At 60.7% G+C, this 230,686-nt stretch carries 203 protein-coding genes and 1 pseudogene (1 of these 204 running past the window's edge); 112 read left to right on the forward strand and 92 right to left on the reverse strand.

The genetic code is table 11. The annotated features are described in order from the left end of the window. Positions 1–530: 530 nt before the first annotated feature. Together P3T25_RS02530 and dkgB are read right to left on the reverse strand one after the other, a co-directional pair. Positions 531–1,544 carry an aldo/keto reductase gene (locus P3T25_RS02530; RefSeq protein WP_266261971.1) on the reverse strand — a complete coding sequence of 338 codons (1,014 nt, stop codon included), beginning with the start codon at positions 1,542–1,544 and terminating at the stop codon, positions 531–533. Positions 1,545–1,634: 90 nt separating this feature from the next. Next, positions 1,635–1,751 (reverse strand): annotated as a pseudogene (gene dkgB / locus P3T25_RS02535) (2,5-didehydrogluconate reductase DkgB); the annotation flags it as partial. Positions 1,752–2,086: 335 nt separating this feature from the next. Here dkgB and P3T25_RS02540 point away from each other — a divergent pair. Both P3T25_RS02540 and P3T25_RS02545 read left to right on the forward strand, forming a co-directional pair. Beyond that, a complete protein-coding gene (locus P3T25_RS02540) occupies positions 2,087–3,013 on the forward strand; it encodes a LysR family transcriptional regulator (protein ID WP_266261972.1) in 927 nt (308 codons plus the stop codon). Positions 3,014–3,347: 334 nt separating this feature from the next. Beyond that, complete coding sequence (locus tag P3T25_RS02545; RefSeq protein WP_154561916.1) at positions 3,348–4,337, forward strand: LacI family DNA-binding transcriptional regulator; 990 nt, start codon at positions 3,348–3,350, stop codon at positions 4,335–4,337. A gap of 34 nt (positions 4,338–4,371) precedes the next feature. Here the strand turns inward: P3T25_RS02545 and P3T25_RS02550 are convergent, their stop codons facing one another. The 3 genes from P3T25_RS02550 to P3T25_RS02560 all read right to left on the reverse strand — a co-directional run bounded on the left by P3T25_RS02550 (position 4,372) and on the right by P3T25_RS02560 (position 8,002). Further along, entirely contained in the window at positions 4,372–6,540 is a 2,169-nt protein-coding gene (locus tag P3T25_RS02550; protein WP_429357532.1) for a malate synthase G, read from the reverse strand. 32 nt (positions 6,541–6,572) lie between these two features. Beyond that, positions 6,573–6,977, reverse strand: a complete 405-nt coding sequence (locus tag P3T25_RS02555; protein ID WP_266261974.1) for a heme-binding protein — start codon at positions 6,975–6,977, stop codon at positions 6,573–6,575. Positions 6,978–7,063: 86 nt separating this feature from the next. Next, positions 7,064–8,002 (reverse strand): SMP-30/gluconolactonase/LRE family protein, encoded by a 939-nt coding sequence (locus tag P3T25_RS02560; RefSeq protein WP_154561922.1) that lies wholly within the window; start codon positions 8,000–8,002, stop codon positions 7,064–7,066. A 235-nt stretch (positions 8,003–8,237) separates the two neighbouring features. On the opposite strand from P3T25_RS02560, the gene P3T25_RS02565 reads away from it, so the two are divergent. From P3T25_RS02565 to P3T25_RS02580, 4 genes are all read left to right on the forward strand, one after another. Continuing rightward, complete coding sequence (locus tag P3T25_RS02565; protein WP_429357378.1) at positions 8,238–9,785, forward strand: UxaA family hydrolase; 1,548 nt, start codon at positions 8,238–8,240, stop codon at positions 9,783–9,785. 102 nt (positions 9,786–9,887) lie between these two features. Further along, the gene (locus P3T25_RS02570) at positions 9,888–11,195 is read left to right on the forward strand and encodes an MFS transporter (RefSeq protein WP_429357379.1); all 1,308 of its coding nucleotides are present in this window, start codon (positions 9,888–9,890) and stop codon (positions 11,193–11,195) included. Positions 11,196–11,268: 73 nt separating this feature from the next. Continuing rightward, entirely contained in the window at positions 11,269–12,570 is a 1,302-nt protein-coding gene (locus P3T25_RS02575) for an MFS transporter (protein WP_429357380.1), read from the forward strand. A 108-nt stretch (positions 12,571–12,678) separates the two neighbouring features. Continuing rightward, positions 12,679–13,845, forward strand: coding sequence for a mandelate racemase/muconate lactonizing enzyme family protein (locus P3T25_RS02580; protein WP_429357381.1), 1,167 nt, complete (start codon positions 12,679–12,681; stop codon positions 13,843–13,845). 70 nt (positions 13,846–13,915) lie between these two features. On the opposite strand, the gene P3T25_RS02585 is transcribed toward P3T25_RS02580, so the two are convergent. Together P3T25_RS02585 and P3T25_RS02590 are read right to left on the reverse strand one after the other, a co-directional pair. Beyond that, positions 13,916–14,845, reverse strand: a complete 930-nt coding sequence (locus P3T25_RS02585; RefSeq protein ID WP_408516081.1) for a dihydrodipicolinate synthase family protein — start codon at positions 14,843–14,845, stop codon at positions 13,916–13,918. Positions 14,846–14,886: 41 nt separating this feature from the next. Next, positions 14,887–15,885 (reverse strand): 2-hydroxyacid dehydrogenase, encoded by a 999-nt coding sequence (locus P3T25_RS02590; RefSeq protein WP_266261982.1) that lies wholly within the window; start codon positions 15,883–15,885, stop codon positions 14,887–14,889. A 144-nt stretch (positions 15,886–16,029) separates the two neighbouring features. On the opposite strand from P3T25_RS02590, the gene P3T25_RS02595 reads away from it, so the two are divergent. From P3T25_RS02595 to P3T25_RS02605, 3 genes are read left to right on the forward strand one after another with little or no spacing between them, the layout of a single operon-like run. Continuing rightward, positions 16,030–17,769, forward strand: a complete 1,740-nt coding sequence (locus P3T25_RS02595; RefSeq protein ID WP_266261983.1) for an IlvD/Edd family dehydratase — start codon at positions 16,030–16,032, stop codon at positions 17,767–17,769. A gap of 52 nt (positions 17,770–17,821) precedes the next feature. After that, the gene (locus tag P3T25_RS02600; RefSeq protein WP_154561958.1) at positions 17,822–18,565 is read left to right on the forward strand and encodes a GntR family transcriptional regulator; all 744 of its coding nucleotides are present in this window, start codon (positions 17,822–17,824) and stop codon (positions 18,563–18,565) included. A gap of 32 nt (positions 18,566–18,597) precedes the next feature. Then, positions 18,598–19,404: an NAD-dependent epimerase/dehydratase family protein gene (locus P3T25_RS02605; protein ID WP_266261984.1), complete on the forward strand. Its 807-nt coding sequence runs from the start codon at positions 18,598–18,600 to the stop codon at positions 19,402–19,404. Positions 19,405–19,448: 44 nt separating this feature from the next. Here the strand turns inward: P3T25_RS02605 and P3T25_RS02610 are convergent, their stop codons facing one another. The 3 genes from P3T25_RS02610 to P3T25_RS02620 form a co-directional block, all read right to left on the reverse strand. Next, a complete protein-coding gene (locus P3T25_RS02610) occupies positions 19,449–20,150 on the reverse strand; it encodes a fumarylacetoacetate hydrolase family protein (protein ID WP_429357382.1) in 702 nt (233 codons plus the stop codon). Positions 20,151–20,239: 89 nt separating this feature from the next. Beyond that, positions 20,240–21,199, reverse strand: coding sequence for an AraC family transcriptional regulator (locus P3T25_RS02615; protein WP_266261987.1), 960 nt, complete (start codon positions 21,197–21,199; stop codon positions 20,240–20,242). Between the two features lie 66 nt (positions 21,200–21,265). After that, complete coding sequence (locus P3T25_RS02620; protein ID WP_266261988.1) at positions 21,266–22,165, reverse strand: LysR family transcriptional regulator; 900 nt, start codon at positions 22,163–22,165, stop codon at positions 21,266–21,268. A gap of 171 nt (positions 22,166–22,336) precedes the next feature. On the opposite strand from P3T25_RS02620, the gene P3T25_RS02625 reads away from it, so the two are divergent. Next, positions 22,337–23,308, forward strand: a complete 972-nt coding sequence (locus P3T25_RS02625; RefSeq protein ID WP_266261989.1) for an amidohydrolase family protein — start codon at positions 22,337–22,339, stop codon at positions 23,306–23,308. Between the two features lie 32 nt (positions 23,309–23,340). On the opposite strand, the gene P3T25_RS02630 is transcribed toward P3T25_RS02625, so the two are convergent. The 12 genes from P3T25_RS02630 to P3T25_RS02685 all read right to left on the reverse strand — a co-directional run bounded on the left by P3T25_RS02630 (position 23,341) and on the right by P3T25_RS02685 (position 38,261). Then, complete coding sequence (locus P3T25_RS02630) at positions 23,341–23,739, reverse strand: RidA family protein (RefSeq protein WP_266257580.1); 399 nt, start codon at positions 23,737–23,739, stop codon at positions 23,341–23,343. A 108-nt stretch (positions 23,740–23,847) separates the two neighbouring features. Then, positions 23,848–24,948 carry an alanine racemase gene (locus tag P3T25_RS02635; protein ID WP_429357383.1) on the reverse strand — a complete coding sequence of 367 codons (1,101 nt, stop codon included), beginning with the start codon at positions 24,946–24,948 and terminating at the stop codon, positions 23,848–23,850. A gap of 35 nt (positions 24,949–24,983) precedes the next feature. Continuing rightward, complete coding sequence (locus P3T25_RS02640; protein ID WP_429357384.1) at positions 24,984–25,925, reverse strand: glutamate cyclase domain-containing protein; 942 nt, start codon at positions 25,923–25,925, stop codon at positions 24,984–24,986. A gap of 47 nt (positions 25,926–25,972) precedes the next feature. Further along, positions 25,973–27,274, reverse strand: coding sequence for an MFS transporter (locus tag P3T25_RS02645; RefSeq protein WP_429357385.1), 1,302 nt, complete (start codon positions 27,272–27,274; stop codon positions 25,973–25,975). A gap of 353 nt (positions 27,275–27,627) precedes the next feature. Then, positions 27,628–29,100 carry an MDR family MFS transporter gene (locus P3T25_RS02650; RefSeq protein ID WP_266257586.1) on the reverse strand — a complete coding sequence of 491 codons (1,473 nt, stop codon included), beginning with the start codon at positions 29,098–29,100 and terminating at the stop codon, positions 27,628–27,630. Between the two features lie 551 nt (positions 29,101–29,651). Next, positions 29,652–30,935: an oxalate/formate MFS antiporter gene (gene oxlT / locus P3T25_RS02655; protein WP_429357386.1), complete on the reverse strand. Its 1,284-nt coding sequence runs from the start codon at positions 30,933–30,935 to the stop codon at positions 29,652–29,654. 135 nt (positions 30,936–31,070) lie between these two features. Next, complete coding sequence (locus P3T25_RS02660) at positions 31,071–32,690, reverse strand: gamma-glutamyltransferase family protein (protein ID WP_429357387.1); 1,620 nt, start codon at positions 32,688–32,690, stop codon at positions 31,071–31,073. A 94-nt stretch (positions 32,691–32,784) separates the two neighbouring features. Beyond that, positions 32,785–34,119, reverse strand: coding sequence for an amidase (locus P3T25_RS02665; protein WP_429357388.1), 1,335 nt, complete (start codon positions 34,117–34,119; stop codon positions 32,785–32,787). Continuing rightward, positions 34,116–35,138: an ABC transporter substrate-binding protein gene (locus tag P3T25_RS02670; RefSeq protein WP_429357389.1), complete on the reverse strand. Its 1,023-nt coding sequence runs from the start codon at positions 35,136–35,138 to the stop codon at positions 34,116–34,118. The genes P3T25_RS02665 and P3T25_RS02670 overlap by 4 nt, the downstream gene beginning before the upstream one ends. 27 nt (positions 35,139–35,165) lie before the next feature. Further along, positions 35,166–36,020: an ABC transporter permease gene (locus P3T25_RS02675; protein WP_429357390.1), complete on the reverse strand. Its 855-nt coding sequence runs from the start codon at positions 36,018–36,020 to the stop codon at positions 35,166–35,168. Next, positions 36,017–36,793 (reverse strand): ABC transporter ATP-binding protein, encoded by a 777-nt coding sequence (locus P3T25_RS02680; protein ID WP_266257594.1) that lies wholly within the window; start codon positions 36,791–36,793, stop codon positions 36,017–36,019. Before P3T25_RS02680 ends, P3T25_RS02675 begins: the two co-directional genes overlap by 4 nt. A gap of 460 nt (positions 36,794–37,253) precedes the next feature. Next, entirely contained in the window at positions 37,254–38,261 is a 1,008-nt protein-coding gene (locus P3T25_RS02685; RefSeq protein WP_266257596.1) for an asparaginase, read from the reverse strand. Between the two features lie 433 nt (positions 38,262–38,694). Between P3T25_RS02685 and P3T25_RS02690 the strand changes: the two genes are divergently transcribed. The 10 genes from P3T25_RS02690 (at position 38,695) to P3T25_RS02735 (ending at position 51,053) form a co-directional block, all read left to right on the forward strand. Then, positions 38,695–40,275 (forward strand): ABC transporter substrate-binding protein, encoded by a 1,581-nt coding sequence (locus tag P3T25_RS02690; RefSeq protein ID WP_429357391.1) that lies wholly within the window; start codon positions 38,695–38,697, stop codon positions 40,273–40,275. A 95-nt stretch (positions 40,276–40,370) separates the two neighbouring features. Further along, entirely contained in the window at positions 40,371–41,312 is a 942-nt protein-coding gene (locus P3T25_RS02695; RefSeq protein ID WP_429357392.1) for an ABC transporter permease, read from the forward strand. 18 nt (positions 41,313–41,330) lie between these two features. After that, entirely contained in the window at positions 41,331–42,293 is a 963-nt protein-coding gene (locus P3T25_RS02700; RefSeq protein ID WP_429357393.1) for an ABC transporter permease, read from the forward strand. A gap of 4 nt (positions 42,294–42,297) precedes the next feature. Continuing rightward, the gene (locus P3T25_RS02705; protein ID WP_266257602.1) at positions 42,298–43,956 is read left to right on the forward strand and encodes a dipeptide ABC transporter ATP-binding protein; all 1,659 of its coding nucleotides are present in this window, start codon (positions 42,298–42,300) and stop codon (positions 43,954–43,956) included. A gap of 25 nt (positions 43,957–43,981) precedes the next feature. Then, complete coding sequence (locus P3T25_RS02710; RefSeq protein WP_266257603.1) at positions 43,982–45,508, forward strand: amidase; 1,527 nt, start codon at positions 43,982–43,984, stop codon at positions 45,506–45,508. Between the two features lie 59 nt (positions 45,509–45,567). Further along, entirely contained in the window at positions 45,568–46,581 is a 1,014-nt protein-coding gene (locus tag P3T25_RS02715; protein ID WP_266257604.1) for an alpha/beta fold hydrolase, read from the forward strand. Positions 46,582–46,729: 148 nt separating this feature from the next. Then, on the forward strand, positions 46,730–48,016 hold the full coding sequence (oxlT, locus tag P3T25_RS02720; protein ID WP_429357394.1) for an oxalate/formate MFS antiporter: 1,287 nt from the start codon (positions 46,730–46,732) through the stop codon (positions 48,014–48,016). A 124-nt stretch (positions 48,017–48,140) separates the two neighbouring features. Next, positions 48,141–49,292 (forward strand): M20 aminoacylase family protein, encoded by a 1,152-nt coding sequence (locus P3T25_RS02725; protein WP_429357395.1) that lies wholly within the window; start codon positions 48,141–48,143, stop codon positions 49,290–49,292. A 9-nt stretch (positions 49,293–49,301) separates the two neighbouring features. Then, positions 49,302–50,363, forward strand: a complete 1,062-nt coding sequence (locus tag P3T25_RS02730) for a serine hydrolase domain-containing protein (RefSeq protein ID WP_429357396.1) — start codon at positions 49,302–49,304, stop codon at positions 50,361–50,363. A 204-nt stretch (positions 50,364–50,567) separates the two neighbouring features. Further along, complete coding sequence (locus P3T25_RS02735) at positions 50,568–51,053, forward strand: MarR family winged helix-turn-helix transcriptional regulator (protein ID WP_266257608.1); 486 nt, start codon at positions 50,568–50,570, stop codon at positions 51,051–51,053. Positions 51,054–51,161: 108 nt separating this feature from the next. On the opposite strand, the gene P3T25_RS02740 is transcribed toward P3T25_RS02735, so the two are convergent. Then, positions 51,162–51,662, reverse strand: a complete 501-nt coding sequence (locus P3T25_RS02740) for a winged helix-turn-helix transcriptional regulator (protein WP_408516078.1) — start codon at positions 51,660–51,662, stop codon at positions 51,162–51,164. A 297-nt stretch (positions 51,663–51,959) separates the two neighbouring features. Here P3T25_RS02740 and P3T25_RS02745 point away from each other — a divergent pair, with 297 nt between their 5' ends. Next, a complete protein-coding gene (locus P3T25_RS02745) occupies positions 51,960–52,763 on the forward strand; it encodes a class II aldolase/adducin family protein (protein WP_154562012.1) in 804 nt (267 codons plus the stop codon). Between the two features lie 26 nt (positions 52,764–52,789). Here the strand turns inward: P3T25_RS02745 and P3T25_RS02750 are convergent, their stop codons facing one another. The 4 genes from P3T25_RS02750 to P3T25_RS02765 all read right to left on the reverse strand — a co-directional run bounded on the left by P3T25_RS02750 (position 52,790) and on the right by P3T25_RS02765 (position 58,418). Further along, a complete protein-coding gene (locus tag P3T25_RS02750; protein ID WP_266257611.1) occupies positions 52,790–53,782 on the reverse strand; it encodes a LysR substrate-binding domain-containing protein in 993 nt (330 codons plus the stop codon). A 38-nt stretch (positions 53,783–53,820) separates the two neighbouring features. Next, positions 53,821–55,155, reverse strand: a complete 1,335-nt coding sequence (locus tag P3T25_RS02755) for an MFS transporter (protein WP_429357397.1) — start codon at positions 55,153–55,155, stop codon at positions 53,821–53,823. 158 nt (positions 55,156–55,313) lie between these two features. After that, the gene (locus P3T25_RS02760; RefSeq protein ID WP_429357398.1) at positions 55,314–56,891 is read right to left on the reverse strand and encodes an MFS transporter; all 1,578 of its coding nucleotides are present in this window, start codon (positions 56,889–56,891) and stop codon (positions 55,314–55,316) included. 114 nt (positions 56,892–57,005) lie between these two features. Then, positions 57,006–58,418 carry an MFS transporter gene (locus tag P3T25_RS02765; RefSeq protein ID WP_429357399.1) on the reverse strand — a complete coding sequence of 471 codons (1,413 nt, stop codon included), beginning with the start codon at positions 58,416–58,418 and terminating at the stop codon, positions 57,006–57,008. 230 nt (positions 58,419–58,648) lie between these two features. Between P3T25_RS02765 and P3T25_RS02770 the strand changes: the two genes are divergently transcribed. Beyond that, positions 58,649–59,401, forward strand: coding sequence for a TetR/AcrR family transcriptional regulator (locus tag P3T25_RS02770; protein WP_429357400.1), 753 nt, complete (start codon positions 58,649–58,651; stop codon positions 59,399–59,401). Positions 59,402–59,592: 191 nt separating this feature from the next. Here the strand turns inward: P3T25_RS02770 and P3T25_RS02775 are convergent, their stop codons facing one another. Both P3T25_RS02775 and P3T25_RS02780 read right to left on the reverse strand, forming a co-directional pair. Continuing rightward, positions 59,593–60,747 (reverse strand): porin, encoded by a 1,155-nt coding sequence (locus P3T25_RS02775; RefSeq protein WP_154562022.1) that lies wholly within the window; start codon positions 60,745–60,747, stop codon positions 59,593–59,595. 102 nt (positions 60,748–60,849) lie between these two features. Beyond that, positions 60,850–61,914 (reverse strand): LysR family transcriptional regulator, encoded by a 1,065-nt coding sequence (locus tag P3T25_RS02780; RefSeq protein ID WP_429357401.1) that lies wholly within the window; start codon positions 61,912–61,914, stop codon positions 60,850–60,852. Positions 61,915–62,185: 271 nt separating this feature from the next. On the opposite strand from P3T25_RS02780, the gene P3T25_RS02785 reads away from it, so the two are divergent. Continuing rightward, a complete protein-coding gene (locus P3T25_RS02785) occupies positions 62,186–63,211 on the forward strand; it encodes a YncE family protein (RefSeq protein WP_154567988.1) in 1,026 nt (341 codons plus the stop codon). A gap of 67 nt (positions 63,212–63,278) precedes the next feature. Here P3T25_RS02785 and P3T25_RS02790 read toward each other — a convergent pair whose 3' ends face one another. The 5 genes from P3T25_RS02790 to P3T25_RS02810 form a co-directional block, all read right to left on the reverse strand. Continuing rightward, a complete protein-coding gene (locus P3T25_RS02790; protein WP_171926020.1) occupies positions 63,279–63,596 on the reverse strand; it encodes an energy transducer TonB in 318 nt (105 codons plus the stop codon). Between the two features lie 417 nt (positions 63,597–64,013). Then, a complete protein-coding gene (locus P3T25_RS02795) occupies positions 64,014–64,424 on the reverse strand; it encodes an ExbD/TolR family protein (protein ID WP_168435882.1) in 411 nt (136 codons plus the stop codon). Positions 64,425–64,455: 31 nt separating this feature from the next. After that, positions 64,456–65,067: a MotA/TolQ/ExbB proton channel family protein gene (locus tag P3T25_RS02800; RefSeq protein WP_154564923.1), complete on the reverse strand. Its 612-nt coding sequence runs from the start codon at positions 65,065–65,067 to the stop codon at positions 64,456–64,458. A gap of 105 nt (positions 65,068–65,172) precedes the next feature. After that, positions 65,173–66,219, reverse strand: coding sequence for a YncE family protein (locus P3T25_RS02805; RefSeq protein WP_266257621.1), 1,047 nt, complete (start codon positions 66,217–66,219; stop codon positions 65,173–65,175). 53 nt (positions 66,220–66,272) lie between these two features. Beyond that, positions 66,273–69,038 carry a TonB-dependent receptor gene (locus tag P3T25_RS02810; protein ID WP_429357402.1) on the reverse strand — a complete coding sequence of 922 codons (2,766 nt, stop codon included), beginning with the start codon at positions 69,036–69,038 and terminating at the stop codon, positions 66,273–66,275. A gap of 749 nt (positions 69,039–69,787) precedes the next feature. On the opposite strand from P3T25_RS02810, the gene P3T25_RS02815 reads away from it, so the two are divergent. Then, entirely contained in the window at positions 69,788–71,428 is a 1,641-nt protein-coding gene (locus P3T25_RS02815) for a phospholipase C (RefSeq protein ID WP_429357533.1), read from the forward strand. Between the two features lie 31 nt (positions 71,429–71,459). Here P3T25_RS02815 and P3T25_RS02820 read toward each other — a convergent pair whose 3' ends face one another. The 7 genes from P3T25_RS02820 to P3T25_RS02850 all read right to left on the reverse strand — a co-directional run bounded on the left by P3T25_RS02820 (position 71,460) and on the right by P3T25_RS02850 (position 76,961). Beyond that, positions 71,460–72,461, reverse strand: a complete 1,002-nt coding sequence (locus P3T25_RS02820; RefSeq protein WP_154564929.1) for a GlxA family transcriptional regulator — start codon at positions 72,459–72,461, stop codon at positions 71,460–71,462. A 55-nt stretch (positions 72,462–72,516) separates the two neighbouring features. Continuing rightward, a complete protein-coding gene (locus P3T25_RS02825; protein WP_266257623.1) occupies positions 72,517–73,572 on the reverse strand; it encodes a HoxN/HupN/NixA family nickel/cobalt transporter in 1,056 nt (351 codons plus the stop codon). A gap of 76 nt (positions 73,573–73,648) precedes the next feature. Further along, positions 73,649–73,996: a nitrile hydratase accessory protein gene (locus P3T25_RS02830; protein ID WP_266257624.1), complete on the reverse strand. Its 348-nt coding sequence runs from the start codon at positions 73,994–73,996 to the stop codon at positions 73,649–73,651. 2 nt (positions 73,997–73,998) lie between these two features. Next, positions 73,999–74,640, reverse strand: coding sequence for a nitrile hydratase subunit alpha (gene nthA, locus P3T25_RS02835; protein WP_429357403.1), 642 nt, complete (start codon positions 74,638–74,640; stop codon positions 73,999–74,001). A 33-nt stretch (positions 74,641–74,673) separates the two neighbouring features. Further along, on the reverse strand, positions 74,674–75,417 hold the full coding sequence (gene nthB / locus P3T25_RS02840) for a nitrile hydratase subunit beta (RefSeq protein ID WP_429357404.1): 744 nt from the start codon (positions 75,415–75,417) through the stop codon (positions 74,674–74,676). 25 nt (positions 75,418–75,442) lie between these two features. Beyond that, positions 75,443–75,946 carry a DUF1097 domain-containing protein gene (locus tag P3T25_RS02845; RefSeq protein WP_429357405.1) on the reverse strand — a complete coding sequence of 168 codons (504 nt, stop codon included), beginning with the start codon at positions 75,944–75,946 and terminating at the stop codon, positions 75,443–75,445. Between the two features lie 25 nt (positions 75,947–75,971). Next, positions 75,972–76,961: a CobW family GTP-binding protein gene (locus P3T25_RS02850; protein WP_429357406.1), complete on the reverse strand. Its 990-nt coding sequence runs from the start codon at positions 76,959–76,961 to the stop codon at positions 75,972–75,974. Positions 76,962–78,331: 1,370 nt separating this feature from the next. On the opposite strand from P3T25_RS02850, the gene P3T25_RS02855 reads away from it, so the two are divergent. From P3T25_RS02855 to P3T25_RS02910, 12 genes are all read left to right on the forward strand, one after another. Then, a complete protein-coding gene (locus P3T25_RS02855) occupies positions 78,332–79,660 on the forward strand; it encodes an extracellular solute-binding protein (protein WP_429357407.1) in 1,329 nt (442 codons plus the stop codon). A 7-nt stretch (positions 79,661–79,667) separates the two neighbouring features. Continuing rightward, positions 79,668–80,585, forward strand: a complete 918-nt coding sequence (locus tag P3T25_RS02860) for a carbohydrate ABC transporter permease (RefSeq protein ID WP_429357408.1) — start codon at positions 79,668–79,670, stop codon at positions 80,583–80,585. Positions 80,586–80,588: 3 nt separating this feature from the next. Next, a complete protein-coding gene (locus P3T25_RS02865) occupies positions 80,589–81,476 on the forward strand; it encodes a carbohydrate ABC transporter permease (RefSeq protein WP_429357409.1) in 888 nt (295 codons plus the stop codon). An 11-nt stretch (positions 81,477–81,487) separates the two neighbouring features. After that, positions 81,488–82,591, forward strand: a complete 1,104-nt coding sequence (locus P3T25_RS02870; protein WP_266257633.1) for an ABC transporter ATP-binding protein — start codon at positions 81,488–81,490, stop codon at positions 82,589–82,591. Then, entirely contained in the window at positions 82,588–83,463 is an 876-nt protein-coding gene (locus tag P3T25_RS02875) for an FAD binding domain-containing protein (RefSeq protein ID WP_429357410.1), read from the forward strand. The genes P3T25_RS02870 and P3T25_RS02875 overlap by 4 nt, the downstream gene beginning before the upstream one ends. 3 nt (positions 83,464–83,466) lie before the next feature. Next, positions 83,467–83,955: a (2Fe-2S)-binding protein gene (locus P3T25_RS02880; protein WP_429357411.1), complete on the forward strand. Its 489-nt coding sequence runs from the start codon at positions 83,467–83,469 to the stop codon at positions 83,953–83,955. Next, a complete protein-coding gene (locus P3T25_RS02885; protein WP_429357412.1) occupies positions 83,948–86,302 on the forward strand; it encodes a xanthine dehydrogenase family protein molybdopterin-binding subunit in 2,355 nt (784 codons plus the stop codon). The genes P3T25_RS02880 and P3T25_RS02885 overlap by 8 nt, the downstream gene beginning before the upstream one ends. 15 nt (positions 86,303–86,317) lie before the next feature. Continuing rightward, positions 86,318–87,199, forward strand: coding sequence for an NAD(P)-dependent oxidoreductase (locus tag P3T25_RS02890; protein ID WP_429357413.1), 882 nt, complete (start codon positions 86,318–86,320; stop codon positions 87,197–87,199). A gap of 9 nt (positions 87,200–87,208) precedes the next feature. Beyond that, positions 87,209–87,874: a CoxG family protein gene (locus P3T25_RS02895; RefSeq protein ID WP_429357414.1), complete on the forward strand. Its 666-nt coding sequence runs from the start codon at positions 87,209–87,211 to the stop codon at positions 87,872–87,874. A gap of 83 nt (positions 87,875–87,957) precedes the next feature. Continuing rightward, on the forward strand, positions 87,958–89,097 hold the full coding sequence (locus P3T25_RS02900) for a porin (protein WP_429357415.1): 1,140 nt from the start codon (positions 87,958–87,960) through the stop codon (positions 89,095–89,097). Between the two features lie 91 nt (positions 89,098–89,188). After that, a complete protein-coding gene (locus P3T25_RS02905) occupies positions 89,189–89,500 on the forward strand; it encodes an NIPSNAP family protein (protein ID WP_429357416.1) in 312 nt (103 codons plus the stop codon). A gap of 81 nt (positions 89,501–89,581) precedes the next feature. Continuing rightward, positions 89,582–90,739, forward strand: a complete 1,158-nt coding sequence (locus tag P3T25_RS02910; RefSeq protein ID WP_429357417.1) for a M20 aminoacylase family protein — start codon at positions 89,582–89,584, stop codon at positions 90,737–90,739. A gap of 68 nt (positions 90,740–90,807) precedes the next feature. Here P3T25_RS02910 and P3T25_RS02915 read toward each other — a convergent pair whose 3' ends face one another. Further along, positions 90,808–91,608, reverse strand: coding sequence for a DeoR/GlpR family DNA-binding transcription regulator (locus P3T25_RS02915; RefSeq protein WP_429357418.1), 801 nt, complete (start codon positions 91,606–91,608; stop codon positions 90,808–90,810). A gap of 339 nt (positions 91,609–91,947) precedes the next feature. Here P3T25_RS02915 and P3T25_RS02920 point away from each other — a divergent pair, with 339 nt between their 5' ends. The 6 genes from P3T25_RS02920 (at position 91,948) to P3T25_RS02945 (ending at position 98,167) form a co-directional block, all read left to right on the forward strand. Then, complete coding sequence (locus tag P3T25_RS02920; protein ID WP_154564968.1) at positions 91,948–92,943, forward strand: 2-keto-3-deoxygluconate permease; 996 nt, start codon at positions 91,948–91,950, stop codon at positions 92,941–92,943. Continuing rightward, entirely contained in the window at positions 92,940–94,283 is a 1,344-nt protein-coding gene (locus P3T25_RS02925) for a four-carbon acid sugar kinase family protein (RefSeq protein WP_429357419.1), read from the forward strand. The genes P3T25_RS02920 and P3T25_RS02925 overlap by 4 nt, the downstream gene beginning before the upstream one ends. Further along, a complete protein-coding gene (gene pdxA, locus P3T25_RS02930) occupies positions 94,280–95,281 on the forward strand; it encodes a 4-hydroxythreonine-4-phosphate dehydrogenase PdxA (RefSeq protein ID WP_266257645.1) in 1,002 nt (333 codons plus the stop codon). Before P3T25_RS02925 ends, pdxA begins: the two co-directional genes overlap by 4 nt. Positions 95,282–95,360: 79 nt before the next feature. Beyond that, entirely contained in the window at positions 95,361–95,969 is a 609-nt protein-coding gene (locus tag P3T25_RS02935) for a TetR/AcrR family transcriptional regulator (protein WP_233468779.1), read from the forward strand. Between the two features lie 99 nt (positions 95,970–96,068). Further along, entirely contained in the window at positions 96,069–97,223 is a 1,155-nt protein-coding gene (gene yqhD / locus P3T25_RS02940) for an alcohol dehydrogenase (RefSeq protein WP_266257647.1), read from the forward strand. A gap of 41 nt (positions 97,224–97,264) precedes the next feature. Then, positions 97,265–98,167: an NAD(P)-dependent oxidoreductase gene (locus P3T25_RS02945; RefSeq protein WP_429357420.1), complete on the forward strand. Its 903-nt coding sequence runs from the start codon at positions 97,265–97,267 to the stop codon at positions 98,165–98,167. A 126-nt stretch (positions 98,168–98,293) separates the two neighbouring features. Here P3T25_RS02945 and P3T25_RS02950 read toward each other — a convergent pair whose 3' ends face one another. Genes P3T25_RS02950 through P3T25_RS02960 form a run of 3 tightly spaced genes read right to left on the reverse strand, consistent with a single transcriptional unit; the run spans position 98,294 to position 104,124 of the window. Next, a complete protein-coding gene (locus tag P3T25_RS02950) occupies positions 98,294–99,763 on the reverse strand; it encodes an efflux transporter outer membrane subunit (RefSeq protein WP_429357421.1) in 1,470 nt (489 codons plus the stop codon). Beyond that, the gene (locus P3T25_RS02955) at positions 99,756–100,943 is read right to left on the reverse strand and encodes an efflux RND transporter periplasmic adaptor subunit (RefSeq protein ID WP_429357422.1); all 1,188 of its coding nucleotides are present in this window, start codon (positions 100,941–100,943) and stop codon (positions 99,756–99,758) included. The genes P3T25_RS02950 and P3T25_RS02955 overlap by 8 nt, the downstream gene beginning before the upstream one ends. After that, positions 100,933–104,124, reverse strand: a complete 3,192-nt coding sequence (locus P3T25_RS02960) for an efflux RND transporter permease subunit (protein ID WP_429357423.1) — start codon at positions 104,122–104,124, stop codon at positions 100,933–100,935. The genes P3T25_RS02955 and P3T25_RS02960 overlap by 11 nt, the downstream gene beginning before the upstream one ends. A gap of 994 nt (positions 104,125–105,118) precedes the next feature. Between P3T25_RS02960 and phbB the strand changes: the two genes are divergently transcribed. After that, the gene (phbB, locus tag P3T25_RS02965; protein ID WP_171926029.1) at positions 105,119–105,862 is read left to right on the forward strand and encodes an acetoacetyl-CoA reductase; all 744 of its coding nucleotides are present in this window, start codon (positions 105,119–105,121) and stop codon (positions 105,860–105,862) included. 220 nt (positions 105,863–106,082) lie between these two features. On the opposite strand, the gene P3T25_RS02970 is transcribed toward phbB, so the two are convergent. After that, entirely contained in the window at positions 106,083–106,553 is a 471-nt protein-coding gene (locus P3T25_RS02970) for a PaaI family thioesterase (RefSeq protein ID WP_266257659.1), read from the reverse strand. Between the two features lie 98 nt (positions 106,554–106,651). Further along, the gene (locus P3T25_RS02975) at positions 106,652–107,593 is read right to left on the reverse strand and encodes a LysR substrate-binding domain-containing protein (RefSeq protein WP_429357534.1); all 942 of its coding nucleotides are present in this window, start codon (positions 107,591–107,593) and stop codon (positions 106,652–106,654) included. Positions 107,594–107,673: 80 nt separating this feature from the next. Here P3T25_RS02975 and P3T25_RS02980 point away from each other — a divergent pair, with 80 nt between their 5' ends. The 8 genes from P3T25_RS02980 (at position 107,674) to P3T25_RS03015 (ending at position 115,051) form a co-directional block, all read left to right on the forward strand. Then, positions 107,674–108,072, forward strand: a complete 399-nt coding sequence (locus P3T25_RS02980; protein WP_429357424.1) for a nuclear transport factor 2 family protein — start codon at positions 107,674–107,676, stop codon at positions 108,070–108,072. 250 nt (positions 108,073–108,322) lie between these two features. Beyond that, a complete protein-coding gene (locus P3T25_RS02985; RefSeq protein WP_429357425.1) occupies positions 108,323–109,438 on the forward strand; it encodes a branched-chain amino acid ABC transporter substrate-binding protein in 1,116 nt (371 codons plus the stop codon). 86 nt (positions 109,439–109,524) lie between these two features. Further along, positions 109,525–110,442, forward strand: a complete 918-nt coding sequence (locus P3T25_RS02990) for a branched-chain amino acid ABC transporter permease (RefSeq protein ID WP_429357426.1) — start codon at positions 109,525–109,527, stop codon at positions 110,440–110,442. Continuing rightward, a complete protein-coding gene (gene livM, locus P3T25_RS02995; RefSeq protein WP_429357427.1) occupies positions 110,442–111,728 on the forward strand; it encodes a high-affinity branched-chain amino acid ABC transporter permease LivM in 1,287 nt (428 codons plus the stop codon). Before P3T25_RS02990 ends, livM begins: the two co-directional genes overlap by 1 nt. Next, positions 111,725–112,576 carry an ABC transporter ATP-binding protein gene (locus P3T25_RS03000; protein WP_429357428.1) on the forward strand — a complete coding sequence of 284 codons (852 nt, stop codon included), beginning with the start codon at positions 111,725–111,727 and terminating at the stop codon, positions 112,574–112,576. The genes livM and P3T25_RS03000 overlap by 4 nt, the downstream gene beginning before the upstream one ends. Next, positions 112,569–113,294, forward strand: coding sequence for an ABC transporter ATP-binding protein (locus P3T25_RS03005; protein WP_429357429.1), 726 nt, complete (start codon positions 112,569–112,571; stop codon positions 113,292–113,294). The genes P3T25_RS03000 and P3T25_RS03005 overlap by 8 nt, the downstream gene beginning before the upstream one ends. Positions 113,295–113,687: 393 nt before the next feature. After that, positions 113,688–114,497 (forward strand): NAD(P)H-dependent oxidoreductase, encoded by an 810-nt coding sequence (locus P3T25_RS03010; protein WP_429357430.1) that lies wholly within the window; start codon positions 113,688–113,690, stop codon positions 114,495–114,497. An 80-nt stretch (positions 114,498–114,577) separates the two neighbouring features. Then, positions 114,578–115,051 carry a VOC family protein gene (locus P3T25_RS03015; protein WP_429357431.1) on the forward strand — a complete coding sequence of 158 codons (474 nt, stop codon included), beginning with the start codon at positions 114,578–114,580 and terminating at the stop codon, positions 115,049–115,051. Positions 115,052–115,141: 90 nt separating this feature from the next. On the opposite strand, the gene P3T25_RS03020 is transcribed toward P3T25_RS03015, so the two are convergent. From P3T25_RS03020 to P3T25_RS03050, 7 genes are all read right to left on the reverse strand, one after another. Further along, positions 115,142–116,620, reverse strand: a complete 1,479-nt coding sequence (locus P3T25_RS03020; protein ID WP_429357432.1) for an aldehyde dehydrogenase — start codon at positions 116,618–116,620, stop codon at positions 115,142–115,144. A gap of 26 nt (positions 116,621–116,646) precedes the next feature. Continuing rightward, positions 116,647–117,474 carry an HpcH/HpaI aldolase/citrate lyase family protein gene (locus tag P3T25_RS03025; protein ID WP_429357433.1) on the reverse strand — a complete coding sequence of 276 codons (828 nt, stop codon included), beginning with the start codon at positions 117,472–117,474 and terminating at the stop codon, positions 116,647–116,649. After that, on the reverse strand, positions 117,467–118,843 hold the full coding sequence (locus P3T25_RS03030; protein WP_429357434.1) for an MmgE/PrpD family protein: 1,377 nt from the start codon (positions 118,841–118,843) through the stop codon (positions 117,467–117,469). The genes P3T25_RS03025 and P3T25_RS03030 overlap by 8 nt, the downstream gene beginning before the upstream one ends. Before the next feature lie 25 nt (positions 118,844–118,868). Continuing rightward, complete coding sequence (locus P3T25_RS03035; protein ID WP_429357435.1) at positions 118,869–120,047, reverse strand: CaiB/BaiF CoA transferase family protein; 1,179 nt, start codon at positions 120,045–120,047, stop codon at positions 118,869–118,871. A 10-nt stretch (positions 120,048–120,057) separates the two neighbouring features. Then, positions 120,058–121,218, reverse strand: coding sequence for an acyl-CoA dehydrogenase family protein (locus tag P3T25_RS03040; RefSeq protein ID WP_168435631.1), 1,161 nt, complete (start codon positions 121,216–121,218; stop codon positions 120,058–120,060). Between the two features lie 20 nt (positions 121,219–121,238). After that, positions 121,239–122,114, reverse strand: coding sequence for an FAS1-like dehydratase domain-containing protein (locus P3T25_RS03045; RefSeq protein ID WP_429357436.1), 876 nt, complete (start codon positions 122,112–122,114; stop codon positions 121,239–121,241). A gap of 104 nt (positions 122,115–122,218) precedes the next feature. After that, entirely contained in the window at positions 122,219–123,139 is a 921-nt protein-coding gene (locus P3T25_RS03050; RefSeq protein WP_429357437.1) for a LysR substrate-binding domain-containing protein, read from the reverse strand. A 291-nt stretch (positions 123,140–123,430) separates the two neighbouring features. On the opposite strand from P3T25_RS03050, the gene pruA reads away from it, so the two are divergent. The 3 genes from pruA to P3T25_RS03065 all read left to right on the forward strand — a co-directional run bounded on the left by pruA (position 123,431) and on the right by P3T25_RS03065 (position 127,502). After that, a complete protein-coding gene (gene pruA, locus P3T25_RS03055; RefSeq protein WP_429357438.1) occupies positions 123,431–124,984 on the forward strand; it encodes an L-glutamate gamma-semialdehyde dehydrogenase in 1,554 nt (517 codons plus the stop codon). A 78-nt stretch (positions 124,985–125,062) separates the two neighbouring features. Then, the gene (locus P3T25_RS03060) at positions 125,063–126,277 is read left to right on the forward strand and encodes a pyridoxal phosphate-dependent aminotransferase (protein WP_429357439.1); all 1,215 of its coding nucleotides are present in this window, start codon (positions 125,063–125,065) and stop codon (positions 126,275–126,277) included. A 61-nt stretch (positions 126,278–126,338) separates the two neighbouring features. Further along, positions 126,339–127,502: an NAD(P)/FAD-dependent oxidoreductase gene (locus P3T25_RS03065; RefSeq protein ID WP_429357440.1), complete on the forward strand. Its 1,164-nt coding sequence runs from the start codon at positions 126,339–126,341 to the stop codon at positions 127,500–127,502. An 18-nt stretch (positions 127,503–127,520) separates the two neighbouring features. Here the strand turns inward: P3T25_RS03065 and P3T25_RS03070 are convergent, their stop codons facing one another. From P3T25_RS03070 to P3T25_RS03080, 3 genes are all read right to left on the reverse strand, one after another. Beyond that, positions 127,521–128,285, reverse strand: a complete 765-nt coding sequence (locus P3T25_RS03070; RefSeq protein WP_429357441.1) for a helix-turn-helix domain-containing protein — start codon at positions 128,283–128,285, stop codon at positions 127,521–127,523. A 130-nt stretch (positions 128,286–128,415) separates the two neighbouring features. After that, positions 128,416–129,021, reverse strand: coding sequence for a thiamine pyrophosphate-dependent enzyme (locus P3T25_RS03075; protein ID WP_429357442.1), 606 nt, complete (start codon positions 129,019–129,021; stop codon positions 128,416–128,418). Positions 129,022–129,029: 8 nt separating this feature from the next. Next, positions 129,030–129,545, reverse strand: a complete 516-nt coding sequence (locus P3T25_RS03080) for a thiamine pyrophosphate-binding protein (RefSeq protein WP_266257814.1) — start codon at positions 129,543–129,545, stop codon at positions 129,030–129,032. A gap of 302 nt (positions 129,546–129,847) precedes the next feature. On the opposite strand from P3T25_RS03080, the gene P3T25_RS03085 reads away from it, so the two are divergent. Genes P3T25_RS03085 through P3T25_RS03095 form a run of 3 tightly spaced genes read left to right on the forward strand, consistent with a single transcriptional unit; the run spans position 129,848 to position 131,901 of the window. Beyond that, positions 129,848–130,597 (forward strand): electron transfer flavoprotein subunit beta/FixA family protein, encoded by a 750-nt coding sequence (locus P3T25_RS03085; protein WP_429357443.1) that lies wholly within the window; start codon positions 129,848–129,850, stop codon positions 130,595–130,597. Positions 130,598–130,610: 13 nt separating this feature from the next. Further along, positions 130,611–131,555: an electron transfer flavoprotein subunit alpha/FixB family protein gene (locus P3T25_RS03090; RefSeq protein ID WP_429357444.1), complete on the forward strand. Its 945-nt coding sequence runs from the start codon at positions 130,611–130,613 to the stop codon at positions 131,553–131,555. 40 nt (positions 131,556–131,595) lie between these two features. Beyond that, entirely contained in the window at positions 131,596–131,901 is a 306-nt protein-coding gene (locus P3T25_RS03095; RefSeq protein WP_429357445.1) for a hypothetical protein, read from the forward strand. A 132-nt stretch (positions 131,902–132,033) separates the two neighbouring features. Here P3T25_RS03095 and P3T25_RS03100 read toward each other — a convergent pair whose 3' ends face one another. After that, positions 132,034–132,699, reverse strand: a complete 666-nt coding sequence (locus P3T25_RS03100; RefSeq protein WP_266257694.1) for a hypothetical protein — start codon at positions 132,697–132,699, stop codon at positions 132,034–132,036. Between the two features lie 112 nt (positions 132,700–132,811). Further along, positions 132,812–133,507, reverse strand: coding sequence for a fumarylacetoacetate hydrolase family protein (locus P3T25_RS03105; RefSeq protein ID WP_266257695.1), 696 nt, complete (start codon positions 133,505–133,507; stop codon positions 132,812–132,814). A gap of 310 nt (positions 133,508–133,817) precedes the next feature. Here P3T25_RS03105 and P3T25_RS03110 point away from each other — a divergent pair, with 310 nt between their 5' ends. From P3T25_RS03110 to gtdA, 16 genes are all read left to right on the forward strand, one after another. Then, the gene (locus P3T25_RS03110) at positions 133,818–134,720 is read left to right on the forward strand and encodes a LysR family transcriptional regulator (RefSeq protein ID WP_266257696.1); all 903 of its coding nucleotides are present in this window, start codon (positions 133,818–133,820) and stop codon (positions 134,718–134,720) included. Between the two features lie 229 nt (positions 134,721–134,949). Continuing rightward, positions 134,950–135,849 (forward strand): helix-turn-helix domain-containing protein, encoded by a 900-nt coding sequence (locus tag P3T25_RS03115; protein ID WP_429357535.1) that lies wholly within the window; start codon positions 134,950–134,952, stop codon positions 135,847–135,849. 165 nt (positions 135,850–136,014) lie between these two features. Continuing rightward, the gene (locus P3T25_RS03120) at positions 136,015–136,776 is read left to right on the forward strand and encodes an SDR family NAD(P)-dependent oxidoreductase (RefSeq protein WP_266257697.1); all 762 of its coding nucleotides are present in this window, start codon (positions 136,015–136,017) and stop codon (positions 136,774–136,776) included. A gap of 187 nt (positions 136,777–136,963) precedes the next feature. After that, on the forward strand, positions 136,964–137,836 hold the full coding sequence (locus tag P3T25_RS03125) for a pirin family protein (RefSeq protein WP_429357446.1): 873 nt from the start codon (positions 136,964–136,966) through the stop codon (positions 137,834–137,836). Between the two features lie 57 nt (positions 137,837–137,893). Further along, on the forward strand, positions 137,894–138,319 hold the full coding sequence (locus tag P3T25_RS03130; RefSeq protein ID WP_429357447.1) for a DoxX family protein: 426 nt from the start codon (positions 137,894–137,896) through the stop codon (positions 138,317–138,319). Positions 138,320–138,413: 94 nt separating this feature from the next. After that, on the forward strand, positions 138,414–139,013 hold the full coding sequence (gene wrbA / locus P3T25_RS03135; protein WP_429357448.1) for an NAD(P)H:quinone oxidoreductase: 600 nt from the start codon (positions 138,414–138,416) through the stop codon (positions 139,011–139,013). Positions 139,014–139,153: 140 nt separating this feature from the next. Then, a complete protein-coding gene (locus tag P3T25_RS03140; RefSeq protein WP_266257701.1) occupies positions 139,154–139,597 on the forward strand; it encodes an ester cyclase in 444 nt (147 codons plus the stop codon). Between the two features lie 105 nt (positions 139,598–139,702). Beyond that, positions 139,703–140,473 (forward strand): SDR family NAD(P)-dependent oxidoreductase, encoded by a 771-nt coding sequence (locus P3T25_RS03145; RefSeq protein ID WP_429357449.1) that lies wholly within the window; start codon positions 139,703–139,705, stop codon positions 140,471–140,473. 48 nt (positions 140,474–140,521) lie between these two features. Next, positions 140,522–141,448 (forward strand): NADP-dependent oxidoreductase, encoded by a 927-nt coding sequence (locus P3T25_RS03150; RefSeq protein ID WP_266257703.1) that lies wholly within the window; start codon positions 140,522–140,524, stop codon positions 141,446–141,448. 146 nt (positions 141,449–141,594) lie between these two features. Then, positions 141,595–142,503 (forward strand): LysR substrate-binding domain-containing protein, encoded by a 909-nt coding sequence (locus P3T25_RS03155; RefSeq protein ID WP_266257704.1) that lies wholly within the window; start codon positions 141,595–141,597, stop codon positions 142,501–142,503. A 589-nt stretch (positions 142,504–143,092) separates the two neighbouring features. Further along, entirely contained in the window at positions 143,093–144,175 is a 1,083-nt protein-coding gene (locus P3T25_RS03160; protein WP_429357450.1) for a porin, read from the forward strand. Between the two features lie 127 nt (positions 144,176–144,302). Then, entirely contained in the window at positions 144,303–144,632 is a 330-nt protein-coding gene (locus P3T25_RS03165; protein ID WP_266257706.1) for a BON domain-containing protein, read from the forward strand. Positions 144,633–144,860: 228 nt separating this feature from the next. Then, on the forward strand, positions 144,861–144,995 hold the full coding sequence (locus tag P3T25_RS03170) for a hypothetical protein (RefSeq protein WP_266257707.1): 135 nt from the start codon (positions 144,861–144,863) through the stop codon (positions 144,993–144,995). Then, on the forward strand, positions 144,992–145,642 hold the full coding sequence (gene maiA, locus P3T25_RS03175) for a maleylacetoacetate isomerase (RefSeq protein WP_408516065.1): 651 nt from the start codon (positions 144,992–144,994) through the stop codon (positions 145,640–145,642). Before P3T25_RS03170 ends, maiA begins: the two co-directional genes overlap by 4 nt. Further along, a complete protein-coding gene (locus P3T25_RS03180) occupies positions 145,639–146,940 on the forward strand; it encodes an MFS transporter (RefSeq protein WP_266257709.1) in 1,302 nt (433 codons plus the stop codon). The genes maiA and P3T25_RS03180 overlap by 4 nt, the downstream gene beginning before the upstream one ends. Then, positions 146,930–147,994, forward strand: coding sequence for a gentisate 1,2-dioxygenase (gtdA, locus tag P3T25_RS03185; protein WP_429357451.1), 1,065 nt, complete (start codon positions 146,930–146,932; stop codon positions 147,992–147,994). Before P3T25_RS03180 ends, gtdA begins: the two co-directional genes overlap by 11 nt. A gap of 6 nt (positions 147,995–148,000) precedes the next feature. Here the strand turns inward: gtdA and benD are convergent, their stop codons facing one another. The 5 genes from benD to catA all read right to left on the reverse strand — a co-directional run bounded on the left by benD (position 148,001) and on the right by catA (position 152,730). Beyond that, a complete protein-coding gene (benD, locus tag P3T25_RS03190; RefSeq protein WP_429357452.1) occupies positions 148,001–148,777 on the reverse strand; it encodes a benzoate diol dehydrogenase BenD in 777 nt (258 codons plus the stop codon). Continuing rightward, a complete protein-coding gene (gene benC, locus P3T25_RS03195) occupies positions 148,774–149,796 on the reverse strand; it encodes a benzoate 1,2-dioxygenase electron transfer component BenC (RefSeq protein WP_429357453.1) in 1,023 nt (340 codons plus the stop codon). Before benC ends, benD begins: the two co-directional genes overlap by 4 nt. Positions 149,797–149,837: 41 nt before the next feature. Then, positions 149,838–150,326: a benzoate 1,2-dioxygenase small subunit gene (gene benB / locus P3T25_RS03200; RefSeq protein WP_054035207.1), complete on the reverse strand. Its 489-nt coding sequence runs from the start codon at positions 150,324–150,326 to the stop codon at positions 149,838–149,840. Continuing rightward, positions 150,323–151,681, reverse strand: coding sequence for a Rieske 2Fe-2S domain-containing protein (locus tag P3T25_RS03205; protein ID WP_429357454.1), 1,359 nt, complete (start codon positions 151,679–151,681; stop codon positions 150,323–150,325). The genes benB and P3T25_RS03205 overlap by 4 nt, the downstream gene beginning before the upstream one ends. Positions 151,682–151,794: 113 nt before the next feature. Beyond that, positions 151,795–152,730 carry a catechol 1,2-dioxygenase gene (gene catA / locus P3T25_RS03210; protein ID WP_429357455.1) on the reverse strand — a complete coding sequence of 312 codons (936 nt, stop codon included), beginning with the start codon at positions 152,728–152,730 and terminating at the stop codon, positions 151,795–151,797. 174 nt (positions 152,731–152,904) lie between these two features. On the opposite strand from catA, the gene P3T25_RS03215 reads away from it, so the two are divergent. The 6 genes from P3T25_RS03215 to P3T25_RS03240 all read left to right on the forward strand — a co-directional run bounded on the left by P3T25_RS03215 (position 152,905) and on the right by P3T25_RS03240 (position 160,938). Then, a complete protein-coding gene (locus P3T25_RS03215; protein WP_154564998.1) occupies positions 152,905–153,828 on the forward strand; it encodes a LysR family transcriptional regulator in 924 nt (307 codons plus the stop codon). Between the two features lie 109 nt (positions 153,829–153,937). After that, positions 153,938–154,165, forward strand: a complete 228-nt coding sequence (locus tag P3T25_RS03220) for a hypothetical protein (protein ID WP_154565000.1) — start codon at positions 153,938–153,940, stop codon at positions 154,163–154,165. Between the two features lie 46 nt (positions 154,166–154,211). Further along, positions 154,212–155,243 carry a LuxR C-terminal-related transcriptional regulator gene (locus tag P3T25_RS03225; protein ID WP_429357456.1) on the forward strand — a complete coding sequence of 344 codons (1,032 nt, stop codon included), beginning with the start codon at positions 154,212–154,214 and terminating at the stop codon, positions 155,241–155,243. 346 nt (positions 155,244–155,589) lie between these two features. After that, positions 155,590–157,371, forward strand: coding sequence for an adenylate/guanylate cyclase domain-containing protein (locus tag P3T25_RS03230; protein WP_429357457.1), 1,782 nt, complete (start codon positions 155,590–155,592; stop codon positions 157,369–157,371). Positions 157,372–157,422: 51 nt separating this feature from the next. Continuing rightward, the gene (locus P3T25_RS03235) at positions 157,423–158,655 is read left to right on the forward strand and encodes a phosphatase PAP2 family protein (protein ID WP_429357458.1); all 1,233 of its coding nucleotides are present in this window, start codon (positions 157,423–157,425) and stop codon (positions 158,653–158,655) included. A 48-nt stretch (positions 158,656–158,703) separates the two neighbouring features. Further along, positions 158,704–160,938: a S8 family serine peptidase gene (locus P3T25_RS03240; RefSeq protein WP_429357459.1), complete on the forward strand. Its 2,235-nt coding sequence runs from the start codon at positions 158,704–158,706 to the stop codon at positions 160,936–160,938. A 105-nt stretch (positions 160,939–161,043) separates the two neighbouring features. Here P3T25_RS03240 and P3T25_RS03245 read toward each other — a convergent pair whose 3' ends face one another. Then, entirely contained in the window at positions 161,044–161,310 is a 267-nt protein-coding gene (locus tag P3T25_RS03245; protein WP_154559715.1) for a hypothetical protein, read from the reverse strand. A gap of 459 nt (positions 161,311–161,769) precedes the next feature. On the opposite strand from P3T25_RS03245, the gene P3T25_RS03250 reads away from it, so the two are divergent. Both P3T25_RS03250 and P3T25_RS03255 read left to right on the forward strand, forming a co-directional pair. Continuing rightward, positions 161,770–162,402, forward strand: a complete 633-nt coding sequence (locus P3T25_RS03250; protein ID WP_429357536.1) for a superoxide dismutase — start codon at positions 161,770–161,772, stop codon at positions 162,400–162,402. Positions 162,403–162,457: 55 nt separating this feature from the next. Next, positions 162,458–162,961, forward strand: a complete 504-nt coding sequence (locus P3T25_RS03255; protein WP_266257717.1) for a DUF3455 domain-containing protein — start codon at positions 162,458–162,460, stop codon at positions 162,959–162,961. 220 nt (positions 162,962–163,181) lie between these two features. Here the strand turns inward: P3T25_RS03255 and P3T25_RS03260 are convergent, their stop codons facing one another. The 5 genes from P3T25_RS03260 to P3T25_RS03280 all read right to left on the reverse strand — a co-directional run bounded on the left by P3T25_RS03260 (position 163,182) and on the right by P3T25_RS03280 (position 168,332). Beyond that, positions 163,182–164,144 carry an anti-sigma factor family protein gene (locus P3T25_RS03260; protein WP_429357460.1) on the reverse strand — a complete coding sequence of 321 codons (963 nt, stop codon included), beginning with the start codon at positions 164,142–164,144 and terminating at the stop codon, positions 163,182–163,184. A gap of 189 nt (positions 164,145–164,333) precedes the next feature. Then, entirely contained in the window at positions 164,334–165,221 is an 888-nt protein-coding gene (locus tag P3T25_RS03265; RefSeq protein WP_429357461.1) for an anti-sigma factor family protein, read from the reverse strand. Next, positions 165,218–165,763: an RNA polymerase sigma factor gene (locus P3T25_RS03270; protein ID WP_429357462.1), complete on the reverse strand. Its 546-nt coding sequence runs from the start codon at positions 165,761–165,763 to the stop codon at positions 165,218–165,220. The genes P3T25_RS03265 and P3T25_RS03270 overlap by 4 nt, the downstream gene beginning before the upstream one ends. A 194-nt stretch (positions 165,764–165,957) precedes the next feature. Further along, on the reverse strand, positions 165,958–167,031 hold the full coding sequence (locus tag P3T25_RS03275) for a catalase family peroxidase (RefSeq protein ID WP_429357463.1): 1,074 nt from the start codon (positions 167,029–167,031) through the stop codon (positions 165,958–165,960). Positions 167,032–167,231: 200 nt separating this feature from the next. Further along, complete coding sequence (locus tag P3T25_RS03280; protein ID WP_429357464.1) at positions 167,232–168,332, reverse strand: TIGR03118 family protein; 1,101 nt, start codon at positions 168,330–168,332, stop codon at positions 167,232–167,234. 93 nt (positions 168,333–168,425) lie between these two features. Here P3T25_RS03280 and P3T25_RS03285 point away from each other — a divergent pair, with 93 nt between their 5' ends. Together P3T25_RS03285 and P3T25_RS03290 are read left to right on the forward strand one after the other, a co-directional pair. Next, positions 168,426–169,100, forward strand: a complete 675-nt coding sequence (locus tag P3T25_RS03285) for a universal stress protein (protein ID WP_429357465.1) — start codon at positions 168,426–168,428, stop codon at positions 169,098–169,100. A gap of 3 nt (positions 169,101–169,103) precedes the next feature. Further along, positions 169,104–169,349 (forward strand): hypothetical protein, encoded by a 246-nt coding sequence (locus P3T25_RS03290; protein ID WP_429357466.1) that lies wholly within the window; start codon positions 169,104–169,106, stop codon positions 169,347–169,349. A 528-nt stretch (positions 169,350–169,877) separates the two neighbouring features. Here P3T25_RS03290 and P3T25_RS03295 read toward each other — a convergent pair. After that, on the reverse strand, positions 169,878–170,921 hold the full coding sequence (locus tag P3T25_RS03295) for a 2-dehydropantoate 2-reductase (RefSeq protein ID WP_429357467.1): 1,044 nt from the start codon (positions 170,919–170,921) through the stop codon (positions 169,878–169,880). Between the two features lie 138 nt (positions 170,922–171,059). Next, the gene (locus tag P3T25_RS03300; RefSeq protein WP_266257726.1) at positions 171,060–171,827 is read right to left on the reverse strand and encodes a class II aldolase/adducin family protein; all 768 of its coding nucleotides are present in this window, start codon (positions 171,825–171,827) and stop codon (positions 171,060–171,062) included. Positions 171,828–172,029: 202 nt separating this feature from the next. Between P3T25_RS03300 and P3T25_RS03305 the strand changes: the two genes are divergently transcribed. Beyond that, positions 172,030–172,734, forward strand: coding sequence for a Crp/Fnr family transcriptional regulator (locus P3T25_RS03305; RefSeq protein WP_429357468.1), 705 nt, complete (start codon positions 172,030–172,032; stop codon positions 172,732–172,734). Between the two features lie 66 nt (positions 172,735–172,800). Here P3T25_RS03305 and P3T25_RS03310 read toward each other — a convergent pair whose 3' ends face one another. The 3 genes from P3T25_RS03310 to P3T25_RS03320 all read right to left on the reverse strand — a co-directional run bounded on the left by P3T25_RS03310 (position 172,801) and on the right by P3T25_RS03320 (position 175,967). Then, positions 172,801–174,273, reverse strand: a complete 1,473-nt coding sequence (locus P3T25_RS03310; RefSeq protein ID WP_429357469.1) for an MFS transporter — start codon at positions 174,271–174,273, stop codon at positions 172,801–172,803. Between the two features lie 110 nt (positions 174,274–174,383). Further along, positions 174,384–174,989 (reverse strand): FMN-dependent NADH-azoreductase, encoded by a 606-nt coding sequence (locus P3T25_RS03315; protein WP_429357470.1) that lies wholly within the window; start codon positions 174,987–174,989, stop codon positions 174,384–174,386. A 219-nt stretch (positions 174,990–175,208) separates the two neighbouring features. After that, positions 175,209–175,967: a TetR/AcrR family transcriptional regulator gene (locus tag P3T25_RS03320; protein ID WP_429357471.1), complete on the reverse strand. Its 759-nt coding sequence runs from the start codon at positions 175,965–175,967 to the stop codon at positions 175,209–175,211. Positions 175,968–176,455: 488 nt separating this feature from the next. Here P3T25_RS03320 and P3T25_RS03325 point away from each other — a divergent pair, with 488 nt between their 5' ends. From P3T25_RS03325 to P3T25_RS03360, 8 genes are all read left to right on the forward strand, one after another. Continuing rightward, positions 176,456–177,244 carry an enoyl-CoA hydratase/isomerase family protein gene (locus P3T25_RS03325; protein ID WP_429357472.1) on the forward strand — a complete coding sequence of 263 codons (789 nt, stop codon included), beginning with the start codon at positions 176,456–176,458 and terminating at the stop codon, positions 177,242–177,244. Positions 177,245–177,591: 347 nt separating this feature from the next. Then, positions 177,592–178,692: a porin gene (locus P3T25_RS03330; RefSeq protein ID WP_154559747.1), complete on the forward strand. Its 1,101-nt coding sequence runs from the start codon at positions 177,592–177,594 to the stop codon at positions 178,690–178,692. An 85-nt stretch (positions 178,693–178,777) separates the two neighbouring features. Beyond that, the gene (locus P3T25_RS03335; RefSeq protein ID WP_429357473.1) at positions 178,778–180,181 is read left to right on the forward strand and encodes an MFS transporter; all 1,404 of its coding nucleotides are present in this window, start codon (positions 178,778–178,780) and stop codon (positions 180,179–180,181) included. A gap of 258 nt (positions 180,182–180,439) precedes the next feature. Beyond that, positions 180,440–182,179 carry a CocE/NonD family hydrolase gene (locus P3T25_RS03340; protein ID WP_429357474.1) on the forward strand — a complete coding sequence of 580 codons (1,740 nt, stop codon included), beginning with the start codon at positions 180,440–180,442 and terminating at the stop codon, positions 182,177–182,179. A 64-nt stretch (positions 182,180–182,243) separates the two neighbouring features. Beyond that, positions 182,244–183,032: an enoyl-CoA hydratase/isomerase family protein gene (locus P3T25_RS03345; protein ID WP_429357475.1), complete on the forward strand. Its 789-nt coding sequence runs from the start codon at positions 182,244–182,246 to the stop codon at positions 183,030–183,032. Between the two features lie 111 nt (positions 183,033–183,143). Further along, positions 183,144–184,880 carry an AMP-binding protein gene (locus tag P3T25_RS03350; protein ID WP_266257735.1) on the forward strand — a complete coding sequence of 579 codons (1,737 nt, stop codon included), beginning with the start codon at positions 183,144–183,146 and terminating at the stop codon, positions 184,878–184,880. A gap of 119 nt (positions 184,881–184,999) precedes the next feature. Further along, a complete protein-coding gene (locus P3T25_RS03355) occupies positions 185,000–186,754 on the forward strand; it encodes an FAD-dependent oxidoreductase (protein WP_154559751.1) in 1,755 nt (584 codons plus the stop codon). 194 nt (positions 186,755–186,948) lie between these two features. Beyond that, on the forward strand, positions 186,949–187,896 hold the full coding sequence (locus tag P3T25_RS03360; RefSeq protein ID WP_429357476.1) for a hydroxymethylglutaryl-CoA lyase: 948 nt from the start codon (positions 186,949–186,951) through the stop codon (positions 187,894–187,896). 73 nt (positions 187,897–187,969) lie between these two features. Here P3T25_RS03360 and P3T25_RS03365 read toward each other — a convergent pair whose 3' ends face one another. From P3T25_RS03365 to P3T25_RS03390, 6 genes are all read right to left on the reverse strand, one after another. Further along, a complete protein-coding gene (locus tag P3T25_RS03365; protein ID WP_429357477.1) occupies positions 187,970–188,653 on the reverse strand; it encodes a TetR/AcrR family transcriptional regulator in 684 nt (227 codons plus the stop codon). 70 nt (positions 188,654–188,723) lie between these two features. After that, positions 188,724–189,797, reverse strand: a complete 1,074-nt coding sequence (locus tag P3T25_RS03370) for a maleylacetate reductase (RefSeq protein ID WP_429357478.1) — start codon at positions 189,795–189,797, stop codon at positions 188,724–188,726. 27 nt (positions 189,798–189,824) lie between these two features. Then, positions 189,825–190,709, reverse strand: a complete 885-nt coding sequence (locus P3T25_RS03375) for an intradiol ring-cleavage dioxygenase (RefSeq protein WP_429357479.1) — start codon at positions 190,707–190,709, stop codon at positions 189,825–189,827. 33 nt (positions 190,710–190,742) lie between these two features. Then, positions 190,743–191,666 (reverse strand): amidohydrolase family protein, encoded by a 924-nt coding sequence (locus P3T25_RS03380; protein ID WP_429357480.1) that lies wholly within the window; start codon positions 191,664–191,666, stop codon positions 190,743–190,745. Between the two features lie 188 nt (positions 191,667–191,854). Then, on the reverse strand, positions 191,855–192,235 hold the full coding sequence (locus P3T25_RS03385) for a LysR family transcriptional regulator (protein WP_429357481.1): 381 nt from the start codon (positions 192,233–192,235) through the stop codon (positions 191,855–191,857). A 115-nt stretch (positions 192,236–192,350) separates the two neighbouring features. Beyond that, entirely contained in the window at positions 192,351–193,442 is a 1,092-nt protein-coding gene (locus tag P3T25_RS03390; protein WP_429357482.1) for an alkene reductase, read from the reverse strand. A 104-nt stretch (positions 193,443–193,546) separates the two neighbouring features. Between P3T25_RS03390 and P3T25_RS03395 the strand changes: the two genes are divergently transcribed. After that, positions 193,547–194,458: a LysR family transcriptional regulator gene (locus tag P3T25_RS03395; RefSeq protein ID WP_266257743.1), complete on the forward strand. Its 912-nt coding sequence runs from the start codon at positions 193,547–193,549 to the stop codon at positions 194,456–194,458. A 58-nt stretch (positions 194,459–194,516) separates the two neighbouring features. Here P3T25_RS03395 and P3T25_RS03400 read toward each other — a convergent pair whose 3' ends face one another. Next, on the reverse strand, positions 194,517–195,356 hold the full coding sequence (locus P3T25_RS03400) for an aldo/keto reductase (RefSeq protein WP_429357483.1): 840 nt from the start codon (positions 195,354–195,356) through the stop codon (positions 194,517–194,519). 249 nt (positions 195,357–195,605) lie between these two features. Then, positions 195,606–196,697, reverse strand: a complete 1,092-nt coding sequence (locus P3T25_RS03405; RefSeq protein ID WP_266257745.1) for a porin — start codon at positions 196,695–196,697, stop codon at positions 195,606–195,608. Between the two features lie 286 nt (positions 196,698–196,983). Between P3T25_RS03405 and P3T25_RS03410 the strand changes: the two genes are divergently transcribed. After that, the gene (locus tag P3T25_RS03410) at positions 196,984–197,760 is read left to right on the forward strand and encodes an IclR family transcriptional regulator (protein ID WP_266257746.1); all 777 of its coding nucleotides are present in this window, start codon (positions 196,984–196,986) and stop codon (positions 197,758–197,760) included. Between the two features lie 104 nt (positions 197,761–197,864). Here P3T25_RS03410 and P3T25_RS03415 read toward each other — a convergent pair whose 3' ends face one another. The 6 genes from P3T25_RS03415 to P3T25_RS03440 form a co-directional block, all read right to left on the reverse strand. Further along, a complete protein-coding gene (locus tag P3T25_RS03415; RefSeq protein ID WP_266257747.1) occupies positions 197,865–198,731 on the reverse strand; it encodes an alpha/beta fold hydrolase in 867 nt (288 codons plus the stop codon). 51 nt (positions 198,732–198,782) lie between these two features. Further along, positions 198,783–199,892, reverse strand: coding sequence for a flavin reductase (locus P3T25_RS03420; RefSeq protein WP_429357484.1), 1,110 nt, complete (start codon positions 199,890–199,892; stop codon positions 198,783–198,785). Then, on the reverse strand, positions 199,889–200,911 hold the full coding sequence (locus tag P3T25_RS03425; RefSeq protein ID WP_429357485.1) for an LLM class flavin-dependent oxidoreductase: 1,023 nt from the start codon (positions 200,909–200,911) through the stop codon (positions 199,889–199,891). The genes P3T25_RS03420 and P3T25_RS03425 overlap by 4 nt, the downstream gene beginning before the upstream one ends. Before the next feature lie 38 nt (positions 200,912–200,949). Further along, positions 200,950–201,315, reverse strand: coding sequence for a VOC family protein (locus P3T25_RS03430; RefSeq protein ID WP_429357486.1), 366 nt, complete (start codon positions 201,313–201,315; stop codon positions 200,950–200,952). Between the two features lie 68 nt (positions 201,316–201,383). Continuing rightward, entirely contained in the window at positions 201,384–203,045 is a 1,662-nt protein-coding gene (locus tag P3T25_RS03435) for an AMP-binding protein (protein WP_429357487.1), read from the reverse strand. Positions 203,046–203,079: 34 nt separating this feature from the next. Then, complete coding sequence (locus P3T25_RS03440; protein WP_154559764.1) at positions 203,080–203,868, reverse strand: enoyl-CoA hydratase/isomerase family protein; 789 nt, start codon at positions 203,866–203,868, stop codon at positions 203,080–203,082. 329 nt (positions 203,869–204,197) lie between these two features. Here P3T25_RS03440 and P3T25_RS03445 point away from each other — a divergent pair, with 329 nt between their 5' ends. The 4 genes from P3T25_RS03445 (at position 204,198) to wrbA (P3T25_RS03460) (ending at position 207,676) form a co-directional block, all read left to right on the forward strand. Further along, positions 204,198–205,205, forward strand: coding sequence for a zinc-binding alcohol dehydrogenase family protein (locus P3T25_RS03445; RefSeq protein ID WP_154559765.1), 1,008 nt, complete (start codon positions 204,198–204,200; stop codon positions 205,203–205,205). 270 nt (positions 205,206–205,475) lie between these two features. After that, positions 205,476–206,159 (forward strand): TetR/AcrR family transcriptional regulator, encoded by a 684-nt coding sequence (locus tag P3T25_RS03450; protein ID WP_154559766.1) that lies wholly within the window; start codon positions 205,476–205,478, stop codon positions 206,157–206,159. 193 nt (positions 206,160–206,352) lie between these two features. Beyond that, the gene (locus P3T25_RS03455; RefSeq protein ID WP_154559767.1) at positions 206,353–206,637 is read left to right on the forward strand and encodes a DUF4148 domain-containing protein; all 285 of its coding nucleotides are present in this window, start codon (positions 206,353–206,355) and stop codon (positions 206,635–206,637) included. 439 nt (positions 206,638–207,076) lie between these two features. Next, positions 207,077–207,676 carry an NAD(P)H:quinone oxidoreductase gene (gene wrbA, locus P3T25_RS03460; protein ID WP_154559768.1) on the forward strand — a complete coding sequence of 200 codons (600 nt, stop codon included), beginning with the start codon at positions 207,077–207,079 and terminating at the stop codon, positions 207,674–207,676. A gap of 38 nt (positions 207,677–207,714) precedes the next feature. On the opposite strand, the gene P3T25_RS03465 is transcribed toward wrbA (P3T25_RS03460), so the two are convergent. Further along, entirely contained in the window at positions 207,715–208,641 is a 927-nt protein-coding gene (locus P3T25_RS03465) for a LysR substrate-binding domain-containing protein (protein WP_429357488.1), read from the reverse strand. 189 nt (positions 208,642–208,830) lie between these two features. Here P3T25_RS03465 and P3T25_RS03470 point away from each other — a divergent pair, with 189 nt between their 5' ends. Continuing rightward, positions 208,831–209,529 carry a pirin family protein gene (locus P3T25_RS03470; RefSeq protein ID WP_266237184.1) on the forward strand — a complete coding sequence of 233 codons (699 nt, stop codon included), beginning with the start codon at positions 208,831–208,833 and terminating at the stop codon, positions 209,527–209,529. A gap of 48 nt (positions 209,530–209,577) precedes the next feature. Then, positions 209,578–210,000, forward strand: coding sequence for a DoxX family protein (locus P3T25_RS03475; protein ID WP_429357489.1), 423 nt, complete (start codon positions 209,578–209,580; stop codon positions 209,998–210,000). Between the two features lie 102 nt (positions 210,001–210,102). On the opposite strand, the gene P3T25_RS03480 is transcribed toward P3T25_RS03475, so the two are convergent. Further along, the gene (locus tag P3T25_RS03480) at positions 210,103–210,987 is read right to left on the reverse strand and encodes a LysR family transcriptional regulator (protein ID WP_429357537.1); all 885 of its coding nucleotides are present in this window, start codon (positions 210,985–210,987) and stop codon (positions 210,103–210,105) included. A 102-nt stretch (positions 210,988–211,089) separates the two neighbouring features. On the opposite strand from P3T25_RS03480, the gene P3T25_RS03485 reads away from it, so the two are divergent. The 10 genes from P3T25_RS03485 to P3T25_RS03530 all read left to right on the forward strand — a co-directional run bounded on the left by P3T25_RS03485 (position 211,090) and on the right by P3T25_RS03530 (position 222,982). Next, positions 211,090–211,956, forward strand: a complete 867-nt coding sequence (locus P3T25_RS03485) for a pirin family protein (protein ID WP_429357490.1) — start codon at positions 211,090–211,092, stop codon at positions 211,954–211,956. A 330-nt stretch (positions 211,957–212,286) separates the two neighbouring features. Further along, positions 212,287–214,008, forward strand: coding sequence for a ubiquinone-dependent pyruvate dehydrogenase (gene poxB, locus P3T25_RS03490; protein WP_429357491.1), 1,722 nt, complete (start codon positions 212,287–212,289; stop codon positions 214,006–214,008). Between the two features lie 134 nt (positions 214,009–214,142). Continuing rightward, complete coding sequence (locus P3T25_RS03495; protein WP_429357492.1) at positions 214,143–214,376, forward strand: YtcA family lipoprotein; 234 nt, start codon at positions 214,143–214,145, stop codon at positions 214,374–214,376. Between the two features lie 39 nt (positions 214,377–214,415). Next, positions 214,416–215,507 (forward strand): multidrug transporter subunit MdtN, encoded by a 1,092-nt coding sequence (gene mdtN, locus P3T25_RS03500; RefSeq protein WP_429357493.1) that lies wholly within the window; start codon positions 214,416–214,418, stop codon positions 215,505–215,507. After that, positions 215,504–217,696, forward strand: coding sequence for an FUSC family protein (locus P3T25_RS03505; RefSeq protein WP_429357494.1), 2,193 nt, complete (start codon positions 215,504–215,506; stop codon positions 217,694–217,696). The genes mdtN and P3T25_RS03505 overlap by 4 nt, the downstream gene beginning before the upstream one ends. A 6-nt stretch (positions 217,697–217,702) precedes the next feature. Then, positions 217,703–219,280, forward strand: coding sequence for an MdtP family multidrug efflux transporter outer membrane subunit (locus P3T25_RS03510; RefSeq protein WP_233464815.1), 1,578 nt, complete (start codon positions 217,703–217,705; stop codon positions 219,278–219,280). Positions 219,281–219,500: 220 nt separating this feature from the next. Next, a complete protein-coding gene (locus P3T25_RS03515) occupies positions 219,501–219,905 on the forward strand; it encodes a MucR family transcriptional regulator (RefSeq protein WP_257020829.1) in 405 nt (134 codons plus the stop codon). A 114-nt stretch (positions 219,906–220,019) separates the two neighbouring features. After that, complete coding sequence (locus P3T25_RS03520; protein WP_429357495.1) at positions 220,020–220,598, forward strand: helix-turn-helix domain-containing protein; 579 nt, start codon at positions 220,020–220,022, stop codon at positions 220,596–220,598. A gap of 2 nt (positions 220,599–220,600) precedes the next feature. Then, positions 220,601–220,999 (forward strand): DUF3331 domain-containing protein, encoded by a 399-nt coding sequence (locus tag P3T25_RS03525; protein WP_429357496.1) that lies wholly within the window; start codon positions 220,601–220,603, stop codon positions 220,997–220,999. A gap of 192 nt (positions 221,000–221,191) precedes the next feature. Next, positions 221,192–222,982 (forward strand): LuxR C-terminal-related transcriptional regulator, encoded by a 1,791-nt coding sequence (locus tag P3T25_RS03530; RefSeq protein WP_171926053.1) that lies wholly within the window; start codon positions 221,192–221,194, stop codon positions 222,980–222,982. Here the strand turns inward: P3T25_RS03530 and P3T25_RS03535 are convergent. Continuing rightward, positions 222,979–225,945, reverse strand: coding sequence for an ATP-binding protein (locus tag P3T25_RS03535; RefSeq protein WP_429357497.1), 2,967 nt, complete (start codon positions 225,943–225,945; stop codon positions 222,979–222,981). The genes P3T25_RS03530 and P3T25_RS03535 overlap by 4 nt on opposite strands. A 311-nt stretch (positions 225,946–226,256) precedes the next feature. On the opposite strand from P3T25_RS03535, the gene P3T25_RS03540 reads away from it, so the two are divergent. Both P3T25_RS03540 and P3T25_RS03545 read left to right on the forward strand, forming a co-directional pair. Then, positions 226,257–229,370: an ATP-binding protein gene (locus tag P3T25_RS03540; RefSeq protein WP_429357498.1), complete on the forward strand. Its 3,114-nt coding sequence runs from the start codon at positions 226,257–226,259 to the stop codon at positions 229,368–229,370. A gap of 302 nt (positions 229,371–229,672) precedes the next feature. After that, positions 229,673–230,686: the 5' portion of a thiamine pyrophosphate-dependent enzyme gene (locus P3T25_RS03545; protein ID WP_266236770.1), read on the forward strand. It continues 696 nt past the right edge of the window; the window shows 1,014 of its 1,710 coding nt (coding positions 1–1,014); its start codon is at positions 229,673–229,675; its stop codon lies off the right edge, out of view.

Here is a 230,686-nt window from a genome sequence, read left to right on the forward strand (position 1 = left end):
TGCGTACTTGCGCCCAGTAGACTCTATTTTGCAAAAAGCTCGACCGTGATTTCAGGTGTCTCGCCTATTGCAGCGCTTGAGTGAGATTCGTGGATTGCCTGCTTCTATCACCGTTGATAACGGTCCGGAGTTTGCCGGCAGGTTTGCATGCCGTTCCCGGCTGGTGTGGGAGTTCATGCGGGGTAGATCATGACCGGGTGCCATCCGGCAGCGCACGGAACGAAGAGCTTGTAATCACGAGAAGGAGCAGGGATGTTCAGCTTTCTGTCCACCCGATGAAGTACGAGCTGGGGCTGGCCACTGCGTTGCGCCCACGCGGTTGCAGCACGTGCTGCCATGCTTTTCAGACGAAGGCGTAGCCGGAGTTGAGATTGTGGCTTCTGCAGGCTCTGCCAGGATTTCATAAAATCGTGGTGCGGTGCCCCCGCTATGGCTGCCAGTCAGGGCGGCTGCTCGGACGAACGGCAGAGATGTCAGGCTGGCTGCGAACGGAACGGCCGCACCGTAGCGACCGTTCTTCATTCGTATGATCAGAGAACGGGGGTAACTTCATCAGGCGTCGGCGCATGCGCGGCAATCAATTGCGCGGACTTCAACTGCTCCCAAAATGCTGCGGGAATGGGGGCTGCTATCAGCGCGTGATTTTCGACGATTCGCGACGGAAGGCTTGCGCCAGGGATGATGCCGGCAACGGCCGGATGGGCAAGTGAGAACTGCAACGCTGCCGCGCGAATGTCCACACCGAATCGGGCGCATACCTCTTTAATGCGCGCTACACGATCGATCATCGCTTGTGGCGCCAACTGATATTCGAAGTGAGTGCCACCCGCCAGCAAGCCGGAATTGTACGGGCCGCCGACGACGATGCCGAGGTTGCGTGTCTCGCAGGCGGGTAATAGCTTGCGCAGCGCCGCTTCATGGTCCAGTAGCGTATATCTGCCCGCGATCAGGAAACCGTCCGGATCGGCGCGCTCCAATGCGAGTTCACACGGCTCCACTCGATTCACACCGAGCCCCCATCCTTTGATGACGCCTTCGTCACGGAGGCGTGTCAGCGCTTTTGCGGCGCCGGACATCGCTTCCTCGAATACCGCGCGCCAGTTGTCGCCATGAAAATCGACAGCGGGATCGTGAATCCACACGTAATCGAGCCGGTCGGTGCGCAGCCGCTTCAGGCTTGCTTCGATCGAACGCAAAGTACCTTCTTCCGTGTAGTCGTAGACGATCTTGTTAGGGAGTCCATACTCGAACAATCCGCCTTTCTCACCTAGATCGCGCTCTGCGGTTGATTCGTGTTCGTCGAGAATGAGGCGGCCAACCTTTGTGCCGAGCACATATTGGTCTCTTGGGTGGGCCGCGAGCGCTTCGCCGAGCCTCAGTTCAGCAAGACCCGCGCCGTAGAGCGGCGCGGCGTCGAAGTAACGGATACCGCTTTGCCACGCCGCGTCGACGGTGGCGAGCGCTTCGTCGTCGGGAATCGCGCGGTACATGTTACCAAGCGGCGCAGTGCCGAATCCGATACGGGATGGAATAGTGATTCGCATGGGTAGCCTTGAACGATCGTAAAAATCTCAATCCCAGGTCGGCGCGAGGCCGTCCGGATTGACTTCGCGGCCATTGCGCTCGAGCGCCGCGATCTGCGCGGTGTCGATCGCGCGGTAGCCGAGTTCAAGGCCGTTGCGGACCGAATCGATGACGACCTGACCTTGCAGGCGGAATGTCCCAACGCCAAATGCGGGAATCGTGCTCATGATGTACTCCAATTGTTGGATGCGAACTGCTCAATCGATGATGGGATTCTGCCGGTTTTCATCCATGCGAAAAACGGTTGTATCCGTCAAACATATTTGATTTCAAATCAAATATTGGAATGCGTTCCGGTAGCCTGTGCTATGCGTTTGCGTCTACCTGCATGCGGCGCTGACGGGCGACCTGCAGCACGACGAACGCGACGCTTGCCGCGGCGATCAGCAGCAACAGGAAACTGATCAGGGTGCCATCGAGCGAGCGGTCGGCGCAGTGTGCGCTCTTTACTTTTGCGGAAAAACTAGGTTATAAACGAAATTGTTTTGATTTGAAATCAACAATGAAAATCACACTGGACGAATTGCAAACCTTCGCGGCCGTGGTCGACACTGGGTCGATCACGGCCGCCGCGCAGCAGCTTGACCTGACTGTGTCGGCCGCGAGCCGTACACTCGGCCGGCTCGAGGAGAAGCTGAAGACGACGCTGCTGCGCCGGACCACGCGCCGGCTCGAATTGACCGAGGAGGGGCGGGCGTTCCTGCAGGACGCACGGGCGATCATCGAGTCGGTGGAAAGTGCCGAGGAACAGATGGTGGCGCGGCGCGAGAAACCGTCGGGGCGGTTGCGGGTCGACGCGGCGTCGCCGTTCATGCTGCATGTGATTGTCCCGCTCGTGCAGGGATACCGCGAGCGTTATCCTGAGGTGGAGCTGGAACTCAACAGCAACGAGGGCGTGATCGATCTGCTCGAGCGGCGCACCGACGTCGCGATCCGGATCGGACGGCTGAAGGATTCGACGCTGCATAGCCGGCTCGTCGGCAACAGCAGGCTGCGCATTCTCGCGAGTCCGAACTATCTCGAGGTGAACGGCCAGCCGCGCAAGATCGAAGATCTCGGCAAGCACGCACTGCTCGGCTTCAACCAGCCGGAATCGCTGAATGTCTGGCCGCTGCTCGGTGCCGATGGTGAACCGTACCATATCGAGCCCACGGTCTGGTCGTCGAGCGGCGAGACGCTGAGGCAACTCGCGCTCGAAGGCAACGGGATCGTCTGCCTGTCGGATTTCATGACCACGCAGGACCGTGAAGCGGGGCGGCTCATGCAGATCCTTACACGTCACACGCAGGACGTGCGGCAGCCGATTCATGCCGTCTATTACCGGAATACGGCGATCTCATCGCGGATCGCGTCGTTCGTCGATTATCTGATCGAGGCGCTCGGCAGCGGAACGCCGGCGCGGCGGGCGGCAGCGTGGGCGGATCACTGATGGAGGCCTGAGACGCGATTGTCGCCAGACTGAGCGGGGGTGAGACACGCGTTGAAGGAGAAGTCGCGCAGATTATGGCGACAGGGCAGACAGAAGATCTGCGCGAGGCGCTCTTTCACGGTGGCTGCGGGTGTCTCGTGTCGTTCGACGGAAACACGGAGAGGATCGACCAGGAGCAGGTGCGCACCCGGCGGCCGCCATTTCCCGATGCTCCGCGTTATAGTATGCGGCACAGGGAAGGCGCGATGGTGCGCCTCGACATCGGGCAGGGTGCAAGTTGACCACAGAAACAAAGAAAAGAGCGCCGCGTCGCAAATCGAATGCAATTTCCGTGATGGACGTGGCACGCGCAGCGGGCGTATCGACTGCGACCGTTTCGCGCGTGTTGAACGGCAACGCGACGGTAGCGGCCGAACTGCAGAACCGCGTGCGTGAGATCGCGCAGACCCTCGGCTACACGCCGCACGCGGCGGCACGCGCGCTGGCGTCGCAGCGCTCGAAGACGATCGGCGCGGTGATTCCGTCGCTGGAAAACCAGAACTTCGCGATTGGTGTGTTTGCGCTGCAAAAGCGCATCGGAGAAGCCGGCTATACGTTGCTGCTTGGCTGTTCGTACTACGACCAGGAGGACGAACTGAAGCAGGTGCGCGCGCTTATCGCGGACGGCATTGCCGGTCTGATGCTTGTGGGCCGTAACCACTCGCCCGCGCTTTATGAACTGATCGAAAAGGAGCAGATTCCGCTCGTCAACGGCTGGACCGTCGATCACGATCACCCCTATGTCGGGTTCGACAATGTCGCAGTGGGCCGGCGCCTCGCCGAGTATCTGCTCGAACTCGGGCACGTGCGCTTCGGCATGATTACCCAGATGACGCAGCACAGCGATCGCGCGGCTGATCGCATCATCGGCGTGCGCGCGGCGCTGCAGTCGCGCGGGCTGCAGTTGCGCCACGAGCATCTGATCGAGATGCCACATAGGATCATTGAAGGCCAGATGGCGATGAAGGCGCTGATGAACGGTCCCGAGCGTCCAACGGCCGTAATCTGCGGCACCGATCTGCTTGCAATCGGCGCGCTGGCCGAGGCGCGCGAGTCGGGTATCGACGTGCCGGGCGACCTGTCGATCGCGGGCATCAACGACATCGAGTTTTCCAGCTTCACGTCGCCGCCGCTGACGACCATGCGGCTTGCCGCCGATGAAATCGGCGCGCGCAGCGCCGAGTATCTGCTCGCCCGGATCGAAGGACGGCCCGTCAGTTCGCAGTACATCGTGCCGACCGACCTGATTGTGCGTGGTACGACGGCGCGTCCTCGCAGCACCTAGGTCGGCGGCCCACGGTTTCGACTGCGATTTGCGCCTACCACTTCGCGCCAAGTCGGAACTTGTGCAGCAATGGCTCCGTATACCCGCTGGGCTGCGACCGTCCTTCAAAAACCAGCGCCTTCGCCGCCTTGAACGCGAGCGATGTATCCAGGTGACCGCTCATGGGCTGGTACTGCGGGTCGTTGGCGTTCTGCGCATCCACCACCTTCGCCATGCGCTTGAACGTTTCGTTCACCAGCGCTTCTGACACCACCCCGTGATGCAGCCAGTTTGCAATGTGCTGGCTCGAAATGCGCAGCGTCGCGCGGTCTTCCATCAGACCGATATCGTGAATATCCGGCACCTTCGAACATCCGACGCCCTGATCGATCCAGCGAACCACGTAACCCAGAATCCCTTGCGCGTTGTTCTCGATTTCCTCGCGGATTTCCTCATCCGACCACTGCGCCTTTTCGACGACAGGAATCGTCAGCAGGCCATCGAGCAGTTCATCGCGTACGCTGTCGTAGCCGGTCCTTTCCAACTCTTGCTGCACGGCCTGAACGTCAACTTGATGGTAGTGCAGCGCGTGCAGCGTCGCGGCAGTCGGCGACGGCACCCAAGCCGTGTTCGCGCCCGCTTTCGGATGCGCGATTTTCTGTTCGAGCATTGCGTGCATCAGGTCGGGCATTGCCCACATGCCCTTGCCGATCTGCGCGCGTCCGCGCAATCCCGAGCTTAAGCCGGCCAGCACGTTATTACGCTCGTAAGCGGCGATCCACGCCGACGACTTCATGTCGCCCTTGCGCATCATCGGACCGGCTTCCATTGCGCTGTGCATCTCATCGCCGGTGCGATCCAGGAAGCCCGTATTGATGAACGCCACGCGCGCCGATGCCGCCGCAATGCACGCCTGCAGGTTGACGCTCGTGCGGCGCTCCTCGTCCATGATGCCCATCTTGATGGTATGGCGCGGCAGCCCCAGCAGATCTTCGACGCGGCCGAACAGCTCATTGGAGAACGCGACTTCGGCCGGGCCGTGCATCTTCGGCTTGACGATGTAAATCGATCCGGTCCGCGAATTGAGTTTGCTTTGCAGATCGTGCATCGCGCCCAGCGATGTCATCACGGCATCCAGAATGCCTTCGGGAATCTCATGACCGTCGCGATCGACGATCGCCGGATTCGTCATCAAATGCCCGACATTGCGGATGAACAGCAACGAGCGGCCATGCAGTTTCACGGTCGAGCCATCGGGCGCGGTGTATGTGCGATCGGCGTTCAGGCGGCGCGTGAAGGTCTTGCCGTTCTTCGTGACCTGCTCGGTCAGATCGCCTTTCGCAAGGCCGGTCCAGTTGCGGTAAAGCTGGATCTTGTCGGCGGCATCGACGGCGGCAACCGAGTCTTCACAATCGATAATCGTCGAGACAGCCGCTTCCATCAGCACGTCTTTCACGCGCGCCGCGTCGGTCTTGCCGATGGCGTCCGTTGCGTCGATCTGGATCTCGAAGTGCAGGCCGTGATGCTTGAGCAGGACGGCGGAAGGGGAGCCTGCGTCGCCCTGATAGCCAATGAACTGTGCGGGAACCTTCAATGCCGACGAGCCGTTCTTGAGCGTGACGGCGAGCTTGCCGCATTCCACGCGGTACGCGATGGCGTCGACGTGCGAGCCGTTGGCGAGCGGCGCCGCTTCATCGAGGAATGCGCGGGCGCGCGCGATCACGCGCTCACCGCGGACCGGGTTGAAGTAAGCGGTGCGCTCCGCGCCGTCGGTTTCGGGGATCGCGTCGGTGCCGTAAAGCGCGTCGTACAGGCTGCCCCAGCGCGCATTCGCGGCGTTGAGCGCGTAGCGCTGGTTCGAGAGCGGCACGACGAGTTGCGGGCCGGCTTGCCCGGCGATTTCGGTGTCGACGTTCTCGGTGGTCGCCTTAACGGCTGCGCTCACCGGCACGATATAGCCGATGCCCTCGAGAAATGCGCGGTATGCCTTCAGATCGCGCACCGGCCCCGGATTTGCGCGGTGCCACTGGTCCAGCTCCGTCTGCAGACGATCGCGTTCTGCGAGCAGCGCGCGGTTCTTCGGGGCGAGGTCGTGGACGAGGGCAGCGAAGCCTTTCCAGAAGGCTTCGCTGTCGATGCCAGTCCCGCTCAACGCCTCGTCGTCTACAAATTTGCTCAGAACAGCCGCAACACGCAGCCCGTTGCGCTCGATCATTTCACCCATCATGTGCTCCAACAGTTTCAAGTATCAATCAATCAGCCGTTGAGGCTGTTTGCTGCGGTTCGGGCCACTTGCGAATCCTGATCCGGCTTGACACCCGACACGCCGACTGCGCCCACAACGTGCCCGTCGACCATGACGGGGACGCCGCCTTCCAGGGTGCCGGCCAGCGGTGCGCTCAGGAACGCGGTTCGGCCGCCGTTGATCATGTCTTCGTACTGCTTCGATTCACGTCGGCCGAGCGCTGACGTACGGGCCTTTTCGGTCGCGATGTAAGCGCCTATCGGCGCACAGCCGTCGAGGCGGAGCAGAGTCAGCAGATGGCCTCCGTCATCCACGACCGCGATGGTGACTGCCCACTGGTTTTTCTCTGCTTCCGCGCGCGCGGCTTCGAGGATTCGCGTAGCTTCTACAACGGTCAATACGGGTTTGCTTTGCATGTCAGGGTTATCAAGTCTGTGTTTCGAAGTGAAGTGTCGCCACCGGCGCATGCCGGTGGCCGGGATACGTTTCGCGGCGGACCGGGTTATCCACCCAGCGCGCCCTGCGTGTTGACGTGCACTGCATAAATGGACTGCGACGACGCCATGAACAACCGGTTACGTGCGCGTCCGCCAAAACACAAATTCGCGCAGCGCTCGGGCAGGGCGATCCGGCCAATCATCTTTCCTTGTGGCGAAATGACCATGACGCCATCGAGTTCGTCATTGCCCATGCCCCAGCCGCACCACAAATTACCGTCGATGTCCGCGCGCATTCCGTCGATCGTGCCGACTCCCGCGTCGTAGAACATCCGGCCTTTACCGATGCCGCGACCGTCCGCGTCCATTTCATAAACGTGAATCATCCGGTTGGGAACACCGCGCGATTCGATGATGTAGAGCAGCTTCTCATCGGGTGAAAAGCACAGGCCGTTCGGCCCTTTCAAGTCGCGCGTGACTACGGACGCAATGCCTGTCACGCCATCGATCCGATATACGGAGTGCGGGAGTTCCTGCTCCGCCTTGATTCCTTCGTAGTGCCCGGAAATGCCCATCGGCGGATCAGTGAACCAGATCGAGCCGTCCGATTTCACCACCAGATCGTTGGGGGAGTTGAGCGGCTTGCCTTCAAAGGAATCGAGAAGGACGGTGATGCTGCCGTCGTACTCGGTGCGTGTGACGCGGCGGCCGTGCTCGCACGTAACGAGTCGCCCCTGCCTGTCGCGGGTGTTGCCGTTCGCGTAGTTGGAAGGTTTCCGGAACACGCTGACCACGCCCGTTTCCTCCTCCCATTTCAGCATCTGGTTGTTCGGAATGTCGCTCCAGAGCAGGTAGCGTCCATCGCCGAACCATACCGGACCTTCGGTCCACCGGTAGCCGGTAGCCAGCCGTTCGACAGCCGAAAAGGCCACGCGGTATTTATCGAAGGAAGGGTCTAGCGAAATCACCCGGGGGTCGGGGTATCGCTCAGCTTGTTGCCACATCTCAGTCTCCTGTTCGGGTGCCCGGCATTTCCGCCTATGCGGAGGCGCGACCGGTAGTATAAAGGAAATTGAGTAAGCGCTTTCTCTTGAATTTGGAAATGAAGTGCCATAAGATGCTTGAAATTGTTGAGTTTCAAGCAGCGGCGTATCGGCCGTAGTGGTTATGTAAGAAAGCGATTACTCTCGCCCTCTTTTTTAACCGCCCGGCGCAAAATTTTTAGAAGGGCAATGCCTGATGACTGAGGTGACGAGCAAGAGCGCAACCGGGCCAGTGATCCGGTTGCATCCCGCTGACAATGTGGTGATTGCGCGCATCGACGTCGCGATCGGTACGCCGGTTCCAGCCGAAGATTTTGTTTGCCGCAGCCAGGTGGTCGCAGGCTATAAGATCGCGGCGACGCCCATCAAAAAAGGCGAGCCGGTTCGCAAATACAACGTGGTGATCGGTTTCGCCGCGACGGATATTGCGCCAGGCACGATGGTCCATAGCCATAACGTCGAGTTCCGCGAGTTCGACCGCGACTACGCATTTGGCGCGGATTATCGGCCCGTCGAGATGGTGCCCGAAGCCGAGCGCGCCACGTTCCAGGGCATCGTGCGCGATAACGGCGAGGTTGCCACGCGCAACTACATCGGCGTGTTGTCGACAGTCAATTGTTCGGCCACGGTCGCACACAGGATCGCCGAATGGTTCACGCCCGAACGGCTGGCCGACTACCCCAATGTAGATGGCGTGGTTGCGTTCACGCATTCGATCGGTTGCGGTATGGAGATGAGCGGCGAGCCGATGGCGCTGCTGCGCCGAACGATGGCGGGTTACGCGCGCCATCCCAATCTCGCCGCAGCGCTGATTGTCGGGCTGGGATGCGAGCGCAATCAACTGGCCGGACTGATGGATCAGGAAGGTCTGGAGGCTGGTTCGCGGCTGCACACGTTCATCATGCAGGAGAGCGGCGGCACCCGCCGGACCATCGAGGCCGGCGTGGCTGCGGTAAAGGCGCTGTTACCCGATGCCAATCGCGCGAAGCGCACGACGGTTTCCGCAAGCCACCTGAAGATCGGTCTGCAATGCGGTGGCTCGGACGGCTTTTCGTCGATCACCGCAAATCCTTCGCTTGGCGCGGCGATGGACTTGCTGGTCCGTCATGGCGGCACGGCCATCCTCTCCGAAACACCCGAGATCTACGGTGTGGAACATACGCTCACGCGGCGTGCGGTCAGCCGCGAAGTCGGCGAGAAGCTCGTTGAGCGGATCCGCTGGTGGAAAGACGAGTATTCGGTCGGTCGAGACGTTCAGATCAATGGCCAGGTCAGCCCTGGCAATCAGGTGGGCGGACTGGCGAACATCTTCGAAAAGTCGATTGGATCATCGATGAAAGGCGGCACCGGCCCGCTGATGGAAGTGTATCGATACGCCGAGCGGGTGAAGCAACCTGGACTCGTTTTCATGGACACGCCCGGCTTCGACCCCGTCTCCGCGACGGGTCAGATTGCAGGCGGCGCAAATCTTATTGCCTTCACCACAGGGCGCGGTTCGATGTTCGGCGCCAAGCCCGTGCCATCGCTGAAGCTCGCCACCAACACGCCGATGTACACCCGTCTGACTGAAGACATGGATCTGAACTGCGGCGGAATCCTGGATGGCATTGCGTCGGTCCAGAGCACGGGCCAGAGAATCTTCGACGCGATTCTTGCAGCCGCGTCGGGCGAGCGCACAAAAAGCGAATTGCTCGGGCTGGGTGATCACGAATTCGTGCCATGGCAGATCGGCATCATGAGTTGAGTCCGCAGTGGCGCAGCGCATCGCGAGGGCGAACGGCCATTTACACCCATAAGTAAAACCGCCGCCCTGTAGCTAGTCGAACAAAATTAGCGGAGACAGCCCTTGAGTACCCAAACCCCGGCAATACAAATACCTGACAGCGCGGCAAGCAACTCGATCTACACGCGAGTGACCTGGCGCTTCATGCCCTTGCTGTTCGTCTGCTACGTGGTGGCCTATCTGGATCGGGTCAACGTGGGCTTCGCCAAGCTCCAGATGCTCAGCGATCTGAACTTCAGTGAGGCGATGTACGGCTTCGGCGCCGGTATCTTTTTCATCGGGTATTTCTTCTTCGAGGTCCCGAGCAACTTGCTGCTGCACCGGCTCGGCGCGCGCCGCTGGATCGCCCGGATCATGCTTACGTGGGCCGTGCTCTCGGCCGCGACCGCGTGGGTCACCACGCCCACGATGTTCTACGTATTGCGTTTCTTTCTGGGTGTGGCCGAAGCGGGCTTTTTCCCGGGACTGGTGCTGTATCTCACCTACTGGTTTCCATCGCACCGGCGCGGCAAGATGATCGCTTTTCTGATGGCGGGCAATCCGGTGGCAGGCATTGTCGGCGGCCCGATATCGGGGTTCATCATGCAGCGCCTGGCGGGGAACGCGGGGCTTGCCGGCTGGCAGTGGCTGTTCATTCTGGAGGCCGTCCCCGCGCTGATCCTGGCAGCCGTCATTTTCTGGTTCCTCGACGACCGGGTGAAGGACGCAAAGTGGCTGCCGGTTGAGGATCGCGACTTCATTGCATCGGAAATCGATGCGGAAGCACGCACCAAAAGCCACGGTTCCGTGCGCGAGGTCTTCACGTCGCTCAAAGTCTGGACCTTGTGCGCGATTCTGTTCGGTATCGTGATGGGCTCTTATGCCGTTGGCTTCTGGCAGCCGACCATCATAAAGAGTTCGGGAATCACGGACGCCTTCACCATCGGGCTGCTCACTGTCGTGCCTTATCTTGCCGCCCTGATTCTGATGATTGTGGTCGGCCGCCACGCGGACCGCACGCGTGAACGCCGCTGGCACGTCGTGTTGCCGCAATGCATGGCGGCTGTGGGTTTCGTGATGTGCGCCTACGCGGGCAGCAATACGTATATTGCGTTGCTTGGCCTGACGCTTGCTGCTTCGGGCGTGATTACGGCTTTACCTATGTTCTGGGCGTTGCCCACGTCTTTTCTCGGCGGCACCGGTGCGGCCGCCGGCATCGCATTGATCAATTCGACGGGCAATCTCGCAGGCTTCGTAAGCCCCACGCTTGTGGGGTGGCTAAAGACGGTCACGCACTCACTCGATTCGAGCCTGTTCCTGATTGCGGGGTCGCTGATTGTCTCCGCATGCCTCATCTTGACGCAGCTTCCCGCCAGACTTGTCAACAGGTAGCACCTTTACGGCACTCGAAAGAAGTGCCAGATAGCAACGGTCGGTATCGTTAATTACACGGAATAGAGACAACATGAAGACTGGGAAGTATCGCTACGTCGTCGCCTTGCTGCTGTTTATTGCGGGCGCGATCAATTACATGGACCGCGCGGCGCTCGGCGTGGTCGCGCCTGTTCTCAACAAGGAGCTGAACCTTTCGCCGTCGCAACTCGGCGTCGTGTTCAGCAGTTTTTTCTTCGGCTATTCCATCTTCGCATTCGTCGGCGGACAACTCGCCGACAAGTATGGACCGCGTCGGGTCTTCTCCTGGGCGATGGGGGCGTGGTCCATTCTCTGCGGGTTAACTGCGGCCGCGACTGGATTCGGCACGCTGCTGATCTCACGGGCGCTGTTCGGCTTCGGCGAAGGTCCGATGAATTCGACGACCAACCGGACCATCACCAATTGGTTTCCCCGGCATGAAACCGCGACCATGGTCGGCTTTACGTTTTCGGGCCAGACGGTAGGCAGCGCGATTGCTGGACCGGTGGTCGGGTTGGTCGCCATTGCCTACGGCTGGCGCACGTCGTTTGTGATTATCGCGGCGTTCGGGCTGGTGTGGATCGTCGCCTGGCGTATCTTCGCGACCGACAAGCCGGCGCAAAGCACGCGGGTCGGTGAGGCCGAACGCGAGATGGTCGAAGCGAGCCGCAGCGCGGCACACCCGGCAGAAGGCGGCGACGAAAGCACACCGCTGCGCAGCTACCTGTTTCGTCCGAGCACGCTCGCGCTTGGCGTCGGCCTGTTCGCGGTGAACTACACGCTGTTCGTGTTCATCTCGTGGATGCCGAGCTATTTCACCAACGCGCTGCATCTCGACATGAAGCACATGAGCTTTCTGAGCGCGGTGCCGTGGGCATGTGGCGGAATCGGATACTTCGGCGGCGGGCTGGTCGCCGACGCATTTTTCAAGCGCATGAGCAACAAGCTGATGGCGCGCAAGGTCTCGGCGATCGTGCCGCTCGCGCTGTCGGGTCTCGCCCTGGTGGGCGTCAGCATGGTCGATTCCGTGATGCCCGCAGTCCTGCTTGTCGCGTTCGCCGTGCTGTTCCTGACGGCTTCGTCGCAAGCGTGCTGGGCCACCATGCACGAACTTGTGCCAGGCAGGCATCTCGGGGGCGTAAGCGGCTTTGTTCACCTGATGAGCAATATTTCGGGCATCGTCGGTCCGACCATGATGGGTTTTGCGGTCCAGTACTTTGGCGGTTACAGCAGCGGCTTCATGCTCGGCGCGGCGGTCGATCTGGTCGGCGTGCTGGCGATGCTGCTGGTCATCGGCCGGCGCGCGGCAGGCGAGGCAGCCGAAACAGCCGAGACGCATACGACCGCCACATAAGCTCCGTCCTGCCACGCAAGCCGTCAGGGCGGCGCAGGCGGGACGGTGCGCGCGGCCGCACGATCGGTCCCGTGAGCATCGTTATCTTTTTCGAGTCGATCTACTGTTATGAAACACGTCATCGTTGAACCTGAGCAAACCGATTATCAGACACGTTCGCGGATCGTTTCGGTGGAGGCGCGCACCATCCGCGTGCCGCTTGACCGCCACACTGCATTCTCGACCCGGCTCGTCACTGGCCGCGACTACACGGTCGTGCGCGTCACAACAGCCGATGACCATTACGGCATCGGCTTTTGCTACAGCGGCAACCGCGCCGGCATGCTGGTCACGTATGCCGTGCGCGAATTGTTTGCGCCGCTGTTGCGCGGGCGCTCCGCGCTCGATGTCGAAGGCTCCTGGTGCGCCATGTACGACGAGTCACTGCTGCAAGGGCGTGCCGGCTCGGTCATGCGGGCGCTGTCCATCATCGACATCGCCTTGTGGGACCGGAATGCGCGCGCTGCGGGCCTGCCGTTGAGCCGCTATCTCGGCGGCACATGCAGCGCCACCGTGCCGGCCTATGCCAGCGGCGGTTACTACCTCGAAGGCAAGACGCCCGAGCGTCTCGGCGAGGAGATGGCGGGATACGTGGCACAGGGGTTTCGCGCCGTGAAGATGAAAGTGGGGCGGCTCGATCCGCGAAGCGAGGAAGCGCGGATCAGGGCAGCACGAGAAGCGATCGGCGACGACGTGCTGCTGATGCTCGATGCCAACAACGCCTGGACCGACGTTCCGACCGCGCTCGAATACATGCGCCGGTACGAACCGTTCAACCCGTACTGGATAGAAGAGCCGTTCAGTCCGGACGACATCGAGAGCCATGCGCAACTGAGCCGGCGCACGCCGGTGACCGTTGCGACCGGTGAGATAGAAGCAGGGCGCTGGCGGCATCAGGAGCTGCTCGACAAGCGCGCGGCCATGATCCTTCAGTCGGACGCGGCGGTATGCGGCGGGATCAGCGAATGGCGACGGATTGCGGCGTCGGCCGCAGCCGTGGGTGTGACGATGTGTCCGCACTGGTTCCACGATCTGCACGTGCATCTGGTGGCGTCGACGAGCAATGCGCGCTACGTCGAATTTTTTCCTGACGATCAGGTGTTGAATTTCCGTCGGCTAGTGGATACACAACTGTCGTTCGCAGACGGCAAGCTGACCGTGCCGACTCGTCCAGGCCTCGGATTCGACTTCGATGAAGCCGCGCTGAACGAATACGCGCTGGACGACTGGGCGTGAAGCCGAAGCAGTGAATAGCCAGACAAGACCGCCGGATGCGCATGCAACCGGCGGGTGTTTCTTCACGGCATCAGGCGGTGACTTCGATTCCCGGCATCGAGAAGTCGATTTCGCGGAGTGCGGTGGCGAGCGCATCGCACTGCACTTGCGTCAGATCGACGAGAGGCGGACGTACGACGCCCCAGTCGGCATCGTTCGAATAGACGCCTATCGCTGCCTTGAGCGCAGGGATCATCGGGAGCTTGGCGAACACCGCACGCGTGGCATCCAGTGCTGCCTGACGGGCATCGGCGTCGGCCGATTGCCAGTGACGATACAACTGCACGATAGCCGCCGGATTGACGTTTCCGGTTGCCGTGATGCAGCCGACGCCGCCCGCGCGCATGGTGGCCAGCAGGAAGGTCTCGCTGCCGGCGAACACATCGAAGCCATGCGGCTGGAAGCGCTCGAGCATCGCCTGCGTGTTGCTCCAGTCGCCCGAACTGTCCTTCACGCCGGCGATCACGCCCGGGAAAGCGGCTAACAGCCGCTCGATGAGCGCGAGGCTGAGCGGCACCTGGGACACGGGCGGGATGTGATACAGATAAATGCGCAGTGCGTCGGAACCCACGCGCTCGATGATCTGCGCATAGCTGCGGAACAAGCCTTCGTCGGTGACGCCCTTGTAGAAGAAGGGCGGCAGCGTCAGCACATTGTTCACGCCCAGCGAAAGCGCATGGCGTGTCAGTTCGACTGTGTCGGTGAGTGCCGAGCAGCCGGTGCCCGGCATCAGGCGATCGACCGGAATGTCTGCGCCAACCAACGTTTCGAGCAGCCTCATTTTCTCGCTGACTGCGAGCGAATTCGCTTCCGAGTTGGTGCCGAAAACGGCGAGTCCGACGTCCTGTTCGATAAGCCATCGGCAATGACGGACATAGCGGTCGTGATCGGGAAGAAGGTCTCTTGTGAACGGCGTGACCACGGGCGAGTAAACGCCGCGGGGCCGGTTGACTGAGGTCATCGGATGTTCCTTTCGGTTGAAGTGAGAGCTTTTCGCGCCATTCAGCCGGCGATCTGTTGCGCAGACGAGCGGGCGTGGAGCGCTTCGGGATTGACACAGGTCGAGGAAAGCTGGCCGTCGAGTGCGTCGATGAGATTGCGCACCGCGCGCATGGCCATGTTCTCGCGCGTCTGTTGCGTAGCGGAACCGATATGCGGCACCGCTACCACGTTCGGTAACTCGAGCAGCAGCGAGTCCGGCGACACCGGTTCGCGTTCGAACACATCGAGACCGGCGCCGAGAATGCGGCCTTCACGGAGATGCGCGATGAGGGCGGCCTCGTCGACGACCTGTCCGCGAGCACAGTTGATGAGAATGGCCGACGGCTTCATGGTCCCGAGCTCGGCGCTGCCGATCAGGCGCTCGGTGGCGGGCGATAGCGGAACGAGCACGCAGACGAAATCCGCAGTCGCGAGCAGTTCGGGAAGCGGCCGCCATTGCGCGCCGTAGCGCTCCTCGGCTTCGGGGTTGCGGGAGCGATTGGAATAAATCACGTCCATGCCGAAGCCGAGGGCGGCGCGCTTGGCGACCGCGCTGCCAATGCGCCCAAGCCCGACGATTCCGAGGGTTTTGTGATGCACGTCGACACCGAATTGCGCCTCGCCGACAGTACGCGTCCACCGGCCGCGCCGCGTCCAGTCGGCGAGTTCGGAAATGCGCCGGGCGGTCGCGAGGATCAGGCTGAACACAAGGTCAGCGGTGGTTTCGGTGACTTCTTCAGGCGTGTTCGTCAGAACGATGCCGCGGCGCGAGAGTTCGGGGACATCGAACGCATCGAAGCCGGCCGAAATGGTGGACGCGACCTCAAGCAAGGGCGCCGCATCAAGGATCTCCGGCGTTATCTTGAGATTGTTGCCGACCATGCCATGAGCTGTGCCCAGGGCGCGCCTGAATGGCGCGAGATCGCCGGAGGAAACGTCGACCAGCTCGACGGAACAGTGCTCACGAAGAAGCCCCAGCACGGCAGGAGGCAACGAACGATAGGCCACGACATGCTTCATGAAGACCTCGGCGGAATGCTGTTAGAGAGAGTTGATAAGCGGCATCGACCGCAACAAAAAAGAATCGCTTGCGGACAGACTATAAGTATCGGTAAGATTCCCGTCAAGATTATTGATAATCTCATCGAAGATTTAGGAGCGAAAATGGGCGAGAAGAAAAGCGGCTTGCGGCAGGGCCTGACGAACTACGGCGATGAAGGTTTCTCGCTTTTTCTGCGCAAGGCGTTCATCAAGGGAGCGGGCTATACCGACGACGCGTTGTCGCGTCCGATCGTGGCTATCGCGAACACGGGCAGTGCCTACAACCCATGCCACGGCAACGCGCCGCAGTTGATCGAGGCGGTCAAGCGCGGCGTGATGCTGGCTGGCGGGCTGCCTGTCGAATTCCCGACGATTTCGATCGCCGAGAGTTTTTCGCATCCGACCAGCATGTACCTGCGCAACCTGATGTCGATGGACACGGAGGAGATGATCCGGGCCCAGCCGATGGATGCGGTGGTGCTGATCGGCGGCTGCGACAAAACCGTCCCGGCCCAGTTGATGGGTGCGGCGGCGGCGGGCGTGCCCGCTATTCAACTGGTGACGGGCGCCATGCTCACGGGCTCGCATCGCGGCGAACGGGTGGGGGCATGTACGGACTGCCGTCGTTTCTGGGCGAGTTTTCGCGGCGACCAGATCGACGAAGCCGAGATCGAAGCGGTCAACAATCAGCTCGTCGCGACGGTCGGGACCTGTTCGGTGATGGGAACGGCCAGCACGATGGCCTGTATTGCGGAAGCCTTGGGCATCATGCTGCCGGGTGGTGCGTCTGCGCCTGCCGTGACTGCCGATCGCATCCGCATTGCGGAGCGCACTGGCGCGCAGGCCGTGGCGATGATCGGGCGGGACCTGAGTCCGGCGACAATCCTGACGCCCAAGGCGATCGAAAATGCGTTGCGGGTGCTGCTCGCAATCGGCGGCTCGACCAACGGCATCATTCACCTCACGGCAATTGCGGGCCGGCTCGGGATTCGCATCGACCTTGAGCAGCTCGACCGGATGGCGCGCGAGACGCCGGTCCTCGTCGATCTGAAACCGTCCGGACAGCACTACATGGAAGACCTGCATCGCGCCGGCGGCTTGACCACGGTCATGCGCGAGATGAAAGGCCTGCTGCATCTCGACGCGCTCACTGTGACGGGCCGTACGCTCGGTGAGGAGCTGGATCTCGCCCCCGCGAGCTTCCCGCAAGACGTAGTCCGCCCGTTTGACCGCCCGATCTTTCCGCAAGGCGGTATTGCGGTGTTGCGTGGCAATCTCGCGCCGGGCGGCGCGATCATCAAGCAGTCAGCGGCAAGCGCCAGCCTGATGGAGCACGAAGGGCGGGCAGTCGTCTTCGAGGACGCGGAGGATCTGGCTCGCCGTATCGACGATCCGGAACTGGACGTGGAAGCGCACGACGTACTCGTGCTCAAGCGGATCGGTCCGGTCGGTGCACCCGGAATGCCGGAAGCGGGCTACATTCCGATCCCGCGCAAGCTCGGCCGCCTGGGTGTCAAAGACATGGTGCGCATTTCGGATGGACGCATGAGCGGCACGGCGTCCGGTACAGTGGTCCTGCACGTCACACCCGAAGCGGCGATCGGCGGTCCGCTTGCGATCGTACAAACGGGCGACCGGATTCGCCTGAGCGTGGCGGAACGGTCTATCGAACTTGCCCTCAGCGACGAGGAAATTGCAGCTCGTCTCGCCGCGTTGCCGGCGCGCCAGGCCGATCCCGAGGAGCGTGGTTATCGCAAACTGTTCCTGACGACGATCACTCAGGCCGACGAGGGCTGCGACTTCGACTTTTTGCAAGCTACCCGGATTAACGCGACCGTTCCCGGCAGCGGAAACAAGGGATAAAGGTCATATTTTCGTATAGGCTCGCGGGTTAGATCATTTTGCGGACCCTTTTATGAGCAACGCTGCCAAGCCCAAACGCTCCGATGCACCCACTGCGAAGACGGTCGAACGCGACCGCAATGTCGACGAGACGCTGCGCAGCGTCTCAGACGAGCTCGAGGAGCAGATCGTCCTTGGCGTTCTGCATCCACGGGAACGGCTTGTGGAAGACGATCTGTGCGAGCGCTTCAACCTGAAGCGCCACGTCGCACGCCAGGTGCTGGCGGAGGTGGAGCGGCGCGGCCTGGTGGAGCGCCGCAAGAATGTGGGCGCGGTGGTCAAGTCGTTTACGCCGCGCGAGGTTACCGAACTGTATGCGCTACGCGAACTGCTAGAAGCAGACGCGGCGAGGCGCATCGTTTTTCCGGTCACTAGCGAAGCGCTCGATGCGTTAACGGCAATACAGGCGGAGCACGACGAAGCAGCCGTCGCCGGAGATCTGCGGCGTGTGTTCCGCGCGAACATGGCCTTTCACCATGCGTTCTTTGCGTTGTCGGAAAGCCAGGTTCTAACCGAGGCGATTCACGAGTATGAGCGCCGTACGCATGCCATCCGTTCGGTATCGATCGTGTTTCCTCAGTATCTGGAGAAGGCTCGCGCCGAGCATCACCAGATGATCGAGGCGCTCCGAACCGGCGACCGGGAATCGTTGATCAAGTTATGCCGGGAGCACCTGGTGCCATCGCGCGATGCATATCTTGAAGCGCATCACCGCCGCTCGGCCGGCTACGCCGTACAGAAAGGCGAAACCGATTAACCGTATTTACCTGAATCACAGAGAGGGTATCAATGACTCGAGTACTGATTACCGGCGCGGCCGGTCACATTGGACGTGTGCTTCGCGCCGGTTTCCAGGGCCACTATGCACTGCGCCTCGCCGACATTGCGCCGCAGGCGGAGGCGCAGGCAGGCGAGGAAATCGTGACCGCGGACATCACGCGGCTCGAGGATCTTCTGTCGGCCATGAAGGGTGTCGATGTTGTCGTGCATCTTGCCGGCATTCCTGACGAGGATCGCTGGGAGCGCATCCGCGATATGAACATCGAGGGTTGCTACAACGTGTTCGAAGCGGCGCGGCAAGCGGGCGTCAAGCGCGTGGTGTTCGCGAGCTCGAACCATGCAGTGGGTTTTCATCGTCGCGACCGGATGATCGATAACAGCGTCGAGCCGCGCCCTGATAGCCGCTACGGCATCTCGAAGGTGTTCGGCGAGGCGCTTGGCCGGATGTACGCCGACAAGCATGGCATGTCGGTTGCGTGCATCCGGATTGGCTCGTTCCGCCCGGACGACCGGCCAACCGCACCGCGGCACCTCTTCACATGGATCAGCCATCGCGACATGGTGCAGGTGGCGCGCCGCTGTATCGACTATCCGGACTTTCACTTCGCGGTCGTGTATGGCGTATCCAATAACGCGCGCAATCGCTGGGACAATGCCAACGTGCGTTATCTCGGGTTCGTGCCGCAAGACGATGCCGAACTGCACGCGGCTGAGATCGAGGCCATGGGAAAGGTGGAAGATGCGCGTGAAGCGCTGTTTCATGGCGGCTTCGGCTGCCTTGTCGAATTCGACGGGGATCCGCTCCGGATCGATTGAGCATGGCGGGCCCCGTCGGACGATTGCGTCGCGTTAAAGCAGGCTCATCCGACTAGCGGGCCCACCTCGAAACTGAAGTTCGCAACGCCATCCACTCCGCCTGCGACCTTGTCGCCTGGGCGGAGTGCGCCTACGCCGGCGGGTGTTCCGCTGAAAATCAGGTCTCCCGGCTGCACAGTGACGGCCTGAGAGACGTAACTGATGATGTCCGCGACAGGCCAGATCATCTCGCTGAGATCGCCTTGCTGGCGGACTTCGCCATTCACGGACAACCATATCCGTCCGCTGGACGGATGCCCTAACTCGGACGCCGGCTTGATCTCGCTCACCGGCGCAGACGCATCAAAGCCTTTCGCCCAGTCCCACGGGCGGCTCAGTTTCTTCGCCGTCGCCTGGAGATCCCGGCGTGTCAGATCGACTCCGACACCATAACCCCAGACAAAATCGAGTGCGTTTTCGGGGGCGATGGCCTTTCCTTCCTTGCCGAGCGCAATGACGAGTTCAATCTCATGGTGCAAGTCGGAGGTAAGGGGAGGGTACGGAAGCACGCCGGTCGCTGGCACGACGGCATCGGCAGGCTTGGAAAAAAAGAACGGAGGATCCCGGTCCGGGTTGGCACCCATTTCGCGCGCATGCTCTGCGTAGTTACGCCCGACACAGAACACGCGGCGCACGGGAAAGCGGCTCGTCGAGCCGCTGACAGCAACGGAGGTGATCGTGGGTGGTGTCACTGAATATTCGGTCATGGTAAGCCTCGCGAGTAGTATTGGCCTACCGACGATATCGCCCTGCGAACGCGCCGTGCAGGACAAATCCGCTGAACACCAGGACGATCTTACGATGCTCCTTTGCGCGCGGTCGCGCCACCGTCTCGTTGAACCGCACGCCGGTGCATGTCGCGAAAGTCGCTCGGCGATTGACCGACTGACTGACGAAACCGCCTCGAAAAATAGGCTTCGTCGCGATAGCCGACCAGAAACGCAATGTCCTTGATGCGCCGGTTGTCGTTTGCCAACAGATCCTTTGCGCGTGCGATGCGTCGCTCGGTCACCCACTCGACAAATGTCCTGCCTGTCTCCTTCTTGATCAGATGCGTAAGGTAGTTCGGCGATAGAAACGCAGCGGCGGCGGCAGAGGTCAGAGACAGTGCGTCGCTCGCGAGATGTGCGTTGACATGATGGTCCACGCGGACCAGAGCGTCTCGTCGGCCGAGTCTTTGGGCATTGCGCGAGGAGAGCCGAAGCAGCTGATCCGCATGTCGCTGGCATACGATCCCGATAAGCTGAAGAAGGTATCCGCGCAGAAGAGCGGTTGAACCGAAGCGCCGCATCTCATTGACCTCCAGCATGCGTGACAGAACCGGCTCGATTTCGGCGAGATCGGCGTCCTCCAGAATGAAGTCGATGTACTCCTGAAGCCTGAATGGGGCGAGTTCGGGAGCCTGCGTGATCGACACATCCTCGAGGTCAAGGGGATCCGCGATTCCGTCCGTATTGGCGCGCAGAAACGATTGCGTAAAGTTGATGACAATGAAGCGCGAATGCGCGGGGTGCGGTATCAGATGCAAGCGATGCGGCAGGATAAAGGCGACCGCACCCGCAGGAAAGGGCCTGCGCACTCCGCCAATATGCTGTTCGGTGTCCCCGCCGAGGTTGATCTGAATTTGAAAATATTCGTGCTTGTGCGGCTCTTCAATCGCGGGGCGCGACGCTTGGTCGCGTATGTAGAAATCCAGACGATCGCTTCGCTCGGGCATCGCATAGGTGCGTGATACCACCACCGGTGATGCGTTCATGACTGTGTACTCCGATTGATTCATGCTTGCCGGTGCGTTGAACCCTTAACGGCGCCCTCGCGCCGACTACCCCGGAATCAGCACGCGACTGCGTGTGAGCACCTCTTTTGCCAGCTCCACGATGGTATCCGCGCCGCTAAGACACTCTTCCTGATAGGCGACAAAAAACCCCTGCTGAGTGATCGGCCGTTCAGTGTTCAGCACGTGAATCAGCCCGGCATCGATCTCCGCGAGCATGATTGCGGGCGACAGCACGGCCGCCGCATGTCCGGCCGCGACCAGCCGCGACATCATCGTCAGGGAATTGCATGAGCTGATGTTGTCCGGATTGCAACCGGCGCTGCGGAACCAGTTCATTACAAGCGAATGGTTCGATGACGGTTGCGAGACGGTGATGATCGGTACCGACGCAAGATCATGAGGCGCGACATTGCAGTTGGGCACGAGTTGCGGCGACGCAACCCAGTGCAGATCGGTGTAGCCGATGGCGGTCTCGACCACGTGAGGCGCATCGGTGGAATCGTTCAGTATCGCTATGTCCAGTTCGTGCGCGCCAAGCTTGCGTCCGAGTGTGACACCCACATCGATCGTGAGTTCGATCTTCATGTGCGGATATCGCGTCTTGAGTTGCGTCAGTAGATCTGCAAGCCCCGCGTGGGCGATGGACTCAATCGCGCCGAGACGTAGAAGCCCGTACATGGGGTCGGTACGCTTCGCTATCTGTTCGAGCTTTTCGGCGAGCTTTAGCACCTGTTCCGCATTGGCGAGCGCATCGCGGCCTGCGAGCGTGAGTTCGGAGCGGGTCCGACTGCGCGTGAAGAGCTGCACGCCGAGATGTTCTTCGAACTCCTGGATGCGTGCCGAAATGGTCGGCTGCGTGAGGTGCTGATGACGCGCCGCCGCATGAAATCCACCTAACCGCGCCACCCAATAAAAGGTCTCAATTTGCTGAAGAGAAATGCGCATGATCGAAGGTTTCTATCAGATGGTCTCGCTAACTTTGATTATCTCCCGGAAAAATTGCATGCGTATAGTGGTCCACTCTTTTCGTTGCGCCGTAACGTAGTGCGTCGTTGGTCATTTTGCAGCAGGGCAGTCCGTAGCTCCGATCGACCCGCCGGCTAAAGGAGATGCCGTTTGAAGCAAAAGAAGCAAGGCCACCGTGATAGACCCCAAGACGGCATAGACCCTGGCCGCAGCAACTGGGCGACCGACCTCGCGACTACGCCGGCCTCATCCGGCGAATCTTCTTTCCTCGAGGAGCGGGCGCGCGTCGCCGGTACCGGGCAGCCGTGCTTTCCGGTTCCGCCGAAGGCGACCGACAGTCATCACCATATCTACGATGCGCGGTATCCAGTCGATCCGTCTGCGCAATTGCAGCCGCCTGACGCAACGGTCGCCGACTATCGCGCGCTGCAGCGGAGGCTGGGCGTCGAGCGACATGTCGTCGTTCAACCGTCTACGTATGGAACCGACAATCGTTGCCTGCTCGATGCCCTGTCGCAGTTCGGAAAGACCGCACGCGGCATCGCGACCGTGCCCGTCACCGTGACGAATGGTGAGCTGGCCGGTCTTCATGATACGGGCGTACGCGGGCTGCGCTTTAACCTCGAATACCTGGTTGGCGTCACGGTATCGATGATGGAGCCGCTCTCGAAGCGGATCGAACCGCTCGGCTGGCACATTCAGGTCAATGCCACCGCTGCACAGCTACTCGCGCATCGACAGTTGCTTGCTAATCTGTCGTCGCCGCTCGTGATCGATCATATGGGGCAGATTCCGCAACCGGGCGGCGCGGAGCATGCCGCGTTCCGGATGGTCGAGGCGCTGCTGGCCAACGGCCGTACCTGGGTCAAATTGAGCGGACCCTATCTCGTGTCGCGAAGCGGAGCGCCGGTCTACGCCGACGCCGGAAGGGTCGCGCTCAGGTTTGCCCAGCTTGCCGCGGACAGGATGCTGTGGGGATCGGACTGGCCTCATCCGACGCAAGCGGCCGATAACAAGCCGGACGCCGCCCGCTTGCTGGACGATCTGACGCTGTGGATACCTGACGAATCGACGCGGCATCGAATCCTCGTCGAAAATCCTGCAAGGCTCTACGGCTTCTAGCGTGCGTGCGTGCGTACGGTGCGCCGTCTGCTTCAGCGCGTGCCGATGTAGGCAACCACGTCGATCTCCACGAGCACACCCTGCAGACCGGCTTCCACCGTCGTTCGCGCCGGTTTGTGCTGGGCAAACCAGCTTGCATAGAGTGCGTTGAAGCGGCTAAAAAGCGTTAAGTCGGTTAGATAGACTGTGACCTTGACGACGTCATCCAGTCCGGCGCCGGCGGCGGCCAGTACCCGCTCGACATTGGCGAGCGTCGCACGGGTCTGCTCTTCGATCGAGTCGCCGATCACCTTCCGGTCGGCGTCGCGCGGCGTCTGGCCAGACAGGAAGACGAAGTCGCCCGCGACCATCGCTGAAGAATAGTGCCCGCCTGGTTTGAGGTCGGGTGGATTGACACCACGCAATGCGCGGCGCGTGCCACTGTCGTTCATGTTTTTCCCATCGCCTTGATGTGGCGTTTTTCCGACTTGCCGCATGACGTGCGCGGCAAATCGCGTTGTATCACTTCAGTCGACGCCTCCCGCTGCGGGCCTCGCGGCCTAGCGACGGCTCCCGAGTTGCTCACGCACTTCCCACGACCCTTCGGTGTTAAGCACCATCGCGCTAGGGTAGAGATAGGCAGTCGTGCAAGCGTGGCGCGGCAGCAGCATCACCCGGTCGCCGACAGCCAGATCGGTGTCTTCGACCACAACGTGCTCTTCGCTCATCATGATGATCTTGCCGTCCCAGCGAAAGCGCTCGGCCAGCGGCTTGTCCGGCGAGATGGCCTTCGAGCCCGCATCGAGCGTGGCGGTTGTGCTGTTGCGTGAAATCACCGTTGCCAGTACATATGCACTTGGCGTCCAGCCGAGCGCGGGCAACTCCAGGTCGTGTTGAGCGCTCGAATAGGTCCAACTGCCCGGGGATACGAAATCGGCGAGCGTGCGCGGCCACAGATCGAACGTATAGCTGCCCCCGGCGATGAGTCTCGTCGACAGTCCGTCTGCATCGGCTGCGCGCGTCAGCGCCGCCACTTTCTCCACGATGGCGGCCACCCGCGTGCGGCGTGCGGCACTGTCGAGATCATGGATGTGGCCGTCGTAGACATGCCATCCTCCAAAGCAGCCGATTGTGGCCAGTTCGCGGGCCAATTGCAGCGTCGCCGCTGCTATCGGCGCGCCAGTTCTGCCCATGCCGGCATCCAGATCGATGAGCAGGGCGAGATTGGTCAACGGCGCCCCGTTCGTCGCGAGACGCCACGCGGCTACGCCAGCCGCCGAGTCGACGAGCGCGTCGACCCGTGAGTCCGGATGAGCGTGCGCCAGCGCGAGCAAGGTACGGATATGAGCGCGGTTCACGGTCGGATACGCCCAGACGACGTGTTTCGCGCCGGCCTCGAGCACCATCGCCACTTCCGCCACGGTAGCGGCCTTGAACGCAGTTACGCCTTCGCGAATCAACCGCTTGACGACCCATCCGGCGCGATGCGTCTTCACATGCGGCATGAGCCGCTCAACCCCTCCACACGCACGGGCAGTCGCATACAGGTTATCGACGATGCCGCGCTCGGATACGATGAAACACGGTGTCTGCAATTCATCTGGCAAGCTGGCTGCCCACGACGGCGCACGTTGGAGAGTGGTGCTCGAAAGGTCGGACATGGTTGGTACGTTAAGAAATAAAAAGGGCGTCGCGCTCACGCGTGCGACGGCACTGCGAGGTATCCGTCGACGTGCGCCCTGAGCTGACTGAGCACTTCTGCATGCTGTTCCCACGACAGCCGGTCGACGCTCATCTTCGGCGTCGCGGGGCGGTCGATGCGGCTATCGTCAACCGCCTGCCCGACGTCGACGGCCGCGGCGAGATACGCCCGGTCGCGCTCCGGCGTGAAATCGGTGAGCAGCCGCCTCGCCGCGTCTCGCGGCGCGACCATCGCCATTGCGGATACCAATCCCCAGCCGCCCCAGTTCGAGACGCTGGAAACAATCAGATAGTCCGCGGGAATGGCTGCGCTGATCAACGGGCCGTTGGGAATGTCGTCGTGGACGATTTCCTCGGGCAGCACGCCCATGCCGATTTCATTGCCGCCGTCGCCGATGCCGATCGTGACCCACGGACGCGGCCACTCGGGATCCTCGAACAGAAGGTGCAGCGGAGCGGTATCGTCGGACATGTCCGCGCCGTACTCACGATGCGGCTTGCCGTCGCTCGCGGGCGACACCCGCTCGATCGCGACCATATGCGTGATCGGACGTTCGGCCTCGCTTAGCCTGGCTCTCAGCGACTTGACCGATGCCGCGCTGACCGAGGTGATCTCGAACGCCACGTCTTTCGGCAATTCCGTGGTGACTGCCCAGACGGCCTTGCAGCATGGCGCGTCCGAGATCACTGTGACCGGTATGCCGAGGTTCGAAAGTGCGGCGGCCAGATGGGCCATGCCGCCCAGTCCGTCCGTCTCCGGCGAGGGCGGGACGGCATTGCGTATGAAGAAACCGGTCACGATACCGACGTGGGCGTTCGGCGTGCTCATGATCGAACGCGCGGCCGCTTCCAGCTGACCTTCGACGAACCGCTTCATGCGGCCAATGTCGCGCCGGACGGTTTGGCCAATGATGTCTTCGACTTTTGCTATTCCCATTTTCCAATCTCAGTAGCAACGTTGTTCACGCGAGGCGCGACGATCGTTCAGACCGGAATCTTCGTTTCATAGTCGATTCCGATCGAACAGAGCAGCAGGCCGACGCCCATTGCGGCGAAACACATCAGCGCGAGGAAATAGGAGCCGGTGAATTGAACGATTGCGCCGATCGCAATCGGGATCACCATGCCGCCGATATTCCCGCCGAAGTTAAGCAGTCCGCCAAGCGTGCCCACCTTGTTGCGCGAGGCGAGCATCGCGGGGATCGACCAGTACAGACCGCCCCAGCGCAGAAAAAAGAGCGTGATGGACAGCAGGATCACGACCATGGTGGGGCTCGTCGCATGTGCCACCGAAAACACCGCAATCGTGGCAACCACGCCGGCGATGCCGAAAATCGTGCGCATGACGCGGTTCGGCGCGGCGCCGCTGGCGAGCCACTTGTCGGCAACATAGGCACCGGAGAGTTCGCCGATAAACCCGCAGAAGAAGATCACAAAGCTGGCGCCGCCCATCTGCTGAATGTTGAAGCCCTGCACCTTCTGCAGATAGGTGGGCATCCAGGTCAACAGGCCGTAGTAAAGCGTCGTGCAACACATGAAGCCGACGAACATCAGCAACACTGAGCGATACCTGAAGAAATCGAGCGAGTTGCCTGACAGGTTTTTCGCTTCCTTTTCATCTTCCTTGCGCCGGGATAGTTCGATGTGTTCCGCTTCGGCTTCATTGACGCCGGGATGTTCGTGCGGTTGATTCTTGATGTAGTACCAGGCGCCGACGCCGCACAGGATCGTGCCGACGCCGGCGATCGCGAATGCGGTTCGCCATGAGTGCGCGACCACGATCAGCCAGGTGATCAGCACCGATCCAAGCGCTGCGCCGAGCGGCGAGCCGCCATCCATCAGCGATGCGCCACGGACCCGCTCATGCTGCGTGAGCCACATTGCATTGAGCGCACCTCCCGCTGAGGCCACGGGCGCTTCTGCGACGCCGAGTCCGAGCCTCGTAGCGAGCAAGGACATCGCATTGGTCGTCAATGCACCGAGGCCTTGGAAGGCACCCCAGAGCAAAGTGCACAGCGCGAGGACCAGGCGCGGCTTGAAGCGGTCGACCGCCATGCCGCCTGGAATCTGCATCAGCGTGTACGACCAGAAGAACGAACTCATAATGATGCCTTGCATGACCGGCGTAAGCGTGAACTCGCTTGCGATCATCGGCATTGCGACGGACAGGGATGCACGATCGATGTAGTTGACCGTGACCAGCAGCAACATGATGAGAAAAATCTTCCAGCGAACTGATGTCTTCGGCTGGGCGTACGCCACGACCGCTGCAGGTGCTCTGCTCATGCCTGTTCTCCTGATTCGCTGTTTGAATGTCAGATACACGCCCGGCGCGTTGCGCATCGGCGATGTATGGACCGGTTATCTGCCACGCCGCAGGCGCCCGTTCCGTGCTGCTTGAAATTGAGTATAGGCGCGTGGTTCCGAGTGCAGATAATCGAAAGTGGCCCGGGCAATCGATAGAAATCGCTGATCACGGGTGCACGCCTCGTGCAGGTTTCTTTTTCACGTGGCATTGCGCGTTACAGGTTCCGCGTTCGAGAGCTCGTCGAAATGATGGCCGGGAGCGGTCTGTTGTTCGCACAGACGACGATCATGCGCTGGGTCAAAGGGGATTGGGTGAGGAACAGGCCTGCGTATCAATTGGTTGCGGGTTCGCTCCTTCGCACGAGATTGATGGTGGGTACAAGCATCAGGGAGACGACCGCACCGATCGATATCATCAGGATGGAAGAGAACGTGAGATGGAGGGACTGGTGGAGCGCAAGTCTCACCGCAGCGTTGACGATAGCGTTGGCCGGTACCGAGCCAAGAAGCTGTCGCAACTGATCGGAGGTAACCGCTGCGGTGCCGGTCGAATGAGCAAGCCCATAATTCAGAACCGCACCAAACACGGCTGCGCCAAGCGTGCTGCCGAGGTTACGGGAGAAGAGGTTGGACGCCGTCGCGCTGCCGCGTTCCGACGGTTTGACGATTTCCTGGATCAGAATAAGTGAGCTCACGCTAACTACTCCCATTCCAAAGCCCATAATCAACGAGCCGATTCCTGCAAACAGCGGTGTGCTCTGTGGGGTCAGGGCCGCGAAGACCATGGCGCCAATCGGCAAGAACACGCTGCCGCCGATGAGGGTGCGCCGCAGTCCGAGCCGATGGAAGGAGCGTGCTGCAATGGTAGCGCCGGTTGGCCAACCGACCATTATCATAGTCAACGCGAGGCCTGCCACCACCGGGGACCTGCCCAAGACGCCCTGTACATACATGGGAAGGAAGCTGGTCAGCCCCATTAGCGCCATTCCCGAAAGGACAGTAGCTGCATTGCAGGCCGCGATTGGCCGGTGCCCCCACAAGGAAAACGAAATCATGGGGTCGGCAGCCCGTTGCTCCTGGAGAATGAAGAGTGCGCCGCATATCACGAACAGAGCGAACTCGAGGATGGTCCAAGTACTGACGAATGTCCCGGCATTCGTCAGCGCCACCATGAGAGCGCCGATGCATGCAGCGAAGAGCGTTGCACCGAGGATATCGATCGAAGGGCGTTCGCGCCTTTCCTCTTCATGTAGAAAGACGATGAAGCCGGCGGCGGAGGCGAGGCCAATTGGGATATTGATCCAGAAGATCCAGGCCCATGAAAGGTCGCGAATGAGAATGCCACCTGCCATCGGTCCGACGACCGCAGCGATGGCCCAGACACTGGCGAGATAACCCTGAATTTTCCCTCGTTCGCGTGCTGGATACAGGTCGCCCACGATAGTGAGCGCAACAGGCTGGATCGCTCCAGCGCCGACACCTTGAATCATTCGAAACGCGATCATTGCGGGCATGGACCGTGCAAAACCCGCGAGCACTGATCCCACCAGAAAGATCGCGATGCCAACGAGCATGGTGGGCTTACGACCGTACAGGTCAGCGAGCTTGCCGAATACGACCGTCATCGCGGTCTGCGTGAGCAGAAACGAGGAGAAGACCCAGCTATAAAGATGCAGCCCGCCCAATTGAGTCACGATCTGTGGCATCGCTGTAGACACAATGGTCGCTTCGATAGCGACCATTGCCATTGACGCCATGACCGATGCAATAACGAGCGGTCGTACTGTTTTCAGGTGTTGTGACATGCCGTTTTGTAGAAGGGGCGTCGTCCGCGGTCAGACTTGCTCCTGTAACTTGAGTGGATCTCGGGCCATTCCAGAAATCCGGCGTGACGCGGCCATGAAGATCAGGACGTCTCGAAAAGCGGATTGGGGCGAGTCAGCGGCTCGCGCCCACGGACGATATACTCTATCAAATCACAAGTCTTCATGTGAAGACTTATCTGATAATTATTGAGGGACGGAGAGTCATGAAGGTCAAACCCAACGATGTCAAAAAGCGATTTGACGGGACGGGAGGGCTCTGTCGGCGGTCAAGCGGCAATACGGTTTTTTTAGTTGAAAGACCGCGGATAGTCGATTGAAAGCAGGCTCAGTACGTTTATTGCGAGTACTACGACGCGCCGGTAGCTGCGGATCTTCTTATACTCTTCGAGTGAAGACTTGAGGATGGCGCCGACCTATGCGAACGGTATCGCTACACATGCACTTGAGATCGTCGCCGAGACTGCCCACGAGCCAGGTCGGGGCGTGCCGACCGTGCCGCGCAGGGCCGTCATTCGGCGCGAAGAGATACGCTATCTACGAGCCCCGACAAAACGCGCGCGCACCGGCTTCAACACGAACATTGCAAGGACGGCGGTACTCAGATCGAGCACAATCGCGCAGCCGAACACCGGTACCCAACTGCTGGTGTGCTGATGCAGCAGCGCGGCCAGCGGGCCGCCGAAGATCGAGCCAATCCCGAACGAGATGTAAAGCCAGCCATAGTTCGCGGTGGCATAGCGGGTACCGAACGTGTCGGTCAGGGTGGAAGGGAACAGCGAAAAAATTTCACCCCAGCCGAAGAACACCACGCCGGACAGCAGCACGAAGAGGACCGCGTTGTCGCGCGTCAGCAGCCAGAGCGCCATCGCCACACCTTCCAGCGCGAACGCGAAACACATCGTGTTTTCGCGCCCCAGACGATCCGATATCCAGCCGAACAGCGGACGGGTCAGACCGTTCGTGAAGCGGTCGATCGTCAGTGCCAGCGGCAACGCGGCGAGCCCGAAGACCAGTACCTTGCTGACGCCGAAGTCAGCGGCGAAGCTTGCCATCTGCGACGTGACCATGAGGCCCGAGGTGGACATCATCGTCATCATCACGAACATCAGCCAGAACAGCGGCGTCTTGAGCATCTCGGACGGGCGGAAGTCGCGCGTCGCGACCCCTGTCCGGTTTGCTGCCGAGCCGATACTGTCGGCCGCGGATGGCACTCGCAGGCCTTGCGAGGCGAGCAGGCCAACCACGGCGAAAATGACCCCATACAGCCACAGCGTGGATTCGACGCCGTGCGTTGCCAGCGACGCAGAGATCGGAAAGGTGGTGACAATGGCGCCCATGCCGTAGCCCGCGGCCGCTACGCCGGCGGCGAAGCCGCGTCGATCGGGGAACCAGCGAACCACGAATCCCACCACGCCGACGTAGACGATGCCGGTACCGAGACCGCCGATGCAGCCATACGTCAGGTACAGCATCGACACACTGTGCGCATACGAGGCTAACACCCAGCTCACGCCTGCCAGCAACGTACCGATCGAGATCAGCATGCGCGGCCCGAAACGGTCGATCAGCGCACCCTGGAACGGTGAGAAAAATGCCTGCAGCAGCACCAGCAGTGAGAAGGTCACTTGCAGTTCCGGCAGCGCGATGCCGAGCTTCGCCATGAGCGGCTTCGTCATCAGAGTCCATACATATTGCGGACTCGAAATCGTCATCATGCAAATGAGGCCGAGTCCGAGTTGGATCCAGCGGGTATGCGCGGCTGTTTGCGCGACGGGCGAGGCGGCGCCTTTCAATGATTGCGTGCGGGTGTTCAAAGTGCTTCTCCGTTTCGGATTGAAATATCAACAGATGGAGGACGTGCGCCGTCCTTGCCGTCGGCGCGAACGCTCGCGGGCGGTCGATTCAAAAGGGTGCGGGCAGCGCGGCCGCCCGCTGTTTAGCCGGCGCGCTTACCAGCCAGCCGCGGCCCCGTCGCTGCGCGGGTCATAGCCTGCCTCCAGACATCCGTTGCCGTGCCGGACGATTGCGCCGGCGTGGCCCATTGCTTCGTCGTATGGCAGCATCTGCTCGACGTCATGGCCGAGACGGCGCAGCGCATTGAACGTGTCGGCGGGAAACCGAGCTTCAAGCTTGAGTGATTCATTGGATCGCCCCCAAGTCCGGCCTAGCAGCCAGCGAGGCGCATCGATAGCGGCTTGCGGATTCCAGCCGAAGTGCGCGATCCGCGAAAACACGGCGCTTTGCGATTGCGGCTGGCCGTCGCCGCCCATGTTTCCGTACACCATCGTGCGTCCGTCATCGAAACGCGCGAGTGCCGGGTTCAGCGTGTGAAACGGCCGTCGCCCGGGCGTAAGCGGATTGCGCGCAGAGGGATCGAGCGAGAAGCTACAGCCGCGGTTTTGCCAGTTGATGCCCGAATCTGCAAGCACGAGGCCGCTGCCGAACTCGTGATAAATGCTCTGGATGAAGCTGACGGCCACGCCATCGGCGTCGATCACGCCGAGCCATACTGTGTCGGCCGGTCCGAGACCGCGGCCCCACGGGGCCGCCGCCGACATCGAAATCTGCTCGGCCATCGCGTCGAGGACCGGCGGCGCGAGCAGCGCCTGCGGATCGATGTCCATGTAATCCGGGTCGGTGATGTGCTTGTCGCGGACGGCGAACGCGAGCTTGGTCGCCTCCACGCATGCGTGGACGTACTCGGGCCCGAGCGGATCCATATCGTCGCGCAAGACACGGTCGAGCACACCGAGAATCTGCAGCGATACAAGACCTTGTGTGGGCGGTGGCATGTTGTAGATCGTGCCGAGCGAATGCGTGAGTGCCAGCGGCGTGCGCAGCCTTGCGCGATGCTGTTCGAGGTCGGCGAGCGACAATGGACTTTCGAGGGCACGCAGGTCGGCCGCGATGCTGCGTGCGAGATCGCCCCGGTAGAAGTCGTCGAGACCCGCGTGGGCGAGACGCTCGAGCGTCGCGGCGAGGCGTGGCTGCACAAAACGCTCGCCGACAGCCGGCACGCGCAGCGGGTTGTCGCCCGTCAGAAACGTCTCGGCGAATCCCGCGACCGATCCGAGTTCGTGCCGCTTGAGCGCGACGCATTCGGACTGGCTGCGCGTGACCGGAATACCGCCTCCCGCGTAGGCGATCGCATCTTCCAGCAGGCGCGCGACCGGGAGCTTGCCACCGAGGGTGTCAGTGGACCAACGATGCGCCAACGCCCAACCGGACACGGTGCCGGCCACCGTATTCGCTGCCAGCGGTCCACGAAACGGGATCGATTGCAGGCCGCGTGCGCGATAGGCGTCGATCGTCGCCGCCGATGCCGCCGCTCCACATGCCTCGATGCCGACGGGCTCTTCGCCCGGCCGCGAAATCAACCAGAAGCCGTCGCCGCCGATGCTGTTCATATGCGGATACACCGCTGCGATGGTCGCCGCGGCGGCAATCATCGCCTCGACGGCATTGCCGCCGTCACGCAGGATCGCGAGCGCGCTTTGCGACGCCAGTGCATGGGGTGTGACCGCCATCCCGCGGATGCCCCGCACAGGATTTAAAAATTCTGCTGACATGTTTCCTCAAACAATCAATCGATCTTCGCTACCCGCTCAGCCGCTACGGGTTCGCATGATCACGTGATACTTCCTATACACAACGAAGCCGGCATCAGCGTGAAGCAACTGCGATGTTCCAGCCGGTTCTCCCTTCCACCCACTCGGCAAGCGACAGCAACGCGGCATCGTGCTGACTCGCACCGACCAGTTGCACCCCAAGCGGCAGCCCCCCCGGACCGAAGCCAACCGGTAACGTCACCGCCGGCACGCCGAGGAAGGTCCAGGGCGTGCAGAACGCCGCATCGCCCGTATAGTCAAGCCCGCGGGGCGCCTCGCCCGACGCGGGCGCTACCAGCAGCGCGTCCAGTCCCGCTGCTTCGGTGAACCACTGGTCAAAGCGAACCGCCATCTGTACCTGCAAGGCCTTCGCTTTCGCATATTCAGTCGCGGGCAAAGCCCGGCCTTCCTCGACCAGAGCCGTGATCGGTGCGCTGACAAGAGCCGGCGAACGGTCTACTAGTTCGCCATGTATCAGCGCCGCTTCAACTGCGACCAAGATCGAAGCATGCCGTGCAGCGTCGAGCAGTTCGGCAGGCAAGTCGGCGCCGACGATTTCTGCGCCATCAGCCCGTAAGCGTATGGCGAGTTGATTCAGCACGTGTTGCTGCGCTTTGTCGATCGGTCCACCGATCTGCTCGCGCAACACGCCGATCCGTGGCGGCCGCTTTGTCGCATTGCCTGGATATCTTTCCTGGCGACTGTTATGCGAGGCATGTGGATCGTCCGCATCGCTCCCCGCCAGAATCGAAAGCGCATGAACGGCATCAGCGACATTGGTTGTGAAAACGCCAAGGTGATCGAGCGACCCTGACAACGGCAACACGCCGGTCCGCGCAATCGTGCCGTAACTCGGCTTTACCCCGACCACACCGCAATACGCGGCGGGACGGATGACGGATCCGAACGTCTGTGTGCCGAGCGCGAGCGGCACGATGCCTGCCGCAACGGCGGCAGCCGAGCCGCTCGACGAGCCGCCAGGCGTGTGATCGCTATTCCACGGGTTGGTCGTAGCGCCAGGCTGACGCCAGGCGAACTCGGTGGTGACCGTTTTACCGAGTACCGTGGCACCGGCTTCGCGCAAACGGGCGACCACCCATGCGTCCTTGTCGGGCCTGCGCCCTTCGTAGGCCGGCGATCCGTACGCGGTGGGCATATCGGCCGTATCGATCAGGTCTTTTATGCCGACAGGGACGCCCGCGAGCGGCGCGTGGGGAGCAGCGCGATTGACTATCGGCGCCGCCGGCAGATGGATGAAAGCTTGCAACTCAGGCTGCAGCCGTTGCGCCGCATCAAATGCCTGTTGCACAGTCTGATCGATGGTGCGCGTTCCCGAGCGAATCGCGTCACGGATTTCGCGGATGGTGGGGGAGGGGGAAGAATGGCTCATTTCGCGGCTAGTGCTTGATGAATGTAGTTCTGCACGATGAAGGTGCTGTAATTCGGCTGCTGCTTCAAGTTACCGAGTGAGATCTGCGTATCCATTGCAACCGTCAGCGCCTTCGGGGTGATGTCGACGTTCCTGGGATACACGCCTTCGTTCAGCATGCGTTTTACCGCAGCGTTCACGATCTCCGGATCAAGGCCTGGAAACTCGCGGCGGGCGATCGCCAGGGTTTCCGTGGGATTGGTCTGCATGAAGACGAGTGCCTGCTCCATACCTTTCACGAACCGCGCCGCCACATCGGGGTCCACGCTCCTTTTCGCCGAGATCGATGAGAATGCGTATTCGCCATATAACTTCGGAAAGCCGAGCACTACCTTCATGCCTCTGGCAACGGCCTGATCAAGGCCGGGTTCATACATCACCGCAACCTTGGACTGGCCTGCAACCAGTGGGCCGATCTCGGAGCCGAGCGGTACCTGGGTTAGTTTCACGTCGGCTGGCGACATGCCGTTCTCTTTTAGCAACTTGAAGAACAGCGACGTGCTGGTAGTCGGCATCTGACCCGATACGACCGCCTGGCCCTTCACGTCCTTGATGCCGGTGAATTTGCTGTCCGGCGAGGTGACGATCCACACCGCCGCACCGTTCACAACGTTGGCGATTACATCGACATCCGCGCCTTTTTCGGCGGCGACCGCGGTCCATTCGGGACCATGCAGCGAGAAGTCCGCACTTCCCGACAACACGGCCGACAATGCCGCGCTCGGACTGCCCGCGGTTTGCTTTGTCACATCTAGCCCTTCCTTGGTAAAGAAGCCGCCGTCGATAGCGACGTAGAGCGGCAGATACAGCATCGACTGAAAAGCCTGCGAAATAACAGCTTTTTTGTCGGCGGCCAAGGCGGGCGTTGCGATGCTAACGGCAGAAACAGCGACTGCTGTTGTCAGTGCAGCCAGCATTCTTTTTGCAATGATTGCCATCTTCAGGTCCAGAGAAAGGTTAGATTGACGGGCGAAAAGCAAACAATTCGACCTCGAGTGGCAACGGCGTCAAACCCGTAGCGTCGGTGCATTCGATACCTGCCGCCACGGCAGCAGCTTGCGTTCGACCAGGTCGATCAGGAAATACAACACGAAGCCAATCGCCATCAGCACGAAGAGGCCGGCCCACACGGTGTTCAGGTCGTAAAGACTCGAGGCGGTAAAGATCATGTGGCCAAGCCCTTTCTCTGACGAAATGAATTCGCCCACCACTGCGCCTACCAGACCAAAGCCGATGTTGATGCGGAATGTCGAGATCACATAAGGCAGCGTGAACGGAATAACGACTTTCAGGAACACATCGTTTTTGTTCGCGCCAAGCGTGACGAGGAGTGCCTGAAGATCAGGATCGGCCTCTTTCGCTGCCTCGTAAGCGGCTATCAGCGCGACGATCGCAGTCAGCGAAATCGCCAGCGCGACTTTCGAAACGAGCCCGGTGCCGAACCAGAGAATCACAATCGGGGCGAAAGCGATCTTCGGGACGCTGTTGATCGCGACGATAAACGGCTCGATCAGTCGCGCGACGAACGGCGAATACCACAGCGCGAGGCCGCAGACCGAGCCGACCGCCGTGCCGAACAGAAAGCCGAGCATGGCTTCGAACATGGTGTAGCCGATATCGACGAAAAGGTCGCCTGATTCGGCGGAGCGAGCCAGGGCGTCGTAGATTTTTGTCGGCGAGCCGACCAGGAAGTTCGATACCCAGCCAAGCCGCGCAGCGCCTTCCCATATCGCAAAGAATGCAATCACCGCGACGAGCTGCAGGGCTGTGCGCCCCCATCCGGTATTCAGCACGGGGCCTGAACGCGTCTGGCTGCGTGTTGCGGAGACTTTCGCGTTATTGATGGATGCGGAATGGTTCATGCTGCCTTTACCTCGGTCTGGATATCGAGTTCCGCGCACAGTGCGTGAAAGTAGCCGGAAAAGTTCGGATCGCTGCGCGCACCGATCGGCGTGCGCGCGCCGATCTCGATGTCATAGACCTTTTTGACTTGCGAAGGCCGGCCGCCTAGCACCACCACACGCTTGGACAACGCGACTGCTTCGTCGATGTCGTGTGTGACCAGTACGACCGTTTTGTGGAACGTCTCGACCGCTTCCATCAGCACGCCTTCCAGATACAACCGGGTCTGATAGTCGAGCGCTGAAAACGGCTCATCGAGCAGGATGATGTCGGGGTCGTTGATCAAGGTGCGGATCAGTGCGACGCGCTGGCGCATGCCACCGGACAGCATGCGGGGATAGGCGTTTTCGAAACCCGCAAGGCCGTAGGTGTTCAGGTATTCCATCGCTATTTCGCGCGCTTGCGCAACCGGCATGCGGGACAACTCGGGCCCGATCAGGACGTTCTGCAATACGGTGCGCCACGGCAACAGCAGGTCACGCTGCATCATGTAGCCGACTTTGCCGCGCAAGCCGGTGACCGCCTGCCCTCGATAGACGATCTCGCCGCTGTCGGGTTCCAGGAGGCCGGCGATTACGTTGAACACGGTCGTCTTCCCGCAGCCCGACGGGCCGATGATGCTGACGAAATCCCGTTCGTTGATGTCGAACGACAATCCACCCAGCACATCGACCGAGCCCTGCTTGCCGGAAAAGGATTTTCGAATGTTTCGCAACGCTAGTTGTACTGACATGCTGATCCTCGTGCTGAACTTGAATCACTTCGCGCTTCGCTTGCGTGCCCGCTCCGCGCAGAGTCGGTACACGGTTGGTTGACGGTTGTGAAGTGTCTGACTGGGGAGCACTTAATTGCTGTTTTCGTCGGTTGTCGGCGAAATATAGGTGCAAAACGCAACAATTGAAATATCCATATTGATTCGATTCGCACAAAGCGTGCCATCGTGCGAGAGCCCCATATACAAGTGCGAAGTGGGTATTTTCAAGTGGAGGTGAGCACACTGCCATGTGCGGAAAGTGTGCAAATGCGCGCAAGGAAGGTGCATCAGGCACAACTAGATCGGCGACGCACCGCCTCAGGGCGAAACGCGGACGGTCGACGGCGAAAGGCCATTGCAAGAAATTCGGGATTGTGAATCGGTGCGAGAGCCGCCTCCAGAATTGAGGCGCCGTACCACCGCGGTTACATCAGAACGTCTAGTCGGTATCGTCGACGCGCTTCCAGAATTCGAACGCGGTGGCGCATGCGTTGCGCGGCGCGCCCGTGGCGAGCAGCAGCCAGAGAAGCAGGCGCGCCTTGCGTGGCCCGAGCCACCCGGAAAACAACGCACCGCGGCGGGCCAGGTCGATTTCGGAACCAGAAAAGCCATAAGTACGCGCTGCCGTCGATCCCGATCCCGTGCGGCTGGAGACGACGATCGGCAGTCGCGGCACCAACGCCTCGATGCGCTGTGCTTCGTCATCCGAAACATGCCCTGCACCGTAGGCCGCGATCACTATCCCTTGATATCCCGCCTGGGCGACCGCATCGAGCATCTCACCCGTCTCGCCCAGACATGTTTCGACGAGTGCCACTCGGACCGACAGGTCGGGCTTTGCAAACCGCTGCGAATAGCGCCTGGACGGTGGACGGAAATACTGGGGCATACCCTCGAGCACCATGCCTGCCGGCCCCACGACCGGTGACTCGAAGGTCTCGACGGACATCGAGTTCGCTTTGCGCACCCAGCGCGCCTCATGGATCGTGTTGTTCATCACCACGGCTACACCGCGCTCGCGACTGGCGCCGTACGCTGCGCAGGCCACCGCGGCAAGAATGTTGGCGGGCCCATCCGCACCCGCGGCCAGCGGCGTGCGCATCGCACCTGTGACCACCAGCGGCTGCGGATGTGTCCACAGAAGATCGAGCAGGAAGGCGGTTTCCTCAAGCGTGTCGGTCCCCTGGGTCAGCACGATCCCGGCGGCGCCGGCAGCCACCATGCACTCTGCCCACACCAGACTGTCCAGCACATGCGCAAGGTTCAGCGAAGGGCTGGGTAACTGCAAAAGCGTCTCGGCGTGAATCTGCGCGATATCAGCCAGACCTGGGACCGCAGTCACCAATTGTTGAGCGGAAAGACGTGGCAACGCGCCAGCGTCGGCATTGTCGGCGGTCATGCATATCGTGCCGCCTAATGCCCCGACAACGATGCTCGGATTGTTCATCGAAGCGTTCCTTTCGAGTGTGTGGAAAGTATCAGCTTAGGCCGTACCTCAAATAACGTGCAAAGACTCGGCACCGACGAGGAGCGCCGCTGTCGCGCCCGGAATCGGTGCGACAGCAATCTTGCACTGCGTGATGCACCGTCCTCGCGCTCGCTTGCACAAGTCCTGCGCATTGCCGTGTGCTCGTGCCGGTGTGGCAAGTGCCCCACTTGCCGATACGTACTGGATTTACCGCATGGTGGCATGCTTCGTGCCTATAAATGCGTAAATTTCAATTGTTGCAAGTTGCAATTAATGTAGCACGTTGAATCGGAGATCAACCTGTCTCAGGCGCCATATCCGGGATTGGAGTACCTGAACGGACAAGGCCGCTAATCCGACGCAAGCGCGCCGCCGGAATCATTTTGTGTCATTTCTTCTTATGAGGTGAAGCATGTTGAAGCGATTGTTTGCGCGATGCGTGGCTGGGGCGCTGATTGCGAGCGCCGCGACGATGGTGTGCGCGCAGGATGCATCCAAGGTATTACGAATCGTGCCGCAAGCCGATCTGAAGATCCTCGATCCGATCTGGACTACTGCATTTATCACGCGCGACCACGGCTACATGATCTACGACACGCTGTTCGGTGTGGATGCCAAGGGCGTGGTGCAACCGGAGATGGTGGACACGTATACGAGCTCGCCGGACGGCAAGACCTGGACGTTCACGCTGCGCAAGGGGCTCGCGTTCAGCGACGGCAAGCCGGTCACCTCAGCTGACGTTATCGCGTCGATCACGCGCTGGGGCAAGCGCGACGTGTTCGGCGAGCGAATGTTCGCGGCACTGCAGTCGTTCGATGCGGTCGATGCCAAGTCCTTCCGCATGACCTTCAGGCAACCCTTTCCGATGGTCCTCGACGCGCTCGGCAAGCCGTCGGGCAGCGCCGCATTCATCATGCCGAAGCGGGTCGCCGATACGCCGGCGGACCAACAGATCTCTGACTACACCGGGTCCGGCCCCTACATCTTCAAACAGGACGAGTATCGCCCGGGTGCGAAAATTGTGTACATCAAGAACCCGAACTATGTGCCGCGGCCTGAACCGGCTTCCGGTACCGCAGGCGGCAAGCATGTTTATGTCGACCGGGTCGAATGGATCGTGCTCAAGGACGCACAGACGCAGGCCAATGCGATTGCGAACGGTGAAGTGGACATGATCGAATGGATGCCCGCCGAGCAGTACGCCGCGTTCAAGAGCAATCCCAAGCTGGAATTGGTGAAGCCGACTCCCGCCGGGCTCTTCGACCTGCACCTGAATCATCTCGTGCCACCGTTCAACAACCCGAAGATTGCCCAGGCGGCAATTATGGCGATCAACCAGGAAGCGTTGATGCGTGCCCAACTGGTGAACAAGGATCTGTACCGGACGTGTTCGTCGATTTACCCATGCGATTCGCCGTTGGCGTCGACAGAGACTGCCTATTTCACCGGCAAGCCCCAGTTCGCGGCGGCCCGCAATCTGCTGAAGGAAGCGGGCTACGATGGCAAGCCGGTGGTATTGATGTATCCGTCTGATTACGCAGTGCTCAACAAGTTTCCACCCGTCATGGCGCAACTGTTGAAGCAGGCCGGTTTCAATGTCGACCTGCAGGCCATGGACTGGTCTACGCTCGTGACGCGCCGAACCAGCAAGGCGCCGGCCGAAAAGGGGGGCTGGAACCTGTTCATTACCGGGTGGGCGCCCGGGGACACGATGAATCCATTGTTCTTCACTCCGCTGACGGGCAATGGCGAAAAGGGCTGGTTCGGCTGGGCGACTGACAACAAGATTGAGCAGCTCAAGAACGATTACCTCGTCAACAACGATCCTGTGCAGCGCAAGAAGATCGCCTCGGCGATCCAACTGGAAACCTACCAGAGCGGCATCCTGGCGCCCTTGGGCGACTTCGATTTCTACTCGGTGATCCGCAAGGGCGTCGTCAGCGGCGTTGTCCCAGCTCCGGTCAACGTGTTCTGGAACATTCGCAAGAGCTAACCCGTGTCGGCGGCTGGCTATTCGCCGGCCGGCCGCCGTCTCGCAGGGCAACGCGAGCCCGTCTATCCGCAAACCGGCTTTGGAGCGTAATCGACATGGCTTTCTTTCTTTTCCGGCGCGTATTGTCGACGGCGCCAGTGCTGGTCATTGTCGCCCTTATCGTGTTCATGATTCTGCGCCTGACGCCGGGCGATCCGGCTGCGGCGCTTGTTGGTGACAACGGCACTAGTGCCGACATCGCGCGGATCCACGCGAGCCTCGGGCTCGACCGGCCGCTGCCGGTGCAGTTCGTCAAATGGACCGGGCAATTGCTGCAGGGCAACCTTGGCGACTCGTACTACATGAAGCAGCCGGTTACCCGGTTGATTGCGCAACGCATCGCACCGACCGTGTCCTTGTCCGCCCTGACACTGATGATGACGCTCCTGCTCGCGGTGCCGCTCGGCGTGATCGCGGCTTCGCGGCACGGAGGCTGGCTGGACCGGATGCTGATGGGACTTTCGGTGATGGGATTCTCGGTGCCGTCGTTTGTGGTCGGCTATATCCTCATATGGGCGGTCGCCTTGCATGCGAAGCTGCTGCCGGTGCAGGGGTACGCTCCACTGAGCGCGGGCATCGGTCCGTGGCTCACGCACCTGATCCTGCCCGCCATTACGCTGTCGATCGTCTACCTTGCGCTGATTGCCCGCGTGACGCGCGCTGCGGTTGCCGAGGCGCTGACTGAAGACTACATCCGCACCGCCCGCGCCAAAGGTATCTCCGAAGCACGCGTGCTGATTCGCCATGCGCTGGCCAATGCCGCGGTACCGATCGTCACGGTAATCGGCATTGGCGTCGGCTTGCTGATCGGTGGCGTGGTGGTCACCGAAACCGTCTACGCGATCCCCGGGCTCGGGCAACTCACGGTCGACGCGGTACTGGCGCGCGACTTCCCGCTGGTACAGGGCATCACGCTGTTCTTTTCCTTTGTTTACGTGCTTATCAACCTGCTGGTCGATATGAGCTATCTGCTGCTCGACCCGCGTATCCGCTATTGAGTGAAAGGACGATTGGACATGAGCGACGATCACGATCCGACGACCCTTGCCGCACCGGTCGCCATTCTTGCCAACGTGGAGGTGGCGCCTGCTATACGCTCGCGCACACCACTGTGGCGCCGCGTGCTGCGGAACTGGTCGGTGCGCCTGGGATGCGGCGCACTGGCGCTTCTGGTCTTCGTAGCCGTCGCCGCACCGTGGCTTGGCACGATCGACCCGACCGCGATGGATCCCGCGAGCGCCAACCTCTTACCGGGCGCGACAGCCGAATTCAGTGATCTGTCAGGCGCGACGTTCCAGCACTTCTTCCCGATGGGCACCGACAGTCTCGGCCGGGATACCTGGAGCCGGGTCGCCTATGGTGCGCGCGTGTCCCTGTCGGTCGGCATCACGGTGGCACTGCTGGCGCTCACCTTCGGCGCACTGGTCGGCGTGGCGGCGGGGTATTTTCGCCGCCTCGACGACGTCATCATGCGCGCCATGGACAGCTTGATGGCGATTCCCAGCATCCTGTTCGCGATTACGCTGATGGCGCTCTGGCGGCCGACGCTGGTCACGGTGATCGTCGCGATCACGATTCCCGAAATTCCGCGCGTCGCACGGCTGGTGCGCTCGATCGTACTGAGCATTCGCGAGGAACCCTACATCGAGGCCGCCATTTCGTTGGCCACGCCGACCGTCAAGATTCTGTGGCGTCATATTCTGCCGAATGCAATCGCGCCGCTGATCGTGCAGGGAACATACGTGTGCGCGTCGGCGATCCTGGTGGAAGCGATCCTGTCGTTTCTCGGCGTCGGCCTGCCACCGGATATTCCGACGTGGGGCAACGTCATGGCCGACGGCCGCATGCAGTTCAACCAATATCCTCAGACCGTGTTGTTCCCAGGTGTTTTCCTGGCGCTGACGGTGCTGGCCGTCAACATCATGGGCGACGGATTGCGCGACACGCTCGATCCGAAATTCAACAAACGGGGGGGCTGACGCGATGCGCGACTTCGACTTCAAAACGGCAGCACCCTCCGCCGCCGGGCCGGCCACAACCGTCCTCGCCGTGAATAACCTGACCATTTCCCTTCCGGTCGGAGCCGACCGGCCCCATGCAATCCGGCATGTCTCGCTCGACGTGCGGCAGGGGGAGATTGTCTGCCTGCTGGGCGAGTCGGGCTCGGGCAAGTCGGTGATCGCGCAGGCCGTGATGGGCTTGCTGCCGGCGGCGCTCAAGGCGGTGGACGGCAGCATCGAACTGCTCGGCGAAGACGTGCTCACAGCAAGCCCGGACCGCATCCGCCAATTGCGCGGCGAAAAGATGGCGATGGTTTTCCAGGAGCCGATGACGGCCCTCAATCCGATCATGACGTGCGGCGCGCAGGTCGACGAGATGCTGGCACAGCATAGCCGTGCCGGCGTCGGCGAGAGGCGCCGGCGCATTCTCGAGATCTTCGCCCACGTCAGGCTGCCGGAACCGGAGCGTATCTACGCGTCTTACCCGCATCAGTTGTCGGGCGGACAGCGCCAGCGCATCGTGATTGCGATGGCGCTGATCCTGAAGCCGTCGCTGCTGATCTGCGACGAGCCCACCACCGCGCTCGACGTCACGACCCAGGCCGAGATTCTCAAGCTGATTCGTGAATTGCAGACTGAGAGCGGAACCGCCGTGCTGTTCATCACCCACGATTTCGGCGTCGTCGCCGAAATTGCTGACCGTGTCGTTGTGTTGCGGTTGGGTGACATGGTCGAGCAGGGCGCCAGGTTGCAGGTGTTGCAGCAACCGCGCGAGCCCTATACCCGTATGTTGCTGGCAGCCGTCCCCACGCTGGTGCCGCGTACGCGCGCCCCGGTGGAGAAAGCCTATCCGCTGCTAGACGCGCGTGGGATCGGGAAGACGTATGTGACGGGTTCCTGGCCCAGCCGCAAGCGCGAGGTGCGGGCGGCCCGTGATGTCTCGCTGACGGTGCATCCGGGCGAAACGGTCGGTATCGTGGGCGAGTCCGGTTCGGGAAAATCGACTGTCGCGCGCTGCATTGCGCGGCTGATCGAGCCGAGCGCCGGCGATATTTTCGCCGGCGGCCGATCGGTGGCCAAAGCGCGCGGCCGCGCGCTATATCCGTTCCGGCGCGGCGTACAGGTTGTGTTCCAGGATCCTTACCGGTCGCTGGATCCGCGCCAGACAGTGGGTGCCTCGATCGTCGAAGGGCCGTTGAATTTCGGTGTGCCGTACGCTCAGGCGTGGCAACGTGCCGAAGAACTGATGACGCTGGTACGGCTCAGGCCCGATGCGCTGAATCGCTACCCTAGCGAATTCTCCGGCGGCCAGCGGCAACGCATCTCGATTGCGCGGGCGCTGGCATGCGAGCCACAAGTGTTGATCGCCGACGAGGCGGTCTCCGCACTCGACGTCTCGGTGCAGGCGCAAATTCTCGAACTACTGGATGACATTCAGCAGCGTCTGCGGATCGGCATTCTGTTCATTACACACGATCTGCGGGTGGCCAGCCAGATCTGCGATCGGGTCATCGTGATGCGGCGCGGCGAGATTGTTGAGGAAGGGGCGATCCAGGACGTGTTCCTTGCGCCGCGCCACGAATATACGCGGGCCTTGCTCGCGGCAGCGCCAGGGCGTGGCTTCGCGTTCGGCGCCGCTTGACAACGAGTAAAGGAATAGGGCAAGTATGGACAACTCTCTGGTTTCGCTCTCCGCGGACGCGGCGCGGCGCCTGATAGGTAGCCGGCAGGTGTCGCCCGTCGAATTGCTGGAGGCATGCATCGCGCGGATCGAAGCGCTGAACCCCGCTGTCAATGCGATCGCTGCGACCTGCTTCGAGCGTGCGCGCACCGAGGCGAAGCGCGCGGAGGAGGCCGTGTTGCGCGGTGAGCCACTGGGCCTGCTGCATGGCCTGCCGCTTGGCGTGAAAGATCTCGATGAGACGGCCGGCCTACTCACCACCTATGGCTCGCCGCTGTTTCGCTCGAACGTGCCGCAGCGCGATAGCGTGATGGTGGCCCGCTTGCGCGCTGCGGGAGCGATCGTCGCGGCGAAGACCAATGTGCCGGAAATGGGCGCGGGCGCCAACACACGTAATGTCGTGTGGGGCGCGACCGGCAATCCCTTCAATCCAATGATGAACGCTGGCGGTTCCTCGGGCGGTTCGGCCGCCGCGCTCGCCACCGATATGCTGCCGCTTTGTACCGGCTCCGACATGGGCGGCTCGCTGCGCATCCCCGCGGCGCTGTGCGGCGTGGTTGGTTTCCGGCCTTCGCCTGGACTGGTGCCGAACGACAGCAAACCGCTTGGCTGGACGCCGATCTCGGTGATTGGCCCGATGGGGCGCGATATCGCCGACATACGCCTGCTGCTGACGGCGAGTGTCGGTCTCGACGCTAGCGACCCGTTGGGCGAGGATGCTGATCCTTCCGCCTTCGCACAGCGTGAACGGGTCGACCTCTGCACGCTGCGCGTCGCCTACACGGAGGACTTCGGCGTCTGCGAGGTCGACGAAGCGCTGCGCTCGACCTTCCGTGCCAAGATTGCCGGGCTGTCCCGCTACGTGAAGGTCTGCGAGCCGCTCGAGATCGATGTGGGTGAAATCGACCGCTGCTTCGACGTGATCCGCGCGCAGAACTTCGTCGCCGGTTTTCAGGATGCCTACCAGCGCGATCCCGCTTCGCTCGGGCCGAACACGCGAAGCAACTACGAAATGGGGCAATCAATGTCCCTCGCCGACGTGGTCTGGGCGCATGCCGAACAGACCCGCCTGTTTCGCCGTTTCCAGGGAAAGTTCCAGGATTACGACCTGATCGTCTCGCCAACTTCGCCAATTTCGCCCTTTCCATGGTCGCAAACTTATCTGGCCGAGATCAACGGGCGGCCGCTCGCGAACTATTACCGCTGGCTGGCGCTTACCTATGTGATCACGCTGACGACCAATCCGGCTTTGTCGCTGCCGTGCGGCCTCGACCAGGCCGGCATGCCGTTCGGCCTGCAACTGGTCGGGCCGTTTCGCGGTGATCGTCGCCTGCTCGACATCGCCCAGGCATTCGAGACGGCCTGGCGGCACGATGAAGCGCTGCGGCGCCCGCGGCCCGATCTGACGAAACTGTTGCAGCCGGTCGCCGCGCTCAAGTCTATCGTCACCGACCCGCCGTTGACGGGGATGACCGCCGAAGCGGACGCAAGCGTGGTGCGGCCTGCAGTATGACGGGCGCCGGCGTCGCTGGCACCCATGCCATCGACTATCTTCAATAAGGATACCTACCCATGGAAGACCATTTTGTATTTAATGCTGGAAACGTGGTGTTGCAATCGAGTATCACGCTCAGAGATGCCAGGCTCGCCTATCAAACCTACGGAAAGTTGAACGCAGAAAAATCGAATGTCATTCTGTATATGACGCCGTTTTCCGCGCACCACTATGACATCGAGTGGATGGTTGGTCCGGGCAAGGCGCTGGACACCGACAGGTACTTTGTTGTTATTCCGAATCTGTTCGGCAATGGACTGTCGTCCTCGCCCAGCAACGCAACTGAGCCCTTTAGCGGAAGCCGCTGGCCGAATCTTACGATCGCCGATAACGTCGCGATTCAACACCAACTCCTGACGCAAGAACTCGGCATCGAAGTTTTGCAACTGGCGTGCGGGTGGTCGATGGGCGGGCTGCAGGCGTATCAATGGGCAGCGATGTATCCGCAGATGGTCAGGCGGCTAGTCGTGCTCTGCGGCGCGGCAAAGACCTCGCCGCACAATCAGGTATTCATCGAGGGCGTGCGCGCGACCCTGACGACGGATCCCGGTTTTCAAAACGGAACGTTCGTCGAACGTCCCGAACGCGGTCTGCGGGCCATGGGCCGCAATTACGCCGCCATGGCGATGTCGCAGACGTTTTATCGTAACGAGGCGTGGCGGCAGGCCGGTTTTTCCTCGCTCGAGGATTATCTGGTGATGTCGTGGGAACAGAATTTCCTGAAGCGCGACGGCAACAACCTGTTGGCTCAACTATGGACATGGCAACACGCAAACATCGCGGCCAATTCCAAATATAACGGCGATTTTCACGCGGCGCTGAAAGCGATTACGGCGAAGGCGTTGATCATGCCAAGCGAAACCGACCTGTATTTCCAGGTGGAAGACAACCGTCTCGAGGTCGAGCAAATGCGAAACGCCAGGCTCCTTCCTATTTCGTCGATATGGGGGCATCGCGCCGGGCTGCCGACAGCCAATCTGGACGATGCCGCATTTATTTCCGCTGCGATTACCCGGCATCTTGAGGACTAACGTGCTGGACATGCCGCGGCTGCGTCTCGTGTCTCTGTTCCTTACCCTTCGATGTACTGAGCGCGTTGTCGAGGAGCGTGGTGTCGAGCCTCCATGCCAGCGCGCGGCCTGGGTCATTTCGTGTCACTTATTCGTACGGAGTTGAAGCATGAGCACCCAGGATTTCGGCGCCCGCACCCGCGCGCCGCTTGCACTCTCACTACACAGCCGCTGGTGGCAATTATTGTGCGGCCTCGTATGTGCGATGGTCGCGTCCAATCCCCAATACATCTGGACTTTGCTGACGCACCCGCTGACAGCGCAGCTCGGCGTGTCGCTGCCGGGTCTGCAGGTCACCTTCTCGATTCTCATTGTCTGCCAGACGTTTCTGTCGCCGCTCGAGGGCTATTTGATCGAGCGCTTTGGGCCGCGCTGGTTGCTCGCCGCAGGTGGCGCGATCACGGGGCTCAGCTGGGTACTGACGAGCCGCGCGGAGTCTCTGCTGTCCGTTTACCTCTGCTATGGCGTTCTCGGGGGAATCGGCGTAGGTATTGTCGTGGTCGGCACGATCGGGCTGATGGCACGCTGGTTCCCAGACCGTCGCGGTTTTGCGATAGGCGTAGTGATGGCGGGCTTCGGCATGGGCGCAATGCTCACGACGTTTCCGATCACCCATAGCATCGCCAGGTACGGCTATCAGCATACGCTGGCCGTCTATGGTGTGATCCTCGGCGTGATCGGCATACTTGCCGCGCTCGGCATGAGGCTGCCGCCGCCTGGCTACATGGCGGACTGGCGGCCGCAGAGAGCCGCCACCGTTGTACCCGACACGCGGCCCGGCAACATGCTGCGTACGCCGTTGTTCTGGCTGATGTTTGTGATGATGTCGATGATGGCGACCTCCGGCCTGATGGTGACTTCGCAAATGGCAGTCTTCACGCGAGATTTCGGCATGGCGGGTGTCACCGTGTTCGGCCTCGCGGCGTTGCCGCTTGCGTTGACCATTGATCGCATAGCGAACGGCGTGACGCGGCCGATGTTCGGATGGATCTCCGATCTGATCGGGCGTGAGCACACGATGCTGATCGCATTCGGAATGGAAGCGGTAGCGATGACCTTGTGGCTCACGTTGCGGCACGACCCATTGTTGTTCGTGCTGCTGTCGGGCGTCGTCTTTCTCGGCTGGGGCGAGATTTTTTCGCTTTTCCCTTCGACGCTCACGGACACCTTTGGCAGCAAACATGCGATCGTCAACTACGCGTGCCTGTCTTATGCGCAAGGTGTCGGTTCGATCCTGGGCGGACCGGTGGCCGCGCTACTCCACCAGCGTACGGGCGGTTGGGACGCGGTGTTCGGCACGGCTATCGCGTTGGATAGTTGTACCGCTGTGCTCGCGATCGCCGCACTCAAGCCGATGCGCCGCGCGTGGTTCGCCCGCGCATCCAGGCGCTCGTAATGCATCCGCCACGGCCACCTTGCCTGGAATCTCGCCCACGTGAATCTGCGCTGATGCTGTACGGCTTCGTCGATTCTCTGTTTTTTCGTCTCCTTAATTTTCTACTGAAAGGGATTAAATTCCGATGGATAGCGACCTGATCGACCTGATGATGAAGTGGCGGCACGCACTGCACGCCTGTCCGGAAACTGCGTTCGAGGAGGTCGCAACCGCAGATCTCGTCGCCGGCGTATTGCGACAGTATGGCTTCGAGGTACATGGCGGCATCGGACGAACCGGTTTGGTGGGCACCATGACCCGAAGCGCCGGACCCGCCATCGGCTTACGGGCCGACATGGACGCGCTGCCGATCGCTGAAGCCAATAGCTTCGCGCATCGGTCGCAACATGAAGGCAAGATGCATGCGTGTGGCCATGACGGCCACACTGCAATGCTGCTCGGCGCCGCTGTCGCGTTGAGCCGCGACCCCGGTTGGCGCGGCACGGTGCATGTGATTTTTCAGCCGGCAGAAGAAGGTCCGGCGGGCGGTGGCAGGATGATGGTCGAAGAGGGACTCTTCGAGCGCTTTGCGTGCGACGCCGTGTTTGGTTTGCACAACTGGCCGGGCATCCCACGCGGACATTTTGCGATCAACGGCGGTCCGATGATGGCATCGTTCGATACGTTCGAGATTGTCGTCGACGGCAAGGGTTCGCATGCAGCGATGCCGGAGGAGGGGAGCGACGTGCTGGTGTGCGCTAGCCAGATCGTCACCGCATTGCAGACGATCATAAGCCGACGAATTTCCCCGAAGGAGTCAGGCGTCGTTAGCGTCACGCAAATTCACGGTGGCGAGGCGTGGAACGTACTACCTGACCGTGCGGTCATTCGCGGCACTGTGCGCTGTTTTTCGAGTGACGTGCAGGAACGAATCCGCTCGTCGATCGGCGAAGTCTCCACGGGTATTGCGCGCGCCCTGGGCGCAAACGCGACGCTTGACTATCGCTACGCGTATCCGGCCACCATCAACACTGCCGCTCAAGCCGATCTTGCAGCTGCGGCTGCCGAAGCGACCGTCGGCGCCTCCAGCGTACGGCGAGGTTGTGTGCCTTCGATGGCCTCGGAAGATTTTGCGTTCATGCTGCACGCAAAGCCCGGCGCGTACATCTGGATGGGCGTTGATGAGGCGACGCCGGCAGCACCGCTCCACAATCCGCACTACGATTTCAACGATGCCGCGCTTGCGATCGGTGCGAGTTATTGGGTGAACCTCGTCAAGCTGTTTTGCGCCCGGTAAAGGACCCTCATGCAACCTGCCAATCTCCAGCATGCTGTGCAATTCGCGATCGATCATGAAACGCCTTGGGACCGCGAGGTCGATGGCGTATGGGGCGTACATCCGGACGACCCGCCACCCTGGAACCGGCTGCTCGGACCGGTGCATGGGCGTGGCCCGGTGTCCGGCGTCATCACGCGGGCCGGCCGGCCGCTCACTTCGTGGGGCGAACCTGATCGTGCCGACCTGACCTTTAGCATCGCCAAGACCTATCTCGCACTGCTCGCCGGCGTTGCGCACGATCGCGGCTTGATGCCCAATGTCGATGAGCCGGTGCACGTGCGCGTGCCTGGTATCGGCTTTGACGGCGAGCACAACGCGAGCGTGACCTGGGCGCATCTGCTGCAGCAGACGAGCGAATGGCAAGGTGTGTGTTTCGGCTTACCCGACGAGGCCGACCACTACCGATACGTGAAATTCGGGAAGGAGCCCGACGGCAAGAAAGGAGATCGACGGCCGTTACGGGCTCCCGGCACCTACTGGGAATACAACGACGTGCGCATTAACCAGTTTTCGCTGGCGCTGCTGTACCTGTTCCGCCGCCCGTTGCCAGAGGTGTTTCGCGAAGCGATCATGCGGCCACTCGGCGCGAGCGAGAACTGGCAATGGGTCGGTTACGACAATGCCTGGGTGGAGGTGGGCGGGCAGCGCGTGCAGTCGGTTCCGGGCGGCACGCATTGGGGTGGCGGCCTGTCGATCAGCGCCCAGGACCAGATCAAGGTGGCCCAATTGTTCCTGGGACAGGGCAGCGTCAACGGTGAGCGGATCGTCTCCAGCGAGTGGCTGGAGCGCATGCTGACACCGTGTGCGATCGCACCGTTCTATGGCTACCTGGTCTGGCTCAACCACCAGCGCAGTGTCTTTCCGAGCGTACCGGCCTCCAGCTATTTCGCAATCGGTGCGGGCGGTTCGTTCACCTGGATCGAACCGGAACGCGAACTTGCGGTGGTGGTGCGCTGGCTCAACCCGGCGCATGCCGACGAATTTTTCGGTTTGGTGCTCAAGGCGATTGACGAAGGCGCGAGGGGCTAATCAGCATCGATCCGCTTGCTGCACAGTCATCGTGCGCGCTGCCCCGTTGCGCGCATTGCGGCATGCTCGTGCCGTGTGGCGAGCGCCGGGCTTGTCTGCACGTACGGGGAGTTACCATACGGTGGTATGTTTCGTGCAAGGAACGCGTAAAATTCAAATGTTGTAGTGTGCAACTGAATCAGAGTACGTGAATGGGAGAACAACATGTCGAAGGCGCCGTATCCAAGATTGGAGCATTTGAATTTCCGCCTCGACGTACTAAGCGAGTTGGCCAAGGGCGTGGCGTCTGGCCTCTACGAAGCCGAATGCGATGTCACCCTGCGCGACCTGCGCGTGCTGCGTTTCGTCGATATGCAGCCGGGTATCTCCCTCGGTCCGCTGATCGAGCTGACATACCTTGAAAAGACGCTGGTTTCAAAGCTGGTTACCACGCTAGCCAATCGCGGCTTGCTGACGCGCTCTACCGGCACGGCGGACGCACGTGTCATCAACCTGAACTTGACCAGGAAGGGCAAGACAATCGTCCGCAAGTGCGATCGGATCGGCAAGATCTTCGACGAGCAGCTCATGTCCGTTTTGTCGGCGGAGGAAAAGCGAGTGCTTTTTCACTGCGTCGACAAGCTGACGGAACACGTTGAGGAGGGCGGTGAATGGACGCTCCCGCCGGCACGACGCAAGCGCACCGCCTGAATCATTATTGTCATATGTTGCGCACGAAGCTGCAGTCGTTCGGTTCGATACCGATGCTCTGCTCTTCCGACGCCGCGGCGATCTCGGCCATGATTTCAACGTTGCCGGCTAAAGCGTCACACCGTCGGGTGACCGCGAGGTGGGGGCCAGCTTTTCTCCGCGATCGAACTGCAACCGCGCCGCTTCCATTTCGGTCATGTGACTTTCGGCCCAATCCCAAATGCCGCAGATTTTGTCCAGAAGGCTGACTCCGAGCGGTGTCAGCCGATAGTCGACGCGCGGCGGTATCACCGGATGCACGTGGCGTGAAACCAGGCCGTCGCGCTCAAGTTGGCGCAACGTCTTCGTGAGCATCTTCTGACTGACGCCACCGATGTGTTCGCGTAGGCGCGAAAAACGCATCTCGCCGTCAGTCCCAAGTGCATCGATCACCAGGATCGTCCACTTATCGGCGATCTGCTCAATGATGTCGCGCGCAAGATCATCGGTTTTCTTTTGCGCGTTGTCGTCGGCGCAAAGCGCATCGTCGCAATTTGTTTCCATGGGGAAAGTATGGGGCCGCGAGGTGTTTTGTGGTTGCCTGATGTGGTTGCCTGATGTGGCTGACATGATCGTTGGCCTGCCTGGTTAATCAGCATGCCTCAGTTAATCGGACAGCATCCGACGCGGGTGCGGTTTGTCAAATAACGAGTATCGCATGACTATCGAATCACTTGCGATTGAATTTTTACGTACGCCTGTTTCAAGCTTCGGCTTCGGACGCGTCCTTGCATATCTGGATGCCACGGTCGAATTACCAGGCCGCGCGTTGTGAGCGCAAGAAGCGATCTTGTGACAAATCGTCGATGGACTGTCTCCTCTGTGCAGACGAAAATCAAGACTCCGACCAGCACGAAGGAGTATGTCATGGGCCATGCGGAAGTCCGCGAGTTGCAGATTCCGAAACCAATCGGCGGACGCTTGCCGGAGCCGCCGGTATTCGCCAGCTTCGACGATGAACGGCAACATCGCAAGCTCAAACTCGCGGCGGCATTTCGCATCTTTGCGCGATTCGGGCTGGCCGAAGGCATAGCCGGGCATATCACGGTCCGCGACCCGGAGTTTCACGACCGGTTTTGGGTCAATCCGTACGCGCAGCATTTTTCGTCAATCCATCCCGACGATCTCGTTTGCATCGACGAGGAGGCCAACGTTTATCATGGTACCGGACCCGTCAACGCCGCTGCTGCGGCGATTCACTGCGGTATCCACGGCGCGAATCCCGATGTCGTTGCAGCAGCCCATACACATACGCCTTCCGGCCGGGCATTTTCAGCGCGCGCACGGCTCCTTGCTCCGCTCAATCAGGAAGCCTGTCTCTTCTATGACGATCACGTGCTTTTTCGCGGCGACGTAGTCGTACTCGCCACCGAAGAGGGGCGCCGAATCGCGGAGACGATGGGCACAAAGCGCGCCGCCGTTCTGCTCAATCATGGCCTGCTGACCGTCGGTTCATCGGTCGACGCCGCGGCGTACCGCTTCATCGCAATGGAGCGTTGCTGCCAGGTGCAGTTGCTGGCCGAGGCGGCAGGTCCCATTGAGCCGTTATCGGACGAGGACGCGCGGGCAACGCGCGCGCAACTGGGGTCCGACTACGTCGCATGGCTCAACTTCCAGGGGCTCTACCAGCAACTCCTGCGCGACAGCCCTGATCTGCGCGAACTCGCGTGAACACGGACGTCCTCGTTCGGACGTTCTCAGTTTGGCGCAAGCGTTGCTTCGAAGGCTGCCGTGCGGTCGCGTTGGCAGCCTTCACGATAGTCGCGCACGGCCGCGCATAGCCATTGATCGAAGCGTTTAAGCGGCTCCCAGTCACGTTTCTGCTCGGGAAACGAGTAGTAGACAGTCTCCGGATTCGGGATCGAATGACGATGCACCTGGACGAGTGCACCGCTGCGCAACTCCCGTTCAATCAGGATACGCGGAAGCAAGGCCACGCCCAGTCCGGAAATCGCGGCGTTGATTGCCATGATGAACATGTCGTAGTGCTGGTTCGCCGCACTATGTTCGGTGACCTGCGTGGACGCGCTTTCGGACCATGCAAGCCACGCGCGCGGAAGATCGCGTGTGTGAATCCACGGCAGCGCGCCGATCCTTTCGCTACTCAAGCTTTCGCGCCCGCCGATCAACCCGGGCGCACAGACAGCCAGAATCCTGTCGTCGCTCACGAGCGGCTGTCCTGGCATCGCGGGCCAGAGGCTCTGTCCGAAATAGATCGCGGCATCGAAGCTTGAATTGTCGAAGAACGTCGGCTGGTCGCGTCCCATGATGTGAAGTTGCAGGTCCGGGTTGAGCTCGTAGAAGTCATGCAGACGCGGAATCAGCCATTGAGACGCGAACGTCACGCCGACGGCCAACTGGATCTTCACTTCGCTTTGCTGGCGCATCAGCTCGAGCGTATCGCGGCGAATCTGGTCGAGATGGACGCGAATTCGCCGCGCGTACTCTGCGCCCGCCGCGGACAATACCAGGCGCTGGCGTACCCGCTCGAACAGGGGGATGCCCAGATGAGCCTCGAGCTCGTTGACCTTTTTGCAGACAGCACCATGCGTTTGCGACAGTTCGACCGCAGCTTTCGAAAAACTTTCATGTCGCGCGGCGGCTTCAAAAGCTTGCAGCGCACTGAGACTAGGGACACCGCGGCGCATCGAGAATCCTTGCTGGCGAAAAGAAATGGGCAATGGATTCATCGATAATAGTCCTTGGCACGGCGAGGCGCTGGCCACGCTTATTCACTGGCAAGCTGTGGCTGGCCAATTTTTCGCCAGCGGGTTTCGAGCAGCGTGACCGTGATCGAGGCGAGCACCATCGTCGCGGCAATGCCGACAAATGCGAGGACAAACGTGCCGGTCGTATCCTTCACCCAACCGATAAAATAGGGCAGCAAGAATCCTGACGATACCCCGATGCTCGTGATCAGCGCGATGCCGGCTGCTGCGGCGCGATCGGTGAGGATGCGGCTAGGCAACTGCCAGAAGGTCGTGATGCTGCAGAAGCAGGCCGCGGAGCCGATCGATAGGGCGATGATCGACTGGTAGGGAGACTTCAGCAGCAGGGCCACCGAGAGCGCAGCCGCGCACACCAGCAGGGGGCCTGCCACATGCCGGGCACCGACTTGATGGCGGCTAACCACACGGCCCCAGATCAGCGTCGCGACAACGGCAACGCCGAATGGAATCGCCGTGATCAGCCCGATATCCATGAGGCTGTACTTCACCCCAAAAGTGCTTTCAAACGTTTTGATGACTTGCGGCAGAAAATAGAGCAAGCCGATGATGCCGGCGTTGGTGCCGAAGTAGACGACACCGAGCGCCCAGACTTTCGGATTTCCGAGCGCCTTCCAGGCGCTGGACGGCGAGGTGGCGGCCGCCGCCTGGGCCCGTTCGGCAGCCAGCGCCGCAGCGATTTCACTCTTTTCCGCAGCGGAAAGCCAGCGGGAGCGGGACGGGTCTTCCGTCAGCCAGAAATAGGCGATGCCGGCCAGGACGATTGCAGGCATCCCCTCCAGCAGAATCATTGCGCGCCAGCCGGTGATGCCGAACACGTTCGCATGCGTCATCAGCCAGGTGGACACCGGTGCCCCGAGCACGCCGGTCAGCGGGATTGCCGTCACGAACAGAGACATCATCCATACGCGATTGCGCGCCGGCATCCACAGCGTGAGGTAATACACCATGCCCGGAAACAGCCCGGCTTCGAACGCGCCAAGAAAGAAGCGGGCGATATAGAGCCAGCGGGAGTCGGGGACGAAGCTCGTCAGCGAGGAGAGCAGACCCCAACTCAGCAGAATGCGCGTCATCCACAGCCGCGCGCCAAACCGATGCATGCACAGATTGCTCGGCACTTCGAACAGAATATAGCCGAGAAAAAACAGGCTTGCGGCGAAACCGAACTGCGCCGTCGTCATGTGGAGTTCGGCGTTCATGGTCAGCGCCGCATAGCCAATGTTCGCGCGGTCAAGCTGGTTCGCGATGTACATCACAATCATCAGCGGCGCGAGCCGCCAGGCGATCCGTTTCATCAACCGATCGGAAATCGCAGGTGTGCGCGGCCCGAGATCCATGGCTTCCTCCAGATTTACGCGTTACGGAATGCTCATCGAGGATGATTAGGCGCCCTGACCGAGGGTACGACAATGCACGAAAAATATTGACTTTGTGAGGAAACGTCACAGATCGAGGCGGGCGCATGACAGATCACCCATTCGCTCCGGACGTGTACTCAGTCAACCGCCCCTTCGCCGCCCAAAAGCGTGCGGCCGGTATCGGTCGGGCTGGCAGTGGCTGGCGTGCGGCCGAGAAACCCAAGCACGACGAGCGCGGAGGCCAGTGTGATTGCCACGAGAATGTGGAGCAGGATGCGGAATGCGCCATCGTATGCCTGCGCGAGAATGGGCTGCCCCAGCGCGGGCAGAAGAGCGACGGCATGGGGCAGATCGCCGGTTGCCACGCGCTGGGCGGCTTGCGCGGCGGCATCGCGCGAAACGGGCGGGAACGCTGCGAGTGTATCGGATAGCCTTAGACGTGTGAGGACCGCCAATATCGCACCGGCGATTGCGAGCGTCATGCCCTCTCCCGCGACACGCGTCGTGCTGAAGATGCCGGTTGCCATGCCCGCGCGTTCCTTTGGAACGACGCTGACTGACAAGCCATCCATCAGACCCCACGGCAGGCCGGCGCCGACTCCGATGATGAACAGCGGAAGCGTCAGGGCACCGGATGGCGCGTCAGGCGCGATGCCACCGAACCAAAGCATACCGACCGCCGCTATGACGAGGCCGGCCGCTGAAATGACACCGGCCGACATCCATCGCGTGAGAAATGCAGCCGTGATAGGCACAAAGAGCATCGGCGCCGATAGCGAAAGCATCATCAAGCCGGCGTCGATCGCAGAATGTCCTTCAATGCCGATAAATCGCGTGGGCAAGACTAGAAGCAGCGTAACGTAACAAAATGCCGTCGCTAGCGGGAGCGCCTGCACACCTACGAAGCGCGGATAGCGAAACAGCGACAGGTCGAGCATTGGCCGGGAAGCACGCTTTTCGCTCCAGACGAACGCGATGAACATCGCCACGGCGCCTGAGAACAGTCCAATGATAAGAGGGCTGCTCCAGCCGCTTTCCGGCCCTTGCAACAGCCCGAATGTGAAGAGTGTCAGCGCGGCGGTGAAGCTGGCGGCGCCAGGCCAATCGAGACCCGTGGCATTGGGGTCGTACGATTCTCTTAGCTTCGGAACGCCGAGTGCAAATCCGGTCAAGCCGATTGCGGCATCCGCGAGGAAGAACGAACGCCAACCGAACGTCTCCGTGAGAAACCCGGCGAGTAGTGGGCCAAGCGCCAAGCCGATGCCGAAGGTGGTGCCGAGCATGCTGAACGCGCGGGCGCGCCCATGTCCGTCGAACTCCTGTGCGAGCGCTGCCGACGCGCCGGCCAGGACCAACGCGGCGGCAATGCCCTGTAGCGCGCGCTGAAAATCGACCCACAACAGAGTCGGCGCCGCGGCGATCCCAAGTGATGTCAACGCGAAGAGCACCACGCCTATGGCGAATACACGCTTTCGTCCGAACAGATCGGCAAGCGCTCCAGAGGCCATCAGACTGCTGCCGAAGCTCAGCATAAAGGCATTGAGAATCCAGTTGACCGCCACTGGGCTGCCTCCCAGGGCGGTGCCGATGGCCGGCGCGGACACGGCCGCACCGCCGAAATTCAGCGGCAGCACGAGCACGGCGATGCAAATGCCCACGAGGATCAGCATCTGTTGCGAGGCGCTACGGGGGACTGCTACGTCTGCTACTGGCATAACACTAACCGAGGCGGACGGGGTAACGCTTTTTTCCTGCACGGACGATCTCTCTGTTCAACTTCCACGGTTATGCCCATCAGGACGTGCGGATTCACCCGGTTTAATTCCGCGCTATCGCGGTGCGGTCCGCGTATGGCCGCTCACCTCCCGGCCTGCATCCGGTTCTATGCCGATAAAGTAGAGGACCGAGAACAGCACCAGCGCAGACACTAGCAGGAAGGCGATCCGGAAATCGGCCAGTGACAGCTGTGCGTGATTTCCATGAACCAGGACCGCAACATGCAGCGCGATAGCACCAAATGCGATGCCCAGACCGATGGTCATCTGCTGGACCATGCTAAAGAATGTGCTCGCTGAACTCATTCGCGGCGGCGGGACGTCCGCAAACGCGAGCGTGTTGATGCTTGTGAACTGCATCGACCGGCACAGGCCGCCGGCCAGCAGCACCAGCATGATCAGCGCGCGCGGCGTTTCCGGCGAGAGCAGGCCGCACAAAGCGATTGTGGCCGCGGTAAGCACCCCGTTGACGATCATTACCTTGCGAAAGCCAAAGCGTTTGAGGATTGGCGTGGTGACGGTCTTCATGCCCAGATTGCCGGCCGCGTACGCGAGCACCAGCAAACCCGCAGCGAATGCATTCAACCCGAAGCCCAACTGGAACAGCAGGGGTAACAGGAAGGGTGAGACGCTAACCGAAACGACATATAACGAACCGCCGTCGAGGGTCACGCGGAACGTCGGAATTCGCCAGGGCGAAAGATCGATCAGGGGATGTTCGGCGCGTCCGAAATGCCGTATGGCCAGGACTGCAGCGACAAAGCCGCAGATCAGCGCGGCGGTCGTGATGCGCCAATCGCTATCCAGTTGCCCGATCAGGACCATGCCGTACATCAGGCACGTTAGCGCGATACCGCTCAGCACGAACCCCGACACATCGAAGGGGCGGCGGGTGGGTTCGCGGTAGTTCGGAATGAATAGGGCGGTGAGCACCAGACCCAGCAAACCGATGGGTATGTTTAGCAGGAAGATCCAGCGCCAGTTGAAATAGGTCGAGATAAAACCGCCCAAGGCTGGACCTAACACCGGTGCGGCGAGGCCGGGCCACGTGATATAGGCAATCGAGCGCATCAGGTGACGCTTCTCGGTGCTGCGTAGCACGGCGAGGCGGCCTACCGGCACCATCATCGCGCCGCCGATTCCCTGCAGGATCCGCGAAAGGGTGAATTCGACGAGGCCGTTACTCAGCCCGCAAAGTATCGAGGCGCCGGTGAACACGATGATCGCGCCACCGAAAACCGACCGTTGCCCAAAGCGGTCTGCCACCCACCCGCTGATTGGAATGAAGACCGCGAGCGCCAGCAGATAGGCAGTCATGCCGATACTCAGGCTCACGGACGTGACGCCGAACGTGGCCGCCATGTGGGGCAGGGCGGTTGCGATCACCGTCGCATCCAGATTCTCCATGAAATAGGCACTGGCGACGATCAGCGCGATGATGACTGGCTGGCGGCTTGACAAAGACATGAGCGGAACACGGAATCCGGGTTGTGCGACAGGCCCTCGAACGCTTCAGATTGAGGCGTTTGCAGTCGGCGGCAATCAAAATGGGGTTCGCTTCGCGGTAGCCTGAGATAATGAATGGCTGGGTCCGGATGCCTGAAGAGACTCTTCCTCGTACCCGGACGATATACTCTACCAAACCATAAGTCGTCATGTGAAGACTTATTTTTAAAGACGATGGACACAGGAGCGTTATGAAGGCCAAACCCAGGGATATTGCAGAGCCGGCCAGCAAGACCGTAGCGGGTCGCGCGCCGATCAAGCGGCCGATGAAGAAAGCACCGCAGCGTCTGCCACGTGCCGAGCGTCAGGCGCGCGTGCTGGAGAAGGCCGCGGAATATTTCGCCGAGCACGGCCTGACCGCGCAAACTCGTGCGATTGCCGAGGCTTGTGGGGTGTCGCAACGTTTGCTGTACAGCCTGTTCCCTAGCAAGGCTGCGTTGATCGACGAAGTTTACAAGCGCGAAATTGTGGGAACCTTCAAGGCGATGTGGTTTGTGCAACTGAAAGACCGCAGTGTGCCCCTTGAAAGCAGGCTCAATACTTTTTATCGCGAGTACTATGACACCCTGCTGACGCGGCAGTGGCTTCGCCTGTTCCTCTACTCTTCGCTTGAAGATCTGCAAATGGCGCCGACGTACACGAATGCCGTCGTGACGCATGCGCTTGAGATCATTGTCACTGAGACGGCGCACGAATTGGGACGCGGCGTACCGGCCGATCCGGCTCATCTGACCGAGGTGGGTTGGTTGCTGCACGGCGCGGTATCCCACCTTGCGATTCGCCGCCGTATTTATTCGAACGACAACACCACGCCCAGCGACGCGGTGATTGCGATGCACGTGCGCGCCTTCCTCACGAGTGCGCCAGCGCTGCTTCCGGCGCTGGCTCCTGAGCCTGACGCGCTGGCGGCCTCGCCAAGCGATGGGCACATCACGCGGAAGTAGGCGATCGACCCGCTTTTCACCTTGGTCGAACTTGCGTCGCGCCAATCTTATGGCGACCGAACCGGCGGTAGCGATCAGGCGGCCCATTTCGGCCGTGCAGAGCAGAATCGGCGTCGAACTGATCCCGCGAAGCAATGCGTGGCGCAAGGCCATCGGGCAAACACTGCCCGATGACCGCAAAGCGCAAGCGCTTAGAACGCGTGCCGGATACCGACGCGCGCGAGGACCTGATTCGCGCTCGACGACGGTGCATCCGCGCCCGTTATAAACGCGGTATTCAACGGGGCCGACACCGTGCCGCCACCCGATGCGTGCTGGTACAAGCCCTGCACATAGACGTCGGTGCGCACTGACAGGTTGTAGTCCGCCATCAAGCCGAACTGCTGGTATTTCGGCTTTGAATTGCCTGCATTGCTGTTGAAATGGGCAATCGTGTAGTTGTACATCGCGCCGACATACGCGGCCTTCGTCAATTGATACTTGGCGTTGAGTTCGAAGTTGTCGAATTTCAGGCTGCTTGCGGTGTTCGCGAAGTTGCCGACGTAGACCGAGCCGGTCGCGTCGTTCAGGCTCGTATGGCTATACACGAAGCCGAGCATCGTCGGTCCGATCGTGTAGTTAATGCCCGCGCCCCAGACTTGTTGACGGCCCGCAAAAAAGTCGGTGTCGTCGGTTGCGAGCGAACCGCCTGTCGTGCCGCCCGGATTGTTGATCTGCATATAAGCCGCGGCCACCGTCACATTGCTGCCCACGTACTGCGCGCCGAGGCTGTAAGACCGATTGTTCGCGAAGCCACCTGCCTGGTTGCTGAAGCCGTACAGACCGCCGAACGTAAAGCCACCGTACGTATTGCTCGTGTACTTCACGCTGTTGTTCAAACGGAAGGAGTTGTCGGTGTTGTCGTTATCGTACGGATGCGACATCAGATAGCCCGCCCAGTTGCCGTTTGCCGTGAGCGGCGCGAGGAAGTCGACGACGGAGTCATATTGCCGGCCCATCGTCAGCGTGCCGAATTGCGCCGAGCTCAGGCCGACGTAGGCCTGACGCCCGAACATCCGGCCTCCCTGCCCGAGCTTGCCTGAGTTGACGTCGAATCCGTTTTCCAACTGGAAGATAGCCTTGTTTCCACCGCCCAGATCCTCCGAGCCCTTCAGGCCCCAGCGGCTGCCTTGCGCAAAACCGCTTTCCATCTGTATGTTCGAATGGCCGCCGGTATTGTTGGTGTAATTCAGGCCCTCGTCGATCAGACCGTAAAGCGTCACGCTGCTTTGCGCCATCGCGCTGATAGGGGCAAACGTACAGCCGAGCGCGGTATTGGCAACCGCGGCAATCAGGAGTTTTTTCATCAATGCGGATCCTTGTGGGTAAGAACGCCGCGTCGGTGCATCGCCCGCGCTTTTCGCGCGGCGTCCAGGTGCAGCCGACGTCAGGTGTTCGCACTTTAGGACCTACAAAATCTCGCCCCACAGCAATTCAGTATTGCTCGATTGGTGTTGTGCGGAGCCTACGCGTACGTCGCTTCGGGTCTTGCTTTCGAGCGGTTTCAGACGATAGCGCTCCACGACGAAATCGACGAAACTGCGCAAGGCAACCGCCATGTGCGGCTGCCCGAAATACAGCAGCCACACAGTGCGTTCGTCGCCGCATAGCGTCACGTCGCCGAGCAACGCACGCAAGCTGCCGTTGGCCAGTTCGTTCTGCACGAACGAACGTGATAAGCGCGCGATTCCGAGTCCCGCCTGCACCGCACGCTTGACGACCTGAGGACTTTGTATGTTCAGGATCGGCCGCACGACGACGCGTTGTGTGCCGTGGGCGTCGCGAAACTCCCAGTAGCGGCTCGGCGCATCCGACGCGACGAGCACGTCGTGCGAGGCCAGTTCACCCGGCGTACTTGGCGCCGGGCGACGAGCCAGATAGTCTGGGCTTGCAACAATCACGTCGCGTGTTTGCTCGAGCGGTCGGCACACCAGCGACGAATCACGCAGGTGACGCTCCGCACTGAAGCAGACATCGAACTCGCTGGCCGAGACGTCGCTCATATTGTCGAACACTGTCAGGTCGAAACTCATGCGGGGTTCCTGGGCACGGTAAGCGGCAAGCACGTCCGGTAGATCCGTAGTCGCGTACAGCGACGACGCCGCGATCCGCAGCGAACCGGTCGGCTGTTCCACCGCGGAGGCAATACATTCGTCCATGTCATCGAGCTGCCTGAGTAACTCGATGCAGCGCTCCCAATACAGTTGGCCTGTCACCGTCAACGATACGCGCCGCGTAGTCCGGTTGACTAGCCGAACGCCTAAGTGTTCCTCGAGCGTCGCGACACTGCGCGTGACAACCGAATTGGAAATACCCAATTGCTTGGCGGCTTCGGCGAAATTCAGGTACTCCGCGACTTTGGCGAAGATGCGTATCGACGCCAACTGGTTCATCGTGTTCCCTGGCGCATGCCGGATGACAAGCTTCGGACGCAATACGGCGGTGTGAGTGGGCGAGAAACCATGGGTGGGCACTCCATCTGCTAGACGTCGAACTCCTCGTGAGGCTGGAATCGCGTGGGTACGCGCGCGCCTAATCGCGGGAGGTTAGTTCTCAGCATAACGGCCACTTCGTTACCCAAAGCCGTCCTGCAGATTACAGGATTGTCATTTTCCTGGTTAAGACTTAGCTAAGGAACAAAAGGCGGACCAATATTTCAAGTTGGTAATCCATTCGTTATCGTGTGGTTGGGATCTATGCGGTAGCGTGTCATTTTGAATTCCGCTCCCTGCCTACCCGACAAAAATGATGCCGATCACCGCCCGTCTACTTGCCCTTGCATGCCTCAGCTTTGCGTCGATATCCTTTGCAGCAAGACCGTCGGCCAGCCCCCTGGCGGTTCTTTCGACCACGCCGCTACCAGACGTCACCGGCGGCGACTTCGACCACTTTGCAGTCGATCTGGCTCATTCCCGTCTGTACGTGTCAGCCGAGAAGTACGGGTCCATCGAGGTTTTCGGATTGCCGGACGGCCAACACCTTGCAAGTGTAAAGACGGTCGCGAGGGCTCCGCACAAGATAGTATTGGCGAACGACGGTAAGGAACTGCTTATAGCGGATGCGGGCGATGCGAACGTCAAGGTTGTCGACACGAAAACCTTCAAGGTCAAGAAAGTCGTTCCGCTCGAGCCGCAGCCGGATTCCGGCATCGCGGATCGACCGGGCGGCATTTTCTACGTCGGCAACGGAGGTGTGCAATCGCATAAGGGCAACGCCTACATCAGCTTGATTTCGCTTGCCCACGATTCCGTCGTCGGGAGAATCGATGTTCCTGCGGGACAACTGAAGGCGATGGTCATCGACCGTTCCACCCACCGCCTGTTCGTGAACATGCGCGAAAAAAACGAAATCGGTGTTATCGATCTGAATACCCGCAAATTGGCGAGTATCTGGCATGTTCCCGGTCCAAGCCTCAATTCGGCCATGGCATTCGATCCGAAAACGAGGCGGCTGTTCATCGGGTCACGTAACCCCGGCAAGCTGTTCGTCATGGACGCGAGTAACGGCTCGGTCATACAGTCTCTCGATATCGTAGACATTTCGGACGACATGACGTTCGACGCGCTGCATCATCGCCTCTACGTGACTGGCGCCGGCGGCCTCGATGTCGTTAAACAGGTCGATTCGAACCATTACGCCATTGAGCAGCATATCGACACTCTCGGTGGCAAGACCTCGATCTATATTCCGTCGCTACAGAGGTTGTACGTCGTTCACACGAAGGGCCCCCAGGCATCGGAGGCCGGACTCCAGGTGCTCAGCGTCCGCTGACACGGGCGACTTCGACCACGTTAGTGTCGCCGTCGAAGTTGATGTTCCAGGCGCAGGACGCGATTTTCTAGTCTGTCTGGGTGAAATCAAAGGACTGTTCGACGACAACCTGATCGTCGCCGTCGACCTTGCATTGGTACTGAGTCATCGCACGCCGTACCGACGCATCAAAAACCCCCGGGGGTGTCGACTTGACGATGTCGACACGGACGACCTTGCCGCCTTTGATCGTGGCGCGCGCCGTTACTGCGCCGACAATTCCCTCAGCGAGCGCCCGCGGCGGCATCTCCGGCTTGGCCTCTACGGGGCAAACGATTGCAATGTCGGCCGGCTCCGCGGGAGCCGCCGTCGTGTTGCCGGACGCCGCGGCTGTGGGGCCGGGCATGCTTGGCGCAGCCTGCGTATTGGAGGGCGCGTCCTGCGTTGCGACCGCGACCGGTGCGACGGTTGGCGAAGCAACGTGCCGTTGTGCTGGCGCGGCCGGTCGTGCAATGGGTCTGGGCGCCGGCGCCTCCGATTGCTGCCTCACGATCTTCTTGATGACTGGCGGCGGTGGGGGGGGCGGAGGGGGTGTAACGGCTTTTACGAACCGCATTTGCATAACGGGCGTCGCGGGTGCTGGCGTAGGCGTCGGCACCCGCATCGACATCACGGCCGCTACTAGCGCGCCCTCGATCGCAAGCGCAGCGACAATCGCGATCGACATTGCGTTGCGGGCTCGTGGCCGTGACGTCTCGGTCGGCCACAGCGCGCCACGGGGTTTTCCGGGGATACTCATGTTCATTCTGATTGACTCCGGAGGCTAGTCCACATCGGTCGCGAGCGCGACTGAACTGATCCCCGCAGAGCGCACCAGATCCATGGTTTTGATGATCGTTTCATATTCGACCCCCTTGTCGCCTGCGATCGTGACATTGACCTGCTTCGTGGCCTCCATGTCCTTGAGGCGTGCTGTCAGTTGCGGCGCAGAGATGTCATTACGGTCGAGGTGCAATTCACCGTCCTTTTCCACGCCCACGGTCACGGCGACCGTGTCGAGCCGCGCTGCCGTGGACGATTGCGGCAATTCCAGTTTGAGGCCAGTGCCCTGGATCATCTTGAGCATGACCAGCATGAAGAAGACCAGCAGGAACATCATGATGTCGATCATCGGAATGATCTCGATCCGCGGTTTTTCGTCATTGCCAAAGTAGTGAGCCCGATGGTTTCTCACGGTGTTCTCCGGTATGTGGGGTGGTCGCGGTTCACGCGGCGAGCCGCGAGACGAGCATGGACTTGATGAGATCCATTTGCAGAAGAACCATCCGTACCCGCTTGTTCAGGTAGTTCAGCGCCACGACGCCCACTAGAGCAATCGTCAGGCCGCAGGCAGTGGCGATCAGTGCGTGGGCAATGCCGCCGGACACAGCCATCGGGTCGCTGGTTCCCGACGCGCCCAGAATGTTGAACGAACCGATCATGCCGATGATGGTGCCCAGCAGGCCCAGCAACGGCCCAAGCGTCACAGCGGTATCCAGCACCCACAGATTGCGGTCGAGCTTTCTCATCTGGAACATGATGCTTTCTTCGACTTCGCGCTCGAAGTGTTCGGCCGGTTGGCCCTGCAATTCGATTGCGGACTTCATCAGTTCGCTTTGTACCGATCCCTGGTAATGGTGAATCAGTTTCTGGACGTCGTCGGCCCTTGCCCGGCCGACCTGCTTGAGGTCGTATTCCAGGCTGCTGCCTTTGCGCACGGAGGTGCTAAAGAAGATCAGCCGTTCGATGATGATGGCGAGCGCGGCCAGAAAGATCAGTGCCATCAAAGGCAACAAGCCGAATGACTGAGCCGATGAATCGATAATGCTGCGAAGCATGGTGCTACCCTCTACGTTGTGTCTTGAATGTGTCACCTTCCGACGTTACCGGCGGTATCGCCGTTGCGATGCCGCCGGTGGCGCGGTTGAGGCAGTGGCTATACGTTAGTTGCCGACGCTCTGCGGCTTGCGTTGTGCGACCAGTACGTTGAACGTGTCGGCTACGACGCTCGCATGCGGATGCGGATTGTCGGCCGTCGCAGCGGGGGGCGAACCGAATTTCGAAGACACCAGGAATACGCGGTGAGTGTCGTTGTCGAGCGCCATCGACTTCGCGCCCACTTGTGTCGGCACGTTCTGCAGCACGGTGTAGTGATCCGCGTCGTCTTCATGCACCACGGTCAGCGTTCCATCCGCGCCGTTCGAACTGAACGCGGTTTTGAGCACCGGGTCGAAGGCGGCGGCATCTGGATGGCCGCCGATCGGCAACTGGGCCACCTGATGCCCCGAGCGAGCATCGATCACCATCATCCGGTTGTTCGCGCAGACGGTGAATAGCCGTTCGGCCTTCGTATCGATTGCGAGTCCGGACGGCCCTTCGCAAGGCGCGATCGACCAATGAGCGAGCACCTTGTTCGCTTTGCCGTCCATTGCCACGATCTCGCCCTTGTCTTCGACGTTGACGAAGATTCGACCGTCGTTGTCGGCCACGAGCGATTCAGGCTTACCGCCGACAGGCATCGTCGCGACGACCTTGCGAGTGGCGGGGTCGATGGCGCTGACACTGTTGTCGTGGCCATTGCTGACATAGAGGCGCTTCAGGTTGAGCGCATACATGATGCCGTCAGGGTCCGGGCCACCCGCTTTGATCGTGTCGACGGTTCGCAACGTGTCGAGATCGACCACCGTAATGGTGTCGGCACGGCCGTTGGTGATGAAGCCGAGCTTCTGGTTCTGGACAAACGCGAAGCCATGCACGCCATCGGTGTTTTCGATCTCGCCGACCAGCCTGCCCGTGTCGGTATCAACGACCTGGACATGGCTGGCGCGGCTGATAAACAGGTGATGGCGAACCGGGTCATACCCAACGTAGTCCCAGCCGTCTGTGCCACCCAGCGTATAGTGCTTCGCGACTTCGAACTGCGCGTGCTCGGCGACCGGTGCTGCCTGCAGCGCGCCGCACAACAACGTCGACGAAAGACCGACTGCCATTGCAGATTGCACAAATGTTTTGAGTTTCATTATTTTCAACCGTGTTAAGAAAGTTATTCGTTGATCGTCACGCCGACCATCACGGTCGGGCCGTAGAACTCGCGCTGGATTGGACGGTCCGGCGAGCCCTCGTAGAACTTCAACGGCGTGTTCAGGATGTTGCGCACGTCGAGATAGATGCCCACATCCTTTCTGATCTGGTAGCTGCCGCCGAAGTCGAGCGAGAAGCGCGATGCGGTGTAGACGTCGGTTGCAGCAGAACTGCCCACTGCCCACAGGCTCTTGCCCACATAGGAGGCCGACAGGCGCATGTCCAACGGACCACGCTCGTAGAACACGCTGGCGTTATACGAATTGCGCGGACCAGATGGCAGCGTGTGGTCTTCACCCGGGCGAATGTCCAGGTGTGAATTGGTCCATGTCCAGTTCGCGTCCGCGCCCAGGCCGCTCAGGAACCCCGGCAACTGCGTGAAGTGCTGCTCATAGTTGGCGGTGATGCCTCGTACACGTGCCGACGAGACATTGGCAAAGCTTACGAGCTTGATGGGGCCCGAATACCCCTGGAGATAAGGCGAGCTGAAGACGGTGGATGTCTCGCCCACGACGTAGTCGGACATTGACTTGTCGAACGCGCCCAGCGAAATGATTCCGCCATGCGGCAAATACTTCTCGAACTGAATATCGAAGTTCTGTGAAGTGGTCGGCTTCAGGTTCGGGTTGCCGGTGGTCACAGTTCCCGTCCCCGGATCGGCCATGACCGACGCACTGCTCTGGGCAAAGCCCGGACGCGCGATCGTGCTCGAATAGATCGCTCGACCCACCAGCGTCGGCGTGAAATCGTAGCGCAACTGCAGGGACGGAAACAGGTTGAAGTAGTTGTTCGACGTCTGGTTTGGCGTGACGGAGCTGCCGTTGATCAGATTGCCGCTGAACGCATCCTGCGTCCATTCGCCGCGCAGACCCGCCAGCACCCCCAGACGGCCCCAGCCGAACTGATACTGGCCATACATGCTATAGATGTTCTCGTTGATGGCCGAGAACGCGGCGGCGTCCTTCAACGGGTTACCCGTTACGTTGCCGTTGGCCGCAGCGGCGCCATAAATGCCGCTCATGACGCCATCGCTGATGGACGGCCCAATGTTGTACATGCCGTTGTAGAAAACGTTCGGCGCGCCGAACACCGCCTGCGACAGCGGGATTCCCGCGGCCGGCGAGTACGTGTAGTTGCTCTGCGCGCTGGCGAAGGTCATTCGGCGCAGGCCAGCGCCGAACTTGAACTGTTCGTCATCGGCACTCGTGAAGTGAGTCGGCAGCGTGTAGTTGACGTTGGCCGACCACTCATCGGTCTTGACGTACTGCGACGAGTTGACGATCTGGCCCAGCGTGTAGCCGGCGGGATTAGCCGGGTTCGGACCTGACACGATCGATTGCGTCGCGAAGTCAGAGCCGGGGTAATACGTCACCGTGGCCGGGGCGCCGTTGTTGAACGTCGAATTCAGGTCGTACGGTTTGTCGTAGGTTCCACTGGTGAAGCCGGCGCGATAGTCGATCTTGCCGGGCCCGATCCTGTTTTCACCGCCCAGCGCAAAAAGTTGCGTTCGCAGCGTCTCCTTCTCGTCGCGCAACCCCTTCGCATAGGTCGCCGTATCCGTGAGCGTGCCGTCCGCATTCTGGACCGGATTGCCAGTGAAGTTGGTCTGGAGATCTTGCCGGTTCACGTTCTCCGTATAGCCAAAATTGTAATAGCGGAAATACCACTTGTTGTCGGCGTTAGGCTGAAAGTCCAGTTCGCCGCCGTAGCCAAGGCGCTTGCGATGATAGTTGTAGTAACGCGGGTCGGTTTGCGCGTAGGCTTTGTTCGGTACGCCGGGCGCATCGACATAGGCGTTTTCTTCGTCGTCGACGCCGCGGTGGTCCTGGTTGTAGGCAAAGGTACCGATGAAGGTGAACGGCGCGTCGGAATATGACGTGATGCCCGAACCGAGACCGGCAATACCGTGCGCGCCGAAGCGCGCACCCGCTGTCATCTCGACATCCGAAACTGTGCTCCCGCGCAGCGTTTCGACACCTGAACCGAGCTTGGCATCCAGGAACGGCTTGCCCGAAGGGGGCAACGTGCGAGGCGAAATGTCGATCGTGCCGCCGAGCGCATCGGCATCCTGTTCGGGCTTGTTGGTGTTGGTCACGAGGATCTGCCCGATCATGCCGGCCGGAATCGTATCGAGCGCGACAGCACGCCCCCCGTTCTGGGCCGAAGCCGGGTTGGTCGGCGGCAGGTGGATGCCGCCGAACGTGGTGCTGTTCAGGTTGGTGTCGAGGCCGCGGATATTGACATAGCGACCTTCGCCGGAGTCCGTCTCGAGCGACACGCCCGGAATACGCGCAGCGGCTTCAGCGGCGCTCACGTCGGGGGCCTTGCGGATGTCGTCGGCGGTCCGGATGGTCACCATGTTCGGAGCGCTCTGCTGAGTCGCACGTGCGACGACGTTCGCGGTGCGCTGCGACGCGACGGTCACGTGGTCGAGCGAGGCAACGGGTGCGTCCACGATAACGTCGTCGTTTGCGGTGTCGTCCGCGCGCGCCATCACAGTCCGTTCGACCGCGGATGAACGACTGGGCGTGACGACCAGTGTGTATCTGCCCACCGGAAGCCCGGTGAAACGAAAGGCGCCGTCAGCCGAGGTGGTGGTACTTGTCCCCGTCTCGCGAATCTGAACTCGAGCGCCGGCAAGCGGACGCTTGTTCGCGCTTGTCAACACGTGACCCTGCAAAGTCGCCATGTCCGCTGCATGTGCGACGGTCATAATTGTGCTACTCATCAATCCGACCAACAACCCTGCCATATGCCTGTGCGGCATGTTGATTCTCCATCAATCGTTGCAAACATCCCGACTGGTTGCCCACGTCTGTAGTGTCGGGACTGTGAAAAGTTCGGCACCTTCTCGAAAATTGCGCCGTGTAAACAACTAGATAGGATGACTAAAAATGATTCAAGCCGCCTAACTAGCGCAGGTATTCATCGACGTTGATCGGATCGACATCATGAATCGCATGTCCGACGCGCTCACCTTCGCCGAGGGAGACGTTTTACGGAACTACTGTGACGCTAGCGTGTCATCGTTGGTAATGAAGTAGGAAGTGTAGTCGTCATGTGACGACACTATTTTTAGCCGCTGCACGCTCTGTTTTTGAGCATGATAGGCCTGTAAAATGGCGAATCGGTGTCGTGTCGATGTTGCTTCAACATGATGTGAGCGTAATGATGTACGATAAATATCTTCACTTGACGATCATTGATTGAGCCGGCGGATGGTAGCCGGGGAGGCGGCAAAAGCTTAGACACCACCGTGTTCTCATCGCGCATATGCTTGCGAGAGGAGGGTGCGGATATGCATTTGTAGTGTGGGTCACATGTCATCTCAGTCACGCGGAGATGACGGCTCCGATGGAAGATGACGAACTCGTAATCGTCGCTTAACAGTTACGACACCGGTGCAGGCGAGAATGGGCGTGTTCCGTTCGCAAAGCGATGCATTGGGAAACACTTCAATAGGTAGACATAGACATGATGTTGGTTCGTCGGCAATTTCCCTTGGCAACTGCACTAGCGCTTTGCCTGTCTGTCTCGCTCGGAGCGTATGGTGATGAAGCCGACGTCACGTCGAGCGTCGCAACTGCCTCGGTACCACGGCCCCAGGATGGAGTGCAGACGGCTACCCCGATCAAACATCTTGTCGTGATATTTGGCGAGAACGTTTCGTTCGATCACTACTTTGGAACATACCCGAATGCGCTGAACCCGGCAGGTGAGCCGACCTTCAGCACATTGCCCAATACGCGACGGATCAACGGGCTACTGGACGGGCTACTCAGGTCCAATCCGAATTCGACGAACGCCGCCAACGGCTCCGGCGCTGCAGATCCATTCCGTCTCGATCGCTCGCAGGCGCTTACGGCGTCACAAGATCACGCCTACAAGCCGGAGCAATTGGCATTCGATAGTGGCGCGATGGACCTGTTTCCGAAATACACCGGCCGCACCTCGGCAACAGGCGGCTCGAGTGCCTTGTACACAAAGGGGCTCGTGATGGGGTATTACGACGGCAACACCGTTACCGCGCTGTGGAACTATGCGCAACACTTCGCGCTAAACGACAACTCGTTCGACACGACGTTTGGCCCATCCACGCCTGGTGCGCTGAACCTGATCTCCGGGCAGACGAATGGGGCGACGGTGGCACCCGCGAATACGACCAATCGGAACATCGTTAGCGACGGCGCCGGCGGCCTGACAGTCGTCGGTGACCTCGATCCGACGGGCGACGTCTGTTCCAAGGGCACGACAATCGGTATGCAGGGGAAGAATGTCGGCGACCTGCTGAACGCGAAGAATATCTCGTGGGGCTGGTTTGAAGGTGGCTTCGACCTCGGCGCGAGGAATGCGAACGGAACGACCGGCTGTGCGCGCAGCTCATATTCGCCGGTGGTGAAGGGCTATAAGGTCGACTACGTGCCGCATCATCAACCGTTCCAGTATTACGCGTCGACCGCTAATCCGAAGCACGAGCGTCCTGCGTCCGTTGCGGCAATCGGCACCAGCAGTGACGGTGGCGCAAACCATCAATATGACATCGACGACTTCTACGCGGCGGTGAGCGCGGGGAATTTTCCTGCCGTCAATTTTCTTAAGGCGCCGGCGTACCAGGATGCGCACGCGGGCAATTCGGACCCCCTCGATGAGCAGGCGTTCGTGACGAAGGTAATCAACTTTCTCCAGCAACAGGACGACTGGAAGAGCACGGCGGTCGTGCTCGCCTACGACGATTCGGACGGCTGGTATGACCACGTATCTCACGTCGTCAACGGATCGACAAGCACGCAGGACGCGCTCAACGGTCCGAATACTTGCGGCCGAGGCACACCGCTCGATGGGCTAACAGGTGTACCGGTGCAGGGCCGCTGCGGGTATGGTCCCCGTCTCCCGCTGCTTGTGGTCTCGCCGTACGCGAAGGCAAACTACGTCGATCATACGCTGACCGACCAAACTTCTGTTCTTCGCTTCATCGAAGACAACTGGCTGAACGGCGCGCGCGTTGGGCAAGGTTCATTCGATGTCATGGCCGGCACAATCAATAACATGTTCGACTTCGGCTCGGCTGAGAACTCCAAGTTGTTTCTTGATGCAGTGACCGGCCAGCCACTGCGCTAGTCGACTGTGTGTGAAATTGAAAGAATCCCGGTTATCGGCCGGATTCGCGGACCGCTTCGTTCACCGGATTGCCGGAGCGAAAGCGCTGCCGGTATTCGACGGGACTGATCTGAAGCCGGCGGCTAAACGTGCGCCGAAGTGTATCCGCGCTCTCAAAGCCGCAACGCTTCGCGATTTCGCCGATCGGGTGGCGGGTGCTTTCGAGGTAGCGGCGCGCGGCGTCGATGCGCGCGTCGTTCAGGAATGCGATGAGACTGACGCCGCATTCCTTGGTGAAGATACGGGACAGATTGCGCGGACTCATTTTGAGCCGACGCGCAAGCGACGTGGTCGTATGATTCAGATGAAGATTGTCGAGCAGGTACTGCTGAATCGACTGGATCTGGGAATCGCTGGCGGCCTGGGTTTCCAGCAACGGGCTGAACTGCGACTGGCCGCCTGCGCGGCGCACGTACACGATCAGATACTTCGCGACGTCGAGCGCCATTTTCCTGCCGAAGTCCTCTTCGATCATGACCAGCGCGAGATCGATGCCAGCGGTCACGCCTGCGGTCGTGTAGAGGCGGTCGTCTTTTACATAGATCTGGTCGGGTTCGATCTTCGCCTTCGGAAACATCGAGGAAAGACGCGTGGCGTCCATCCAGTGTGTCGTGACCGTCCGGTTATCGATCATGCCGGCGGCGCCGAAAGCAAAAACGCCGTTGCAGATAGCGGCGATCCGCCTGGTACTCTTGTGCTGCTTCGCGAGCCATTCGCTGAGCGTCGAGTCTTCGAGTACTTCGAATACGCCGAGGCCGCCGGGCACGATCACCGTGTCGAAATGCGGACACGGATCGAAGATGGTCCGGTCCGGCATGACCGTCAGCCCGCTGGAAGACAGCACGCTGCCTCGCGTCGTTCCGATCGTCAGCATTTCGTATTCGCACGCCCCCTGACTGAGGATGCGGACCTCCGCAAAGGCGTCTTTGGGGCCCGCGATATCGAGCAACTGGAATCCGGGGAACAGGACCATTCCGACGGTGATCTTGCGCATAGGTGTCAGTCAAAATGGAGCCGAGGCTGGCGCGACGCATGCCGCATGCGCTCGCTTAGCGGCTCGTTTCGAGTTCGTCGAAGCGCCGGGTTCGGTAAAGCACCATCGACACGAGCCAGCTCGCGGCGAAGATACCAATGATGACGTAGCCCAGCGTGCCGAAGTTGTCGTTCAACGTACCGATAGCATCCCACAGCTTGCCTTCGAGCTTCAAGTGGTCAGAAATCAGGCCCAAGGCCTCGATCGTGCCGACCAGCAGCGCGACCGCGACCGACACCAGCGTGATCGTCATGTTGTAGTAGATCTTACGAATCGGCTTAAGATACGCCCAACCGTAGGCGCCGAGCATCAGGTGACCGTCGAGCGTATCGACCAGCGACATCCCTGCGCTGAAAAGCGCCGGGAACACCATTACCGCCCATGGCGAAATGCCGTGCGAAGCCTGCGACGCGGACATGCCGAGCAGGCTCACCTCGGTCGCGGTATCGAAACCCAGTCCGAACAGAAAGCCAAGCGGGAACATGTGCCAGCTGCGCGCGACGAGCCGAAACATCGGACGAAAGATCCGCGCGAGGAAGCCGCGATCGGCCAGCAGCATGTCGAAGTCGTCGTCGACGCAGGCGCCGCCTGCGCGTACGTGGCGCCATGCCTGGAAGATCGATTTCAGAATCAGCAGGTTCAGGAACGCGATCACGAACAGGAAGACGGTCGATACCGACGTGCTGATCAGTCCGCCCAATTCCTTGTATTGGGCAAAGCGCGTGTTCAGCACGCTTGCGACTGCTGCGACCGCGAGCGAGGCGATGACGATGATGGTCGAGTGACCGAGCGAGAAAAATAACCCCACGGCGACAGGGCGTTTCTTTTCCTGCATGAGCTTACGGGTCACGTTGTCGATCGCGGCAATGTGATCGACATCGACCGCATGGCGCAAGCCCAGTCCATAGGCGATGAACGCGGTGCCGAGCAGGACCGGGTGGCCCCAGAACGAAGCGAACGCCCAGATCCACGCGGCGGCATTAGTCGCCAACAGCAGGCCGTAGATGCCGAAGAGCTTGCGCTGGACCTGCGGATCGGATCCGGTGAGTACATTGGACAGTTGCTTGAGCATGGTAGATATCCTGATGAAACTTCGTTATGCGATATCGCGGGCGTTCTGATCTGAACGCCGGAAGCAAGGGCGCGGCTCAGTTGCTGGACGGACGCAACGCGCGCAGATTCAGCGACGCCATATCTGTGGCCGACAGCACGCCAGCCTGCGCCACGGTCTTTTCGAGGGCGAGCAGAAAGCGCTCGTAGTAATCCCACGGCGGTTGCCCCGCGCAGTATCCGTCTTCCCATTCGGCGATCGACTCGATGAGATTCTGACGGAAGTCTTCCCACTCGAAGTGCCCCGCCTTCGACAGCGAAAGCGCGATCCCGAATACCTGCCGTTCCCATGGCTTGTCGAACAGCAGTTTGCCTTGCATGCGCGGTGGGGAGTCCGGATGTCCAAGCATGCTGGAGGCGGCATATTCCTCGAACCGGGTAAACATGATCAGACCGCCGGCCGCGGCGATGCAGAAGGCGAGGGCACCAGCGCCACACCCATCATCGCTTCGGGTGTGACGAGCGCGGCAAGTTCTGCTTCGCTCATGCCTTCGGTGCCGGCGGGTCGCTCCGGGATGACGAACCAGCGGATTTGCGCGCTGCTGTCCCATACCTTGACTTCCGTATCGTCCGAAACTGGCACGCCGAATTCCTTCAGCACGGCGCGCGGTTCGCGCACGCCGCGTGCGCGAAACACCGGGTCCTTGTACCAGTAGGGCGGCAGACCGAGCACCGGCCAGGGATAGCAGGAGCAGAGCGTGCAGATGATGAGGTTGTGAACGCCGTCGCCGTTGGCGATGGCGGCCATGTGTTCGCCTTCCGCGCCTTCCATGCCGGCCGGGAAGTCCATTTCCGCAATCGCCTTCGGTGTGTCTTCGACAAGGCGTTCCCTGAACGCCGGATCGATCCACGCGCGCGCCACAATTTTCGCGCCATTGAACGGGCCAGCCATCGTTTCGAAATGACTGAGCACGGTATCGACGGAGTCGCTACCCAGCACGCCTTTCTCGATCAGAAGCGCTTCGAGCGCCCGTACCTTGGCCGCGCTGGCGGCCTCGCGCTCGTCGTCGTATTTGAAAAGTTCGCTCATGTTAGTTCCGTACCAGATGATGGGTGTAGAGATTCAGTTCGATGCATCGAGATACGCTTCGTATAGATCGGCGTAGATCGTCGTGTTCGGCTCGCTCTTGTCCTTGCCCCAGATGTCCTCGGCCTCGAATGCAACGCGATAGACGGGCATTGGCTCGCCGATGCCGTCGGGCCCGGTTGAAACGAAGTAGGAGTAGGCACCTGGATAGACGAGGTCGATCACACCGCGCTTGTTGCGCAGGTAGCCCGGCAAACGCGTGTGATCGACGGCGGCCGGATCGGCAATGCATACCCCGGCACCGGGTTCGAAACGCGGTGTCTCCTTCAGTGCGTTCAGCCCCGAATCGCCTTTTGCGAGGTAGTCGTTGATCTGCGAGGCAATTGCCGGATTCGGCTGTGCAGGCAGCGGCGCATCTGGATGGGCGCGGTAATGCGCGGTCTTCTGCGCGAGTTCGTCGGCCGATACATAACCCTGATCGACGAAGAATTGCGTGATCCCCATCAGCCACTTTTCGTAGTACCGGTATTTGAAGTATTCGAACGGCTGCATGCCTTCGGCGCCGGTGCGCAGCGACGCCCAGGTCCACGTATTCCTGAACGTGCTAGGCAGCGTCGCCACCGGGTACTTTGGCCGCGCGTCCGACAGATGCGTGCTTTCCGCCATCATCACCGTATGAATGCCGAAAATGCGCTTCTCCCATGGTTCGACGAAAACCCGTGTCTCGACATTGACGGGTCCGAGGTTTTCGAGCCCGCCAAGGTTGTGCTGTAGTTTCATGGTGTGCGGTTCCTGAAGTGTGAGGTCAGTTGAGTTGAGGCTGAGGCTTGTGGCTCAGTGCTTCGCCGAACGCTTCGGAGACGATGCCGAAGACGGCGCCGGTGACGAGTGCGGCGGCGGCCACCAACGCGGGGTTCTGGATGCCGACCGTGGTGATTGCCTTACCGGTGGCGACCGTGGTGCCGACTGTCGAAGCGAAGCCCCACACGACGGCGGGCAGCACATTGAGTAGCTTCAGTTTCGACACCTGTACCATCGCCGCACTCCCGACACCGACGCAAATCGCTACGGCGAGCGGCGCCGGGCCGGTATTGGCGATCGCCAACAGCGAGAGCGACGCGATGGCCAGCCCGGCGAGGTTCGATGCAACGCTCTGCACGAAGCCGCGCGGGCCGCCGCCGACCACGAAGAACGACGCCCACGCGATAAACGTGACCCACACCGGGACCGGAAACACCGTTGCCGTGATGTAGGTGTCGACGACGGCGAGCACGCCGATACTGACGGTAAGCGCATCAGTCTTCTTCATTGCAGGCTCCTTGAGGTAAGTGCGGCTAGTGGATACAGCTGAGAAACGATTCGCGTAGTTGCGGAAAATCCAGATTGCGGCCGATGAACACGAGCTTGTTCTCGCGCGGCTCGTCCTTCAGCCATGCGCGTCCGGGTTCGGCTTCCAGCAACATATGCACGCTATGGAAATGGAACTGCCGCGCTTCGGCGTGGAAGTTGAGGACCCCTTTCATCCGCATCAGTTGCTGGCCTTGCTGCTGCACGAGTTCATTGATCCAACGGTTAAAGCGTGTCGCATCGAGGTCGCCCTTTTCGACCAGCGCACGCGATTGAATCGACGTGTCGTGTTCATGGTCGTGAGCGCCCTCGTCGAGCAGATCGGGCTCGATCGTGAGCAGCGTGGGGAGCGAGAAGCGACGCATACCCAGCAGAGCGTCCGCGCGGATTTGCGAACGGGTCGACGTGATGATGGCGGCGGTTGGATTCAATGAACGGATTGTTTGTTCGATAGCGATTAGCGCGTCTTTCGTGATCAGGTCGAGCTTGTTGATCAGAATGACGTCGGCGAAGGCAACCTGTTCGCGCGCAATGTCGTCATCGAGTTGTCGGCGCAGATGCAGTGCGTCGACCACGGTGACGACCGATTCGAGATTCACGGCTTCGCGCAGGTCGGGATCGACGAGGAACGTTTGCAGGACCGGTGCCGGATCGGCCAGTCCGGATGTCTCGACGATCAGGCGCTGCATGGGCGCCGCGCCGGTCTGCGGGCGCGCCAGCAGCGCTTTCACACTGCCGACGAGGTCCGCGCGCACCGTGCAGCACACGCAGCCGTTATTGATTTCGACCAGCGTCCGTTCTTCGGCGACGATTAGTTGCCCGTCGATACCGACTTCGCCGAATTCGTTGACGACCACGCCGATTGATCCCGGCGCGCGTTGCTGCAGCAACTGATTGACGAGGGTGGTTTTACCCGCGCCGAGAAACCCGGAGATGATGGTGACGGGAAGCTTGCGCGGTGTGGGTGTGCGATTCATGAGAGAGTCCGTTGCTGATCGAGGCTGGCTCAATAGAGCGAGTACCAGGCCTGTCGCCGTCATCCGTCTGTGCCGGAAATCAGCTTGTCCCGAATGAACTGAAAATGTGGCGGTTTTTGTCCGATAGGGAAAATGAGGACAAAATGGCACGAAGATGCAGCATGAATTCGATGCCAAGCGCTGGTGCAGACGTGGGATTCGATGCGCCGCGACGGTGCGGAATGCTCCGTGAATATGCAGTGCAGTGCGGTGGAGTGGGGGAGTAGGTGAGGAGAGGGCGGCGTTGCGAGGATGGCTCGCGGATTACGAGTGAAGTTATCCCTTTCAGCGATGCCGAATTAAATAGTAATGCAAATCGTGTATCGCAGCGGCACGACCATGAAGCCGATTTTCCAGCTGGCGCGTGGCGCCGATGAGCTGGTTGCGCGGGCGCCAGGCATTCGTCTAACGCGTGATACTACCCAAACTAATGCCATACCTCGTCGCGGGCGGAAACGCCATCGACGACTAAAGCCAGGGAAAGCGCGATTTCTTTCTGCGCGTTGCCGTGGTGCTCGACTCCGCACGAGTGAAGGCGTGCCCGGTGGCGAGTTTGGAGATGAGGGCGGCGAGGAAGTACATGAATGGAAGGTTCCGGTTCAAATATCTGGTCTATGTGAGAAGCGGCCTGTCGGTAAGTCACTTCATCGTGCAGTAAGGAGGGCATCTCAAAACGGCGGGCACCACGGTTTCCGTGAAGCCCAGTTCCACAGAGTCGAATTGTCCTTTGCGGAAGCGGAGCGCTGGTTGACGTGCATGCAGCCGTCCGCAGTCAAAGATGAGGCTCGCTTCGCGACAGCCTGAGACGGACTTGGCTATGCCGGGTGGCTGGCGGCGCTGCTTTTTACGCCGTGACGATATACTCTATCAAAAAAATAAGTCGTCAGGTGAAGATGTATTTGTCAAATGATAGGCACGGGAGAGTCGCGAAGGCCGAGCCGAAGGATGTTGCGGAATCCGGTTGCGGGGCCGGGGAAACTCGGGCCCCGGTCAAGCGGCCGGTGAAAAGGCGCCGCAGCGCTTGCCGCGTGTCGAGTGTCCGGCACGCGTGCTGGCCAAGGCTGCCGAATATTTCGCGGAGCACGGGCTGAACGCGCAAACCCGCGCGATTGAGTAGAGAAATTCATCTGATTAAATGGCTGGAAAGGTACGACGAAACGGCCGGCTGTGCTCAGCAGGTCTGCGCCATCGACAGGTAAAAAAATTTTCGGAAAACGTATGTCGTCAGTTGACGATTTATTTTCTCGAAGATATCTTCGCGTCTCAAGAGGTAGCCGAACCAGCGGCTACGCCACGTGAGAACAGCGCCGCGCAGGCGGTCGGAGCGAACCATGAGTAAGGTCAATAGATTCGGGAACGGTCGTCGTCGATTTCTACAGTTGTCGGCGGGCGCCGGGCTCGCTGCTTCCGGTTTGATGGGCGGGATGTCACGGGCCTTCGCTGCCGACAGCGTGAATCTCCATACCTGGTCGGCGGGCGTCGATACGGTGAAGCGCATGCTCGTGCCGTTTCAAAAGGAATCTGGACTAAACGTCAACTACAACAACCTCCCATTCGCACAGTATCGCGAGGCGATGGTGACGAAGTTCGTCGGCCAGGCGCCGATCGACGTGCTGTGGGTGTCCGACGGCTGGCTGCCCGAGTGGGCCGACGCGGGCTGGCTTGCGCCGCTCGACGGCTATCCGCAACTGCTCAAGTACAACGGCGAAGTGCAGGACTTCTGCACCCAATCGATGCGCTACAAGGGTCGTCAGTACGGTCTTACGTACTACACCGACTACATGGCGTTTCTGTACGACGCCGACAAGCTCGCAAAGGCAGGCATCGCGGCGCCTCCTGCAACGTGGGACGAACTGGTCGCGCAATCGCTGAAGATCAAGAATGCGGGTCTCTCGCAATACCCGCTGATGCTGTCGATGGCACGCGAAAGCTGGCTGATCGAGTTCATGTCTTCGCTGGTGTTTTCCAACGGCGGCCGCTTTGTCGACGACAGCGGCAAGGCAGTGATGGACGATCCGAAGCACGGCGCAGTCTCTTCGCTGCAATGGGTCGCCGATGCGGTCAACAAGCACCACATCGTTTCGCCCGCCTGCGTCGAACTGGGAGAATTGAACGGCTTCAAGGCCGTGGCGTCGGGCAATCACGCGTTCGCGCTGTTGCCTCGCTACCGGGTTCAGGCGCTTAACGATCCGCGCCAGTCGCGTGTCGCGGGCCATATCAAACAGGCGCTGATGCCGGCCGGCCCGATTGGTTCGCACGCCACGGTTGCGTGGATGCGGATGCACGCGATGAGCGCCGCCGCCGGCGCCAACAAGACGCGGGCCGCTGAGGCGACGCGCCTGATCGAAGCGTTCGGCGGACGATTCGACGGCCAGTACGCGTTCCAGAAAGCTATGTTCCTGGATACCGGCACGGCATTCGGCGTGAAGCCGCTCTTTAACGACCCGGAAGTCCGCACCGCGTATGAAAAATACGGCGATTTCTCGATGTTTCAGAAGCAGCAGGATCTGGCCCGCAAGAAGGATGTGATCACGCGCTGGTTCGGCGAATGGGACGAGACCAACGGTACGGCATGGCAAGCGGCGATCCTCGGTCAATCGAGTGTAGCCGACGCACTGAAACAGTCCGCGCAGAAGTGGACCGCGTTGAGCAAAGCCTGAGGTCGATATGAGCGTTCAAGCCCTGGGCCGCCGCTGGCTTGCCAGACATTCCGTGGCGCCCTCCGACCAACGTAGCGCAATGCTGCTGCTGACGCCGATGATGCTGGTGCTGCTCGCAGTAGCCGTGTTTCCGGTGCTTTACTCGTTCTGGACGAGCCTGTTCGACATTCATTTGACGCGTATGAACAGCGTGTCGTTCGTCGGGCTGGGCAACTACATCCAGACCTTCCGCGATCCAATGTTCTGGGCTGCGGTCGAGCGCACCGCATGGTTCACCGTCGTGTCGGTCCTCGCGATCATGGTTATCGCGACGCTGATGGCGCTATTGCTGAATCAGGAGTTTCGCGGCCGGCGCATCCTGTCGACCGCCTTGCTGATTCCATGGGCTATTCCGTATGTGGTCGACGGTCTGATGTGGAAGTGGATCTACGACTCAGGGTACGGCGCGCTCAACGGACTGCTGTTGCAGCTTGGCGTGATTGGCCAGTACATGGTGTGGCTGGGCGACACGCACAAGACGCTGGCGCTGATCTGCAACGCATTCGTATGGAAGGAAGTACCGCTCGCGACCATCCTGCTGCTGGTGACGATGAAGTCTATTCCGTCGGACCTGTACGCGGCCGCGCGGGTAGACGGCGCCAACCTGTGGAGTCGGTTCGTGCACGTGACGCTGCCGGCAATGCGTCCCGGCTTCATGCTCGTGATGATTTACGAAGCGATGATGGCCGTGCGCCACTTCGACCTCTTCTTCATTCTGACCGAGGGCGGTCCGGCCGACGCGTCTCACGTGCTCTCCTGGCACATCTACGTCGAGACGTTCCGCAACCTGTCATTCGGTACCGGTGCGGCGGTCGCGTATGTGCTCGCGCTTGCCACGTTTGCGATGTCGTACGCCATCATTCGCCTACTCGGCAAGAGGCTCTAAGCGATGTCATCTTCTCTCTTTGTCAAACGCCTGGCGCTGCTGGCCGGTTCAATCGTGATGTTGCTGTATGTGCTGGCGCCGGTTGCGTGGCTGCTGTCGTCTTCTCTGCAGCGCGAAGCGGATATCACGTCCATTCCGCCACACTGGATTCCCCATCCGCCGACGCTGTCCAGCTTCAAGGCGATCGTCGCGGCGAGCACCGGCACAGCGTCGGACGACGGCAACGCCGCGTTCATTCCGTCCACCGCGCAGTACCTGTTGCCGGCGCTGCGCAATAGCCTCGTGGTTGCCGCTGCGGTGGTGTTGCTGAACCTGCTCGTCAGCGTTCCCGCCGCTTATGCGATGGCGAAGATCCGTTATATCGGCCGCGATCTGTCGGTGTATTTCATGCTGGCTACCCGCGTGATTCCCGATATTGCACTCGTCGTGCCGTTCTTTCTGTTCGTGCGCAAGCTCGGCCTGCTCGACAGCGTCGGATCGCTGATCATCACTTATCTCGCGATTACGGTGCCGTTCAGTGTTTTCATGTTGCTCAGCTATTTCGAATCGCTACCGGACGAGCTCGACAAGGCGGCTCGGGTCGACGGCTGCTCGCGGATTCAGGCTTTGCTGAAGGTGTTCTTGCCGCTCGCGGTGCCGTCGCTCGTCGCCGTCATCATGTTCACGTTCCTGACCAGCTGGAACGAGTTCCTGTTCGCCTTGATGTTTACGCAGACCGCCGCGTCGCAGACCGTCCCGATCATCGTCGCGTCGTTCACATCGGATTTCACGACGAGCTTTTCGTTCATCAACGCAGCCGGCGTGGTCGCGATTGTGCCGCCAGTGATCATCGCCGTGGTGTTCGAGCGTTACATCGTGTCTGGTCTGACTGCCGGCGCGGTAAAGGGATAAAGGGAAAGGTCATGGCTCAAATCGAATTTCGGCAAGTGGGAAAGAAGTATGCAAACGGGCATGTCGCATTGGACAACCTGAATCTGCAGATCAAGGACAAGGAGTTTCTCGTTCTGCTCGGACCGTCCGGCTGCGGCAAATCGACGACGCTCAACATGATTGCCGGACTGGAAGAGGTCACTGAGGGCAGCTTGCGGTTCGACGACGTCGAAGTCAATGGCTTGCCGGCGCACCGGCGCGATGTGGCGATGGTGTTTCAAAGCTACGCACTGTATCCGCACAAGAACGTGTACGACAACATCGCATTCGGCCTGCGGATGCGCAAATATCCGCAACAGGAGATCGATGCGCGAGTGCGCGCGGCCGCGCAGTCGCTTGAAATCGAGCATCTGCTGGACCGGCGGCCCGGGCAACTGTCGGGTGGGCAGCGCCAGCGGGTCGCACTCGGCCGCGCAATGGTGCGCCAGCCCGCGGTCTTTCTGATGGACGAACCGCTGTCGAACCTCGATGCGGCGCTGCGCGTGTCGATGCGCGCGAGCATCAAGGCACTGCATCAGTCGATGCAGACGACCTTCGTGTACGTGACGCACGATCAGGCCGAAGCACTGACGCTCGCCGACCGCATCGTCGTGATGCGCCAGGGCATCGTGCAACAGATCGGCTCGCCCGACGACATCTACGAACGGCCAGCCAATAAATTCGTCGCCAATTTCCTCGGCAGCCCGCCGATCAACTTTATCGACGGCGTGCTGATGCAAGGCGACCACGGTTTGCATTTTCGCAGCGGCGATCTTGCGCTCGCCCTCGATGAAGAGACGCAACGCCTGCTCGCAGGATGCAGTGGCCGGGCAGTGTCGGCCGGCATTCGTGCCGAGGACATCGACGAGCATGGCGACTCGACCGATTGTTCGCTGACAGGCGACATCGCCTCGTTGCTGCCGGTTGGCTCCGATCAGTTTATCGGCCTGCAATGTCTGGGGCAGTCGATGTTTTTTCGTGTTGGCAAGGAGCGTTCCTGCAAGGTCGGTGAACGCGTGTCCCTGTCGATCAACCGCCGCCGTCTGCACCTTTTCGATCAGGCGAGCGGCGTGAACCTGAAGGCGCAGAACGCATGAAACCCGCGGTATTCTCGTATCACCGGCCTCACACGCTTGAAGATGCGCTGTCGCTGCTCGCGCTGCACGGCTTCGACGCCAAAGTCATCGCGGGAGGGCAAAGCCTCGCGCCGATGATGAACATGCGCTTTGCGCAGCCGGCGCATCTGATCGACCTCAACGCGTTGCCGCAACTCAGCGGCGTGGCGCTTACGGGTGATTCGCTATCCATTGGCGCGATGACGCGTCATCACGAGGTGGCCACCAACAGCACGGTGCGCGCCGCTTGCCCGCTGCTCGCGGAGGCGGCCGCGACCATTGGGCACTACGCGATCCGTCAGCGCGGCACGCTTGGGGGCAGCCTTGCGCATGCGGATCCTGCTGCGCAAATGCCGCTCATCGCAAGCACACTGGGTGCGCGCATCGAGATTGCCGGACCGGACGGCAGCCGCGAGGTTCCGGCCACAGCGTTCCTGATTGCGGTGATGACGACCGATCTCGCCGCTGAAGAAATCATTCGAGCCGTGCATTTCCCGGTTGCACGCGCGGGCGAGCGGCACGCATTTGAAGTCTTTAGCAGGCGGCACGGCGACTTCGCGATGGCGGCTTGCGCACTCACAGCCGTGCTCGACGGCAACAGATTCTCCAGCCTGCGCATTGGACTCGGCGGCGTGGCGGATTCACCGCTCGTGCTGAACGAACTTGCTGCGGACTTCGTCGGTGCACCAGTCGATGCACCGACGCTGGCTGCAATCGCCGACGCGGTGGCCGGCGCTATCGATCCGTACGATCAACCGGACATCAGCGCCGCTTACCGGCGCGATCTCGTCAAGGCGCTGACGGCGCGCGCGTTGCAACGCGCGACGCAGTCGGCCAGCACGACCTCGAAGTGAGTCATGGAAAAGAAAACGATTTATCTCAATGTGAACGGTACCCGTCACGAAGTGCATTGCGAGCCTCGCAAGCTCCTTTCCGATGCGCTTCGTGAAGACTGCCGTCTGACCGGCACGCACGTCGGCTGCGAGCACGGCGTATGCGGCGCATGCACCGTGCTGATCGACGGCCGTCCGGCGCGCTCGTGCCTCGCGTACGCTGTTCAGATGGACGAAGTGCAGATCACCACGATCGAAGCTGTCGCGCAGGACGGCCGCCTCTCTCCGCTGCAGCAGGCGATGCACGAATGTCATGGCCTGCAGTGCGGCTTTTGCACGCCCGGCATCGTGATGACCTTCGAGGCTTATCTGCGCGAGCACCCAAGCCCATCCGAGGCCGAGGTGCGCGAGGCGCTTTCCGGCAACCTTTGCCGCTGCACCGGGTACCAGAACATCGTGCGGGCGATCCTGCGCGCGGCCGCGCGGATGCGGGGGGAGAGCGTCGATGTCTGAGCAGACGTTTCGCTACCTCAACAAGGCTGTGCCGCGCACCGAAGATTATCGCTTGCTGACGGGCTATGGCCGCTATCTCGACGATATCGAAATCGCGGGCGCCCTGCATGTGAGCTTCGTGCGCTCGCCGCATGCGCATGCGCGGATCGTTTCAGTGGATACCGAGGCGGCTGCCGGCATGCCTGGTGTCGTGACCGTCGTCACCGGACGGGAGTTGGCGCAGTGGACCACGCCGATGCGTGTCGCTGCGCCGGTTGAAGGCTTGTTGCCGGTCGAGTTCGCGACGATGCCGACCGACATCGTGCGCTTTCAGGGCGATCTTGTGGCCTGCGTGGTCGCCACCGACCGGTACCTCGCGGAAGATGCGGCGGAGCAGGTCATGGTCGAGTTCGAGCCGTTGCCTGTGGTGACCGATATGTGGCAGGCGCTCGAAGCCGATGCTGCGCAAGTCGACCCCGGGGTGCCCGGCAACCTGGTGTCGCACCAGACGTACTCGAACGGCGACCCGCATAGCGTGAGCAAGCACGCTTACCGCGTGGTCGAGGCGACCTTTCAGCAGCAGCGGCAGACCCATGTGCCCATTGAAACGCGCGGTTGCGCAGCAGTCTGGGACGCCGGGCGCGACCACCTGACGTTCCACATCGGAACCCAGGTGCCGCATCCTTTGCGCACTCAGCTCGCGCAACGGCTCAGACTCAGCGAGTCGCAGGTGACGGTGATTTCGCCCGACGTCGGCGGTTCGTTCGGCCAGAAAATCGCCTTGTACCGCGAAGAGCTGACCGTCGCTGCACTCGCGCGTCATCTGAAGCGGCCGGTGCGCTGGCGTGAAGACCGTCTCGAGAATCTGACCGCAGCGGCCAATTCGCGCGAAGACTTCTGCCGCACGCGCGCCGCGGTGGATGAGCACGGCACGCTGCTCGCGCTCGATCTGGAGATCCGCGAAGACTTCGGCGCGTATTGCTTCTTTCCGGCGAACTATCTCGCGCGCGTCGTCGCGATGGTGTTGAGCGGACCGTACCGGCTGCAGCACTACGCATTCGACGTGAAGGTCGTGCTGAGTCACAAATGCGGCAATGCACCCATGCGCGCGCCGATGTCCATCACCAGTTGGGTCATGGAAGGCACGATGGAAGCGATTGCGCGCGAACTGAAGCTGGATCCGGTCGACGTGCGCCGCCGCAATCTGTTGACGCCGGAAGAACTGCCGTACCGCACGGCCACCGGCGAATCGCTGGCCGACATCACGCCGTCGCAGACCTTTGAGGCGGTGTTGACAGCCTTCGACTACGACGCGTTTCGCGCGCGCCAGCAGGCGGCGCGGGCGGCCGGCCGCTATCTTGGGCTTGGCCTGTGCAATGTGGTCGAGCCGACGACGTACGGTTCGCGCTTTTATAAATCGGCCGGCATTCCGGGTTCGGGACACGAGGCAAGCTGGATCCGTATCGAGCCGAGTGGTGTCGTGAACGCATCGGTGGGTCTCGGCCCCAGCGGACAGGGCTATGAAAGCGCGATGGCCAATGCGGTGGCCGAAGGCCTGGGTGTGCACCCGTCGAGCGTGCGTATTCATCTGGGCCACACCGATATTGCGCCATACGGGATGGGCAGCCGCGGCGCCCGCAGCGGCACGGCGGGCGGCGGCGCGCTTTATTTGTGCGCGCTCGATGCACGCCGCAAGGTGCTCGGAATTGCCGCCGGCCGTCTCGACCTGGCCGATAGCGACTCGCTGCGCCTTGTCGATGCGCGCGTCGAGCGCCGTAGCGGCGACACGTGGGTCGACGCGGGTCTGACGCTCGCCGACGTGGCGCGGAGTGCCTATATGGATCCTACTTCGCTGCCGCAGGGCCTCACGCCTGGACTCGAGTTTCACCTGACCTACGATCCGCCGCCGATGACCTACTCGAATTCGACGCACGGATGCGAGATCGAGCTGGACGTGGCCACCGGTGCGATCCATTTTGCGCGTTACGTGATCGCCGAAGACTGCGGCACGCTGCTCAATCCCACCGTTGTGACAGGGCAGCAACATGGCGCGGTGGCGATGGGATTGTCCGGTGCGCTGTTCGAGCATACGCGCTACGACGAAACGGGACAGAACGTGACGGGTTCGCTTGCCGACTACCTGATCGCCACGTCGACCGAATTACCCAATTTCGAAATCATCCCATTGCATACGCCTAGCCGCGCGACCGCGGCGGGTATCAAAGGGATGGCCGAAGGCGGCGTGATGGGCGCGCTCGGCGCCCTGACCAACGCCGTGAACGACGCGCTAGCGCCATTCGGCGTGGTCGCCGACCGTCATCCTTTGACTCCCATGCTGTTGCGCGACCTGTTGCGCGACAAACTCTGACCGGATCAAACAATTATGAATCAATCTGCAAGCAAACCCGCTGTCGGCTTTATCGGCCTCGGCATCATGGGCGCCTCGATGGCGGCGCGACTCGCCGCAGCCGGCTATCCGCTGCACGTCTATAACCGTACGCGTGCGAAGGCCGAGCCGCTCATCGAGGCAGGCGCATCCTGGCACGCCACCCCGAAGGCGCTCGCTGAAGCATCGGACGTGGTCATCACGATCGTCGGCATGCCTGACGACGTGCGCGCGCTGTACCTCGGCGACGACGGTCTGATCATGAACGCGCGGCGCGATGCCGTGCTGATCGACATGACGACCTCGAGCCCGCAACTGGCCGAAGAGCTAGCCGCACACGCTGCAACCAGCGGCGTGCACACGCTGGACGCACCGGTTTCTGGCGGCGATGTCGGCGCGCGCGAGGGACGGCTGTCCATCATGGTGGGCGGCGCGGCCGACGTGCTGGCCCGCGTCGAGCCGATGCTGCGCTGTCTCGGCACCAACATCGTGCTGCAAGGCGGACCTGGCGCGGGTCAGCACACCAAGCTGTGCAATCAGATCGTGATCGCATCGACGATGCTAGGCGTGTGCGAAGGCCTGGCCTATGCGCACAGCGCCGGACTGGATGCGCAGACCGTACTGAGCGCGATCGGCGGCGGCGCGGCTGGCGGCTTCCAGTTGAATAACATGGGGCCGCGCATCGCGAAGGGCGATTTCGCGCCCGGCTTCTTTATCGAGCATTTCATCAAGGACATGCGGATTGCGCATGAGGAAGCCGCTCACATGCGACGTGAATTGCCGGGTCTGGATCTGGTGCGCAGCCTTTATCAGAAGCTCGCCGAACAAGGCTTTACGCGCAACGGTACCCAGGCGCTTTTCAAACTCTACGAGCGCTGAGGAGCGGCGATGAAGCTAGCTGATCAATGCATTCTCCCCGCACGACCCGAGACCGTGTGGCGTGCGCTGAACGACCCTGCCGTGCTCGAGGCGTGTCTACCCGGGTGTAAATCGCTCGCCATGCTGGACGAGCGGCATTTCGAATCGACCGTGCAGATTCGCGTGGGTCCGGTGGCGGCGACCTTCAAGAGCAATGTGGAGCTGTCGGATCTCGATCCGCCCAGGGCTTACACGATTGTCGGCACGGGCAACGCGGGCGCAGTTGGTTTTGCGAAAGTCACCGCGCGCGTGCAACTCGAATTGGAGGCCGAGACGACCGTGCTCATGTACGACGCGGATGTCGAAATCGGTGGAAAGCTGATGAGCGTGGGGTCCCGCCTGATTCAGTCCGCAGCGGGCAAGAATCTCGATGCCTTCTTCGGCGCGCTGAAGGCGCACATCGAAAAGGAGGCGGCGCCCGCGTACTCCATGCAAGTCATCGAGCCCGCGACGCACGCACAGCCGGACGATGCGCCACTGACCGGAGGCGTGCAACGTCAGCCGCACGGCGAGACGAAGCCGTCCATCGTCAGGCCAAAACCCGACCCGACAACGGGTCTGCGGGTCTGGCTGGTCGGCGCAGGTTCGGGTCTGCTCGGTTTGTTGGTGGGATTTTTGATTGGGCACGCGGCCTGACGGTCCGCGTTGCGATGGCAACCTTGTTCGTTCTGTAGTTCAGCGTTTGACCAAATTCAATATTTCATTCGACAGGAATTCTCGTGAGTAAAAAAATAGTTGTCCTACTGGCATTGACCTGCCTTGCGGAGGCAGCTCAGGCGCAAAGCAGCGTGACCCTCTACGGCGTCGCCGACGATGGCATTACCTACACCAACAATCAGGGCGGACATGCCAATTACCAGACCTTCAGCGGTGGTATGGGCGGAAGCAAGTTCGGCCTGCTGGGCAGCGAGGATCTAGGCGGCGGCACGAGCGCAATCTTCCAGCTCGAGAGCGGCTATGACGTAAACAGCGGCAAGCTCGGCTATAACGGCCGGCTGTTCGGCCGTCAGTCATATGTGGGCCTATCCGGCAACTACGGCAGCGTGCGCCTTGGGCGGCAGTATGACTTCATGGTGACCAATCTGCAGCCGCTGACTTCTTCGCTGGCGTTCGGCGGCTCGCTGTCGTCGCATGCGGGCGACGTGGACGGGATCTGGGGCACGTATCCCGTCAGCAACACGCTGAAGTACGTGAGCCCGACGTATCACGGCATCACGGCGGGCGCACTCTATAGCTTTGGTGGCGTGGCGGGTTCGGTCGGCGACTCGCGGCAGTACGGCTTCGGCCTGAGCTATGCGAACGGTCCGCTGAAGCTGGCGGCCGCCTATCTCTATGTGAACAACCCGGCAGTGACGCGATTCGACGGCACCACGGGTGCGACAGCCGGCCAGGCGTTTACGAATCCTGTAACGAACCCGATTTATAGCGGCTACGCGACCGCGCACAGCATGCAGACGCTCGGAGTAGGCGGCAACTATCAGTTCGGCGCCACGAAGCTGGGCGCGCTTTACACCAACACGCGCTTCAGCAACGCAGTAGCGACCACCAGTACCTCGTACCAGGGTTCCGCGACACTCGACTCGTACGAAGCGTTCGTCAGTCATAGCCTTACACCTGCTGTCATGGCGGGTCTGACCTACGACTACACGTCGTCACCGCATGCGCACTACAACCAGGTGGCGGCGGGTTCCGAGTATTCATTTTCCAAACGTACTTTCACTTACCTGATCGTTGCGTGGCAACGCGCCAGCGGCGTCGATTCGACGGGACACGCTGCGGTAGCCGATCTGACTTATCTGTCACCCTCGTCGACGCAGAATCAGGTCGCGGTGCGCGTGGGTATCCGACACAGCTTCTAACTTGCAGTGGAGTGCAGCTCTGCCGGGCGGTGTGACAGTGTGCTCGGCGGTCGTTGTTTTGTGAGCGTTTGAATTGCAACAGGAGGCAATCATGTTGGTGGAAATGCGTACGTACCAGATTACGGCAGGAAAGGTGGGTGAGTTTCTGCAAATCTACGAACGCGAGGGGCTCGCGATCATCAGTCAGTACGCACAACTCAAGGGCTGCTGGACTAAAGACTCGGGCACGTTGAATTCGGTCGTGTTCTGCTGGCGCTATGACGACTACGCACATCGCGCCGCGCAGCGCGCGAAGCTCGCGGCGGATCCGCGTTGGCAAGCTTTCACGCCCCGCATCCTGCCATACCTGGTGCATCAGGAGTCGGTGTTCCTTGCGCCAGTGCCGTTTTGCCCGGCTGACTGAAGCAGCGGAAGTAGTGAAGTTCTCTGATCACCGGGCGTGCAATGGTACTCGCTGCGCCGCGGTCTGTTTGTGAGGTAATCAATGATTGAAGCTGATTTGGTCGACAAGATGGTGACGTGGCGTCGTGCACTGCATGCGCATCCCGAGACCGCGTTCGAAGAAGTCTCGACGGCACGGCTGGTGGCATCGGCGCTGCGCGACTACGGTTTTGAAGTGACCGAGGGCGTCGGCAAAACCGGTGTGGTCGGCACGCTGCGGAGGGGGAGCGGTCCTGCGCTCGGATTGCGTGCGGATATGGATGCGCTGCCGATGGTGGAGTACAACGAATTCGAGCACCGTTCGCAACAGCGCGGGAAAATGCACGCGTGCGGTCACGACGGCCACACCGCGATGTTGCTGGGCGCCGCCGCTTCGTTAAGCCGCGATACCGGTTGGCACGGTACGGTGCACCTGATCTTCCAGCCCGCCGAAGAGGTGGCGGGCGGCGGACGCGTCATGGTCGAAGATGGACTCTTCGAGCGTTTTCCGTGTGACGCGGTATTCGGTCTGCACAACTGGCCTGGCTTGCCGCTCGGCCATTTCGCGATCAACCGCGGCGCGATGATGGCCTCGTTCGATACCTTCGAGATTCTGGTGGACGGCAAAGGCTCGCACGCCGCAATGCCGGAAGAGGGGATCGATGCGCTGGTTTGCGCGAGCCATGTCGTAATCGCGCTGCAGACTATCGTGAGCCGGCGCATCTCGCCGAAAGAAGCATGCGTCGTTAGCGTCACGCAGATCCATGGCGGCGAGGCCTGGAATGTGTTGCCCGATCGCGCTGTGATTCGCGGCACCGTACGCTGCTTCGATGCCAATGTGCAGGAGCGCGTACGGAGCCTGCTGGATGAAATCGGCACGCTGACCGCGCAGGCGCATGGCGCGAAAGCGACGCTGTCTTACCACTACGGCTATCCGGCAACGATCAATGCGCCGGCCGAAGCCGACGTCGCGCTCGATGCGGCGCGCGCAACGGTCGGCGCGGCGAAGGTGACGTTGGGCTGCAGGCCGTCGATGGCCTCGGAAGACTTCGCGTTCATGGCGCAGGCGAGGCCGGGTGCGTATGTCTGGATGGGCGTCGACGGGCCCAAGCCTGGCGCTCCGCTTCACAACCCGCACTACGACTTCAACGACGACGCATTGGCTACCGGTGCGTCGTATTGGGTGAACGTCGTGAAGGCGTTTGGCGTTGCGCGTGTTTGAAGCCTCGCGGCTGTCCTGTGCGACTGCGTGGTCTGTAAGGACCGCGCGGCGCCGCCCCCCTTAAGACACTATGCCTTCCCGTGAGGCAGAGGCTGGCGCGCCTGCTGCGACGCGGTTTCGATCGTTACTTCGCCGCGCAGCAGGAACGTTGCCAATTCCGGCGCGCCCGGTTGAGCATCGGTCACCAGGGTCCAGTCTCGCTCGAGTGGTGTCCAGTGCTGCTGGCTCGCGCGATCCAGTTTGTGCGACGTCACCAGCACGAAGATGTTGGCCGCCTGCCTGATGATGCATTCCTTCAGATAGGCCTGCTCGGCGGTCGCCTCACAGAGCCCACGGCCGGCGACTACGCCGTCCGCGCCCAGAAAGGCTTTGTCGACGGACAGGCGGTTCAACGCGATCTGCGCGAGCGGCCCGAGTGTGCTCATGCTCGAGGGCCGTAGGTCGCCGCCGATCAGTGTGACCGGCACGTCACTCGATGCAAGCAGGCCGATTGCCAGCAGGTTGTTGGTGACCACGCGAATGTCGCGGCGGCCGGCCAGCAGCCGGGCCAGTGCGGCGGTGGTGGTGCCGCCGTCGAGAAAGATGGTGTCGCCGTCCTGAACGTGGCTCACCGCCGCCTGCGCGATCGCATCCTTTTGCTCGCGGAAGCTTTCGCGCCGCAGATCGAGCGACTCCTCGGGTTCGTGAATCCCGACCGAGGCGGCCGCGCCCCCGTACGTGCGCACGATGAGCCGTTCGTCGGCGAGCGCACGCAGGTCGCGACGCACGGTTGCTTCGGACATGCCGAAATGCTCGCACAGGGCGCCTACGTCGTTCATGCCGGACAGGACGGCCTTCAGCATCGCCTCGCGGCGGTTTGTAACTTTCATGGTGATAGAGGGTAAGGGGTCGTCCGAATGGTGCGCGCAATAGAAAGGAAAGGCGTCAACGGGCGTAAGTGTAATCAAACCAGTTGCCGGGGCAACGCCGCGGACGGGGCGCGCTGCAACCGCGGCGTCGTCACGGTATGCAAGTGTTTTAGCCTATTTTGATCGATTCGATCAAATTCGACGCGTGTCCCGCCTGGAACGGTTCGTTGTAGCAAATTTATTAACCCCACGACTTGCCGGTGATCGGATTGCGCACAGTCGGTTCGTCACGTACACTCTGAATGACCGAATCAGTCAATCAATATGATTGTATCGATCATTTTCAAACAGGAGACAATGATGGCCCAACTTCCTATCAAGCGCGCGATCGAACGCGTTCCGGGCGGGATGATGATCGTCCCGCTGCTGTTCGGCGCAATGATCGCCACCTTCTTGCCGGACATGCCGAAGTTCTTCGGCTCGTTCACGAACGCGCTGTTTACCGGCGCGTTGCCGATTCTCGCCGTGTTCTATGTGTGCATGGGCTCGTCGATCGATGTAAAGGCGACGCCCTATCTGCTGAAAAAGGGCGGGGCGCTGTTCGCGGCGAAGGTTGGGTCGGCGATTCTGGTGGGTGTCGTGTTGGGCCACTTTTTGGGCGAGCAGCCGGTTTCGTCCGGACTGTTCGCGGGAATGTCGACGCTGGCGGTGGTCGCCGCGATGAACGACACGAACGGTGGCCTGTACATGGCGTTGATGGGTCAATATGGCAAGTCTGAAGACGTCGGCGCTTACACGATCATGTCGCTCGAATCCGGCCCGTTCCTTACGATGGTCACGCTCGGCGTGGCCGGGCTGTCGGCGTTTCCGTGGCAGACGCTGGTCGGCAGCATCCTGCCGCTCGCGGCCGGCATGCTGCTCGGCAATCTGGACCGTGAGATGCGCAGCTTTCTCGGCCGCGCTGTGCCTGTGATGATTCCGTTTTTCGCCTTGGCGCTGGGCGCGAGCCTCGACCTGCACAAAGTATGGCAGGCCGGCTTGCTCGGCATGGGCCTCGGCGTCGCGGTGGTGATCGTGACGGGCATTCCCCTCTATCTGACCGATCGCCTGACCGGCGGCACGGGTGTCGCAGGCGTGGCGGCAGCCAACACGGCAGGCAACGGAGCGGCTGTGCCGGCGCTGATCGCGGCGGCCAACCCGGTCTATGCAGAGGCCGCGAAAAGCGCGACCTTGCTGGTCGCCTCATGCGTCGTCGTGACTGCGATCGTGTCGCCGATCCTCACTGCGGCCGTCGCAAAGCGGGCCGGCAAGCGTGCCGACGCCAGCCGCGCTGCTGCATTGGGGGCGACCCGGTGAGCAACACCAGCATTCTGATCATCGCCGACGACCTGTCCGGGGCCGCCGACTGCGCGATTGCGTTTGCGGGCGCGGGGCGCAGTACGGCAGTCACGCTGAATGCGTCGCGCGCGATGGGCGCGGTGGAGGTGATCGCGGTGGACACCGACTCGCGCCGCATGTCCCCGGCCGAAGCAGCTCACTGCACCCGCGCCGCGTGGCTGGTGCAGCGCGCGCCGGGGCGACGTCTGTACAAGAAAATCGATTCGACCTTGCGCGGCAACTGGGCCACGGAAGTGGCCGCGTTGCAGCCGCTCGCGGGCCTTGCCATTGTCGCCACGGCCTTTCCTGCAACCGGGCGCACGGTGCGTGAGGGCCGCGTATTCGTGCGCGGCGTGCCGCTCGAAAACACGGAAACGTGGAAGCTCGAACACGCCGCGCGTTCCGCAGACCTCAACGCCATGGTCGAGGCGGTCGGCTTGCGCACCGCACCGTTGGGTGTCGACGCGCTGCGTGGCGATCCCGCAGCGTTGCGCGATGCCATTTCCGTGGTGGCGAGCAGCGGTGCACAGGCGCTCATCGTCGATGCGGAAACGGATGCGGATTTGAGGGCCCTCGCGCAGGCGACGGCGTCGATGGGCAAAGCTCTGTTCTGGGTGGGCTCAGGCGGTTTGGCTCGCGAACTGGCGTCGCTGAGCGATCTGTTCGATGTTGCCACGGAAGCAGCACAAGACGCGCCGCCGAAGTCGGAGCAGCAGAGAGGCGCGATCCTGATTCTGGTGGGCAGCCTGTCGGCCGTCTCGGAACAGCAATGCGCGATGCTGCGCGAGCGTGCGGGCGTTGGCGAGCTGATCGTGCCGCCGGTCGTGCTGCGTGCGGGCGAGCTTCATCTGGAGTGGGCGGCCTGGCAAGCGCGCGTCGGCGCACATCTGAGCGAGCACACCGACTTGCTGGTGCGAATTGGTCGCGACGATCTGTTCGATCCCGCCGAGGGCGCCCAATTGTCGGCAGCGCTCGCTTCGCTCGTCGCACCGTTTTTCACGCATCTGAGCGGCTTGATCGCGACTGGCGGCGAAACCGCGCGCGCGATGCTCGGTACAGCCGGTATCGACAGCCTGCAATTGCTTTCGGAAATCGAGCCGGGCGTGGCGGTGGGACGCCCGCACGGCAACCCGCGCCTCACCGTCGTCACCAAAGCCGGCGCCTTTGGCAGCGAGCACGCGCTGTATGGCGCCTACCTTCATCTGCGGGGCACACCGGAGTTCGCCGATAGCGAGTCCGGATCGGCGCACCCGGGCGGCACAACGACATCTTCACCGGCTCGCGAAACGAACCAACGTCATTCAGGCAAAACATCATGAGCAACTATCTTCCAGTCATCGGCATCACGATGGGCGACGCAACGGGCGTGGGTCCGGAAATCGTCGTCAAGAGCTTGACGCACGAGTCCGTTTACCGGCAGTGCCGCCCGCTTGTCATCGGCGATGCGGCGCGCCTTGAGCAGGCCAGCCGGATTGTCGGCGGCAGCACGAAAGTGCGCCGCATCGCGAAGCCGGCGGATGCGCAATATGAACGCGGCACCATCGACTGCATCGACCTCGCGCTGATTCCCGCCGACTTGCCTTTCGGCGCGTTGTCGGCGCTCGCAGGCGACGCCGCGTATCAGTACGTCGCGCGCGCCGTCGAACTCGCGAAAGCCGACGAGATCGATGCGATCTGCACGGCGCCGCTGAACAAGGAAGCGTTGCACGCTGGCGGTCACAAGTACCCCGGCCACACCGAAATGCTCGCGCACCTCACGGGCATCGAGGAAGTGTCGATGATGCTGGTCGCACCGAAACTGCGCGTGATTCACGTGACGACCCACATCGGCATTATCGATGCGATCCGCAAGATCGAACCGGGCCTCGTGCAGCGCACGATCGAGCGAGGTCATGCGACGCTGGTGAAGGCGGGCATCGCCAATCCGCGCATCGCCGTGTGCGGCATCAACCCGCATGCCGGCGAAAACGGCCTGTTCGGTTATGGCGAGGAAGAGGAAAAGATCGTTCCAGCCGTGCAGGTCTTGCGTGAACGCGGCTGGGACATCGAGGGCCCGCTCCCTGCCGACACGCTGTTCTTCCGTGCGGGACGTGGCGACTTCGATCTGGTGGTGGCGATGTACCACGATCAGGGCCACGGTCCGGTCAAGGTGCTCGGCCTCGAAGCCGGCGTCAACGTGACGGTCGGCCTCGATGTGATCCGTACCTCGGTCGATCACGGCACGGCGTTCGATATCGCAGGCAAAGGCATCGCTGACGAACGCAGCCTGCTCGAAGCACTGCGTCAAGGTGCCGAACTCGCGACACGCCGCGCCTGACGCGGCTTGAAATCGATGTATGTGCACGGTGCCGCCCGCTCGCGCGGAGCGGCATTGTGCCGTTAGGGTTGAAGTTGTAATGCTTATGTACACACGACGCACTGAAGACTTTCGCGAAAGACTACTCGAAGCGGGTGTCGCGCTGTTCGCCGAATTGGGTTATCACGGCACCGGCGTAAAAGACATCGTCGAGCGTGCCGGCGTGCCGAAGGGCTCGTTCTACAACTACTTCGAGAGCAAAGAGGCATTCGGTGCAGCGATCCTGCACCACTACGCGCAGGAGCAGGCCGCTGAATGGAAGCAGTATTCGCTCGAAGCGGCGTCACCTGATCCGCTGCTCGCGCTTCGCGGCATCTACACGCGCATCGTTGGCGACTACGAAGACTGTGACGACCGCTACGGTTGTCTGGTCGGCAACTTTGCGGGCGAGATCGCGCAGTCGAGCGATCTGTGCCGGGTCGCTGCGCGCAGGACGGTCAACGAATGGCGTGTCGGCTGTGCCGATTATCTGCGGCACGGCCAGGAATACGGCTCCGTGCGGCGCGATCTTTCGGCTGATGCAATGGCCGACCTTTTCTGGAACGCGTGGGAAGGCAGCCTGTTGCGCATGAAGCTGGATGACTCGGTCGAGCCGCTGAAGGCTTGCGTGCATTCAATGTTCGATCTGTTTTTCAAATCCCCGCAGTAACGGTCGTAGCTGGCTTGAGCGGCGACGGGTTTCGATTCGGGCAGCCGTTTATACCGTTTTGAGACGACCGGTCATTTCAATGTAAGGAAGAGAGATTCAATGCAGAACTTTACGTTTCACAACCCCACTCGAATCATTTTCGGCGAAGGCCAGATTGCCACACTCGATGCGCAGATCCCCGCTAACGCGCGGGTGCTGATTACGTGCGGCGGCGGCAGCATCAAGAGCAACGGTGTACTGGCGCAAGTGCAGGCGGCGCTCGGTGACCGCGCGTGGCACGTGTTCGGTGGCATCGAACCGAACCCCACTTACGAAACGCTGATGGAAGCGGTTGCGCTCGCCCGCGAGAAGAACATCGATTTTCTTCTGGCGGTGGGCGGCGGCTCGGTGATCGACGGCACCAAGTTCATTGCTGCCGCTGTGAAGTTCCACGGCGAGCCGTGGGACATTCTGGCGAAGCAGGCCGAGATACGCGACGCGATGCCCTTCGGCAGCGTGCTGACGCTGCCCGCCACCGGTTCGGAGATGAACAACGGCGGCGTTATCAGCCACCGCGCGAAAGGCGACAAGCTGCCGTTCCGTAGCGAGGCGACCTATCCGGTCTTCTCGGTGCTAGACCCGACCACGACCTACTCGTTGCCGCCGCGGCAGATTGCCAACGGTGTCGTCGACGCGTTCGTTCATATCGTCGAGCAGTACCTGACCTATCCGGTGGACGCCAGGGTACAGGACCGCTTCGCCGAAGGCCTGCTGATCACGCTGACTGAAGTCGGCCCGCAGGCGCTTGCCGAGCCGCACAACTATGCGGTGCGAGCCAACCTGATGTGGACGGCAACGCTTGCGCTGAACGGCCTGATCGGCGCCGGCGTGCCGCAGGACTGGGCGACCCACATGCTCGGTCACGAGATCACGGCGCTGCACGGACTCGATCACGCACAGACACTCGCCATCGTGCTGCCGGCCATGCTGAGCGTGCGCCGCGAGTCGAAGCGCGCGAAGTTGCTCCAGTACGCCGAACGCGTCTGGAACATCACCGAGGGCAGCGAGGACGAGCGTATCAGTGCGGCGATCACGGCGACCCGCGTGTTCTTCGAGCGCATGACGGTGGGAACCCGCTTGCGCGATTACCAGATTGGCGGCCGGTCAATCGGCACGCTGATCGCGAAGCTCGAAGAGCACGGGATGACGGCATTGGGCGAACACGGCGACGTGACGCTCGAGGTGAGCCGTCAGGTCTATCAATTTGCAGTCTGAACAGGCCCGCATCCGCGCGGCTGATCATTTGGAATGTCACTATGAAAATTGGATTTGTAGGACTTGGCTCGATGGGCGCCGCGATTGCGAAGAACCTGATCGATGCCAGGCACGACGTGCAGGTTTTCAACCGTAGTCCGGCCCGCGCCGAACCATTGCGCGAAGCGGGGGCGAGCGTCGCGTCGAGTCCCGCGCAGGCGGCGCAGGGGGCCGACGTGGTGTTCACGATGGTGGCCGACGATGCCGCGCACGCAGCGGTCACGTTCGGCGAGGCGGGCATCGCCACCACGCTGAGGCCGGGTGCGCTGCACATCTCGATGAGCACGATCAGTGTCGCCACCGCGCAGGACCACGCAGCGAAGTACCGTGAAGCGGGTCTTGCCTTCGTGTCCGCACCGGTATTCGGCCGGCCAGATGCCGCGGCGGCGCGCAAGCTGTTCATCATGGCGGCAGGCGCGGACGAGCACCTCAAGGTTGCCGTGCCGCTTCTCGAAACGCTTGGGCAGTCGGTGGGCATTGTCGGCGAAGATCCTTCGCAGGCCAACCTGGTGAAGCTGATCGGCAATTTCATGCTGTCCGTGATCATCGAAACGCTGGGCGAAGCCTGTGCCGTAGCGGGCAAGGCCGGCATCGATCCGATGCGTCTGGTCGAGCTGTTGACGAGCGCAAACTTCAATGCGCCGCCATACAAGATCTACGGTTCGCTGATTGCATCGCAGCAATTCCAGCCGCCTGGCTTCTCGTTGCCGCTTGGCCAGAAGGACAACCGCCTGATGCTGGCAGCCGCTGAGGCACTTGGCGTTCCGCTGCCGCTGGCAAGTCTCGTCCACGACCGGTTCCTGACGTTGCGCTCGCAAGGGCTCGGCGCCGAGCATGACTGGTCGGCGGTGGCGCTCTGCGCGTTGTCCGATGCCGGCTTGAGCAAGGCGCTTCACGGCGGCTGAGCGCAATGGGGACGATGCCGCTCGCGGTGAGCGGCATTCGACGTTTCGAACAGCGCGCGACTGGTTACCGACTCGACTCGTTATTTGCGCCAGAACCCACGCTTCTCCCGTGCCGTGCAGCGGCGTTCAATTCGCGCGGCGCTCCATTGCTGTCGCGACGAGTGCGGGCGCTGCAGCCGCTTGAGCGAGTTCATCGCTCGACCATCCGCCGCCGAGCGCATGCAGGAGTTGCACATTCGCGCTTAGCTGGCGTGTCTGGATATCGAGCACGCTGCGTTGCGCCTCGAGTGCGACGGTCTGCGCCTGCACGACATCGAGGTAGCCCACTGTGCCTTGGCGATATTGGCGTAACGCGAGGTCGACCGAGTACTGGGCGGCGTTTGCTGCATCCCGTTGCTCGCCAAGCGCAGTGCCGAGATACGACAGCAGGGCAAGGTTGTCTTCAACCTGCTGGAATGCAGACAGCACCACGCCGCGGTAACGTTCTCCCGCTTCTTCGGTTGCCGCCTTGGCGGAATCGAGTTGCGCACGACGGTAGCCGCCGTCGAACACGTACTGCACCAGCTGCGGACCGACCGCCCAGAACAGATTGGGCGCGCTCACCAGGCCGGCGTAGGCTGCGCTTTGCACACCACCCTGCAAGCTGAGCATGATGTCCGGGAAGTAAGCCGCCCGCGCGACGCCAATTTTCGCGTTGGCCTCGGCCACCCGGCGTTCCGCTGCAGCGACGTCGGGACGTCGCTGCAACAGCGTCGAGGGCAGGCCGGTCGGAATCGCCGGCAACGCGATGGCGGCGGTCTGGGGCGGCAGGCTGAATTCGGACGCGGAGGCCCCAACCAGGACCGCGATCGCGTGTTCAATCAGAGCCCGTTGCGCCAGGTTCTGCGACAGCTGCGACTTCGCCGACGAAAGTTGCGTTTGCGCTCGGGAAACGTCGAGGCCAGACACGATCCCACTGTTATGCAACGTTTGCGTGAGTTGCAGGGCCTTCGCATACGCCACGACAGTCTCGTTCAACAGCTCGGTTTGCTGGTCGAGGCCGCGCAAGCGGAGGCAACTGTCCGCCAGTTCGACCTGCAGGCTCAGCCTTACTGAGGCCAGATCGGCCTTGGTCGCCTGCGCCTCGTCCTTGCCGGCCACCACGGAGTCGCGCACTCGGCCCCACAGGTCGAGGTCGTAGTTGATTTCGCCGCCAAGCGTGACGGAGTTGTAGTCGTTCGGGCCGCCCACGCGCAACGGCCGGCTGTCGGACTGGCGATCGCGCTGCGGCACGGCGCTCGCACTGATCGACGGGTACAGTCCCGACTCGACCTGCGCCACGAAAGCCTGCGCTTGCGCATAGTGTGCGTATGCCGCGCGCAAATCGGTGTTGCTTGCCAGCAGGCGCGTTTCGAGATCGTCGAGCTGTGCGTCGCCATACATCTTCCACCAGCCGTTGCGGTCTATCCGGTCGGCGGGCTGTGCCGTGGTCCACGGGCCAACCGTCTTGTATTGCGCAGCGATCGGCGTCGGCGGGACCTGATATTGCGGCGCGAGCGAGCAGGCGCAGAGCGCGACGACGCTCGCGAGAAGCGCCGGAAGTCCATACTTAATCATGTGCTGCTGCCTTCTTGTCGGTCGCCGTCGCAACTTGCACGTTGTCGCCGTCGGCGAGTCCGTCGGGCGGTGTATCGATCACCCGATCGGTTGCGGCGAGCCCTGAGCCGATCTCCACTGAGTCACCCAGGTCGCGGTTGATCTTCACCTGCTTGAACAGCACGTGACCGTTCGCGCCAAGCGTGGCGACCACGACGCCGCGGCTATCGAAGACGAGCGCGCTGGCCGGTACACGGAGTGAATCGGCGGAGGCGGGCAACGTGAATTTCAGGCTGGCGAACCCACCCGGCAGCAGCTTGCCGTTAGCGTTGTCAACCAGCAGTTGAACCAGCGTCGTTCCCGAACTCGAATTGACCGAGTCTGCCGCTGCAACCACGCGCGCGGTGAACTGCTGGTCGGGATACTCGGGAACGGTCAGGATGGCGGTCGTGCCGTCGTGTATCGCCGGTGCGTAATTCTGCGGCACCTGGACATACACGCGTAACTGCTTGACCTCGGAGACCGCGAACAACTCCTGTCCTACTCCGCCGCTGCCGGCGTTGACCAACGCGCCGACGTCGGTATCACGGGCGGTCACCACGCCGTCGAATGGCGCGACGATACGTGCGAAGGCCTTGGTGGCGACGAGGCGATCGACGTTGGCTTTCGCGGCCGCTACGATCGCCTCCTTGGCGGTGTAGTCAGCGGTGCGTTGGTCGACATCCTGCTGGGCGACGGAATCCGTGCCGCTTAGCGCTTCCCAGCGCTTGGCCGTGGTACCTGCAACTAAAGCGTTCGCCTGCGCACTCTGGAGATCCGCCCGCGCTTGCAATAGCTGCTGGTCGAGCTCGGGCGTTTCGATTTCGGCGAGTACCTGGCCCGCTTTGACCGGCGCACCGATATCGACACTCCATGATTTCAGATAGCCGCTGACCTGCGCGAAAATCGGCGCGCGCGTAAACGCTTCGAGACGGCCGGGCAGTTGCAGCGAGGGGCCGTTGGCGTCGCGCAAGGGCTGGATCAGGTTGACGGTCGGCACGGCCTGGGCGTCGGTCCAGGTTTTCAGCTTGCGGGCATCGGCGGCTCGCAGTGTGAGCCCGGCAGCGACGATGCCTAAGGCGACCAGCAGGCCGACCACGCCTGCTACGAGAAGCGGGCGGCGCGACGGTGTATTAGTGGGAAAAGTAGATTCAGACGACATGAGCAGGACCTCCCGAGACGGATGCCGGGGTAGCCGCGCGCCCGGGGCGCGCGTGCACGATACAAAAAATGACGGGGACGAGGAACAGCGAAGCGGTGGTGGCAAACAGCAGACCGCCGATCACGGCGCGGCCAAGCGGCGCGTTTTGCTCACCGCCTTCACCGAGGGCGAGCGCCATCGGCGCCATGCCGATGATCATGGAGAGCGCGGTCATGAGCACGGGGCGAAAACGCGTAAAGCCTGCTTCGAGGGCGGCCTTGAACGGGTCGCCGTGTACGGCAAAACGTTCGCGGCAGAAACTGACGACCAGAATCGAGTTGGCCGTCGCCACCCCCATGCACATGATCGCACCGGTCAATGCGGGTACCGAGAGCGTCGTGTGGGTTGCGAACAGCATCCAGACGATCCCTGCCAACGCGGCAGGCAACGCGCTTACGATCACGAAGGGGTCGGCCCACGACTGGAAATTGATCACGATCAGCAGATAGATCAGCACCACCGCACCAAGCAGGCCGAACAACATGCCGGCAAAGGCGCTGTTCATTGTCTGCACCTGGCCCAGCAGCGCGACGGCCGCGCCCTTGGGCAAGGTGCCGGCGTTGTCGTGCACGATGCGCTGGATATCGGATGCCACCGCGCCGAGGTCGCGGCCCTGGGTGGTCGCGAAGATCTCGACCATGGGCTGGATGTTGTACTGGCTGACAACCTCGTTGCTGCTGGTGCGTTCGACTGTCGCCAGGCCGCCGAGGATCTGGGCGGTGCTTCCGCCGCTGGCCGTGATCGGAAGATTTTGCAGTGCGGCGAGCGAATCGAGGCTGTATTGCGGCGTTTGCATCACGATCGGATAAGACACGCCGTTCGCGTTGTTCAGCCAGAACGTGGGCGCGACCTGGCTGGAACCCGCGAGGTTCACCACCATGCTGTTCGTCACGTCGCGCTCGGTGATGCCGAGCAATTGCGCTTGTGTGCGGTCGACATCGACGTTGAAAGTCGGGTTGCCTTGCGACTGCGCAATCCGCGCGTCGACCACCCCCGGAACATCGCGAACCTGGCGCAGCAGACGGTCCGCGTACGCGTAGTCGGCTTTCAGATTATTGCCGCGAATCTGCAGGTCGATCGGCGCCGGCGAGCCGAAGTTCAGGATCTGACTGATGATGTCCGCCGGCGGGAACGAAAACGTGACGCCCGGGAATTCCCGCGGCAATCTCTCGCGCATCAGGCGAACATACTCTTCGGTTGGACGATGGCCTTCGTTTAGCGCGATCTGGATGTCACCGTCCTGCGAGCCGACCGTACCGGTGTTGTTGTACGCGGTATTGATGCCGCTGACCGGCAGACCCATGTTGTCGACCACGGTGCCGAGATCCGCCGGCGGGACGATCTGGCGGATCGCGCCTTCGACATCCGCAAAAATCTGCGCGGTCTTTTCAACGCGAACGCCGACTGGTGCGCGCACATGCATCAGGATTTGTCCGGAATCGACCGAAGGGAAGAAGTTGCGGCCGAGGAACGGCACCAGCGCGAACGAGAGGGCGACGAAGCCGAGGAAGCCGCTGACGAACGGACGCCGGTGGGTCAGCGCGAGTTCGAGCAACCCACGGTAGGCGCTGCGCACCTTTTCAAAGCGCGCTTCGAAGCCGCGCTGGAAACGCCCAAGCGGACCGGGGCTTTTGGCTTCCTGGGCGTGCTCGCCCTTTACATGCTGTTTCAGCAGGTATTTCGCCATCGTCGGCACAAGGGTTCGCGACAGGATGAACGACGAGATCATGGCGAAGATCACTGCTTCAGCCATCGGCACGAACAGGAAGCGTGCAACCCCGCTCAGGAAGAACATCGGCACGAACACGATGCAGATACACAGCAGCGAGACGAATGCCGGCGTGACGATCTGCGCGGCGCCGTCGAGAATGGCCGTCTCCACTTCCTTGCCGTGCTCGAGGTGCCAGTTGATGTTCTCGATCGTCACCGTGGCATCGTCGACCAGAATCCCCACCGCCAATGCAAGACCGCCGAGCGTCATGATGTTCAACGTCTCGCCGAGCGCGGATAGCGTCGCGATGGAGCCGAGGATGGCGAGTGGGATTGAGGTTGCGATGATGATCGTCGAGCGCCAGCTACCCAGGAACAGCAGGATCATGAGGCTCGTCAGCACGGCCGCGATCACACCCTCGCGCGCCACGCCGGTGATGGCCGCCCGTACGAACAACGACTGGTCGCCGATGGGCTCGATCTGCAGGTTATCGGGCCACGACGCTTTCCCTGCAGCAAGCCGCTGCTTGATGCCGGAGATGATGCCGAGCGTCGAAACCGAACCGTTCTTGAGCACGGACATCAGTACCGAGCGCCGGCCGTCGACATGCACGATATTGGTCTGCGGCGGGCTGCCGTCGCGCACATTCGCAATGTCACGAATGTAGACGGTGGTGCCATTGGCTGCCTTGACCGGCAGATCGCCCAAGGCTTTGATTTCCGACGGTGCATTGTTCAGTTGCAGCGTGTACTCGTAGTCACCGATCTTTTCAGTGCCGACCGGCGTAATCAGGTTCTGGCCGGCAAGCGCATTGGCGACGTCCTGCGCGGATAAGCCGCGCGCCTGGAGCGCCGCCGGGTCGACGTCGATCTGCACCTGACGTGTCTTGCCGCCGAACGGGTAAGGAATTGCTGCGCCTGCGACCGTCGTGAGAACCGGGCGCACCGCATTCAGCCCCAGGTCACCGAGGTTCTGTTCAGAGAGTCCTTTGCCAGACAGCGCCAACTGGATGATCGGTACGGTCGACGCGTTGTAGTTCAGGATCAGAGGAGGCGTCGTACCGGCAGGCAATTGCCGCAATTGAGTTTGCGCGACTGAAGTTACCTGCGCGTTCGCCGTGCTGATATTCACCCCCGGCTGGAAGAAGATCTTGATGATCCCGAAGCCGGCGACCGATTCCGCCTCGATATGCTCGACGTCGTTCACCGTAGTCGTCAGCGTGCGTTCGAATGGCGAGGTGATGCGGCCGACCATCTGGTCCGGCGGCAAACCCGTGTACTGCCACACGACGCTGATCACGGGAATCCTGATATCAGGAAAGATGTCGGTTGGCGTTCTCATCGCGGACAAAGGACCGATGATGAGGATGAAGATCGCCAGGACTACGAAGGTGTAGGGTCGCCGAAGGGCGATACGGACTAGGCCGAGCATGAGAATTCCAGAGCTTGGGGTAAAACGTAAGAGTCTTTGGTGGAGGCTAGCGCGGCGTGCGATGACCCGTAGCCGTGTGCCTGTATGCGAAACGAGGAGCTCTGCCTTGGGACAGGTGCCGATGCGCCGCAACGCAACCCAAGCGCGAATGTACACAAAGCTCGGAAGTTCTGCTGAAGGACAAATGAAACGTCAGGCATGTATGGATGCCGGGTAAGCTCATTTCGCTTTGCCCGCACATATCGGGAATACCTTGTCGTTGCTGGACAGAGTGATGCCTGGCAAGAACCGGACAGAGGCGCACGAGCGTCACTTTCGATGAACGTCAAATCGTCAGCGTTTTTTATTACCAATTGTTCAGGAGGACTAGTGTGCCGAGTCGGACAACAACGGGCGATTGAGCGTTGCAAAAGTGACTTTTTCGCAAAACAGTTGTGTGCAAAACAGGTGGACTAGAAAATGGCATTCACGCTGCCGACGGCGTCTGGCAATCGTCATAGGAGACTGCCCCGAACACATGATCCATGCGTCAGGCTTCGACCTTGCGGGTATCGAACTGCCGTCTTCATTCGCAACGTCTTCTGCTCGTTTCTGTGCACTGTCGTCGGCGCAAGGCCGGTCGTAGCAATTAGTTTCTATGGGGAAAGTATGAAACCGGCAGGTGCCTACTTGTGATCGCCAAATTTCGCTGAAATAATCGTTTCGCATGCTTGCTTGACCGGCATGCATCGATTCTTCGGACCATAAAATGCTGAACCTGAGAGAGACCGTTGCGGCGCGCGGCCAGTGAGTGTCGCGCGCCCGTGTATCAAACTTCATTCGCGCAATACCAGAAGCCTACAAAAAAAAGCCACGCAGTTCGATCAATGCCGGAGCCATCATTCTCTGCAATCTGGGAGGAGGCGACGCATTGTTGCAATCCAATGGCGGGTTGTGCGGGACGGCCGTTGGGTATTCTTGATCCTCGCAGATACTACGATCACGGGTGGAAAGGATGACGAAGCGAATCGCTGTAGTAACGGGTGGCATGGGCGGACTTGGAGAAGTGATCAGCACGAAACTGCATGACGCCGGCTATGCCGTCGTAGTAACGCACTCGACGATCAATACTGGTTCAGCCGACTGGCTGGCCGGCATGGAATCTCAGGGTCGCAATTTTCGCGCATATTCCGTCGATGTGGCCGACTATGACTCATGCCAGCGCTGTGTAGCAAGAATTCAGGCTGAAGTCGGTTCCGTCGACATTTTGGTGAACAATGCCGGAATCACGCAGGACATGACACTCAGGAAGATGGACAAGGTCAACTGGGACGCGGTGATTCGCACCAATCTGGATTCGGTGTTCAATATGACCAAGCCGTTGTGCGAAGACATGGTCGCGCGCGGCTGGGGGCGAATCATCAACATCTCGTCCGTCAACGGTTCGAAAGGCTCTGTCGGCCAGACCAATTACGCCGCGGCGAAGGCTGGCATGCACGGCTTCACCAAATCACTGGCGCTGGAGGTCGCGCGCAAAGGCGTAACCGTCAACACGGTTTCGCCAGGCTATCTTGCCACGAAGATGGTCACTGCGATTTCGCAGGAGATTCTGGACACAAAGATCCTGCCGCAGATTCCAGCCGGTCGTCTGGGCAAGCCCGATGAAGTCGCGGCCCTTGTCAGGTATTTGTGCTCGGACGATGCAGGTTTTGTGACCGGGTCCAATATTGCTATCAACGGCGGCCAGCATATGCATTGATGCGGCGGCCTGTGACATCGTAGCGTCATCGCCACAATCAGTCGTTCGGTTGTGGCGATGAGCGAGCCTCCGGCCTCGGATTGATAATCGAGTGGGAATGAGGGTTAAATTTCCTCGATATAAAATTCGACAAAAAAGCCAGACTCTGCAAGGGTCTGCAGGCATCTGTAGGTCTTGTGGTTGGCGACGGAAAAAAGCTGTCCCACCGGTCCACCGGGTCCTACTTCTCCACCTTGTCGTGCATCACCATGATCGTTTGTTGCATCAGTGCACAAAGCGTTTCATGGCCGTCTTTGACTGCGAATACCTCTGCCTGAGTGACGATTAGCGTACGGCCGGGGCGGACAACCTGGCCACGGGCGATCAGGATTTCACCGTCGGCCGGAGCGACCAGATTCATCTTGTATTCGACAGTCAATACAGAAGCACTGGCCGGCACCAAGGTCATCGCAGCGTAGCCGCCTGCGGAGTCAGCAATCATACCCACCACGCCGCCATGTACGAAGCCGTGCTGCTGCTCGACACCACTCCAAACGGGTAGGTGAATTTCGGTGTGGCCATGTTCGATTACGGGCAGAGTCGCCTGGATCAATGTCATCGCATTCTGGCGCATGAAGCTGGCGCGAATGCGTTCGGCGAAGAGGGAGTCGGGTGCATGTGTCATAGAGGGGATTGTATTGGTAAATTCCATATCATCGCTCGACGCGACCGGCTCCAATGCCGATGACGCGAGCGACGGATCTGCGAACGCATGTGGCGATTGCTCTTTGTTTGGCGTACTCGCGTAAGTCACTCTTCTTGCGCCAGCCGCACGAGGATGTCGGCAAGGGCGCGAATCTTCGGCTGGGCCGCACGTTGAGATGGATATACCAGAAAGTACGACGCACCGTTTCGCACTACCTCGCGAAACGGCATCATCAGGGAACCCGCATTAAGTTTTTCTTGCGCCATGCGTGGATCGCCGATTGCAACCCCATGACCTTCTGCTGCGGCAGTGAGCGTCAATTCAAGTGTATCGAATACAGGTCCCTGTCGAGCATTGATGTACGTCGCCCCGACACCATCAAGCCAACCACGCCATTCCGCATAACCAGGTCCAGGATGTAGCAACGTTGCGTCAGCAAGATCAGCGACGGATCTGAGAGACGCAGCCAATGCGGGTGTGCACATTGGCGTGAGCGTCTCGGCAAACAGCGGTATCGCTTCTACGCCCACCCACTGTCCGGTGCCACGCACGACAATGGCGTCGACATCCGGCGCGGTGAAATCCGGCTTGTCGTCAGCGGATGTCGAGATGCGCAGTTCAGTGCCACCCAGCGCATGGTTGATTTCCGCCAGCCGCGGGAGCAACCAGCGAATCGCAAACGTGGACGGTAACCGCAGCGTGATCACCGACGCCGCGCCATGCTGAATGTCAGCATGCTGAACGAGCTGCGTCAGCACGTGGACGGCCACCGTAAGCAGCGTGTCCCCCTCTGCCGTCAATGCCAGCCCCGACGCGTGACGCACGAACAGCGCACATTGATAGTGCGCTTCCAGTTGCTGGATCTGCCGGCTGACCGCGCCCTGCGTGCGGCACAGATGATCTGCGGCCTTACTCACGCTGCCGAGAGACGCCGCGGCGACGAACGCCTGGAATCCGGCTAGCGACGGCAGCGGGCGGGTCAGATCCGCCAGCGGGTATGTTCCGGCTGCATACCCGGCTTGCGGATTTTTCGATTGTTCGGTCATCGGCGCGTCGCTATCGTGTTTCAACCAGGGGCGTGCTCGTTTGACCGGGCCGCATCGTTAACGAATTATCGGAGGTTACTGTGGTGTCGTCACCCGAATTACTCTACACGCAGCAGGTTCGCATCTACCTCGAGGAGTTGGAGCGTGGCGACGTCGCCGCGATCTGCGCCCTGTTTGCGCCGGACGCACAGATTTTCTCGCCGTTTCTCGGTTGGATGCAAGCTGCACCGTTCTTTGCCAAAGTCAGCGAAGCATCGGGCCAGAGCACGATAAGGCCTATCGACATCTGCGTGAGCACAACAGGCGCTCGGCGCGCTACGGGTTACTTCATCTACGATTGGGTGCTGAAAGACGGTTCCGCGGTGAGCTTCGAGTGCGTCGATGTGTTCGAGTTCGACGCCAATGGGCTGATCGAGCGCATGATAATTGTGTACGACACTTATCCTATCCGCAGCACTGTCGGCGATAAATACGCGTAGTTTGCCGACTAGTCGTTTACTCGGTCATGTCTCTGGTCGAACTGCTGAATTGTGCGTTTTGCCGCGTACACCACGCGGTATTCCGCATCATTAGGCTGCACCTAATCCCCGCTTTCGAACAATCAAATTCCAAGCTGTTTTTGGTGTCGGCAACCTGCGTTCTACCTCGTGAACAAACGCGAGGCGACACTCAGGAACGATAGCCGAGACCTGTTCGTTCCTGCATCGAAGCCTGCTCTTGGAGATGGTTATGAACGGCCGGAAAGGATTGGTTAAATTGGGTGCAGCGCTCAGCATGGGCGGAATGGCTCTGGCCTGCTCGGTCACAGCGGACGCAAGCGTTGTGGTGGGCGTGGCGGGTCCGATGACGGGGGAGTACGCGTCGGGGGGAGACCAGTTTCGCAAGGGCGCAGAACAGGCCGTGAAGGACATCAACGCGTCGGGAGGTTTGCTTGGACAGCAACTCGACCTGGTCGTCGGTGACGACGTTTGCGATCCCAAGCAGGCGGTCTCTGTTGCAAACAGCTTCGTCAACAAGAAGGTGGCGTTCGTCGACGGTCACTGGTGCTCGAGTTCCACGCTGCCGGCATCCGACGTTTACAACGACGCGCAGATCCCTCAGGTCACAGTGTCGACCAACCCCAAAATAACGGAACGCGGTATCAAGGGAATCTTCCGTATCACGGGCAGGGACGATCAGCAGGGACAGGTTGCGGCGGACTATATCGCCGCGAACTTCAAGGGCAAGAAAATCGCCGTTATTGATGACAAGACGGCGTATGGCGGCGGTCTGGCGGACGAAATTGCAAAAGATCTGGCGGCGAAGCAGACACCCGTGGCGCTGCGCCAGTCGATCACGGCCGGTGAAAAGGACTACTCCGGTCTGATCAGCAAACTGAAGGCGAACGGCATTCAGATTCTTGCTTACGGCGGCTACTACCAGGAAGTCGCACTGATTCTGCGGCAGGCGGCGCAGGCAGGGCTCAACCTGACGGTCCTCGGCGGCGACACGCTGACGAACAATGAACTGGTGACTGCCGCAGGGCCGGAAATCAACAAGGTCCTGTTTACCTTCCCGCCCGACCCGCGTAAGAGTGCCGCAGCTGCAAAGGTGGTGGCAGCCTTTCGCGCGCAGAAGATCGAGCCGGAAGGCTACATGCTGTACTCGTACGCCGCCATGCAGGTTTTCGCAGAGGCCGCGAAGAAAGCCAACTCCACGGACTATGCGGCGATCGTGAAGCAGCTTCACAACGCATCGTTCAGTACGGTAGTCGGCCAGGTGGACTTCGACGCGAAAGGCGATCTGAAGAGTCCCGGCTATGTGGTCTACCGGTGGAAGGGCAACAACTACGACTATGTGAAGTGACGCGTCCTGTCCAGTCTTTGTAGCGAGGAAAGAGGCGGTGCGTCGCTCTATTGCGCCGCCTCTGCAGCAGATTCACCGGAGAGGACATGAGCCAGGCACTGCAACAACTAATCAATGGGCTGACCTTGGGCGCCGTCTATGGCCTGATTGCGATCGGCTACACAATGGTCTACGGCATTATCGGCATGATCAACTTCGCTCACGGCGATATTTACATGGTGAGCGCGTTCATCGCCGTGACCTGCTTCACGCTGCTTGCTGGCAGCGGGGTCTCGTCTGTCGTGGCGAGCATTGCGATTACGCTGATCGTATCGATCGCACTGACGTCCGTATTCGGCTGGACCGTCGAGCGTGTCGGTTATCGGCCGCTTCGCGGGTCCAATCGTCTTGCGCCGCTGATTTCATCGATCGGGATTTCGATTTTCCTGCAGAACATGGTCCAGCTTACTCAAGGCGCTCGAGTCAAGTCTATCCAGCCACTCGTGACCGGAGGGGTGAACCTTTTCTTCGGCGAACAGTTTCACGGGCCATACGTTTCGTATGTGCAAATCCTCATTGTTTCGGTGACGATCCTGTTGATGTGCGCCTTCACTTTGTTTATTAATAAAACCCCTTTTGGCAGACAGCAGCGAGCCTGTGAGCAGGATCAGCGGATGATGCAGTTCCTCGGCTACAACGTCGATCGGATCATCGCCCTGACGTTCATGATCGGCGCCGCACTGGCGGCCGTCGCAGGTGTCATGGTCACGCTCTACTACGGCGTGATCGATTTCTCGATCGGATTCGAGGCGGGTATCAAGGCGTTTACCGCAGCCGTGCTCGGCGGCATCGGCTCGATTCCCGGGGCAATGCTTGGCGGTGTGATCATCGGTTTGATCGAAGCATTCTGGGCTGCCTACCTCTCGCCCGAATACAAGGATGTGGCCACGTTCGTCATCCTGATTGTGGTCTTGATGTTTCGTCCATCCGGGCTTCTCGGCCGACCCGAAGTGGAGAAGGTGTGATGAGTTCGACAGTCATGCAAGAAACGAATCTACATTTTCGCGTTAAGGATGCACTTGGCGCGGCGCTGGTCGCGGGCCTCGTCGGCTTGCCAATGCTAGGTTTGACGACGCGAGATGGCAGCAATGGTCTCGAGGTTCAGACGCGATGGGTGCTGCTGGCGGCTTTCATCGCAATCGCGTTTGCCGGGCGCATCGTCATGCAGCTTTTGCTGCAGCGTTTTAATCTTTTTTCAAAGCGCCGGTCGCGTGCCAGACCTGCTCCTCAAGTCGCGGGTAATGGCTCGCTTGTCTGGGCCGGTGCCGGATGCGTCGCGTTCGCCGTGCTGTTACCCGCGTTGTTCGCTGGAAACCGCTACGTCGTCGATACAGCGACGACCGTACTGATTTACGTCATGCTTGGCTGGGGGCTGAATGTCGTTGTCGGTCTGGCGGGGCTGCTGGACCTGGGTTATGTCGCGTTCTATGCCGTAGGCGCGTACACATACGGCCTGTTGTCGACGCATTTCGGCTTTGGCTTCTGGCAGTGTTTGCCAATCGCCGGCGGCCTCGCTGCGGCGTTCGGCATGTTGCTTGGTTACCCGACTCTCCGGCTGAGAGGCGATTATCTGGCTATCGTCACGCTCGGATTCGGGGAAATCATACGTTTGATACTCGTGAATTGGGGTGACGTGACAGGCGGACCCAACGGCGTCTCATCCATTCCGAAGCCGACCTTCTTCGGTCTCCCCATGCAGGCATCTGGCGATGGTCCGACCTTCGCGACCGTGTTTGGCCTTGATTACTCGCCTGGCCAGCGCGTCGTCTTTCTGTACTACCTGATCCTCGCACTCGCGCTGCTGACGAACCTTCTCGTCTCGCGACTCAGACGGCTACCCGTTGGGCGCGCGTGGGAAGCGGTGCGCGAAGACGAGATCGCTTGCAAAGCAATGGGGATCAACGTAACGAATGTGAAACTGTCTGCCTTTGCAACCGGCGCAATGCTGGCCGGATTCGCCGGCGTGTTCTTCGCCGCACGGCAGGGGTTCATTTCGCCAGAGAGCTTCACCTTTTCGGAGTCCGCCACGATTCTCGCGATCGTGGTGCTCGGCGGTATGGGAAGCCAGCTCGGCGTCGTCCTTGCGGCGGCCTTGCTGGTGATTTTGCCCGAGTTAGGGCGTGATTTCTCCGAGTACAGAATGCTGCTTTTCGGTGTTGCAATGGTCTTTATCATGGTCGTGCGCCCTGGCGGCCTGATTAGCCACCGCCGTGCGACTGTCAGCGCGCCCGGCATGGAGGCAAAGCAATGAATGCATCCACTTCGCTGCTCAGCGTTGAGAATCTGACGATGCAGTTTGGCGGACTTCGCGCGATCGAAGACCTGTCCATGACGGCGCGCGCAGGAGAGGTGACGTCGGTGATCGGGCCGAACGGAGCCGGCAAGACCACGTTTTTTAACTGCCTGACGGGCTTCTACAAGCCGACCAAAGGCGCCATCACGTTGGGGCATCCCCGTCATGGGAGGCTTCGGCTGGATGCGATGAAGAATGTGGACGTGGCGCGGATTGGCCAAGTCGTCCGGACGTTCCAGAACATACGGCTGTTCCCGCGTATGACCGTGCTCGAAAACCTGATGATCGCCCAGCACAATGTGTTGCAGGACGCGTCCAGGTTCTCGATTGCTGGCGCACTCAACGCAAGGTCATTTCGACGCGCGAACGACAAGGCGATAGACAACGCTTTGACGTGGCTCGAGCGCTTGAGCGTTCGGGATATCGCCAACAAACCTGCCGGCGACATGCCATATGGTGTGCAGCGTCGCATTGAGATCGCGCGCGCGATGTGCGCCGACCCCATTCTGCTGTGTCTGGATGAGCCGGCTGCCGGTCTCAATCCGCGCGAGTCGGCGGAACTCACTGCGTTGTTGACCTCGCTCGCGAGGGAGCAGGGCATCGGGATATTGTTGATCGAGCACGACATGAGCGTCGTCATGAAGGTTTCAGATCATATTGTCGTGCTCAATCACGGGAAGAAAATTGCAGAAGGCTTGCCTGCTGACATCAAGGTGAATCCTGATGTGATCAGCGCATACCTCGGCGAGGACGACGAGACGCCGTCACTCGGTGAAGCATCGCAGGAGAAATCAGCTCATGCTTAAGATTACCGAACTCAGTGCCCACTATGGCAGCGTCCAGGCACTACGCGGAGTCAGTTTGAGTGTGAAGACCGGTGAGATCGTCACGTTGATCGGCGCGAATGGCGCAGGCAAGTCGACGCTGATGAATACCATTTTCGGCTATCCACGGGCCAGCGGCGGCACGGTCGAATTCGACGGACAGACTATTTCGAAACTGCCATCGCATGCGATCGGCAAGCTAGACATTGCAGTTGTGCCTGAAGGGCGCCGTATCTTTCAGCGGATGACCGTGCTCGAGAATCTCCTGATGGGCGATACGTCGGGCAACCGCCGGACCGCGGATGATCTCGAGCGCATGTACGAGATGTTCCCCATCCTGAGGAGCAGAGCCTCGCAGCGTGCCGGCACGCTGTCAGGAGGGGAGCAGCAGATGCTCGCGATAGGGCGCGCATTGATGTCGCAGCCGAGATTGCTCCTGCTCGATGAACCGTCGCTTGGTCTCGCGCCGATCTTCATCAAGAAGATTTTTTCGGTTATCAAGGAGTTGAACGAGCAGCTTGGGATGACGATTCTGCTTGTCGAACAGAATGCGCATCACGCGTTGCGTGTGGCGCATCGAGGGTATGTTCTCCAGCACGGGCAGATTGCCCTCGAGGGGAGCGGTGCTGAGTTGCTGGCCAACCCTGCTGTGCGGGCAGCGTATCTGGAGGGCGACACCGCTCAACTGGATGCGGCCTGAGCGGTGATCTGGAGGGCGTGGGGTGCTCGCCTCCCTTTCGAGGTTCGAGACAGGCGAATTGCGGCAGTTCTCCGCAGAGTGATGGTGCCTTGTGGTGAATTGAGCGCCATTGCGGAAAGGGGTTCGCTGGCCGACGTAGGGGTGTATATCCTCAAGAAATGTGCAGAATTCCGCGCAAATTAGCCGAGCCTCTTCAAGACCGGAATTTCGCAAAGATCCAGAATGCTGTAAACCGAACCGATCGCTGCCACGGGGATTGCGTTCCAGAATGGGGTGCGATCCCTGAGCCTGCCTGCTGGGATTCCACGGGGCGATGGCGGCATAGACGGAACGAATTCAAGTGCAGGCCACCGGCCCGCACGCTCAATGAACTGGTTTTTGTGGAGTTTTCGCATGAAAGTGCTTATCGTTTTCGCTCACCCCGAACCCAAATCGTTCAATGGTGCGCTGAAAGATACGGCTGTCTCGACCCTGAAAGCGCAGGGGCACGAGGTTCAGGTAACCGACCTGTATCAACTGAAGTGGCGGCCCGATCTCGGCGTCGAAGACTTCGTGGGTGAGCGTCTCAATCCTGACTTCCTCGATCTTTCGGCGGAACAGGAACATATGTTCGGGACGTCCACGAAACCGACGCCTGACGTCTACGCCGAGCAGCAGAAGGTGCTCTGGTCCGATCTGATCATCTTCCAGTATCCGATGTGGTGGTTCGGGATGCCGGCGATTCTGAAGGGCTGGGTGGATCGCGTGATGACCCGCGGATTCGCCTATGCGACCGGGCGGAAATACGAGACCGGTATGTTCAAGGGCCGCAAGGCGATGGTCTCCACCACGACGGGAACGGCCGCGAGCCTTTACGAGCCAGACGGTGTCGACGGTGATATCAATCATATTCTCTGGCCAATTCACAACGGGATCTTCAATTACCTTGGCTTCGATGTGCTGCCACCGCACGTTTCGTGGATGCCTGGCCGTGTGAGCGCCGAGGAGCGGCAAGCGTACCTCGACGCCTACGCAGCGCGGTTGCGCACGCTCGAGAGCACGGAGCCCTTGTTCTTTCATCCCTTTGCGGACTTTGGTCCTGACCAACGTCTGAAGCCAGGTGTCGTGGCGCGTTCCGGCTTTCAATGGAACCCGGCCATCGGCCAGTCGCACGACGAGGCGGCAGAAACATACACGCCGAAGAAGATTGCGAAGGCGGGATGACCCGGTGTGACGTCGGGCCGTAGCTGCTGTCGAAAGCTTCTGCGGCCCAGCATCGAAACTGACCAGGAGTGAAACACACGATGGAAAAGCTACCCATGTTTCAGAAGCTGCACCACGTCTGTATCGTGGTTCGTGACATTGAAAAGGCCGTGGAGTATTACGAGTCGATCGGAGTCGGTCCGTGGACAGATTTTCCGCCGTTGGATGCATACGAACTGGACGGCTACGATCGCTCAGCCTTTCTGAAGATGCGCTATAAGTTCGCGAACATCGACAACGCCCAGCTGCAGCTTTGCCAGCCAGGAGACGGAGACACGCCGCAACGACGTTTCCTGGAGTCGCGCGGCGAAGGCGTCTTTCATCTCGGCTTCTCTGTTGAGAGCTGCGATAAAGCAGAGGAACAGGCTGCGAGCGCCGGACTGGACGTTCTGGCACGCGGGCGTCTTGACGATCGAAGCGGCTTCACGTACTTCAAGACCGTCAACGAAGGGGCTGGGGTCACGTTAGAGGTCAGGGCGCCGAGTACCAAGGCAACTCAAGGCATCAAGACCTGATACACGCTTTCCGTGTGATCCTTTCGTTATCCCCGTTGCCCTGATCGAATTCAGAAATGCCCCACGGTACACCGCGGGGCATTGTCACATTTATCTCATGACGAACGGGTTTGCAGTCTTGACCCCCGTATTGATCCAGACACTCTTCGTTTGCAGATACTCGCGGATCGCGTCTATACCGTTCTCGCGGCCAAGCCCGGAATCCTTGTAGCCGCCGAACGGCGACATGTAGCTGACCGCGCGATAGCTATTCACCCAGACCATGCCGGCCTGCAGCTTTTCGGCGACACGAATGGACCGGCCGATATCCTTCGTCCAGACCCCTGAGCCCAGACCGAAGCGCACGTCATTGGCGAGTGCAATCGCCTCGTCTTCGTCCTTGAACTTGATGATCGACAGGATGGGACCAAAGACTTCCTCCTGCGCGATTCGCATCCTGTTGTTCACGTCGCCGAAGATGGTCGGCTCGACGAACCAGCCACTACCGCATTCCGGTGCACTGCCAGGCTTTCCACCGAGCAGCAGCGTCGCCCCTTCCTGCTTGGCGGTTTCAATGTACGACAGAATCTTCTGGTATTGAGGACGCGTCGTGACCGGCCCGACCTGTGTATCCATACTCGACGGATCCCCCATTTTCGCGGTGCGTGCCAGCGTCAGGAGTTTGTCGACGAACGTGTCGTAGATGCTTTCTTGCAACAACAACCGCGAACCGGCGATACAGGTCTGTCCGGTCGCGGCGAAGATGCCGGAAACCGCGCCATTCACCGCGTCTTCCAGATCGGCATCCTCGAACACGATGTTGGGTGACTTGCCACCGAGTTCGAGACTAACGTGTTTGAATTGACGTGCTGCCGCCTCGTTGATCGCGCGCCCTGTGGAATCTGCGCCGGTGAACGTGATCTTCTTGACCAGGGGATGTTCCACTAAAGGCGAGCCGACGTCGGCACCAAACCCGGTCACGACGTTCACGACCCCCGGCGGAAAACCGGCTTCGGTGAAGAGCTTCGCAAACTCGATCGTGGACGCCGAAGTGAACTCGGACGGTTTGATCACAACCGTGCAACCTGCGGCCAACGCGGGCGCAATCTTCCATGTTGCCAGTAGCAGCGGCGAATTCCACGGCGTGATCGCGGCGACGACGCCCAACGGCTCATTGCGCGTGAAGTTGAAGTATCCCTTCTTGTCGAGCGGAATGACTGCACCCTGAATCTTGTCCGCCAGGCCGCCAAAATAGTAATACCACTGGGGCAGATACTGGCACTGGCCGAGCATCTCGGCCATGAGCTTGCCATTGTCCCGAACCTCGAGTTCGGCAAGCCGCCTGGCGTCCCGTGCGATCAGGTCGCCGACCCGATGAAGCAGCAGGCCTCGCCGGCTCGGAGACATCTGTGACCACGGTCCTGTACTGAATGCGCTGTGCGCCGCAAGCACCGCCCGATCGACGTCGGTCCCGTTGCCTTTTGCAATCTGCGCCCAGGTTTCTCCCGTGAACGGATTTTCCGTATCGAACCATTCGCCCGAAGTCGGCTGGCAAGATTCGCCATTGATGTACATCTCAAATCGTTGCATGACTCTCGTCTCCAATTGATATTGAATCAGGCGCCAACGGGCAGACGTCGCTGGGACTCTGCCAGGATTTCCTGCGCCTTTAGAATGACCGGCCGGTCGACCATGCGGCCGTCCACAGCAACGGCTGCGCCGTGGGATGCAGCAGCGCCAACGACTACCCGGTGCGCCCATTCGACATCTTTCTCGCTGGGGACGAACGCAGCATTAACCGCAGCGACTTGCCTCGGATGAATACAGAGCTTGGCGCCGAAGCCGAGCCGCTTTGCACGGATCGTGTCGCGCGTGATCTGCTCGGGATCGTCGAGCGTGGTGCAGACCCCGTCCACCGGCGGCAGCAGGTTGCCGATGCGAGAGGCGAAGACGATCTGTGAGCGGAAGTACAGAAGCTGCTCATCGTCGCCGTCAATGCCGAGGTCGAGCTGGAAATCCACATTACCGAATACGAGTCGGGTGGTCAGCCGGTGCTGGGCGATAGCGACGACATTCCGAAAACCTTGGGCGGTTTCGATCATCGGCAGGATGTCGGTCGGCTTGCCCGCGAACTCGCAGAGGAAGATATCGTCGATGCGTTCCGTCTTGGGCAGCATGACGGCTGCGACGGATGGCGCACGGCATAGAGCGATGTCGTCGCGAAACCATTCGCTGTTCACATCATTCACACGGACCGCCACCGGCGTACTGTTTGTCGACAGCCACTCGGCGAGGGCAGCCCGCGCGATCTTCTTCTCGGTGGGAGGCACTGCATCTTCCAGATCGATAACGACAACATCGACGCCCGACGCAGCCGCCTTGGCAAACCTGTCCGGCCGGTTGCCGGGAACGAAGAGATAAGACCGGGGTGCAAGGTCAGCCATGTTGAGTCTCCAGTTTCGATTCAGGGAGCAGTTTGGGTACGACGGTTGCATCGGTAATCGTCCATACCGACTTGATTGAGCGCTTGAGTTCGTCTTCGGTGGCCGCATTGCCATACAAACCCAGCGTGATCGTTTTGTGTTCGAGTTCAGCGCGCGTGAGCGTGTTGCCTGGATCACCCTTGGGGTCGTCCACGCGGCCCTCGAAAGTGCGGCCATCTTTCGTCTGAACGACGACCTTCCCGATCCAGCGTGACGGATAGGCCGTATCGACTTCAGGGTCGAGCACCATCGAGACCTTTTTGCAGAAGTGCGCGATCCTGCTTTCCTTGTAATAGCCGTCGAACTCGCGCACACCCGCGTGGCCGAATTCCGCGACCAGAGCGAGCACGGTGCCCATGGAGAACTTCGCCTGATGAACAGTCTTTGGGTCGGTTACCGGGCCGAGGACGTCAATTGCAGCCTGGTGAACATGAGTCACCACCGTCTCGATGTCATCCGGCACGAGCTTCTCACGCTGAAGAACGTGCAGCAGAGCATCGGCCGCCGGATGAGTGTGCCGGCACGAAGCGTGATACTTGAAGGACGTTTCGATCAGCGCCCAGCGCTCGCCGAGCGCTTCGGCGAGTTTGTCCGGATGCGTTTGCGTGGACATGCCGGCTCCCATGCCTTTCGCGCCCTCGAAGATATCCTTCGCGCCGGTGAAGCCGTCGGCCGCCAGATAGGCTGCGAGAAGACCGTTCGCCGCAGCCTTGGCCGTATGCAGTTGCTTGGAGTCCGCGGCGTCTTTCAAAAATTCCCAGAGTCCGGCCGCCTGGGTGCCGGCGGAGCCAAACGCATTCACCATGTGCTCGTCGCTCAATCGCAAAAGATTACCGACCGCGGCTGCGGCCGCGATCGTACCGACCGTACCGGTGGTATGAAAAATCCTGTAGTGCGACCGGCCGAGGAATTCACCGACACGGATGCCCACTTCATAGCCTGCGACAGACGCTGCGATGAACTCTTTGCCACTTCTACCAAGCGCTTGCGCAGCGGCCCACGCTGCGGGGAACACGACGGTTGCCGGGTGCAGAACCGAACTGTTGTGGAGGTCGTCCTGTTCGGCGAAGTGCGATGCGGCGGCGTTGATCATTGCCGCGAAGAGTGCGCTGGTGGTTCGGCGGGAGATCAGTACTTCGCAGGGACCAGACTGTGGTCCGAATTCGAATGCGTACTTCTGGATCGTCTCGACAGGACGCGCTTCGCGGCCAGCCAGTGCTGATCCGAACCAGTCAAGGAAGAGGTCTTCTGTGCGTGCCACCACGTCTTTGGGGATCTGTTCAAACTTGAGATTGGCCGCAAACGAAGCAAGAATCTGGGTGTTGCTCATAACAGGCTTACCTTAACTGGGGGAGTTAGATCACGGCCGCTTCACGAAGCTCGCGGATGGCATGAGTCGAAAAGCCCAGTTCATTCAAAAGGGCTTCGGTGTGTTGGCCTAACGCGGGCACGGCGTCCAGTCGAACATCGGATGCTGTACTGATGCCTGGCGGCAGCAGGGCAGGAATGGAACCGGCAGGCGAGTCGATGTTCACCCAGCGATTGCGTTCCTTAAGCTGCGGATGCGACCACACGTCGGGCATATCATTCATTCGCGCGTTGGCGATCTGCGCGCTATCCAGCCGACTGATGACTTCTTCCGAAGTCAATTTGCTGAATGCAGCGACAATGATTTCGCGCAGTTCCTCGCGTGCTGCCACCCGCTTCGAGTTGGAACTGAAACGAGGATCGATGGCGAGTTCGGGTTCCAGCAAAACCTGTGAGCAGAAGACACCCCATTCACGCTCGTTCTGCAATCCCAGCATGACTGTCTTTGCATCGCCGGCGGGGAAGGGGCCGTAGGGGTAGATGGTCGCGTGAGCGGCGCCGGCACGCGGTGGCGGGGATGCGCCATCGAACGCGTAGTAAAGGGGATACGACATCCACTCCACCATGCTCTCGAGCATCGAGACGTCGATTTCCCGTCCCAAGCCGGTCTTCGATCGTTGCAGAAGCGCGGAGAGGATGTTCGTGTAGGCGTACATCCCCGCAGCGATGTCAGCAATGGAACAGCCGGCTTTTGCCGGTGAGTCCGGACCGCCGGTAATCGACAGGAACCCGGACTCACTCTGGATCATCAGGTCGTATGCCTTCTTGTCCCGATAGGAACCATCGGATCCGTAACCGGAGATGTTGCAGACAATCAGACGGGGATACTTCTCATGCAACGCTTCATACGACAGACCCAATCGCGCTGCGGCGCCGGGTGCCAGGTTCTGCACAAGCACGTCGGTGTCCTCAAGCAGGCGCTCGAAAATACCCTGCGCTTGCGGGGCCTTGACGTCGAGCGTGAGGCTCTCCTTTGAGCGGTTGCACCATACAAAGTGCGAGGCCATGCCGTTCACGCGCTCATCGTAGGCACGCGCGAAGTCACCGACACCCGGGCGTTCGATCTTGATCACGCGTGCGCCAAGATCCGCGAGTTGGCGGGTGCAAAACGGTGCTGCAATCGCGTGTTCGAGGGTGATGACCTTCACGCCGTCCAGCGGTTTCATGTCCTTCCCCTTAGAAAGAACGTGGCAGCCCGAGCAGATGCTCGGCTACGTACGAGAGAATGAGATTGGTCGAGATCGGCGCGACCTGATAGAGCCGTGTCTCGCGGAATTTGCGTTCGACGTCGTATTCGTTCGCAAAGCCGAAGCCGCCGTGGAACTGCAGGCATGCGTTGGCCGCCTCCCAGGAGGCGTCAGCCGCAAGCAGCTTGGCCATATTGGCTTGCGCGCCGGCGGGCTGCCTGGCGTCGAAAAGCTCGCAGGCCTTATATCGCATCAAGCTCGCCGCTTCGACGTTGACGTGCGCACGGGCTATCGGAAACTGCACGCCCTGGTTCTGTCCGATCGGGCGGCCGAAGACGACGCGTTCCTTGACGTACTTACAGACCTTGTCGAGGAACCAGTAGCCGTCGCCGATACATTCAGCGGCGATCAGCGTTCGCTCGGCATTCAGGCCATCGAGGATGTATTTGAAGCCTTTGCCTTCTTCGCCGATCAGGTTCTCGGCGGGAATCTCGAGGTTGTCGAAAAATAGCTCGTTGGTCTCGTGATTCACCATGTTCGGAATGGGACGCACGGTCATGCCCTTGCCGACTGCCTGATGCAGGTCGACCAGAAATATCGACATGCCCTCGGATTTCTTTGCGACCTGATCGATCGGCGTGGTCCGCGCGAGCAGAATCATGAGATCGGAATGCTGGATCCGGGAGATCCACACCTTCTGACCGTTGACGACGTATCGGTCACCTTTGCGCACGGCGGTTGTCTTGAGCTTGGTGGTGTCGCTGCCGGTCGTCGGCTCGGTCACGCCCATCGACTGAAGCCGCAACTTTCCGCTGGCGATTTCCGGAAGATATTTGGCCTTTTGCTCTGCCGAGCCGTGCCTGAGCAGTGTCCCCATGTTGTACATCTGCCCGTGACACGCACCGGAATTGCCGCCGCTGCGGTTGATCTCTTCCATGATCACCGAAGCTTCGGTCAGTCCGAGCCCTGAGCCGCCAAATTCCTGTGGAATAAGGGCTGCGAGCCAACCGGCGTCGGTTAGGGCTTGTACAAAGGTTTCAGGGTAGGCGCGTTCCTCGTCGATCTTGCGGAAATACTCGGCGGGGAAGTTGGAACACAGATCGCGAACCGCTTCGCGAATGTCCTGATAGGGGTCAATGTTAGCCAGCACTTGTCTCTACTCCTCTGAGTTCATTTTTGAAAAATATACGCGGGTGCCGTTAGCGTCGCCTTGGCGTCGACGCACAACACGCCATTGGAATTGGCCGCCCAGAGCTTCGCTTCGGTCGATCCGGGGGCACGAGCCGCGTAGATAAAAAAGGGGGCGCAGTCAAAGAGCGGGTTGACCGCTTTGAATGAGAAAGAAGCAATCGATTCGCCAGGAAGGCTGCGCCGCAGGAGATCGATCAGCAACGTCGCAGTTAATGGCCCGTGAACGACCAGCGCCGGATAGCCTTCCTGTTCCTGGGCGTAGGTGCGGTCATAGTGAATGCGGTGGCCGTTGAAGGTATCGGCGGAGTAGCGAAAGAGCAGGACCGGATCCAGCACGATCTCCCGTTTCCAGGTGAAATCCGTCGGCGCGCTCGGGCCGGTTGCCGTGGCGTACGCAGTCGTTACGGACTCGCGGTACACAATGTCTTGCTCCTCGGAAACCAGCGGACCTTCGAGGTCTTCCAGTTCGTGACGCAGACGCACAAACACGAGCTTTCCTGTGCGCCCTTCCTTGGCGGCGACGTCAAGAATCTGCGACGTCCTGGTGACTTCGCTGCCGACCACGAGCGGACGTTCGAACCGGACCCGGCTGCCCGCCCACATGCGTCTGGGTAGTGGCACTGGCGGCAGGAATCCACCACGTTTCGGATGTCCGTCCGCGCCGACCTGCGATTGCGAAACGATGTGGGGAAACAACGCCCAGTGCCACAGCGGAGGCAACGGAGAACCGGCATGAGGGACGTCCTCATAATCCAGCGTCGCGGCGAGTTGTTGCGTGAGACGTGGCGAGACGAATTCGCGCTCGACCTGTGTACGGCCGATCCAGGTGCGCAGGTAGTTGAGTTCAGCAGTCATGGGGGCGTCGGGTAGCGTCGTTCACGCTAGATTGACGCACCGGCCTGCTGACTACAATTTGTGTGTGGAGAAGAGGGCTTTAAACGCAGACTAACTGCTGACGTTCAGGCCGGCTGGGGCTCGTGATCGCTTTTGCACTTCTGCGTGAGGAGGTCGACCAATTCCCGTGCGAAAGACGGCAGCAGGTCGAGGTTGCGCACGCAGATCAGCAGATTGCGCGTCGCCCAGTCGTTCTCGATTTCAACGAGCCGGATGTTCATGGTCTTCACGTAGCGCACCGCTGACGAGCAAGGCAACACGCCGATCCCGACGTTGGCCTCGATCATTCGGCACAGTGCTTCGAAGTTACCCACTTCAATGCGCACCTGAAGCTTTTTGTGCATGTCGCTTGCTACGCGGTTCAGAAAGGTATGAATCGCGCTAGCTTCGGGCATTCCGACGAAGTCAAACCCGCTTGCCTCTTCAAATGGAATGGAGGTCTTCCCGGCGAGGGGGTGCGAATGCGAGACCGCCAATATGAGCCGGTCCGAGCGGTACGGCAGGACTTGGAGAGATTCGGGCCTGACATTGCCGGCGACTATCCCGACGTCCGCCGTGCCTTCACTGACCGCGCGCACCACGTCATGGCTCAACCGTTCGCGAAGCTCGACGTTCACGTCGGGGTGCTCGGCGAGGAAGTCACGCAGGTCGTTAGGAAGAAATTCAGTGGTGGCAGTCGTGTTCGCAAAGATTCGCACATGACCTTTGATGCCGCGTGCGTACTCCTGCATGTCGCCGCGCAACTGTTCGAGCTGCGAGAGGACCAACCGGGCGTGGTGAAGGAATGCCTGGCCCGGCGGCGTGAGCGTAACGCCCTGGCTGGTCCGATACAGCAGCTTGGTCCCCATGCTTTCTTCCAGATTCTTGATCCGGGTGCTTGCAGCAGGTACGGACATATGAAATCGCTCGGCACCACGCGTCAGGCTATCCGTCTCTGCGATACATGTGATGAGACGAAGATCAACGAGATCGAAATGCATGGCCATGATACGTGCTCCGAATGAAGAGATGCCCCGTTGATCCAGTGTAGCAAATAGCAGAAAGCCGCAAATCGGTATTTACGATGTTTTCCATCAAATTCTCAAGAGTCTCTATAGCAGAGCGCTATTGGAGGGTGTTTGCATCCTCCATGTTTCTATGATTGTGCAAAACTCCGCAAAATTAAAGGTGACTAGATCAAGACCGGAACAATTTCGCGCTGGACAATCGGTTCAAGGTGGCGTGCCGCGTTAGTCAGAGCGGCAAAGCAGCCCAAACCATTCAATCTGGAGAAAGCGATGTTGATTGCGCCGTTCAAAAACGAGCCGTTCGATTTGTTCGACACCGAAAGTGCCAAAGCAGACATGCAGCAGGCTCTGAAAAAGGTGCGTGCCGAGTTTGGCAAGACCTATCCGCTGGTGATCAATGGCGAGCGCGTGCAGACCGAGGCGACACTCGTCTCGACGAATCCGTCGAATCCGGACGAGATTGTTGGCTATACCGCCAAGGCGACGACGCGGCACGCGGACGCGGCGCTGGACGCCGCCTGGGCGGCCTTCGAATCATGGAAGCGTTGGAGCCAGGAAGATCGGTCGCGCGTCATGTTGAAGGCCGCGGCAATCATGCGTCGGCGCAAGCGCGAACTCGAGGCATGGCTGGTTTATGAAATCGGCAAGAACTATGTCGAAGCGAGCGCCGAAGTCGCGGAAATGATCGACTTCACCGAGTACTACGCACGTCAGGCGATCAAGCACGTCGGCGGCCTCGGTTCGCTGATTGATTATTCCGGCGAAGAGAACGAAAGCTTCTACATCCCGCTGGGCGTGGGTGTGACGATTTCGCCGTGGAATTTCCCGATGGCGTTGATGACCGGCATGACGGTCGGCGCAATCGTGGTGGGTAATACGGTCGTTTGCAAGCCTGCGGAAGATACGGTGGTGTCACTGGCGAAGATCTTCGACATCTTCGCCGAAGCAGGTCTGCCGCCCGGCGTGGTGAATTATCTGCCGGGTACCGGACGCGAAATCGGGTCGTATCTGGTCGCCCATCCGAAGACGCGCTTCATCAACTTCACAGGCTCGCTCTCAACCGGCGCCCAGATCAACGAGTCCGCTGCAAAGCTTGCCGAGGGCCAGAAATGGTTCAAGCGGGTCTTTCTTGAACTCGGTGGCAAGGATGCCATTCTGGTCGATGAAACGGCCAATCTCGATGACGCTGCGACTGCCGTCATCCAGGCAGCCTTCGGCTATTCCGGCCAGAAGTGTTCGGCCTGCTCGCGTCTGATCGTGGTGGATTCGGTCTACGACGCATTGCTCGAGAAGGTCGTTGCGAAGACGAAGGAACTCGTTGTCAGCGAAGCCAAGGACAATCCGAGTTTCGGTCCGGTCTGCAATGAACTGCAGTACAAGAAGGTGCTGTCGTATATCGATATCGGTCACACCGAGGGCAAGCTGCTAACGGGTGGCAAGGCCGTGGAAAATGCAGCGGGCTATCTGATCGAGCCGACCATCTTCGGCGACGTGTCGCCCCGCGCTCGCATTGCACAAGAGGAAGTGTTCGGACCGTTCGTCGCCGCGATTCGCGTCAAGGATTTCGAGGAAGGTCTGGCCGTGGTTAACGACACGGTCTACGGGCTGACCGGCGCGCTGTTCTCGAACGACCGCAGCCGCATCGAACGAGCACGCCGTGATTTTCACGTCGGCAATCTGTACTTCAACCGCAAGTGTACGGGCGCGCTGGTCGGTGTTCAGCCGTTCGGCGGCTTCAATCTCACGGGTACCGATACCAAGACGGGCGGTCCTGACTACCTTTTGCAGTTCCTGCAAATGAAGGCAGTGGCTGAACGTCTGTAAGCGTGCGTGTTCCGGGGCGCCACCGACAGGCAGCCCCGGTTCACACGGTAGGCTTTTAAAACGAACGGAATGAACACAATGGGCTTCATTGCAGACCGCATTGGCCAGATCGCGCCTGCGCAGACGATGGCAATGGCAGCAAAAGCGGCAGAACTGCGTCGTGCCGGGAAGAACGTTATTTCCCTTTCGCAAGGCGAACCAGACTTTCACACGCCCGAGAATATCCAGGCGGCGGCGGTTCGTGCGATGCGCGAAGGCAAGACACGCTACACGGAGGCTGCGGGTATTCGGGAGTTGCGCGAGGCGATCGTCGCGAAACTGAAGCGCGACAACGGTGTCGACTACCCAGTGGATGGCGTCAGCGTGTCGGTCGGTGCGAAACAGGCGATTTTCGCGGCCTTTTTCGCGACCCTCAATCCGGGCGACGAAGTGATCGTGCCCGCGCCGTGTTGGGTCTCCTATCCGGAGATCGTCAAAATGGCGACCGGCACGCCCATCGTCGTAGCGTGCGATGAAGCGGCAGGGTTCAAACTGACGGCTGCGCAGCTGGAGGCGTCGGTCACGCCACGTACCAAGTGGCTGATGCTGAATTCGCCATCGAATCCGACCGGGGCGGTTTACTCGGTTGAGGAACTCCGCTCCATCGCGGAAGTACTGCGTCGACATCCCCATGTCTGGGTGCTGTCGGACGACATCTACGAAAAGCTCATCTATACCGGAAGCCCGTTCGTCAATATCCTGAACGTGGCACCGGAGTTGCAGGAACGGACGCTCATCATCAACGGCGTCTCCAAGGTGTACTCGATGACAGGCTGGCGGATTGGCTATTCCGCCGGACCGGTTGCGCTCATCCGGGCCATGAATCTCGTGCAAGGGCAGATTGTCACCAGTGCGTCGTCGGTGTCGCAATACGCTGCGATTGAAGCACTCAATGGTGACCAGTCATTCGTAGAGAGATCGCGATCGGCTTTCGACGAACGCCGGAAGCTTGTGGTCAAAACGCTGAGCGACATTCCGGGACTCCACAGTAACGAGCCCGAAGGCGCCTTTTATGCATTTGTCGGCTGCCATGGCGTCATTGGAAGCCGTGCGCCGAGCGGCAGGCTTCTGGAGAACGACCAGGACTTCGTCATGTACCTGTTGGAAGAGGCGAACGTGGCGGTGGTTTCAGGTTCCGGTTTTCTGCTCTCACCGTACTTCAGACTCTCTTACGCCGCATCGCTCGACGACCTGAACGAAGCGCTGAGCCGGATTCGCGCCGCGTGTCAAAGCCTCGAAACTGTAACGGTCTGATCGTCCACTATCCATATACTGCTCGGCTCTCAGGAGCCCAACGAGCCTTCGAAGGTAAATCATGAGCGAAAGGATTGTCATCACGGGTGGTGGTGCAATTGGTTGTTCAATCGCGTATTTCCTGAGCCTCCAGAAGACGCCCGGACGTGAGATCTGGGTGATCGAAAAAGATCCAACCTACAGAATCGCGTCATCGTCGCTCTCGGCCAGTTCGATCCGGCAGCAGTTTTCAACGCCAATCTGCATTCAGTTATCGCAGTTCGGCTACGACTTCTTCTCTTCCTGCGAGCGGGAGAAGGCGCGGTACGGTGCCGGTGTCGATCTGGTGGATTGCGGCTATCTATTCGTGGGTAATGCGCAGCAGGAGAGCGTGCTACGTCGGCGAAGCGCACTGGCCAGATCGTTAGGCGTCGAACTGCGGGAACATTCCGCTGAAGCGTTGCAGCAGCGCTACCCGTGGATGAACGTCAGCGATCTGACTTATGGTGTTGAAGGCCTTGCAGGCGAAGGCTGGTTTGATGGCTACAGCGTTATGCAATGGTTCAGAAACCGTGCGAGAGAGGCGGGCGTTCATTTCGCCACGGGTGAAGCGGTGCGCTACCGTACACGCGGAGACCGGATTACTCACGTCGAACTGACCGATGGGCGGGAAATCTCTGGGGACACGTTCGTGAATGCAAGCGGAGCGTGGAGCGCGTCTCTTGCAAAAAGCGTGGGTGTCGATCTGCCGGTTCGGCCAAGACGGCGTTCCGCCTTCGTCGTGTCATGCCCGACGCCGATCCCGGATATGCCGATCCTGATCGATACGTCTGGCGTGTACCTGCGTAGGGAGCAGAACCATTTCCTGTGCATCGTCTCGCCTTCGGCGGAGATGGATCTGGATAACCTGCCACTCGACGTGCAGTTTTCCGAGTTTGACGAGATCATCTGGCCGACGCTGGCAGAGCGGATCCCTGCGTTTGAGGCGCTACGCGTGGAACACGCATGGGCTGGCTACTACGAATACAACATCCTTGATCAGAACGGTATCGTCGGTCAGTCGGGGCCGGAAAACTCGTTCGTGGCGGCCGGTTTCAGTGGCCACGGCATGATGCACAGTCCGGGTGTCGGTCGTGCAATGGCTGAATTGCTGGCCTTCGGCGAGTTCAGATCGTTGGACCTCTCGCCGCTATCGCCGGCGCGGCTCACGTCGGGCCAACTTGTGATCGAAGAGGGTGTTTACTAGCACCCGGCAGGGGGGTGATCAGTGTGGATGCAGGCCACGCCCTCGCGCGTTTCGATACTGTCGGGGCGTGAGGTGCGTGGCGGACTTGAATTGCCGCGCAAAAGCACTGTGGTCCGCGTAGCCGCAGTCCGTCGCGATATCCGTAATGCTGTTGTCAGTTGTTTCGAGCAGCTTGCACGCGTGGTCGATCCGCAATTTCATCAGCAGTTGCTTGGGCGTCAGATGAAACACTTCACGGGTCAGACGTTCCAACGTATCGACTGAGATGGAGGCGCGTTCCGCCGCCTCAGTGACCAGGATGTTCTGTCCGAGGTTCTGTTCCAGATAATCCAGATATTCCAGTAAGCGGCGGTAGCCATGATGCCGTTCGTCGGGGCGAGGCAGATCGCGCGAGATGCCGATCAGTCCGATCGCTTGCCCCTCTTCGTTCAGTACCGGGAACTTGGAGCTCAGGCACCAGTATCGATGCCCCGATCCGGACGAGTAGAGGCGCAGGCGATCGACAATCGGAGACTGGGTTTCGATAACGTTCAGATCTTGCGCGTTGGTGCTTGCACCGGTCACGGGAAATAGCTGGTCGGCCGTCTGGCCAATCACGTCGTCGCGCGCCATGCCACTTCGGTTGATGAGCGTTTGATTGACGGAAAGATAGCGCGCCTGGGCATCCTTGATGTAGTACAGCACGTCCGGAAAGCAATCGAAGACGCGCTCGAGCATCTCGGGCTGCCGGTCCAACTGTCGAAAGACCTCCACCAACATATCGGAATAGGCCTTGGCGGGCATAAGGGGATCAGCGCGAAGTCACAGTGATCCTGATTGTACAGGGGGTGTTATCCGGGGCGGGAGCGAAGAAAGCGGTGGGGCGGCAGTTAGCCGCTCCACCGCTTTCCTGCAGGAATCCGTGCCTTGGCGCTTATTGACTCGCGTGGGCCTGGGCGCCAAGCAGTGCTTCACGGAAACGGCTTCGCAGATACGGACCGTCACGTGGGGGAAGGGCGGTGGGCTCGGGATCGGTTCCGACCTTTACCGTGGCGAGCACAGGACCCTTGGCCTTGAGAATGACCTCGACATACTCCTCGAGCTCGCCTTCGGCGTAGATCGTCGTCGCTTTTTCGAATCCGGCCGCGCGCGCGATTGCCGTGATGTCGACACCTCGCCCCGCGTGGGCCAACTGCATGCCCGTTTCCGCATAATGTTCGTTGTCGATAACGACGATCGAGAGATTGGCCGGCCGATCAACGCCCACGGTCGCGAGCGACCCGAGGCCCATCATCATTTCACCGTCGCCAACGAACACGATCACACGCTTCTCAGGCTGTGCAAGCGCAATGCCAAGACCGAAGCTGACGGCGCCTCCCATCGCACCCCAAAGGTAGAAGTTCTGTGGCGTGTCGCCGGCGGCGGCCACATCGAAGGTCGGATTGCCAAGGCTGGTCACTGCCAGAACGTCCTGCTGCCGATCGCGGAGAATCCGCTTCACCGTCAGTCGACGGTTCAGGGGCGTCGTCTGCTGAGTCATGTTCGTGCTCACTTGTTAAAGTTTTTGGTGCCGATAACGCGCTGTCCGATCAGGACGGCGACCATCCGGGAGGTGTTGTAGCCGAAATCCAGCGCCGCGCGCACGGTCTCGGGGACCTCGGCGGGATCATCCGCGCGGTAGACATAGACGCCGGCCGATTCGAGGGCTTCCTGGGTGGATTTGCCCATGGCGACTTGCCAGGGATTGAATTCTCCCCACTCTCCGCGCATCGTGACCAGCATCACGATGGGCATGCGGCATTCGTGTTGCAGCGAGAGCATGTTGATGCAGTTGCCCACGCCGCTCGACTGCAGCAACAGTACGCCGCGCTGGCCACCGACCCATGCGCCGCCCATCATGGCGACCCCTTCTTCTTCGGTAGTCAGCGAAACCGCATGGATTTCGGCGTCTGCTTCACAGAGTTCGATAAGACGTTTGTGCCCCGCATCAGGCACGTATGCCACTTGCCGCACGTCAGCGGCTTTGAAGTGCTCGAAGATTGTTTCCGGCCAGTTGACTGACATGATGACGAGTTTTGGTAGGTTGATGAAAACGGATAGCCGTCGCGCTGAGCAGGGCGAATCGATTACCTTGCTTTGATGAGTGATAGCGTGCATCAGCAAAAGTCGTCGCTCAATTACTGATTGCGGAAGGCGCGATTAGGCTGGGGTTAACGGGATTTGTCGGTGTGGATGCACGCGCAGATCCTTTTCCTTCTGGCTTGTGTGTGCATTCGAGCGTCTGAAATGCAGCGTTCCAGAATGCCGAATTCCAACTCCTGGTTTGAGTAAGCACACTAGCGTGCAAACCGATTGGAGAGGGAGTCATGAAGATTGTTGTGCCGGTTAAGAGAGTGGTCGATTACAACGTGAAGGTCCGTGTGAAGTCCGACGGCAGTGGTGTTGACCTGACGAACGTAAAGATGTCGATGAATCCGTTCGACGAAATCGCGGTTGAAGAAGCCGTTCGTCTGAGGGAAGCGGGCGTGGCGACCGAAGTGATCGCCGTGTCGGCGGGTGTGACGCAAGCGCAGGAAACGCTGCGCACGGCGCTGGCAATCGGCGCGGACCGCGCGATCCTGATCGAGTCAGGCGAAGAACTGCAGCCGCTGGCGGTCGCCAAGCTGCTCAAGGCGCTGGTTGACAAGGAACAGCCGCAACTGGTCATCCTCGGCAAGCAGGCCATCGACGACGATTCGAACCAGACCGGCCAGATGCTGGCTGCGCTGGCGAACCTGCCGCAAGCTACCTTTGCCTCGAAGGTTGTCGTCGCTGACGGCAAGGCTACGGTGTCGCGCGAAGTCGACGGTGGCGCGGAAACGCTGTCGCTGAGCCTGCCGGCTGTGATCACGACCGATCTGCGCCTAAACGAGCTGCGCTACGTGACGCTGCCGAACATCATGAAGGCGAAGAAGAAGCCGCTGGAAGTCATCAAACCGGAAGACCTCGGTGTTGATGTGACGCCGCGCCTGAAGACGCTGAAAGTCGTCGAGCCGCCGAAGCGCTCCGCCGGTGTGATGGTGCCGGATGTGAAGACACTGGTCGAGAAGCTGAAGACCGAAGCCAAGGTGCTGTAAGGAGACGGACGAAATGACGAATCTGGTGAATCTTGTAATAGCAGAACACGACAGTGCGTCGATCAAGGCCGCGACGCTGAACACGATTGCAGCCGCGCAAAAGATCGGTGGAGATATCTACGTGCTGGTCGCAGGGCACAACGCACAAGCCGCAGCGGATGCGGCAGCGAAGATTGCAGGTGTTTCGAAGGTCCTGCTGGCCGACGCGGCGCAACTCGAAGCGGGTCTGGCTGAAAACGTCCAGGCAACCGTGATGAACATCGCGAAGGACTACACGCACATCCTCGCGCCGGCGACCGCCTACGGCAAGAACATCGCACCGCGCATCGCCGCGAAGCTGGACGTCGCGCAGATCAGCGACATTACCGCAGTGGACAGCGCCGACACGTTCGAGCGCCCGATCTACGCAGGCAACGCTATCGCCACGGTTCAATCTCAAGACCCGATCAAGGTCATCACGGTTCGCACGACCGGTTTCGACCCGGTGGCAGCAGAAGGCGGCAGCGCAACGGTCGAGAAGATCGAAGCGGCAGCTGACACGGGTCTCTCGCAGTTCGTGAGCCGTGAGGTGACGAAGCTGGATCGTCCGGAACTGACGTCGGCGAAGATCATCGTTTCGGGTGGCCGCGGACTGGGCAACGGCGAGAACTACACCAAGGTTCTGGAGCCGCTGGCCGACAAGCTGAACGCAGCGCTGGGCGCCTCGCGCGCGGCAGTAGATGCGGGCTTCGTGCCGAACGACTATCAGGTCGGCCAGACCGGCAAGATCGTCGCGCCGCAACTGTACGTGGCGGTCGGCATCTCGGGCGCGATCCAGCATCTGGCCGGCATGAAAGACTCGAAGGTCATCGTGGCGATCAACAAGGACCCGGAAGCGCCGATTTTCAGCGTCGCCGATTACGGTCTGGTGGGCGATCTGTTCACCGTCGTGCCGGAGTTCGAGGCCATGCTGTTTTAAGCGTACGTCGAGGGAAAGTCCAGGTCGGATGAGGTGACACGTGACCAATTTGAACGATATGAGGCATGTCAGAGCGGCGGCGGCCCTAGCCGCCAATGCCGAAGATGCCTCCATTTGGCGGTGGTTCGCATTGCTGCTTGAAGAGCGAAGGATTCGCTGGTGCTGTAGCAGTGACCGTTGGCTCGTGAGCGTTGACAACCGGCACGTCGCCACGGATAGCAGCTTCGATAAAGCCATCCGGATCGCGAGGCAAACCGTAAATTCAAAGAAGACCTTATCGCAGCGCCCAGCGCGGAGCACGCGCCGCTTGATCCAGATGGTCGTTTCAGCCGAAGAACAGTTCTGAGACTGTTTCTAAGCTTAGGCTAGATCCGGCCACAAGGCCTGTGGTAGAGGCGCGATCGCGCCCACCTGTTGCATGATCGAATCGACGTTTGCTACGCCCCCGGTGCCCGTCGATCTGTGTGGCGTGTCAGCATCAGTCCAGCGTCGCTCGAGCCAGAAAAGGGGCCAGGAGTTCCCGCGCGATCTCCGGCGTCACGACGTCGGCGGGTGCAAGTTTTTCATAGGTGTAGCTCTCTGGGTCGTCGTAGATACGCTCCGCGATGAGCTTGGGCTTCGGCTCATTCGTGTACGTGAAGATCTGGAAGAGGTGATGCGTCATCAGGTAGTGTGCCGCGGGGTCGGCATCGATGCCGTGATCCTTCAGGCACACTCCGGGTACGACATGGGTCCATACGGCTTCTGTGGTGACGCCGTAGTCGTCGACGCCCATGTTCATGGTTCGTGCACCCATCACGTTCTGGCGTGTTTCGGCGGCTTCGCGATAGAAGCCTTCGACGGCGACCTTGCCCGTCAGAACGTGCATCTGGCGCCGGTCGCCGACCCGGTACATGGGCTCATCGACAGTCAATTCAGGGACGATGATCTGATCCCAGTATCCCGCCACTTCCAGCAGTAAATGGCGCAAGTAGTTCTTTAACATGGCCTTGTGATGCGGATTGGTGGTCTTGTGGAGAAATGCTTCGACTTCCCGGGGCCATTTGGTCACGTCGAACTTTTCGGGGACATGCATCAACGTCAGCGCGTCCGTCGTGGGCATTTCTCGGCCTGGCGCCGCCAGGGTGGCGTATTTGTATTTCATGACTCGCTCCTATTGGTTGTACGAATGGAATTCAAATGACGTGTAGGTGTGCGCTCCTGCTTCAGGCAGGCGGCTTGCGAAAGCAGGTCACGTTGCGCCTCTGCGGACATGGTCAGCGCACCTTCACGCTCAACTCACCCAGACCAGTGATACCCCCCGTCATGATGTCCCCGCGGTGCACGGGCCCTACGCCTTCGGGCGTACCGGTATAGATGAGATCGCCGGGCTGCAGTTCGAAATACGTCGACAGGTTGGCGATGATTTCGGGTACGGACCAGATGAGCTTGCTGAGGTCTGTGCGTTGCCGATCCTCGCCATTGACCTGTACCCAGAGCGCGCCGTGATCGATGTGGCCGACTTCGCTGGCTCTGTAGAGCGGCGCAATGGGCGCCGATTGATCAAATGCTTTGCCCAGTTCCCACGGCCGCCCCTTGTCGCGCAGCGCCAACTGCAGGTCGCGCCGGGTCATGTCGAGACCGACCGCGTATCCAAAGACATGGTCCAGCGCATCTTCTACGGCGATGTCACTACCCGCGCGGCCAATCGCCACCACCAGTTCGATTTCATGGTGGTACTCACTGGTCTTCGGCGGATACGGAACTTCGACGGTTGTTCCAGGCGGGACGTTCACGATGGCATCTGCCGGCTTGCAGAAGAAAAACGGCGGTTCACGGTTTGGGTCGAAGCCCATTTCGCGAGCGTGGGCGGCATAGTTACGGCCTACGCAGTAGATGCGTCGAACCGGAAAGACAGAGTCGCCGCCCTGGATTGGCACGGCCGGCGTGGGTAAAGTGAACTCGATGTGCATGAAGGCAACTCCTTTGTTCTATAGCCGCTGATCGAAGATCCCGTGCCGGCAGTTCTTTGAGTGCTGGCGTGGCTGCACTCGTGTCAAGTGCTACGAAGTATGGTTGCGCGCTACATCTGCGTCCAACGAAGAAAACTAACGTCGTGATCGCGAAGTCAGATCACAATGCATTACGTCGGGTTGCCTGTCAGCCTGCCAGTCGGCTATGCAAATCCAGGCTGGACGGAGGCAAGCGAGTCCGGGCTTAAGTACTTGACACCACGCCTGGAAGACTATATTTCTCGACCCATACCATTCGGGAAATCGATATATGCTCGACGGCGTATCCATGGATCAGTTGCGTACCTTCATTGCGGCCGCGGACGAAGGAAGCTTCTCCGCAGCGGGACGCAAGCTTCGCAGGACACAGTCCGTCGTGAGCCAGACGCTCGCCAATCTTGAAGCGCAGATCAATGTGTCATTGTTCGACCGGAGCGGCCGCTATCCGCGCTTGACGGAGGAAGGTGCTGCGTTGCTTTCAAAGGCGCGGCTCGTCGTCGGCGACATGGATGGGTTCAAGTCGACGGCGCGAGCAATCGCAGAAGGACTTGAGCCGGAGCTTTCCGTCGTGGTGGACGTCATGTATCCGATGAGCTCGCTCACGGTGGCGGTCGGAGAATTCCGTGACGCGTTTCCTCATACGCCATTGCGTTTATATGTCGAAGCTTTGGGTGCGGTAGTGCAGCGAGTGCTGGAGCGCGCGTGCAGGCTCGGCATTAGCGGTTCCATGCCGGCCGTGCCCGAGACGATTGATGCCGAGAAGCTGCTCGATGTGCCGATGATCACCGTTGCCGCTCCGAAGCATCCTCTGGCGTCGTTCAAAAGAGTGATCCGATCGCGCGAGTTAGAAGAACATGTGCAGCTTGTATTGACTGATCGCACGCCGCTGACCGATGGGAAGTCGTTCGGGGTGTTCTCTCCGCAGATCTGGCGATTATCGGATCTGGGCGCAAAGCATGCGTTTTTGCTCGCCGGCCTCGGATGGGGCCACATGCCGGCGGCGATGGTGCAGGCCGATCTGATTTCGGGCGATCTGGTACCGCTGCGAATCGAAAACTTCCAGCCTCAAACGCCGCCGATCGCCATGTATGCGATCTATCGCAGAGATACACCGCCAGGCCCCGCGGGTCGTTGGTTCCTCGGTCGACTCAAGCAAACCTCAAACGAAGACTGACGTTCGCGGCCTGACGGATGGCTAGCCAGGAAGCGCGATCGTCATCGCCATTCAAGGTCGCTGCATGGCAGCATAGGCGGAAACGATGCGCCGTTTGGCGGTTGCCTTGCACGCAAGTCTTACTGTCCGATGATCTGTTGATCAGGAGGTGAGAATGGATGACGAAGCGCTCGGCATTTTTCGCTGGACGACGCGCGACTTTTCGCCCGCACGCCGGTTTGAGGCGTACATGGACATATTGTGTAGGCAATTAATCCATGTCTCGGGCAACAGCGCGAAAAGATCAGGCTTTTCTGCGGAGATCGCCTCGACTCAAATAGGAAACATGCGGGTCAGTTCGATCAGTGGTTCGACGCAGGATGCGTATCGCACACGCCATGACATATGTTGCGAAGACAAAGAAGAGTACTACCTGGTGGTGGGTATCGGTTGCGCCTGGCGTTTCGGCTTCGAGCAGGCAGTTGTTTCGCTACGTGCCGGGGATCTCGTGCTGTCTGACTCGCGTCGCGCCCAGCGTTTTCATTGGCCGGACGATGCGCTGGCGTTGAGTTTCGGGTTGCCCATCGACTGGGTGGAGACATGGTTGCCGAATCCGGCGGCAGTCGTGGGAAGGAGGATCAATGGCGATTCCGGATGGGGCGCGGCCCTATCGGCGTACCTCTCACAGTTAACGCCCGAGCGCGCGGTGACGGCGCCGTTGAGCAGCGATATTCTGACCGATCACGTCGGTGCGTTGCTAGCCCTGGCAACGGGTGAAATTACGGCTTCGCGTCAGGAGCAGGCTCCGCACAGGGACATGCACGTTCGCATTGTCGATTGCATCAAACAACGCAGCAGCGAGTTGCAGTTGACCGCCACGGATGTTGCCGCGTCGCTTGGGCTATCCGTGAGAACCTTGCATCGCATCCTTGCGTTACACGGCGATACGTTCGGCCGACGGCTTATCGACGCCCGTATTCAAACCGCCGAGCGCATGCTGCGATCGCGCCTGTTCGATCAGGTGACGACCTCGGAGATAGGGCGGCGAGCGGGATTCGTTGATCCGACCCATTTCATCAAGGTTTGTAAGAGCCGTTACGGCAAGACTCCAGGCGCGTTGCGCCGCGACAGGGGCACGGCCACGTTTTAATCTTCCATCGCGGCGAGAGCCGCGATGGGGGAGTGGCACACAAAACCATTCCTTTGGCGCGCATGGCCGATTCGTCCGCGTTGAGCGCTCTACCATGGTTACTACTACTTCTTCTTCGATCGCGTCGATGCACGGAAGTCGTCCAGCCAACTATGGAGAGAGCATATGCCCGACGTCATTCCAACACCCAATGAAGTTGCAGGAAAGGTCGTGCTGGTCACCGGCGCAGCGAGTGGAATCGGTCGTGCGATAGCCCTGTTGCTTCATTCCAGAGGTGCAAAGGTCATCGCCGAAGATCTGAGCTCGGACGTTGAAAAGCTCAGTCGCGATGGACTGGTTCCACTGAGGGCCGACGTCACGGAGGATGGCGCTGCAGAAACGGCGGTGGCGCTTGCCGTAGAGAAGTTCGGAAGGTTAGACGTACTGGTGAACAACGCCGGTCGCATCCTGTACAAACCTCTCGTCGAGATGACACGCGAAGACTGGGAGTGGCAGATGAATACGAACGTGACGGGCGCATTCCTGCATTCCCGTGAGGCAGCGAAGGTAATGATTCCGCGCAAGAGCGGTGCGATAGTCAACATCGCCTCGTACGCTTCCTTCTTTGCGTTTCCAGGAATTTCTGCTTATACCGCATCGAAAGGCGCTTTGGCGCAGCTCACGCGCACTCAGGCGCTCGAGGTTATCGAGCACGGTATCCGCGTGAACGCAATCGGTGTCGGCGACGTGGTGACCAATCTGCTGAACCACTTCATGGAAGACGGCCCAGGGTTTCTCGCAGAGCATGGAAAAGCCGCGCCGATCGGCCGGGCCGCGAAAGCGGATGAGATAGCGGAAATCGTCGCGTTCCTCGCTTCAGATCGAGCCAGTTTCATCGTCGGTGCGGTTGTGATGGCCGATGGTGGAATGAGCGTGCCCGTGGGTTGAAGGATCAGGCGTCGTCGTTGGCGGGGTAAGCGGCGAACCGAATGGGCATCTTCAAACTGCTCCGCGGAGAGGTTCGTTGCAGGGGACCTATAAGTCAAGGCGATGGATTCCATTAAAACATATTGGCTTCCGCTGGGGGTGGCCAGGCTCTAACCTTCGGTCATGTCATCTCCACAAGGAAATTGCCATGGCACCCGCCACTGATCTACTCGAAGCGGCCACTCTCGTAGGCCGGCCAGCCAATCTTTCACGCGTCATTGTTGCGCGTACGCAAGGGCGCCGGCATGGGCCGGTCACGCGCATCGTTAGCCCCGCCGAGCTGGGCGAGCTGATCAAGCCTTTCGTGTTCCTGGACTACTTCGATTTCACACCGTCGAGCGACGCACTGTTTCCAATGCACCCGCATTCGGGCATCGCGACGATCACGGTTCTGCTCTCGGGCAACCTGCGTTACGAAGACACAACGGGCGCATCGGGCGTGTTGTCCGCCGGCAGCGTCGAATGGATGAATGCGGGCAACGGCATTTGGCACGACGCCAGTCCCGCGGACCACAAGCGCTTTCACGGCTACCAGATGTGGGTGGCGTTGCCGCGCGCAATCGAGAATGGGGAACCGCAAACCCAATATCTTCACGCGCAGGCCATCCCGCATGTGGGTCCGGTGCGCGTGATTCTCGGCAGCTACAGCAACGCACATAGTCCGGTAGCGGCGCCTGACGGGATCAACTATCTGCATGTACGGCTCAACGCAGGCGAGCAATGGCGTTATGTTCCGCCGGCAGGACATACCGTTGCGTTTACCCACGTACATCGGGGCGCGCTTCGTGTTGCAGGCGAACGTCTGCGCAGCGAACTCGCGGTCTTCAACGAGTCCGAAGACGCGCTCGACTTCGCCGCGGACACCGACACCGAATTCATCTTCGCTTCCGCAGTAAAACACCCGCATGACCTCGTGCTCGGCTACTACTCGGTTCACACCTCAGAGGCCGCGCTGAAAGCGGGAGAAGCTCAGATCGCACGAATTGGCGAGCAGCTTCGCTTTCGCGGCCGTATCCGGTAATCACTCAAGCAGTCCCCTTTGTCTCTACCTCTTTTTCTTGAACTTAAGGAACGCATCATGAACTCAAACTCTGCAAATTCTTACCAGACCCTGCCGCTAATTGGGCGCATTCTCATCGCCGCGATCTTTCTCGTGAACGGCTTTAGCAAACTCACAGCACCTGGCGCGACCATCGGCTACATCGGCTCGCTCGGTTTGCCGGCACCGCTCATCGGCTATCTCGGCTCGATGGCGCTTGAGCTGCTTGGCAGCGTTCTGCTGATCGTCGGCTATCGCACGCGACTCGTTGCCGCGCTGCTGGCAGTGTATTCAATCATTACCGCGTTGATCTTCCATCACGCGCTAGGCGACCAGAACCAGATGTTCCACTTTCTCAAGAATGTCGCGATGGCCGGCGGTTTGATCCAGGTTGTGGCTTATGGCGCAGGCGCATTGAGCTTTGACAACCGTCGCGTGTTGCCGGTCGTAGGTGCCACACAATAACGACGCTCTGGACGACTCGGTGTCGTCCAGCCAAAACACCTGTAGCACACATGCGGTGCCATGACGGCCCGCTCATAACCCTAAGGAGATTGCGATGGCTAAGGTTCTTGTTCTCTACTATTCGTCGTACGGACATATCGAGCAGATGGCTGAGGCCGTCGCACAAGGCGCTCGCAGCGCAGGCGCGCAAGTCGACGTCAAGCGCGTACCGGAAACTGTGCCTGAAGAGGTCGCCAAAGGCGCGCATTTCAAGCTTGACCAGGCGGCTCCGGTCGCAACGGTCGCCGACCTCGAGAACTACGATGCGATCGTTGTGGGTACCGGCACCCGTTATGGTCGCATGTCGTCGCAGATGGCGGCATTCCTTGATCAGACCGGTGGTTTGTGGATGCGTGGTGCACTGAACGGCAAGGTTGGCGGCGCGTTCGCCTCGACTGCCACCCAGCATGGCGGGCAGGAAACCACGCTCTTTTCGATCATTACGAACCTGATGCATCTGGGCATGGTTATCGTCGGTTTGCCGTATAGCCATCAAGGACAGATGAACATGAGCGAGATCGTCGGCGGCGCGCCTTACGGTGCAACCACCGTTGCTTCCGGCGACGGCTCGCGTCAGCCAAGCGAAATCGATCTGGCCGGCGCACGCCATCAGGGTGAGCTGGTGGCGAAGACGGCGGCGAAGCTGTTCGGCTAACGTCTTTCCGGCAAGTATCTGAATGAGCTGGGCACTATTGCCCAGCGTATCGCCACCATAGATCGTAATGCTAACTATGAGTGCGATCAAGATGAGCGGTGAACTGAAACACCCGCATTTCAACTGTTCTGGAGCATGACATGACCCGTAGCAACACAAGCGAAGAAGCAAAGGCTGTAGTTCGGCGCAATACCGAAGAGGTACAAGGCGGTGGCAACTTCGACGTATTCGAAGAGTTATTCGCGGACGATTTCGTCGACCATACGCCGCAACCGAATTGCACGCCAGACAAGGACGGCGCACGCGGCCTCTACCACGCGCTGCGTGCCGCGTTCCCCGATTTCCATGCGGACATCCATTGGCAGGTTGCCGACGGGGATCTGGTGACGACCTACAAGACGTATCACGGCACACACGAAGGCGCCTTCCTTGGCGTAGCGCCCACCGGTCGAAAGATCCATTTTGAAACCGTCGACGCGATGCGCGTGCGTAACGGCAAGATCGCTGAGCACTGGGGTGTCGCCAATCTCTTCTCGCTGATGCAGCAGCTCGGTGCCTTTTCTGGCGGTGAGACGCAAGCGTGAGGAACGGAATGAGCCTACGCGGCGGCGCTGCGATGCAAGCTCCACACCGCTAGGCTGTTCGCCAATGACTTGCAGTCAAGTTTGTATATTTATAAGGATTCCATAGTGAGCGACATTCTCAAGAACAAGGTCGTACTGGTTACAGGTGCGGCCAGCGGAATCGGTCGAGCTGTTGCGATTAGTGCCGCGCGGCATGGTGCGAAGGCGGTGATCGTCTCAGACGTCACGGAAACCCCGCATGAGGGCGGTACGTCGACCACGTCCGAGATTGAAGCGCTAGGTGTGCCTACGCGGTTTCAGCGCACGGACGTGACGCAGCACGCGGAAGTCGGCGCGCTGGTCGATGCAGCGACTGAGTTCGGCGGCGTCGACGTGATGGTTTGCAATGCCGGCATCACGCTGCGCGAGGACGGTCCCGAGGTCGCCGAAAGCGACTACAGGCGGTTGATGGCGGTCAATCTTGACGGCGTCCTTTTCGGTGCGCAAGCCGCGGCGCGGCAGATGAAGGCGCGCGGCAAGCCAGGCAGCATCGTGCTGATGGCGAGCATGGGCGGTATCGCAGGCGCCGGAATGACCGTCGCTTACTCCACCAGCAAGGGTGGCGTCGTGCTGATGGCCAAGGCCCTCGCGGATGCGCTCGGCCCCGACGGCATCCGCGTCAACGCGATTTGCCCCGGCACGATCGACACGCACCTGTTGCGCACGAATCCCGGCATTGCCGCAGCCTCGGAAGGTTTTCGGCAACGCACGCCGTTGCGCCGCCTGGGGCAGCCGTCAGAAATAGGCGACGCCGTTGCGTGGCTCGGTTCGGACATGTCGAGCTATGTCACCGGTATCGCTTTGCTTGTCGATGGTGGCCTGCTCTCGGTGATCTGAGACGCCCGAGCGCTTGCATATGTACGATCGTTTAATCCGGAGTTACCCATGAAAGCTATACGTGCCTACGCTTATGGCGGGCCCGAACGTTTGACGTTGGAAGATATTCCTGACCCCGTTCCGGGCGAGGGCGAGGTGTTGATCGACGTCGCGGCGAGCGGCGTCAACCCAGTGGACTGGAAGATTCTCGAGGGCAGGATGAAAGCCTTCCTGCCGCTGTCACTGCCGTACACCCCTGGCGTCGAAGTGTCGGGAAAGATTTCCGCGTTGGGCGCTGGGGTCACGAACTTCGCCGTAGGTGACGACGTCTTTGGTTTCATTGCTATCGTCGGCGGTTACGCCACCAAGGTGGTTGCCTCTGTTGAACGCCTCGCTGTAGTGCCGAAAAAGCTCTCGATGCTTGAAGCGGCAGGGGTGCCGGCGGCCGCGTTGACTGCATGGCAGGCGTTGCACGAGCACGCTGGCGTCAAGCGGGGTCAGCGCGTGCTGATTCACGGCGCGGCGGGTGGCGTTGGCAGTATGGCGGTGCAGCTGGCCAGAATCGCCGGTTTGGAGGTAATCGGAACGGCGTCGTCCGTCAATCTCGACTACGTCAGACGGCTTGGTGCGACGCAGGTCATCAACTATCGGAGGGGAAGCTTCGAAGAGAGCGTCTCGTCCGTGGACATCGTCCTGGATCTGATTGGCGGCGAAACGCAGGATCGTTCCTGGTCGCTGTTGAAACCTGGCGGGGTCCTGGCGTCGCCGGTCAGCCCGCCAGACGCCGAGCGCGCGAGGCGTGCAGGTGTGGTGGCGAAGCATTTCGCAACCCGCTCCGACGGCAGGCAATTGAGCGCAATCGCAGCACACTTCGATTCGGGCGAACTCGTGGTCGAAGTTGAGACGGTCTTTCCGCTGTCGCGTGCCGCCGATGCCTTACATAGAAACTTGACTGGTCATGCGCGCGGCAAACTCGTGCTCGATGCGACCCGCTAGTTCCGCTCGGCCGGATTGCGGAAGCACGGCTTCCGCAATCCGCCTGGCGGGCCGTCGTCTGTCGGCCACGGGTCACCTCTTGAGGAAAGCGCCTCAAGGCGCGGGACTTCGATGGGACTTTCGTAACCTTATGGCGCTCTCTCATCATGGACCTGCGTAGACTTCGATATTTCATGGCAGTCGCCGAGGAGCTGCATTTCGGCAGGGCCGCACAGCGTATGCACGTTGTGCAGTCAGCCGTGAGCCATCAGGTGAAACTGCTCGAAGAAGAACTCGGATTTTCGCTGCTGGAGCGTTCACGCCACAACGTTCGTCTCACTGTTCCCGGCGAGATATTCTTACCTGAAGCGCGCGATCTGCTGCGTCGGGCAGATGAAGCGATGCGCCGCGCGCGTGCGTCGGCAGATGGTACGGTCGGGCGACTGGCGATCGGCTTCGTCGATAACGTTCTGTGGTCCATCCTGCCGCCGATACTTCGAGACTTTCGCCAGAGGTGGCCGCAGATCGAATTGACGCTGCATCCGCTCGATCGAAGCGCGCAGATCGAGGCGATTCGGACGTCAGTCATCGATATAGGGATCATGCCCTCGCCGTCGCCTGGTCATGCTCTCAAGTCTGCAGAACTTGCTGCGGGCCCTTTGATTGCGGCCATCCCGCAGGGCCATCCGCTAGCTGTACGGCCGACCCTTTCGATCGCAGAACTGGCGAGCGAGCCGTTTGTTCTATTTCCACGGAGAATGAACAGCCGGATTCTGGAAATCATCGTCGCGTGCTGTGCTTCGGCCGGCTTCGCGCCTCGAATCGTCCAGGAGGCCGAACAGCTTCACACTCTCCTCGCGCTCGTTAGCGCGAGCCTGGGCGTTACGCTGGTGCCTGAGTGGGTTGCGCGCGTCCAGCAACTCGACGTCGTCTACATACCTCTTGACGAACTGCTCACGCCTTATGAGTTGATCGCCGCATGGAATCCCAACACGGACAATCCGGCGGTCGCGAACTTTCGTGAGATCGCAGCCGGAGTCGCTGACCAACTGCTTCTCCAACCGCTGGGTCGATAGACCGTATCGGTTCCTCTCTCCGAACTTTGCATGCTGGTGATCAGGTACCGAGATCACGTAGTTATTTTTAATCGTTAGACAGCGATTGCCGGAACCTCGATAGTCTGCATCAATGCAAGACGCAAGAACGGAGGCGAAAAAGTTCTGAAGCCTTCTCATGATTGACGCGTCGGTTCCCGCTTGAACCATCGGTGCAAAAAGTCAAAAAAATCCTTCAATACCGGCATCTTTCAATGTCCGGGCGAATCTTTGCGCCCGAAATCGAAGGAGGGTGTGTATTGCGTTGACGGGTCGGGTTATTTCCCCGATGCCACGCACAGGATTTTTAGCGCAGGCCGTGGAGCAGGAGCACAGGCAAACCAGCTTGCTGCGTGTAGAAATAGCAAATCATATTAGTAGCATTACTGAATAAATAAATACCGTATCTCGATTAGTAAAAGTACAGCGGGATGCGCTCCGCTATTTACCTCGCCTGAAAACAAGGTTACTCGCAGATTTCATGCGATGGAGAGCGTTCCCGCTACAAAAAAACGAATACGCGGGAGACAAAGAGTTTCGAGGTGGCAATTCTATAAGGAGGGGACTTTTGATGAAGAGGCAGATGTGCGCCGGCCTGCTGGCCGGTACCTTTGCAGTATGCGGACATGCTGAATCGAGTGTAACGCTCTATGGCATTCTCGACACCGCAATCGAGTTCACCAATCATTGGCCAATCAATCCCGGCCAGCCTGCGACTAGTGGCAACCGTTGGTCAATGGCCGATGGAGCGCGCTCCGGTGGCTCCCGCTGGGGTCTGACCGGCAACGAAGATCTTGGCGGTGGTCTGAAGGCGGAATTTCAGATCGAGAGCGGGTTTCTGGTTCCTAACGGCGCGCTGATGCAGGAATTCTTCGGTCGGAGCGCGTGGATCGGTCTGGCATCAACGAAGGCTGGCACGCTGCGCTTTGGCCGGCAGTATACGTCCCTCGTGGATGCACTGTACCCGTCGTCGCCGACGGACCTCTCGGGTACATACGAACCGGTCGTTGCGGAAGTTGGATCCAACCTCTGGGAAAGCAACGTCGTCAAATATAAGAACGCTTTCGGGCCGGTGACGCTGACCGGGCACTATTCCTTTAGCAATCTCGCGGGGCAGTTCTCGAACGGCTCGGGTTACGGCGGTGCCGCCGCATACGACAACGGCACGCTCTCCGTCAGTCTCGGATACGACAATCTTCATCGCTCAGAGGGCATTGGCGGCAACTATGCACGTTTCGAAAAGGCGGCTATCGGTATCACCTATTCAACCGCCGCATTCAAGTTCATGGGCGGGTATCGGTATGGAAAGAACGATCCACTCGCTGGGTATGCCGCACGCGACGATTACTTCTGGGTGGCTACGCGCTATCTGCTCGCGGTCGACAAGATACTGACCCTTGCGTACTACTACGACCGCATTCAGACAGCGACCGGAGCAAATGGTGAGGTGGCAAGGCCGGCCAGCCCGCAGCAGGTTATGGCCATCGGCGACTACCTGCTATCAAAGCGCACCGATCTGTACGTGGTAGTGGGTTATTCGCGTCACTCAGCGCTTAACTTCGACTCGTACAACAGTACGTCTGCTGCTTATAGGACGGCATCTGCCGACAGCAGTCAGACCGGTGTGCAGATTGGTGTGCGCCATTCGTTCTAAGGCAAAAAACGGAAGACGCCGGCATTGGTTCGCGCTCCACTGGGCGAATCCAGGCCGGTCTCTAACATCTCCAACATAGTGAGAAGCAAAAATGAGAGCAATCTTACAGATTGGATTGGTCGCCGCATTGGCCGCCACTATCGCACCGTTGACGGCATTCGCGCAGGACGGCAATGACAGCGCGGGGGCGACGTCCGGAATTGCAGCCAGCGCGCCGAGCGCAAAGGCCATCAGGGCCGCTAACCGTAAGCTCGCAAAAACTGTGCGAACAGCAATGGCGAAGGCAAAAGGCATCGACATGACCCAGTTGTTCGTCTACGCGAAGGGCGGCGCTATAACGTTGTCTGGTTCTGTGCCAAAAAGCGCTCAGGTGGATCGCGCTGAGGAGGTCGCCAAAAGCGTGCCTGGCGTTTCTTCAGTCGACAATCGGCTCAGTGTATATGCGATAGAACGGTAAGCCCGAGCGGGCCGTTGCCTGACGTGCAACGGCTTCGGCTTTTAATGTGGTAGTCCGTCTCCAGCCGTGTTTAAAGATAGTTAGCGTTGCGAAACTCGCATGACGAATGCGTTTTGGGTTCAGCTAGCTGGTAATTATTTATCGAGATCATGCAGTCGATTTTTATCGTTGGACAGTGATCACGGCAGCGTCGATAGTTAGTTACAACACAAGTTCGAGGAGACGGAGATGATCAATGAACCTTCGGCGTCAGCCGATCCTTACCATTCTGGGACATCGGAGAGATCCGGCGCAGTTGTTGCCGATGACTCGCTTCGCGAGCAGATCGACGTGTCGCTGTCTTTGGCGGATTCGATCTCATGAACGATCCGGTCACACTTCACGGCTACTACCGGTCTTCCGCGTCATTTCGTGTCCGGATAGCGCTCAATCTCAAGGCGATAGCCTACGAGGATGCGTTTCATCATCTGCGGCGCGGCGAGCAGCGGGCACCAGACTACTTGAAGTTGAATCGTCAGGGGCTTGTGCCGACGCTGGGCATTGATGGACAGGTACTGGTCCAGTCGCTATCCATTCTCGAGTACCTTGACGAGACGCGGCCAAATCCCCCATTGCTGCCTGCCGATCCGGCCGGGCGTGCGCGCGTACGCGCGTTGGCACAAATTGTCGCTTGCGATATTCATCCGATCGACAATCTGCGCGTTCTCAACTATCTGCGCAAAACGCTTCATCAACCAGAAGACGCGATCAAGGATTGGTACAACCGATGGATAGCGGACGGTTTTGAGGCCATCGAAGGGATGCTTGCAACGAATCCCGAGGCAGGGCGATTTTGCCACGGTGACAGCGTCACCATGGCGGACATCTGCCTCGTTCCGCAAGTAGTCAATGCGCGTAACTTCGATCTGGACATGACTCCCTTTCCCATCCTGCAGCGAATTTCGGAGGCGGCGCTTGCCATGCCGGCATTCGAACGTGCGATGCCATCAAACCAGAAGGACTTCGAATGAACGTCACCCCACCGCTGACTCCCGCAACGGCAGCGCCGTTGCAGGTTGAGTCGTCAAAGAGCTATGAATGGAAGGCTGTCACGCTGATGGCCCTCGGCATGGGGCTGGTCGGCATAGACCGCTTCCTGATCGTGCCGTTGATGCCGGTACTGATGCGCGACCTGAAGCTCGACTATCAGGATCTCGGGCATATCACGGGCGCATTGGCGCTCGCATGGGGCTTATCGGCGCTCCTGACAGGCAATCTCTCGGACAGGATCGGTTTCAAGAGAGTCATCGTGCCGGCGATGGTTGGATTTTCGTTGCTGGCGGGTCTTGGCGGACTCGCAACCGGGGTCGGCAGCCTGATTGCCATCCGGGCATTTATGGGTGTGGCTGAGGGTGCCTTCACACCTGCCAGCATCATTGCGACCATGGATGCGTCGCCCCCGAGCCGGCACGGACGTAACGTCGGGATCCAGCAGATGATGCCGGCTCTGCTCGGGCTTGGTCTCACTCCGATTGTGGTGACGCAGCTTCTCAAGGTGATGAACTGGCCGTGGATTTTCCTGCTCGTCGCATTTCCGGGTCTCATTGTTGCGTTCCTCGCGCAACGGGTCTTGCGTCGACCGTCGCCGGTTGAAATTGCAAAACATACCGCCACGCATGACACGGCACAACATCGTTGGTATGAGGTATTTCGTTATCGCAATGTACCGCTTGGCATCATCTGCATGCTGTGCTGGCTCGCGTGCCAGATCGTCATTGCCGCGCTGTTCCCCAATTATCTTGTGGACTATCTGCATCTCGACATGCAGCAGATGGGTTTCATTCTCTCGTCGTTAGGCTTTGGCGGGGCGATCGGCGCTCTCGTATTGCCGGCCCTTTCAGACCGCGTTGGGCGCAAGCCCGTCATGCTGGCTTCCGCGGCAGGCGTATTTCTGTCGCTATGGATTTTCCTGCGAACCGGGGCTTCGCCGGTAGCGCTGTTCATCTGCCTGATGATCGCGATGGGTTGTCTGTATAGCCTGATCACACTGACTGTCGGTCCGGTCGCAGCTGAAGCCGTGCCGGTCCAATTGATGTCCACAGCGTCGGGCATGATCATCGGTATTGGCGAAGTTTTTGGCGGCGGCGTCGCACCTGCGTATGCCGGTTATCTGGCCAAGCATTTCGGCATCGAGCATGCGGTGACCATGCCGCTCTGGACAATCTGCGCCGGAGCCATTGCGGTCGCAGCGTTGAAGGAAACCGCTCCTGCCCGGATTTTCAACAAACGCGGAATTGAACCGGTCGAGAAGGAGGGAAATGATGGCTGATAACGCTGACAAGGTGAGTGCGAAGGGGACGCCCGAGCGCGAGGATTTTTACGAACGGATCGGCCAGAAGAACCTCGCGCCGCTTTGGACGTCGTTGAATGACCTGATTACGCCCGAGCCGCGGAGCAAATGCGTGCCGGCACACTGGCGATTCGCAGACGTCCGCGCGGCCATGATGGAGGCGGGCGAGATCATTACGGCAAAAGAAGCCGAACGGCGCGTGCTCGTGCTGGAGAACCCTGGCCTGCGTGGTCTATCGAAAATCACAACCGATCTGTATGCGGGGGTGCAGCTGGTTCTTCCCGGCGAGGTCGCGCCCGCGCACCGGCATACGCAAACGGCCCTGCGTTTCGTGCTGGAAGGCGGTGGCGCTCACACATCGGTGAATGGCGAACGTACGTTAATGAACGAAGGGGATTTCATTATCACGCCGCCGATGGCATGGCACGATCATGGCAACGAAAGCGACAGGCCCATTTTCTGGCTGGACGGTCTGGACATACCGGTGGTGCAGTTTGTGGACGCCTCGTTCGCCGAGCATCTTGGCGAGGACGAGCAACCGATTACCCGTCCCACCGGCGATAGTGACGTCCGCTACGGCGCCAATCTGCTGCCGGTAGACCATCGGCCTGCCGGCGGAACCTCGCCGATCTTCAACTATCCTTATGCCCGGACACGCGAAGCGCTGGAGCAGATGCGTCGCGCGAATGCCTGGGATCCCTGTCATGGGTTGAAGATGCGATACGTCAACCCAAACAATGGGAAGTATGCGATGGCGACGATGGCTACCTTCACGCAGTTGCTGCCGAAGGGGTTTTCGACGGAACCCTATCGCTCAACCGACGCGACCGTCTTTGTGCCTATCGAAGGGCGGGGCCGTAGCCGGATCGGAGGCGACGTCGTCGTGGAGTGGAGCAAGCGGGATATCTTTGTTGTCCCGTCGTGGCATCACGTCCAGCACGAGGCAGACGAGGACAGCGTCTTGTTCTCCTTTTCCGACCGGCCCATACAGGAGGCGCTTTATCTGTTCAGGGAGGAAAGGGGCGCAGCTTGAATCGCCTCAGCCGGTGTCACCGCCGGCTACTGGCAACACCGTGCCCGTGATATAGCTTGCCTCGTCTGAAGCGAGGAACAGAATCGGCGCGACCTGTTCGTCGATGCTGCCGTAGCGTTTGAAGAAGGTGGATTCAGTGACCTGCTTCACCGCATCGCCCATCCAGATCTTTTCCTGCTCGCTGTCGCCCGCGGTATTGCGAGGGACGCGTCGCGGCGGTGCGTTGGTCCCGCCCGGCGCGGTGGCGACCACACGGATGTTGTGCTCCGCATACTCCATCGCCAGTGACTGCGTGATCGCGTTGACACCGCCCTTGGCCGCCGAATACGGTACGCGGCGGATACCGCGTGTGGCATTAGAGGAGACGTTGACGATGGCGCCACCGCCACGCTTGAGTAGGTGCGGCAACACAGCATGACAGGCATACAGCGTGGGCATGAGTGAACGGCGAATTTCGGCGTCGATCTGCTCGGGTTCGAACTCCGCGAATGGACGCATGCGAATCGCGCCACCGACGCCATTGATCAGTATGTCGATGCCGCCAAACTTGCGCACTGCAAAAGCCATCGCCGATGCCGCGCCTTCGTACGTCTCGAGGTCGGCGACGAAGCCTGCCGTTTCCGCGCCACCTGCTTCAGCAGCAACTTCAGGGACGAACTCCGCGCGGTCGACGAACAGCACCTTGCCGCCTTCGGCGGCCGCACGAAGCGCTACGGCGCGACCAATACCCTGTGCCGCGCCAGTGACGACCATGACCTTGCCGGCAAATCGTTGCGTGCTCATGCGGTCCTCGGTGCTGCGTTAGGAGTGAACTTCTCGTAGTGGAAGCTGTTGGGCTTCACGCCGTTGTCGTCGAAATGCTTACGCACTGCATCGACCATGGGTGGCGGCCCGCACAAATAAACGTCAACATCGCCGTCATTCAGGACCTCGGCCGGCATGTGCTGCGTCACCCAACCTTTGCGGGGATGAGTCGAATCCGTGTCGGCCACGACGGTGGCGTAGGTGAAATTCGGCAACTTGGCCAGGTACGCTTCGATTGCATCGACCTGCACCAGATCGAGGTCTCGGGTGACGCCATAAATCAGGTGGACCTTCTGCTGCGAATCGGCACGCGCCAGCACTTCCAGCATCGAGAGGAACGGAGCCAGGCCCGTGCCGCCAGCGAGGAACAGCAACGGCCGCTCCACGGCGCGCAGATAGAAACTGCCGAGCGGCCCGGTCAGTTCCAACGTGTTGCCAGGCTGCGCGGAATCGAGCCAGGTGCTCATCACGCCACCGGGAATCCGCTTGATCAGAAAACTGACTTTCGATTGCCCCGGCGCCGATGAGAAAGAATACGAACGATGCTGGCCGCTGCCGGGAACATCGATGTTGACGTACTGACCCGGCAGGAATGCCGGCGCGGTCGCATCCACGTCCAGTTCGAGCACGACGGCCGCATCGTTGTGCGGCTCCACCTTCGATACCGTCGCGGCGAACCGGCTCTGTTCAGTCTTGCACGCAGTGGAAGAGGCCGGCACGGCAATCACACAATCGCTTTGCGGCACCATCTGGCAGGTGAGTACAAGGCCACTGTCTTTCTCGTCGTCGCTCAGCGCGTCTTCGATGTAATCGTCGCCAAGATCATAGTTGCCGCTCTCGGCGCGGCACTTGCAGGTACCGCACACGCCATCGGAGCAATCCATTGGCAGGTTGATTTTCGCGCGAAAGGCGGCATCAAGCACCTTCTCGCCCGGCTTGCATGCGACGAAGCGGGTCACGCCGTCTTCGAAGTTCAGTGCAATGTTGTAGCTGGACATTGTTGTCTCCTCTACTTCCAGTTTCCTCCCGGGGCTCGACATCAAACGTGGTAAATGTCGAGTACCTGGCGGATGTAATCGTTCTTCAGCACAATTTTCTTGCTGGCAATCAACAGGGCATCGTCGACCTTTCGCAAAGTAACGAACATCGTGCCGAAAAAATGATCGTTGATTCTGTAGCGGTGGCTGAGCGTGTCGAAGTTGTAGCGCACGTCCACTTCGTTGCCGCGTTCGGCCAGCACTTCCACATTGGTGACGTTGTGGCTGGTCCGCGGTTCGGGCATCGACGCACTACTGCGTTCGGTCTTGATGCGGAACACCCGGTCTTCCAGGCCGCCACGGTCCGGGTAATACATCAGCGAGATCTGACTCTCGTGGTCATCGGTGAGCTGGTCGTCGTCGTCCCACGCCGGCATCCAGTAGGTGACGTCCTCGGCGTAGCAGGCGAGCCAATCGTCCCACTGGCGGTCGTCGAGCAGGCGGGCTTCGCGGTACAGCGTGGCGCAGATTTTTGGGTAGTCGAAGCTCATGCCACGGTCTCCTCGTGTTCTTTTTTCAGTGCATCGCGCATCACCTGCACCCAGTATTCGTGCTGACACACAAACAGGCCTTCGTCTTCGCTGCGCTCGCCCGAGATGAGCGGCTTCATGCCCATGCTTTTCGCGTTCGCGTCGGGACCTTCGACCCACAACGGCGCGCCGCGCGAAAGGTCGTTCCACATCGCCGTGGTGCCGGCATAGCCAGCCTGGCAAGCGCGGAACTCTTCGAGATCATCTGCGGTGCCCATTCCCGTGACGTTGAAGAAATCCTCATATTGGCGAATGCGGGTAGCCCGGTCGGCTGCGCTCTCACCCTTGGGGGCAAAGCAGAAGATCGTGACTTCGGTCTTGTCTACGCTCAGCGGACGTACCACGCGAATCTGGGTGCTGAACTGGTCCATCAGGAACACGTTTGGATACAGGCACAGGTTTCGAGTCTGGTTGACGATAAAATCCGCCTTCACTTCGCCGACGCGTGCCTTGATTTCCTCGCGGTATTGATAAACCGGTCGCACTTCAGGGTTCATCGTCTTGGTCCACAACAGAATGTGGCCGTGGTCGAAGCCGTACACGCCGGCTACCGACTTGCTCCAGCTGTTCGCATCCACAGCCTTCGTGCCATCGACCTTGCGGCGGTCCATCGTCGCGGCATAGTTCCAGTGCACGGTGCTGACGTGGTAGCCGTCGCAGCCGTTCTCCATCTGCATCTTCCAGTTGCCGTCGTAGATGTACGAGGAGTTGCCTCGCAACACTTCCAACCCGTTCGCGGCCTGGTCGACGATCTGGTCTATGATGACCTTGGTCTCGCCGAGGTAGTCCTCCAGCGGCATCGCGTTCGCGTTGAGGCTGCCGAACAGGAAGCCGCGATAGCTCTGGAAGCGCGCGACTTTCTTCAGGTCGTGCGAGCCGTTGGTGTTGAATTGCACCGGGTATTCGGTGGTCTTCACGTCCTTCACTTTCAGGAGCTTGCCCGTGTTGGCGAAACTCCAGCCGTGGAACGGACAGGTGAAGGTGCCTTTGTTGCCGTGCTTCTTCCGGCAAAGCATGGCGCCTTTGTGCGCGCAGGCGTTAATGACCGCGTGCAGTTCTCCGCTTTTGTCGCGAGTGATCACGATGGGCTGGCGGCCAATCCAGGTGGTGTAGTAGTCGTTGTTGTCGGGAATCTGGCTTTCGTGAGCCAGGTACACCCAGTTGCTCTCGAAGATGTGTTTCATCTCGAGTTCAAACAGATCGGCGTTGGTGAAGATGTCGCGGCGGCAACGGAATACACCGTTCTGCTTGTCGTCCTGAACGGCGGTATGCAGCAGTTCATCCAGTTGCGAGGCTTTGTCGATAATTGCAGACATGAGTGCTCTCCCTACGCGTGCGCCAGGTGATGGAGCACGCGCATCGGTGTCGAAAGATTCTTGCGAAGGATTGAGCGGCAGCAGTGGTGCGACGTAGCTGCCGCGTTCAGCGGTCAGGCGGTAGCAGACGCACGCAGACGATGGACGACCTGGTTATCCTTGCCCTGAACCAGCGGAGTCAACTCGATGTTGAACTCGATTTCCTTGTACGCGTCAGCCTTCATACCCAACGCAGTGCCGCCGGTCTTTTCGACGACATGCGGAATCAGATCCTCGCGGGTCGCGTAGGCGAAGTCATCCCAGATCAGCAGGTCGCCTTCAATATTGATTTGCGTCGTCAGCTTGCGGTACTTGTCGCTGGTGACGAAGAAGTGCACGTGCGCCGGGCGGTTGCCATGGCGGGCGAGCACGTTCAACAGTTGTTGGGTCGCGCCCTGCGGCGGGCAACCGTAGCCCACCGGCATGAGCGTATGGAATTCGTACTTGCCGTCGGAACCGCTGCTGACCGCACCGCGCAGGTTGAACTCGCTTTGCGCGCCGGTCGGGTCGAAGTGCGAATAGAAGCCCTTTGAATTAGCGTGCCAGCATTCGACCACCGCACCTGCAACGGGTTTGCCGTCCGGGCCGGTCACGGTGCCGCGGATGACGAGTGGGCCTGCATCCGGATCGGGATTGACGTCAATCCTGGACACGCCATCGCGCACCGGCGCACCGGCGACATACAGCGGACCTTCGATAGTGCGCGGCGTGCCGCCGGTGATTTCAGCAGCCTTGTCCTCTGCATCCATGCGAATGTCGAGATACTTCTCCAGACCGAGACCAGCGGCAAGCAACGCCGCTTCGCCGTCCTGGCCGAGCTTGTTGAAATAGTGAACGCCGGCCCAGATTTCGTCGGGCGTCATGTCAAGGTCGTCGATGGCCTTGAACAAATCGCCCAGCAGGCGATGGACAATCTGCCTGGCGCGAGCACTGCCGTCCTGGCTACCGACGTTGGCAGCAGCCTTTAACAGGTCCTGCGCTTCCTTCGTATCAAACACTTTGACGCTCATGTCTGCTCCTGAATCTCTATTTTATTTGGGGGTAAACCCTTGGTTTAGCGCCCTCTTGGATATGCTTGAAAGGTATAATGGGTGCTGAAACAGAGTGTGAATGCAGAATAGTGGACGCCGGAAGGCCTCGTCCAACACTGATTTAGTATTGGTCTATATCTACAAGGTATTGAAATGGAGCTGCGCCATCTTCGCTATTTCGTCGCCGTAGCCGAGGAACGTAATTTCACGCGCGCGGCGCAGCGGCTGAACATGGCCCAACCGCCTTTGAGCCGTCAGATACAGCAACTTGAAGAGATTCTCGAGGTGCAGTTATTCCAGCGCGACTCGCGCCCGTTGAAGCTCACGGAGACGGGCAAGTTTTTCTATGCTCATGCCGTCCAGTTGCTGGCTCAGACGTCCGAACTCGAATCAATGACGCGGCGTGTGGGCAACATCGAGCGCAGCCTCTCTGTCGGTTTCGTGGGTTCGACGTTGTACGGCATGCTGCCAAAAATCATCCGGCGCTTTCGCGACGAGAACACGACCGTCGAACTCAGCCTCCATGAGATGTCGACGATGGACCAGATTCGCGCGCTGAAAGACGGCCAGATCGATGTCGGGTTCGGCCGTATCCGCCATGAGGACGCAAACATCCGCCGGGTGATTCTTCGCGAGGAGAAGATGATTGTTGCATTCCCGGAGGGCCATGCACTCTCATTGGGCAAGCCCGTCCTCGCGCTCAGCGACCTGATCAACGAGACGCTGATTATTTTCCCCAAGGCGCCGCGGCCCAGTTATGCAGACCAGGTGCTGTCGGCATTCGCAGACCGTGGTCTCAAGCCTCGCCGGATATATGAAGTACGGGAGTTGCAGATTGCGCTAGGCCTCGTCGCAGCGGGGGAAGGAATTGCTGTCGTTCCGAGTAGCGTGTATGGCCTGAAGCGAGACGACGTGAGTTACAAGGAACTGGACGACCCCACTCTGGTTTCCCCAATCATCATGAGCACGCGAATGCTCGACGAGTCGCGGGACCTTCGGGAACTGCTTGAACTCATCTATCGGTTGTACGAGGAGGAAAGGGTGCCTTACGCGCCCCGTAACGATGCCGGGCGGTGATACTCGCTTACTGTCCGACGCCATCAGTAGGAAACCTCCCAGGTAGCCTGAAACGATTGACCGGCGTGTACTAGAGTGTACTTACGACGCCTTCAACGGGGATTCTTCCATGGACACTCATTCGATTCTGGGCATGATTCACGCCGAAGAGGCTTTGCTGGTCTCCATCGTACGGTCGTTACCACCGGACATCAGACGCGCGGTCGCCAACGATTTTCATGAGCAGGTCGAACTCGCGGGGACTTCGCACCTGAATCCGACAACCGATCGGGAAGCGAGCGACGCGTTCAGGGCTCACATCAAAAGATTGTCGATCATGCTTGCCTCGCTGTCGTGAAGAGAGGTCGATCAGTCCGAGGCGCCACGTGTGGCGCGCACGGCTCATGCTGATTCTTTTCATTGCGCCCGCAGGTTTGTTTCGCGATGGCGTCGCACGTCTGCTCGGCGAGGTGGCCGACGGCGCCGAAGTGAAATGCGCCGACTACACGTCGAGCCCTATCGATAGCGGGCAAACGGTCGACGTACTCGTGCTCGACGGTGACTACCTGCCGGAGGCGCTCACTACCGCAAGCGCTTCTCATCGCGGTGCACCGAACGTGCCGGTGCTTGCGCTGCTGACCTCGGTCGATCCTCAGGCCGTCGAGCAATTCATCTCGGCAGGCGTTGCAGGTCACCTGGGTAAATCGGAGTCGAGCAATGCACTGGTCGATGCACTGCGCCTCCTCGTTGCCGGCGGGCGGTATCTGCCGTCGGCCATTCGCTGGTCGGCGGCCACCGCCGCTACCGCTTCCACCGACGCGCTGCAAAGGTCCGCCGTCGCGGCCGATCCCGATCCCCACTTTCTGACGCCTCGCCAACTGCAGGTGCTGGCGCTCGCGGCGCGCGGCGATTCGAACAAGTCAATCGCGCGACAGTTGAACATTACGGAAGGCACCGTAAAAGTGCACTTATATACGGTGTACAAAGCACTCAAGGTCGGAAGTCGGGGGCAGGCGAGCGTTGCCGCGGCGCGGTTGCAGAAGGTCGGCGATGTGCAACTTCACCAGGCGCTGGACGGCCAGCTTTCGATCAGTCGGCTGCTGACTTATACGACGCCCACCCGTTTTCAATCCGGCCACGTCCTCTTTCACAAAGATGACCGAAGCGATGCGCTTTACTACGTGGTGCACGGAACGGTCATGCTCGAGGAGATCGGCATCGAGGTGGGGCAGGGCACGATACTGGGCGAAATCGGGCTCTTCTCTCCGGACCATCGGCGCACGTGCACGGCGCGTTGCAAGAGCGAATGCGAGTTGCTGGTGGTCTCGTCGACCGACGCGATGCGACTTTATTACCAGGACCCGGAATTCGCCACCTATCTGATCCACTTGATTACCCGCCGATTGGAGGCAGATAAGCTGCGCACGAGGCATTAATTGCGACTGTCGAACGTTTATTGCAGACACGGTATTTCAGTGTGCTTCGGCTTTGTCCGATATCGACTGACATAAAGCGGATGGCGGGTGAAAAAAGCCGTTTTTCCAATGTTTTTTTGACCTATAACACATACAAATCGCCAGTCTCCTGAAGACATCGGCCACGCGTTCGCGTCGCTCCGTCAGGCGGCGAGATTCACCATTTCGAGCATTTCGGCTCAACGCTGAAAAGTTGTGCTTGCGTGGGCGCAGCTCTTCCGACGTGACATTTGAAAGAATGCGCAGGGACAGTTAAGTCCGTTGCGTATAAGACCCCTGCACGCAAAAAATGGCTTGAATAAAAGTGATGGCAGATTTCCCCCGTTCGCCGGATGGACTGGTTTGTGTCGTTCGCGCCGTACTGTTTATGGATCTCGTTGAGTCCTGCAGGCTGATGCAGGATAACGAGGTCGAAGCAGCGCGGCGCTGGCGCGCGTTCAAGGCGCAGATCGAGAATGAGTTTGTGCCTGCGCATGGCGGCCGCCTGATCAGAACTGAGGGCGACGGACTCATGGTCACGTTCGTGCGCCTGCAGGATGGACTCGCCGCGACCTTCGCGATCCAGCGCGCGTCGCGCGAGGTCAACGCAGGCGAGCCGGCGAGCAAGCACATGCTCTTGCGGATGGGCTTGCACATCACGGAGTTGTACGAAGACGAGCGTGACGTGTACGGTCGCGGCGTCAACCTGGCTGCGCGCCTCTACACGCTGGCGGGGCCGGGAGAGATCGTGGTGTCCGCGCAGGTACGGGATCAGCTTACTTCCGAACTGGACGCGGAAATCGACGACCTCGGCGAATGCCATCTGAAGCATTTCGAGCATCCGGTGCACGCCTATCGGATCGGTCCGCCCGGTCCACGTCCGCTGATCGAGCGTGGTGCCGCTTTTTTGCCGGAGCTGCGGCCCACCATTGCGGTGATTCCGTTCGTCTTGCGTGGCGGCGACGTCGAACAGCAGATGCTCGGCGAAGTGCTCGCCGACGAGATCATTTCCTCCTTGTCTCGCACGGCCGAGCTTCTGGTGATCTCGCGTTTGTCCACGACCGCGTTTCGCGAGCGCGGCGCGTCGCTCGACGAAATCAGCAGATTTCTCGGCGCGCGTTACGTACTGTCGGGCGCATATCGCATGTCGGGCGATCAGTTCGTGCTCGTCGCCGAGCTCGCCGAGGCCAAATCGCGTCACATTTTGTGGACTGAGAGCATCAGAGGCCGCACTTCCGAGATCATGCTCGGCGAAGACGAGCTGATCGGCCGGGTGGTCGGCGGGGTCAGCAATGCGATCATCAATCGCGAACTGCATCGGGCACGATCGCAGGCGTTGCCCACGCTCGAAATCTCGACACTGCTGATGAGCGCCATCGTGCTGATGCACCGCGGCGTGGCGGACGACTTCAACCGTGCGCGGGACATGCTGGACGTGGTGATCGAACGCGCGGGCAGACAGGCATTGCCGCATGCGTGGCTCGCCAAGTGGCATGTCTTGCGCTTCAATCGCGGCTGGACCGATGACCGCAGCGGCGAAGCAAATGTGGCGCTCGAATGCACGCGACACGCGCTCGACGCCGATCCTGAGTGTTCGCTCGCCTTGACCATCGACGGATTCGTGCACACGAATCTGCTCAAGCAGCTCGATGTCGCGCAGCAGCGCTACGCGCTCGCGCTCTCCGTCAATCCCAACGATTCGCTTGCCTGGCTGCTCAAAGGCACGCTGCACGCATTCGAAGGCGAGGGCGAGGAGGCTGTCGACGCAACCGAGCGTGCCCTCAGGCTTTCGCCGCTCGATCCCTTGCGCTATTTCTACGAGTCGCTAGGTGCAACGGCCGCGCTGTCCGCTGGCCGCTACGAACGCGCGGTGGAACTGGCGCAACGGTCCCTGCGGGTGAACCGTACCAACACGTCCACGTTACGCGCGCTGGCGATCGCGCAGTCGCTGCTCGGCAACGTCGAGGCGGCGCGTTTGACGGTCGGCGAAGTGCTGGCCATCGAGCCGGGGCTGACGGTGCAACGTTATCTCGAGCGCTCGCCTAGCGGCGCATACAAGACCGGCAAGATCTGGTCGGAGGCACTCCGCCAGGCGGGATTGCCTGCCTAGATAGAAGAAGCAATGAATGCAGTGCTGGATCCCTGAGAGAGGAGACATATCGTGAGCGGACTTGGCGGTGCGGGTGGTGCCGGTGGTGCGGGCGGTGCTGGTGGCGCGGGCGTTCCGCCCGGCGGTGGCGGGGCGGGTGGCGTCTATGATGCGGGCGGCGGCAGTTCGGGCGACCCGCGGCTTCTCGCGGAAGCGCTGATGGGACACCACGACGGGATAGTGGGCAGTTGGCGGACTCCGGAGCTGGTGACGCTCAACAAAGATAATCAGAAACTGCAGGATCTCACCACACCGCAGCCGCCTGCGCTCGACGATCCCGCTCAACTGTGGCGATGGGAACCTTGGGTGCGCGCGACGGTGTTCGATTTCGAACTGCTGACCAGTCTGAAGTTTTCGTTTCCCGACCCTTACACCGCCATGCTGTCTCATCGGGCCGCGTCAGGCGGCGCGGACGTGAAAGTCGTCTCTTTGAGCCGCCCGGACGTGGCCGTTTTCACGAAACAACTCGACTGGCTGGACTTCTATTCGGACCTGCGCGAGGACCGCGCCGCTGAGATACTGTGTCAGATGGGCCCACAAGTGGCATTCTGGAGCACCCTCATCTATCTGCACCCGAGCCGCACGCCGAAGACGCTCGAACTGCTCGATGCCGCCGTGCGATTCGCGATCTTCGTGGAAATTCGCTTCAAGCATGCGATCGCGGCGCAAAGGGCCATCGAGTATTCGACCCAGGTGCAGCCGATGATCCAGACGCCGGGGCATGGCTCGCTACCGAGCGGCCATTCGACTCAGGCGTTTATTATCGCGGTAGTGCTGTGCGCATTGTTCAATGCGCAGCCCAACTCCGTATTCCGTCAGCAGGCGATGAGGCAGGCGTACCGCGTCGCGGTGAATCGAACGGTGGCGGGTGTGCATTTTCCGATCGACAGCATTGCGGGGCACGTGCTCGGTACTTCACTCGGGGAATACTTTGTCGCGCGGTGCAAGCCGAAGCTTGGCGGCAACGGCATGATTACTCCGCGCTATTTCAAGGGCAACGGTATCAACGCCAACGGTCCGCACGGCAATCCGGATTTCGATTATCACGAGCCGCTGAGCGACGCTGATGTCGCTGCCTATATCCTGAACAATCCGGCCATGACCGCGCCCCAGGTGCGGGCCTACTTCTCGTTCATCGACTGGGACGCTGCGCAAACGGCCGTGGATGGATCCGACATTCTGTGGTGGCTATGGAACCAAGCGGCGAGCGAGTGGACGGGTAAGAGTCTCCAGAACACGCGCTAGCCGTAAGCGTGTCGATGCGTGCAGAAAGGGTGGCATACGAGGTGGCATATGAGCTGGCAATCTTTGGCGGGCGGCGGCGCGTGGAGCGGTCTCAACTGGATCGGACGCGCCGCTAACAGCACCCGCGCCGACCCCTATCTGGCGTGGGCGGACACAACGGCGTTTGCTCACCTCGGTGGGCAACCCACCGGTTGGGTGCGCGTCATCCTCGAACTGGAAGCGCACTGGCCAGTGGCGGGCGCTCCGCCCCTTACCGCGCAGACGTTCGCGGAGAGTCTGGAAAACGCGAATGCCGCGTGGAAGTCTTGGATTCAAGTATCGACTGTCTATCGCTTTCCGCCGCATGATCTGGAAGCGTCGCGCTTCCTGACTGCGATCGTGACAAAGCAGTTCTTCACCGAAATCGATGGCGCCATGAAGGGTGTCGTGAAGCGCTTTGAACTCGGGATGCCGATCGCTCCTGGCGACGCGGTGCAGTCTGTGGCTCCTGGTTCCGAAGCGTCCATGCCGGGAACGCCGCCCATCTTCGGTCCCGTCGTTCAACCGGGCGCAGTGGCCACTGACGCGCCGCACGCCGTCTTCATGGGTGTCATGGACGACGGTCTGGCGTTCGCTCACGAACGCTTTCGTTCCGTCGCCGATATTCCGTTGACCCGCATCGAATACTTCTGGAATCAGGATGACGCGGCGGCGGCGCCGCTTGGCGTGCACTACGGGCGTGAGCTAGCCGGCGCCGACATAAACGGCTTGCTCAATCAGTGCGTGACCAAAGGACTCGTGGATGAAGACGCCGTGTATCGGCTCAACGGTTACGTCGGCGCGCGCAAACGCTGGGCGCACGGCACCGAGGTGATGGATCTCGCGTGCGGCGTGAGGCACAACAAAATCGAGGCCGCCGCGTTGACCCTGGAAGGCGAGCGGACGGGAACGGTTCAACCGCCGCGTATCCTGTGCGTCCAGTTCAGGACGGCAGGGCGAACGATTCGCGACACGTCCGGGCTCTGGTTCGCCGTTCATGCACTCGACGCGATCCGCTACCTCCTGCGTCGCGCCGACGATCTTGCCGAAGGCGCGGGGTACTCGGTTGTACTCAACCTGAGCTACGGCTATATGGCGGGTCCGCACGACGGCAGTTCGATCATTGAAAGCGCGATGGACGAACTGATCGGCCTGCATCGCGATCTATCCATCGTCGTCCCCGCGGGAAACAGCAACATGCTGCGCTGTCACGCGGATCTCTCGATTGGGAAAGGAAGGTCGAGCCCGATCAAGTGGCGCGTCCTGCCCGACTGCGCCACGCCTGGTTTTCTGGAGATATGGTTGCCGAAGGATGTCGATGCATCCAACCTGACCGTTCAGATCACGCCGCCCGGGGGAGACAAGAGCCCCGCGTTTCCCGTCGAGAATCTCTACACGTGGCAACCGGGGCGCAATGTGCTGTGCACGGCGGTCTATCTGGATCGCGTCGCGACGGGGGACTGCAAGATGATCCTGATCGCACTCGCCCCTACGACGATGAATCAGCCTCAGCGCGATCCGGCGCCGGCGGGCAACTGGACCGTGACGCTGACGAACGGGTCGAGTGACGATCTGGAGATTCACGCGTGGGTGCAGCGCAATGAAACGGCCTACGGCTATCCACTGCGAGGGCGCCAGTCGCGCTTCGAGGATCTGGCGTACAAGCGGTTTGTTTTTGGAGCCCACGTGCGGGACTTCGACGAAGGCAATCCGTCGACGTGGATCAAGCGTGGCGGCACGTTGAGTTCCATCGCGACCGGCGAGCACACCGTCGTAGTCGGTGCCTATCGCAGGACTGACGGACGCGCTGCGACATACTCATCGACCGGACCTTCTCTTCTGGCGACGCAGCGATCCGGTCCGGACGCGGCTGCGGTCAGCGAAGACTCCGTCGCATGCGCAGGCGTGCTGGCCGCGAGTACGCACAGTGGCTGCCTCGTTGCGTTGAGCGGAACCAGCGCCGCGGCGCCGCAGGTGGCCCGCTTGCTGGCGCGGCAAAAAATCATCGAGTACGCGAATGGATTGCAGCCCAATACGTTCACGCCTCAGCCTTCCGCTCGCGTGTGGATCGAAACCGAGGCGAATTCCCTCGATCCAGATCAGGTCGCGGCGGTCCCTCACCTGGTAGGCCCATGCTTCGGCACGTTGAACCCACCGCCGGTACCGATCGGTCAACATGCCTATGTGCCGCGTCTGCTTGAGATTCGGGCTGGCTCCGGCAGGTTGCCTTCGCCGCGCTGGAAGAAAAGAGGTATCAAGCTGTAGCGAGGCCATAGCGCGAGGAGGACCGAGTCTTGTTCACCCCGGCCTCCGTCGTGCGTCACCTGCGTCACGTGCACCCACTGCCGCGCTCCGGAGCGGACCGAAAGATCATTGACCTCCCTTGAAAAGCTGCTGGAGCCTTGCCGCTTCTCCGTTGTGCTGCGAGCGCACGAGGTCCTGATAGACATCGGCACGGGTTTTGCCTTGTTGAATCGCGGCGCCGCCCGACATCGAGTTGGTGGACATGTCTGACCCTTGCGAACTGTTCAGGATTTCGGTTGCCGTCGGCGGCTGTTGCGCAGTGGTTTCCTGCGCGTTTGCCTGCCATGAGCACGCGCAGAGCACGCCGCTGACCAGTAAAAGTGCTGTCTTCATTTTGACTCTCCTTTCGAAATGGCGGCGCATGCGCCCGCTGCGCCGAACCGAAGCGCCGATGTGCGCCGTGTCCAGGGAGAAAGCGGGTCGCTCCGTGGAACGGAGTGAGTGCGATCGGGCGAGGTTGCAGAGACGCTTAGGTTGATTGCAGTATGTGTGTCGGGCGCGGGCTCGGCTATATGGCATTGGTGATAGACGAGGAGGGGCGCGAGGAGCAGAACGCGAGGCTTTCCGCGCGCGGGGAGATTTCGAAGCGACGTGGAATAGATCGCAATGACGAGCTGTTGTATGAGCAGCCCGGGTGAACCGGTCGCCCACACAACAACAGGTTCGGACATGCTCAATACCCTCATTTCCCGGCGGCGTCTGATGGCAGCGGGGTCCATGGCCTCATTCAGCGTGCTGTTTTCGAAGCTTGCCTACGGCGCGGCCGCCGGCGACGCCGAGCCCGCCGCAAGCATGGCAACGAGCGTCGTTCCGGCATTTCTCGGCTCGTCGCCGCAAACCCTGCCGCCGCTGTCATGGGCCGACAATGCACTTGAACCGACCATTTCGGCGCGCACCATCGGCATACATCATGGCAAGCACCACCGGGCCTATTTCGACAATCTGCACAAGCTCCTTGCCGGCACGCCGCTCGAACAGGCATCGCTCGAGCAGATCATCATGCAGTCGCATGACCAGCCCGCGCTCGCAGACGTCTTCAACAACGCCGCGCAAGCATGGAACCACAACTTCTACTGGAACTCGTTGAGTCCAGCGCCGAGCGCGCCGAGCGAGAAGCTTCAGGCGGCGATCGCCCGTAAGTTCGGTTCCGTCGATGCACTCGCGAAGGCGCTCGTCGCGACTTCGGCATCGCAGTTCGGCAGTGGCTGGGGATGGCTCGTGCTCGATCGCGGAGAACTCGCGGTCGTCAAGACGAGCAACGCGGAAACGCCGTTTACGCGCGGACTCGTGCCGCTGCTAACCGTCGATGTATGGGAGCACGCGTACTACCTGGACTATCAGAATCGTCGACCGGACTATCTGGTCGCGACGGTCTCGCGTCACCTGAACTGGGCGTTCGCCTCAGCCAATCTTGACCGTGTCTGACAAGTCGCGGGGCAGTTTCACGCTTTCATCGTATCGGGTCAAAAGGAGCATCGCCATGGTTCGCTTGCCACGCAGGATACGCCATTCAATCAGCGCCGTATGGCTGTTGGCAGTAATCGGCACGCCGGCCGGCGCTGCGCCGATCGACCCGCCCGATGCACGAGCGCTCTTGAGCGCGGCCGCATCCGGCGTCCAGATTTATTCCTGCGAATACGATGCAAACCACACGCTCGGCTGGGTGTTCCGCAGTCCGCGCGCCACGTTGTTCGATACGGCCGGGATCGCCGTGATCGAGCATTCGGCGGGCCCCTCCTGGGAAGCCCGCGACGGTAGCCGGATCGTGGGCCATGTCCTCGCGCAGATGCCAAGCGAAACGCAGAACGGCGTGCCACAGCTCCTGCTGGAAACACGCTCGACGGGCGCGAAGGGAATGTTGAGCGAGGTGCGCTACGTGCAACGCACGATGACCGCAGGCGGCGCCAAGCCGACAGCACCTTGCACCGTCGAACATGCGGCAGGCAGCTCGCCGTACATCGCCACCTATACATTTTTCAAGTAGTAAGCGGCAGCGGATGGTACCCCTTGAGTCCCATGACTAGTCAGCGCAGCCAGCAAAACGATACCCAGGGTCCATGCCCGCAGTCGATAAGTCATGTGCTTTGCTCGCAGGTTGACGATGCCGGTCAACGCCGGTCTCTTCAACACAACAGCGAAGCGCCCGAATTACTCCGTGGCTGAAAGAACGGCGCATCGAGGACAGCGAGCGAAAAGGGCGCAGGCTAGGTCCCGAAGAGCTGCGCGGTGCGGCGGGTGGAAATGCTGTTGCCCAGCGCATTCAGATCGAGACCGCGGGGCGGCCCGATCAGTGCGTAGCCGAGTTCGGACTGACGCCAGGTGACGACGGTCATCGACGCAACCTGCCGCGTTGCCGTGCCCGCGTCGGGCTTGGCTTCCTTCATCACGCACAAGGCGACGGGCGCGCCCTGTTTGGGCAGATAGACGATCTGAATGAGCGGCTTGTCGTTGAAACGCAGGCGCTGCACGCGCTTGAACGTGAGGCCGTAAACGCTCAGGTCCGGAATGCGAATGGCGAGGCCGTCGTCGTCGCGAATCTGCGCGGTGGTTTTCGCCACCAACGCGGGGTCGGCTTCGACATTCGCGAGCGTGTCGCGAGAATAGAGTTGTTGATAGCCGGCGGCGGCCATGATCCAGGGCGACACCCCCGTTCCCACCGACGCCACTGACGCCACCGACGCCACCGATGCGCCGACCGTGGACGCAGACCCGGTGCCGCTTCCGAGGCGCAGCACGAACCCACAGGTGAACGCCCCCGCGACGAACGCGACGGCGAGCCACGCGGGCGCGATGCGCAAGCGCGAGCGGATCGTCGCTGACGCCTCGGCGCCGGCAAGATGCGGCACGGCGGCATCGTTGGCGCTCGCATCGCGCCCGGCCGGCGCGACCGCGTCTTGCCGGCCCGGCGCTTCGTTCCGAGCGGGATCTTGCGCAGATTGTTGTGCCGCGCGTGCCATCCCGGCAATCCGCGCCCTCAGGCTTTCGGGCACCGGCGGCAGAGCCTGCTGCGCGAACGCTTCCGCGTAGGGCAGACGCGACGCCCTGAGCCTCTCGACGCGTAGCATGGCGTCGGCTGAGTCGTTCAGCGCGCGCTCCACGGCTTCGCGTGCATGGGCGGGCAGTGTGCCGTCCACGTAGGCCATCAGTTCGATGTCGTCCGGATTCATAAGGCCTGTCTTCGCTCTTCGCGGAATGGGACGCCTCGCCCAAACCTGCATGACGCCATAGGGGCTAATGACACAACACCCGTGGGCCGGCATTATTCCATCGGACTCTCAAGATTCTGTTCGAGCCTGCGTGAGCGTGTTCGCCACTGCCCGATGCGTCGCTTTCGCGCGACGCGTTCGGGCATGCCGTCATCCGGAGGTGGCGGGCGCGATCGGCGAGGCATCGCTGAAAAGCGGAGCCATGTCGAGATTGGAGATCCGCTTGCCGAGCGCGCCGAGATCGACGTCGCCCGATTTCCCGATCAGCGCATAGCTCAACTCCGCTTGCCGCCACGTCGCGACGTCCATTGCATCGACCGTCTTCGTCGCGACCGGCTGGTCCGGTTTCGAGTCTTTCATCACGCACAGCGCAATGGGTGGGCCACTTTTTGGCAGATAGACAATCTGCACGAGTGGCTTGTTGTTGAAGCGCAGGCGTTGCACCGACTTGAACGTCAGCCCGGCGCTTGTCAGGTCCGGAACGCGCAGGGCGAGCCGGTCGTCGCTGCGAATATCCCTGACGGCCTTTGCGGCGGCCTCCGGATCTTCCTGCGTGTACGCGACGGTATCGCGCGTGTACAGCTTCTGATAACCGACCGCCGCCGCCACCCACGGCGACACGTCGGCGTTGGCGGTCATCTGCGCGCCGCCGCTTGCAAGCGGGCCGAGCCGCACGAACAGGCCGCAGGCGAAAGCGCCGGCTACGCAAGCGGCGGCAAGCCAGACCGGCATGGCGCGCAGGCGCGAGCGCACGGGTTCGGAGGGCGCTTTTTCGCCGGGAGGCAGGACCGGGTCGTTCGATTCCTGGGCGCGATGCGCGCGGACCATCTCGTCGACCTTGAGCTTCAGCGAATCGGGCACCGGCGGGAGCTTCTGCTGTGCGAAGGCGCTCTCGAAATCAAGCCGCGAAGCGCGCAATAGCGCGACTTTTGCCCTTGCTTCGGCGGACTCGCGCAGTTGCGCTTCGACCGCGCTGCGATCCTCGGGCGACAGGCCGCCATCCACATAAGCGAGAAGTTGAGCGTCGTCAGCCATCATGCGATTGAATCCTTTTGTATCTTCGCGGGCCGCACTTTCGGCATCTCGCCGCCAAGCAGCGCGCCGACCGCCTGGCGGGCGCGCGACAGGCGGCTCATGACCGTGCCGATGGGCACCTCGAGCACGTCGGCGGCTTGCTGATAGCTCAGGCCTTCCACGGCGACGAGCAGCATCACGACGCGCTGCGCTTCCGGCAAGCGCTCGACGGCCTCGATGATCTGGCCGTGCATCAATTGCGTTTCGGGACCCCTGTCGACGGGGTCGGGAAGATTTTCGAGGAAGTCGTCGTCCCAATCGAAACTGGACCGTTTACGCACGCTGCGGGCGCGCAGTTCGTTGATCCAGGTCGAATGGACGATCGAGAACATCCAGCTCAACGGAGCCGTGTCGGGCTGAAGCTGATGGGCGCGTTCGAGCCCGCGCAGGCAGGCGCGTTGCACGAGATCCTCCGCATCATGCTGGTCCCCCGACAGGCGAAGCGCGAACGCCCACAAGCGCGGCAGCATTTCGGGAAGCATGCCTGGTAAATCTGCACCGTTCATTGAACGAAAATCTCCCATGTTCCCCGAGACGCGTTCGAAAGCACTGCGAGCACGTCAACCTCGCACCAATATTTGGACTATCGTTCGCCACCGTTTTTTCGCCACGAAGTTCGAACAGTCTAGTTTAACTTGAGACTGAACAATGCGTGAAAGTGGTCCTTGCTGCATCGACGAAGGTCTCGATGCCGTTCTTTCTAGCGGCGACGCGTACCGGCCCCTACCTCTTCGCGCGTTCGCCGGTCGAACGAAACCGCGTAGCCGGCCGAGCGTGCGGCGAGCAGCGGATCGCCTGAGGGTGCGATGCCATAGGGGAGGATCAGCGGATCGAAATTGATGTCCCGGCAGGCGCCGTCGATCTGGCTCTCGGCGCGCTCGATCACAATCGTGCCGGCGTCCACCCGATGCAATTCGCGCTCGGGCGGCCATGCGCGCGTCGCGTCGTCGACCGGATCCCCCGGGCCTGCCGGCGTCAGCATCAGGTGCCAGGAAACGGGGCCGGTCTGCAGACGGAGGTCGAGATCGCGCGCGAGAAAGTCGGGATCGCGCGCCGGGTTAGTACGTTCGTTCGAAGGCGCATAGGGTGTGTCTGGAACGACACTCCAGCGGACGAAACGCGTGTTGCCATTGGCATCGACGAAACGGAACGCGTCGATGCCGAAGTAACTTGCGTTATAGAAAGCCGAGGAAGGCGGATGGGTATCGACCCACGCGCGAAAGGCCGTCGTTTCGGGGTGCTGCGAAAAAAAGGCGCTCAATTTCGCGGGATCTGGCAGGCCGCTCCGCGCATCCGGGCGCAGCGCCACCAGTTGCTCGTACAGCGCCTGTGGCGTGGCGACCTGGAAGATCGGCACGGAGTTCATTGCGGTGCGCCATTGTTCTCCGTTGCGCAGCGAGAAGAGCAGTGCAAAGCTGCGCACGGACGCGTTAGCGTCGTCCTGGGCGGGATTGCCGCCCGGTGCGGAGAGGCGGCCGATCACGGGGGTGCGGCCGCGCTCGAACACACGCGCGCGCGAAAGTGCGGCGCCGCTTCCGTTGCTGTCGAAATAGCCGCTTACGCAGACTCCCTTGGCATGATTGCGGCGAAAGCCGGCGTGCCTGCCCATGCTGTTCTCGAAGGCGTCGATCATCCGGGCGGGCGTCAGTGCGGGCTTGCTGCCCGGCCACTGAATCCAGTCCGCGGCCCACGCGAACGCTCCTGCGACAGCCGCAATGACGATCACGATGAGGGCGTATCGGAGAACAAGCCACGATGGCTGGGGGCGGGACATGATGCAGCGTGAAAGCGAAACGCGCCGATCCAGAAAGTTGACGAGTATAGAGCAGGGTACGTTTCGCTGCTTGGCTGCCCAATGGAATCTATTCGCCGTGAACCGCGGATCTTGTCACCTCGTCACGGAATAAAACGGCTTCAATGAGAAGATCGCGGCTGAGGTCGGCGTTCAGGGCGCCCGCCGCCTCTGCCAGTTCGCTATTGGGTGACGTCGATCCGACCATAGACACCAGTCGTCGGTGTCGGGCCGGCAGCGAAGAACAAGGTATTGAGCGGCTGATTGGCAGCGTTGTTGCCGAACGAGATGCCCCAGATACCCGGCTGTTTGAATGTCGATCCGTCCGATTGCGTCATGGCGCCGATGAACGAACCGGAATTGGGATCGAACGCGTCGATGGTGCCATCGCCAAAATTCCCGACCAACAGATCATTGCTCAGTGCACCGAAATTAGCCGGCGCCACCGCAAGACCCCAGGGTGAATTCAGCGATCCGCCCTGGGCAATGCGCTTCGTGAGGTGCCCGGCCGTATCGAACGCGTCGACGGCGCCGTTGCCCGGGCCGTTCACCTGCGTGTGTCCATCGGGACCGAGCTTCGCAAACGTCACATATACGGTTGTACCGACCACACGTATTCCGAAAGGGGACAAGCCGGCAGGCAGGCTGGGATCCTTGAATTGCCCGTCGAGTTGCAGCTTGTTGAACGACTTGTCGAACACATCGACCTTGCCGTTATGGAAGTCCGCCGCGTAGAGCAGGTTCTGACCGGCATTCGTGCCGATGGCGAGGCCCTTGTAGACCGCGCCGCCAGAGCCGTCGTCGTGCGCGTTGACCGCTTGCGTCGGCAATACCTTCGGTGACCAGGCGGCGATCGTGCCCGCGTCGGTGGCCCAGAGAAAGACCGCGTTGCTTGTGACGCCGTTTTCGCTAATTTCGAAGTCGGTGCTGCTATTGAACACGATGCCCGTCGGACCGGCAGCTTGCCCACTTGCCGCGGGCGGGATCGTTACGACGAGCGACTGCACGACGCCATTGCCGTCATAGAGAGTCGACTTTTTCGTATTGTTGTCGGATACCCACATGACGCCGGTTGGGTTGAAGGCGATGCCCCAGCCGTTCTTGAGATTAGCGTCCGTGTTCGGCGCGGTCACACTGCCGTCGGAAACCAGCATGGTGGCCTTGAAAGGCCCAGTGACCGGGGCCGGCGGCGTGGAATTGTCGCTGCCGCCACCGCAAGCGGTGAGCGTTGCCGTGCAAGCGGCGAATGACCAGGCAATAAAAGTCTTTTGACGCAGTTTCATTTTCGCGGATTCCTCTTGTGTTCGGAGTGGCGCCCGCCGCAATCGTCTCTCTCCACCTGCGATGCACGCGAACGAACGATCCGGGCGCGCGCAATGGAAGGGGCGTGCAACCAGGGAACAGGAATTCCACGGATTGAATTGCTCGATCCCGTTGGCTCTGAATCGTCCTTCTCCGAACGCCTGGGCTTGCGTTTTTATTCCGCGACGGAAAACAGTCTCAAGCGACAAGAAACCTGCGTTGTTCTGGAATATCTCATCGGTCAACGGTGTTGTGGAAAAGGCAGAACCGCCGCAACGCCATTCATCGCCCGATTCGAGGACCCCATGCCTGACCACTACAATCTGCTCGTCTACTACGACGGATCGCCTGAATCCAGATCGGCCTTACTGCGCGTGACCCGTTTGGGATATGCGTTGACCGCTACAGTTCATGTCCTCTCTGTTGTGGATATTGGCTCGGCTGTCGGCTGCAGTGTTGGGTACCTATCGGACATGGCGTGTTTGCAAATGGAAGGCGCGGCGAAGCAGGTCCTGAAGGAAGCGCTGGACCATCTGAGAGCGAGCGGAACGGTTGCGCGCGGATATGTTGCAGCAGGTAACGTGGTCGATAGCATGGCCAGGTACGCAGGCTTGCTCAACGCGGACCTGCTTGTGCTGGGTCACCGCAATCCGCGCGGACTGGCAAGATGGTGGAGCCAGCCATCCAACCACGCGGAACTGGTGAAACGCGCCGCAGGGCGTGCTGTTATTACGGTGCCGTTAGATTAGATGATGGCGCTACGGATATACACGCCGTTGTCCGGCGGGTCGAACATCTCGCCGACCGAAGTCGAACATGCCCTTACTGTTCATCGCGGCGTGAGCGAGGCAGCGATTGTCGGTGTGCCAGATGCCGGCTACTACCATGCGAGCAAGTACGCGCTTGACCTTGCGCACAAACAGCTTGCTGCCATGTTCGAGGATTTTGATGAGTGGGAGACGCTCTCACGAAGTACTGCGTTTGACGAGGCGGGGTAGGTTCCCATGACGATGAGCAAGCTGAAGCGTCTGGTCGAGCTGCTCGCCGGTATCTCCACTACACCCCATCGCTGCCATACCGCAGCGGTGCGTTCTTCAGCACGAGCGCCATCGGTGTTTTTCAGGCGTGCATCGAAAGTGTTTCGACGCGATCTGATAAGCCGCTGAGCCCACGCACCGCCTGACAACCAGCGAAACTAAGGCGCGGATGCCGGCTCGGCGCTTCCAGCCTTTTGAGGCACGGCTTTCTGGTTCGTGTTTTTGTGGTGAGGTTTCTTGCCTGCGCTATGAGCCTTTTGTTCGGCTTTCCGTTGCGTGTCCTGCATCTGCTTCGTCCCGGGAGTGCCTGTCTGTGCCACGACTTCCGGAGCAAATGCGAATGACACGGCAAGACTTGCAGCGACTGCCAGCGAAACCGCGTAACGACTTTCCATGATTCTCTCCCAAGTCAGACGCCGGGGGCGTGACCAAGACATCAATCTACTCCATTGATGGCATGGCCGCGACCTGATGCGCGTGCGCCGGCGTTCAGATTTTTGCGGGCAATGGCAACGTGGTATGCGCTGCGGCCCGCATCTCAGCCAGCAATGCTTCGCCTGACCATGAAGGGCGCACGTTGGCTTGCTCGGCTTCACGCACGAGTTCGCATAGCCGCGCGTTGACCGGTGCCGTTTGCCCAAGGCGTTGGGCGAGACGCACGACCTCGCCGTTGATCCAGTCGATTTCCGTGGCGCGCCCGGCCGCCAGGTCGTCGGACATCGACGAGCGCGCGAGCGGATCGATCATCAGCATCGTGCGGCCCAGCCGTTCGAACAACGCATCGGGTACGCTGAGAACACGCGGTATCCAGGTGGCTGGAAGCGGCGTCACTCTGGCCGGCCGTATGCCGTCCCGTTTCAGAAGCGCGAGCGCTTCTTTCTGCGCCATCGCGAGGCAAAGCCGGTAAGCGCGTTGCGAGAGTTCCTCCTTCAAAGGCCGGTTCGCCAGCGCGTTGATGGCATTGTTGAGATTGAGCAACAGCTTCGCCCACTGCACCGGCAACATGTCGGCGTGCTGGATCAGCGGCAGACCCGCTCTCCTGAATTCTTCGACGAACGGTTGCATGGCCGGCGCATGCCTGATCTCCAGTTCTCCCGCTGAACCTTGATGAAACGCACCCGGGCCGCGTTCGACAACATTGAATGGCACCATCCCTTCCAGCACCGTGTGCTGCGGCAGCGCGGCGCGCAGCACGTCCGCATTGCCAATGCCGTTCTGGAAGCTTACGACGATCGTACCGGGGCGCAGCACGTTCGCCAGTTCGGCCGCGGCCGTGGGCGTCGCGGCAGACTTGACGGTGACGAGCACGAGATCGGCTGCGGCGGCGCTGGCCGCGTCCGTCGATACGTCGATGCGTTCCGATGGGGCATGCCAGCGGCTCTCGTCGTGCCGCGACAGCGTGATGCCTTGATTGCGCAACTGGTCGGCCACGCGTGCACGTCCAATGAAACTGACGTCGCTCCCTCCGGCAAGAAGCCGTCCGCCGACATAGCAACCGATCGAGCCGGCACCGTAGATAAAGACCTTTGCCATACAGGTTCTCACGTGACCTACCAGGTTACATCCGCGTTGCGTTAAATCGGCAAACGCGGTCTATGACGCGTAATACATGCTTACGCTGTTTGCCCGGCATAGGCCATCGTGTGCCGGACATCTTGCGAACGGACTGCGCTAGTCGGCATATCCGGGGTTGCGGCGATCGAGCCGACGCAGCAGCCCAGGCCACACCAGCGCTCCGGGCGTGAGGCCCCGCGTCGCCATCCGGATCTGGTCCTTGATGCCGGCGAGAATCGGCTGCGGGATGGGCGTGAGCTTGCCGCCACCTGACTGGGCGCGCACCTGAATCATGCAGGCCGCTTCAAAGAAGTACATGGCGACGAAGGCGTCCGCCGGCGCCGCGCCAACCGTCAGCAGGCCGTGGTTGCGCAGCATCAGATAAGTGTTGCTTCCGAGGTCCTGAACGAGACGAGGCTTCTCGGCTTCATTGAGCGCGATGCCTTCGTAGTCGTGGTAGCCGAGCGATGCCAGCACACCCAGTGACTGCTGGGAGAGCGGCAGCAATCCCGCCTCCTGCGCCGACACGGCAACGCCGTTGACCGAGTGAGTGTGCATCACGCAATGGGCGTCTTCGCGTGCCGCATGCACGGCGCTATGGATCGTAAAGCCGGCCGGATTGACGTCATACGGCGATTCGGCAACCTTGCGGCCGTCGAGGCCGATCTTGACCAGCGAAGAGGCGGTGATTTCGTCGAACATCATCCCGTAGGGGTTGATCAGGAAATGGTGTTCGGGGCCCGGCACGCGCGCCGAGATATGGGTAAACACCAGATCGTCCCACCCAAACAGCGCCGTGAGACGGTACGCGGCCGCGAGATTGACTCGCGCTTCCCATTCGGCAGGTGAAACGTCGTTCTTCAGACTGACAGCAGATGAGGCCACGTCGACACTCCTTATTCGATGGTTCAAGCAATGGGACAACCTGGAATAACCCGGAACAACACTGAATAGCGCCCTGCGAAATCGCTCATTTTGCGCCCGCGACGCTGCAGGGCCCAAAGTCATTGCGTCGTCAGATGCGAATCCACATGATGTTCGCGAACCCGCCTAAAATCTGTCGGATACCCGACAGGTCGACGCGCCAATGGAATCCAGCCTGCACCGCTACCGGTCACAACTCGAAACGACCCCATGGTTCCGGGGCCTGCCTGTCGAGTTGCGGGACGATCTGATCAGCCATGCCAGCCTGCTCACGCTGGAAAAGGGCCAATTCCTGTATCGGCGAGGTGAACAGTCTTATGGCCTGTACGCCGTGCTGGGCGGCGCGCTCGCTATCGGCACAGTCGGAATGGATGGGAAAGAGGCGTTGCTCGCGGTGCTCGGACCGACTGCATGGGTGGGGGAGATCTCGATGTTCGATGGGCTGCCGCGGCCGAACGACGCCACGGCCGTCAGCAGGACGTTGTTGCTGCACGTGCCCGGGGCCGCGCTGCAGAACCTGCTCGATGCCACGCCCCGTTATTGGCGAGATTTTGCGTTGCTGATGGCGCAAAGACTTCGGGTTTCATTCGAGAATGCCGAAGCGATGACCCTGTTGCCCGCGGCACAGCGCGTGGCCAACCGTTTGCTGATGATCGCCGGAGGTTATGGCGGTCTCAATGCCTCGCAGAGCAGGATAAGGGTCTCGCAAGACAGCCTGGCTTCGATGGTGTCGCTGTCGCGACAGACCACGAATCAGTTGCTCAGGAACCTCGAAAGTCAACGCATAGTGAGCCTGAAATCCGGGGAAATCACCATTCTCGATTTCGACCGATTGCGCGCGGCCAGTCTCGGCGATCCCAATTCGTAACTGTTACGACGGTTCGTGGTGGCGTGGGTGAGCGTGCTGCTTATGAATGCGCTTTTGTCACCGTCGTCACGAGGTCGCGGCGGTTTCTTCTTTTGCGGCCACCGGACTTCTTTTGTCCTGTTCGCCGGCACCACCCGGCTGCCCAGGACGCAACAACAAACCGCCCAGCACGCCGGCCGCCGCCGCGAGGATGGCACCGAACAGAAACGCCACGTGGTAGCCGCTATTGAGCGCCGCCACGGCGTTTTCAGAAGCCTGCATCGCGTCGCTGCGCGCGGCCGCGAGACTTGCGAGCACCGCGAGTCCAAGTGCACCGCCCATCATCAACGACGTATTGACGATGCCGGACGCGAGGCCCGAGTCGCTCGGATCGACGTCGCTCATGGCGGCCAGCAGCAGCGCATTGAATGCAATGCCCGCGCCGAAACCGAACAGGATCATGCCGGGCAGCACGTCGAGTACAAAGCTGCCATTAACCGGTGCGCGAGCGAATAGCGCGAGGCCGCAAGCCGCACAGAGCAGCCCGGCGGCAAGCGGCACGCGCAGACCGAAGCGCATCACGGCGCGCGCCGACAGGCTCAGCGAACAGAACGCCATGATCAGACTGGCCGGCAAAAACGCGAGCCCGACCTGCAAGGGCCGGTAGCCGAGCACGCGCTGCAGATACAACGCGGAGATGAAGAACCACGCGAACATCGCCGCCGCCCACAGCACACCGACCACATTGGCGGTTGCGACATTGCGCAGGCGGAACAGACCGAGTGGCATCAACGGATGCTGCACGCGCGCTTCGATCACGAGAAATACGGCCAGCAGCGCGAGCGCGGCGAACAGCAGGCCAAGCGTTTGCGCCGAGGTCCAGCCTGCCTCGTTGCCATTCACTACCGCGTACACGGCCAGCATCAGCGAAGCGGTGACTGTGGCCGCACCGGCCACGTCGAGCCGTTCGCCATGAGCATGACCGCGTGCCGATGGCAGGAGCGCCACGCACAGCGCGTAGACGGCGATGCCAATCGGCAAGTTGACGAGAAAGATCCAGTGCCAGCTCAGCAGGTTGGTCAGCAGACCGCCGAGCAACACGCCGATGCTGCCGCCGCCCGCGCAGACGAAACCGTAGATACCCATCGCTTTCGCCCGTTCGCCCGCTTCGGTGAACAGATTCATGATCAGCGACAGCGAAACAGCGGAGACGACTGCGCCGCCCAAACCCTGCACGGCACGCGCGCACACCAGCAGGATTTGCGAATTCGCCAGGCCGCATGCGAGCGATGCCAGCGTGAACAGCGTGATACCGCCGAGGAACAGCTTGCGATGGCCGTAGAGATCGCCCAGCCGTCCGCCCAGCAGCAGGCAGCCGCCGAAGGTGAGCATGTACGCGTTGACCACCCACACCAGCGAGGTTTCGCTAAAGCCGAGGTCCGCGGCGATCGACGGCAAGGCAACGTTCACGATCGTCGTATCGAGCACGATCATGAGCACGCCGAGGCACAGAACGATCAGCGCCAGCCAGCGTTTGTTGCCGTGGATGGAATGGGTCATGCAGGGGTTCCTTTTTGCGTTGGTCGATCGGGCGCAAGCGGATGCCGGACGCGCCATCACTCGGCGCGATTCGGAAACCCGGTTGGCAACCCGTGGATGGCGGTGCTATCTCACGCGGCGAGCGCGGCGGTCGCTTTCTTCGCCGAGGCGATGGCCCCACTGCGTGTCTCTTCACCCATCGCCACGCCTTCTGCGCGAATGAAGGTGATATCCGTAATGCCCAGGAAGCCGAACGCGGCCTTCAGATAGGTTTCCTGATGATCGAAGAAGGCGACGGGCGAGCCTTCGCTGTAAACGCCGCCGCGCGACGAGGCGATGACCAACTTCTTGCCGCCGGCCAGTCCGACCGGGCCGTGCTCACCGTAGCTGAACGTCTTCCCGGCGACCGAGATGCGGTCGATCCAGGCCTTCAGTTGAGAGGGCACGCCAAAGTTGTACATCGGCGAGCCGATAACCACGATATCGGCGGCGAGGAACTCCTCGAGCGCGACCTGTCCCAGGGCGACGTCGGCCTTCAATGCCTCGTCGACCGGAGCACCTTGCGCGGCCGCGAGGTGCGCTGCCGTCAGATGGCCGATCGGCGTGGCGGCCAGGTCGAGACGAGTGACGGTAAGGTCGGAATGGCGGGCCCGGAAAGTCGCGACGACTTCCGCTGACAGATCGCGGCTGACGGAGCCTTGTCCGAGGATGCTGGAATCTACGTGTAGCAGTTTCATGAAAATGATCTCCGAAGTGGCAGACGATGCGTCTGCCGGAAACCCGCACGATAGGCTCCGACCTGCAATCTGGATAGCCTATATTTTCAGATGAAACCCATCGCTTTAGTAGATATGTTCCTGGCGGAGTAGAGGAGGATCAGTTTAAGGCGCGAACGACTCGCGGATGCGCGAGTCGTTGCTGGCGAGAGGGATAACCCGGCAGTAGCGCGGGATACTTTAACTGCTCTTCACGCGCGCGGATGCGCGGGGCCGGCTACCTGACTTGACCGAACGTGATTCGGCCTTATCCGCACATGGCGTCTCCGCTTGTTTGCTGAAGACGAGTGTCTCGACCATCTGCCAATACGCATCAACAACCGCTGGATCGGACGCAGAGACATTGCTGGTGGCCAGCATTTCCGGGCCGAATCCGGAAAGCGTCGATGTCAGGCTGATCATGAGGTAGTGCAGGAGGATCGGTTCGACCTTGGGCAAGGTGTTTTCATCCTGCGCCGCGCGAATCTGTGGAATGAGCCAGTTGATCAACGGCTTGAGCACTGTGTCGGCGAGCCACTGCAAACGCGGGCTGTACACGAGGAACTCTTGCAGCATGAAGCGGTGAAACTGGGGAAAATCAACCGTGAACCGGAACAACGAGCGATACACGAGTTTTACCCGGTCCGCCGCCATGGCAGGGGGCGTATCCGTCAGATTGGTGTCCCACTCCTGGCGAATGCGTTCGAACACAAACTCCGCCACCGCCTGCCAGAGAACGTCTTTGGACCGGTAGTGGTAGGTGATCAGCGGATGTTGCAAGCCGATGCGATCCGCGATGCTACGAATACTCGCAGCCTCAAAGCCCTTCGTGGCGAATTCGGCAAGTGCCGCGTTCAGGATCGCGGCGCGGGTTTCCTGCGCCCGCTGCTGCTCTGCACGTTTGAGTTCGGTTGGTCTGCTTTTGTTACCAACGTTCTTGGAACCTGCGCTGTCCGCCATTTGGTTTCTCGATTGGGAAATTCGTTATTGCGTTGCTTCTGTGCTCCGGTGCCTTCCGCCTTCAGACAGACTAACGCCGGGTAGGCTCAGCAGGCCGCGACCGTCAACGAAGGCAGGCTTCGCAACGGTATCACACACTCACCGCCGAAGCCTGACCGCGCTGAACCCGTTGAGCACAGTCGATTTGGCCGGCACAGTAACACACTATTTAACGACCGCCGGCCTGATGCGCCGACAACTTCGAGCGAGGCAAGGCATGCCGTTGGGCCGGCAGAAATCACGAGACTAAAGAGGCCCCTAATCGTCAGACAAAAATTGCGTCGCGCATGCCGCAGGCTCGGTCGATCCGCTGCTCCTTGCCGCTCAATTTCCTTTTAAATTGACATATCGTAAAGTATAATGAAGATGACTTGACTGGTCCAGGTATTCTGACCGGCCGACGACAGAACTGAATCCGACTACAGATGTAATTCACGGATCAAGGACAGATGGAAAGCAAAATCACGCTGACATCAAGTGACGACATCGCCTTCGTTACGCTGGTGAACGAAGCACGCGCGAACTCGATCGACAAGGCGTTCTGCGATGAACTGCTGGGCGTCCTCCGCGAGGTTGAGGGGTCGTCGAAGCATCGTGCAGTGATACTTCAAGCCAAGGGCAGGATATTTTCAGCCGGCGGAGAGCTTCGCCAGATCTTCGACGGACTGCAGCGTTCCGATTCCTACCTCGAATCGTTAATTACCGCACTGCACGCCACGATTGTGGCGATGCGGCGCTTGCCGATACCTGTGATCGCTAGCGTTCAAGGGGCGGCAGCAGGTGCGGGCTTTTCGCTGGCAATGGCGTGCGACCTGGTGGTCGCGTCGAGCACTGCGCGCTTTGTCGTCGGCTACGCCAAGCTGGGAACATCCAGCGACGGTGGCCTGTCGTTTCATCTGGCGCGTCGATTGGGAGCGGCGAGGGCATTGGAGATTCTGTTGACGCGCGACTCATTGAGTGCGGACGAGGCTGGACAGTTAGGGCTCGTCCAGAGCATTGCCGAACCCGCTTCCTTGCAGGACACTACGCTGGCGCTCGCGCGGAAAGTCATCGATGTACCCGTGGCAGCGGTCAGAGAAATGAAATCGCTTGTTGGGATGGTGGCCGAAGATAACCTTGAGCGCCATCTTGAACAGGAAAAACATGCTTTCCTGCGATGCGCGTCGACGAAAGCGTTTTCCGAACGAGTCGCACAATTCATCGCAAACTCTGAATCGCCCAGAAGGGCATCGACCTGAAGATAAAAATCTCGTCTCAGGGAAGGTCCGCAAAAGTCCTGAACTGAGATACTGTTATCTCGTGCGGTCCGTACATCCCCATCTCCTCTGCCAGTTGGCGTCCTCGTAAAGTCGCTACTGCGCGACGTCGCCATCGATTCCCGATCTGATCGGCTGCCAGATTCAATCTCCTTCCAGGTCCTTGCGTGAAGTCGGGTACCCGTTCCCTTCATTCGTCAGGCGAAACATACCTGGGGATACTCCTATCCAAATTAAACTATACGAGTGGAAAATTTAGACATATCCTTCTTTCAGCACCTTCGATGTGCCGTTTGGTAGTGCGTTCAAAATGACAAAGGAGACTGGAGATGAAGAGATTGTCCTTGGCTGCCGCGCTTTTTTGTGTCACGCCTGTGGTGGTGTACGCGCAAAGTTCAGTGACACTGTACGGTCTGCTGGATGAAGGCCTGACCTACACAAGCAATCAGAACGGACATTCAGGCTGGTTGCTTCAGAGCGGAGGTGGATCACTGTCCAGATGGGGGCTGCGCGGCGCCGAAGATCTGGGTGGAGGTTACAAAGCAGTCTTCACGTTGGAAAACGGCTTTGACGTGTCCAGCGGAAACCTGTCGAACAATGGGCGTCTGTTCGGCCGCCAGGCGTACGTTGGAATCTCAAGCCCGTATGGGACGTTCACGCTTGGGCGTCAATACGAGGAAGTCGCCGAAATGCTTTCCCCCGTTGCAGCCGGTTTGAACTGGGCGGTCTACTTCGCTCACGCCGGTGACGTTGACAACGTTGGAGGGAGCATACGCATCAACAACTCGGTCAAATACGCCAGTCCAAAAATAGCAGGGTTCACATTGGGTGCGCTCTATAGCTTTGGTGGGCAGCCCGGACAATTCTCCACGAATAGCGTGACGTCGGTGGGACTAAGTTACAACGGAATTAGCTTCCCACTGTATGTTGCGGCTGCCTATACGATCATCAAGAATCCGTTTGCTGCCGCATTCGATAGCATCACACCGCGAAACATCATTTATGCCCCGTACGTGCAGAACGCGCAAAGCGAATCCATCGCAGGGGTAGGTGCATCGTACAAGCTCGGCAGCGCTTCAATTGCTTTCACGTACACGTCGACGCAATTCAAGAAAGGCTTTCTTGGCAGTAACGTGCGGTTTGACAACTACGAGGGCAACGTCGGCTACTTCATTACGCCCTTTCTGCTCGCAGGTGCGGCGTACATCTACACGCACGGCAAGGTGGATGCGACCTCCGCGACGCCAATCTATCGGGCAATCGATCTCTACACCAACTATTTCCTCTCGAAGCGGACGGACATTTACTTTGCGGCCGAACTGCTGAAAGCGGCGGGTTCGGCGACTCGCGCGCAGATCACGTTGATTCCTTCACCGTCGAGTGGACAAACGCAGGGTTTGTTGCGAGTTGGAATTCGTCACCGGTTTTGACGAACAGGTGATGTCGTTGCTGTCGAGAGACAAGTGAAACCCGATTGACACCGAAACCAGGTGGCCGATCATCAAGGACAATGCGATGAATAGCATAGGCTATGCCCAGCGGGATGTGCGCGAGATTTTTAACGATATGCCTATGGGGCGTAAGCAGTGGACCGTGTTCCTCATCTGCTTCGCGGCAACGGCGATCGAGGGTTTCGACACGATTGTGATCAGTTTTATCGCGCCTGCGATAAGCCAGCATTGGCATCTATCGAGCGCTGCTCTTTCGCCTCTGGTGGCTTTTGGACTCACTGGCTTGCTGATTGGATCGATTGTTGGAGGAACGCTGGCTGACCGTGTCGGTCGTCGAACGGTGAGCATCGTGGCAATCGCATGGTTTGGCATCGCGGGTGTGATGTCGAGCGAAGCACAGTCGATATTTCAGCTCATTGCCTTGCGCTTCATAACCGGTCTCGGCATCGGAGCAGCGATGCCGGCTACGTCGGCGATCGTCGCGGAATATAGCCCCGACCGTTCACGCTCAGCGATGCTCGCATCGACTTACTGTGGATTTCTTTTCGGTGCGGCAGCCGCTGGTCTGGTGACGTCTCTCGCTATCGGGACACTGGGGTGGCGAGGCATGCTGGTACTGAGTGGTCTTTTGCCGCTTGGGGTCGTTGCTTTATTTGCGTGGCAAGTGCCCGAGTCGCCGCTCTACGTCGTGGCCAGTCGAAGGTCCAATGACGAGGCGCAGCGAATTCTCGGCAAAGTGTTTCCGTCTTTAGACTGCTCTGGAATGCATCTATTTATCGCGGAAACGCGTGAATCGGTCAGCGGAAGCAGGGCGCTGTTGAGCGCGAATTACCGGCTTGGCACCGTGTTGACGTGGCTTGCGGAGTTTGCGGGTTATCTGGTGTTCTTTCTGATTGGAAGCTGGATGCCGACCCACCTGAAGCAGGTGGGGCTATCGATGCACGACGCCTCGCAAGTATCGTCGATGTTCCAGTTCGGTGCGCTCGGCGGCGCGGTTCTATTCGCCATCCTTGTTCGTCGCTATAACGTGGCATCGGTCGTTTCCGTGGCGTTCGGCGCAGGCTCGCTGCTTGTCGTCGCGTTGGGCATCTCCGAAGCCACCCAGTGGCACGCGGGCGTGGTCTTCCTGTCCGGCATAGCTGTTGGAGGACCGCTGATCTGCGTCAACACCATTCCGGGCATTTTCTATCCAACTGCGCTGCGTGCGTCTGGCGGTGGCTGGAACGTTGCGATCGGACGGCTCGGGTCGATCGTCGGTTCGTCGTTGATCGGCCTGATCGTCATATCGGGTTTTCCGTACCTGCTCACATGTGCGTTGTTGTCGATACCGCTTTTGATGGCTTGCGTATGCATGATCGTCATGGCCCGAGTGCTCTCTGCACAACGGCGATTGCTGACCGAACACGTGGCGGACATCAGTACCGGATCGGCGGATGATCCACCGTTGCCGAACAGCACCACGCAGTGACGGTATGGCGCTAGCACGCGCGGTTATGGACACGTAGCCGTTCCTCGGGCGCAATTCATTTGGGATTCAAACTTTTATTTTTTGGCACGTCGTTCGTCTTGCATACTTTACGGACGTGAAGTATAGTGAATTACGGAACCTGCCTGATCGTGCGGCTCTCGATGAGCGAACGCAAAAGCGCATGTCGGCGGGTAAAGCAAATTTTCGGCCTTGAGACGGCCGTCTGTTGACGCCGAACAGGCCAACGAAGGAGGAGACATGATTGAAGAACGCGACATCGTCGTAACGATGCGGGACGGAACCCGTCTTGCGGTAGACGTTTATCGACCGGATGCGGATGGCAAGTATCCCGTGCTGTACGCTTCAGCGCTGCACAACAAGGATCTCCAGGGTCCGGATATTGCGGATGTCTTGCCCCCACAGCCCGCCCATGCGCCGCTCTGGTTCGGGCCGATAGAAGCCGGGGACACTCGCCGCTTCATCGCCAATGGCTATGTACACGTTATTGCGCAACCGCGCGGCTCCGCAAAGTCGGAGGGCCACTACGGCGAGGAGAATACTGACCATTACGACATGATCGAATGGATCACGCAGCAGCCGTGGTCCGACGGCAAGGTCGGCATGGTGGGTATCTCGGGTTTCGCGGGTGAACAATGGCGTGCGGCGGCGCAGGGCCACCCCGCGCTCAAGGCAATTTTTCCGTATGACGCCTGTAGTGCATACGGCGGGATGTTCGGGTTTCGGGATTTCAATCCCGGTGGCGTCATTCACACGTTCCCGTATCTGCTTGACGTTTTCAGCACGGTGCATGAGCCGCGCGGTGTGCCGGGTACGTTACCTGAAGCGCAAGAGGAACTCTGGCGCGCGGCCATGCGTAATCCCGACTACAAGATGTACATTAATCTGTACAACATCCTGACGCAGAAGGGGCAGCGCACAGGGGTGATGTACCACATCATGACGAACCCCTGGGAGCCGGAAGGGACGGTCGAACGAGCCGAGGAAATTTTCAAGTCGATCAAGGTGCCGTTCTATACCGGCTCTGGCGCCTACGCTTACACGTACAAATTGCACTGGCTTGGCGCGCAGCATTACTTCAGCAATGTCAAACAGCCGCGTAAGCTGATCTTTACGGGCCCTGCGCATCTGGAGCGGCCATTCCATCAGTATCACGACGAGGTTATTCGCTGGTACGACTACTGGTTGAAGGGTATCGATACCGGCATCATGAACGAACCGCCGGTCCGTTACTGGGTGATGGGCGCCAACGAATGGCGAACGGGTAGTGACTGGCCTTTGCCGGAGACGCAATGGGCGAAGTACTACCTGTCAGGCTGGGAGCAGCTTTCCACAGATGCCCCTCGACCTTCAGCGGAGGTTGGCAACGCGCATCGGGAACCTGATGTCTTCACGCAAATGCCGCTCAAAAAGACGTCCAAGGTTGAGCGCCTGCGTTACATGACAGAGCCGCTTGCGCAGGACGTGTTGGTGGCGGGTCCCATTTCGCTGACGCTCTATGCTGAGATTGATCAGACGGATTCGAACTGGATTGTCGTACTCAAGGACGTCGGTCCGGACGTATCGGTGGTTACTGCACGCGTCGGCGAACGGTCGGTGCCGGAGACGCTACCTGAGCGTGAACTTACCCGCGGCTGGCTGAAAGCGTCATACCGTGCAACGGATCCTGCGCGATCCACGCCTGCGGAGCCGTTCCACAAATTGACGAAAGAGTCGATCTCGCCTGTCACACCTGGCGAGATCGTCAAGTATGAAATCCAGGTGCTCGCAACGGCAAACCAGTTCAAGGCCGGCCATCGGATCTGTATCGAGATCTGCAGCATGGACGCGCCGACAGGAACGGGCGCGATGACCGATGTCGAATACATTCCGTATCACGTCACCAGCAGCAACACGGTCACTCACAAGGTTTACCGTGACGCGGATCGTCCTTCACATCTGCTTCTTCCGATCATTCCGTTGAATCAAGAGAACTCCTGAATTACGAAACATTCCCGAGCGTCACAGGCGCTCGGTGAATCTGACTGAATAGTGAGGTTAGGCGATGAAAAGCATACGTTTTGAGCGCGACGGGAAGGTCGGGAATATCGTTCTGGCGAATCCGCCGTACAACCGTCTCGATGCACGGTTTGCAGAGTGTCTCCGGCAGGCGGTTCATGAAGCCAGCGAAAGCGACATCCGGGTACTGGTCGTTCGGGCCGAAGGGCCCAACTTCAGTCTCGGTGGCGAGGTTCGCGAATGGCCGGGAAAGGACTTGAACTGGTTTCGCACCTTCGTCGCGGAAATCAACACTTCGTATCGCGCAATCGAAGCGTTGCGCGTTCCGACGGTGGCGGTGGTGCAGGGTCTGGCTTTCGGCGGCGGCTTTGAACTCGCGTTGAACTGTGACTTCATTGTGGCGTCAACCGACGCCGTGTTCCGGTGCGTCGAGGTCACGACGGCGATGCTTCCCATTGCGGGAGCGCTGCAGCGGCTGGCCGAGCGAGTGGGGCGTAGCAACGCGTCCCGTTTCGCGATGCTGGGTGAAGCGATTCCCGGCAGCGTGGCCCGGGACCTCGGAATTGCAACGCACGTGGCTGAACCCGATGCGCTCGAACGTGTTGCTGCCGAGCTGGTTACGCAGCTCTCCGACGGTCCGACGCTTTCGTACGCAGCCACGCGCACCCTGCTCAGGGTCTGGTCAAGTGGCGGCATTCCCGGTGCGGATGCCACCATGCTGGATGTGTGCATGGACCTGTACAACACGGAGGATGCCACGCGAGGTTTCGCCAACACAGCCGAGGCGTTTGATCGCGATGAAGAACCCGGTGAGATGGTTTTTCACGGGAAATAAAGCGTTTTCGATGTCGGCCTTCGACAGGGGCCGACGGCATTGCAATCGCTAGATAACTCCGTTCAGCGGAATTTTTGACGGAAACGCGCAGTAACGATGGAGGATGGCTTCATGCACACTTTACCCGGTTCCCTTACGCTCGAAGCGCCTGCCGATGGCGTTGCCTACGTGCGGGGTTCGACGGACGTTCCGTTGAGCGAGTCTACAGTCGGCCAGTTTCTGAGGGAAACAGCACGCAGATTTCCTGATCAGCAAGCTGTGGTATTCCGGGAGCAACTTGTACGGTGGACATGGAGCGAATTTGACGATCATGTTGATCAGCTCGCCGCAGGGCTTCTGTCGTTGGGAATAGGAAAAGGGGACCGCGTTGGCATCTGGTCTCCCAACCGGTTCGAATGGTTGCTCACGCAGTTCGCGACGGCGCGCATCGGTGCTGTGCTGGTCAACATCAATCCCGCCTATCGTGTTTCGGAACTCGAGTACGCATTGCGGAAAGTGAAATGCAAGGCGCTCGTCACCGCCGAGAGCTTCAAAACGTCGAACTACATTTCGATGTTGCTCGACATAGCGCCCGAACTCGCGTCGCAGCAGCCGGACGAGTTGAAGGTCGAACGTCTGCCGGACCTTCGCACGGTGATCTCCGTGGGTGACTGGCGCGTATCGGGCGTCATGTCGTTCCACACGGTCATGCAGCGTGGAGAGGGGATTCTTCGAGACGAAGGGCGTGAGGCAATCGACACCGTCGAGCAAACACTTTCTTCTCAGGACCCGATCAATATCCAGTTCACGAGCGGCACCACCGGCAGCCCCAAGGGTGCAACGCTGACGCACCGAAACATCGTCAACAACGCACGCTTTGTCGGCATGGCGATGAAGCTGTCCGAAGCCGACTCGCTTTGTATTCCTGTGCCGCTATACCACTGTTTCGGCATGGTGCTCGGCGTATTGGCGTGCGTGTCGGTTGGCGCTCAGATGGTCTTCCCGGGCGAAGGATTCGACGCTGGCGCGACCCTCGCAGCCGTCTCGGAAGAGCGTTGCACTGCACTTCACGGGGTGCCGACCATGTTTATCGCTGAACTGGGGCATGCGGACTTTGCATCGTTTGATCTGAGCACTCTGCGGACCGGGATCATGGCTGGATCGCCTTGTCCGGTCGAGACAATGAATCAGGTTGTGACCAGGATGAATATGCGAGAGGTCACCATTGCGTATGGCATGACAGAGACCAGCCCCGTATCGTTTCAGAGCGGAACCACGGATCCGCTCGATAAGCGCACGACAACGGTCGGGCGGATTCAACCTCATCTCGAAGTCAAGATCGTTGATTTCGACGGTAAGACTGTATCGGTCGGCGAGACGGGAGAACTCTGTACACGAGGGTACTCGGTGATGCAGGGGTACTGGGAAGACGAGACAAAAACGCGCGAAAGCATCGTTGACGGATGGATGCATACGGGTGATCTCGCAACGATCGATGCCGACGGATATTGCAACATCGTCGGAAGGTTGAAGGACATGGTGATTCGAGGGGGAGAGAATATCTATCCCCGCGAAGTTGAGGAATACCTCTTCAGGCATCCAAAAATACAGAATGTGCAGGTGTTCGGCGTGCCGGATGAGAAGAACGGCGAGGAGTTGTGCGCCTGGATCGTGCTTCGAAAAGGCGAAGGTTCGACTGAGGAGGACATCAGAGACTTTTGCCGAGGACAGATCGCGCACTATAAGGTACCCAAATATATTCGCTTCGTGAGCGAACTGCCTATGACTGTTACGGGAAAAGTACAGAAGTTCGCCATGCGTGAGGAGATGATCCGCTATCTCAATCTGACCGAGCACAAGACCGCCTGACAGGTTAGCGAAAACCGGACAGGATCGTAAAAACAGAGACTCGTACACTCACCTTGAATTAGTTATCCGAACTACACGGAAACGGTGAGGCACGAAGGCATGACAATTGGAGGTGTCGAATGTATGAAATAACCACGGACGTACTCATCGTCGGAACGGGGCCTGCCGGCTCCGCCAGTGCCGCGCTGCTTTCGACGTACGGTATCGACAACATGGTCATCAACCAGTATCGCTGGCTGGCCAACACGCCGCGGGCGCACATCACGAACCTGCGCACCATGGAGGTCCTGCGCGACCTCGGCCAGCAGGTGGAGCAGGAGGCCTACCTGCACGCGACCGATCAGGATCTGATGGGTGGAACGGTTTTCTGCGAAAGCCTGACCGGTGAGGAGATTGGCCGGGTGCCCAGTTGGGGACTGCATCCGCTCTCAAGAGCGGAGCGTCAATTGTCGAGTCCGACCAAGATGAACGATTTGCCGCAGACGTTCATGGAGCCGCTGCTTTTCAAAACGGCTTGCTCGCGAGGAACTGAAGCGCGGATGAGCACGGAATATCTGAGTCATACGCAAACTGACGAGGGTGTTCTCACGCGCTGCCGTGACCGATTGTCCGGGGAGGAGTTCACGGTCAAATCAAAGTACCTGATCGGCGCGGACGGCGGGAATTCCAAGGTCGCAAAGGACGCAGGTCTGCCTTTCGAAGGGCAGATGGGTGTGCGGGGATCGATGAACATCTGGTTCCGTGCGGACCTGTCTGAATTCGTCGCACACCGCCCGGCAGTGTTGTACCCAATCATGCAACCGGGTGCAGAAGTGGGCGGTATCGGGATGGGCCTGATCCGGATGGTTCGGCCGTGGCACGAGTGGTTGATCGTTTGGGGCTATGACATCAACGAACCGGTGCCGGTTGTGGACGAGGCAAAGGCCACCACGATCGCACGCCAACTCGTGGGTAAGCCGGATCTCGAGATCGAACTGTTGGGTGCGAATACCTGGACAGTGAACAACATGTACGCGACCCGCATGCAGGAGGGGAGAGTGTTCTGCATGGGCGATGCGACCCACCGGCACCCACCATCCGGCGGGTTGGGCTCCAACACGTCGATTCAGGATGCGTTTAACCTCGCATGGAAGCTCGCGGAAGTCATCAAGGGGCGCGCGGGTGAAGCACTTCTGGATACCTATTCGGCCGAGCGTGCACCGATCGCCAAGCAGGTCGTCACCCGCGCGAATCAGTCGATTGCCGAATTTGCACCGCTCTACAGCGCGCTTGGCATCGACAAATCGAACGACGGCGAGGTCTTGCAAGCGAATATGCATGCTCGAAGCGGATCCACGGCGGCAGCCGAAAAACAGCGCGACGAAATCCGGGAAGCATTGGCGTTCAAGCGATATGAACTGGACGCCCAGGGCGTAGAGATGAATCAACGCTATCGCTCGAGCGCTGCGGTGACCGATGGGCAAACCGAACCGGAGTTCACGCGCGACCGTGAGCTCTATTACCAGGCGACGACATGGCCGGGTGCGCGTCTGCCTCATGCCTGGGTTTTCGACGCTCGTGGACGCCAACACTCCACGCTTGACCTCGCAGGACATGGGCGATTCGTACTGTTCACCGGTCTGGGCGGCGAAGCATGGGTCGAGGCTGCGTCAAAAGTCGGTGAGGAGCTGGGGTTGAAGATTGACGTACACGTTATTGGTCCGCGGCAGGCCTATGCGGACCACACGGGCGACTGGGCTCGCGTGCGTGAAATCGGCGACAGTGGTTGCGTATTGACCCGCCCGGACCATCATGTTGCGTGGCGTAGCCTTACTTTGCCGAGTGATCCGGCAGCCGAACTTCGCCGGGCCTTGGGACAGGTGCTCTCGAAGTAAATACTGGAAGCGAGCGTCTCGCCTGGATTCGTGTGATTGCGGGTCGACGGCGGGACGCATGCACAATTCGTCGGGCACCGTTAGTCTTGCTCGCCGCAGGCATGTGGGCCCACTCGTGATGGAACCGTTTCTGCGGTGTCGCAATCGTGCCCCACGTCGCGAGGGTGGACCTTCGCCACGAAATGGAGTTTCAAATGAATCAGCAGGAACGTTGGAGGCAGGGCACGGATAGCGGTCTTCCAAAGCGCGTACACATTGTCGAAGTCGGGCCTAGAGACGGTTTGCAGGCGGAAAGCACGTTCATACCAACGGACACCAAGATTGAACTGGTCAATCGACTCGTTGGCGCCGGCGTACGAAGAATCGAAGCTGCGTCCTTCGTGTCGCCAAAATGGATTCCGCAAATGGCCGACGGCGCGCAAGTCATGGCTGGAATCGATCGCGCAGCGGGGGTCTCGTACGCCGCGCTGACACCCAACATGAGAGGGCTCGAGGCCGCGATTGAGAACAAGGTCGACGAGGTCGTCATTTTCGGTGCCGCGAGCGAAGCATTTTCCATTCGCAACATCAATTGTTCTGTAGCGGAATCGCTCGAACGCTTTGCGCCGGTTGCGCGGATGGCGAAAGAAACGGGATTGCAATTGCGCGCCAGCATTTCATGCTCTTTCGGATGTCCGTACCAGGGGCCGGTGAGCGTTGATGCCGTCGTCGATATGGTCAGGCGCTTTCGCGATCTGGGGTGTGACGAAATCGACATTGCCGACACCATTGGGGTGGGCACGGCGCACCACGTTCAGCGAGTGGTTGAGGCCGCTTCCAGGGAGTTTCCGTTGGCGAGTCTCGCCGGCCACTTTCACGACACCTATGGGCAGGCCTTGGCAAATATCTTCGGCGCCCTTCAGGTCGGAATGACAACGTTCCACGCGTCCGTTGGTGGACTGGGCGGTTGTCCCTATGCCAAAGGCGCAACCGGTAATGTTGCTACGGAAGATCTGCTCTACCTTCTGGACGGCCTCGGGATCGAAACGGGCATTGACCTGGACGCCATCGTTACGATTGGCGATTGGGTGAGTCAGCAAATGGGCCGGGAGAATGGCGCGCGCGCGGGTAAGGCACTGATGGCGCGCAAGGCACTCAACTGATGTTGTTGTGTCGACGGAGATCGACCGTTTAGAGCGGGCGTGGGCGCATGCCGCGTTGCGGGATGCGCCCCCTCTAGCGTGATGCAAATGCTCCAAACACAAGCTGCTCCACGGTGCGCCAATATTCTTCGGCCAGCGCCGGATCGGACGGTGATAGATCACTGGTCGCCGAAAATTCCGGACCGAAGCTCGAGAGGGTCGACGTCAAACTAATCAGCATATAGTGGAAAACAATAGGCTCGACGTTGGGTAGCGCGTGTTCCTCCTGGGCGGCGCGGATTTGCGGAAGCAACCAGCCGATCAGCGGTTTCAGGAAAGCATCGGCGAGCCATTGCAGCCGCGAGCTGGAACCTAGCGATTCCTGAAGTATGAAGCGGTGAAACTCGGGAAACGCGACAGTGAAGCGAAATAGCGCCCTATATGCCAGCTTGAGCCGATCGACCGCGCTAGCCGGACCGAGGCTGGACAGACTTGCATCGCGTTCTTGCCGGACACGTTCGAATACATATTCGGCTACCGCCTGCCACAGAATCTCTTTGGAACGAAAGTGGTAGGTAACGAGCGGATGTTGCATTCCGATCCGGTCTGCAATACTACGAATACTCGCGACCTCGAAACCCTTCGATGAAAATTCAGTAAGGGCCGCATTTAAGATGGCCGCACGCGTTTCCTGCGCGCGAAGCTGTTCAGTACGCTTCAGTTCAACCGGGCGACGTGCCCGGATATCTCTTGCCTCAGGAAGTGTATGTGACGCCATGTGCGAATACCTTGCGACACGTTGAAATGAATAATGAGTGTCTGGATCATTGGTCCGGACGAAACTCGCTCTACAAGCCATCAATCGGTGCGCTACCGTCGAATGCGCGCTGCAGTAAAGCGCGAATTGCTCCGCGTTCTAGCGAGCGGGGATTCCAGTAGGTGTTGTTGCAGGCAATGTCGGCCGCCTGGTCGAGTTGTTCTTCGAGCATACCGATCTCCTTCAGCGCAACGGGCGCACCGTTTGCGCGCGAGAGTTCGTACAGACCTTGTGCAGCGCTGTCGTGCCCGAGCGCCCGTGCAATCCGTCTCATCGCATCCGGCACGGCGCCTGCGTTGTACGCCAGGGCGTGTGGCAGCACAATGGTGTGGGTGGGTGCGTGCGGCAGATTGAAACTGCCGCCGAGCGTGTGGCATAGCTTGTGATGCAGCGCCATGCCGACGCTTCCGAGCACGGCACCGCAAAGCCAGGCGCCATAAAGCGCATCGGCGCGTGCGGATGGATCGTTCGGCTGAGCGACGATTTTGGGTAAGCTGCGCGCGAGCGCCGCGATGCCTTCTTCGGCCATCAGACTGGTAAGAGGATTGGCATCGCGTGAATACAGACCTTCTGCCGCGTGTGCGATTGCGTTGATGCCGCTGGTCACGGACATGCTTACCGGCAAAGTCAGGGTCAAGTCCGGATCGTAGACAACCGTTTTGGGTAATACGCGCAGATCGGTGCCTGTCCGTTTCAGGCCCGATTCGGTCAACCCGAATATGGGCGTCATTTCACTGCCGGCGTAGGTGGTTGGCACGGCGAGAATGGGGAGGCCCGTCTCGAGAGCAAGACCCTTCGCGAGGCCGATTGCGGAGCCGCCGCCCACGGCGATGAAGCAGTCGGCATGCAGCGACGCGGCAACCGTGCGTACTTCCGTGACCAGTTCGACCGGCACGTGCATGGCAGCTCGATCAAAGACACCCGCTGCGAGCACACCCAACTGATCGGCAACTGATACACCCAATGTGCGTTGTTCGTGGCTACACAGAACCAGAGCGCGGCGTACTTGCAGCGTGTGCAATTCACGTTCGATGTGGGTGCGTGAGCCGCACCCGAAGACGACACGCGTGCCGCGCCCGTTATAGACGAATTCAGATGGTGACATGGCGGGTTCCGGCGAGAATGTGCCCGTTCATGACCCGTGTACCGCAGGGTTGAGAACGAAGTCGTAATCGAGCGTATAAAACGGGGCGTCCATCGCCGTGCCGTCCGGCGCGATACCCGGCGAGTGCTCGACCCAGTCGACGATCAACGTTGAGCGCACGCCGAATACGGCGTCCGAATCGAGATACTTGTCCCCGTTGCGGAACACGTGCGTAATCAACGGCTCGTACCCTGGCGCCGTGATCCAGAAGTGCAGGTGGGCTGGCCGCCACGGATGGCGTCCGAGCGCATCGAGCATTCGACCAACCGGGCCATCGTGCGGAATGGGATAGGCCTCGGCGAGAATCGAGCGGAAATGAAAGAGTCCGTCTGGCAGCGTCTGCAAACGACCACGCGCTTGATACTCCACGTTTGGATCCTGCGAGTCTCCGTACTGCACGTCGTAGTACCCGTCTTCATCGGATTGCCAGACCTCGATCGCTGCCCCGGATACAGGTTCGCCCGAAAGGCCCCGAACGCTGCCGGCAACAAAACAGGGAAGACCCGCCGCACCGTTAGAGATATCGTCACCGTTCCTGTACTCGGGGGCGCCTGCAACAAAGAAGGGGCCAAGAACGGTTGCTTCCGTACATTCGACCGGCTTGCGGTTGTTCTGTGTCGTAACCAGCATCGACAAGCCGAGCGTGTCGGACAGAAGGACGAACTCCTGGCGTTTTTCATCCGTGATATGGCCAACCTCGGTGAGGAAGTTGATTGCGTATGCCCATTCACTTTCGGTCAACTTCACGTCTCTTGCGAACGAATGCAAATGCTGGACAAGGCTGGTGATTACGGTGCGCAGCCTGTCGTTGTTACAGCCGGCCATTGCCGCGAGCACCGCTTGGGTGATGGTGTCTTCGTTGATATTACGCATCGTCTTTCCTTGAACTCCGCGTTCGCAATACAGTTAGCGCGCAAGCAACCGGGCAGCATTGTCTCCGTACACCTTGTCCATCTCAATGCCGGGAATGTGGATATTATCGAGAACTTTCCCGAACTGCCGGATTGCGCTTACCGGTGCGAACGGGAAGTCCGTCCCGAAGAGAATGTGATCGGGGTCTGCCACTTGCGCCAGCGCACTGAGGGGCGCGTTGCCGGCGGAAAGTGCCGTGTCGAAGTAGAAGGATCGGACCGCCGCCAACGTGTCGCCCACGCGCTCGGCCACCGCGGGCATCATGGAAATTGACAGGGCGATGCGAGGGACGAGAAACGGCAGCGTCCCCCCGGCATGCGAAAGGATAAACCGGATGTTCCTGAAGCGGCTCATCGCCCCTGAAATGATCAGGCTGGTGGCTGTACGTGTCGTCTCGAAGGGATACTCGAGCACGGACGCCGGAGCGACAGGAGGTATTTCGTGAGGCGGCTGATTGGGGTGAATGAAAACCACCGTCCCGCGCCGGTTCAATTCTTCCCACAGCGGCGTGAAATGCTCGTCCCCCAGATACAGTCCGTCGTAGTTCGTAAAGACAATGAAACCATCAACCTTCAACACGTCAAGACAATAGCTGACTTCCTTCAGAGAGGCGTCGACGTCGGGCAGCGGCAAGCTCGCAAAGGAACCGAACCGTCCGGGATGGCGGGACCTGAGTTCCGCAGCGTGGTCGTTGCATTTTCTCAGCAGCGTGGCTGCATCCGGAAGCGTGGGGCCGGAGGAGATCGACAGGATGCCCTCGTCGATTCCGTTTTCATCCATCATCGCGAGGGCTGCCTCGACGGACCAGGTTGGGGCCACGCCGCCCGGCATCGCCGCATTCAGCAAGTCCAGCCCAACTGCGTCCACGTAGAGCTTCGGCAGGAAATGTTGGTGCGTGTCAATTTTTCGCTTCGGCATGGCCGTTGTCTCCTATGAGGAATTCTTTAGCATCGGGCGGGGGCATTCCCTCCTCGGCTTAGATCCATCTTATACGTTATTTTTTACGTTTGCAAAGTTTAGTGAGCAATGCAATCGCCCGCGTGTTTCCGGTTGGATTGATGCAAAGTCACATTCAATTCGCGCAGCACCCAGACGCAGTATCCGTTCTAGGGCGCAACGCAGGTCGGTGGATAAATGGCCCATTGGCGCTCGATGTCGCTGCGCAGTGGGCCGGAATCGTTCGCCCCGCGCTCTGCCTCGATATTCTCGAGTGCCTTTTGAGCCGCGAGTACGGCCTTGTAGACGGCGAGGCAGCGTGTGTATAGCTGCTCGCCTGCGTGCGTGACATCCACGCGCCGGCTCGTTCTCGTGAGAAGTGATGTCCCGAGTCCCTGTTCCAGGTCAGCGACGACACGACTCAACGTCGACTTGCTTACGCGGACTTCCTTCGCCGCTGCGCTGAAGCTTCTATGCTTGACTACGCACGCGAAGTACACAAACTGGTTTGCCTCGATCATGGTCGAGTGACTGCCTGCCTTCCGTGTCATGGTGTATTGCTTACTCCAGTCTCATGCAACGCGGTCGATCCGGGGTTAGCGCTTTAGCGCTTACCCCGGTCCCACGCAACGCGGTCGATCAGGATGACCGGCATGGCGCGCTCTCTTAGCGTTCTTCAGCTTCGGCCAACACCGGATAGTCGGTATAACCTTGTCCATCGCCGCCGAAGAACGTAGTGGGGTTCGCATCGTTCAGCGGTGCACCGGTCTTCAGGCGCGCAACGAAATCCGGATTGGCCAGCACCATCTGGCCATAGGCTTCCAGATCAGCGAGCCCCGATGCGACGTCGGTGCCAGCCTGGTCGCGGGAGCGGCCCGGCCGGTTCAGGATCAGCGTGCCCGTCCAGAGCTTGCGAATGTCAGCCAGCAGCGTTTCGTTGCCCTGATGCGTGACGTGCAGGTACGCCAGACCGAGCTTGTCCAGCTCAGCCACCAGATAGCGGTAGAGCACCGGTCCTTCGGCGCCTTCGTCGATGCCCCACCGCGCGAGGCCAGGCGACAGGCGAATGGCCGTCCTGTCAGCGCCGATTTCCTCAGCGATTGCAATTGCCACCTCGATGGCAAAGCGGGCGCGGTTTTCGATCGAGCCGCCATACTCGTCGGTGCGGGCATTGGCGCTTGGTGCGAGGAACTGATGGACCAGGTAGGCATTCGCACCGTGGATCTCGACGCCATCGGCGCCGGCCTCGATCGCGCGGCGTGCCGCGAAGCGGAAGTCGGACACCGTCTGGCGCACCTCGTCGGTCGTCAGCGCACGCGGTACCGGAATGTCCTGCATCCCCTTGGCCGTGAACATCGGCGTATCGGGCGCCGCGATGGCCGAAGGCGCGACGCTCTGACGATGATGCGGCGTGTTGTCCGGGTGCGACATGCGCCCTGCGTGCATAAGCTGGATGAAGAGATGGCCACCGCGCTCATGGACGGCGGAGGTAATCTTGTTCCATCCCGCCACATGCGCATCGGTATAGATGCCCGGCGTAGCAAGATAGCCCTGACCATCGTCAGACGGCTGAGTGCCTTCAGTCACAATCAGGCCGACGCTCGCGCGCTGCGCATAGTACTCCGCGGCCAACTCTCCCGGCGTGCCGTCAAACCCGGCGCGGCTGCGGGTCAACGGCGCCATGACCAGACGGTTCTTCAGTTCCAGCCTGCCGAGGCGAGCGGGTTCAAACAGGCGTTCAAGTGCGTTCGTAGTCACGATCAACTTCCTTTTCAAAGATGTGAGAGCTACTGTACAAACCAGGAGAATGTTGAAAAAGTGGCTAAATCTAATAACTTTATCTACGTGGATAGATAATCGACATGGACCAATTGCTTGCCATTCGCGTGTTCGCCCGCGTTGTCGAAGCGGGCGCATTCACGCGTGCCGCCGACTCGCTCGACATGCCGCTCGCCACGGTGAGCAAACTCGTGCGTTTGCTGGAGCTGCATCTCGGTGTCAGGCTGCTCCAGCGAACGACGCGACGCGTCACTGTCACGCCCGAGGGGGCTGCGTACTACGAGCGCACCTCGCGCGTGCTGAAGGAGATCGAGGACATCGACTCGGGGTTCGCCAGCGCACATCAGCGTCCGCGCGGACGGCTGCGCATCGACATCGGCTCGGCGAACGCAAGCTGCGTGTTGATCCCCGCACTGCCCGACTTTATTGAGCGATATCCCGACATACGTGTCGATCTGGGCGTGAGCGACCGGCAAGTCGACCTCATAGGCGATAACGTGGATTGTGTCGTGCGCGGCGGTAGCGTCGACGAGCTCTCGCTCATCGCACGTCCGCTTGGCCGTGCATCGTGGGTGACATGCGCGGCGCCCGATTATCTGAAGCAGCACGGCAGGCCGACGCATCCCGACCAGCTAAAAAACGGGCATCGCATCGTGAGCTACGTTTCGGCACGGACCGGACGCGTCATGCCGATGCGTTTTCAGAAGGGCAGCGAGCGAATCGAAATCGGCGGCTCACAAGGCATGGGTGTCAACGAGAGCAACGCACATGTCGCGGCTGGACTGGCCGGCCTCGGTGTGATTCAAACCTTCTCCTTTGCCGCGAAGGACGCGATCACGCGTGGCGAGCTTCTGCCTGTTCTGCCCGCATGGCAACCGGATCCCTACCCATTCTTCCTTGTCTATCCGCCAGACAGGCATATGAGCCAACGGTTGCGTGTCTTTATCGACTGGGCGACGGAGCGGTTTGCACACAAGTTCGATCGGGCAACGTAGGCATCGTCGCGAACTCGGACATTCCGGATGTCTGGTTATCGCGCCAGAGGTCAGATAGTCAGGCGGCTGTGCTATCCCACCGCGGGGCGAGACCGGGCGGATCGACAATCCGGCTGTCTGCTGTCGCCAATGCGTAAATCGCGGCCATGTCCGCATCATCTAGCTCGAAGTCGAATACCGCCAGGTTTTGTGCCAGCCGATCGATCCGCGTGGTTCTCGAAAGCGCCACAACGCCGCGTTGTTGAACAAGCCACCGCAAGACGATCTGGGCGATGGTTTTGTCGTGGCGAGCGGCGATCTCCTTGAGAGTTGGGTCCGAGAACACGCGGCCAACCGCCATGCCGCAATATCCTGTCACGGCAAGCCCAGCCTCGCGTGTGCTTTCGATGAGCAAGGACTGGTTCAGATACGGATGGTATTCGAACTGATTCGTGACCAATGGAGCCGCCGAGAGCCGGATCGCTTCGGTCATCTGTGCGCGGTTGAAGTTGCTGACGCCTATGTGCCGGACCTTGCCGGCACGCACGACCTCATTGAGCTCCCCAATCTGTTCGGCGAGAGGCACATCCGATCCCCCCGGCCAGTGAAGCAGGAGCAGGTCGATGTAGTCCGTCTTGAGCTTGCGCAGGCTTTCGTTGACTGACGCATCGAAGTGTCTTGCCGAGTAGTTGCTCACCCAGACCTTGGTCGTCAGAAACATTTCGCTTCTTGGGATGCCGGATGCGGCGACGCAGTCGCCGATTTCTGCCTCGTTACGGTAGATTTGCCCGGTGTCGATATGACGGAAGCCGGCACGAAGGGCTTCAGGAATCATTCGATAGATGTCGTCGCCAGTCATCCCGTAGGTGCCAAAGCCTATGGCCGGAATGGCCGCGTTACCGGCATGGACGTTCTGCATGCTATTCCTCATAGACTAAGTGCCGGGCGGCGGCCGTGAAAGAAGCCGCCGCTCGGCGTGTGATCTCGTCAAAGGAAAGGTACGCGATTGCATGCCTGGAAAGAAGCCTATACATTTCGATGCAACCTATCGTCAGAGACGATACACATCCGGCAGGATTCCTTCGACCAATTGCACATGTTTGTGGCAGTCAGCGTGAGGCTGCACTGCCAAACGAACGTACCACCCGTCGAGGTTAGCGTTGCACTGCTAAAAGTTGTGCTGAATACCAACCGAGACGCCGGTCGTGGACCGGCCGGATGCCACGCCTGCGGCCGCGAGCGAAGCGAAGCCATTGGCGCCCGACGCGTGTTGGTAGGTCACCTGCTGGTAGACAGTAGTTCTTTTCGACAGGATGTAAGCATTCGAGACGGTAATGGTCTTCCAGTTTCCGCCGTCGAGATTTTCCACCCATCCGCCAACCGAGAGGACATCATCGGGCACGATCGTCCAGTTCGCACCGGCGTCGACGGTGTTGGCGTTACCGCGGCCAGTCGCCAATGTGATGCGCGACTGCGTAAACGTGGCGTGTAGAAGCACATTTTTCAACTGATACGATGCGCCGAGCCCCCAATTGACGAGCTTGTTGGCGACAACGCCTTCGGCCTGAGGCAGTGATGTTCCAAAGAGCGACGGCAGACCGATAAAACTGGAAAGCTCCAGAAAACGGTTGTTCTCGTTCGCGTACGTGGCTGCCAGACTCAGCGGCCCTCCCTTGTACTGGACAAAGAAAGAGTAGTTCCTGCTTTCGCTGAAATTGCCGGCCACATTGCCAAATGCAAATTCCGCCCCCGAGGAGAACCCGCCAAGGGTCGGGCTCACATATTTCACCGCATTGTTGAACTGGAAGAAGTTGGCAATTTCATCCAGATTGCCTTGGTGAAGCGTGAGAATGTTGCCGAGCAGGAAGGGCGTTTGGTAGTTGGACAGAATGTCATACATGAAGCTGGGTTGGTGACCGAGCGTCAACGTGCCATAGCTGTCCGATTGCAGTCCGACATACGACTTTCTGTTGAATAAGGTTCCAGGAACAAGTGCCCGGCCATTGTTCAGCAGGTACTCGTTCTGAAGATCGAAGATGGTGCGTATCCCGCCGCCGAGATCCTCAACTCCCTTCAAGCCGAAAATGTCGGGTGCGTGCGTGTTTCCCTCCTGGACCAGGGCGTGTCCTCTGACGTTGCTGATGTACTGCACTGCAGTGTCCGCAATTCCATATAAGGTGACGCTGGATTGCGCGTTGGCGGTACTGGTCACAGAAAGTGCGACGAGCGCGCCTGCCATCGTACGTCCAAAAATTGCCATGCCTTGTCTCCGAACCGGTTGGTACTTTTCTGAAGAAGTTATTTGAATAAAGGGGAGCGTATGAAATCTGTACTACTGATGAAATGAGAGGCTAAAGAGTCAAGCGTTTTGTTCTCACTGCTCGCTTGCCTCTGATCTCCCTAAATTGCTGGTGTTGCGTTCAACAATAATGAATGACATAATCTATGTTGAACACTATAGGGGCCGCCCCCTTGACGTGTCAACGTGACGGCCGTCCGTGGAAACCCGGGGCGGCGATTTTTTATCACTTCCATACGGTTGAAAAATGACCAATGTGACTGCGAGGCGCGGCATTCAGTCTGTCGAGATTGCGTTCCGAATCCTTTCGGCGTTGCAGACGAGTGAGCGAGCACTCCCTCTGAAGGAAATTGCTGCGCTGTCCGAACTGTCGCCGAGCGCGACGAGCAACTACATGATCAGTCTGGTGCGGACCGGGCTTGCGTCGCCGGATGAAAAGCCGGGGTGCTACAAGCTCGGGCCGGCGTCGCTTGCTTTGGGGATGAGCGCGATCAATCAACTGGACGGATTCGATATCGTGCGTCGTGAGGTGGTCGCTTTGCGGGAAGCAACACTGAGTGGCGCGGCCGTCACCGCATGGACCGAAGATGGGCCGGTTAGTCTCTTCAAGCAGGAGGGGCAGACGCGAAGTATTCTCGAGCTGAGAACAGGCCTGATTCCGCTGGTTACGACTGCTGCGGGAAAGCTGTTCATTGCCTGCCTTCAGCCTGCACGTACCGACGATCTCATCAGCCGCGAACTGTCTGCGGGACAGGAATGGACTCCGGCTTCCTTGCGGGAAGAAGCGATCGCTGAATTGCGCAACTGTGGCTTCACAACGGTTCATCGTGGGGAAATGGGTTACGTGTCTGTCGCGGCCCCCATCTGGGACAGGGACGGAGATCTCCGATTTGCCATTAGTCTCATCGGATCGCCTGCAACGCTGAACACGGAAGTTGAAGGTAAAGAGATAAAGGCGCTACTCGATAGCGCTGTTCGAGCTACGGCTGCACTGGGCGGCAAGGTCCCCAGAAAAATTGGGTAGAAGCCGGGCGCTCAATACCGATGCGCGTCATCTGTTTCGGCGGACGATTGCCACGGACGTGCTAGCACGAGGGCCGCGGCTTGCTCATCGCAGTCATCCTTCCGTCAGTCTGTCCCGGCTTCCGCAACTGCCAACACGATGGAATTGAACGCTTCCGGCGCTTCAAGCTTCGGCATGTGGCCAATCCCATCGAGCACGTGGAGTGTCGAACCGTGAGCAGCCTTGTGAATCGGCTGCGCATGGTCGTCAATTGGAGCGACGCGGTCCAGGTTGCCGACAATGACGGAGATCGGCGCTGCGATCGAAGGAACGACGGATGGTGTATACGCAGAGAAGAGCATGTCTACGGCGTGTTCCCAGCCTGTAGGGGTCACCGCGTCTCTTAGCCGGGATACGACCGCGCGAACCAGGGGGCCGGCGTTCGGAGCGATCAGAGCATTGACCACGGCGGCGCGTGCCTCGATCGATTGTGCCGCTGCGCTTCGCATCAGAACTTCTCGTGCCGCGTCGCGCTCCTTACCGGACAGATGTCCTCGTGCAACATTGGGCGCGCTCAATACAAGGGCGCGCGTAGCCGACGGATACCGCGCCGCAAACGTTGCGGCGATGACGCTACCCCATGAACTGCCTACGACGGTTGCACGCGATATGCCGAGCGCAGACAGTAGGGCCATGAGTACATCGGCGTAATCCGTGGCGGCCGGCGTGCTGATCGCAAAGGGGCTGCTTTGTCCGTAGCCGGGAGCGTCCCAGGCAATCACCCGATGGTTCCTGCTTAGTGCGGCGAGCTGCGCGCGGTATCCCGCCGAACTCGAACCAATACCATGCAGCAGCACGATGGCGGGCGCGCGCTCGTCACCGGCAGTGCGATACGTGATGACCCGTTTGTCGCCGAGTGTGGGGAGATTCACTAGTGCCTGGTCGACGGCGGGCAACGAGGATTCAAGTAGATGGCTTTCTGTTTCAGTCATGATTGAAGTCTGGCCGATGTATCAGTCGCTTTAACTTAGGCAAATGCCAATTCACGCATCTCTCAATGCAGCGGAAATCTCATGCGCGGCGGCTCTGAGGGCTTCTGCACAAGGTCCATCGGCCGCGGCATCGAAATGCTCGGCTGGGCCTATCGCCGTCAGTGCCAGCACGGCCATTCCGCTCGGGGAAAGAATGGGCACGCTGATGGCGTTGGCGAGCATACGGTCGTCATAGAACGGGGCGGGGCGTCTCGTCGCGACATGCGAGGCCCTGACGGATTCAAGTACGCTTGCGAGCGATTCCGCCGTGGGGAGCACTTCGCCAGACGCTTGTCGTGCGTTGTCACGCAGTTCCGCTGTCACAAATCGATCGACGGCTTCGTGCGGAAGGAACGCCGCCAGCGCCAGGCCCGAAGCGGAAGACGTCACCGGCAGCACGAGCCCAAGCGGCAGATCGGCGGCCACAGGCGTGGTTGCGGCTTGCCATGCGATCACCGTGGGACCGTGATTGCCCCACGCTGCCAGCGCAAGTGTCTTGTCCAGCGTATGCGCGAGCCGCAACATGGCGCGGCTGGCCAGCCGGACTGCATGTGGCTGCGATTTCATCGTGCCCGCCGTTCCGATCGGCGCGCGGCCGAGGTCGTGCGGGTCGGCAACCAGATATTGTCCACCGCCGAATACCAGCGGGCGCCGCGTGCTCTGGCGTATGCATTCCACCGACCCGACAAAAATCACGTGGTCGCCGCCCGGAAAGCGGGAGACCACCTTGCACTCCAACCATGCGCTGCAATCGCGCAGTAGCGGCAGTCCGTCGACCCCCAGGTCATAGTCGATGCCGGCGAATTTGTCCGGCGACCGGGTCGCAAAGTGATTGGCGAGGTCGTACTGGTGTTCAGCCAGGATGTTGATGGTGAAGCGCCCGGCATCCCTGAACGCGGTATGGCTTCCCGCAGAGGTCGCCTGGCTCCACAGGACGAGAGGCGGATCCAGCGAGACCGAGGAAAACGAATTGGCGGTGAGGCCGTGCATTTTCCCCTCGCCGTCGAGCGTGGTGATCACGGTGACGCCGGTTACGAAGGACCCGAGCACGTCTCTCAACTGACGCTTCTCGAACGTCCTGATGGCAGGACGCGCCTCGTCTAACGCAGTGCTTCCGGTCATGACAGAACCCTTTGCGACTCGCTGAACGCCGGCATGATGGACTCGTGAAACAGGCCGATAGATGTCTTCGCTTCGGAGACGGACATGTCTCCGAACATGAACGTTCCGATGAGGTAGTTGAATGCCCCTTCGTGCGCCTGCTCCAGCAGCTTTTCACGCACGGTTTCCGGCCGGCCCACTACGGCCAGGCCCGATTCCACGAGCGGCTCGATTGTCGGCGGAAGCTTCTGGTTGACCGGTTCCGTCCCGTGCTTCTTCCAGAGCTTGAAAAAGTTCGGACGGAACACCGACCATGCCCGCGAGGCAATTTTCATCGCCTCCTGGTCCGTTTCGGCGACCACGACGTAGCGATTCACGCCGATGAGCGGCTCAGCGGCGGACGGATGCCGCTTGGCGAATTCTTCGCGATATCGATCGGTGATGGCTCTGACTCGCTGGACCGGGCCGCCGCACACGATGTTCATCTTCTCCTGGGCCGGCCATACCGTCGACTCCGGCGATGCCAGCGCGTACCAGGTCGGAGGGGGCGTCTGCAGCGGCTTGAGTTCGATCGGCATGTCGTTGAATTGCCAGAACGTCCCCTTATAGTCGAGCGTATCCGAACTCAAATACCGCTTGATGATTTCATACGACTCGACGTATCTGGCCTGAGCCGTGGCCGCGTCGATACCGAGTGCCTCGATTTCGTGGGGTGAGGCGCCGCGGCCCACGCCATACTCCAGGCGGCCGCCGCTCAGATTGTCGAGCATGCAAATTTCTTCGGCGAGACGGACCGGGTGGTGGATCGGGAGAATGTAGACGAGCGGCGACAGGCGCAGTTTCTTGGTGCGCTGTGCAGCAGCGGCAAGAAACACGCTTTGCGACGGGCAGGCGCTCAGCGTGGTCGCATGGTGTTCCGACATGTGATAGGCATGGAAACCGAGCCTGTCGTAAAGCTCGATAATTTGCATCCTGTCTTCGTACTGCTTATGAATAGGCAGTCCATTGCGATCGTTCTGGTCGAATATACCGAATTTCATGGCTTTTCCAGTAAGTGCGAAATGTGTGATCTTCTGACTTAACGTGTCGAAGATTTGCTGAATACCTGGAAGATGTTTTCTTCCGGATCCTGGTAGGTGGTAACGACGCCGTGTGTGCCCATGTCGCGCTGCGCGAGTTGCTGGCCGCCCGCAGACAGGATTTTCTGCCGGACCTCGTCCTGGGCCTCACCGGCGACCTGGAAGACGGGGACGGCCCCGACGGCTCCTTCTGCCGCTTCCTCTGCCGAACTCAGTGCAAATGCGCTGCGCTGCAGACGAAATTGAGTCCACTTGTTCCCGTCGCGAAACTGGACACGCATCCCCAGCGCCGATGCATAGAAATCTTCCAGCCTGGCCATATCCTTCGCGACGAAGTAGATGGTTTGTACGTCAACTTCTGCCATGGCGGCACTCCGGTAAATGGTTATAGCGGGATTGATGTGACCCGATGTGACCTCGTTGCCGAGGCGCATCACGCTGTGTGCTGTTCTGTCAGTCCAAGTTCGTCACTCATGATTTGCCGGATCACGTACTTCTGGATTTTTCCCGTCACGGTGGTCGGAAACGAGTCGACAAAGCGGATGTATTTGGGAACCTTGTAATGCGCTATCCGGCCCTTGCAAAAGTCGCGGACTGCCTCGTCGTCGAGAACCGACTCCGGCCTGACGACGATCCATGCGCAGAGTTCTTCGCCGAAATGCTGGTCCGGTACGCCGACCACCTGCACGTCGAGTACACCTGGGCAGGAGTACAGAAACTCTTCGATCTCGCGGGGATAAAGGTTTTCACCACCGCGGATGACCATATCCTTGATGCGCCCGACGATGTTGACGTAGCCATCCGGATCCATCGTCGCGAGATCGCCCGAATGCATCCAGCCTTCGGCGTCGATTGCGTCGCGCGTCCGGTCGGGCTGGTTCCAGTAGCCAAGCATGACCGAGTAGCCGCGGGTGCAGAGTTCGCCGGTCTGGCCGCGCTCCACAGTCTGGCCGCTGAGCGGGTCGATAATCTTTACGTCGAGGTGAGGCAACACCTGGCCGACCGTGGATACCCGCCGCTCGACTGGCGTATCCGTCATGCTTTGGCAGCTCACGGGGCTCGTTTCCGTCATGCCGTATGCGATCGTGATCTCGGGCAGATGCATTTCGCCGACAACCCGCTTCATGATCTCGATAGGGCAAGGAGAACCGGCCATGATGCCGGTGCGCAGGCTGCTCATATCGAACTCCGCAAAGCGCGGGTGATTGAGTGCAGCGATGAACATGGTCGGCACGCCGTACAGCGCTGTGCATTTTTCTGCCTGAACGGTCTCCAGAACGGCTTCGGCGTCGAAGCGTTCGGCGGGGTAGACGATCGTCGAGCCATGGGTCAGGCAAGCCAGATTACCCATCACCATGCCGAAGCAGTGGTACATCGGAACCGGGACGCAGACTCGATCCGCGTGGGTGAGCTTCATGCACTCGCCCACGAAGAAACCGTTGTTCAGGATGTTGCGATGACTCAGCGTAGCGGCCTTGGGAAGTCCCGTCGTCCCGCTGGTGAACTGGATGTTGACGGCGTCGTCCGGGCGCACGGTGCGGCGTACGTCCTGAAGCTTTGCGCTGTTTGCATCGCCGGAGCGAAGCAGGTCGGAGAAGCGTTGCGCGCCGGCTTCGTCCGGGCAGTCCGCCTCGTCGATCCACCAGATCGTCTCAAGGCTCGGCAGCCGGGCCTTTCCCAGCTCCCGCAACATGTTCAGATACTCGCTCGACCGGTATCGAACCATCGTCACGATGGCCCTGCACCCGACCAGGTTGAGCGCATGCTCCAGTTCCGAGGTCCGATAGGCCGGGTTGATGTTGACGAGTATCAACCCGGCCTTTGCCGTGGCCAACTGCAGCAGCAGCCAGGCGAGGTTCGTGTGGGACCAGATTCCGATCCGGTCGCCCGGCTTGAGTCCTGCCTCGAGAAGCGCGGCCGCAAGCCGGTCCGACTTTTCGCGAAGTTCGCCGTAGCTTAGCTGGATCCCTTCATGCCGGCTGATTGCCGCGACGTGCTCGCCCATCTTGCTGGCGACCTCGTCAAATGAATCGCCAATGGTTTTGTCGATCAGCTCCGGGAAACGTGCTCCGCGCTGATATGAAAGTGTGTTCATCGGTATCTTCCGTGCAATGCGCCTGACTGACGGCTCATTTGCCGACAAATACGACCGGAGCCGGTTCTTCGCCTCGAGCGAAGGCTTCTGCGCGTGCAGTTCGTCCTTTCCTGGCGTCTTCCGTCATGTGCAGCCCCATGGTGAGGTCCAGGATCAGCGAGTCCGCACCGGGCACACCGCCGCCTGCCCATGCCTTGAGGAGGGCGCGAATGGCGCCATACGAGCGCGTAGGGCCGTTCGCAAGTTTGATGGCGAGATCGTCGGCAACATTCTCGACCTCATCTTCGCCGACGACGAAGGCGGCAACGCCGAGCCGACCGGCGGTCGCGCCGGACATGGGTTCGCTCAGCATTGCGTAGCGCGCTGCAAATGCACGACCGGCTCTTTCCGCCAGGCGCTGCACGCCGCCCGCGACAGGCGCCGAGCCAACGGATGCTTCAATGCAGCGGAAGGTGGCGTTCTCCGCTGCGACGATGAAGTCGCAAGCGAGAGCCAGTTCGAATGCGCCACCGAATGCCGCGCCGCGCACGGCGGCAATCGTCGGGATCTGGAGGGATTCGATTGACCGATAGGTATGATGAATCTGCGATATGAACGTCCGCCAGTCATCGAAATCTTTGTCGATGAAATCGAGGACGTCGCCGCCTTTGCTGAAATCGGGGCCTTGTGCGCGGATCAGGAGCGACCGGATATCGGCCTTGCTGGCTTCCCGAACGGCCTTCTCAAGGCAGTCAGCGAAATCAGCCGCGATGAGATTCGAGGGAGGATTGGCCAATACGATATGGCCTACGTTCTGACGACGTTCAAAGTAGATGCTTTCCATTGAAAGGAATCCTTAATAAATGATGGCGATCGTAAAAAGCTCGATGTCTCCTGCCAGGCACTGCACTGCATATATTCAACAATAGTGAATGCGTGCAGCATTGTTGTATATTAGGATGCTGGCGGAGACGTGTCAACCATTCGCTGATGACGTTCTGCCGCGCGCAATGGTGCTTTGCCATTCAGGACACTGGCGGGCGACCGTTGTGGAGATAGGATTCCAGACGGGTCAAACCACAAACCATCGGCAATTTCAGTGGCTAGCGATTTGACCTGCGCTTCGCATGGCTTGGCCGAAAAAGTTCGGCATAAGCGACATTGGAGAATGTAATGAAGGCGATTGGCTATAAAGCAAAGGGTGGCGTCGAGGTTTTGACCGAGCTCGAACTCCCGATGCCGGAACCGGGCCCACGCGATTTGCGGGTCGCCGTGAAGGCCGTGTCGGTGAATCCTGTCGATGTGAAGCGCCGTCGCTGGGAAGATCCTTCGGAGAGTCCGCTGCCCAGAGTGTTGGGCTACGACGCGGCAGGCGTGATCGTTGCGGTGGGAAGCGAGGTCACGCTCTTTAGCCCTGGCGATGAGGTCTTCTATGCGGGCGCGATGGATCGCCCCGGGACCAACTCGGAGTTTCACCTCGTCGACGAGCGGATCGTCGGGCCCAAGCCCACCTCATTGTCGTTCGCCGAGGCGGCGGCCTTGCCGCTCACTTCGATAACTGCATGGGAAATGCTCTTCGACCGCATGAAGGTGCCGCGTGGCTTGCGCGCACCTGGCGGCACGCTGCTCGTTCTGAACGGAGCAGGGGGCGTTGGCTCCATGTTGATCCAACTGGCGAACCGCCTCACGGGCCTCACTGTCATCGCCACTGCGTCCCGGCCCGAAACTGTCGAGTGGGTGAAGAAGCTCGGTGCGAAGCACGTTGCCGACCACAGCAAGCCTATCGACGAAGCGCTGCACGCAATCGGCTTCGATGGCGTGGACTATATCGGGGCGATTACTTCCATGCCCGGTAGCGCCCCCAGTCTCGCCCGTGCGTTGAATCCCCAAGGCCATATCACGCTGATCGACAACTTCGACGACAGCATTGCGCCGTTCAAGCCGAAGAGCATCACGGTTTCGTGGGAGATGATGTTTACCCGGTCGCTGTTCCAGACAGCGGACATGGATGCCCAGCACCGCTTGCTGAAAGAAGTGTCGGAGATGGTTGACGCCGGCCTGCTGCAGACGACACTCACGCACGTGGAAGGGCCCTTGACTGCAGCGAATCTTCGCCGTGCCCACGAACGGATCGAAACAGGAAAGGCTATCGGGAAGACCGTGCTGGAAGGCTTCCAGTAATGATTGTCGAGTGTCGTTTTCGCGTGGCGTGGTCAGCGCCGCGTCATGATTCCGGCTTTAACCACCACGGTTTTGCAGGGTGTTAACCACACTTGACATTATATTTTCCAATCGTATAGTAATGCGGCGAGGCGTGCGTAGAGCGACATGGCGTACGAGGTGATGCTTCCCGGGTCGATCACGCGTGATTCGCAAAAATGCTTTGTTAGAAGAACCGCTGCAACAGTCGTCGATGCCGGTTCGGCTGCTGACACAAAGGATGGCTAAACGATGTGGAAAGCATTGGTGGATGAATTTGCTCAGCAAGACGAACGTGAACCCGACTCATTGCGAGTTGGGCGGTCCGCGATCCGTCGAAAGAACAGCAGACTTCCGCAGGCTGCAACGGACGATCTCCGGAACACCATTCTTGAAGCCGCAGTAGCGCTTTTCTATCGCGAGCCGGTCGAGTCGTTGAATCTCGATCGGCTTGCCGATCAAACGGGGCTCGGTAAGCGGCACATCTATCGGATTTTCGGGTCACGTAAGGCGTTTCTACAAGCTTATGCCGACCTGCTTTGTGATCGTGAGCGTGCCCAATGGCGGGAAGCCGGACATCGGTCCGGCGAGGAGCCCGTCCAACACTTGCTCGAACTCTTTATCGATGTCGCCGTCGAACTGGCTTCCGGTAGTCGTCAGCCAGGGCAGCCTCAATTGCCGGCGGTACAGTTCGTCGACAAGGATCATCCTGTCAGGCTATCGCGTGCGAAGCTTAGCCGGGAGTTTCGGGCACTATTGATGCGGCTGGCTATTGCCGCAAATGCAGTAGATGCCGAGGCGTTGGCGGATACGTTGATGATGCTTTGGGAAAATGCAACAACAAGCAACTTCAAATCAGGCAGCGACTCCCGGCGGATCGCTCAGCGTCTGCCGACCCTGGTCGACCACATCATCAAGAGCTACGTGATGCTGTAGGCACGCAGGGAGGAGGTCGCATCATCCTCGTTCGCATGCTCGACGGCGACGTCGGCCGATTGTTGCCGCATCAGCAATAGAGAGTTCAAAAACTAGTACTTACCCTAACGATTTTTGCCCTTTAGACTGCGTGCAGCCATGGCAGCGAAGCTGCTCTGTATTGCAACTAAAACAATCGTTGAGGTAGGTCACCATGAAGTCGTTCACCAGGATGGTTCTTATTGCTGCCCTTATTGCAGCACCGGTTGCGTCGTTCGCACAGTCCAGTCAGCCGGTAAGCCGTGCGCAGGTGCGCGCCGATCTGGCCCAGCTCGAGAAAGCTGGCTACGACCCGCACGACTGGATTCACTACCCCGAGAACATTCAGGCAGCTGAAGCAAAAGTCGCGGCGCAGAATGCCGCAGCCCAAGCCCCTGTCTCGGGTTACGGTGGTGGTGCTGACGGGACGTCCCGTTCGGGCGCAGCAAGCGGTATGTAATGTTGATGTAAAGACGCGATTCTCGAGAATCGCGTAGTTTGCGGCTGAGTCTTTCCCACCTGTATCGGTGGGAAAGACTCAGCCGTTTTGCTTTATGGGCGTTTGCAAGCCATCATTCGGATGCATTGATTAATTCTTGTCGTTCTGTCAAAAGCAACGATTCGTTGCAGCCGTGGAGCTATGCGCATAAGCATTTCGGTCGTAGCCTTCAGGTCGAGTCATCATTTCATTTCGGGTGCTCGTCATGGCGCGCGCTCCGGTAGGGCAGGCTCGCGTGCGGCAACGCTGATCGCGAACTGAGAACACGGATCCGCTGAGACGACCGCCTGACCGGGCGGATCGTCTCACCCGGATCGGCGCTTACTGCAACACCGTGCGCGTTGTCCGGCGCACATCATTTCCCACAGTGGTATCACGCAGATATAGGAAGGAGATCGAAATGTCGAAAGTTCTGGTTCTATATTATTCCTCGTATGGCCATGTCGAAGCGCTAGCGGATGCCGTCGCCGAAGGGGCGCGTTCCGCGGGCGCCACGGTCGACGTCAAGCGGGTGCCCGAGACCGCGCCGGCGGAGGTGGCCAAGGCCGCCTACTTCAAACTCGATCAGCAAGCGCCGGTCGCGACCGTCGCCGAGCTCGCCAACTATGACGCTATTGTCGTCGGCACGCCGACCCGATTCGGGCGCGTCTCATCGCAGATGGCGGCATTCCTGGATCAAGCCGGCGGCCTCTGGATGAGCGGTGCATTGAATGGCAAAGTCGGCGGTGCGTTCACGTCGTCGGCGAGCCAGCACGGCGGCCAGGAAACGACGCTGTTCTCGATCATTACCAACCTGCTGCACTTCGGCATGACCATCGTCGGCCTGCCATACAGCCACCAGGGGCAAATGACGCTGGATGAAATCGTCGGTGGTTCGCCGTACGGCGCCACGACGATCGCCGGTGGGCAAGGTCAACGCCAGCCGAGCGCGATCGAGCTCGCCGGCGCTCGTCACCAGGGCGAACTGATCGCCCGGACGGCCAACAAGCTGTTTGGCTGAACGTCAGGCTATTCGCACCGTTGACGCGCATGAGACGGTCAGGCAGATCCCTGCCTGGCCGACACGGTTTCGAATCCTACCACCAGCGCATCGAGCAAGTGACGCACGGCCGGAACCATGCCGCGGCGCGTGGGAAAGATCGCATGCACAAGGCCCGGCGTGCTAGCCAGACCTGGCAGCAGATGCTGCAGGCGGCCAGCCTGAATATCGGCCTCAACCAGTTCTCTCGGCAGCATGGCCACGCCAACGCCGGATATCGCCGCCAGCCGAAGGCTCGCCAGGTCGTCGGTGGCGAGGCGAGGCTGGTGCGCCCATGAGGTCACACGCCCCTCAGCGTCGACCAGATTCCACACAAATCGCTCGTTGCTGCTCGCCATGGAGAGGGTGGGCCATTCCTTTACGGAATCGATCGAACTGGGCACCGAATGGCGCGCGGCCAGTTCGGGACTGGCAACCAGAATGTGGATCGACAAGCCCAACTGGCGGACGGCGAGGTCGGTATTTTCCAACGGCGGCAGCCTGACCCGGATGGCAAAGTCCAGGCCTTCCTCGACGACATCCACGCGGCGGTTGGTTGCATCCAGCAGGACCTGGACATCAGGATTGTCCTCTACGTATCGCGCGATGATCGTTGAGATGCCGGACTCCAGCAAGGCCACGGGGCAGGCGATGCGGACGGTGCCCTGCGGCTTGGAGCGCGTGCGCTCCACGATCTCTTTCGCGGCCTTGGCTTCCGCCACCAGTGCAAGGCAATGCTGATGGAACTGCCGCCCGGTCTCCGTCAAGGAAAGGCTCCGGCTGGTGCGATTGAGCAGGCGAACGCCAAGCTCTTCTTCCAGTGCGCGAACGCGCCGGCTGAGTTTCGACGTCTGTAAGCCGAGGCCGCGCGCGGCCGCCGTGTAGCTTCCACGCTCGACCACCTCTGCGAAGAGCCGAAGATCATTGAGGTCAGTGATTGCGTTCATAGGCGGACTTCAACTCCTTCTGATCGTTCTATTGGTGGCAATGAAGCGTTTCATTGTAGGAGCTATGCGCGAGTTCATTGCGAATATAGCATTCTTCCCATCACCTGCATCACCTGTATCAGCGCTGAATTCGGTCGGTCGCACAGGTGACAAGCGTCGCATTGGCGGCGGCGGAAAACGGAGATGGACATGCTCACACACAGACGTTGGGAATCACTGGACACGGCGAACCGGGATTGGCTGCGCGCGAAATACCATTTCGCGGTGAGCGCCGACGGCAATCCCGACCATGCCGCTCTCGGTCCCCTGATTGTGTGGAACGACGACGAGATCGCGGTTGACAGCGGTTTTCCCATGCACGGGCATCGTGACATGGAAATCATCACCTATGTGCGCCAGGGCCTGCTCGGGCATCGAGACACTTTGGGATCCGAAGGAACGATCCACGCAGGCGATGTCCAGGTTATGAGCGCCGGCACGGGCATACGCCACGCCGAATTCAACAAGGGCGAAGTGCCGCTCAAGGTTTACCAGATCTGGCTGTTGCCTCGCAAAGCCGGTGGTGAACCCGCATGGGATACCAAGCCGTTTCCAAGAAGCGACCGCTCAGGGCGCTTTGTAGTCCTGGCCAGCGGGTTCGCGGGCGACGAAGGTGCGCTGCCTATTCGTGCCAATGCGCGTGTGTTCGGCGCAATGCTGAAGGCAGGCGAAAGCGTTCGATACGAGTTGAGTCCGGCGCGTCGCGCCTATCTCGTCGTGGCCTCGGGACGCATCGAAGTGAATGGCGAGCCCGTTGGGCCGCTGGACGGCGTGGCGATCACGAAAGTCGCCGCGGCACAGATTTCTGCTCTTGAAGATTCCGAGCTGGTGATGGTGGACGCCGGCTAATTCCCTTTCTCTTAATCCACCTGCGTAAATTCATCTTAGGAGTTAGTCATGGAACGTTTTAAATTTCTTCCGTTGTTGGGTCGTGTTCTGATCGGTGCACCGTTTGTCATGAGCGGGCTGGGCAAACTCGCGGCGTATGGCGCGACGGTTGGCTATATCGCGGCCATGGGTCTGCCCGTGCCGCCACTCGCATTCATTCTTGCCGTGCTGACCGAGCTGGGCGGTGGCCTGCTGCTGCTGTCGGGCTACCGGGCTCGCGCCGTGTCGCTGGGGATGGCGGTGTTCTGTGTGGTCACCGCGCTGTTCTTTCACCACAACTTCGCCGATCAAAACCAGATGATTCACTTCCTCAAGAACGTGATGATGGCCGGCGGTCTCCTGCAAATCACCTGGTTCGGCGCCGGCGCTTTCAGCCTGGACGCGCTCACCGGCCGGACAGCTTTGCGTGTTGCGCCTGTGAACGCGAGCTGACAAGTCTGATCCGCTGAGACGACCGGCTGACCAGTTGACCGGCTGGATCGTCTCACCGGGATCGGCGCTCGCAGGAACGCCAGCGGGCAGCCGCCATACCGCTTATTTCCCCAATTGTGCAATGAAGGCGCGAGCGGCCGGCCCCGGCGGCGCGTCCTTGCGGTAAACAACCTTCATCGGCATTGCTGCGTCGCGCGGCAGGCCTTCAATGCGAATCGTCACCAGGTTGCCACTCTCGAGATCCTCCTTGACCATGTGCAAGGGCATATGCCCCCAGCCCAGGCCGGCCTTCAGAAAGGCATACTTGGCCCCGAGATCCGCGAGCCTCCACGTCGAGGCGGACAGCACACCGAATTCGCGTCCCTCGGACAACGCGGTTCGGTCGCTGAGTACGAGTTGCACGTGCTTCTTGATGGCGGCAGCGGAAATGATGCCCCGGCTATTGGCGAACGGATGAGCGGGACTGACGACCGTCACCAGTTTCAGTTCGCGCAAGGATTCGACCTGTAGTTCATCCGTCACGATCGGCAGCGTGCCGATCACGCCAATGTTGCAAACCCGGTCGAGCACCAGCTTCATCACACCGCCCAGCGCCTCGACATAGAGCCGCAGTGGCGTGTGCGGATAGTCCTTCTGGGACTGAGCCGCCGCGCGCGTCAGACTATCCATGGGGTACATCACGTCCATCGCGACGGAGAGTTCGGGCTCCAGGCCCTCTCGCATCGCGCGTGCTCGCGCCTTGAAACCGTCGATCGTGTCGGCCACGGAACGGGCGTCGAGCAGCAAGCTCTTGCCTGCGTCGGTGAGCTGCGGATAGCGGGCCGTGCGATCGAACAGCTTCACCTCGAGCTGTGCCTCGAGATTCGCAAGGGTCTGGCTAACCACTGATTGCGCGCGCCGGAGCTTGCGTCCGGCTGCTGAGAAGCTGCCTTCATCGACCGCGGCGATGAAGGTCCGAAGCTGGTCCAACGTGACGCCGTCAAGCATATCCATCGCTCCAAACGATACCTGAAATCTAAAAATATAGGCTTTTCAGATGGAGTGCAAGCTCTTACCTTACGTGTATCGCGTTTTTCTTAAGGCAGAGCCATGAACACCGACACAGCCGTACTCACCCCGATTGCAGAGACAACGCTGGCGCCGCGCCGGGTCGCATTTCGCACCACGGGCAGTGCGCACGGCGGCATTACACGTTTGGCCAGTCCCTCCGATATCGGCGAGTTGATCAAGCCTTTTGTGTTCCTCGATCACGCCGTGGTCGTGCCGACCGGCAAGCCGATGTTCGGGATGCACCCGCACTCGGGTCTCGCAACACTCACCACCGTGCTGAGTGGCGGAATTTCCTATGCAGACACGACCGGCAAGAGTGGCGAACTTCTCGCCGGCGGACTCGAATGGATGAAGGCCGGCAATGGTGTCTGGCACGACGGAAACGTATTGCCGGGCGAAGCGGTACGCCTCTTTCAACTCTGGGTCGCGTTGCCGCCTTCGCAGGAGAACTCGCCGGCGGAAAGCCAGTACATCTCGCCGGCCGAGGTTCAGCGTGATGGGCCGGTCCGCGTCATCATCGGCCGCCACGGATCGGCGACGAGTGATATCCGCGCGCCCGAAGGCATCAACTACTTCCATGTCGAACTGAACGCTGGGGAGACGTGGCGCTACGTGCCGCCTGCCGGACACAACGTCTTGTGGCTGGCGATCGACAAGGGGCGGTTGAACGCATCCGAGCCGATCGAGGCAGGGGAGCTCGCCGTATTCGAGGAATCCGACGGGGCGCCCATTGAGCTGCATGCCGAGCACGCAACGTCGTTCGTCATCGGCTCGGCCATCAAGCATCCCTATCCGCTGGTGCTCGGTTACTACTCGGTGCATACGAGCGCAGACGCGCTTGCACAGGGCGAGGCCGAGATCCGCCGCATCGGTCGCGATCTGGCCACGCAGCGCCGCGCCCGGTAAGCGCAGACATTGATGGAATGCGTGCCCGTCGTAGAAGGGTTCACCGTGACGGTAGGTAAGTCACGGTAACCCTGGCGGGCACGATTTGCCTGCGAGATCGCTGCGCCGCCGGTTCACGCGATTTCGATACGTCACCGTGCGAATCCTAAAGCACGCCCGGACGAGCCGCGACACCATGGTCGAAGTTAAACCGTGGCCGCCGGCACATGTGCCTGCACGCCCCGTCACCGGGAGAAGGAGGCGCATCGTGAATTACCCCCACGCTCATTCAGGTTCGCTGCCCGCCAAGGGGGCGGCTACGTCCGTTAGCGCGGGTCGGCAGGAGGCATCATGACCACGGCAGCGGACTATCTGGTCGATGCCCTGACGCAGGCCGGCGTGAAGCGCATTTACGGCGTCGTCGGCGACTCGCTGAACGGCATCTCCGATTCGCTCAGGCGTTCCGGCGAGATCGACTGGGTCCATGTGCGGCACGAGGAAGGCGCGGCCTTCGCGGCCGGTGCGGAGGCGCATCTCACCGGTCAACTGGCGGTATGTGCCGGCAGTTGCGGACCGGGCAACCTGCACCTGATCAACGGACTATTCGACTGCCACCGCAGCGGCGTGCCTGTGCTCGCGATCGCCGCGCACATACCCAGCTCGGAAATCGGCATCGACTACTTTCAGGCGACGCATCCGGAAATCCTGTTCAAGGAGTGCAGCCACTACGTGGAACTCGTGTCGCACGTCGACCAGTTGCCGCAGATCCTGACCCGCGCAATGCGCGCCGCGGTCGGACGGCGCGGCGTGGCGGTCGTTGTGATTCCGGGCAACGTCGCGCTGTCGCCGACGACCGCCAAGGTTGCGCCCTGGCTGGTGCCGTCGGCACCGCCCGTGCTGCGTCCGGCCGACGACGAGATCTCGCGCCTCGCGGATATGTTGCACGCGGCATCGCGCGTGACGTTGATGTGCGGCGCCGGCTGCGCGGGCGCGCACGACGAAGTGGTCGAGCTCGCGAAGCGCCTGAAGGCGCCGATCGTGCACTCGCTGCGCGGCAAGGAGCACATCGAACATGACAACCCATACGACGTCGGTATGACCGGCATGGTGGGGTTCGCGTCGGGTTACGCCGCGATGAAGGCGTGCGACATGCTGCTGCTGCTCGGCACCGATTTTCCTTACCGGCAGTTCTATCCGGAGGACGCCACGATCGCGCAGATCGACGTGCGTCCCGAAGCGCTCGGCAACCGCTGTTCGCTGAATCTTGGTCTCGTCGGCACGGTCAAGGACACACTCGCCGCGTTGCTGCCGGTCCTCAAGGAAAAAACCGATTCGTCGCATCTCGACAGCGCGCTCGCGCATTATCAGAAGGCGCGCAAGGATCTCGACTCGCTTGCCGAGAGCAATCCGTCGAGCTCGACAATCCATCCGCAGTATGTGACGCGGCTCGTGAGCCAGCTCGCGGCTGACGACGCGATCTTCACCTGCGATGTCGGCACGCCAATCGCCTGGACGGCGCGCTATCTGAAGCTGAACGGCCGGCGCCGGCTGATCGGTTCGTTCAATCACGGCTCGATGGCGAACGCAATGCTGCATTCGATCGGCGCTCAGGCCGCGTATCCCGGCCGCCAGGTGATCTCGATGTCCGGCGACGGTGGCTTCACGATGATGATGGGCGACTTCATCACGCTGGTTCAGGCGAAGCTGCCGGTGAAGGTGATCGTGCTGAACAACGGCACCCTCGGTTTCGTGGAGATCGAAATGCGCGCGTCGGGCTTCGTCGATACCGGCACCGACCTCGTCAATCCGAACTTCGCGCACATGGCCGAAGCGATGGGCGTGAAGGGCATTCGCGTGGAGAAACCGCAGGAGCTCGAAGGCGCGATCGCGGCAGCGCTTGCCCACGACGGGCCCGCGCTCGTCGACGTCGTCAGCGCACGTCAGGAACTGATCATGCCGCCGAAGACCACCGTCGATGAAGCCTGGCATTTCGGCCTCTTCATGATGAAGGCGGTGATGGACGGCCGTGGCGGCGAGTTGATCGATCTCGCGAAAGTGAACCTGACGCGCTGAACCTTGGCATCCGGTGTTTCCGGTGCGCCCGGATCGCGCGTGCAGTTGAATCGTAATGCTTCATTGCCTGCCATCAGGGAGAGACGGCGATGTCGAGTGGTGTGCGCCATAGGCGCCATGGATGGACGGTCCTGATGTCGTGCGCGACGTTGACAGCGTGTAGCGACGCGCCGTCGGTGGGCGTGCTGGGCGCGTATTTTCCGGACTGGCTGTTTTGTATCGTGGGCGGCGTGCTGCTGGTCGTATGCGTGCACGTGCTGCTTTCGCGAAGCGGCCGCGGCGCCTGGCTCACGCCGCCTGCGATCGTCTATCCGGCGCTGACGGTGCTGTTTTCCATCGCGCTCTGGGTAGCAGGCTTCAACCTTTAACGCCTTTAATCCCTTTAACCTTTAGCTGACCGTGTGACCATGACTGCTGCCCAAAGCACGGACGCAGGAAAGCAGCGTCCGCGAACCTGGCCCGCCATGCTGCTGATCGCGCTGGCCGTGATCGCGATCATCGCCGTGATCTGGCGCGTGGATACCGTGCCGCGCACCGACGACGCCTATGCGTACGCCGACACGATCGGCGTCTCGCCCGAAGTCAGCGGCAAGATCGTGACGCTTGCGGTGCGCAACAACCAGGCGGTGAAGCAGGGCGATCTGCTGTTCGAGATCGACCCGCGGCCGTATCAGTTCGCGTTGCAGCGCGCCCAGGCGGCGCTCGCGCAACTCGATGCGCAGATTCCGCTGACCCAGCGCACCGTCAATGCACAAGGATTCAGTGCCGAAGCGGCGAAGTCGTCGGTCGCGCGTGCCCAGGCCGCCGCGAAGCAGGCGGGAGACACGCTGGCGAGAATGGAGCCGCTGATCGGCAAGGGCTACATCTCCGCCGACGATCTGGAGCGCGCGCGCACCACGCAACGCTCGGCGCTCGCCGAGCTTGCGGCCGCGCAAGCGCAGGCCCGCGAGGCGCAGGCGGCGGTCAGCAGCGTCGCCGCGCTGGTCGCGCAGCGCGCGGTGCTGACGGCTGAAATCTCCATGGCGCAACTCAACCTGGAATACGCGACCGTGCGTGCGCCGTTCGATGGCCGCGTCGTCGAGTTGCGCACGTCCGTCGGGCAATTCGTGTCCGCGCAAAAGCCCGTCTTCACGCTGATCGATACGCGGCATTGGTACGTGATCGCCAATCTCCGCGAGAACGAGCTCGGCAACATCCGGCCCGGCACCCGCGCGACCGTTTACCTGATGAGCAATACGCGCATCCGTTTCAGCGGTTCGGTCGACTCGATCGGCTTCGGCGTCGATCCGCAGGACGGCGGCGGCACCGCGAACGGTCTGCCGAGCATTCAGCGCAGCATCAACTGGGTGCACGTCTCACAGCGTTTTCCGGTGAAGATACTGGTCGATCATCCCGATCCGCAGATGTTCCGGATTGGCACGTCCGCTGTCGCCGTGCTGCAGCCCGAACGTCGCGATAATCGTGACACTCGCGCGACGCCCAATGGAGCGCCGTCATGAGCGGGCTCGACGGCGTCGGGCGTCATCTTGCCTGGCCGCGGCCGCTCGGGCAACTGGCCGCGTTCCTGCGCTCGGAGCTTGGCGGGTTTCCGGGGCGCGCCAACCTGACCATGCGCAGCGTGCTCGGCTGCGCGATCGTGCTTGTCGTGTCGATGACCTTGCGGGTGCCCGAGGTGGCGTTGTCGCTGATCGCGGTGTTTTTCGTCACGCAGTCGAACATCGTGCTGACCCGCCTTGTCGCATTGTTGGCCGTGATCGGCACGACCTGCGCGATCGCCTGCATCATCGGCGTCTTCAAGCTGACGTTCGACTATCCGCTGCTGCGCATCATCGTCGCAAGCGCCATCTTTTTTTGCAGCGCTTATCTGATGCGAGCCGTGGCGAAACTGGGGCTGGTGTTCTTTCTCGTCTCATTGATCGTGATCTACGCGCAGACCTTTGTCGATCGGACCGATAACGCGGAAGCGCTGGTGCGTGCCTGTCTGTGGGTGTGGGTGGCGGTCAACTACGCAGTTGTGCTGTCGCTGATCATCAACACGCTGTTTCTGCCAGCCGAACCGGAGCAGCAGTTGCGCGCCGCCATGCAAGGGCAGCTCGCGACGGCCCGTGCGCGGCTCGCGGTCATGATCGACACGAATGCGCCGGCCGTGCACATTGGCGCGCTCGATCTCGAGCGCGGCGCACTCGCGTTGCAGAAGCTGTTGCGTTTTTCGACCATGCGTCATCACTACAGCGAGGAAGATGCCTCGGCGTGGTTGGCCTGCGTGACCGTGGTATCGCGCATCTTCGAAGCTGCGGCGGTGCTGCCTGAGCATGCAGTCGCGCACGACGCCGGGCAGATCGATGCCATCCGTGTGGTGCGGGACGAACTCGTGTCGCTCGATCACGCGATCGGCGACAACCTGCAATGGCGGCATTGGGGCGCATCGCGCCAGGCGCCGGTGTTGACCTCGATACCCGCGCTCGACGCGATGCAACGCGCGCTCAACGCGTTCTCCGAGGCCACGCGGGGTGCCGTCGTGCCGACGCCGTCGGAAGATGCGGCCGCCGGCAGTGCAGCGAAGAAGGGCGAGAAAGCGGAGCAGGCGACGAAAGCGGCGGCGCCTTCCGCGCAGCCCGAACCAGACATCTTCGCGAATCCGCGTTACGCGCGCTTCGCGCTGCGTACGCTGTTCTCGGTACTGATCTGCTACGTGTTCTACAACGCGGTGAACTGGCCGGGTATCCACACGATCATGCTGACGTGTCTCGTGGTCGCGCTGCCGAGCCTTGGCGCATCGAGCCGCCAGGGCGTGCTGCGGCTCACCGGTGCACTGATCGGCAGTGCACTGGCGCTGTTCATGGTCGCGTTCGTGATTCCGCAACTGGAAAGCGTGACGGGGCTGCTGCTGATGAGCTTGCCCGTGATCGCGCTCGGCGCCTGGGTGGCGGCGGGATCCGAGCGGATCAGCTATGCAGGAATCCAGATCATGTTTACGTTTGCGCTGGCCTTGCTCGAATCGTTCTCGCCGCCGTCGGATCTCACCGAGATCCGCGACCGGATCGTCGGCATCGTCCTGGGTGTCGGCGTGGCCACCTTCATCCAGATGTCGGTGTGGCCGGAGCGCGAAGCGGATGGCCTGCGTACGCAACTGACGTCGATATTGCGCAAGATCGCGGCGCTGGCGCGTATCGAGGCGAAGGCGGTGCAGAGCGGGCCACGCGCGACGGATTCTGCAGCGGTGGTTGAAGCGTGGGCCATGGTCGCGGATTGCGAGATGGCGCTCGCGCGTGTCGCGCTCGAACCCGACTGGCGCGAGGGAGAGACGACACGTATTGCGCTGCTGTCGCAGACGGTGCTCGCGCAGAGCCGTGCGATGCTTGTCGCGCTCGAAGCGTTTCACCATGAGGCGATGATCAATGCGTCGGCAAGCGCACCGATGCAGCGCGCCGCGAAGTTTCAGTCAGATGTCGCGGATGCGCTGGAGCGATACGCGTCACAGCTCACGGCCGAGCCACCAGCCGCGATGACGCCGGCGCGGCTCGACCCGAGCGGATTGCGCGCCGCACTGCCGCCGGCAGGCGCAGCGGGGACGGCAGGTGAGCAAACGCTGGAGCGGCTCGCGCAACGCATTGACGCGGCGCTCGCCGGGTTGCCACGCTGGTTGCCCGACGAACGTGCGTCCGGCGAATTCGCGAGCGCGGGGTGATCGGCGATGACGCACTTCGCTTGCATCCTGCGCCGCGTGTTGCGCTTACCGCACTTACCGAGCCTGTGGCGCCAGACGCGCATGGCGGCCGTACGATTGGCCACACGACCAGCCGCACGACTGCTCAACCACTGCCTCGCGTCTCTAGCGCTGCCATTGCTCGCCTCATGCGCGATCATTCACCACGATAGTCCGCCCGCCGCGATGATCGCGCCGCAGCAGATCCGCCTCGCCGACGACATCCATCTGGCCAACGAAGGCTGGCCGTCTGCACGTTGGTGGGAGCAGTATCACGATCCGCAGCTCAATACGCTCGTCGAGCTGGCGCTCGCGCATGCGCCTTCGCTCGCCATTGCGCGCGAGCACGTCTCGCAAGCCCACGCGCAGGTCGAGCTGATCCAGGCGGCGGCCGGTCTGCAGATGTCCGCGCTGGCGGAAGCCGATCGCGAGCATGTCTCGGGTCACGGGTTCCTCAGCGCGTACGCGTCGCACGATCCGGCGATCGGAGCGTTTGGGCCGTGGTATTGGACCGGGCTGGTGGGCGTCGACGCGCACTACGACATCGACATCTGGGGCAAGCAGCGCGACCTCGTGCGCGCGGCGATCGGCGAGCAGAACGCGCGGCGCGCGGAGGCGGCGCAGGCCGAACTCGAACTCTCGGCAGGCGTCGCGCAGCTTTACTACAGCATCCAGATCACTTACGCGAGCCTTGATCTGTTGCGCCAGCTTCGTGAAGTGCGCGCGTTCGAGCTCGACACGCGATCGGCGCGGCACGAACGCGGCCTCGAAGCGCTGACCCAGACCGCCCAGGCGCGCTCGCAGGTGCTCGCAATCGACCAGCAGATCGCCTCGAGCGAAGAGCAGATCGTCCACGCGCGCGAAGCGCTGCGTGCGCTGGCGGGCGTCGGTCCCGACGATCTGCCGGCAATCGCGCCGGTGCCGTTGCCGGCGCCATCGGGCTCACTGCCGTCGACGCTGTCGTATGAGCTGCTCGCGCGGCGCCCGGATCTGCAGGCAATGCGCTGGCTGGTACAGGCGTCGTTCGACAAGATCGATGCGTCGAAGGCCGCGTTCTACCCGAGCTTCGACATCACCGCGTTCTTCGGTTTCAACGCGCTGCGAATGCGCGACCTGTTCCTGCATTCGAGCCAGCAGATCAACCTCATTCCCGGCCTCACGCTGCCGATCTTCGACGGCGGCCGCCTGAACGCGAACCTGCACGGCGCGCGCACGGCGAGCAACACGCTGATCGAGCAGTACGACCAGGCGGTGCTCGACGCGGTGCGCGACGTCGCGCAGAGCGGTAGCCAGATCGACGACCTCGATCATCGCGCGCATTTGCAGCGTGACCGGATCGACGCGTTGCGCTTTGCGAGCGACAGTGCCGAGGCGAGCTACCAGACCGGCCTCGGCGACAGGACGAGCGCGATGCAGGCGAAGGCGCCGGTCATCGCTGGGCGCCTCGAACTCGTGCAACTTACCGGCGACGAGATCGAAGCGGGCATCGTGTTGACCCGCGCGCTGGGCGGCGGCTATCGCAGCGACGACCTGCCGGGGGCGTCGACCAGCACGAACAAGCCCTAGGCGGCGAGCACGCCGGCTTCGTTGCGGCTGCCGGTCGCCCACGCGAGCGTGCCGACCCTCTGTCGGGGGAGGGATCGCCGTGCCTGCCGACGCGAATGCGACCGATGACCCGCCAGCCATGGAGCCAGGTCATGAAGAATCATGATGCTTCGGAAATCCGCGCGCCACTTCGGGCAACGCCGCTGCTCCACCCGGAGCCGTTGATCCGTCGAGGCCGGTTGTGACGGAGGACATCAATCTGATCGAGCTCACCGCCGAAATCGTGGCGAGCTTCGTGTCGTGCAATCCGTTGCCGGCAGCCGACCTGCCGGAGTTCATCTGGAGCACCTACGCCGCGCTAGCCGCATTGCGCACGACGTCGGTACCGGCCGCGCGGCAGCGGGCGGCGGTGCCGATCGAGGAATCGGTGCGCGACGATTATCTCGTCTGCCTCGAAGACGGACGCAAGCTGAAGTCGCTCAAGCGCTACCTGCAGCGCCACTTCGCGATGACCCCTGACGAATACCGCGCGAAGTGGGGCCTGCCGGCCGACTACCCGATGGTCGCGCCGGCCTATTCCGCGCTGCGCTCGTCGATTGCGAAGCGCCATCCCGCGGGCGCAATCAAACCGCGTCGCGGCGCCTGACAACGCACAAACGAGGGATGCCGCGCCCGTCGTGCTCACCCGATGAGGGGATGTCGCGCCGCCGCCAGACTGCGCAAGATAGAGGCCGTCGACTTACGCCCTGCGGAGGCGCACATGTTCACGCAGACACCGAATGCAGCGTGCGGCAACGAGGTGGCAGATTTCGCCGCCGACGATGAGACTGCGCTCGAGGAAACCGAACCGGTCGCCGACGCGTCTCATCGGCTCCACTCAGACAGCGTCTGCGACGCGATCGTCGCGCGGCTCGTGGCGCGGGCTGCTGAGCAAACGCGACCGTGCGTGCGGCGCGCGGCGTCGCTGCCGCAGTGGCGTCTGCGGCGCGCGCTCGACTTCATCGAAGCGAATCTCGCACAGCCGATCGGACTTGCCGATGTCGCCGCCAGCACTGGACTCACCCGCATGCATTTCGCCGCGCAGTTCCGCTCGACGACCGGCTATTCGCCGCACGCGTATCTGCTGCGGCGCAGGATCGAGCATGCCCAGATGCTGCTGCGCTCGTCGGCGCTCAACGTACTCGACGTCGCGCTCAGTTGTGGTTTCGGATCGCATGCGCACTTTACGACCGTCTTCGGGCGGATGGTCGGCGAGCCGCCCAATAGCTGGCGGACCCGCATGCGGGACGAGGAGCCGCTCGCGGCTATCGACCCGCGCCGGCGCGACACCGGAGCGTGATCATGCAGACCGACCTGGCGGATGATGCATGCTGGTGCGCCGCGTTGCGCCTGCTCGATGGGGGCGCGTGGGAGTGGACCGCGAGCCGGTTGGCGCCGCGCGTCGAAGCAGTAAAGGTGCGGGGTGCGCCAACCGACGCGTGCCGCGAATGCGTGGTGCGCGTGCTCGATCGCGTTTCGACGAAGATCGTGGTCGTGTACTGGTGCGATGCAACGTCCTGCCGCTACGGCGACCAGTTGTGGCGGGTGGGCGTCTCGAGGCGGCGCGGTCGCTGCGCGTTGTCGGGTGCGCCGATCAAGGCCGGCGACGCGGTCTATCGTCCGCGACAGGGGCGGCCGAGGCCCGTCAACGCGGCCGCGATGATGCTGGCCTCCGAGGTCGAACGCGTGTCACCCGGCTGATCGTTGGCCGTATTACAAATCCCGGTATTGATCGCTTTCGTTTCGGTTTCAGTCCGTGCAATACCGGACAACAACCCATCCTTTACCGAAAAAGAACCGAATCATCACGCTTTTCCGGACGGTCATCTCTAGTCTGGACGGTACTGCGTTCGTCCAGCGATTGTGACGAGCGGGTGTCCGACGGAGCGAGGAATGAACGAGGCATTTGTCTGCGAAATTCATCAGGAAGCGGGGCATCTTCAACCCCGCGCGGTGCCGCCGCGGGGGCAGTCCGACGCCCTTGTGACGCGGGCGCTTCATGTCGTGCCGCCTGGGCCGGTGTATGCCGACGAAGTTCAGTCCGAAGTTCAGTCATTGGCGCGCGTCGGCCGGGAACGGCCTGCGGTAAGTGCAGCGCGCATCCATCCGGATCTTGCGCGCGCGTGGCAGATGGTGATCCGCGGCGAGGCCGCCGAGGCGCTGCTGAGCGCGCAGCGGATTGAAGGGCAGGTCGGTCCGCTAACGGGCCCGGTTGCGGTTACTGTGCGTTGCGAGATCGCGGCCGTGCGGGCCGCGGCGCTCCTGCTGCAGGACGACGCGGGAGCCGCATTGGCCGCTGCGCTTTCCGCGCTGCGGCTCGGCACCGCAACGCCCACCGCGCATGTCGCGCTGACGGTGTGCCGCTGCGCTTACTTGCGCCTGGGCGACCCCGAGAGTTTCTACGCGGTGGAACGCCGCGCGCCGGACGGGCAGCCGGGCCGGCTGCGCGCGATCACCGCGATGCTCGACCTTGCGCTTGATGCCGCGGTCGAATTCGCTCAGATGCATTTCAATGCCGCGCGCTTGCTGGCCGACGACGCGCTCGATGTCGTGCGCCGTTTCGGGGCCGGTCCGGCGGCAATCGACGCGCTGCCCGCCTGCGTGATGGCGCAGGTGCTGTACGAGGAGGGCCGCGTCGACGAGAGCGAGGCGCTGGTCGCGGCGCGGCTGCCGGGCATCCGGCAGGGCGGTGCGATCGAAGGCGCGGTGCGCGCTTACGGACTGCTTGCCCGCATCGCCGCGAACCGGCGGCAACCGGGACAGGCGCTCCTGCTGCTGGCCGAGGCGGACGCGCTTGGGATGAAGCGCAACTGGCCGCGGCTGCGCGCCGCCAGCCTCGCGCAGCAGGTCGAGCTGCACGTGGCCGCGGATCGCATCGACCAGGCGGCGCTCTGCGCACAACGGCTCGCCATGCTGGCCGGGCAATGCGGCGCGGCGAGCAGCAGCGCGCGCTTCGAGATCGCGCGCTACCACGTACTCGCGCAGGCACGGCTTGCGCTCGCACAGGCGCATTCACAAGCATGCGCTCAGACGCTCTCCCAGGCATCCGCTCTGGCGTTCCCTCAGGCACCCATCGAGGTATCCGCCGCGGTCGATCTCGCAGCGCTGCGGCAGCTCCATTGCGATACCGTCCTGAGGCGCGATCGATACGGCGCGGTGACGATCGCGCTGTTGCTGATCGAAGCGTTGCTGGTCGCCGGTCTGCGCGATGAAGCGGTCGAGGCGCTCGTCACGCTGCTGAAGCAGGCGGCTTCGGCGGGACTGCAGCAGACGCTCGTCGACTGCAGCGAGCGCGTGGCGAAACTGATCGACGGGATGGTGCGCGGGTCGATCGTGCCCGCCGGGGATGTCCGCGAGCTGCTTCCCTACGCAGCCGCCTTGATGTCGCGACGCCGGCGGGGCGCCGCCCATGCGCAACCGGAGTGCGATACGGCGCGGGACATCGCACGGTCCGTGGCCGCCATGGGTCTCAGCGAGCGTGAACGCGTGATCATCGGACTGATGGGGCGTGGGCTGACCAACAAGCAGATTGCGATCCGGCTGTGCATCGCGCCCGAGACGGTGAAGTCGCACGCCAAGCATCTGTACACGAAGCTGTCGGTGAGGAACCGGATCGAAGCGGTGACGCTGGCGAGCCGTCTGGGTCTCGTCCGGTTATCCGGATGCGGGCACGCCGGCGACTAGCCCGCTTCGAATGTTTCGCGCAGACGATGGCCCGACGGCAGCTTTGCCGCGAGCGCGTCTTTCATCGTCCGGCCAAGTGCTGCGTGGTAGTCGGCCGATTGCGTGTCGCCGGCCAACTCGCAGGCGCGGGCAGCCGTGCGATGGATGCGCCAGTCCGCGAGCGGCGTCTGGTAACCCCGCGTCGCGTCGAGCGCATGCTGCACGCAGCGCAACGCATGGGTTGCGTCATGCTGTTCGCACGCGACCCGCGCGCGCATCTCCCACGCGAAGCCCTGCCACGTGCGTTCTTCGATCGAGGTCGCCAGTTTGACGAGACGGTCGGCATGCGTGATCGCTGCGTCGAGATCGCGCTCCTCGAGTGCGACGCCCGCGAGCCCCCATTCGAGCGGCAGACGCCAGTACCAGTCGAAGATCACCGGCAGCGCGTCCATTCGTTGCATCACCTGTGTGAGCGCGTCGCGTGCGGCGCGCGTATCGCTGAGGCCGAGCTGTGCGAGCCCGGTCAGCAGCAGGCAGAGCCGGTATTCGGCCGGCAGGATCGATTTGCCGCTGCCCGGCTCGGGCGACTTGCCGGCCAGCACCTGCGTGCAGGCTAGCAGCATCGCGTCGAAATCCATCGCGTGGAATTGCACCCAGCAGCGATAGAGCGTGAGCGTGTCCGCGCCGTACGGGTTGCCGTTGTGCGCGAACATCGCGATTGCCTTGTCGAACTCGCGCTGCGCGCGGCCGAATTCGCCGAGATAGAGCTGCGTCCACGGCACACCCAGATGGACCATCCAGGTCGCGCGTGCCATGTTGAACTCGGGGCGGTTTTCGTCGTTCTCGACGAGGAAACGGTAGCTTTTGAGGATGGTGTCCTGGGCTTCCTGGTAGCGCGACGACACGAGCAAGACCATCGAGTATTCGCACAGCGACCAGGCGGTCGTGTAGGGATCGTCACCGGCGCGCAGGGGGACGAGCGCGGCCTCGCACCGCACGATGTCTTCGGCGCACCAGCCGCGCACCCACATCCGCCATACGTAGCAACTGATGCGGGTGCGGGCCTGCTGCTGCGGGTTGGTCTGCCGGTCGCTGAGCGCGAGTGCTTCGTCGATGATCTGGCTGCAGCGCAACTGGTCGCGCCAGCTATACGTGTACGCGAGGCTCATCAGCGCGCGGCTCTGGATATCGATCAGGCCGTGCTGCGCGGCACGCTCCGCGAGCTGCTCGCAGGTTTCCCGCGCGCGGGAGTCGTCGGCCGCCGCGAAGATCGAAGCACGGCCTTCGAGGAATTCCGTTTCCGCCGCCGCGCGGGCTTCACTGGGCAGGTTGGCCGCGAACATCAGCGCGCGGTCGAGGACCGCGAGCGCGTCGTTGTAGGCGAGACGTTTCTTCGCCGTCTGGATCGCAATGCGCAGATAGCCGAGCGCACGTTCCCAACGTTTCGCGGCGGCGAAGTGCTGGGCGAGTTCGGCGGCGACCCCGCCGCGCTCCTCGGGTGCGAACAGCGCCTCGAGCGCCTCGGCGACGCGCAGATGAGAGCGGACGGTGCGCAGCGGTCCCTGCCGCTCGTAGAAGGTCTGCCGGTACATCGTGTGGCGAAACACATAGGTGCTCGCGGCGAACCCGTCCTCGAGCGCAGACGTCGGCTCGCGCCGGATAAAGCTTTCCTGACGGCAGAGCGCCTCGCAGATATCCTCGAAATGCTCGTGGCTCAAGGCGGCGGCCGGCGCCGCAGTGGTCACGCTAAACGCGAGGCCGGCGACGCTCGCGCCTTCGAGCGCGCGTTGCTGGTCGTCGGTCAGCCGCTGGATGCGATGCTCGATGACCTGGTTCAACGTGAGCGGCACTTCCAGCCGCACTTCCGAGGGCGACAGATGCAGCTTCCAGCCCTCGGGCGTCGATTGCGCGATGCCTTGTTCGACCAGGTGATCGAGCGTCGCGACCATGAACAGCGGGTTACCCCCGGAGCGCTCGCGCACGAGCTGAGCGAAGCCGTTCGCGCTGTCGAGCCGGGCGTCGCGCGGGCCGCCCGTCAGATATTCGGCGATGGCGCCTTCGGTCAAGGGTTCCAGGACGATGTCGTGACACAGCTTCTGCACCCCCAGATCGCGGTTCAGCCGGCACAACGGGTGTTGCGCGAGTTCGGCGTCTTCCGGGCGGTACGTGGCGATCACCATCAGACGTGCGCCGCTGCGATGGCGGGCAAGCGCGGACAGCATGTCGACCGTCGAATAGTCGGACCAATGCAGGTCTTCGAACACCAGCGCGAGCGGCCGCTCAAGCGAGAGCGCTTCGAGGAATTCGCAGATCTCTCTCAACATGCGCCCGCTCGCCGCGCCGATCACCTGATGCTGCAGCTCGGCGCGGTATTGCTGCGGCACCGATCCCAGCATCTGGAGCGCCCAGGTCGGTGCGATCGACACGAGCGTGCGGGTGATCATCGGGCCCGCTTCGCTGCGGGTCAACTGGGTCAGCGCGTCGAGCACCGGGTAGTAAGGCTCGATGCCGCCGTAGCCTTCGACGCAGCGCCCGAGCGACGTCAACACCGTGGCATCGCCATCGAGCGAGTCCAGGAACCGATTGACGAGCGTCGTCTTGCCGATGCCTGGTTCGCCCGCCACGAACACGATGCGCGATGCACCATGACGTGCCTCGTCGAACAGCGTCTTCAAGCGGTTCAGTTGCTGCTTGCGGCCGACGAATCCGCCATGGCTGCGCTGGTCCGCCTCGCGCGGACCAGTGCTGGAACTGGCGGAGAGCGGCGCAATGAAGCAATAGCCGCGGCCGCGATGGGTTTCGATAAAGCTTGGACGTGCGGGATCGTCGCCGAGCGCCGTGCGGATGGTCAGCATGTGGGCCTTCAGCACTTCGGGCTGGACATGCACGTTCTGCCAGAGCGCATCGAGGAATTCCTCGTGGGTGATGAGCCGCCCGGCGTGGTTGATCAGGTATTGCAGCATGTCGTAGGCGCGCGGCGCCAACGTGAGCCTCCGGCTCGTGCCGTCGGGCGCACATTGCCAGACACATCGATTCACTCGATCCAGCCGAAAGGGTGGGAAATCGATCACCTAGGTTCTCCGATGGCGCTGCAACCCGACTTGGTTGCCGCGATTTTATACTGCACCTGTCGGTCATGCTGAGTGAAGCATTCCATTACACAATCAGGACCGGAAAATCACCCTTCCGGATTTCGAACACCTTACCCTGACGGGAAATGTGTGCGTTTCGCCCTGGCAGGCGGGCGCGTTTGTTCTTCAGAGGGTTGGCTAAAGGCATGAGGAGCAAGGTTGGCATGAAGGCTCATTCGAGCAGGTTATCGTCGATCAGTTTCGAAGGCTTTCGTCTGGATACGACGAACGAATGTCTTTGGCGGCTGGCTTCTTCCGGCACGACACCCGAGCGGATCGACCTGACGCGCAAGACCTTCGGCGTGTTGCGGTTTCTGATCGAGAATCGCGGTGCGCTGATTACCCATGACGCGCTGCTCGAAGCCGTGTGGCCCGACGTGCACGTGCAGCCCGAAGTCGTGAAGAGCCACATACAGACGATCCGGACACGGCTCGGCGATAGCGCGCAGCGCCCTCGCTACATCGAAACGCTGCGCGGACGCGGCTATCGTTTCGTCGCGCCGGTCGAGATCCCTGCAACGGAACTTGCGCCAGCCGTAAGCGAGGAGAGCTTCGGCCGCTTTGCCGGACGCACGAGCGAACTGCGGCAACTGTGTGCCGCAATGGACCAGGCCCGATGCGGAAACGCTCAGATCGTGGTGGTTGCAGGTGAACCGGGCATCGGCAAGACAGCGTTGCTCAGGCGGTTCGTTGCCGCCCAACGGTCCGGACCTGAGGATGCGTGGGTTGCCGAAGGGCATTGTGTCGAGGGCTATGGGGGCGCGGAGCCGTTTTATCCGGTTCTGCAGGCGCTCGGCCAACTTTGCCAGGGAACCGGCGGCAGCGAAGTCGTGACAGCGCTGGTGACGCTGGCGCCCACGTGGGCATGGCAGCTCCCGGGTCAGGTGGCGAGTCAGGTGCGCGAGTCCCTGCATCGGCAGCTTCCTCACGCGTCGCGCGAACGCATGCTGCGGGAGATCCGAGCCTTGCTGAGCTTTCTGACGCAGATGCAGACGCAAACGCAGCCGCTGCTTCTGATATTCGAAGATCTTCATTGGGCCGACTACTCAACCATCGATTTTCTGGCGGCACTCGCGCGCCAGCCAGGCGCGTTGCGTCTGATGGTCGTTGTCACTTACCGGCCGGACGAAGCGGCGCTGGCCGAACACCCCATCGAGCAACTGCACCACGAGCTTTCGCTGAGAGGCTTATGCCGGGAGCTGGCGCTGGGTCCATTGCCTCGCGATGCGGTGGTTGCGTGGCTGACAGACCGCGATCACATCGACCCTGCCGAGGAAGAGCTGTCCTATCTCATCGCGCAACGTTGCGGCGGCAATCCACTGTTTATGCGGGCGACCCTTGCCGATCTCGTGGAGCGCAACATGCTCCGCAAGACGGCGACGGGCTGGCGGCCGCTGGCGCCTCTTGCGACGATCGGCGCGGCAGCGCCACACACGATAACCCGGGCGCTCGAAGGTAGAATCCGGCGCCTCGGTGCCGACGAACGGAATGTGCTTGAAGCCGCTAGCGTGGCAGGGCTCTGCTTTTCATCGGCGACCGTGGCCGAGGCCGCGGGTCTGTCAACGGAGCAGTTCGACGATATCTGCGAGGCGCTGGCACGCACTCAACGCTTCATTCAACGTTGCGGGGTGAAGCGCTTACCCGATGGGGGAGCGGCGGCGATGTTCTGTTTCGACCATGCGCTCATTCGTCACGCGTTCTATGGACGTCAAGGGCTGACTCGCCGCTCCCGTTTGCATCGGCAAATCGCGGAACGGCTCGAGGCGATCTACGCTCGCGATCAGCGAGCGGAGGTGGCATACGAGCTCGGACATCATTTCGCCGACGCGAGAGACTGGCTCAAGGCGATTGACTATCTACGCATGGCGCTGCAAACCGCAAAGGTTCGCTTTGCGTATCGCGAGGCGCAGTCGATTCTCGACTTTGCCGCTTCGCTCACCACCAGGTTGCCGGCTGATTTGCGTCCACTGAAAAGCTTTGAGTTTGCCGAGGCGCGCGCGTCGCTTTACGCTGCCGCGCATGATCCGCGCGCCGAGGCCGCCTGGATCGAACTGGAGGAGCAGGCACGCACGATTGGCCGGCTCGATGCGCAATTGCGCGCCATGCTCGGCCTGGCCTACGTCTTTAGCTGGAGCGACAGGCAACGTTGCATCGAGGTGCTGAACGTTGCGCTGGCGCTCAGCGCATCGCATCCCGACCTGCGTGTCAGTGCGCTGGTACGCGTGAGCGCCTACGTACGCCGTATCTGGACCGACGGCTGGTCGCATGCCGATCTGATTGAGTGCGAGACGGCGATGCGTGCGCTGCGCGAGACGGGGGATCCCTTGCTGATCGCCCGGGCGAATATGGAACACAGCATGCTGTGCATCATTTCCACCCGCTATCGCGAAGCGCTCGGCACGGTGCGGGCGAATTACCAGATCCTCTTTGAGCATGCGGTGGAACATCCGGGCTTCGACCTCGCGCGGGCGACGTGGATGGTCCGGCTGGGTACTGCGTGGGCTTATCTCTTCCTTGGAGAGTTGGGGCGGTCGATGGAATCGTTCGACCAGGGTATGGCTTCGTTTCACGAGAACGGCGACTATTTTGCGGCCCGCACACTCGAGGTCTATCGGGGTTGGTTGCTCGTGCACACGATGGACTACGAGTCAGTCATTGAAATGTACGAACGCTTCGTGCCGGCTTCAAACTCGTCCGATCGAGTGGTCGAAGCCGACTCCGGCGCGCTGCTTCCCGTGCAACACCGTGCGTGCATCGTGCTCGCGGGCCTCGCGTATATTGGATTGGAGGACGGCGTACGCGCCTCGGTGCTGTTTGCTGAAGCGCAACGGCAACTGGACGCTGCACCCATCATGTTCGACTGGTACTGGCGACTGGCAATCGAATGGGGTACCGCCGAGGCCGCGATGATGGCGGGCGACCATCGCACCGCGCGATCGCGCGGGGAGGCGTTCCTCAAGCTCGCCCTCGCCACCGAAGACCGGACGTGGCAGGCCCTCGCCTGGGAAGTCGTCGCGCGAGAGGCGCTCGCGAGTGGCGATGCGGTCATTGCACGCGAGCACATCAACGCCGCGTTCGCGGCTACGGAAGGCTTCGAAACCCCGCTGGCGGACTGGCGGCTTCACCGCACGGCGGCGGCGATTCACGAGGCCTGCGGCGACGCCGAACAGGCGGATGTGCAACAGCGCCATTTCATGTCGACGCTCGAGCGCCTGTCGAATTCCTTGCCGCGTGGCGCTCAGATCGGCCGGCGTCTGCTCGCTCTTTCAACAAGCTGACACATGCTTCAAACGTGGGACATGAGGCATGAGGTATTAGCCATGAGGTATTAGCCATGAGACATGAGACATGAGACATGAGACATGAGACATGAGACATGAGACATGAGACATGAGACATGGGGGAGCCGTCATGGCGCCAATCCCCCCGCAGGGTGATATCGGCCGACAAGGAGTCGATGCAAGATAAGTGAATCCTCCCACCGATGGAATCAGCGCGACCCGCAGTGACAAACTCCGGTCCCGCGGTTCATACCGGCAGCGGATCATTTCATGCATGGAGCACTTTCAGGAGAGCCGGGATGAGTAAAAAAGTTGCCGAAATCATTGTGGATACGCTCGCCTCGGCGGGCGTCAAGCATTGCTACGGGATCGTGGGCGACACGCTGAATCTTATTGCTCATCACATCAACGAGAGCGACATCGAGTGGGTCCATGTGCGCCATGAGGAGGCGGGGGCGTTCGCCGCCGAAGCCGAGGCCATGTTGACCGGCAACCTCACGGCCGTGGCGGGAAGCTGCGGCCCTGGCAGCCTTCACTTCATCAATGGCCTCGTGGACGCCAACCGCAATCGGGCGCCGGTCATCCTGATTGCAACCCAGGTCGCGAGCGAGGAACTCGGCTTCAACTTTCCGCAGGAAGTCGACTTCAAGGCGATCTACGGATCGTGCAGCGTGTTCTGCGACATGATCATTACGCCCGAGCAGGCGCGACGCAAAACCGTGATTGCCTGTCAGACCGCCATTGCAAAAGGTGGCGTCGCCGTGCTGATCGTTCCGGTTGACATCGCCCACGCGGATGCCAGCGATAACGTCCCATATTCGGTCCACACGAATGTGCCGGTGGTCCGGCCGAGTGACGCAGACCTCGACCGTGTGGCTGACATCCTCAATTCGGGCGAGAAGATTGCGATCTACGGCGGTTCCGGATGCCGTGGCGCGCACGCCGAAATCATGGCGGTTGCCGAGCGGCTCAAGGCACCCATTGCGCACACGTCCCGCGCAAAAGACGCGCTGGAACATGACAACCCGTACAACGTCGGCATGACCGGCATTATCGGCGGCGAAGCAGGCTATCTGGCGGTATCCGAATGCGAGACCTTGCTGCTGCTGGGCGCCGACTTCGCGTGGCGGCAGTTCTATCCGGAGAAGGCCAGAATCGTTCAGATCGACATGGCGCCCGACCATCTCGGCCGTCGGCATCCGGTCACGCTTGGGTTGGTTGGCGATATCAAGGCCACGATGGAGGCGTTGCTGCCGCGCCTTGAACCGCGTACGTCGACCGAGTTCCGCGACAAGCTCGTCGAGCGGCATGCA

Source organism: Paraburkholderia sp. GAS32, assembly GCF_050434225.1.
GTDB lineage: Bacteria > Pseudomonadota > Gammaproteobacteria > Burkholderiales > Burkholderiaceae > Paraburkholderia > Paraburkholderia madseniana.

What these genes read in the sequence shown, in the direction of transcription:
- P3T25_RS03365 (WP_429357477.1), bottom strand. Translation starts at nt 188,653, where the DNA reads ATGGCGTCACATACACTTCCTGAGGCAAGAGATATCCGGGCACGTCGC.
- P3T25_RS03130 (WP_429357447.1), top strand. Translation starts at nt 137,894, where the DNA reads ATGAACTCAAACTCTGCAAATTCTTACCAGACCCTGCCGCTAATTGGG.
- P3T25_RS03315 (WP_429357470.1), bottom strand. Translation starts at nt 174,989, where the DNA reads ATGAAACTGCTACACGTAGATTCCAGCATCCTCGGACAAGGCTCCGTC.
- P3T25_RS03215 (WP_154564998.1), top strand. Translation starts at nt 152,905, where the DNA reads ATGGAGCTGCGCCATCTTCGCTATTTCGTCGCCGTAGCCGAGGAACGT.
- P3T25_RS03275 (WP_429357463.1), bottom strand. Translation starts at nt 167,031, where the DNA reads ATGTCCCGCCCCCAGCCATCGTGGCTTGTTCTCCGATACGCCCTCATC.
- wrbA (WP_429357448.1), top strand. Translation starts at nt 138,414, where the DNA reads ATGGCTAAGGTTCTTGTTCTCTACTATTCGTCGTACGGACATATCGAG.
- P3T25_RS02650 (WP_266257586.1), bottom strand. Translation starts at nt 29,100, where the DNA reads ATGTCACAACACCTGAAAACAGTACGACCGCTCGTTATTGCATCGGTC.
- P3T25_RS02695 (WP_429357392.1), top strand. Translation starts at nt 40,371, where the DNA reads ATGGCTTTCTTTCTTTTCCGGCGCGTATTGTCGACGGCGCCAGTGCTG.
- P3T25_RS03355 (WP_154559751.1), top strand. Translation starts at nt 185,000, where the DNA reads ATGTATGAAATAACCACGGACGTACTCATCGTCGGAACGGGGCCTGCC.
- P3T25_RS02690 (WP_429357391.1), top strand. Translation starts at nt 38,695, where the DNA reads ATGTTGAAGCGATTGTTTGCGCGATGCGTGGCTGGGGCGCTGATTGCG.
- P3T25_RS02915 (WP_429357418.1), bottom strand. Translation starts at nt 91,608, where the DNA reads ATGAAAGTTACAAACCGCCGCGAGGCGATGCTGAAGGCCGTCCTGTCC.
- P3T25_RS03435 (WP_429357487.1), bottom strand. Translation starts at nt 203,045, where the DNA reads ATGAACACACTTTCATATCAGCGCGGAGCACGTTTCCCGGAGCTGATC.
- P3T25_RS03350 (WP_266257735.1), top strand. Translation starts at nt 183,144, where the DNA reads ATGCACACTTTACCCGGTTCCCTTACGCTCGAAGCGCCTGCCGATGGC.
- P3T25_RS03305 (WP_429357468.1), top strand. Translation starts at nt 172,030, where the DNA reads ATGGAATCCAGCCTGCACCGCTACCGGTCACAACTCGAAACGACCCCA.
- P3T25_RS03105 (WP_266257695.1), bottom strand. Translation starts at nt 133,507, where the DNA reads ATGCACATCGAGTTCACTTTACCCACGCCGGCCGTGCCAATCCAGGGC.
- P3T25_RS03060 (WP_429357439.1), top strand. Translation starts at nt 125,063, where the DNA reads ATGGGCTTCATTGCAGACCGCATTGGCCAGATCGCGCCTGCGCAGACG.
- P3T25_RS02855 (WP_429357407.1), top strand. Translation starts at nt 78,332, where the DNA reads ATGAGTAAGGTCAATAGATTCGGGAACGGTCGTCGTCGATTTCTACAG.
- P3T25_RS02735 (WP_266257608.1), top strand. Translation starts at nt 50,568, where the DNA reads ATGTCGAAGGCGCCGTATCCAAGATTGGAGCATTTGAATTTCCGCCTC.
- P3T25_RS02800 (WP_154564923.1), bottom strand. Translation starts at nt 65,067, where the DNA reads ATGCTTCGCAGCATTATCGATTCATCGGCTCAGTCATTCGGCTTGTTG.
- P3T25_RS02600 (WP_154561958.1), top strand. Translation starts at nt 17,822, where the DNA reads ATGAGCAACGCTGCCAAGCCCAAACGCTCCGATGCACCCACTGCGAAG.
- benB (WP_054035207.1), bottom strand. Translation starts at nt 150,326, where the DNA reads ATGAGCTTCGACTACCCAAAAATCTGCGCCACGCTGTACCGCGAAGCC.
- P3T25_RS03140 (WP_266257701.1), top strand. Translation starts at nt 139,154, where the DNA reads ATGACCCGTAGCAACACAAGCGAAGAAGCAAAGGCTGTAGTTCGGCGC.
- P3T25_RS02645 (WP_429357385.1), bottom strand. Translation starts at nt 27,274, where the DNA reads ATGAGCAGAGCACCTGCAGCGGTCGTGGCGTACGCCCAGCCGAAGACA.
- P3T25_RS02760 (WP_429357398.1), bottom strand. Translation starts at nt 56,891, where the DNA reads ATGCCAGTAGCAGACGTAGCAGTCCCCCGTAGCGCCTCGCAACAGATG.
- P3T25_RS02750 (WP_266257611.1), bottom strand. Translation starts at nt 53,782, where the DNA reads ATGAATCCATTGCCCATTTCTTTTCGCCAGCAAGGATTCTCGATGCGC.
- P3T25_RS03395 (WP_266257743.1), top strand. Translation starts at nt 193,547, where the DNA reads ATGGACCAATTGCTTGCCATTCGCGTGTTCGCCCGCGTTGTCGAAGCG.
- P3T25_RS03125 (WP_429357446.1), top strand. Translation starts at nt 136,964, where the DNA reads ATGGCACCCGCCACTGATCTACTCGAAGCGGCCACTCTCGTAGGCCGG.
- P3T25_RS03445 (WP_154559765.1), top strand. Translation starts at nt 204,198, where the DNA reads ATGAAGGCGATTGGCTATAAAGCAAAGGGTGGCGTCGAGGTTTTGACC.
- P3T25_RS02745 (WP_154562012.1), top strand. Translation starts at nt 51,960, where the DNA reads ATGGGCCATGCGGAAGTCCGCGAGTTGCAGATTCCGAAACCAATCGGC.
- P3T25_RS02590 (WP_266261982.1), bottom strand. Translation starts at nt 15,885, where the DNA reads ATGAAGCATGTCGTGGCCTATCGTTCGTTGCCTCCTGCCGTGCTGGGG.
- P3T25_RS03265 (WP_429357461.1), bottom strand. Translation starts at nt 165,221, where the DNA reads ATGATGGCTGACGACGCTCAACTTCTCGCTTATGTGGATGGCGGCCTG.
- P3T25_RS03530 (WP_171926053.1), top strand. Translation starts at nt 221,192, where the DNA reads ATGAACGAGGCATTTGTCTGCGAAATTCATCAGGAAGCGGGGCATCTT.
- P3T25_RS03345 (WP_429357475.1), top strand. Translation starts at nt 182,244, where the DNA reads ATGAAAAGCATACGTTTTGAGCGCGACGGGAAGGTCGGGAATATCGTT.
- P3T25_RS02705 (WP_266257602.1), top strand. Translation starts at nt 42,298, where the DNA reads ATGCGCGACTTCGACTTCAAAACGGCAGCACCCTCCGCCGCCGGGCCG.
- P3T25_RS03170 (WP_266257707.1), top strand. Translation starts at nt 144,861, where the DNA reads ATGATCAATGAACCTTCGGCGTCAGCCGATCCTTACCATTCTGGGACA.
- P3T25_RS03430 (WP_429357486.1), bottom strand. Translation starts at nt 201,315, where the DNA reads ATGGCAGAAGTTGACGTACAAACCATCTACTTCGTCGCGAAGGATATG.
- gtdA (WP_429357451.1), top strand. Translation starts at nt 146,930, where the DNA reads ATGATGGCTGATAACGCTGACAAGGTGAGTGCGAAGGGGACGCCCGAG.
- P3T25_RS03455 (WP_154559767.1), top strand. Translation starts at nt 206,353, where the DNA reads ATGAAGTCGTTCACCAGGATGGTTCTTATTGCTGCCCTTATTGCAGCA.
- P3T25_RS02740 (WP_408516078.1), bottom strand. Translation starts at nt 51,662, where the DNA reads ATGTCAGCCACATCAGGCAACCACATCAGGCAACCACAAAACACCTCG.
- P3T25_RS03205 (WP_429357454.1), bottom strand. Translation starts at nt 151,681, where the DNA reads ATGTCTGCAATTATCGACAAAGCCTCGCAACTGGATGAACTGCTGCAT.
- P3T25_RS02890 (WP_429357413.1), top strand. Translation starts at nt 86,318, where the DNA reads ATGAATCAATCTGCAAGCAAACCCGCTGTCGGCTTTATCGGCCTCGGC.
- P3T25_RS02875 (WP_429357410.1), top strand. Translation starts at nt 82,588, where the DNA reads ATGAAACCCGCGGTATTCTCGTATCACCGGCCTCACACGCTTGAAGAT.
- P3T25_RS02630 (WP_266257580.1), bottom strand. Translation starts at nt 23,739, where the DNA reads ATGAACGACAGTGGCACGCGCCGCGCATTGCGTGGTGTCAATCCACCC.
- P3T25_RS03255 (WP_266257717.1), top strand. Translation starts at nt 162,458, where the DNA reads ATGGTTCGCTTGCCACGCAGGATACGCCATTCAATCAGCGCCGTATGG.
- benD (WP_429357452.1), bottom strand. Translation starts at nt 148,777, where the DNA reads ATGAGCACGCAACGATTTGCCGGCAAGGTCATGGTCGTCACTGGCGCG.
- P3T25_RS03260 (WP_429357460.1), bottom strand. Translation starts at nt 164,144, where the DNA reads ATGAATCCGGACGACATCGAACTGATGGCCTACGTGGACGGCACACTG.
- P3T25_RS03310 (WP_429357469.1), bottom strand. Translation starts at nt 174,273, where the DNA reads ATGACCCATTCCATCCACGGCAACAAACGCTGGCTGGCGCTGATCGTT.
- P3T25_RS02775 (WP_154562022.1), bottom strand. Translation starts at nt 60,747, where the DNA reads ATGAAAAAACTCCTGATTGCCGCGGTTGCCAATACCGCGCTCGGCTGT.
- P3T25_RS02955 (WP_429357422.1), bottom strand. Translation starts at nt 100,943, where the DNA reads ATGTCGTCTGAATCTACTTTTCCCACTAATACACCGTCGCGCCGCCCG.
- P3T25_RS02530 (WP_266261971.1), bottom strand. Translation starts at nt 1,544, where the DNA reads ATGCGAATCACTATTCCATCCCGTATCGGATTCGGCACTGCGCCGCTT.
- pruA (WP_429357438.1), top strand. Translation starts at nt 123,431, where the DNA reads ATGTTGATTGCGCCGTTCAAAAACGAGCCGTTCGATTTGTTCGACACC.
- P3T25_RS03230 (WP_429357457.1), top strand. Translation starts at nt 155,590, where the DNA reads ATGGCAGATTTCCCCCGTTCGCCGGATGGACTGGTTTGTGTCGTTCGC.
- P3T25_RS03115 (WP_429357535.1), top strand. Translation starts at nt 134,950, where the DNA reads ATGGACATATTGTGTAGGCAATTAATCCATGTCTCGGGCAACAGCGCG.
- P3T25_RS03285 (WP_429357465.1), top strand. Translation starts at nt 168,426, where the DNA reads ATGGAAGGGGCGTGCAACCAGGGAACAGGAATTCCACGGATTGAATTG.
- P3T25_RS02825 (WP_266257623.1), bottom strand. Translation starts at nt 73,572, where the DNA reads ATGCTCAAGCAACTGTCCAATGTACTCACCGGATCCGATCCGCAGGTC.
- P3T25_RS03155 (WP_266257704.1), top strand. Translation starts at nt 141,595, where the DNA reads ATGGACCTGCGTAGACTTCGATATTTCATGGCAGTCGCCGAGGAGCTG.
- P3T25_RS03325 (WP_429357472.1), top strand. Translation starts at nt 176,456, where the DNA reads ATGGAAAGCAAAATCACGCTGACATCAAGTGACGACATCGCCTTCGTT.
- P3T25_RS03075 (WP_429357442.1), bottom strand. Translation starts at nt 129,021, where the DNA reads ATGACTCAGCAGACGACGCCCCTGAACCGTCGACTGACGGTGAAGCGG.
- P3T25_RS03050 (WP_429357437.1), bottom strand. Translation starts at nt 123,139, where the DNA reads ATGGCCATGCATTTCGATCTCGTTGATCTTCGTCTCATCACATGTATC.
- P3T25_RS03425 (WP_429357485.1), bottom strand. Translation starts at nt 200,911, where the DNA reads ATGAAATTCGGTATATTCGACCAGAACGATCGCAATGGACTGCCTATT.
- P3T25_RS03030 (WP_429357434.1), bottom strand. Translation starts at nt 118,843, where the DNA reads ATGAGCAACACCCAGATTCTTGCTTCGTTTGCGGCCAATCTCAAGTTT.
- P3T25_RS02715 (WP_266257604.1), top strand. Translation starts at nt 45,568, where the DNA reads ATGGAAGACCATTTTGTATTTAATGCTGGAAACGTGGTGTTGCAATCG.
- P3T25_RS03520 (WP_429357495.1), top strand. Translation starts at nt 220,020, where the DNA reads ATGTTCACGCAGACACCGAATGCAGCGTGCGGCAACGAGGTGGCAGAT.
- P3T25_RS03025 (WP_429357433.1), bottom strand. Translation starts at nt 117,474, where the DNA reads ATGGCTGACCTTGCACCCCGGTCTTATCTCTTCGTTCCCGGCAACCGG.
- P3T25_RS03335 (WP_429357473.1), top strand. Translation starts at nt 178,778, where the DNA reads ATGAATAGCATAGGCTATGCCCAGCGGGATGTGCGCGAGATTTTTAAC.
- P3T25_RS02635 (WP_429357383.1), bottom strand. Translation starts at nt 24,948, where the DNA reads ATGTCCGACCTTTCGAGCACCACTCTCCAACGTGCGCCGTCGTGGGCA.
- P3T25_RS02935 (WP_233468779.1), top strand. Translation starts at nt 95,361, where the DNA reads ATGCTTATGTACACACGACGCACTGAAGACTTTCGCGAAAGACTACTC.
- P3T25_RS02765 (WP_429357399.1), bottom strand. Translation starts at nt 58,418, where the DNA reads ATGTCTTTGTCAAGCCGCCAGCCAGTCATCATCGCGCTGATCGTCGCC.
- P3T25_RS03295 (WP_429357467.1), bottom strand. Translation starts at nt 170,921, where the DNA reads ATGGCAAAGGTCTTTATCTACGGTGCCGGCTCGATCGGTTGCTATGTC.
- P3T25_RS02545 (WP_154561916.1), top strand. Translation starts at nt 3,348, where the DNA reads ATGGACGTGGCACGCGCAGCGGGCGTATCGACTGCGACCGTTTCGCGC.
- P3T25_RS02960 (WP_429357423.1), bottom strand. Translation starts at nt 104,124, where the DNA reads ATGCTCGGCCTAGTCCGTATCGCCCTTCGGCGACCCTACACCTTCGTA.
- P3T25_RS03080 (WP_266257814.1), bottom strand. Translation starts at nt 129,545, where the DNA reads ATGTCAGTCAACTGGCCGGAAACAATCTTCGAGCACTTCAAAGCCGCT.
- P3T25_RS03085 (WP_429357443.1), top strand. Translation starts at nt 129,848, where the DNA reads ATGAAGATTGTTGTGCCGGTTAAGAGAGTGGTCGATTACAACGTGAAG.
- P3T25_RS02805 (WP_266257621.1), bottom strand. Translation starts at nt 66,219, where the DNA reads ATGGCAGTCGGTCTTTCGTCGACGTTGTTGTGCGGCGCGCTGCAGGCA.
- P3T25_RS03035 (WP_429357435.1), bottom strand. Translation starts at nt 120,047, where the DNA reads ATGAAACCGCTGGACGGCGTGAAGGTCATCACCCTCGAACACGCGATT.
- P3T25_RS03290 (WP_429357466.1), top strand. Translation starts at nt 169,104, where the DNA reads ATGGCGCTACGGATATACACGCCGTTGTCCGGCGGGTCGAACATCTCG.
- P3T25_RS02610 (WP_429357382.1), bottom strand. Translation starts at nt 20,150, where the DNA reads ATGACCGAATATTCAGTGACACCACCCACGATCACCTCCGTTGCTGTC.
- P3T25_RS03415 (WP_266257747.1), bottom strand. Translation starts at nt 198,731, where the DNA reads ATGACTGAAACAGAAAGCCATCTACTTGAATCCTCGTTGCCCGCCGTC.
- P3T25_RS02620 (WP_266261988.1), bottom strand. Translation starts at nt 22,165, where the DNA reads ATGCGCATTTCTCTTCAGCAAATTGAGACCTTTTATTGGGTGGCGCGG.
- P3T25_RS02865 (WP_429357409.1), top strand. Translation starts at nt 80,589, where the DNA reads ATGTCATCTTCTCTCTTTGTCAAACGCCTGGCGCTGCTGGCCGGTTCA.
- P3T25_RS03420 (WP_429357484.1), bottom strand. Translation starts at nt 199,892, where the DNA reads ATGACCGGAAGCACTGCGTTAGACGAGGCGCGTCCTGCCATCAGGACG.
- P3T25_RS03225 (WP_429357456.1), top strand. Translation starts at nt 154,212, where the DNA reads ATGCTGATTCTTTTCATTGCGCCCGCAGGTTTGTTTCGCGATGGCGTC.
- P3T25_RS03330 (WP_154559747.1), top strand. Translation starts at nt 177,592, where the DNA reads ATGAAGAGATTGTCCTTGGCTGCCGCGCTTTTTTGTGTCACGCCTGTG.
- P3T25_RS03070 (WP_429357441.1), bottom strand. Translation starts at nt 128,285, where the DNA reads ATGCCCGCCAAGGCCTATTCCGATATGTTGGTGGAGGTCTTTCGACAG.
- P3T25_RS02810 (WP_429357402.1), bottom strand. Translation starts at nt 69,038, where the DNA reads ATGAGTAGCACAATTATGACCGTCGCACATGCAGCGGACATGGCGACT.
- P3T25_RS02660 (WP_429357387.1), bottom strand. Translation starts at nt 32,690, where the DNA reads ATGTCAGCAGAATTTTTAAATCCTGTGCGGGGCATCCGCGGGATGGCG.
- phbB (WP_171926029.1), top strand. Translation starts at nt 105,119, where the DNA reads ATGACGAAGCGAATCGCTGTAGTAACGGGTGGCATGGGCGGACTTGGA.
- P3T25_RS02700 (WP_429357393.1), top strand. Translation starts at nt 41,331, where the DNA reads ATGAGCGACGATCACGATCCGACGACCCTTGCCGCACCGGTCGCCATT.
- P3T25_RS03375 (WP_429357479.1), bottom strand. Translation starts at nt 190,709, where the DNA reads ATGCGTAATATCAACGAAGACACCATCACCCAAGCGGTGCTCGCGGCA.
- P3T25_RS03510 (WP_233464815.1), top strand. Translation starts at nt 217,703, where the DNA reads ATGACGCACTTCGCTTGCATCCTGCGCCGCGTGTTGCGCTTACCGCAC.
- nthA (WP_429357403.1), bottom strand. Translation starts at nt 74,640, where the DNA reads ATGAGCGAACTTTTCAAATACGACGACGAGCGCGAGGCCGCCAGCGCG.
- P3T25_RS02895 (WP_429357414.1), top strand. Translation starts at nt 87,209, where the DNA reads ATGAAGCTAGCTGATCAATGCATTCTCCCCGCACGACCCGAGACCGTG.
- P3T25_RS02945 (WP_429357420.1), top strand. Translation starts at nt 97,265, where the DNA reads ATGAAAATTGGATTTGTAGGACTTGGCTCGATGGGCGCCGCGATTGCG.
- P3T25_RS03120 (WP_266257697.1), top strand. Translation starts at nt 136,015, where the DNA reads ATGCCCGACGTCATTCCAACACCCAATGAAGTTGCAGGAAAGGTCGTG.
- P3T25_RS03495 (WP_429357492.1), top strand. Translation starts at nt 214,143, where the DNA reads ATGTCGTGCGCGACGTTGACAGCGTGTAGCGACGCGCCGTCGGTGGGC.
- P3T25_RS02560 (WP_154561922.1), bottom strand. Translation starts at nt 8,002, where the DNA reads ATGTGGCAACAAGCTGAGCGATACCCCGACCCCCGGGTGATTTCGCTA.
- P3T25_RS02770 (WP_429357400.1), top strand. Translation starts at nt 58,649, where the DNA reads ATGAAGGCCAAACCCAGGGATATTGCAGAGCCGGCCAGCAAGACCGTA.
- P3T25_RS03005 (WP_429357429.1), top strand. Translation starts at nt 112,569, where the DNA reads ATGCTTAAGATTACCGAACTCAGTGCCCACTATGGCAGCGTCCAGGCA.
- P3T25_RS02870 (WP_266257633.1), top strand. Translation starts at nt 81,488, where the DNA reads ATGGCTCAAATCGAATTTCGGCAAGTGGGAAAGAAGTATGCAAACGGG.
- nthB (WP_429357404.1), bottom strand. Translation starts at nt 75,417, where the DNA reads ATGAAACTACAGCACAACCTTGGCGGGCTCGAAAACCTCGGACCCGTC.
- P3T25_RS02790 (WP_171926020.1), bottom strand. Translation starts at nt 63,596, where the DNA reads ATGCCCGGCCCCACAGCCGCGGCGTCCGGCAACACGACGGCGGCTCCC.
- oxlT (WP_429357394.1), top strand. Translation starts at nt 46,730, where the DNA reads ATGAGCACCCAGGATTTCGGCGCCCGCACCCGCGCGCCGCTTGCACTC.
- P3T25_RS03465 (WP_429357488.1), bottom strand. Translation starts at nt 208,641, where the DNA reads ATGAACGCAATCACTGACCTCAATGATCTTCGGCTCTTCGCAGAGGTG.
- P3T25_RS03360 (WP_429357476.1), top strand. Translation starts at nt 186,949, where the DNA reads ATGAATCAGCAGGAACGTTGGAGGCAGGGCACGGATAGCGGTCTTCCA.
- P3T25_RS03160 (WP_429357450.1), top strand. Translation starts at nt 143,093, where the DNA reads ATGAAGAGGCAGATGTGCGCCGGCCTGCTGGCCGGTACCTTTGCAGTA.
- P3T25_RS02910 (WP_429357417.1), top strand. Translation starts at nt 89,582, where the DNA reads ATGATTGAAGCTGATTTGGTCGACAAGATGGTGACGTGGCGTCGTGCA.
- mdtN (WP_429357493.1), top strand. Translation starts at nt 214,416, where the DNA reads ATGACTGCTGCCCAAAGCACGGACGCAGGAAAGCAGCGTCCGCGAACC.
- wrbA (WP_154559768.1), top strand. Translation starts at nt 207,077, where the DNA reads ATGTCGAAAGTTCTGGTTCTATATTATTCCTCGTATGGCCATGTCGAA.
- P3T25_RS02555 (WP_266261974.1), bottom strand. Translation starts at nt 6,977, where the DNA reads ATGCAAAGCAAACCCGTATTGACCGTTGTAGAAGCTACGCGAATCCTC.
- P3T25_RS03450 (WP_154559766.1), top strand. Translation starts at nt 205,476, where the DNA reads ATGTGGAAAGCATTGGTGGATGAATTTGCTCAGCAAGACGAACGTGAA.
- P3T25_RS02710 (WP_266257603.1), top strand. Translation starts at nt 43,982, where the DNA reads ATGGACAACTCTCTGGTTTCGCTCTCCGCGGACGCGGCGCGGCGCCTG.
- P3T25_RS02615 (WP_266261987.1), bottom strand. Translation starts at nt 21,199, where the DNA reads ATGAACGCATCACCGGTGGTGGTATCACGCACCTATGCGATGCCCGAG.
- P3T25_RS03410 (WP_266257746.1), top strand. Translation starts at nt 196,984, where the DNA reads ATGACCAATGTGACTGCGAGGCGCGGCATTCAGTCTGTCGAGATTGCG.
- P3T25_RS03470 (WP_266237184.1), top strand. Translation starts at nt 208,831, where the DNA reads ATGCTCACACACAGACGTTGGGAATCACTGGACACGGCGAACCGGGAT.
- P3T25_RS03440 (WP_154559764.1), bottom strand. Translation starts at nt 203,868, where the DNA reads ATGGAAAGCATCTACTTTGAACGTCGTCAGAACGTAGGCCATATCGTA.
- P3T25_RS02830 (WP_266257624.1), bottom strand. Translation starts at nt 73,996, where the DNA reads ATGTTTACCCGGTTCGAGGAATATGCCGCCTCCAGCATGCTTGGACAT.
- livM (WP_429357427.1), top strand. Translation starts at nt 110,442, where the DNA reads ATGAGTTCGACAGTCATGCAAGAAACGAATCTACATTTTCGCGTTAAG.
- P3T25_RS03400 (WP_429357483.1), bottom strand. Translation starts at nt 195,356, where the DNA reads ATGCAGAACGTCCATGCCGGTAACGCGGCCATTCCGGCCATAGGCTTT.
- P3T25_RS03065 (WP_429357440.1), top strand. Translation starts at nt 126,339, where the DNA reads ATGAGCGAAAGGATTGTCATCACGGGTGGTGGTGCAATTGGTTGTTCA.
- P3T25_RS03525 (WP_429357496.1), top strand. Translation starts at nt 220,601, where the DNA reads ATGCAGACCGACCTGGCGGATGATGCATGCTGGTGCGCCGCGTTGCGC.
- P3T25_RS02820 (WP_154564929.1), bottom strand. Translation starts at nt 72,461, where the DNA reads ATGCGCAAGATCACCGTCGGAATGGTCCTGTTCCCCGGATTCCAGTTG.
- P3T25_RS03150 (WP_266257703.1), top strand. Translation starts at nt 140,522, where the DNA reads ATGAAAGCTATACGTGCCTACGCTTATGGCGGGCCCGAACGTTTGACG.
- P3T25_RS02595 (WP_266261983.1), top strand. Translation starts at nt 16,030, where the DNA reads ATGGGCGAGAAGAAAAGCGGCTTGCGGCAGGGCCTGACGAACTACGGC.
- P3T25_RS03250 (WP_429357536.1), top strand. Translation starts at nt 161,770, where the DNA reads ATGGCAACGAGCGTCGTTCCGGCATTTCTCGGCTCGTCGCCGCAAACC.
- P3T25_RS03540 (WP_429357498.1), top strand. Translation starts at nt 226,257, where the DNA reads ATGAAGGCTCATTCGAGCAGGTTATCGTCGATCAGTTTCGAAGGCTTT.
- P3T25_RS02550 (WP_429357532.1), bottom strand. Translation starts at nt 6,540, where the DNA reads ATGGGTGAAATGATCGAGCGCAACGGGCTGCGTGTTGCGGCTGTTCTG.
- P3T25_RS02585 (WP_408516081.1), bottom strand. Translation starts at nt 14,845, where the DNA reads ATGACCTCAGTCAACCGGCCCCGCGGCGTTTACTCGCCCGTGGTCACG.
- P3T25_RS03370 (WP_429357478.1), bottom strand. Translation starts at nt 189,797, where the DNA reads ATGTCACCATCTGAATTCGTCTATAACGGGCGCGGCACGCGTGTCGTC.
- yqhD (WP_266257647.1), top strand. Translation starts at nt 96,069, where the DNA reads ATGCAGAACTTTACGTTTCACAACCCCACTCGAATCATTTTCGGCGAA.
- P3T25_RS03180 (WP_266257709.1), top strand. Translation starts at nt 145,639, where the DNA reads ATGAACGTCACCCCACCGCTGACTCCCGCAACGGCAGCGCCGTTGCAG.
- P3T25_RS03000 (WP_429357428.1), top strand. Translation starts at nt 111,725, where the DNA reads ATGAATGCATCCACTTCGCTGCTCAGCGTTGAGAATCTGACGATGCAG.
- P3T25_RS03480 (WP_429357537.1), bottom strand. Translation starts at nt 210,987, where the DNA reads ATGCTTGACGGCGTCACGTTGGACCAGCTTCGGACCTTCATCGCCGCG.
- P3T25_RS02685 (WP_266257596.1), bottom strand. Translation starts at nt 38,261, where the DNA reads ATGAACAATCCGAGCATCGTTGTCGGGGCATTAGGCGGCACGATATGC.
- P3T25_RS03020 (WP_429357432.1), bottom strand. Translation starts at nt 116,620, where the DNA reads ATGCAACGATTTGAGATGTACATCAATGGCGAATCTTGCCAGCCGACT.
- P3T25_RS03010 (WP_429357430.1), top strand. Translation starts at nt 113,688, where the DNA reads ATGAAAGTGCTTATCGTTTTCGCTCACCCCGAACCCAAATCGTTCAAT.
- P3T25_RS03110 (WP_266257696.1), top strand. Translation starts at nt 133,818, where the DNA reads ATGCTCGACGGCGTATCCATGGATCAGTTGCGTACCTTCATTGCGGCC.
- P3T25_RS02565 (WP_429357378.1), top strand. Translation starts at nt 8,238, where the DNA reads ATGACTGAGGTGACGAGCAAGAGCGCAACCGGGCCAGTGATCCGGTTG.
- P3T25_RS03505 (WP_429357494.1), top strand. Translation starts at nt 215,504, where the DNA reads ATGAGCGGGCTCGACGGCGTCGGGCGTCATCTTGCCTGGCCGCGGCCG.
- P3T25_RS03405 (WP_266257745.1), bottom strand. Translation starts at nt 196,697, where the DNA reads ATGGCAATTTTTGGACGTACGATGGCAGGCGCGCTCGTCGCACTTTCT.
- P3T25_RS03340 (WP_429357474.1), top strand. Translation starts at nt 180,440, where the DNA reads ATGATTGAAGAACGCGACATCGTCGTAACGATGCGGGACGGAACCCGT.
- P3T25_RS02665 (WP_429357388.1), bottom strand. Translation starts at nt 34,119, where the DNA reads ATGAGCCATTCTTCCCCCTCCCCCACCATCCGCGAAATCCGTGACGCG.
- P3T25_RS03475 (WP_429357489.1), top strand. Translation starts at nt 209,578, where the DNA reads ATGGAACGTTTTAAATTTCTTCCGTTGTTGGGTCGTGTTCTGATCGGT.
- P3T25_RS02785 (WP_154567988.1), top strand. Translation starts at nt 62,186, where the DNA reads ATGATGCCGATCACCGCCCGTCTACTTGCCCTTGCATGCCTCAGCTTT.
- P3T25_RS03245 (WP_154559715.1), bottom strand. Translation starts at nt 161,310, where the DNA reads ATGAAGACAGCACTTTTACTGGTCAGCGGCGTGCTCTGCGCGTGCTCA.
- P3T25_RS02950 (WP_429357421.1), bottom strand. Translation starts at nt 99,763, where the DNA reads ATGATTAAGTATGGACTTCCGGCGCTTCTCGCGAGCGTCGTCGCGCTC.
- P3T25_RS02680 (WP_266257594.1), bottom strand. Translation starts at nt 36,793, where the DNA reads ATGTCAGTACAACTAGCGTTGCGAAACATTCGAAAATCCTTTTCCGGC.
- P3T25_RS03100 (WP_266257694.1), bottom strand. Translation starts at nt 132,699, where the DNA reads ATGAAATACAAATACGCCACCCTGGCGGCGCCAGGCCGAGAAATGCCC.
- P3T25_RS03320 (WP_429357471.1), bottom strand. Translation starts at nt 175,967, where the DNA reads ATGGCGGACAGCGCAGGTTCCAAGAACGTTGGTAACAAAAGCAGACCA.
- P3T25_RS02970 (WP_266257659.1), bottom strand. Translation starts at nt 106,553, where the DNA reads ATGGAATTTACCAATACAATCCCCTCTATGACACATGCACCCGACTCC.
- P3T25_RS02675 (WP_429357390.1), bottom strand. Translation starts at nt 36,020, where the DNA reads ATGAACCATTCCGCATCCATCAATAACGCGAAAGTCTCCGCAACACGC.
- P3T25_RS02575 (WP_429357380.1), top strand. Translation starts at nt 11,269, where the DNA reads ATGAAGACTGGGAAGTATCGCTACGTCGTCGCCTTGCTGCTGTTTATT.
- P3T25_RS03280 (WP_429357464.1), bottom strand. Translation starts at nt 168,332, where the DNA reads ATGAAACTGCGTCAAAAGACTTTTATTGCCTGGTCATTCGCCGCTTGC.
- P3T25_RS03240 (WP_429357459.1), top strand. Translation starts at nt 158,704, where the DNA reads ATGAGCTGGCAATCTTTGGCGGGCGGCGGCGCGTGGAGCGGTCTCAAC.
- P3T25_RS02905 (WP_429357416.1), top strand. Translation starts at nt 89,189, where the DNA reads ATGTTGGTGGAAATGCGTACGTACCAGATTACGGCAGGAAAGGTGGGT.
- P3T25_RS03270 (WP_429357462.1), bottom strand. Translation starts at nt 165,763, where the DNA reads ATGAACGGTGCAGATTTACCAGGCATGCTTCCCGAAATGCTGCCGCGC.
- catA (WP_429357455.1), bottom strand. Translation starts at nt 152,730, where the DNA reads ATGAGCGTCAAAGTGTTTGATACGAAGGAAGCGCAGGACCTGTTAAAG.
- P3T25_RS03385 (WP_429357481.1), bottom strand. Translation starts at nt 192,235, where the DNA reads ATGACACGGAAGGCAGGCAGTCACTCGACCATGATCGAGGCAAACCAG.
- P3T25_RS03015 (WP_429357431.1), top strand. Translation starts at nt 114,578, where the DNA reads ATGGAAAAGCTACCCATGTTTCAGAAGCTGCACCACGTCTGTATCGTG.
- P3T25_RS02885 (WP_429357412.1), top strand. Translation starts at nt 83,948, where the DNA reads ATGTCTGAGCAGACGTTTCGCTACCTCAACAAGGCTGTGCCGCGCACC.
- P3T25_RS02845 (WP_429357405.1), bottom strand. Translation starts at nt 75,946, where the DNA reads ATGAAGAAGACTGATGCGCTTACCGTCAGTATCGGCGTGCTCGCCGTC.
- P3T25_RS02755 (WP_429357397.1), bottom strand. Translation starts at nt 55,155, where the DNA reads ATGGATCTCGGGCCGCGCACACCTGCGATTTCCGATCGGTTGATGAAA.
- P3T25_RS02860 (WP_429357408.1), top strand. Translation starts at nt 79,668, where the DNA reads ATGAGCGTTCAAGCCCTGGGCCGCCGCTGGCTTGCCAGACATTCCGTG.
- P3T25_RS02640 (WP_429357384.1), bottom strand. Translation starts at nt 25,925, where the DNA reads ATGGGAATAGCAAAAGTCGAAGACATCATTGGCCAAACCGTCCGGCGC.
- P3T25_RS02985 (WP_429357425.1), top strand. Translation starts at nt 108,323, where the DNA reads ATGAACGGCCGGAAAGGATTGGTTAAATTGGGTGCAGCGCTCAGCATG.
- P3T25_RS02730 (WP_429357396.1), top strand. Translation starts at nt 49,302, where the DNA reads ATGCAACCTGCCAATCTCCAGCATGCTGTGCAATTCGCGATCGATCAT.
- P3T25_RS02920 (WP_154564968.1), top strand. Translation starts at nt 91,948, where the DNA reads ATGGCCCAACTTCCTATCAAGCGCGCGATCGAACGCGTTCCGGGCGGG.
- P3T25_RS02815 (WP_429357533.1), top strand. Translation starts at nt 69,788, where the DNA reads ATGTTGGTTCGTCGGCAATTTCCCTTGGCAACTGCACTAGCGCTTTGC.
- P3T25_RS02880 (WP_429357411.1), top strand. Translation starts at nt 83,467, where the DNA reads ATGGAAAAGAAAACGATTTATCTCAATGTGAACGGTACCCGTCACGAA.
- P3T25_RS03380 (WP_429357480.1), bottom strand. Translation starts at nt 191,666, where the DNA reads ATGCCGAAGCGAAAAATTGACACGCACCAACATTTCCTGCCGAAGCTC.
- maiA (WP_408516065.1), top strand. Translation starts at nt 144,992, where the DNA reads ATGAACGATCCGGTCACACTTCACGGCTACTACCGGTCTTCCGCGTCA.
- P3T25_RS03090 (WP_429357444.1), top strand. Translation starts at nt 130,611, where the DNA reads ATGACGAATCTGGTGAATCTTGTAATAGCAGAACACGACAGTGCGTCG.
- P3T25_RS02580 (WP_429357381.1), top strand. Translation starts at nt 12,679, where the DNA reads ATGAAACACGTCATCGTTGAACCTGAGCAAACCGATTATCAGACACGT.
- P3T25_RS03485 (WP_429357490.1), top strand. Translation starts at nt 211,090, where the DNA reads ATGAACACCGACACAGCCGTACTCACCCCGATTGCAGAGACAACGCTG.
- P3T25_RS02990 (WP_429357426.1), top strand. Translation starts at nt 109,525, where the DNA reads ATGAGCCAGGCACTGCAACAACTAATCAATGGGCTGACCTTGGGCGCC.
- P3T25_RS03220 (WP_154565000.1), top strand. Translation starts at nt 153,938, where the DNA reads ATGGACACTCATTCGATTCTGGGCATGATTCACGCCGAAGAGGCTTTG.
- P3T25_RS02605 (WP_266261984.1), top strand. Translation starts at nt 18,598, where the DNA reads ATGACTCGAGTACTGATTACCGGCGCGGCCGGTCACATTGGACGTGTG.
- P3T25_RS03045 (WP_429357436.1), bottom strand. Translation starts at nt 122,114, where the DNA reads ATGACTGCTGAACTCAACTACCTGCGCACCTGGATCGGCCGTACACAG.
- pdxA (WP_266257645.1), top strand. Translation starts at nt 94,280, where the DNA reads ATGAGCAACTATCTTCCAGTCATCGGCATCACGATGGGCGACGCAACG.
- P3T25_RS02975 (WP_429357534.1), bottom strand. Translation starts at nt 107,593, where the DNA reads ATGACCGAACAATCGAAAAATCCGCAAGCCGGGTATGCAGCCGGAACA.
- benC (WP_429357453.1), bottom strand. Translation starts at nt 149,796, where the DNA reads ATGTCCAGCTACAACATTGCACTGAACTTCGAAGACGGCGTGACCCGC.
- P3T25_RS02850 (WP_429357406.1), bottom strand. Translation starts at nt 76,961, where the DNA reads ATGAATCGCACACCCACACCGCGCAAGCTTCCCGTCACCATCATCTCC.
- P3T25_RS02540 (WP_266261972.1), top strand. Translation starts at nt 2,087, where the DNA reads ATGAAAATCACACTGGACGAATTGCAAACCTTCGCGGCCGTGGTCGAC.
- P3T25_RS02725 (WP_429357395.1), top strand. Translation starts at nt 48,141, where the DNA reads ATGGATAGCGACCTGATCGACCTGATGATGAAGTGGCGGCACGCACTG.
- poxB (WP_429357491.1), top strand. Translation starts at nt 212,287, where the DNA reads ATGACCACGGCAGCGGACTATCTGGTCGATGCCCTGACGCAGGCCGGC.